The following is a 165,905-nucleotide window of genomic DNA, read 5'->3' as shown; positions in this document are numbered from 1 at the left end:
CTGGGAGAGCGCCTGCCTTGCACGCAGGAGGTCAGCGGTTCGATCCCGCTTGGCTCCACCACTTGCCGTTACCTGCAGAACTTAGAAATGAGCATTCCAACGTGAATGTTGATTTCTGACTTTTGTCAGATCGTTCTTTAAAAATTCGGATATGTGATAGATAGACTGATGACCACTTTCACTGGTGGGCCATCAGGCTAAGGTAAAATTTGTGAGTTCTGCTCTTTATTGAGCAACATGCGAATTTTCGGCGAATGTCGTCTTCACAGTATAACCAGATTGCTTGGGGTTATATGGTCAAGTGAAGAAGCGCATACGGTGGATGCCTTGGCAGTCAGAGGCGATGAAAGACGTGGTAGCCTGCGATAAGCTTTGGGGAGTCGGCAAACAGACTGTGATCCAGAGATCTCTGAATGGGGGAACCCACCTAGGATAACCTAGGTATCTTGTACTGAATCCATAGGTGCAAGAGGCGAACCAGGGGAACTGAAACATCTAAGTACCCTGAGGAAAAGAAATCAACCGAGATTCCCTTAGTAGTGGCGAGCGAACGGGGACCAGCCCTTAAGTTGATTTGAGATTAGTGGAACGCTCTGGAAAGTGCGGCCATAGTGGGTGATAGCCCCGTACACGAAAGTCTCTTATCAATGAAATCGAGTAGGACGGAGCACGAGAAACTTTGTCTGAACATGGGGGGACCATCCTCCAAGGCTAAATACTACTGACTGACCGATAGTGAACCAGTACCGTGAGGGAAAGGCGAAAAGAACCCCGGAGAGGGGAGTGAAATAGAACCTGAAACCGTATGCGTACAAGCAGTGGGAGCCTACTTTGTTAGGTGACTGCGTACCTTTTGTATAATGGGTCAGCGACTTATATTCAGTGGCGAGCTTAACCGAATAGGGGAGGCGTAGCGAAAGCGAGTCTTAATAGGGCGTTTAGTCGCTGGGTATAGACCCGAAACCGGGCGATCTATCCATGGGCAGGTTGAAGGTTAGGTAACACTGACTGGAGGACCGAACCGACTACCGTTGAAAAGTTAGCGGATGACCTGTGGATCGGAGTGAAAGGCTAATCAAGCTCGGAGATAGCTGGTTCTCCTCGAAAGCTATTTAGGTAGCGCCTCATGTATCACTCCAGGGGGTAGAGCACTGTTTCGGCTAGGGGGTCATCCCGACTTACCAAACCGATGCAAACTCCGAATACCTGGAAGTGCCGAGCATGGGAGACACACGGCGGGTGCTAACGTCCGTCGTGAAAAGGGAAACAACCCAGACCGTCAGCTAAGGTCCCAAAGTCATGGTTAAGTGGGAAACGATGTGGGAAGGCTTAGACAGCTAGGAGGTTGGCTTAGAAGCAGCCATCCTTTAAAGAAAGCGTAATAGCTCACTAGTCGAGTCGGCCTGCGCGGAAGATGTAACGGGGCTCAAACCATGCACCGAAGCTACGGGTATCACTTAGGTGATGCGGTAGAGGAGCGTTCTGTAAGCCTGTGAAGGTGAGTTGAGAAGCTTGCTGGAGGTATCAGAAGTGCGAATGCTGACATGAGTAACGACAATGCGAGTGAAAAACTCGCACGCCGAAAGACCAAGGTTTCCTGCGCAACGTTAATCGACGCAGGGTTAGTCGGTCCCTAAGGCGAGGCTGAAAAGCGTAGTCGATGGAAAACAGGTTAATATTCCTGTACTTCCAGTTATTGCGATGGAGGGACGGAGAAGGCTAGGCCAGCTTGGCGTTGGTTGTCCAAGTTTAAGGTGGTAGGCTGAAATCTTAGGCAAATCCGGGATTTCAAGGCCGAGAGCTGATGACGAGTTGCCTTTAGGCGACGAAGTGGTTGATGCCATGCTTCCAAGAAAAGCTCCTAAGCTTCAGATAACTGGGAACCGTACCCCAAACCGACACAGGTGGTCGGGTAGAGAATACCAAGGCGCTTGAGAGAACTCGGGTGAAGGAACTAGGCAAAATGGCACCGTAACTTCGGGAGAAGGTGCGCCGGCGAGGGTGAAGGACTTGCTCCGTAAGCCCATGCCGGTCGAAGATACCAGGCCGCTGCGACTGTTTATTAAAAACACAGCACTCTGCAAACACGAAAGTGGACGTATAGGGTGTGACGCCTGCCCGGTGCCGGAAGGTTAATTGATGGGGTTAGCGCAAGCGAAGCTCTTGATCGAAGCCCCGGTAAACGGCGGCCGTAACTATAACGGTCCTAAGGTAGCGAAATTCCTTGTCGGGTAAGTTCCGACCTGCACGAATGGCGTAACGATGGCGGCGCTGTCTCCACCCGAGACTCAGTGAAATTGAAATCGCTGTGAAGATGCAGTGTATCCGCGGCTAGACGGAAAGACCCCGTGAACCTTTACTATAGCTTTGCACTGGACTTTGAGCTTGCTTGTGTAGGATAGGTGGGAGGCTTTGAAGTGGGGACGCCAGTTCTCATGGAGCCATCCTTGAAATACCACCCTGGCAACCTTGAGGTTCTAACTCAGGTCCGTGATCCGGATCGAGGACAGTGTATGGTGGGTAGTTTGACTGGGGCGGTCTCCTCCCAAAGAGTAACGGAGGAGTACGAAGGTGCGCTCAGACCGGTCGGAAATCGGTCGCAGAGTATAAAGGCAAAAGCGCGCTTGACTGCGAGACCCACACGTCGAGCAGGTACGAAAGTAGGTCTTAGTGATCCGGTGGTTCTGTATGGAAGGGCCATCGCTCAACGGATAAAAGGTACTCCGGGGATAACAGGCTGATACCGCCCAAGAGTTCATATCGACGGCGGTGTTTGGCACCTCGATGTCGGCTCATCACATCCTGGGGCTGAAGCCGGTCCCAAGGGTATGGCTGTTCGCCATTTAAAGTGGTACGCGAGCTGGGTTTAGAACGTCGTGAGACAGTTCGGTCCCTATCTGCCGTGGACGTTTGAGATTTGAGAGGGGCTGCTCCTAGTACGAGAGGACCGGAGTGGACGAACCTCTGGTGTTCCGGTTGTCACGCCAGTGGCATTGCCGGGTAGCTATGTTCGGAAGAGATAACCGCTGAAAGCATCTAAGCGGGAAACTTGCCTCAAGATGAGATCTCACTGGGATCTTGAATCCCCTAAAGGGCCGTCGAAGACTACGACGTTGATAGGTCGGGTGTGTAAGCGCTGTGAGGCGTTGAGCTAACCGATACTAATTGCCCGTGAGGCTTGACCATATAACACCCAAGCAATTTGCTTCTGCAGATTGCGGTGGTGAAGACGAAAGAACCGAAAGTTCGCAACCACAACGATCACATATCCGAATTGGCTGGAGTGTCATAAGACAGTCTGGCAACAGAATTTCTTGACGACCATAGAGCATTGGAACCACCTGATCCCATCCCGAACTCAGTAGTGAAACGATGCATCGCCGATGGTAGTGTGGGGCTTCCCCATGTGAGAGTAGGTCATCGTCAAGATTCATTTCGCAAAACCCCTATCTGCGTGAGCAGGTAGGGGTTTTGTCTTTTCTGGTGCCGACCGCTACGCTCCACTAGCAAGCGGTCCGGCACCCAGAGCCATCCCCATGGCCATCATCTCCCACAATTTGAGTCAGAGCACTAGAATAGCCTCCATTCATCTATCCAGAATTTCGATATGCCTAATCCTGTCGACTCCGAAGCGCTGGCCCATTTGCCGCTGGATAAGCTCGTGGCTTGCCACGAATGCGACCTGTTGATGCGTAAGCCGGTGCTACAGAATGACGAAAAGGCACATTGCCCGCGGTGTGGCTACGAGCTTTATGCTCATCGTCACAACGTGGTCAATCGCAGCCTTGCGTTGGTGTTGACGGCCTTGCTGCTCTATGTGCCCGCCAACTTTCTGCCCATCATGCAGCTGCACTTGCTCGGTCAGACGTCGGACGACACTGTCTGGAGTGGTGTGCTAGGCCTATTCAACTCGAATATGCGCGGCGTGGCAGTCGTCGTGTTCCTATGCAGCATGGCGATCCCATTGCTCAAGCTTCTCTGCCAATTACTGGTTCTGTTGAGCATTCGCCTAGATATCGGACGAAGTTACGGATTGCTCTTCTATCGTATTTATCACCACCTGCGTGACTGGGGCATGCTCGAGGTCTACTTCATGGGGGTGCTGGTTGCCATCGTCAAACTGGTCGATCTCGCGGAACTGACCATAGGCCTGGGGCTGTTTTGTTTCATCAGTTTGTTATTGGTCCAGGTATGGCTGGAGGTAGTGATGTCACCACATCAGATCTGGAGTGCGTTGTCGGGGGAGGATGAGCATGCGGGCGATTGATGCAGGCATCCTGGTCTGTAATGAGTGTCATGAGCTGAACCGGCAGGCATCTGGCAGTGATGCGCAGTCCTGTACCCGTTGCGGCGCCACCGTGCATGCACGGCGTCCCAACAGTATCGTGCGCACTTGGGCGCTTCTGATCACCGCGTCCATTCTCTATATTCCCGCCAACGTGTTGCCGATCATGACAGTCAGCGCGCTGGGGCAGGGCAGCCCGGACACGATCATGTCTGGAGTCATCACCCTGCTCAAGCACGGCATGTTGCCTATCGCCGCCGTGGTGTTCATTGCCAGTATTCTGGTGCCCACCTTCAAGCTGGTGGGTATCGGGCTGTTGTTGTATTCGGTGCAACGTCATCAACCGCTGTCGGCGCGTCAGCGGATCCTGATGTACCGCTTCATCGAGTTCATTGGCCGCTGGTCCATGCTGGATATCTTCGTCATCGCCATCTTGGTGGCGGTGGTGAATTTCGGCCGTATTGCCAGCGTCGAAGCCAACTTGGGCGCCGTCGCCTTCGCCTCTGTGGTGATACTGACGATGCTTGCAGCTTTAACTTTCGATCCCCGACTGATTTGGGATAACACGGAGTCGGATAACGACCATGAGTGACATGCCTACGGCTAAAACCCGCCCAGCTTCGAACTGGTCGGCGATATGGATTTTGCCGCTGATTGCCTTGCTGATAGGTGGCTGGCTGGCTTGGCAGGCCTATCGTGATTCAGGGGTAGATATCCAGGTTCGTTTCCTGTCCGGTGAAGGCATCGTCGCCAACAAGACCGAAGTCATCTACAAGGGCATGTCCGTCGGCAAGGTGAAGGCCTTGGTGCTCGATGCCAAAGGAAGCAATACGGGTGTCATCGCCACCATCGAGATGAGGAAGGAGGCCGAGCCGCATCTGACCACCGGGACGCGCTTCTGGCTGGTGAAGCCGAGCGTCAGCCTGGCAGGGATCACAGGGCTGGAAACGCTGGTTTCAGGTAACTACATTGCCGTCAGCCCCGGTGAGGGGGAGAAGACCAAGCGCTTTACCGCCCTCTCCGAGGCACCGCCGTTGTCCGATAGCGAGCCGGGCCTGCACCTGACCCTCAAGGCCGATCGTCTGGGCTCGCTCAATCGCGACAGCCCTATTTTCTACAAGCAGATCCAGGTCGGCCGGGTGAAGAGCTACCGCCTTTCCGAAGACCAGGACACGGTAGAGATCAAAGTGTTCATTGAGCCGGCCTACGCGAATCTGGTGCGCAAGCACACACGATTCTGGAATGCCAGTGGCATCAGCATCGATGCGGATCTATCGGGCGTGAAGGTGCGCAGTGAATCCTTGGCCAGCATTGTCGCCGGGGGCATCGCCTTTGCCACTCCCGAATACCGCAAGGACAGCCCTCCCACCGACCCCAGCCTGCCTTTCCGTCTGTACGAGGACTTCGACGCTGCTCAGGCGGGTATCCGTATCAAGGTCAAGCTGACAGACTACGAAGGCCTGCAGGCTGGGCGTACCCCTGTCATGTACAAAGGTATCCAGGTGGGGTCGTTGAAAACGATGAAGATCGCGGACGACCTGACCAGCGCCACGGCCGAGTTGACACTCGACCCGCTGGCCGAAGACTACCTGGTCGAAGGGACGCAGTTCTGGGTGGTCAAGCCTTCCATTTCGCTGGCCGGTATCACGGGCCTGGAGGCCTTGGTCAAAGGCAACTATATCGCCATACGTCCAGGCGAGAAGGGCGCCAAGCCACAGCGCGAGTTCGAGGCGCGCCCGAAGGCGCCACCGTTGGACCTGAAAGCGCCAGGCCTGCACATGGTGCTGTTTGCCGATAACCTGGGCTCGCTGGAAGTCGGAAGCCCGGTGATGTATCGCCAGGTCAAGGTCGGTAGCGTGCAAAGCTACCAGTTTGCTCGCAACAGCAAGCGCATCCTGATTGGCGTGCATATCGAGAAGGAGTACGCCCATCTGGTCAACGGCTCCTCGCGCTTCTGGAATGCCAGTGGCATCACCTTGTCTGGCGATCTTTCGGGGATCAAGGTCAAGAGTGAATCGCTGCAGACGCTCATGGCAGGTGGTGTGGCATTCGATACGCCAAAGGCTGATGTCCCTTTGAAACGGCGCATTCCCCGCTTCCGCCTGCACGACAATCAGGAGGCCGCGGATCGTGCGGGTACCCTGATCACCATTCGTGTGGATCGCGCCGATGGCCTTAAGCCAGGCACGCCTATCCGCTTCCGCGGCCTGGATGTGGGGAGTGTGGAAAGCGTCGACCTGACGTCCGACCTGCAGGCTGTGCTGCTGCGGGCGCGCATCACCGGAGCCCAGGACCGCATCGCCCGGGTTGGTACCCAGTTCTGGGTGGTCAAGCCGGCCTTTGGCCTAGTGCGTACCGAAAACCTCGATACCCTGGTTGGCGGGCTCTACCTTGAGGTGCTGCCAGCGTTGAAGTCCAAGGGGCCGCAGCGCGACTTTATCGCCTTGCCCGAGGCGCCCGAGCTGACCGAGCCGGAGGTCGGCTTGCCGCTGACCCTCAGTGCACCGCGTCGTGGATCCATCAAGCCCGGCGTGCCGGTGACCTATCGTGAGGTGACAGTGGGCAAGGTGACGGGCTTCGAGCTGGGGCAGACCGCTGATCGTGTCCTTATCCACATCCTTATCGAGCCTCGCTACGCGGCCTTGGTGCGTGGTGGGAGCCGGTTCTGGAATAGCAGCGGCTTTGGCTTCGACTGGGGCCTGTTCAAGGGCGCCACGGTTCGCACCGAGTCCTTGGAGACGCTTATTGATGGCGGGATTGCCTTCGCGACGCCCGATGGCGACAAGATGGGCAGTCCAGCCCGGCCGCAACAAACCTTCGCCCTGTTCGACAAGCCTGAGGATGAATGGCTGCTATGGGCGCCGAAGATCCAGATCGGCAAATAGTACGTGCAAAAGGGGCCGCAGTGCGGCCCTGTCACCATGCAAGGCTCGGCGCGTTGCGTGGTGACGGGGTCTCACTGCGGCCCTTTTCATTGGCTCAAATCGCAGGCAATAAAAAACCGACCCTAGGGTCGGTTTTTCGACAAGCGCATCGCTTAGGCAGCTGCAGCTTCTTTCAGCGCCTTGATGTGGCCATTCAGACGGCCTTTGTGGCGAGCAGCCTTGTTCTTGTGGATGATGCCTTTGTCGGCCATACGGTCGATAACAGGCACAGCCAGGGTGTAGGCGGCTTGCGCTTTTTCGGCGTCTTTTGCGTCGATGGCCTTGACTACATTCTTGATGTAGGTGCGGACCATGGAACGCAGGCTGGCGTTGTGGCTGCGACGCTTCTCAGCCTGTTTTGCACGTTTCTTGGCGGAAGGTGAGTTGGCCACCGTCGAGCTCCTCGAAAGACTTTAGGTAAATAGCAAACAAAATAGGCCGCGAATCATGCCGATCAGTCGAACGGTTGTCAAGGCCACCTTGAGGGTTCCGCCGAGCGGTTCGCGAGCGTGAAGGAATGATTCCTTTCTGCGCAGCGACCTGTAAACTCGGGAGTTTTGGCTTCCCCTTCAACGGCGCGGAAGTATCGCACATTCGGGCGCTTTCTGGCAGCGCCCTCCGTCCCTGGCGTGAAATTTTTCCATGAACCTGCTCAAATCCCTGGCCGCCGTCAGTTCCATCACCATGATCTCCCGGGTACTCGGGTTCATACGCGACACCATCCTGGCGCGGGTTTTCGGCGCCGGTATCGCGACCGATGCCTTTTTCATCGCCTTTAAGCTGCCCAACCTGCTGCGCCGGATCTTCGCCGAAGGTGCGTTCTCGCAGGCGTTCGTGCCGATTCTGGCGGAGTACAAGACTCAGCAGGGTGAGGAAGCGACCCGCACGTTCATTGCCTACGTCAGCGGCCTGCTGACCCTGGCACTGGCTCTGGTCACCGCCCTGGGAATTCTCGCCGCGCCCTGGGTGGTCTGGGTGACCGCTCCGGGCTTCGTCGACAGTGCCGAAAAATACGAGCTCACCACCGCCCTGCTGCGGGTGACATTTCCTTATATATTGCTGATCTCGCTTTCCTCGCTGGCCGGGGCGATCCTCAATACCTGGAACCGTTTTTCGGTGCCGGCCTTCACCCCGACGCTGTTGAACGTCGCCATGATCGCCTTCGCCGTGCTGCTCACCCCGTATTTTGATCCACCCATCATGGCCTTGGCCTGGGGTGTGCTTGCCGGGGGGCTGGCGCAGCTGCTGTACCAACTGCCGGCATTGAAGAGGATCGGTATGCTCGTGCTGCCGCGGCTGAACCTGCGCGACACCGGCGTCTGGCGTGTGCTCAAGCAGATGCTGCCGGCGATCCTCGGAGTGTCCGTCAGCCAAATATCGCTGATCATCAACACAATCTTCGCCTCCTTCCTGGTGGCCGGTTCGGTGTCCTGGATGTACTACGCCGACCGCCTCATGGAGTTGCCCTCCGGCGTGCTGGGCGTGGCGCTGGGCACCATCTTGCTGCCGACCCTGGCCAAGACCTACGCCAATCGTGACCGGCACGAGTATTCGCGGATTCTCGATTGGGGGCTGCGTCTGTGCTTCTTGCTGGTGCTGCCTTGCACCTTGGCCCTGGGCATTCTCGCCGAGCCGCTGACCGTCGCGCTGTTCCAGTACGGCAAGTTCACTGCGTTCGATGCTGCCATGACCCAGCGCGCCCTGATCGCCTATTCGGTCGGCCTGCTCGCGCTGATTCTCGTCAAGGTGCTGGCCCCGGGCTTCTATGCGCAGCAGAATATCCGTACGCCGGTGAAGATCGCGATCTTCACCTTGGTCTGCACCCAACTGCTCAACCTGGCCCTGATCGGTCCGTTGCAGCATGCAGGCCTTGCCCTGGCGATCAGTCTTGGGGCTTGCCTGAATGCCGGTTTGCTGTACTGGAAGCTGCGCAGCCAGCAGTTGTTCCAGCCGCAGCCGGGCTGGGCGGTGTTTCTGTGCAAGCTGGTACTGGCGGTGGGCCTGATGTCCGGTGTGCTGCTGGCTGGCATGCATTACATGCCAGCCTGGGAGCAGGGCGGGATGCCTGAGCGATTCCTGCGTCTAGGGGCATTGATCTTCGCGGGTGTGGTGACCTACTTCGGTTGCCTGTTCCTGTGCGGGTTCCGGCCTCGGCATTTTGCCCGCAAGGCCTTGCACTAAGGCCGATGTCGGGTCAGACGTCGGTTTTTCGCATTCCACGTCACCCCCTGGCGCTGCTGCCTGTCACCGGCGCCCGGGTGTGGTTATAATCGGCCACTTTATGAGCAAGAAGCGCGTTATGCAGCTGGTTCGAGGTCTTCACAACCTGCGCCCCGAGCACCGGGGCTGTGTCGCCACCATTGGCAACTTCGACGGGGTTCACCGTGGCCACCAGGCAATCCTGGCGCGCCTGCGCGAGCGTGGGCAGGCGCTTGGCCTGCCAACCTGCGTGGTGATCTTCGAGCCTCAACCACGTGAATACTTCGCCCCCGATACCGCACCTGCTCGCCTGGCCCGGCTGCGCGACAAGGTCGAACTGCTGGCTGCCGAGGGTATCGATCGGGTCCTGTGCCTGGCCTTCAACCAGCGCCTGAGCCAGCTCAGCGCCCAAGAGTTCGTCAAGGCCATCCTGGTCGACGGCCTGGGTGTGCGCCACCTCGAAGTGGGTGACGATTTCCGCTTCGGCTGCGACCGCGCCGGCGACTTCGCCTTCCTGGTCGAGGCCGGGCATCAATACGGTTTCAGCGTGGAGGCGGCCAACACCGTCATCCAGGACGGACTGCGGGTGAGCAGCACCGAGGTGCGCAAGGCGTTGGCCCAAGCCGATTTCGAGCTGGCTGCGCACCTGCTGGGCCGCCCCTACCGTATAACCGGCCGGGTGTTGCACGGCCAGAAGCTGGCGCGCCAGCTCGGCACCCCCACCGCCAATATCCAGCTCAAGCGCCGCCGCGTGCCGCTGAGCGGCGTCTACCTGACCAGCGCCGAGATCGACGGCAAGGTCTGGCCAGGTGTCGCCAACATCGGGGTTCGTCCCACCGTCGCCGGTGATGGCCGTCCCCACCTGGAGATTCATCTTTTGGATTTCGCCGGCGATCTGTATGGCCGGTGCCTGACGGTGGAGTTCCACCAGAAGCTGCGCGAGGAGCAGCGTTTCGCCTCCCTGGAGGCGCTGAAGTCGGCGATCGACGCGGACATCGCCGCCGCACGTGCCCATTGGCACGCTCAACCGCTAACGAAGAGCCTGAAATGACCGACTACAAAGCCACGCTTAACCTTCCGGACACCGCCTTCCCGATGAAGGCCGGCCTGCCTCAGCGCGAACCGCAGATCCTGCAGCGCTGGGACAGCATTGGCCTGTACCAGAAGCTGCGTGAAATTGGCAAGGATCGTCCGAAGTTCGTCCTCCATGACGGCCCGCCCTATGCCAACGGCAAGATTCATATCGGTCATGCGCTGAACAAGATCCTCAAGGACATGATCGTCCGTTCCAAGACCCTGTCGGGCTTCGATGCGCCCTACGTACCGGGCTGGGACTGCCACGGCCTGCCGATCGAGCACAAGGTCGAGGTCACCCACGGCAAGCACCTGACCGCAGACCGCACCCGCGAACTGTGCCGTGAGTACGCCGCCGAGCAGATCGAAGGCCAGAAGACCGAGTTCATCCGCCTGGGTGTGCTGGGCGACTGGGACAACCCCTACAAGACCATGAACTTTGCCAACGAGGCTGGTGAAATCCGTGCCCTGGCCGAGATGGTCAAGCAAGGTTTCGTGTTCAAGGGCCTCAAGCCTGTGAACTGGTGTTTCGACTGCGGATCGGCCCTGGCCGAGGCCGAAGTCGAGTATGCCGACAAGAAATCCCAGACCATCGACGTGGCCTTCCCGGTCGCCGATGCCGACAAGCTGGCTGCCGCCTTCGGCCTGGCGAGCCTCGCCAAGCCCGCCGCCATCGTCATCTGGACCACCACCCCTTGGACCATCCCGGCCAACCAGGCGCTGAATATCCACCCGGAGTTCAACTACGCCCTGGTCGACACCGGCGAGCGCCTGCTGGTGCTGGCCGAAGAACTGGTCGAGTCCTGCCTCAAGCGCTACAACCTGGAAGGTTCGGTGATCGCCACCGCGCCGGGTTCGGCACTTGAACTGATCAATTTCCGTCACCCGTTCTACGACCGCCTGTCGCCGATCTACCTGGCCGACTACGTCGAACTGGGCGCCGGTACCGGCGTGGTGCACTCCTCGCCAGCCTACGGTGAAGACGACTTCGTCACCTGCAAGCGCTATGGCATGGTCAACGAAGACATCCTCACCCCGGTGCAGAGCAACGGCGTGTATGTCGAGTCGCTGCCGTTCTTCGGCGGCCAGTTCATCTGGAAGGCCAACCCGGCGATCGTCGACAAGCTGAGCGAAGTCGGCGCGCTGATGCACACCGAGACCATCAGCCACAGCTACATGCACTGCTGGCGTCACAAGACCCCACTGATCTACCGCGCCACCGCCCAATGGTTCGTCGGCATGGACAAGCAGCCCACCACCGGCGAGCCGCTGCGTGAGCGTGCCCTCAAGGCCATCGAAGACACCAAGTTCGTGCCGTCCTGGGGCCAGGCCCGCCTGCACGCGATGATCGCCAATCGCCCTGACTGGTGCATCTCGCGTCAGCGCAACTGGGGCGTGCCGATTCCGTTCTTCCTCGACAAGCAGACCGGCGAGCTGCACCCGCGCACCGTCGAGCTGATGGAAGAAGTGGCCAAGCGCGTCGAGAAGGAAGGCATCGAGGCGTGGTTCAAGCTGGATGCCGCTGAATTGCTCGGTGAAGAAGCCGGCCAGTACGACAAGATCTCCGACACCCTGGACGTCTGGTTCGACTCCGGCACCACCCACTGGCATGTGCTGCGTGGTTCCCACGATATCGGCCATTCGACCGGCCCGCGCGCCGACCTGTACCTGGAAGGCTCCGACCAGCACCGCGGCTGGTTCCACTCTTCCTTGCTGACCGGCTGCGCCATCGACAACCATGCGCCATATCGCGAACTGCTGACCCACGGCTTCACCGTGGACGAGAGCGGCCGCAAGATGTCCAAGTCGCTGGGCAACACCATCGAGCCACAGAAGGTCAACGACACCCTGGGTGCCGATATCCTGCGCCTGTGGGTCTCGGCCACCGACTATTCCGGCGAAATGGCGGTCTCCGAGCAGATCCTGCAGCGTAGCGCCGACGCCTACCGTCGTATCCGTAACACTGCGCGCTTCCTGCTTTCCAACCTGTCCGGCTTCGACCCGGCCCGTGACCTGCTGCCGGCCGACGACATGCTGGCGCTGGACCGCTGGGCCGTCGACCGCACCTTGCTGCTGCAGCGCGAACTCGAAGAGCACTACAGCGAGTACCGTTTCTGGAACGTCTACTCCAAGGTGCACAACTTCTGCGTTCAGGAGCTGGGTGGCTTCTACCTCGACATCATCAAGGACCGCCAGTACACCACCGGCGCCAACAGTGTCGCCCGACGCTCCTGCCAGACCGCGCTGTACCACATCAGCGAGGCCCTGGTGCGCTGGATCGCCCCGATCCTGGCGTTCACCGCCGACGAGATCTGGCAGTACCTGCCAGGCGAGCGCAACGAGTCGGTGATGCTCAACACTTGGTACCAAGGGCTGTCCGAGCTGCCGGAAGGCTTCGAGCTGGATCGCGCCTACTGGGATCGCGTCATGGCGGTCAAGGCAGCGGTCAACAAGGAGCTGGAGAACCAGCGCGCGGCCAAGGCCATCGGTGGCAACCTGCAGGCTGAAGTCACCCTGTTCGCCGAAGAAGGCCTGAGCGCCGACCTGGCCAAACTGGGCGATGAACTGCGCTTCGTGCTGATCACTTCCGCCGCCAGCGTGGTGCCGTTCGTCCAGGCGCCGGCCGATGCCGTGACAACCGAAGTCGAAGGCCTCAAGCTGAAAGTCGTCAAGTCCGGCCATGCCAAGTGCGGCCGTTGCTGGCACTTCCGCGCCGACGTCGGCAGCCACCCGGAGCATCCGGAAATCTGCGGCCGCTGCGTAGACAACCTCAGCGGTTCCGGCGAGGTGCGCCACTATGCCTAATCCTGCAGCGGGGCGCTTGGGGCGCCTTGCCTGGCTCTGGCTGAGCCTGGTGGTCCTGGTCCTTGACCAGGCCACCAAGGTCTATTTCGAGGGTGCCCTTAAGCTGTACCAGCAGATCGTGGTCATCCCCGATTACTTCAGCTGGACCCTGGCCTACAACACTGGTGCTGCATTCAGCTTCCTGGCCGACAGCTCCGGCTGGCAGCGCTGGCTGTTCGCCCTGATCGCCGTGGTGGTCAGTGCGGTGCTGGTAGTCTGGCTCAAGCGCCTGGGGCGCAACGACACCTGGCTGGCCGTGGCCTTGGCGCTGGTGCTCGGTGGTGCGCTGGGCAACCTGTACGACCGCATTGTGCTGGGCCACGTGGTCGACTTCATCCTGGTGCACTGGCAGAACCGTTGGTATTTCCCGGCCTTCAACCTGGCCGACAGCGCTATCACCGTTGGTGCGGTGATGCTGGCGCTGGATATGTTCAAGAGCAAGAAGTCCGGAGAGCCTGTCCATGACTGAAACCCGTATCGGTCAGAACACTGAAGTCACCCTGCACTTCGCGCTGCACCTGGAAAACGGCGACACCGTCGACAGCACGTTCGACAAGGCACCAGCCACCTTCAAGGTGGGCGACGGTAATCTGCTGCCAGGCTTTGAAACCGCGCTGTTCGGCTTCAAGGCCGGTGACAAGCGTACGCTGACCATCGTCCCTGAGAACGCCTTCGGCCAGCCGAACCCGCAGAACGTACAGGTCATGCCGCGCTCGCAATTCGTTGACATGGAGTTGTCCGAAGGCTTGCTGGTGATCTTCAACGACGCCGCCAACGCCGAGCTGCCTGGCGTGGTCAAGGCGTTCGACGACGACCAGGTGACCATCGATTTCAATCACCCACTGGCTGGCAAGACCCTGACTTTCGAGGTGGAGATCCTCGAGGTCAAGGCCCTGTAAGCCTGGAGCCGAGCATGCAAATCAAACTCGCCAACCCTCGCGGATTCTGCGCGGGGGTCGACCGGGCGATCGAGATCGTCAACCGCGCCCTGGAAGTCTTCGGCCCGCCGATCTATGTGCGTCATGAAGTGGTGCACAACAAGTTCGTGGTCGAGGACCTGCGCAACCGCGGGGCCATCTTCGTCGAAGAGCTCGACCAGGTGCCGGACGACGTCATCGTCATCTTCAGCGCCCATGGTGTTTCCCAGGCCGTGCGCCAGGAAGCGGCCGGCCGGGGGCTGAAGGTGTTCGACGCCACCTGCCCGCTGGTGACCAAGGTTCACATCGAGGTGGCCAAGTACAGTCGCGATGGCAAGGAGTGCATTCTCATCGGCCATGCCGGGCATCCGGAAGTCGAGGGCACCATGGGCCAGTACGACGCCAGCAATGGCGGCGCGATCTACTTGGTCGAGGATGAGGACGATGTCGCCAACCTTCAGGTTCGCGATCCCGAGCACCTGGCCTTCGTGACCCAGACGACTCTGTCGATGGATGACACCAGCCGTGTCATCGACGCCCTGCGTGCGCGCTTCCCGAACATCGGTGGTCCGCGCAAGGACGACATCTGCTATGCCACGCAAAACCGTCAGGACGCCGTCAAGCAGCTTGCCGATGAGTGTGACGTGGTACTGGTGGTCGGCAGCCCCAACAGTTCCAACTCCAACCGCCTTCGCGAGCTGGCCGAACGCATGGGGACCCCGGCGTACCTCATCGACGGTGCCGAGGACCTGCAGCAAGGCTGGTTCGAGGGCGTGGCCCGTATCGGCATCACCGCGGGTGCCTCGGCTCCCGAAGTGCTGGTGCGTGGCGTGATCGAACAACTGCGTGCCTGGGGCGCCACCGGCGCTGAAGAGCTCGATGGCCGGGAAGAGAACATCACCTTCTCCATGCCCAAGGAACTGCGGGTTCGCTCGCTGATCTGATCAGGCGCCTGCGCACCGTGACGAGTCTCTCGTTCCGGTGCGCAGGTCGACCCTGCCGCTGGGTGCCAACACCACCCAATACCGGCTCGTTTGCTCCGTGCGTGGGCAAATCTCCAACGTAGCCCCGAGAAACCCGCGATTGCCCCGCAGCGGAACGCCCAGGCCGCTGAATGTCACCTCGTTATCCACATTGCTGGCGATCTCGAGCCTGCGCGCGAGGCGTTGCTCGTGCAGTAGTTGCCCGTTGTGTGCCAGGTGTGTACGCCAGCCCAGACCCCAGTCCCCCTCCAACGCTTGTACCTGTACCGCTTGCTGCTGTAGCACGGCATGGCTGCGTGCGCTACGCAGTGCTTGCGCCAAGTAGCGGGCCGCGGCGGCTTGGTGCAGGTCGTGACTGAGATTGGCGTAGGCCGGCAATCCAACTTGTGCCAGAAGGCTGATCAGCGCCAAGGCGCACATCATTTGTATCAGTGTTGCTCCACGTTGCTGCACCGTGCATTTCTCCCAGGACGTGCTTCGCTGTAGCTTCGAGGCCGACGGACAGGGCGTCCAGTCGGCAGATTTGGAGAGCAAGAGCAGGAAAATTCCCAGGAGGGAAGGATGCAAGCGAGGGAGCGCGGCATAACGCTGCTGGAAGTGCTGTTGACGATGACTGTGTTGGCGCTGGGGTTGTTCGCTGCCGCGGCTCAACAATTGCGCGGGTTGCAGATAAGTGACGAGGCGCGGCGTGACAGCCAGGCGGTCTATTTGGCGCAAGGGTTGTTGGAGCGCGGCAGGGCGGTCGGTGTCCTGCCGGAGGACGAGCGGGCGGATTGGCAAGGCCGGATTCGCCGGCTGCTGGGTGCTTCGGCGCAAGGTCGGGCGACGGGCGCCGGTGAAACCTGGTCGTTGGAAATTCACAGGTCAGGCCAGGCGCTCATCAGCTTGCGGGGCAGGGTATCGCCATGAGGCATACCCAGGCAGGCTACGGGTTGCTCGAGGCCTTGCTGGCGCTGACGATCGGGCTGGTACTGCTGGGGACGGCGAGCCAGGTGTTCGTGTCCACCTATCAGGCTTGGCAAGCGCAGGCCGCCACGGCACGACTGCAGGATGACGCCCGGCTGGCGTTGCATCGCATGGCTCAGGACATCCGTTCGGCCGGTATGTTGGGCTGCCTGCGTCACGACGCCATCACCTTCGACAGCCCGGCGGCAGCCGCCGCCTTCGCCCAGCCTGTGCGCATCGCCCGAACCGGGGGCGGACGCCTGGAGAGCCTGAACCTGGTCGGTGAGCAATTACCCGGCACCGGGCGACAAGCGGACTGGGTACTGCTGACCGATTGCCTGAGCTGGGCCCAGGTGAGTAACCCGCGCGACGTCAGCGCGCGATCCGATGCGCTGCTGTTCCCCCTCCAGCGCATTGCCTACCAACTGCAGGGTAATGATTTGCGGTTGGTGCGTGGCAGCCAGTCCCAGACGCTGATCGATCAGGTGCATGACCTGCGCGCCACGCTGGTGCCGACGCAAGAGGGCGGGCGCGTCGATGTGCAGCTCACGTTGTTCGACCCGCGCCACCAGATCGAGCTGCGGCATGAGATGAGTGTGGCCCTGCGCAACCGGTTGCCCGAGTCATGAGGCGCCAACGGGGTATCGTCCTTCTGACCGGACTGCTGCTGAGTCTGCTCTTGGGGCTGCTGGCGGCATCGGCGCTGCACGACGCCCTGCGGCTGGCGCGCTCGACTGCTCAACTGCTGGTCAGTGCCCAAGCACTGGAGCAGGCAGAGGCAACCTTGCTGGAGGGCCGTGACCGCTTGCTGCGGGCGCCGCCAAGGCCCTGCGCGCCGCCCTGTGCGCCGCCCGCCGAAGCCCATGATGTGCGGGGCGGGGAGGCGGCATGGCAGCGAGCGGAGCAGGGTTTTTTCTTTCTGCAGAACCTGGGTGAAAGCACTCGGGCGGTACATGTCCCCGAAGACATCCCTGTGCGCCTGTTCAGGGTCACGGCGGTGAGCCAGCACCTGACGGCGCGGCATGTGCTGGAAGCAATCTACGCCGTTGAGGCAGGGCAAAAGACGCGCGCCCAGCGCATCGTATGGCGCCAACGATTGAGGGAACAGTGACATGCAGCGAGGCCTTGGCCTGATCGAATTGTTGATTGTGCTGGCGGTGACCGGCATTCTGGCAGCCATTGCCTACCCCAGTTACAGCGACCAGCTCAGGCGTGCCGCGCGAAGCGAAGTGATTGGCCTGCTGCAGGACGCAGCCCTGCGTCTGGAACGCCACAGAGCGCGTACTGGACAGTACGCCGATCCTGACCCTCAGGTACCGCCTTTGCCTGTCGGCACACGCTATTACCGCTTGCTGGCGCAACGTGACGACGACAGCTTCGTGCTGCTCGCCAGGCGCCTGCCCGAGGGCATGATGGTTGACGATCGTTGTGGCGACTTCCAGCTCGATCAGGCTGGAGTGCGTGGCAATCCGGGTGCCGGCATGCCGGCCGAAGATTGCTGGGGGCGTTGAAGGCCCGGATTTAATTCAGCTAGTGGATCGACAGATGAGCAAGCAAGTAGTGGTTGTCGGTGGTGGGGTGATCGGGCTGCTGACGGCGTTCAACCTGGCGCCGAAGGTCGACCAGGTGGTGGTATGCGATCAGGGTGAGGTGGGGCGCGAGTCGTCCTGGGCCGGCGGCGGTATCGTCTCGCCGCTGTACCCCTGGCGCTACAGCCCGGCGGTAACCGCCCTGGCGCACTGGTCGCAGGACTTCTATCCACAACTGGGTGAGCGCCTGTTCGCCTCTACCGGCATCGATCCGCAAGTGCATACCACCGGCCTGTACTGGCTGGACCTGGACGACGAAGCCGAAGCCCTGGACTGGGCTCAGCGCGAGCAGCGGCCGTTGAGCGCTGTGGATATCTCGGCGGCATACGATGCAGTACCGGTGCTTGGCCCTGGCTTCAAGCGCGCTATCTACATGGCGGGGGTGGCCAATGTGCGTAACCCGCGCTTGGTGAAGTCACTCAAGGCTGCATTGCTGGCGATGCCCAATGTGACCCTGCGCGAGCATTGCCCGGTCAGCGGGTTCTGCCAGGAAGGTGGCCGCATCACTGGCGTACACACTGCCGAGGGCGTGCTGACGGCGGACGAGGTGGTGCTCAGTGCCGGTGCCTGGAGTGGCGACCTGCTGCGTACACTGGGGTTGGAACTGCCGGTGGAGCCGGTGAAGGGGCAGATGATCCTGTTCAAGTGCGCCGAAGACTTCTTGCCGAGCATGGTCCTGGCCAAAGGGCGCTATGCCATTCCGCGTCGTGACGGGCACATCCTGGTGGGCAGTACCCTCGAGCACGCCGGATACGACAAGACTCCCACCAACGAGGCGCTGGAAAGCCTCAAGGCTTCGGCGGTGGAGCTATTGCCGGCCTTGGCGAATGCCGAAGTGGTAGCACATTGGGCTGGCCTGCGCCCTGGCTCGCCGGAAGGGATTCCCTATATCGGGCCAGTGCCGGGGCACGAAGGGCTGTGGTTGAACTGCGGGCATTACCGCAATGGGCTGGTGCTGGCGCCCGCATCGTGCCAGCTGTTCACCGACCTGTTGACCGGCGGTCAGCCGATCATCGATCCGGTGCCTTATGCGCCAGGTGCGCGTCTGGTTTGACTTCGCAGCTCCCGCAGGATCTGTGGGAGCGCGTTTATCCGCGAATAGGTCGGCGCCAGCACGAGGCAGTTGTTCCGAACAACCAACGATCGACCTCAGCGCTGTTGCCCTGGCCCTTGCTCCAGATGAGCCTGGCTGCAATACCAGTCATTGCCCCGTCGCAATGCGCGATCGTTGGGTAGGTGCACGCCGCAGTGGGCGCAGCGCACCATCTTCAGCGGGTCATCGAGCTTGGGCTCGGAGGAAGACTGCTGGCTGGCGTTGAATTTGCGCCACAGCCAGAACGCAGCGCCGATCACGGCGATCCAGAAAAGTAGACGAACCATGGTGTCCAGTTTGTCGAGAGGAAAGACCGACAGTCTAGGGCGCAGCCAATAAAAAAGGGAGGCCTTGGGCCTCCCTTTCTGTTGCGCGTGATATCAGTCGAACAGACCAAAGGTCATGTAGCTGAACCACGAGCGGTCTTTTTCGGCTTCTTTCGGGCCTTCCGGCAGGATCGGGTTGCCGTCCTCGTCCTTGGGCAGCAGCTCTTCAGGCATCTCCGAGCGCGCATCCTGGAACTGCTTGACCACGTCCTGGTTGGCGCGGGTTTCGCCCGGCGGCAGCGGGGTCTCGGTCTCGATCAGGCCCAGGGTGGCCTTGGACAGCCAGGAGCGGTTGTCGGCTTCTTCCTGCTTGGGCTGGAATTGACCGTCGACCAGGCTCGGGTGGTCCGGGTAGTTGAGCTTGAGGGTTTCCAGGCTGGTGGCAGCCAGTTCGTCCAGGTGCAGGCGCTGGTAGGCCTCGACCATCACGGCCAGGCCGTCGCCGACCGATGGGGTTTCCTGGAAGTTCTCGACCACGTAGCGGCCACGGTTGGCGGCGGCCACATAAGCCTGACGGCTCAGGTAGTAGTCGGCGACGTGAATTTCGTAGGAAGCCAGCAGGTTGCGCAGGTAGATCATGCGCTGCTTGGCGTCCGGCGAGTAGCGGCTGTTGGGGAAGCGGCTGGTCAGCTGGGCGAACTCGTTGTAGGAGTCGCGGGCGGCACCTGGGTCACGCTTGGTCATGTCCAGTGGCAGGAAGCGCGCCAGCAGGCCGCGGTCCTGGTCGAACGAGGTCAGGCCCTTGAGGTAATAGGCATAATCGACGTTCGGGTGCTGCGGGTGCAGGCGGATGAAGCGCTCGGCGGCGGATTTGGCAGCCTCCGGCTCGGCATTCTTGTAGTTGGCGTAGATCAGTTCCAGCTGTGCCTGGTCGGCGTAGCGGCCGAACGGGTAGCGCGATTCCAGGGCCTTGAGCTTGTTCACGGCGCTGGTATAGCTGTGGTTGTCCAGGTCGGCCTGCGCCTGCTGGTACAGCTCGGCCTCGCTGAGGTTCTCGTCGACGACTTCCTTGTTGGAGGAACAGGCAGCGGTGAGCCCGAGAATGGCGATCAGCAGCAGGTGTTTCACTTGCATGGCGGCTTGCGTCCCTTTGACGGCCGCTGTCTTGGGCGGTGCCGTCCTGTTATGATGAGCGCCCCCGGCCAAACCCGGGGCAAAAGAAGCCGTATTTAACCACAAGCGTGCAGCTGAAACCAAAGGCTGTGCGCCCGCCGAATCGAGCATGTCCGAGATCATTCAACTTAGCGCAGAGGTCCCGTCCGAACTGGGGGGCCAACGCCTCGACCAAGTCGCCGCCCAACTCTTCTCCGAGTACTCGCGCTCGCGCCTGTCCTCGTGGATCAAGGACGGCCGCCTGACGGTCGACGGCGCGGTACTGCGCCCGCGCGATATCGTCCACAGTGGCTCCGTGCTGGCCCTCGACGCCGAGCAGGAAGCCCAGGGTGAATGGGTGGCCCAGGACATCGAGCTGGATATCGTCTACGAAGACGACCAGATCCTGGTGATCAACAAGCCTGCCGGGCTGGTGGTCCACCCGGCGGCGGGCCATGCCGACGGCACCCTGCTCAATGCCTTGCTGCACCACGTGCCGGACATCATCAACGTGCCGCGTGCCGGTATCGTGCATCGCCTGGACAAAGACACCACCGGCCTGATGGTGGTGGCCAAGACCCTGCAGGCCCAGACCAACCTGGTCGACCAGCTGCAAAAGCGCTCGGTAAGCCGCATCTACGAGTGCATCGTGGTCGGGGTGGTCACCGCCGGTGGCAAGATCGACGCGCCTATCGGCCGTCACGGCGGCATGCGCCAGCGCATGGCGGTGACCGACGGCGGCAAGCCTGCGGTCAGCCACTATCGCGTACTCAAACGCTTCCGCTCGCACACGCATGTGCGGGTCAAACTCGAAACCGGCCGTACCCACCAGATCCGCGTGCACATGGCCCATGTGGGCTTCCCGCTGGTCGGCGACCAGACCTACGGCGGGCGCTTCCGCATTCCACCGGCAGCCAGCGTGGCCATGGTCGAGGCGGTCAAGCACTTCCCGCGCCAGGCCTTGCATGCGCGCTTCCTGGCGTTGGACCACCCGACCACCGGCGAACGCATGGAATGGGCTTCGCCGTTGCCGGATGATTTCGTCTGGTTGCTGTCGCTGCTCGCCCAAGACCGTGAGAGCTTCATCGGATGAGCGGCCTGACGCAGTCGCTGCTGTTCCCCGACTGGCCGGCCCCGGCCTCGGTGCACGCCTGCGTCACCACCCGCGAGGGCGGCGTCAGCCTGCCGCCCTACGAGTCCTTCAACCTGGGTGACCACGTGGGCGACGACCCGGTTGCGGTCGCCGAGAATCGCCGCCGCCTGAGCGACGCCTTCGGCATCCGGCCGGCCTGGCTCAAGCAGGTGCATGGCCTGGTTGTGGCCGATGCCGACCCGGCGGTGGTGGCCGAGGCCGACGCCAGTTTCACCGACCAGCCCGGCATCGCCTGCACGGTGATGACCGCCGACTGCCTGCCGGCTCTGTTCTGCGACCGTGCCGGTACTCGCGTGGCGGCCGCTCATGCAGGCTGGCGCGGGTTGGCTGGCGGTGTGCTGGAAGCCACGCTCGATCGCCTCGGTGTTCCTGCCGACGAGGTGTTGGTATGGCTGGGTCCGGCCATTGGGCCACAGGCGTTCGAGGTGGGGCTGGAAGTGCGCGATGCTTTTACCGCCGTGCACCCCGAGTCTGCTGCAGCCTTCGTCAACGGTGAGCGCCCGGGCAAACTGATGGCCGATATCTACCAGCTGGCGCGTATCCGCCTGGCGGCCCGTGGTGTCACTGCTGTGTATGGTGGTGGTTTCTGCACGGTCAACGACCCTCGCTTCTTCTCTTATCGACGCACGCCGCAGGGTGGGCGTTTCGCTTCGTTGGTCTGGCTGCGGCCTTGATGCCCTAGAGGCCGCTTCGCGCCTCATCCCAGACCTCGCCAGCGCCTATAGTCTCGCGAATATCTTGTAGAAGCCTGCCCGGGCGCGCAAAGCGCTCTTGGTCAGATCCGCACTGCTGACCTATGTCAACCCCGCTAAGCTTGAAAAACCCAGAATCAGCCTTATCTATTGGTCATCTCAGGCAGGTTCTTCATTACAGGTGCTATCCATCGCTCCGCCTGCCCTTATAGGAAGGTATCCCCATGCGAATAGACCGTTTGACCAGCAAGCTGCAACTGGCGTTATCCGATTCCCAATCCCTGGCCGTGGGCATGGACCATCCGGCCATTGAACCTTTGCACTTGATGCAGGCGCTGATCGATCAGCAAGGCGGGTCCATCAAGCCGCTGCTGATGCAGGTCGGCTTTGACATCAATGGCCTGCGTCAGGCTCTGGCCAAAGAGCTGGACCAACTGCCGAAAATCCAGAATCCCACGGGCGATGTGAACATGTCCCAGGACCTGGCGCGCCTGCTCAACCAGGCCGACCGCCTGGCCCAGCAGAAGGGCGACCAGTTCATTTCCAGCGAGCTTGTGTTGCTCGCCGCCATGGACGAGAACAGCAAGCTTGGCAAACTCCTGCTCAGCCAGGGCGTGAGCAAGAAGGCGCTGGAAAACGCCATCAACAACCTGCGCGGCGGTGCGGCGGTCAACGACCCCAATGCCGAGGAGTCGCGCCAGGCTCTGGACAAATACACCGTCGACCTGACCAAGCGCGCCGAGGAAGGCAAGCTCGACCCGGTGATTGGCCGTGACGATGAGATCCGCCGTACCGTGCAGGTCCTGCAGCGTCGTACCAAGAACAACCCCGTGCTCATCGGTGAGCCTGGCGTGGGCAAGACCGCCATCGCTGAAGGCCTGGCCCAGCGCATCATCAACGGCGAAGTGCCCGATGGCCTCAAAGGCAAGCGCCTGCTCGCCCTGGACATGGGCGCGCTGATCGCTGGCGCGAAGTATCGCGGTGAGTTCGAAGAACGCCTCAAAGCGTTGCTCAACGAATTGTCGAAGCAGGAAGGCCAGATCATCCTGTTCATCGACGAACTGCACACCATGGTCGGCGCCGGTAAAGGCGAGGGCGCCATGGACGCCGGCAACATGCTCAAGCCGGCCCTGGCCCGTGGTGAACTGCACTGTGTGGGCGCAACCACGCTCAACGAGTATCGCCAGTTCATCGAAAAAGACGCAGCGCTCGAGCGCCGCTTCCAGAAGGTGCTGGTCGAGGAACCGAGCGAGGAAGACACCATCGCCATCCTGCGTGGCCTGAAGGAGCGCTACGAGGTGCACCACAAAGTGGCCATCACCGACGGTGCCATCATCGCCGCAGCCAAGCTCAGCCACCGCTACATCACCGACCGTCAGTTGCCGGACAAGGCTATCGACCTGATCGACGAAGCGGCCAGCCGCATCCGCATGGAGATCGACTCCAAGCCTGAAGTGCTCGACCGCCTCGACCGTCGCTTGATTCAGCTGAAGGTGGAGTCCCAGGCGCTCAAGAAAGAAGAAGACGAGGCCGCGAAAAAACGCCTCGAGAAGCTGACCGAGGAAATCGAGCGTCTGGAGCGTGAGTACTCCGACCTGGAAGAAATCTGGGCCTCGGAAAAAGCCGAGGTGCAGGGTTCTGCGCAGATCCAGCAAAAGATCGAGCAGGCCCGTCAGGAACTCGAAGCTGCCCGCCGCAAAGGTGACCTGAGCCGCATGGCCGAGCTGCAGTATGGGATCATCCCTGATCTTGAGCGCAGCCTGCAGATGGTCGACCAGCACGGCAAGACCGAGAACCAGTTGCTGCGTAACAAGGTGACTGAAGAAGAAATCGCCGAAGTGGTCTCCAAGTGGACCGGCATCCCGGTGGCCAAGATGCTCGAAGGCGAGCGTGAGAAGCTGCTGAAGATGGAAGAGTTGCTGCACCAGCGCGTGATCGGCCAGAACGAAGCCGTCACCGCCGTGGCCAACGCCGTACGTCGCTCCCGGGCCGGTCTCGCCGACCCGAACCGCCCAAGCGGCTCGTTCCTGTTCCTCGGCCCGACCGGTGTGGGCAAGACCGAGTTGTGCAAGGCGCTGGCCGAGTTTCTCTTCGATACCGAGGAGGCCATGGTACGGATCGACATGTCCGAGTTCATGGAGAAGCACTCCGTGGCTCGCCTGATCGGCGCTCCACCCGGATACGTCGGTTACGAGGAGGGCGGTTACCTGACCGAGGCTGTGCGTCGCAAGCCGTATTCGGTGGTGCTGCTGGACGAAGTGGAAAAGGCTCACCCGGACGTGTTCAACGTGCTGTTGCAGGTACTTGAAGATGGCCGCTTGACCGACAGCCATGGCCGTACCGTGGACTTCCGCAACACGGTGATCGTGATGACCTCCAACCTGGGCTCGGCGCAGATCCAGGAACTGGCCGGTGACCGTGAGGCGCAACGTGCGGCGGTGATGGACGCGGTAAGTTCGCACTTCCGTCCGGAGTTCATCAACCGGATCGACGAAGTGGTGGTGTTCGAGCCGCTGGGGCGCGAGCAGATCGCCGGTATCACCGAGATCCAGCTTGGCCGCCTGCGCAGCCGTCTGGCCGAGCGCGAGCTGTCGCTGAGCCTGAGCCCAGAGGCCTTGGACAAACTGATCGCAGTCGGTTACGACCCGGTGTATGGCGCACGGCCGCTCAAGCGTGCGATCCAGCGCTGGATCGAAAACCCGCTGGCGCAGTTGATCCTCGGTGGGCAGTTCTTGCCTGGTGCGGCGATCACCGCCAAGGTCGAAGGCGACGAAATCGTCTTTGCCTGAGCCCGGCAGTCAAGAAAGAGCCCCGCCTTGGCGGGGCTTTTTCGTTTCGGCTTTGCGGCGTTGGGCCTGTCGACGCAGTTGCTCGGTAACGCAACCCCCTGATTTTTCTGGGCCCGATCTAACTAACTGAATATTTTGAAAAAAATGCTTGCACAGAAAATCGAGTGCCCCTAATATACGCCCCGCTGTCAGGCACTACACAGATCACCGGCGGTACAAGGGATCTGAAAACAATTTGCAAATCAGTAACTTGAAAGCAAATTGGGGGTTGACAAGCAAAACGAAGAATGTAGAATAGCCGGCCTCAGCAGCGACAACGCTGAAGAGTTCGAAGCTAACACAGGCTTCGAAGTTGTACGAAGTTCAGTTCCGCGATAGCTCAGTCGGTAGAGCAAATGACTGTTAATCATTGGGTCCCTGGTTCGAGTCCAGGTCGCGGAGCCAATTTCGGGGTGTAGCGCAGTCCGGTAGCGCGCCTGCTTTGGGAGCAGGATGTCAGGAGTTCGAATCCCCTCACCCCGACCATTTTCCGGGTCGTTAGCTCAGTTGGTAGAGCAGTTGGCTTTTAACCAATTGGTCGTAGGTTCGAATCCTACACGACCCACCATGTAAAAAGGGCATCTCGAATGAGATGCCCTTTTTCTTTTGCCTCGAATTTATCCAAACTTGTCACTGCACGACGGCACCCGTCAGTGCCCCTTCAAAGATTTCGGGCAGTACCCGACGATGAAGCACAAAAAAAGCACCTTCCGGTGCCTTGATGTGTATCGCCGCCGGTTGGGGGAGCGGGTTTGCCTGCGAAAGCGATAGCCGATTCACTATCGTACTCGCGGACAACCCCATTCCTCCAAGCGAGGGCTGGTCTGTCAGTGCAGTTTCAGGCGCGGCTCAGTACCCCGCCCAATCTTGCTACCCAGCATCATCAGTGCCGTGCGGAAGAACCCGTACAACGCCATCTGGTGCATCCGGTACAGCGACACATAGAACATCCGCGCCAACCAGCCCTCCAGCTTCACGCTGCCCATCAGGTTACCCATCAGGTTGCCCACCGCCGAGAAGCGAGACAGCGAAACCAGCGAGCCGTAGTCCTTGTATTCATAAGTCGGCAGCGGCTTGTTCTCAAGCCGAGCCTTGAGGCTCTGAGCAAGCATCGAAGCCTGCTGATGCGCGGCCTGGGCCCGTGGCGGCACGTTGCGGTCGCTGCCGGGTTGCGGGCAGGCGGCGCAGTCACCGAAGGCGAAGATGTTGTCGTCGCGGGTGGTCTGCAGGGTCGGGCGCACCACCAGCTGGTTGATGCGGTTGGTTTCCAGGCCATCAATGTCCTTGAGGAAGCCTGGCGCCCGGATACCGGCCGCCCATACCTTGAGGCTCGCCTGGATCACTTCGCCGGACGCCGTCTTCAGACCATCCTCGGTCACTTCACTGACCGCCGCGTTGGTCATCACTTTCACCCCGAGTTTTTCCAGGGTCTTGTGCACCGGCACGCTGATACGCTCAGGCAGGGCAGGCAACACGCGTGGGCCTGCCTCGATCAGCGTGATGTGCATGTCCTTGGGCTGGATGCGGTCCAGGCCGTAGGCCGCCAGTTCGTGGGCCGCGTGGTGCAGTTCGGCCGCCAGTTCCACACCGGTGGCGCCGGCGCCGACGATAGCCACGCTGATCTTCTCGCTGGCCACATCACCGGCATGGGCGCGCAGGTAGTGGTTGAGCAACTGCTGATGGAAGCGCTCGGCCTGCTTGCGGGTATCCAGGAACAGGCAATGCTGCGCTGCACCGAGTGTGCCGAAGTCGTTGGTGTTGCTGCCCACGGCGATGACCAGGGTGTCGTAGCCCAGGGTGCGCGCAGGCAGCAGTTCGCGACCTTCTTCATCGAGGGTTGCGGCCAGTTGGATCTGCTTGGTCTCACGGTCCAGGCCGCTCATGCGCCCCAGCTGGAAATTGAAGTGATTCCACTTGGCCTGGGCCACGTAGTTCAGTTCGTCTTCCGAGGAGTTCAGCGAGCCGGCGGCCACTTCGTGCAGCAGGGGCTTCCAGATGTGCGTGAGGTTGGCGTCGACCAGGGTGATCTCGGCCTGCTTGCGCTTGCCCAGGCTTTTACCCAGGCGGGTCGCCAGTTCCAGGCCGCCGGCGCCGCCGCCGACAATCACGATGCGATGAGTCATGGGGATATCTCATAAGGTTTAAGGAATTCTTGGCCCCAAGGGCCGGCCGCGACAGGGGCGAGGGGAGGGCGAGCGCAAGGCAGCTCATAGCACCAGTCCACTCAACAGGCGGCTAAGCAGGCCCAGGCCGATGGTCACAGCCACCACTACCACGAGGAGCAGCAAAGGCCGGAATGGCTTGCGCTCGACTCGATGCTGAGGTGCCTGCAGGTATTCATCGACACGACGCTGATCTTCTGGATTCAAGCGGCTGGTCATGGTGGGCCTCGTCAGATAGACGCTTGTGACTGCGAAAACACCACAGGGTTCTCGCAAGCACTTGATATCGAATGATAATGCTTTCTATCACTGGCGCCGAGTGTACGCCATCGCAAAGACTCTCGGCAGTGGATCAAAGACTGATACCGACATCGAAGACAATGCTGCGCCCCAGGTTCCCGCGCAGAAAATCCGGTGCGTCGGGGTGGGCGAACAGCACCCGGGCGAACGTCGGCCCCACCAGCGACAGCGAGCGCCACCCCTGGCGCAGGTACTCGGTAGGCGGCGGGAAGTGGCTGTTGAGGTCCAGCACTTCGCGCTTGAGGCTGGCGAAGGCGATGATATCCAGCTCGCTCAGATCCAGCCCGCGTTCCCGATAGTTGTGCGCCTTCTTGCGCAGCGTCGGGGCCAGGCGCCCGAGCAGCTCCTGGGCGCTGATCCGCCTTGGCCGCGCCTCGCGACGCACCAGCTGGCTCAGGGAAAACGCACTGCGCCGGCGTTGCAGCTCCTCGCGCCATTCGTCATTGAGCCGGCGCCCTTCATCGAGCACGAAGAACACCTCGAAGGCGGCATCACGAAACAGCACGTCAGGCGGCTCCTGGCCCGCCGGTGTGAAGTCCTCGCTGCGATAAGCGATGTTCAAGCCTTGCAACAGGCGCTGGCACACCCAACGCTCTCGTTCCCATTTACGGGCGTTGGAGAGAAAGGCATTGGCTTGTTCGGCCTGGATGGTGAGCAGGCGCAGGTAGTCTGAGTCATCCATGGGAACAAGCTTAGTCGCTAATCCATGACGGTAAGATGCTGTTTGTGCGCAGGAAACCGGTGGCAGAACGATAGCCTCGGCAATCGGGTGTAGACTCGGCGTATCCGCGACCGTCCGAAGGAGCGAACCGGTGATCAGTGCGCAGGTCCTGTCCACCGCCAGCCTGACCCTGGGTTGGCTCGGCTATGTGCCCCTGTTGGTATGGGCCCTAAGCCGCACGCGTTGGGTCGAGTTGTTCAGTGACAGCCGTCGCCAGCATTTGCTGTTTGGCACGGTCTTCGGCTTGTTCGTGCTGTGGTTGGTCCGGCGGGATTTCGACACAGGCGTCTCCTACCACTTCATCGGTATGACTGCGGTGACCCTGTTGCTGGACTGGCCGCTCGCGGTTCTCGGCGGTTTCCTCGCCCAACTCGGGTTGCTGGCGCTGGGCCGACAGGACCTGGCCGCCCTGGGCGTCAACGGCCTGTTGATCATCGGCCTGCCGGTGCTGGTCACGGAGGTCTGCGCGATCCTGGTCGAGCGCGCCCAGCCGCGTAACCTGTTCGTCTATATCTTCTCTGGATTTTTCGCCGCGGCGTTGTCGGCCTTGCTGTGCGTCCTGGCTGGGCTTGGCCTGCTCTGGCTGGATGGACGTTTCGCCATGCCGGAATGGCTGTCGGACTTCATTGGCTACCTGTGGTTGATCATCTTCCCCGAGGCTTTTATCAATGGGACGGTGATCAGTGCTTTAGTGGTGTTTTGTCCGGAGTGGTTGGAGACGTTCAATCGCACCCGATATTTACAGGCGCCTTGGAATGATGACGAGAGGCGTTGAATAGTTATCGCCGGTAGTCAGTTCTTGTTTGATAGTTCCAACAGTGTCTGTAGTACGTTTCCTTGTTTGACCTTTTACTGCGCTTGCGCCGTTGCCGCGTGCTTCATACGTCCCTACTCTCGATCAGCTGTTGGTGCTGAATAATTAAGGGAAATACGTATGAGGTACATGAGTGTCTGAAGCCCGGTCGTTTATCAATCTTGAAACCAAAAATTACGAATCGCTTAAATCAGAGTTGATGATTTCACGAAATCAACTCGCGAAATTCGATGTGTTAAATGCGCATCTTGCCGGCGGTGTGGTGATAAAAGGTGAGCTGGTTATTCTCGGTGATCCTTCTACTCCAAACTGCACCAGCCATGAGGCCTTTCTGATGGCCGAGGCTGCAAACATCCACGCCGATCTGGCCCGCAATGGTCCAGATGACTTCCTTATCCAGAACTTTGACTTCATTAAAGGCTTGCTGGCCCACGCTTCAATGGGGGTGGGCATGGCTAGTGATGCCTGGAGCAGGCATCTGGAGAGCATCAAGAAAACACTTCAGGAAATAGAAAAGCTTTATCAGGACTTTCTGAGGGATGGACGTGGCAACCGGCGTGATAGGTTTTATGTAAAGCGCGCGGATTTATTTGCGAGGTTGAGGCAGCAACTGCGCTTCTTCGCCTCCTTTGGCTCGGGGCTACGGGGAGACGGATCGATAAAAAGCCGGTTGGGTATTTCCACGAAGAGCTTTTTGCACACCGGTGAAATACCTGGGTATGCCGAAAAGGTCGCGGGTGTGGTGCGGGCGTCGAATCTGCTCAAGAAGGGGACCTACCTAGCCATGACAATCGAGGTGGGTTCCACGGCATTGTCTATTAATAAAGCCTGCACCTTGGGACGTGAGGAGGAATGCCGTAAAGCCAAATATGTAGAAGGCGGAGCGCTGGTCGGTGGTGTCGGTGGAGGCTGGGGGGGAGGCATTCTCGGCGCCGGTGGCGCTTCGTACATATGTGCCGCACTCGGGATTTCTTCATTGGGCACAGGCGCATTGATTTGTTCAGTTCTGGGGGGAGCGGTAGGAGGAACAATAGGAGGGATGCGCGGGAGCGAGTTGGGCGAGGCACAAGGTCTCAAGTTATATGAGGGGGGAGGGCTTTGACTATCAGTTTCGGGCTAACGATAGGGTTATTGATATTGGGTTCGCTGTGGGTTTCTCTTTGCGTATTGGCATATGTGTCGTGGCGCTATCTAGACTATCTAGAATCCTTGATGTCGAGAAGCAAATATGTGGTAGAGACTCGAGAGTATTATTCGAATGCAGGGCTGCCGGGGCGAATGATTCGGCTCATCTCAATTTCTTTGGCGCTGTCTTATTCCAAGATTGGAGTACGTAAAGGATTTGTGAACGCTGAGGATGTAAAAAACTTTCCGCTGCATATAAAAAGAAGATTGCTTTTGCTGTTGTATTTTCTCCATTTTTCCTTAGCAGCGTTGATTCTCGGTAGTTATCTGACGCCAAGCTGACCAATTTTCGCTTGCAGATAAAAAAAGAGTCTCTACCTCTGTCAAGCAGGGCAGGCGAAGCAGTGCTGCAAAGGGGCGCAATGCGCCCCAAAACGCCACCGATCAATGCCTCGGCTCCAGATCCCCGGAATACAACTCATCCTCCGACTCTTCCGAAGCCGGAATCTTATGCGGCTCTTCGCATTTAAGGGTGTAGAAAAAATCTGACCGGCTGGAAAAGGAGTCGAGGATCTTAGAAAATGTAAGCTCTCACACCAACAAAAACTAAGCCCCCGACGTGAACAATCTTACCTTTTCTAGCCCTGATCTTTCCAGCTTTTGCCAACTGAATAACCTCGGCCTGACTGCCACTGGACAACATCTTTGTGCAGAGCGCGCCGTCATCGAATGTCGTTTAACCAAAGCACCCGAGCCATGCCCCAAGTGCGGGGCTGCTGGTGTTTCACGCGGTACTGTCGATAGGCATCTTGCTCACACACCTTACGGACAACGACCAACCAGATTGCTGCTGCGTATCCGTCGCTGGCGTTGTGCTTGCGGCTGTTTCTGGCATGAAGATACAAACAGTGCAGCACCTCCACGTTCAAAGCTTTCATATGGGGCGATACGCTGGGCATTAGCTGCCATCGTGCTGGATCATCTGTCGGTATCTCGTGTTGCGAGCCAGCTTGATGTTGCATGGCACACCGCTAATAATGCCATTATCAACGAAGGACGGCGCCTGCTTTTTAATGACTCGACACGTTTTGACGGTGTGACCGTGCTGGGCGTGGATGAGCATGTTTGGCGACATACACGCTGTGGTGACAAGTACGTCACCATCGTGGTTGACCTTACGCCCGTGCGTAACAAAAACGGGCCGGCCCGCTTGCTCGATGTGCTGGAAGGCCGCTCCAAACAAGCCTTTAAGCAATGGCTACAGAGTCGCCCCAAATCGTGGCGTGACCAGATCGAAAGCATTGCCATGGACGGTTTTACGGGGTTTAAATCTGCAGCGCAAGAAGCCCTGCCTCAAGCCCAAACCGTGCTGGATCCTTTCCATGTCGTGCGCTGGGCAAGCAACATGCTGGATGAATGCCGCCGGCGTGTGCAACACGACATCCTGGGCCGCAGAGGGCGTAAAAATGACCCGCTCTACAAAAGCCGTCGAACGCTACTGACTCGGATCAGCTACCTGTCTGACGCCAACAAAAAGCAACTGTTCCAGCTGTTTGCAGATGAGCACCACCTCGAAGTGGATTGCACCTGGAGCATGTACCAACGGGTGGTCAGCGCCTACAACGAGCCGGATCGAAAACGTGGTAAAAAACTCATGGAAGAGGTCATAAATATCATTACAGCCAGCGACTTGCCCAAAGCGCTCATCGAGGTGAAAGGCTTGGGGGAAACGCTGAAAAAATACGCTGAGAGCATCCTTGCCTACTTCGACCGGCCAGGAACCAGCAACGGTCCAACAGAAGCTATCAACGGGCGACTTGAGCACTTACGAGGTACCGCCTTGGGCTTTAGAAATTTAACCAATTACATAGCCAGGTGCTTGCTGAAGTCAGGAGGGTTTAGAAATCAGCTACACCCTTAAATGCGAAGAGCCTCTTATGCTCCTCAGCCGCCCACGCGCCCAGGTCGATCAGCTTGCAACGATCAGAACAAAACGGCCGAAACGGGCTTTTCTCGCTCCATTCCACAGGGGCCCCGCAAGTCGGGCAGTCAACGGTCAATGGCTGGCTCATGGCTGGCCTCCTCGTAAAGTCAGGTAAAAGTGATGCAGACGATCGATCTGCTCATGCAACCAGCCCAGATCTCGGTCGTTGACCACCACGTCATCGGCATGGCGCAACCGCTCCTCGCGGGCGGCCTGGGCCTTGAGAATTGCCTGCACCTGTTCCGGGCTGGTGTTGTCGCGGGCCAGGGTGCGTTGGATCTGCAACTCCTGTGGCGCATCGATCACCAGCACACGCTGGGTCTTCGCGATCTGGCCGGACTCCACCAGCAGCGGCGACACATAGATCGCATAAGGCGATTCCGCCTTGGCCAGGTAGCTGAAGATTTCCTGGCCGATCAGCGGATGCAGCAGCGCCTCCAGCCATTGGCGCTGGGCGGGGTCAGCGAAGATCAGCTTGCGCAGGGCTGCGCGGTCGAGCTGGCCGTCTTCCTGCAATACGCCTGCACCGAAACGCTCCACGATGCTCGCCAGCGCCGGCCGGCCAGGCTCCACGACCCAACGCGCTGCCTGGTCGGCATCGACCAGATGTACACCCAGCTCGACGAAGCGCTCGGCCGCAGCGCTTTTGCCGCTGCCGATGCCGCCGGTGAGCCCGAGAATCCAGGGGGTAAATGCCGCAGTGGTCATCAGTGTCCAAACAGTTGCAGGTAGGAGACGTACATTTCATCACCCCAGAGCACTGCGATCCAGCCCGCAATGGCCAGATACGGCCCAAACGGCATGGCCGACCCCATCGATGCTCGGCGCAAGCGCAACAGGCACAGCCCAATCACGGCTCTTCGCATTTAAGGGTGTAGAAAAAATCTGACCGGCTGGAAAAGGAGTCGAGGATCTTAGAAAATGTAAGCTCTCACACCAACAAAAACTAAGCCCCCGACGTGAACAATCTTACCTTTTCTAGCCCTGATCTTTCCAGCTTTTGCCAACTGAATAACCTCGGCCTGACTGCCACTGGACAACATCTTTGTGCAGAGCGCGCCGTCATCGAATGTCGTTTAACCAAAGCACCCGAGCCATGCCCCAAGTGCGGGGCTGCTGGTGTTTCACGCGGTACTGTCGATAGGCATCTTGCTCACACACCTTACGGACAACGACCAACCAGATTGCTGCTGCGTATCCGTCGCTGGCGTTGTGCTTGCGGCTGTTTCTGGCATGAAGATACAAACAGTGCAGCACCTCCACGTTCAAAGCTTTCATATGGGGCGATACGCTGGGCATTAGCTGCCATCGTGCTGGATCATCTGTCGGTATCTCGTGTTGCGAGCCAGCTTGATGTTGCATGGCACACCGCTAATAATGCCATTATCAACGAAGGACGGCGCCTGCTTTTTAATGACTCGACACGTTTTGACGGTGTGACCGTGCTGGGCGTGGATGAGCATGTTTGGCGACATACACGCTGTGGTGACAAGTACGTCACCATCGTGGTTGACCTTACGCCCGTGCGTAACAAAAACGGGCCGGCCCGCTTGCTCGATGTGCTGGAAGGCCGCTCCAAACAAGCCTTTAAGCAATGGCTACAGAGTCGCCCCAAATCGTGGCGTGACCAGATCGAAAGCATTGCCATGGACGGTTTTACGGGGTTTAAATCTGCAGCGCAAGAAGCCCTGCCTCAAGCCCAAACCGTGCTGGATCCTTTCCATGTCGTGCGCTGGGCAAGCAACATGCTGGATGAATGCCGCCGGCGTGTGCAACACGACATCCTGGGCCGCAGAGGGCGTAAAAATGACCCGCTCTACAAAAGCCGTCGAACGCTACTGACTCGGATCAGCTACCTGTCTGACGCCAACAAAAAGCAACTGTTCCAGCTGTTTGCAGATGAGCACCACCTCGAAGTGGATTGCACCTGGAGCATGTACCAACGGGTGGTCAGCGCCTACAACGAGCCGGATCGAAAACGTGGTAAAAAACTCATGGAAGAGGTCATAAATATCATTACAGCCAGCGACTTGCCCAAAGCGCTCATCGAGGTGAAAGGCTTGGGGGAAACGCTGAAAAAATACGCTGAGAGCATCCTTGCCTACTTCGACCGGCCAGGAACCAGCAACGGTCCAACAGAAGCTATCAACGGGCGACTTGAGCACTTACGAGGTACCGCCTTGGGCTTTAGAAATTTAACCAATTACATAGCCAGGTGCTTGCTGAAGTCAGGAGGGTTTAGAAATCAGCTACACCCTTAAATGCGAAGAGCCCCAATCACCGCCCCCACCACCGATGACATTACCAGCGTCAACGGCAATACCTGCCAACCGCCCCAGGCGCCGATCAAGGCCAGCAACTTGAAGTCGCCATAGCCCAGCCCTTCCTTGCCAGTGAGCAGCTTGAATAGCCAATACACCCCCCAAAGGCTCAGATAGCCGATGGCCGCACCCCAGAGCGCATCGGGCAAAGGCGTGAACAGGCCAAAGGCATTGCACAACAGCCCCAGCCAGAGCGTGGGCATCACCAGTACGTCGGGCAGCAGTTGGTGGTCTGCATCGATCAAGCTCAGGCTCAGCAGGCACCAGGTCAACAACAGGGCGAACAACGCTTGCAGCGACGGCCCGAAATGCCAGGCCACCACTATCGAAAGAACTGCACAGCCCAGCTCCACCAACGGATAACGTGCATCGATGGCAACCTTGCACGCCGAGCAGCGACCGCGCAGCCACAGATAGCTCAGTACCGGGATGTTCTCCCAGGCGCGAATGCGATGGCCGCAATGGGAGCAGCGCGAGGCCGGCAGGCACAGGTCGAAGCGCTCATGCGTCACCACCGGCAGGCCCAGCACCTCCTGCGCTTCGCGCTGCCACTGACGCTCGAGCATGATCGGCAAGCGATACGCTAGCACATTGATGAAGCTGCCGAGCAACAGCCCCAGGAGCCCGGCGAAGGTCAGAAACAGCACCGGCTGATTGGCGAAAACAATCCAAAGATTCATGTCAGACCAAGTTACCCAGCTGGAAGATCGGCAGATACATGGCGACCACCAGGCCACCCACCACCACCCCAAGGACCAGCACCATGGTCGGCTCCAACAGGCCGGTCAACTGGTCGAGTGCCTGGTTGACCTGTTCCTCATAATGGGCCGCGGCCTTGTTCAGCATCTGGTCCAGCGTGCCACTGGACTCACCGATCGCCGCCAACTGCACCAGCATCGGCGGAAACAACCCATCCGCCTCCATCGCCTGATGCAGCCCCTGGCCGTTGCCCATGGCCTGGCGCAGCCGCCCAATCGCCTGTTCATGCACTGGCCCACCGCTCACCGCCGCCACCGTGCCCAGCGCATCGAGCAGCGGCACCCCAGCCCCATAGGCCGTGCCCAGGCTGCGGGAAAATCGCGCCAACGCCGCTTCGGCCAGCAACGTGCCGAGCACAGGCAAGCGCAACACCTGGCGAGATATCCACAGGCGGGCAGGGGCATGGCGTTGATACAGCTGGCGCAACGACACACCCAACATCACAAGCGCGCCCAGCAACCACGGCGCATGCCGCCCCAGCGCTGTGGATAAGTCGATCACCCACTGCGTGAACGGGGGCAGCGCCGAATCGAAACTGGCGAACAACCCCTGAAACCGCGGCACGACCTCCAGCAACAACAACGCCGATACCCCCAAGCCCGTCAGCAACAGCAGCAGCGGATACAGCATCGCCTTGCGCACCCGCCGCTGCAGCGCCCGGCGCCGCTCCAGCAGGTTGGCGAGTTGCTCGAGCTGCCGATCCAGCGTGCCGGACTGCTCACCCACCCGCACCAGGTTGCAATACAACCGGTCGAACCACCTCGGGTGACGCTGCAGCGCATCGGCCAGGCCCAGTCCTGCGCCCACATCCTGTTGCAATTGCGTCAGCAGCCGCCCCAGGTGTTCATCCCCACCGCTGCGCCCCATCACCTCGAATGCCTGCAACAGCGGCACCCCGGCCCTGAGCAAGGTCGCCAGTTGCCGGCTGAAGCCCGCCGCATCCGCCTTGTCGCGCCCAGCGCGCCAGCGCCACTGCACCCGGCTCGCCGGCCGCACGCGGGCAGCGCGGATGCCCTGGCGCTGTAACTCGGCCCGCACGAACGCCTGGCTGCGCCCCTCGGTGCGGCCATTGATCTTGTTGCCGTTGATGGTGGTGCCTTCCCAGGCGTACATGCGTGTCGAATGGCTCATGCAAACGTCCTTAATTGCCGCCCCGACAAGCCCCGTAACAGCTTGTCGCGTCCCTGACCGGGCGGGTTTCCCTGTTGATCACTAGAGTAGTCCAGCGAGCCCGGTCACCTGACGGGCAGGGGTGACAAAAGGTGTCGGTTCGGCTCTACTGCGCGCCTGTCTGCCCGGGGGCCGAGACTGCAACCCAGGCATAGCCGTATCAACAAGGAAAAGCGTTCATGAAAGGGCAACGGGGCATCACCCTGATCGAGCTGATGATTGTCGTGGCGATCATCGGCATCGTGGCGACCATCGCCATACCCATGTACACCAACCAGCAAGCCCGCGCCAAAGCCGGCGCCGGCCTTGCGGAAATCTCCGCACTCAAGACCGCAATGGAACTGCGCCTGAACGAAGGCAAGGACGTCACCGACGTCGCCGCCCTCGGTGGCCAGCCCAGCACCGCCCACTGCGCCATCACCGCCCGCGGCACCGCCGCCGATGGCACGGCCAGCATCACCTGCACCCTCGCCGACGCCCCCGCCAACGTACTCGGCAAAACCCTCACGCTCACCCGCTCCGCCACCGGCTGGACGTGCAGCACCAACGTCGAAGCAGACCTCGCCCCGACCGGGTGCAAGGCCTCCTGACCCAGGCGCCGGGGGAGGGGGAATAAGCGAGGCGAAACAGGCGTTTGCGTAACCGCCACGGCAGTGGTAGCGTTGCGCTCACGCCGGTGTAGCTCAGTCGGTAGAGCAGCGCACTCGTAACGCGAAGGTCGCAGGTTCGATTCCTGTCTCCGGCACCAGAAAATCAGTTTCCAGAAGTCTATGACTGTCTACGAAACACCCCCAAAGCCCGCCTTGTGCGGGCTTTGTTGTTTCTGTCTGTCTCGTTTTGTCTCTGGGCATCTACGCGATTTAGGGATATGGCTAGGGATATCTCGGTTCGACAAGGAAACGTATCCCTATGGCGCGCACTGTGGTGCCTCTCACCGACCCCAAATGTGATGCGGCCAAGCCTTGGGAGAAGGATTACAAGCTGTTCGATGGCAAAGGCCTCTACCTGCTGGTGAAGCCCTCAGGGGTCAAGACCTGGCGTATGAAGTACACCAAACTTGATGGCCGTGATGGTTTAGCTACGTTTGGAAACTATCCGGCGCTCGGCTTGAAAGCGGCCAGGGGGCGACGCGCTAAGGCGCTTGAGCTCCTTGCTGCTGGGAAAGACCCCATCGAGCAGGCGCGCTTGGACAAACAGGAAGCGGCTAACGCCCGGGCGAATACATTCCGTTTGCTTGCTCAGGAATGGCACGCGGCCTGCGCCCGTAATTGGACACTTGGTCATGCTGCCACCGTATGGCGACGGATTGAATCACACCTGTTACCCACCCTCGGTGATCGTCCGGTCGCGGAGCTGAAAACACGGGATCTGCTTGTTCCACTGAAAGCGGCAGAGATCAAAGCCCGTTCATAAATGATTTAGCGGGTCAGTTCTGCACTTTCTTTGGGGTTGAGTTGTCAGGCGAGAACGGCCACTTTAGCTCGAAGGCTGCTGGTCGCGGGTGACTGCTTTCGACCCATAGCTGCCCTTTGTTCGGGGCAGCTATCGGCCAGAAGCGGTCTCTCGACGAGGGCGCCAGTCTGACGGTGCGCTCAGTACCCAAGTCGATCATGGCATCAAGCTCTGAGTCAGCATCCGTCCTCGTGGTGGGCCCAGAAGCGCGCAATAGCGCAGCTTGATGAGGTCCAATTCCAACACTGTCGCCGACCCACCAAATATGAGAGAAATCGTGCTTTCATGAAGTTGGTAATTCGCCCGTTTCCTCAAGCCTCAGCAGGTTTGCGCACAACGGGGCACGAGAATCAGCGCGTACTGACTTACAAGGCATCAAGGAGAGATTCGTGAAGTGGATTCGCAAACTGTTTGGTATGGACACTAAAGACTCAGAAGCCGCATCGCATGCTGCTGCAGAGAAAACGACTCGTAAAGATCAAGAAAGCCGCTATGAAGGCGATCAATACTTCTCGGATGAGCCCATAAACTCAAAGCATCAAGACCGGTTCGGTCGAGCGCCTTACGCAGCGCGTATCGCTGAGACAATCGCTAGGCGCCTTGACCCCTCAAGCATTGTCATCGGCCTGTTTGGCCCGTGGGGAGATGGAAAAACCTCAGTTCTCAAGATGATGGAGGAGTCGCTAGACCAGCACGGACAGGTCGTCACAATACGATTCAATCCTTGGCACTTTCCTTCCGAAGACGCACTTTTGCGCGGCTTCTTTTCGACCCTGGCTGAAGCTTTGGGTAAAGAGCCAGCATTCAAAGAAAAAGCAGCTGCCCTGCTCGAGTCCTACGGGGGGATCCTGTCTGTCATCTCAGTCGCTTTGCCGGGTGTAGAAATCAATCCAGGTGAAGCAGCGAAGCAGATCGGAGAATCGTTATCCAAAGTCAGTCTCGATAATCTCAAGGATCAAATTGACGCTCTTTTGGGCCAAAGCGGGAAAAGATTGGTGATCCTTATCGATGATATTGATCGGTTGGATAGGCATGAAACCCACGCCATTTTCAAGCTAGTAAAACTCTCGGCTAGCTTCAAATACACCTGCTACGTTCTGGCTTTCGATGATGAGGTAGTCGCTGCTGCATTGGGTGAGCGTTACGGCGCCGGCGGACAGGAAGCAGGGCGCGCTTTTCTCGAAAAGATCATTCAGGTGCCCTTGCATCTACCCCCCGCTGATCGAATGAGCCTGCGAGAAATCGCGTTTGAGGGCGTCGATCATGCTCTCAATCAAGCAGAGATTGTCCTTGAACAGCGTCAGATCGACGTATTCACCCGCCATTTTGTAGACGGCCTTGAGCCGAAGCTTGAAACTCCACGAGTCGCAAAGCTGTACACCAACGCACTCATGTTTGCACTTCCACTCGTCAAGGGAGAAGTCAACATCGCTGAGTTCATGCTTGTTGAAGGACTGAGGGTGTTGTACCCAAAGCTGCATGCGGCAATTCGCGACAACGCAGATTTGTTTTTACAGGGAGAGCCCCGCGAAGCATTGCGAGGTTTGGAAAGGTCTCCGTCTGCCATTGATCGGCTCCTCGAAACCGTAATGCCAGGTTCTGCTTCAGAAGAGCGGGGCCAAGTGCGAGAGCGACTTTTGAAACCTCTTTTTCCGCGAATCAGCAATATGACGTACGGAGGAGATTGGGAGGAGCGTTGGGCTAACGAGCGAAGAGTTTGTTCGAGCCGTTATTTCAGGCGCTACTTCGTTTACGGGGTGCCTGAAGGTGACATATCGGATAATCATTTGACAACCCTTATAGACGCCCTTGTCACCGCAGATACCGATTTACAGCGCAGCCTGTTGAGCTCGTATTCAAAGCGGGCCATGCCGCAGTTGATCCAAGCATTCAGGAACCGAGCGGACTCTCTGGATGAGGTTTCGGCATTAGCGATCGCAATCGCTGTCGCTAGGAATGGAGATCTTCTTCCGCGCGAACGCGGAGCTCTCATAATCGGCGGTACGATAATGTATGCGGGGATACTAATTTCTCAACTTATCAGGCGAATCCCGTTATCTGACAGGCAGTCGGCTGCTGAGGCAGTACTTGGAGCAGCATTTCCGTTGGCGATGGGGATGGAGTGCGTCCGATGGCTCACACACTCAGAGGACCGACCAGAAGAGCGCCGAGTTCTTCCTAATGGAGCGGACGACGTCCTTTACCAGTTGTTCGCTTTTCGAATCCGTGACGCGGACGATGTTGAACCGTTGTTTATTCAAGCAGGAAGAGACGCACCAAATCTTTACTGGTATTGGCGGCACGGAAGAAATCGAGGAGAGATCGAAGCGCGCTTACTCGAGATTTTTGATCAAGACCCAGCGAAGCTGGACGACTTTCTCGACACCTACATCGGAGAAGGATGGGAGGTGGAAAGTGGCCTGCCGGTTAGGTCTGACCTGAGGCGTGAGAGCTACGACAGCATCGCGTCAATAATCTCACCGAACTATGTTTTTGATAACCTCCGTACCCGCTATGGAGCCGAACTGGACGCCCCTCATTACTATCAGGATGGAGAGCCAGCGAGAATGACTGCACACCAGTTCGCCTCTATACATCTTTCTATTGTCGCTGAGCAGACACCTGCGCCTGAGGAGGCCGACGGATCACGTAACGACCCTGAGCAATCTAAGTGATGCCGATCTAAGACGTTTATTTGATGAATTTAACGACTTTTGAAAAATGAGCTACGCCTTCAGGTCGGGCTGCACATCGAGGGTTGACGCTACATTTGGCAGAGCGCTCGCAAGAGATTGGCTGACACCCGTCGCTTGCGAGCGGCAGCTTTGGGTCGATAGCTGCCGGTCGGCTTAATGACCTATCACGACCGAGACGCTGTGAAATTCTGGACCAGCAATATTCTTGTCTCCCGGGTTAAGCTTTGAACGATGGTGGTCAGAGTGATGAACGGACCCGCAGCCATTCTTCCCAGCAATCCTCTGGAACGATGTCCTCATAACCCCGATCTTTTTCTAACGCGAAGGCAGCACTGAAGGGCACTGCCATCGCGGTGGCATTATCTCGAATCTCAAGCACCTCAGCTTCGCTGAGCGCAGAGCCTTTCCGATCCTCCGCCGCCTTTAGCAGAGTGACAAGCGCCGGTATAAAAATCAGACATAACGGGTCTGTAGACAAAGGTTAGCCTCATGCGGGTAGTAATAGAAATCAGTGAAGATTGTAGAAGCTGAGCAAAAAATGCAAAGCGAGTACTGAATCGCCCCTGGTTTCCTAGACACTCTCCAAGCTCAGAAAATGGCGTCTCTCATACTCTACTGGCGACAGCTGCATAGCACTGCCGTGTCGGCGTTTAGGGTTATAGAACATCTCGATGTAATCGAAAATATCACTTCGGGCTTCGTCACGTGTTGCGTAGATTTTTCGTCGGATTCGCTCCCGCTTCAACAGCTGGAAAAAGCTCTCGGCTACGGCGTTGTCATGGCAGTTTCCTCGCCGACTCATACTGCTGACCACGTTGTTGGCCTTCAGGAAGCTTTGCCAATCTGAGCTACTGAATTGACTGCCTTGGTCTGAATGAATCATCACTTGCTGCTGTGGCTTGCGGCGCCACACGGCCATCAGCAATGCGTCGATCGCCAAGTCGCTGCACATCCTGGGCTTCATTGACCAACCAATTACTTGGCGTGAGAAGAGATCCAGCACTACCGCCAGGTAGAGCCATCCTTCATAGGTGCGAATGTAGGTGATGTCTGTCACCCAGACCTTGTTCGGCTCACTGACCTTGAACTGCCGCGCAAGGTGGTTCGGCGAGGCTACGGTCGGCTTTCCGCCGTAAAAACCTGGACGCCGCCGATAGCCCGTTTGCGAACGCAGCCCCTCTGCCTGCATCAAGCGCCCTACTCGATTTCTCCCGCATGTCTCTCCCAGCTCACGCAGGTCATCGTGAATCTTGCGGTAGCCGTACACACCTCCGCTTTCCAGCCAAGCATGTTTGATCAAGCCAAGCAGACGTTGATCTTCTTTTGCTCGGGCAGATTGAGGCTCGGCCAACCAAGCGTAGTAGCTGCTGGGATGCACCTTGAGGGTTTGGCAAAGGCGCCGCACCGGGTAATCCGTCGAGTGCGTCTTGATGAAGGCGTACTTCAGCCGCACTCCTTGGCAAAGTCCGCGGCGGCCTTCTTTAAGATGTCTCGCTCTTCCGTCACGCGTTTGAGCTCGGCGCGTAGCTTGCGCAACTCGGCCTGCTGATCATCGTCTTGCTGACGCTTCGCTTGGGGCTTGCTGTAGACCTTGATCCAGGCGTAAAGGCTGTGCACGGACATGCCCAGCCGCTCGGCGACCTCGGCGACAGGTTTGCCTTTATCGGTCACTTGCTTGACCGCTTCAATCTTGAATTCTTCGGGTTAACGCTGACGACTCATGGCACCTCCTACTTGGGCCTCATTATGAGGCTTGGAGGTGTCTACGAAACCAGCGGCGATTCACTGGTCATCGCCGTGCGAAGTCTTTCGATCCGAAGCTTCCTGCCGGATCTTGCTGTAAACGGGCAGAAACAAATGATGTGAAATCAAGGATATATCGAAATATGAAGGGGCTAGTTGGCCTGAGCTTGCAGGCAAATTAGTACGATTTTACGCTTGGAAGTTTGAAGGCTATCAAGCCTGAAACTGCCCCGGTGCGGCACATTCGAGAATTCTAGTGAAGGACTTTGGAGCCACCTATCAGGCACAAAGCACCACAACCCCATCTTCTTCCTCATCCGGCACTTCATCCGTAACAATCACTCGCGCATGAGCGCTGCGCTCATCTTCGATCCGCAACCCGAAATACCGTTCATCGTTGTCATCCCAAAACGCTTCCACCTGGGCCATGGAGGCGTTTTCGAGGAGTACCTCGGCGCTGTGTTCCAGGATGATCGAGTAGCGTGTTTGGGTATTCATTACAAAGGGGCTCGCGAAGGCGGGGTGGTGGAGGGGTAGTAAAAAATGCGATGCCATTATGCCGTCTTGCTGGATTTCAGCTCTAACCACTCATCGTTTCAATGACGTTTCTGTACCCAACGGTATGGCTATCCGTCGGGTTATGGACGGGTGGGACGGGATTTCGTAGCAATACCTTTCAGATCAAACCCCAGTCCTTGCGCTGATCAAGCCCCAGGGATAAATTCCCCGGGTCGCGGCAAATTCCGCGACCGGGTTTGGCGACCCGGATAAACTTGGCGCATCAGCGCCCCACACGACTGCAGGCGCTTTTTTTGTGCTCGCGGCTTCGTGCTATGGCGGCTGTGCGTGGGAGACCCTCGGGTCTGCCGGGTTCCAAGTTCCCGGTTCGCCAACCTGCGTACAGCTGCCACCCATTGTTTGGCGACGGTGCGTGGCAGCTCCAACCTAACTTGGAGCCTCATGCATGTTTATATTGAGCACACTCAGGATCCTCGCATCCGCTCTCCGCCCAACCATCCCAACCCCGCCTCCCCACCGCTTCTACCCCATCCACACCCAGGGCAACCCAACGCCAGCCCCAAGGCAGGTGCCTCATGACTGACCATGAACGCCTCACCACCCTGCAAAGCTACGTCTGGACCCTCGAACTGCTCGGCGAATCGCTGGTGCAGCGCGACGAGCAATTGGAGTGCGAGCACGAACCCCAACTGAGCTTTCGCGCCTCGGCGGGGATACATCAGGCGATCAAGATCATCAGCCGGTTGGCCAGTGAGCAGTGTGGCAAGTTGCTGGGCGATGAGGAGCGCGTAGGCCGTTAGCCCGTGATGCTTGATTGAAGCCGCGTCTTGTTGTCAGGACGCGGCTTTTGTTTGGGCTGTGGATAAGTGGAAGGGAGGGTTGGAGAGCGGTGGTGTTCTCTTCGCGGGTAAACCTGCTCCCACAGGGGGCGTGCTGCGCACACTGCTCCCACTGCGCACGCTGCTCCTTACTGCGGGTTGGCCACGTCTGCGGCCATGCTGCGCAGCAGGCCGGCCGAGAGGGTAGAGTCCGGCAGCGAGAGGATGGTGTCGTAGAGCAGGACCATGCTGTTGCAGGTCGCCTTGGGCTCATGGGTGAACCGCTCGGGGTTTGCCACGATTTCCACGGCGCGGCGGTCCTTGGCCATGACGCTCATCAGTACGCGGCGAAAGTCTTGCTCGTACACCGACAAGGGTTTGGCGTGTACCGGGTGTTTGGCCGTTTGCTCCACCACGTCGACCAGGGCTGCCAGGTCTTCGTTGGCCTGGGCTTTGGGGATCTGGTGAATCAGCTCGACTTTGGGCGTGTTGTTGTCCAGGCCGAGGAAGGTCAGGCAATGGGCCGGGTTGGTCTTGCCGAAGAACTTCATCTCCTCGACCTGCGCGCGCCAGTAGCGTAGCAGGGCGTGGTCGGGGGCACGGACCAGGTAGTTGGGCACGATGGAGGTGGCGATCAGCGCTTGGATGCCGGCCTGGATCTCGACGGTCGAGCGGCCGCTCTGCACGCCGTCGACCACGATCTTTCTCAGGTGGGCATAGTTGTCTGCGTCGTGGGCTGCCAGGGCGGCGAAGACGGGTTGCTTCAACAGGGCCTGTTCGATCTGGTTGGCGTCGCGCCATTGCGTCAGGCCAGACAGCCCGAAGTACCGGGAGTCGACCTGCTCGGTGATGATGTGCTGTTGCTTGAGGGTGTCCTTATCGGGGTACCACATGTCCGTGGGGCTGGTGGTGGTCGCGCGGGTGATGAATTCGGGCGAGGCGCCGACTCGCGAAAGTGCCGTTCTGAAGCTGGCGTTGACGTCCAGCTCGTCGCTGCCGGTGGCGCCATGGACCGAGGCGCTGTGAAAGCCGATCTGGCCTTTTTCACCGATGTAGCGTTCGCGCCCGGCGAGGAAGGCCAGGGCGCAGGCGCTCGAGCAACTGGTGCGGGTGTAGGTGATCAATTGGCGTTGCGCGATCAAGTCGGCGAGCTTGTTGGCTTCGTAGATGCGCCCGCCGGTGCTGTTCAGGTGGATGACGCGCACCTTTGGCGAGGCATCGAGCAGGTCGCGCACGGCGTCGGTGGTGCCGATGGGCAGGCCGCCGGCCACTTCGAGTTCGGTGTCGTCGCGCATCAGGCGCAGGGCGTAGGGCGGGATGTTGTCGGTGCCGCGGATCATGTCCACGCCTTCGCGCAGGATGGGGACGCCGTCTTTGACCACGCTGATTGCCATCTGGATGGCGCCCAGGCACACCAGCACCTTGGCCAGGATCGCCCAGAAGGCCTTGCCGCCGCGCGAAACGTGGGCCGAGGCCGAGCGGAACACGCCGACGAACTGCCAGACCGACACCGCCAGGATGCCCAGGTAATAGCCGACGATCAGCACGCCATGGCCCTGGGTGCCTAGCCTCATGGCGTCGCTGACGGTATCGATCGCCAGGGATAGGCCGATGATCAGCAGCGTCAGGAGAAAGCCGAACAGCCAGTAGGACACGCCGAGCGAGTACTCGCCGCGCCAGTGTTTGGCGATGAAGTTGGATGACTGGGACTGGCTAGGCTGTGCGTCTTGCAAGGTCGCCGTGCCGGTGTCGTGCTTGGCGACGGTCTTGCCGCAGTGGTGGCAGAAGTTGGCTTCGGCCGTGTGGGTGGCGCCGCATTGGGCGCAATAGAGCGTTTCGTTCATGCCGGTCCTTGAACTGCGTTGGCTGTCCTGATGGCCGGTGAGTGTAAGTGGGGTGGGCGGGCAGGGCCACCTTTGGGCCCAATCGCCGTGGGTTCAGTTGTCCAGCTCGGGCACTTCGCTGGCGTGCAGGGCAGGTGCTTTGAGGGTGGCCTCGGTGGTCGACTGCGGCGCAAGGCCACTGCCACAGGGCTTGGCGATGGTGGTGGTCGCGGCGGGGGCTTGGAACCAGGTGGGCCAGGAGCTGCGGTGGCGGGTGTCGGCGTCGATGCAGGGGATCAGGCGTTCGGTGAGCACAGCGGTTTGCCGGACGGCCTTGGCGGTGCGGTACTTCACGCTGTGGATGCACTCGCGGTCGCCGAACTCGCAGCGGTTGAGCGTGGTGCCGCCGCAGGGGCCGTTGGCCAGGCCTTTGGGGCAGGTTTCCGGGCAGATGTAGAGGGTGTCTTCCAGGCGGCAGGTACCGCAGGTGTCGCACCCGACCAGAGGCCTTTTCGCACTGCGTTCCAGGCGATGGAGCACGCGGGCGCCGGTGGGGGTGTTCCACAGCGGGCGTTGCACGGCCCAGCCGAAGGCCTGGCTCAGTGGGTTGCGGCGGCTGAACAGCAGTGAATGCAGGCCGTGCAGCAGGTGATAGCGCGCGGTCTCCTTAGGGGAGGCGCTGACCTGGGATTCGCCCAATCGCCAGTTGGCGCCGGGCGGATGGAAGGTGACATCCGGCAGGCCGGGCATCTGCCAGCACGCTTGCCAGGCGGGGGCCCATTGCTCCAGCGAGTGCAGGCGTGCCTGCCAGTGTTCGAGGCTGCGCTCCAGGGCGTCCAGCTGCTCCAGGTCGTGGATGCCGGAGAGGTGGATGCCGGCATAGCCCATCAGGCGCAGGCCGATGATCTGCAGGGCCAGGCGTTCGAGGCTGCGGGCTTGGGCATGGGCCTTGGAGACCTCGGCTTCGGCGGCGAGCACATCGTGCATGGACGGGGTGACGACGATGCCGGCGACGTGCTCGAAGATCTTCGCGCGCCCCAGGGTGAGGCCCATCACGCAGGCCGTGAGTGGCTTGGGGTGGGGCTGGCGGCGCATCCACTGGATGGCTTCGAGGTGCTTGCTGGCGTCATAGCCCAGTTGCAGGGCCAGAAAGTCCGCGCCGGCGGCGAGCTTCTTTTCGGCCTTGAAGTATTGGGCGCCGCCTTCTTCCTCGCGGTACTTGAACGGGTGCATGCCGGCGCCGAGCAGCCAGTCGGGGCGTGCCTGGCGCACGGTCTGCAGGGCAGCGATGGATTCGAGGTAGCGCACTGGGCGCTGGCCGGGGACGTGGCCGGGCAGGCGGTCGCCGGTGAGCAACAGCAGTTGGTCGAGGCCGGCGGCGTCCATCTGCTGCAACTGCTCCAGCAAGTGGTGGCGCTCGCGGTCCTTGCCGGAGAAGTGCAACAGGGCCGACAGGGGTTGCCTGAAGCTTGAATAGGCGTCCAGCGGCGACATTTCGAAGGGGCTGCCGACCCGGTCGGCGATGGCCACGGTCATGGGCCAGCCGCACAGGTGCTGGCGCGCCATGAGGGCTTCGAGGCTGGCGAAGCGCTCGCTGGAGGACTTGGGCACGAACTCCATGATGCAGACGAAGGTGTTGTCGTGCAGCGCGGTTTTCAGCTGGCTCATGGGCGCGCTCGGATATCGGGTTGGGGCACGGTGGCATTGTGGGGCAGGGCGAGGGTTGGGTCATGTCCGGTTGCGTAGGGAAATGCGCTGAAAGAGACATTCGAGGTGGTTGTGCTGGCCCTTTCGCGGGTCCTTGTGCGCTCGACCTGTTCGACGATCATGAGCAATTCTTGAGTTGATCTCAAATTTAATGAGTTTGTCTCACAATGGCTCAGCCGGGAAAATTCCCTCATTCAATTTCAAGATTTCTGAGGGATAAGACATGGCACTGGCGCACAACCTGGGCTTTCCGCGTATCGGTCGGGACCGCGAACTGAAGAAGGCCCAGGAGGCGTTCTGGAAGGGCGAGCTGGACGAAGCCGGCCTGCGCGCCGTGGGCCAGGCGCTGCGGGCCGCCCACTGGCAGGTGCAGAAGGACGCCGGGATCGAGCTGCTGCCGGTCGGCGATTTCGCTTGGTACGACCAGGTGCTGACCCATTCGCTGACCTTCGGCGTGATCCCGGCCCGCTTCGCTGGCCACGAGGGTGCCAAGCCGTCCCTGAACACCCTGTTCGCCATGGCGCGAGGCGTCAGCGACAGCTGCTGTGGCGGTGGCCACGCCCAGGAAATGACCAAATGGTTCGACACCAACTACCACTACCTGGTCCCGGAGTTCACCGCTGACCAAGCGTTCGCCCTGAGCTGGGAGCAGTTGTTCGAGGAAGTGGACGAGGCCAAGGCCCTGGGCCACGCAGTCAAGCCGGTGGTGATCGGCCCACTGACTTACCTATGGTTGGGCAAGACCAAGGGCGCCGATTTCGACAAGCTCGAGCTGGTGGATCGCCTGTTGCCGCTGTACGACCAGATCTTCAACCGCCTGGCCGCCCAAGGTGTGGAGTGGGTGCAGATCGATGAGCCGATCCTGGCGCTGGATCTGCCCCAGGATTGGAAGAACGCCTACGAGCGCGTCTACAACATCCTGCAGCGCGCGCCGCTGAAAAAGCTGGTCGCCACCTACTTTGGCGGCCTGGAAGACAACCTGGGCCTGGCGGCCAACCTGCCGGTCGATGGCCTGCACATCGACCTGGTGCGGGCGCCGGAGCAGTTCCCGACCATCCTCGACCGCCTGCCGGCCTACAAGATCCTCTCCCTGGGCGTGGTCAACGGCCGCAATGTGTGGCGCTGCGACCTGGACAAGGCCTTGGACGTGCTGCGTTACGCCGCCGAGCGCCTGGGCGATCGCCTGTGGGTGGCGCCGTCGTGCTCGCTGCTGCACAGCCCGGTGGACCTGGCCCGCGAAGATCAGCTCGATGCCGAGCTCAAGAGCTGGCTGGCCTTCGCCGTGCAGAAGTGCCAGGAAGTGGCGTTGCTGGCCAAGGCGATCAACACGCCCGAGGCCGATGAGGTGATCGCGGCGCTGGCCCAGAGCCGCGCCGTGCAGGCCAGCCGCGCCACGTCGCCGCGCATTCACAAGCCGGCGGTACAGGCTCGCGTAGCGGCGATCCAGCCCAAGGACAGCCAGCGTCAGTCGCCCTTCGCGCAGCGCATCGCCAAGCAGCGGGCGGGGCTCGATCTGCCGGCGTTTCCCACCACGACCATTGGCTCGTTCCCACAGACCTCTGCGATCCGCCTGGCGCGCCAGGCGTTCAAGCAGGGCACGCTGACCGAGGCCGACTATGTCGAAGCCATGCAGAGCGAGATCCGCCATGCCGTGCAGATCCAGGAACACCTCGGCCTGGATGTGCTGGTGCACGGCGAGGCCGAGCGCAACGACATGGTCGAGTACTTCGCCGAGCAGCTCGAGGGCTACGCTTTCACCCGCTTCGGCTGGGTGCAGAGCTATGGCTCGCGCTGCGTGAAGCCGGCGGTGATCTTCGGCGACCTGAGCCGGCCGAAGGCCATGACTGTCGGCTGGATCCAGTACGCCCAGGGGCTGACCGACAAGGTGATGAAGGGCATGCTGACGGGCCCTGTGACCCTGCTGATGTGGTCCTTCCCACGGGAGGATGTGAGCCGCGAAGTCCAGGCCCGCCAGCTGGCATTGGCGATCCGCGACGAGGTGCTGGACCTGGAGGCGGCGGGCATCAAGATCGTGCAGATCGACGAAGCCGCCTTCCGCGAAGGCCTGCCGCTGCGCCGTGGCGCCTGGCCGCACTACCTGGAATGGGCCACCGAAGCCTTCCGCCTCTGCGCCTCGGGCGTGCGTGACGAGACGCAGATCCACACCCACATGTGCTACAGCGAGTTCAACGATGTGATCGAGTCGATCGCGGCCATGGACGCCGATGTGATCACCATCGAGACCTCGCGTTCGGACATGGAACTGCTGAAGGCCTTCGAGCGCTTCGACTACCCGAACGAGATCGGCCCTGGCGTGTACGACATCCACTCACCGCGCGTGCCGAGCAAGGACGACATCATCGGGCTGCTGAACAAGGCGGCCCAGCGTATCCCCGCCGAGCGCCTGTGGGTCAACCCGGACTGCGGCCTGAAGACCCGTGCCTGGCTGGAGACCGAGGCGGCGCTGGTCAACATGGTGGCCGCGGCGCGGGAGTTGCGCCGTACGGCACTGGCCTGATTCGAGCCCTGAGCTGACGCTACATCGCGATCGATGTAGCGTTTTTTTTGTGCCGGCACGAGAGACGAAGTCGCGCTCGACAGGGTAGTGGCACATTAGTAGCATCCATGCCCGCGATGGAGGCACCCCACCGATCGCGGCCTCCCCCCATGGATGATTGTTCGATGCAAAAGAGCGGATACCTGTGCCTGGCGTTCATGATCGCCGTCGGCTTCCCGAGTTTTTTCCTCGATCGTGAGCTGATGATCGCTTCATTGCTCGCGATTGCGGCCTTCTCGTTTGGCTACTTCGTGTTCTACCTCATCCGCCACAAGCTCTATCACGGGATGCTGCAGGGCATCTTGCTGTCGCTGTTGGTGATCGCTTTCAGCTTCGTGCCGGTGTTGGGCTGGATCGTGCTCATTGGCTTTGTGCTCTACAACATCGCCAAGGCGGTGGAGGGGCTCAAGGTCCTGGTGCCGGACGTGCTGGTCAGTGCGCTGATCTATGGGCTGCTGACGGCACGGGTGGCGTTCGATGTGCGTGACCTGTTGGCCATCTCGGTCTTGGCGATGATCTATCTGTGCGTGTGCGTGCAGTACTGCCGCCGCCTACAGGGGCTGGGCACGGAGCTGGCGCTGTTCAAGATGAGCATCATGTGGCTGTCGATTCCGTTCGTGGTGCTGACCATCGTGTCCATCGTCTCGGCGCTGGGCAATCTGTTCCGCACTGTCAGCTCGACCTTCACCCGCACGATACTGACGCCCCAGACGGTCTCGGCCCATATGCGCGCGGGCGTTCAAGTGGCCGAGTACACCCGCCATGTGCAGAGCTCCGTGACGCAAACCGTGACCCAGGTGCTGCCGGGTGCAGGCGCCACCATTGCGGGGGCCTCGGGTGGCCTGGCGAGCGATGTGAAGCAGGCCAAGGGCAAGGTGTGAGGCCCAGGCCATAGGGGGCGCTCTGCGCCCCCCGGGCGATGGATCAGCGTTCGATCGCCAGTGCCACGCCTTGCCCGCCGCCGATGCACAACGTCGCCAGGCCTTTCTTGGCGTCACGCTTGATCATTTCGTGCAGCAGGGTCACCAGCACGCGGCAGCCCGAAGCACCGATGGGGTGGCCCAGGGCGATGGCGCCGCCGTTGACGTTGACGCGCTCGGCGTTCCACTCCAGCGCCTTGCCCACGGCCAGGGCCTGGGCGGCGAAGGCTTCGTTGGCCTCGATCAGGTCCAGCTCGCCCAGTTGCCAGCCGGCTTTGTCCAGGCAGCGCTGGGTGGCCGAGACAGGGCCGATGCCCATGATCGCCGGGTCCACGCCTGCACTGGCGTAGGCGCTGATCTTCGCCAGCACCGGCAGGCCCAGGGCCTTGGCCTTGTTCGCGCTCATCAGCAGCACCGCGGCGGCGCCGTCGTTGAGGCTGGAGGCGTTGCCGGCGGTGACGCTGCCGTCTTTCTTGAAGGCCGGGCGCAGTTTACCCAGGGCTTCGGCGGTGGTGCCGGGGCGCGGTTGCTCGTCGGTGTCGAACACCAGCGGCTCGCCTTTTTTCTGCGGCAGGACGATCGGGGTGATCTCATCCTTGAAGCGGCCCGCCTCGATGGCGGCCACCGCCTTGCGCTGGGACTCGGCGGCAAAGGCGTCCTGCTGCTCGCGGGTGAGGCTGTATTTTTCCACCAGGTTCTCGGCGGTGATGCCCATGTGGTAGTCGTTGAAGGCATCCCACAGGCCGTCGGTGATCATGGTGTCGACCAGTTGGCCGTGGCCCATGCGCTGGCCGGTACGGGCCGAGGGCAGGACGTAGGGCGCAAGGCTCATGTTCTCCTGGCCACCGGCGATCACCACCTCGGCGTCGCCGCAGCGGATGGCCTGGGCAGCCAGGTGCAGGGCCTTGAGGCCCGAGCCGCAGACCTTGTTCAAGGTCAGGGCGGGCACGCTGTAGGGCAGGCCGGCCTTGATCGCGGCCTGGCGCGCCGGGTTCTGGCCGGCGCCGGCGGTCAGCACCTGGCCGAGGATCACTTCGTCGACCTGGGCCGGGTCCAGTTGGGTCTGCTCCAGCAGGCGCTTGATGACGGCGGCGCCCAGGTCCACAGCGGGCACATTGGCCAGGGCACCCTGGAAGCTGCCGATGGCGGTACGGGTGGCGGCGACGATGACCACGTCGTTCATCTTGTTGTTCTCCGTGCAAGGGGTGGACGCCGGCTCGGCGTATTACCGGCAGCATCGGCGGGTTTGGTTCATTTGTTAAGTTTGTTTTTCTTTTGCATTGATCTGAAATTCAAATCAATGGAGTCGTTTCAGGGCGTCCAAAGGCCGCTGGCACTAAGCTTGGCTTCAGCTTCGCGTCGCACACTGCGGTTTCCAAAAACAAAACGGAGCTTCCCGTCATGCGCCAGATCCTGATCGCCACTGCCTTGATTTTCGCCAGTGCCAGCGCCTTCGCCGAACCCAAGTGCACCACTGCCGAGCGCAGCACCTGGCAGGACGCCGACCAGTTCCAGGCCCAGCTCAAGGAGCAGGGTTACCGCATCAACAAGTTCAAGATCACCAAGGGCAACTGCTACGAGATCTACGGCTTCGACAAGGACGGACGCAAGGTCGAGATCTACCACGACCCGGTGAGCGGCAAGGCGGTCAAGAGCGAGATCCATGACTGATGGCCAGCGTGCGGCTCTGGGACCCCTTGCTCAGGTGCTGCCACTGGTCGCTGGTGTTCGTGTTCTTCGCCAACTCGTTCTTCAACGAGGAAGGTGACGACTGGCACCAGTGGTTGGGCTACTACGCACTCGGTGTGGTGATCGTGCGCCTGGTGTGGGGCTTCGTCGGGCCGCGCAGTGCGCGCTGGGCGGACTTCTGGCCGACCCCGACGCGCCTTGCGGCGCATGCCCGGGCCTTGCGGCGGGGTGAGCATTACCAGCGGCTGGGTCATACGCCGATCGGCGCACTGGTGATGGTGCTGATGCTCGCCTGCGTCGTAGGGCTGGGAGTGACCGGCTGGCTGTCCCAGGAGGTAGACGCCCTGTGGGGCGTCGATTGGCCCAACGATGTGCACAGCTTCCTGGCCAACGCGCTGCTGGCGCTGGTCTGCGTGCACCTGCTCGCGGCACTGGTCGAAAGCCTGCGCCTGAAGGAAAACCTGCCCCTGTCGATGCTCACCGGGCGACGGCGTCAGCCCCACGACCCGCGATGACTGCACGCCTGAGCGCCAGGTTGTTTTTGAATCGCGCCAATCACCCCCGTAATATGTGTCGGATAACCTGCGGGGGTAGTCTCACCCTCTGATCAAACGGAACCGTCCCCTGCGGCGCGCTTCCTCGGCACAAACCTGAAGAGGTACAGACATTGGCCATCATTCATCCTAAGGTTCGCGGTTTCATCTGCACCACGACTCACCCGAAGGGCTGCGAGCTCAACGTCCGTGACCAGATCGAAGCCACCCGCAAGCTGGGCGTGCGCGAGGATGGTCCGAAGAAGGTCTTGGTCATCGGCGCATCCAGCGGCTACGGCCTGGCGGCACGCATCACCGCAGCCTTCGGCTTCAAGGCCGACACTCTGGGCGTGTTCTTCGAAAAGCCGGGCACCGAGACCAAGGCCGGTACCGCGGGTTGGTACAACGCCGCTGCCTTCGACAAGTTCGCCAAGCAAGCCGGCCTGTACAGCAAGTCGATCAACGGCGATGCCTTCTCCGACGAAGCCCGCGCCAAGGTCATCGAGCTGATCAAGAACGAAATGGGCGGCAAGGTCGACCTGGTCGTCTACTCCCTGGCCTCGCCCGTACGCAAGCTGCCGCAGACCGGTGAACTGGTGCGCTCGGCACTCAAGCCGATCGGCCAGCCGTACAAGTCGACCGCCATCGACACCAACAAGGACACCATCATCGAGGCCAGCATCGAGCCGGCCACCGAGCAGGAAATCGCCGACACCGTCACCGTCATGGGTGGCCAGGACTGGCAGCTGTGGATCGACGCCCTGAGCCAAGCCGACGTGCTGGCCGAAGGCGCACGCACCGTGGCTTTCAGCTACATCGGCACCGAAATCACCTGGCCGATCTACTGGCACGGCGCCCTGGGCCAGGCCAAGCAGGACCTGGACGAAACCGCCCTGCGCCTGGACAAGAAGCTGGCCAGCGAAATCAAGGGCGGCGCCAACGTAGCGGTGCTCAAGTCGGTGGTCACCCAGGCCAGCTCGGCCATTCCGGTGATGCCGCTGTACTTGTCGATGGTCTTCAAGATCATGCAGGAGAAGGGCGTTCACGAAGGCACCCAGGACCAGCTGGACCGCATGTTCCGCGACCGCATGTACCGCGCCGACGGCGCACCGATGCCGGTGGACGAGAAGGCCCGCCTGCGTCTGGACGACTGGGAACTGCGCGACGACGTTCAGGACGCCTGCAAGGCCCTGTGGCCGCAAGTGACCACCGAGAACCTGTTCCAGCTGACCGACTATGCCGGTTACAAGAAGCAGTTCCTCAATCTGTTCGGCTTCGAGCGTGCTGACGTCAACTACGACGAAGACGTCGCCACCGATGTGAAGTTCGACTGCATCGAGCTGTAAGCCTGTCGCCCCACCGTTGGGGCGATACTCGCTGAAGCCTGCAAGCCCTCTCGCAGGCTTCGCCAGTGCCCACACGCGCAGCGCCTTCCAGGTGTTGCGCGGGCTCCGTGGGAGCAGGTGTAGCCTGCGACGGGCTGCGCAGCGGCTCCTGCTAGGGGATGGCTGAAGACGCTTTTTTTGCTAGCGTTGGCGCACCACTGCAGGGAGCGCGTCATGAGCAGCCTGACCCAGCCCGCCACCGCCTTTCGCCACAGTACCGCCGACGGCTACAGCCTCGGAGGCTTCCTCTGGCGCCACGCTTCCCCCGACCCCCAGCGCCCGCTGGTGATCATCAATGCCGCCACCTCGGTGCGCTGCCGTTACTACTCGCGTTTTGCCGACTACCTGTTCGCCCAGGGCTTCGACGTGCTGACCTACGACTACCGGGGCATCGGCGAGTCGCGGCCGGCTTCGCTGCGCGGCTTCAAGGCGTCGTGGAGCGACTGGGGGCGGCTGGACTTCGAGGCGATGCTGCAATTGGCCGCCGAGCGCTTCGCGGGCCAGCCGGTGGATGTGGTGGCGCACAGTTTCGGCGGCTGTGCGGTAGGGCTCGCGCCGTCCGGCGGGCGGGTACGACGGGTGGTGATGGTCGGCGCACAGTTCGCTTATTGGCGCGACTACGCGGCGAACGAGCGCTGGCGGCTGGTAGGTAAATGGCACGTGGTGATGCCGTTGCTGACCCGACTGTGCGGGTATTTCCCGGGCAAGCGCCTGGGTTGGATGGAGGACACGCCGGCGGGTGTGGTGCACGACTGGACCACTCGCACGCCGCGCTACGAGCAACGTCCGAGCGGGCGGACACTGGCGCAATTGCCGTTCGCCCAGGTGCAGGCCGCGACGTTGGCGATCAGCCTCACGGACGACCCGTTCGGGACCGTGGCGGCGACCGAGCGGTTACTGGGCTACCTGCAGCACGCCGAGCGGCGGCACCTGCGGTTGGCGCCTGGAGATATCTCGGTCGCGCAGATCGGGCATTTCGCGTTCTTCCATGACCGCTTCCGCGAGACGCTCTGGCCGATTGCCCTGGCCTGGTTGCAGCAGGGCAGGCTGCCTGAAGCGGTACCGGGACGGATCATCAGCTGAGGTGGCCTGGGCCGCAAAGCGGCCCCGGCGATATCAGGCGTTACGCTTGAGCGGCTGCTCGGCGAAGGTGACGCCGGCCAGCCCGTGCTTGATCAGTGCACGGATGTTGCCATGGTCGCTGCCTTCGGGGGTGGCCAGCACGCTGCGGTAGTGCTCGCCAAACGCCAACAAGGCTTCCTGGTCGCTCAAGCCTTCGAGCAGGGCCAGGCCCAGGGTCTTGCACGAGCCTTCGTTCTGGCCGGCGGCGTTCTCGACGCCACCATTGCTGAAGGCCTGGGGCTGGTAGCTGTAGTTCGCGGCGATGAACGCCAGGGTGTCGGCGAAAACATGCTCGCCGCTGGCGAGGCTGTTACGCAGGGTGGACAGATCAGTCACGTGGCTTTCCTTTTTCGAACGCCGCTTGTTGGTCGGCGCTGGCTTCTTTCTGGTACTGGGCTTTCCAATCGGCATAGGGCATGCCGTAGACCTTCTCGCGGGCATCGTCCAGGCTGACGTCGATCTGGCGCTCGTCGGCGGCGGCCTTGTACCACTTGGACAGGCAGTTGCGGCAGAAGCCGGAGAGGTTCATCAGGTCGATGTTCTGCACGTCGGTGCGCTTTTGCAGGTGTTCGACCAGGCGCCGGAACGCGGCGGCCTCGAGTTCGAGCTGTTGTTGCGGGGTCATGGGGCTTCCCTCAGGTCATGCGGTTCTTCAGGTGGCGGCCACCGTTGATGACCACCTGGCTGCCGGTGCTGTACTGGCTTTCGAGCAGGAACATCACCGCCTCGATCAGCGGGCGGGCGCCGGGCTCGAACTCCAGCAGGGCTTTTTTCAGGGTCTGCTGGCGGTAGGCGTCGTCGCCACCTTCCTTGAGGATCAGCAGGCCCGGCAGGATACCGTTGACGCGCACCTTCGGCGCGTATTTTTCGGCGAACGACAGCACCATGTTCTGCAGCGCGGCCTTGGTCGCGGCGTAGCCGATGTGGCTCTTGCTGCCGCGTGAGGAAGTTTCGTCGCAGATGTGGATGATGTCGGCCTTCTCGACCTTGCCTAGCAAATCGCCCAGGGCCAGGTTGAGGTGATAGGGCGCCTCGACGTGCAGGCGGAACATGGTCTGCAGGTTGTCCAGGCCATCGTCCAGCCACAGCGAGGCGTTGTGGATGATCGCGCGCAAGCCGTCGTAATGGCTTTGCAGGTACTCGATCAGCGCCTGGCGGTCGGCCTCCTGGCACAGGTCGGCGCGAAACTGCACGATGTTCGGGTGGGGCGTTTGTGGGTGAATGCTGCGGCTGGCGCTGACCACCGTATGGCCGGCCTGTGCCAGTTCAAGGGCCAGGGCCAGCCCGACGCGCTGGCTGGCGCCGGTGACGAGGATTGGGCTGTTCATGATCGGGGCGTCAACTTGTCTGTCCTTGCATTGATGCCCCAGCATACCCGAACTGTTTCGCTCTTGTGCGGCTGCGCCTCAGCGGCTGCGCAGCCCGCGCGATGCCTGGCCGGTGGCAGGTACTGTTGGGTTCAGCCAGCCGGCCAGCAGACGGGTGGACAGCGGGATGAACAGATAGACCATCACCGGCGTCAGGGCCAGGGTGCTGATCAGTACCCGTGGCAGCAGATCCAGCGGCGCCAGCCAGTGGCCGAACAGCACGTTGAACAGCAGCGAGACCGGAAAGAATGCCAGCCAGATGGCGGTTGCTTGCTTCCAGCGTGGCGGTTTTTGCACTGTATTGGTGCCGAACCAGTCGTCCAGGCCGCTGACGCGCCTCTCTTTGGGGCGCTCGAACAGGCCGTCGCCACGTTGCAGCCAGGCCCGACGCGAGGCCGAATGCTCCCAGGCGTGCAGAGTGGATTCGTTGGTGAAGCGGAAGATGATCTGGAACTCATCGCCCTCGGCCGGTGGCGCGAGGATGCCCGAGCCCAAATAGCCGGGGAAGTCGGTGGCCAACTGCTCGCCTTCATGAAGCCAGGCCAGCAGGTCCTGGTAACGGCCATGGGCGGCGCGGCGCGACACCATCAGGGTGACGGGAGGGGTAGACATCGTGTATCTCCTGGCGACGGGGCTGGCGGGTAGCTGGCCCCTAGGCTTACGTCGCCCGGGGTGGTGGGCGATGCGAGCAGGCTTGCAAGAATCGGGCACGGATTATCGCTCAGGATTCGTGACCGGACAGTGTCAGCCGGCGGATGGTTGCACTGACCTGGCGGAGTGTCCCGGCGTAGAATGCAGAATCTGAAACAAGAGGCGTTGTCCGTGCACATCAATGATCAGGTGGCCACCTCGGCCGGCCTGGAACACCAAGAGCTGTTCCCCATTCGCGAAGTGGCCCGGCTGACCGGTGTCAACCCTGTGACCCTGCGCGCTTGGGAGCGCCGCTACGGGTTGATCCAGCCCACCCGCACCGACAGTGGCCATCGTCTCTATTCCCAGGCCGATATCGACGATATCCGCAGCATCCTCGGCTGGCTGGAGCGTGGCGTGGCGGTGAGCAAGGTGGGCAGTATCCTGGCCCGCAATCAGGGCGTGACGCAGGATGGCCAAGGCGCCGGCAATGCCGAGGAGCTGGCCGGCTGGCGCGGCCAGGTGCAGGAGGCGACCCAGCGTTTCGATGGCCTGGCACTGGAACGGTTGTTCGACCAAGTGTTTGCCTGCCATGCCCTGGACGCGGTGTTCGATGAGGTCTTCATGCCTGTCTGGCGCGGCTTGCGAGCGGGGCAGGGCAGTTTTGGCCGGGTCAGTGAGTGGTTGTTCCTCGACCAGTTTTTGCGAGGCAAGGTGCTGCTGCGACTGCAGCTGTCGCGCGGGCCCTGGAGCCAGCGCGTGGTGCTGGCGCCGTTGTCGGGCCAATGCCATGAGCTGGAGTTGCTGGTGGCGGGGCTGTTGCTGGGCAGCGACGAGGTGGGCGTCACGGTGCTGGCGACCGGGCAGCCCATGGAGGAGCTGGCGCTGGTGTGCGAGCGCCTCGCGCCCGATGCCTTGGTGATGTTCTCCCATCAGCCCCCCACTCAGGCGCTGGGCAAGCGCCTGGCGCGGCTGACCCTCGGCGTTGGGTGTCCGGTGGTGCTGGCGGGGGAGGTGGCGGAGCTGGCCCAGGAACAGCTGGGCGGTAGCCCGGTCGCCTGCCTTGGCGCGCAAGGCAGCCTGATGCGCAGGCGCTTGCGCCAATACCTGGCCGGGCAGTTGGATACTTAGGCGTGCATCTGCTGATGGGCCTGGAGGATGTACTCGCGCAGGCGCTCGAGGTCGTCGGCCGGGCTGCGGGACAGGTCGTAGGCGGCCAGGTCCGGGCCGATGCGCCGGCGCAGCACGCCTTTGAGGCGGATGGGTTCGATGCCCTCGGGGGCGAAGTTCAGGGCGAAGCGCACCGGCGCCTCGGGTAGATCCCGCACTTGCACCAAGGTGCCTTTGGAGGAAATGTCCCGGATCCACAGGCCGCTCTGCTTGCCATGGGTATCCAGCAGCGGGGCCGGCTGCTCCAGCGAAAGACGCCAAGGGCGCGGGGTGGGGCCTTCTTCGAAGATTTCAGGCGAACCCACCTGCAGATGCACGGCATGGAACTCGTCTTCGACCAGCTGCAGCGGGAAGCTGATCTGCTGGTTGTTGTACTGGGCCTGAAGCGTGACTTGCTCATTAGCCACCAGGCGGGCGAGCAGTTCCTGCACATGGCGGTCGCCATTGACCAGCAGACTCGACATGGAGTCGGACACATTGAACTGGGGCGAATGCTGCATGTCCTGGATGAAATCCAGTTCGTCCTGGGTCAGGAGGGCATGTGCTTGCATGATCGGGCTCGAAGGTAGCGATTTCTTCAAGGGGATTGACCGCGCGCAAAGCGCTTCGTTCAGCTACGTTCGTCGGATTCCAGCGCGTGCAGCCGGGCCTGCGCTTGGGCCAGTGCCCGCTCCAGTTCTACCTGACGGCTGACGTCCTTCTGGATGCCGATGAAATAAGTGCGCTGGTCGGCGGGGTTGTGCACCGGCGTGATCGACAGCTCGTTCCAGAAGGCGCTGCCATCTTTGCGGTAGTTGCGCAGCACCTCCCGGCATGGCCGGCCTTCGGTCAGGGCCCTGCGGATTCGCGCGCGGCCGAGTTGGTCGCGATCATCGGCCTGCAGGAAGCGGCAGTCCTGGTAGAGAATTTCGTTGCGGGCATAGCCAGTCAGGCGTTCGAACGCTGCGTTCACGTAGATCAGGATGGTGTCGTCGCCTTCCTGTTCGGCGACCACGATTCCGTCGTTCGACGCATCGATCATCGATTGCAGCAGTTGCGCGTTGATCATGTCCGGGCCTTGGGCAAGCGGGGGACTTTGGTGGGAGTGCGGCCTTTTGCCACGGGTGAATGCTAGTATCCTACGTTTTCACTCAGTTTCGGAATCCTCTGCCCGATGAAAGTCGCCATTATTTCAGGCTCGGTGTATGGCACCGCCGAAGAAGTCGCCCGTCACGCCGAGTCTGTGCTCAAAGCCGCCGGTTTCGATGCCTGGCATGCCGCCCGTGCCAACCTCCAAGACCTGCAGGGCTTTGCCCCGGATGCTTTGCTGGCCGTGACCTCCACCACTGGCATGGGCGAGCTGCCGGACAACCTGATGCCGCTGTACAGCACGATCCGCGACACTCTGCCGGCGGCCTGGCGAGGATTGCCCGGCGCGGTGATCGGCTTGGGCGATTCCAGCTATGGCGATACCTACTGCGGTGGTGGCGAGCAGATGCGCGAGCTGTTTGCCGAACTGGGCGTGCGGGAAGTACTCCCGATGCTGCGCTTGGATGCCAGCGAGACCGTGACCCCCGAGGCTGATGCCGAGCCGTGGCTGGCTGAGCTGGCGGCGGCGCTCAAGGTTTGATACGGGCGCATACCTAACACGGCCCGTTCGCGGGTGAACCCCTACAAGCTCAACGCAATCCTTGTGGGCGCGGGTTTACCCGCGAACAGGACGTCGCCGCGGCTACAGGCCTGACGCAGGCCGTTCGCGCACCAACTGCAACCACGCCTGTGCTGCTTTCGACAGGTAGGCCCCACGGCGCCAGATGAACGCGATGTCCCAGCGCAGATCCGGTGGGTTCAATGGCACCCGCACCACGCCTGGACGTTCCAGAGCCCGCGCCACGACCCGCGGCAGCAGCACCACCCCTTGCCCGGCCGCCACCAGCGCGGCCAGAAAGTCCGCTTGCCCGCTGCGTCCCCCTTCCTTGGGCGTGAAACCTAGTTGTTGGCAGGCACCGAGCAGCCGGTCATTGAGCACGAAACTGCGCTGATACAGCAGAAATGGTGTGTCCGCCAACTGCAGCAACTCGATCTGGAGCTCCTTCGCCAAGGCATGCGCCTGGGGCAACAGCGCATCGAGCGGCTCATCGCAGAATGGCTGGTACTCGAACGCCGGGTCCGTGGGCGTGATGCAACCGCCCAGCTCCAGTTCGCCACTGCTGACAGCCTGTTCCACCGTGCGGCTGCCGCCCTCGATCAGCTGGATCGAAATGTTCGGGTGACGCCGCCGGTATTCGGCGAACAAACCGGCGAACAGCGCATCGCTGCCCAGCAGCGGCAAACCCAGGCGCAGTTCGCCGCGGGCCATCTGGCTGAGATCGTCCAGCTCGTTTTGCAGCTCCTGGCGCTGGCGCAGCAATGCCTCGCCGCGTGCCAGGACGATGCGCCCGGCGGCGGTCAGGTGCAATTGCGAGCCTTGGCGCTCCAGCAAGGGCTGACCTAGGGCCTGCTCGAGTTGCGCGACTTGTTTGCTCACGGCGGACTGGCTGATGTGCAGGGTCTGCGCCGCCTGGGTGAAGCCCCCGCGGTGCACGACTTCGATGAAGCTGCGAAGCTGCTTGAATTCCATGTTTCGAATTCCGTTTTGGAATGGCGATCAGTCTAACAATTCGCTTCTGGCCTAGGCAGGGCAAATCTAGAATGGACCCCAGCCGAGGACCCTTCCCAATGAAACCCGCCTTACTGAAAAAATACCTGCGCCTGCTCGTCGAGCTGGCGGTCCTGCTTGCCTTGTTTCTGCTCGGCGGCCAGCTTTCCACTTGGCTGGGATGGCCGATCCCGGGTGGGGTGATGGGCTTGGCCTTGCTCCTGCTGTTGTTCGCCTGCGGCGTGCTCAAACCTGCCACCTTGCAGGCCGGCGCGGGTTGGTTGATGGCTGAAATGCTGCTGTTTTTCATTCCGGCGCTGATGAGCCTGCTGGACTACGGTGGCCTGCTGCGCAGCGAGGGTTGGCGCATCCTGCTGGTGATCGCAGTGAGCACCCTGATGGTGATGGTGGTGACCGCCGTCACGGTGGAACTGGTCTGCCGCTGGAGGCTGCGCCATGAGCCTTGAGCCAATGCCGTTGTTCTGGCTTGTCCTGACCCTTGTTGCTTACTTGGGCAGCCGCTGGCTGTACCGGCGCAGTGGGCGCTATGTCCTGTCGCCGCTGATTCTGGTGCCGGCATTGCTGTTGGCGGTGGCCGTGCCGCTGCACACTGCGTATGCCGAGTACGCGCGCGACACCCACTGGTTGATGGGCGTGCTGGGCCCGGTGACCGTGGCCTTCGCGGTGCCGATCTGGCAGCAGCGGATGATGCTGGCGCGCCATTGGCCGGCGCTGCTGGTGGGCATGCTGGCCGGTAGCATGGCTTCGATCGCCAGCTCCTGGGGCCTGGCGCACCTGCTGGCACTCGACAATGCGGTGAGCCGGTCGTTGTTGCCGCGCTCGATCACCACGCCCTTTGCCATGCCCTTGGCCCAAGACCTGGGCGGCGTGCCGGAGCTGACGGCGGTGTTCGTCATGTTCACCGGCGTACTTGGCGCCATGTTCGGGGGCGTGTTGCTGCGCGTGCTGCCTTTGCGTACGCCCCTGGCCCGTGGCGCGCTGTTTGGCGTCGGTGCCCATGGCGCCGGGGTCAGTCGGGCGCAGGAGGTGGGCCGTGAGGAAGGCTCGGTGGCCGGCTTGGTCATGGTGCTCACCGGCCTGCTCAACCTGTTCGCCGGCCCCCTGTTGGCAAGACTGCTGTGACCGTTCGTGCCCCTGACCCGCAAAGCCAGCAAGCTGGCTGCCAACGCAAGTTTCGTCGCCCGGTGTGCTGGCTAGACTGAGCCTCGACATAGAGAGCACATGTAAGTGCCGAGGTAACTTGCAATGAACGCAGCCCTGCCTTATGACGCCAACACTTATCTACCGGGACAACACTGATGCCACTGGCCGAAATACCATTGTGCGTCTGGCGTACCCGAGCTCAGAGTTTTGCCTTTCGGGGCCAGACCATCCGCTACTGGACAGCAGGGCAGGGAGAGCCACTGCTTCTACTTCACGGTTTCCCCACGGCCAGCTGGGATTGGCACTACCTGTGGGTACCCTTGACCCAGCGCTTTCGTGTGGTCGCTTGCGACATGCTCGGCTTTGGCGACTCGGCCAAGCCGCTGGACCATGACTACAGCCTGATGGAGCAAGCCGACCTGCAACAGGCCTTGCTCGCCCATCTGAACATCGATCAGCCTGTACATCTGCTGGCCCACGACTACGGCGGCACCGTTGCCCAGGAGTTGCTGGCGCGCCACTGTGAACAACGCATCGAGATCGCCAGCTGCGTGTTCCTCAACAGTGGGCTGTTCCCAGAGTGCTACCAGGTCTTGCTGGTGCAAAAGCTGCTGCTCAGCCCCCTAGGCTGGCTGGTGTCCCGCAGCTTTGGGCGCGATGACCTGGTGCGCAACGTCAGCCATATCTATGGCCCTTGCACGCACCCGAGCGAAAGTGCCCTGGATGATTATTGGAGTCTGATCGTTGCCAATCGCGGCACGCGCATCCTGCACAAGCTGATCGGTTACCTGCCCGAGCGACGCCTGCACCGTGAGCGCTGGGTGGGCGCCTTGCTGCGACGATGTGTACCGCTGCGTTTCATCAATGGCGTGGCCGATCCGCTGTCAGGCGCGCGGATGCTCGAGCGCTACCGGCAGTTGGTACCCGATCCCGACACCGTGGCGCTGCCGGGCATTGGGCACTATCCCCACACCGAGGCTCCGCAACAGGTGCTGCGCCATTACCTGTCGTTTCGTGAACAGCCGATGATCGAGGCGCCACGCAAGGTGGCCTGGTCCTAGGGGGTTGCAGGCATAAAAAAGGCCGCTGCATCGCAGCGGCCAATCGAGACGTTAGATCAAGGAGCTTCAAAATCAACGTCGGTGAACCTTGGTGGCCCGAAAGGCTGGGGGGCGCCTTCGTACCGATCCAATGCCGTAAGAATAGGTGTATCTCGAGGTGGGAAAAACACCTCCTTGTGACATTCACCTTTACATTGCCGGTGATAATCCTTCCCCTCGTCTCGAGGCTCATTGCGGCGTTTTCAGTAGGTTCTTCAGGTCTGAACGTAGGTTAGTACACCTGCATTTCCATCAGCTTTGTTCTTTCTGATTTCTGCACATTGCGATTTCCTACATTGCATTGAGACAGAAGTCATGAATTTTCCCTTGACCTTTCCTTCCACGGTCTCGCCTGTCGCTGGCCAGGATGTCCTGAGCGCTTTGGTCGTGTTGACCATGATGATGCAGGGCGAAGTTGCGCTTGCGCCCGGCTTGCCGCCTCGTGTCACGCCTGTCGACGATCCCGAGCGGTGGCTGGACGAACATTGGCAGGTCAAAAGCGATCACTGGTGGATGGAGCAGTCCCCGCTGCTGAATGAACAGCTTCGGGCGTTGCTGACTCTGCAGGTGCGAGCCCGTGCCTTGCGTCGTGGCGCTCCCAGACAGGACATCGAAGCTCTGCTGCCAGACGCTGATCCCGTCTTTGCATCCGTCTCACTGAAGACGAAAGAGGGTGAGCTGGTGCGTATTCCTGGCTTTGTGGCGTTGTGCGATAACCCCTATGACGATGAGCTGTCTTTCGTCCTCTACGGCTTGGGGGCCGGTGTCTGGTTCGATAGCCATCAACGTATGGTCGAGACATTGGTCCGCTACCTGCGGGCGGATAATTGCTGGACACAGGGTCTGCCCGCCCGAGCGCGTGCGGCCCTGACGGACACCACGTCCGTGGAGCTGGTGTTGAGGCCGCTGCGGAGTCGACCTGAGGTGTATCTGCTTGAAGATATGCAGTTGCTGCAACGCCGGCTGGTCATCGACGGGCTTGCTGCTGAGCCTGAAAACGGTGAGGGTGCCGTTGCCCTTGTGCCCTTGTTCGAACAACTCCAAGCAAGCGTGGCCGATGCCGTCGGTGCTTTGCGCAAGGACCTGGCGCCGCAGTGGTTGCGACACCTGTCGCCTGCCGAGCGCGAGCGGTTGGCGAAGCTGCATCAGGCTGTGAACGAAACCGAGCGCCAACTGGCCGAGCAAACTCAGCACAGTGACTTCTACACCTATGCCAGCCAGCAACTTGACGCTTGGTTGACCGCTAAAGGGTTTGCGCAATTGTCTGCCGAACAGGTACGACTGCATGTCAGACACGACTTCACAGCGGATGCGCCGCCGCAAATGGTTTCACTGCTCGAATGGGTCTGTGGCGGTGCTTACCATGGCAAGCGCCTGGCAATGACGATCCAGCACGAGGGCCTGCGCAAGGCCCTGGGCGACCAAGGCGTATGGTCGCTCGCCAATGAATTACAGCTGCATCGAGGTTATGTCGAGCACGTCGAGCAGACCTATGCCCTCGACGAAAACCGCTATCTGCTGAGCAGAGCGCTGGATGCCAGGCTGCAACTCGCCAGGCAGGCGGCGGACTTCCAGGGCCTTGATCGCAGAGCGGTGCGGTTGCTCGAGCAGGCCACACAGGACACATGGGCGCAGCGCTCCGGAACAAGCACCATCACGGTGGCCCTGTTGTCCATCAATGGCGAAATGCTTCTGACCGATCATCTGTACATCTACAGCGATGATATCCATGTGCTCTATGCGCCCGGGTCGCCGGCGGGCGATCTGCAAGCGTTCAACTCACCTGGGCAGATGAGTTTCGCGCTGGGGGCACTGACGGCCATGCCTGCGGGGCGCGACTACCTCGTCGAGCGTGTCCGCCATGCCGACCGTCCTGCGTTGAATCGATATCTGACGCGTATAGCCAGCCTGCCTCAGGAATGGTCACGCGAGACGATCATCCTGCATCCGCAGGACATTGACGGCTGGCAGCAGGTGATCCAGCACTGGACCGAGTTGAGGGTGATGAAGATTCTCGACGATCTCGAAGAGATCCGGCCGGTGGTACCTGCCAGGCCGGACGGGACGCTGCAACGACGCGTGGACGACATCGACCACGAGTTGCGCGTGCTGATGACGGATTACCAGGCAGCTGCCCAGGTGCCGACGTTCATGGCCTATGCCCGTGACCGCGTGAGCGAGCGCATCAATCGTTTCCCGGGTAAGAAGGAGGGATGGATCGATGCCGATACCGTTCTGGTCGAGCTGGAGCATGGCGTTCGTCAGTCCTTGACCCAAGTGGTGGCCAGCGGATACCCCGCGGATTTCAATTTCAGGGACTTCGCCAGGCTGACGTCGACCGTGGGCCAGGACCTGTCCCATTTGAGCAACCGAGCGATCGATGGTTACATCCGGGCCGCCAGGCTCGGTGAGGGGTACTGCGATGAGATCCGCAAGAGTTATCTCGACCCGGACGCAGATGCCCAGTCCAGGCCGCTGGAGCTGCATCGCCACATCACAGGCATGAAAATTCAACGCGATTGTCTGGTGGAGCTGCAGAGCGGACGCCTCAGCGACGCGCATGCCGACTGGCTGAAACCGGTCTGCATGGCATTTCATCGGGGCAGTTTCGTCGACGATTGCAAATTGGCAATGCTGAAGATCAACGGGGCCGCTGTAGTCGGTGGGTACCTGCTGCAGTCGCCCCAGGCCAAGGGCACTTTGGTCTATCTCAGCGATGGGCCTGGTGGGCGGTACCTTTATACGGTCGAGGATTTTGTCGAGCAGTGGCGAAGCGATGCTCTGCAGGACTGGGTCTACGCGCATGTCTCGATTGACGATGAACTGTTGATCCGCGAACTCAATGAGAGCGTGCGAAACGATGACTTCGCCGATGCGTCAGAAAGCAAGGGAAATGCGAGGATCGCCCGGTCGTTGCAGGTGCTGTACAACATCCGGGATCTTTCGGTTGCTCTACGCCAGCGTATACAGCGCTTGCTGGCCGATGCGAAACGCGATGCCTACAGCGCGGCGAGGCGTATCACCCAAGAGGTGTTCTGGCTGGTCGGTCTGGTGGCGGATGTCATCGCCTTGGCGTTCCCGCCGGCGCGAATCGTTCTGGGCTTCATCAAGGCCGGCGCTGGGTTCTACCGCAGCCTCGCGGCGTTGCGTGATGGCGATAAGACGGCAGCACTGTTATCCCTGCTCGGAGCCGTCGCCAGCTTGCCCGGGATTACGGATGTGGTGAAGTTCTATGGTACCCAGCTGGTTGATCGAGGCAGCAAACTCTGGTCGACGTTGTTTCCTGGGGAGTCATCCGCACTGAGTCTGTGGGTGAAGAACCAAGTCGAGGCACTCAAAGCGTTCTATGAGCGGCATGAGGTGTTCAAGGAGCTTGGCTCGGGTGCTTTCCAACCGTTGAATAAACGATTCGAGGAAGAGTTGTCGTGGTATACGCAACTGGTTGCTTCCACAGAGCAATCAGCCCCTCGTCAGTTCACCTGAGGCCGCCATCGGGGTCAGGGACGGCACCTCAACGCATGAGCTAGGCCTCTGGCTCATACCCCATACGCTTGCTGACGGCGCCTGCCGCCGCCAGCAAGCGCTTCGCCGCCGGTCCCTGTTCGTCGGCATGGAAGATCGACGTCGGACCGACCACCGTCATCACCGCGGCAATCTGGCCCATGGCGTTGAACACCGGCGCGGACAGCGCGTCCACGCCGGGCATCAGCAAACCGTGCACGTGATGCAGCCCGCGTGCACGGATCTGGGCCAGCACGGGCTCGTAGTCGCTGAATGACTGGTCCATGGCGGCCAGCTCCTGGTCGCGCAGTTCCACTGTCTCGCGTTCGGGCAGGTGGGCGGCGAACACCAGGCCTGTGGACGAACTGAGCAGCGGCAGGACCGAGCCGATCTGCGTGACCACCGTCACCGCGCGCACCGCAGGCTCGATGCTGACCACCGTCGCCCCCTGATTGCCCCACACCGCAATGAAACAGCTTTCGTTGAGCTCGTCGCGCAGTTGCGACAGGGGCAGCGCCGCGACCTTCAGCACGTCGATGCTACCCAGCGCCGCCATGCCCACCCGCAGTGCCTCACGGCCCAGCCCATAATGGTTGGTGGCAGGATCCTGCTCGGCGAAGCCGCTGGCGATCAGCGCCTGCAAGTAGCGATGCACCTTGCTCGCCGGCATGTCCACGTGTTCGGCCAGTCGCGACAGCGACGTGGATGGAGAGAGTTCGGCAAGGGCTTTGAGAATGTCGGTGCCGACTTCCGCCGAGCGGACCTTCTGCTTGCCGTTATCGGCAGGGGAGCTGGCTTTGGCCATGGGATGGGAATCCAGGGGAGACAGGTGGGCGTCTTTATAGCTTGACGCCTTTCGGCAATCAAATTACGTTATTCGTAATCTGATTACGATAAAAACAATGCAGACGCGCTGCAACGCCTGGAGTACTCACCGGAACGCGCCGGACAGGGCCAGCAGCCAGCTGCCAGCAACGGCTCTCATCGAGCCCGGAGGCACCCGATGAATCTCGATTCTTCCCCTGATCTTCAGTACCTGAGCGGCTTCGGCAACGAGTTCGCCAGTGAAGCGCTGCCCGGCGCCCTGCCGGTCGGGCAGAACTCCCCACAGAAAGCCCCTTACGGCCTGTACGCCGAACTGCTCTCGGGTACCGCGTTCACCATGGCCCGCAGCGAGCTGCGTCGTACCTGGCTGTACCGCATCCGTCCCTCGGCGCTGCACCCGCGCTTCGAGCGTCTGGAGCGTCAACCGCTGACCGGCCCGCTGGGCCAGATCACCCCCAACCGCCTGCGCTGGAGCCCCCAGCCGATCCCGTCCGAGCCCACCGATTTCATCGAAGGCTGGCTGCCGATGGTGGCCAACTCGGCCTCGGAGAAGCCGGCTGGCGTGAGCATCTACATCTATCGTGCCAATCGTTCCATGGAACGGGTGTTCTTCAATGCCGACGGCGAACTGCTACTGGTGCCGGAGCAAGGCCGCCTGCGCATCGCCACCGAACTGGGGGTGATGGAAGTCGAGCCGCTGGAGATCGCCGTGATCCCTCGGGGCATGAAGTTCCGCGTCGAGCTGCTCGACGGCCAGGCCCGTGGCTACATTGCCGAGAACCATGGTGCCCCGCTGCGCATCCCGGACCTGGGCCCGATCGGCAGCAATGGCCTGGCCAACCCGCGTGACTTCCTGACCCCAGTGGCGCGCTACGAAGAGGTCAGCGGGCCAGTGCAACTGGTGCAGAAGTTCCTCGGCGAACACTGGGCCTGCGAACTGCAGCACTCGCCGCTGGATGTGGTCGCCTGGCACGGCAGCAACGTGCCGTATAAGTACGACCTGCGTCGCTTCAATACCATCGGCACGGTCAGCTTCGACCATCCCGATCCTTCCATCTTCACCGTGCTCACCTCGCCGACCAGCGTCCACGGCATGGCCAACATGGACTTCGTGATCTTCCCGCCACGCTGGATGGTGGCCGAGAACACCTTCCGTCCACCTTGGTTCCACCGCAACCTGATGAACGAATTCATGGGCCTGATCCAGGGGGCCTACGACGCCAAGGCTGAAGGTTTCCTGCCGGGCGGTGCCTCGCTGCACGGTGTGATGAGCGCCCACGGGCCAGACGCCGAAACCTGCGAGAAGGCCATCGCCGCGGACCTGGCGCCGCACAAGATCGACAACACCATGGCATTCATGTTCGAGACCAGCCAGGTGCTGCGTCCGAGCCGTCATGCCCTCGAGTGCCCGCAACTGCAGGCCGACTACGATAGTTGCTGGGCCACCTTGCCGAGCACCTTCAACCCGAATCGGAGATAACCCATGAACCAGACCGCCATCGCCCGTAGCTGGGTCGAGCACGCCAACGGGCACAGCGACTTCCCGTTGCAGAACCTGCCCCTGGGCATCTTCAGCCGTCCAGGCCAGGCACCGCGTTGTGGCGTAGCCATCGGTGACGCGATCCTCGATCTGGAAGCCGTGCTGGGCGCCGGCCTGTTCGACGGCCAGGCCAAGGTCGCTGCCGAAGCCACCCGAGGCGGCGCGCTGAATGCGTTCTTCGCCCTGGGCCGTGAAGCCCGTGTGGCCTTGCGCGAGCGTTTGATGGTGCTGCTGGGCGAGCACAGCGAGCATCAAGCGGCCTTGAAGGCTGCCCTGTATCCGGCCAGCGATTGCCAACTGCACCTGCCTGCGAAGATCGGCGACTACACCGACTTCTACGTAGGCATCGAACACGCCAAGAACGTGGGCAAGCTGTTCCGCCCGGACAACCCGCTGCTGCCCAACTACAAATACGTGCCGATCGGTTACCACGGCCGTGCCTCCACCATCCGTCCCTCTGGTACCGACGTGCGCCGTCCCAAGGGCCAGACCCTGCCGGCCGGGCAGACCGAACCGAACTTCGGCCCGTGTGCGCGCCTGGACTACGAGCTGGAATTGGGCATCTGGATCGGCCAAGGCAACGACATGGGCCAGCCCATCCCGGTGAGCGACGCCGCTGAGCATGTGGCCGGCTACTGCCTGCTCAACGACTGGTCCGCGCGCGATATCCAGGCCTGGGAATACCAGCCACTGGGCCCGTTCCTGTCCAAGAGCTTCATCACCAGCATCTCGCCCTGGGTGGTTACCGCCGAAGCCCTCGAGCCGTTCCGTTGCGCCCAGGCGCCGCGTCCTGAAGGCGACCCGCAGCCCCTGTCCTACCTGCTGGACAAGCGTGACCAGGACGCGGGTGCCTTCGATATCGAACTGGAAGTGCTGCTGGTTACCGAGAAGATGCGCGAGCAGGGCCTGCCAGCCCATCGCCTGACCCTGAGCAACACCCGCAGCATGTACTGGACCGTGGCCCAGATGGTGGCTCACCACAGTGTCAACGGTTGCCAGTTGCAGCCGGGTGACCTGTTCGGTTCGGGCACGCTGTCCGGCGCCACGCCCGGCTCGTTCGGCAGCCTTCTGGAGATCACCGAAGGTGGCAAGCATCCGGTGGAGCTGGCCAGCGGCGAGGTGCGCAAGTTCCTGGAGGACGGCGACGAGATCATCCTGCGTGCCCGCTGCATCCGTGACGGCGTGGCGAGCATCGGCTTCGGCGAATGCCGCGGCAAGATCATCTCGGCCAACTGAGAGGTCAGGGCGATGGAGCTGTTCACCTATTACCGTTCCACTTCCTCGTATCGGGTACGCATCGCCCTGGCGCTCAAGGGGCTGGATTACCAGGCCCTGCCGGTCAACCTGCTCAAGGGCGAGCAGCGTGGGGCGCACTACCTGGCGCTCAACCCCCAGGGGCGAGTGCCCGCGCTGCGGACCGATGGCGGGGAGTTGCTGGTGCAGTCACCGGCGATCATCGAGTATCTCGAAGAGGTTTATCCACAACCTGCGCTGTTGCCGGCCAGTGCCGAGTCTCGGGCCAAAGTGCGGGGTGTGGCGGCGATCATCGGCTGCGACGTCCACCCGCTGCACAACGTCAGCGTGCTCAACCAGTTGCGTCAGTTGGGCCATGACGATACCCAGGTCAACCAGTGGATCGCCCACTGGATCGGCCAGGGCCTGGCGGCGGTGGAACAATTGATCGGTGATCGAGGCTTCTGCTTCGGTGACGAGCCGGGGTTGGCAGATGTCTACCTGATCCCTCAGCTCTACGCCGCCGAGCGATTCAATGTCGACCTCAGCGGCTATCCACGCATCGCTCGCGTGGCTGCTTTGGCACAGGCACACCCGGCCTTCGCCAAGGCGCATCCCTCCTGCCAGCCGGACACCCCGGCTCAGTGAATCGAACGCTTGGTCGACGGGAGTTGGCCAAGCCGTTCGCTCAATTTCAGACGCTGGATCGGATCGTCGGTCAGCAGCAAGGCGTGCTCCAAGTCATAGCGCTCGGCCTGGGGGCAATCCAGGTGCTGGTAGAGCGTGGCGCGGGCCAGGTAGTCGCTTGCCAGTACCGGGCCTAGTTGCATCACCCGTTCGGCGTCGATCAAGGCGGCCAGGTCGTTTTCGTTGCTGCTGTGCAGATGTCGCAGGTTGCGCGACAGGCGCTGGAGCATCTGCATGGGGGCAGCGCTGTGCATGTGTTCGGCGCTCAACGGCATATGGGGACCGAACTGGCGGGCCAGCAGTTCGCGGCAGTCGGCGGGGTACAACCGTCGCCCGCCACAGGGATCGAGCAAATGGTCGGCCCCGGGCACACGCAGCAGGAAGTGGCCGGGGAAGTTCACGCCCTCCAGGGGGATCGATAGGCGTCGCGCCAGTTCCAGGGCGAGGATGGCCAGGGTCAACGGCTGGCCGCGGCGGCGCTGCAAGACTTTGTCCATCAACGCCACCTGGGGCCGCAACGGATGGTATTCATCCTGCGCGAAACCCAGGGCATTGAGTTGACGCAGCAGGGGCTGGGCCAGCTCGTGGAGCGGCAGCATTGGCAGGTTGGCGCTGATTTCTCGCTGCAAGTCGTGCACCTGGGCGAGGCTCGCCGCCGGCTCTACCGTCCGGTCGTGCTCGGCCGCTATCCACAGCGTTGCTTCCAGCAGGGCGACAGGCTCGCGATCCAGGCAGGCCAGGCAGGCTTGACGTGGGTTCATGGGCACTCTCCGCATACGCTTATCTTTTAGCCTTGGCGCGTGCTTTCGTCCAGTGGTCCGCCAGAGGCTCGGAGCCTGGCGGCCTGCCTATACTGGAAGGAGCACCTCTCGGGGGAGCCCGTTGATGTTCGCGCTCATGCAAAGCACCCGCACCCAGTCCTTGCACCTGTGCATCGACCCGCCGACAGGCCTCAAGGCCGTCGTGGTCATTCATAGCGAGCAGTTGGGCCCGGCCATGGGCGGCTGTCGCTATCTACCCTATGCCGATGATGAAAGTGCCATGACCGACGCCATCCGTCTGGCCCAGGGCATGAGCTACAAGGCGGCATTGGCGGGCCTGCCTTTGGGGGGCGGCAAAGCGGTGATCGTGCGCAATCCGCATGTGGAAAACCGCGCCGCGCTGTTCGAAGCATTCGGCCGGTTCATCGATACCCTGCAGGGGCGCTTCATCACCGCCGTGGACAGCGGCACCTCCACCCTGGACATGGACTGCATCGCCCAGACCACACCCCATGTCACCAGCACCACAGCCTCAGGCGACCCGTCGCCGCATGCCGCGATGGGTGTGTTCGCGGGCATTCGCGCCACGTCCATGGCGCGTTTGGGCAGCGATAACCTGGAGGGGCTGCGCATCGCTGTGCAAGGCTTGGGCAATGTCGGCTATGCCTTGGCCGAACAGTTGCACGCGGCGGGCGCGGAATTATTGGTCAGCGACCTGGATCCTGGACGCGTACGCCTGGCCGTGGAGCAATTGGGGGCACATCCTGTGACCAACGACGCGCTGATCAGCACTCCCTGCGACATCTTTGCCCCCTGTGGCGTCGGGCCGGTGCTCAATGGCCAGAGCGTGATGCAGTTGCGCTGCGCTGCCGTGGCAGGCGCGGCGAACAACCAGCTCACTACGCTGCAAGTGGCGGATCAGCTGGAAAATCGCGGCATCCTCTATGCGCCGGACTACGTGATCAATGCCGGTGGCCTGATCTATGTGGCCCTGACCCACCGGGGCGAGGACCTGGGCACCATCACCGCACACCTGGCGCGCATTCCCACGCGGCTGACCGAAGTGTTTGCCCATGCCCAGGCGGAGAAGCGTTCGCCAGCGCGGGTGGCGCAGATGCTGGCGGAGCGGTTGCTCTACGGATGAGCCTGGGTCATTCAGCCTGATTCTCAAGCAGCTCGGCCAAGGCATCCGGCTGGTTCTTGAAGGCCCGGGCGAACACGTCGCGGTTCTTGGCCATGTAGATGCCGGCTTCCTCGACTTGCTGTTCGCTCAACGATGGCACGGCCTTTTGCAGCACCTCGGCCAGGCGCTCGGCCAGTTCGAGCATTTTGTCGTGACGGTCTGCTTCGGCCTTATCCATGAACAAGCGCTCCGGGTCGCGGCTGCTGCGGTACACCACTTCGACGGCCATTCATCACCTCTGTGCCTTTTGCTGTTGGGGTTATGGGTTAACTGTATTTATATACAGTACTCGCTCCAGCCACCGTGATGCAACTCAAGTGATGGCCTTTTCCCTTCAGAGCCTAGCCCACAGGTGTCTTGCGGCAATCGGTCGCCTTCCAAGGCAAAGGCCTGGCCTTTTTACTGCATGCACAAGCGTCACAGAGGTGACGCATCATCCTTCAGCTCGTATCGGGGAAAACGAACATCGTGAACATCAAATGGGCAGAAAAACTACGCAAGGGCCTGCATGGCTCGGCGGACTCGCTGGGCAACCTGTGCGTCGAGGCGTTCCACTACCTGGCGTTGTTCGGCATCGGCGCCATCACTGCCTATGCGGCGGTGGTGACCTTCCTGGACATGCTGGGCAAAGGTGGGGTCAGCGTCGATGACATCCTGCTGCTGTTCATCTACTTGGAGCTGGGGGCGATGGTCGGTATCTATTTCAAGACCAACCACATGCCGATCCGCTTCCTGCTGTATGTGGCGATCACCGCGCTGACCCGTCTGCTGATCGGCGATGTCTCGCACCACAAAGCGCCAGACGTCGGGCTGCTGTACCTGTGCGGCGGCATCCTGCTGCTGGCGTTTTCGATTCTTGTGGTGCGCTACGCCTCGTACCGCTATCCGTCCACCAAGGTGCTCGATGCCAATGGCAAAGAGGTCGAGGACGGCAAGTAGGGGTCAGTTGGCCAGGCCTGGGCCATGCTGTTGTTGCTCGGTTGCGAACCCGGCGCTGAACGGGTTGAAGAGTAGCCGTGTCCCCAGGGATATGAAGTGTATTTGCGCCAGACTAGGCGAAACGGGGTCAGAAAGCGAAGTGCGCTGGAGTGCATGAGCATTCCGAGCCCCGTTTAAACGTAGTATGGGCGAGTGCGGATACATTCCGTACAGAGTCTAGGTGTTCAAGATGTGCAGCTGGGGAACATTGAGTTCACTGTCGTGACAAGTATCGTCTTGGACTGTCTTTGCTCGGCAGACAAAATATTTGAAGCAGGGCGCTTATGAACGCGATCCAGCGGATTATATAGTCACCTCCCAAAAAATCTCGGGAGGGTAGATAGAATAAAACATAGCCATAACGGGCTACGCTGAGTTGGGTCGCTCCCCAGAGTATAAGTGGTGCAAGAAAAATTAAAAATACTCTAGGGGTAAGACGTGCTCCGGAAATTATTTTTGATGTCGAGTGGAAGGCCAAGAAGGCTATCAGGGAGATCAGTAGGTATAAGGCCTCCATCAGTAACGGGTTACTGGTCACCGCTTTGACTCTCCATATATAAGGCGTTGAGGGTGGCGGTGTCGGAGATGGCTTCAAATGCTAATGCCGCTTTGCTTGATTTCTCATATCCTCGAACATAATCGCTGCGTACATACCTAAATAAACGCCATGCATCTGGTTTCAATATCAGCTTACTAAGGCTGTAGGCCGAAAGAGCCAAGTCGACGGAACCATAAGCCATATTTCCTTCCAAGGCGCCTGCTCCCACTCTTTTTGCAGCCTGTTGGTAAGCCTTCCTCACTGAGCACAATCTGAGCGACCGGCCGATAAATTGCCTCTATTTCATACATATTATTGGACATTCTGCCGTGCCCCAGCGATACGAAACTTCTGGCATAGACTGAGAAATAGTCATCGGTTTTTTTATTGCACGCAGGCGTACCGGCTCTCCGGGATCTAGTAATCGCCTGATGCTAGATAGCGTATTGGGGTGCGTTGCGCGGAAGCCGCATCTGTACCTGTGCGGCGGCATCCTGCTGCTGGCGTTTTCGATTCTTGTGGTGCGCTACGCCTCGTACCGCTATCCGTCCACCAAGGTGCTCGATGCCGATGGCAAAGAGGTCGAGAACGGCAAGTAGGGGTCAGTTGGCCAGGCCGGCGGCGGGGAAGCGGCGTGGTGTCTGGTGGGGGGCTTGGGTGAGGGCGGCCAGGACCTCCAGCGGGTTCTGGCCCAGTTCGATGGCCAGCCCCAGGCGGATGCTGTCGATCACCCGCTGCAGACGCTGCGGGTCATTGCGCTGGGCGGCGGTGATCAGGCGTTTGGCGACCACACCGCTGTCGTCGGAGAGGGTGAGCATGATGCTGCCGTCCAGGCGTTCGATGCTCAGGTTGACCCGGTACTCGGGGGCGAAGGCGTCGCTGATCTGGTCGAATGGATTGTGCATGGTCGGGCGGTCTGCAATGAATGACTGCAGAGGTTGACCGACTGAGCGCGCGGTTGGTTCAGGGCCATTGATCGGTGGACATGAAAACGCCCGGCAAAGCCGGGCGTTCTTTGTCGATCGCGGGGTTCAGGCTTCAGGGTCGCTCATCTGAAGTACCCCACGTTTGCTGCGCAACTTGCCGTAGAAGTGCTCCAGCGCGTTGTTCAGCTTGCTGGCGGCGCCATCCACAGCCTGGTCCAGGGACGTGGCGGTGTGGGTCACGGAAATCGGTTGATGGCCTTTCGGGCGAGCCTCCATCTGGCAGCGTTTGTCATGTGGGCCGGGCTTGGCGCCGTTCTCGTCACGCAGGTGGACCTCGATGCGGGTGAGGTCGTCCTCGTAGCGTTCGAGCGTGCTTTCAAGCGTGCTGCGAACCCACTCGTTGAGCCGGATGTTGCCTTCGATGTGATTGCTGCTGTTGACCTGGATTTGCATGATTCAATCCTTATTCAGCTTGCTCGCAAGAGACGCGCCTAGGCCTTTGAGGCCCTTGGAATTTCTTCGCCTCTTGACCCTAAAGTCAGCCAACGGCGAAACGAAATCAAGCCCCTTTAGAAAATAAATTTTCTGTTGCAAATCGGCCTTGGCAAACCGCCGAAACATGCTTCTGGTGCTGATGCGCCCGGCGAACGTGCGCTCGTTGCTCAGCCGGAGAAGGCCGCCCGGTAGTCCCCGGGCGTCGCGCCCAGGGCCTGGCGGAAGCGGTTGCTGAAGTGGCTGGCGCTGGCGAATCCACATAGCAGGGCCACCTGGCCCAGCGGCAACTGGCCCAGGCGCAACAGCTGGCAGGCGCGGTTGAGGCGGCGGGCCAGCAGGTACTGGTGCGGCGGCAGGCCGAAGCTTGTACGGAACATGCGGGCGAAGTGGTATTCGGACAGGTTGCAGCGCACGGCCAGCTCGCCCAGGGTGATGGGTTGGTCCAGGTGCGCTTCGATGTACTCCACCAGCTGCCGGCGCTGGTGCGGTGCCAGGCCGCCCTTCAGGCGCAGGCCCTGGCGCAGACCTGCCTGGCTGAGCACGGCGTGGTCGACAATTTCGTGGGCCAGGCTACTGGCCAAGAGACGCTCGCCGGGTTCGTCCCAGTCCAGGGTCACCAGTTGGCGGAAGCGTCGGGCCTGTTGCGGATCATCGAGGAAGGTCGCCTCTTGCAGCTGCATTTCCCGCGGTTCGCGGTCGAGCAGGTGCAGGCAACCCAGGGCGAACTGGGCCTCGCTGATGTAGAGGTGGGCCAGGCGGATGTGCCCATTGACCACCCAGTTGGACTCGTGTCCTGCGGGCATGATGCACAGTTTGTCCGGCGCGCCTTTGTCGGCCGGGCGCTGACGTCGGAAGGTGCCGGTGCCGTCGGCGATGTAGCACGACAGGGTATGGTGGCTCGGTGCCTGGTAGTCGCGGGCATCGTCGCGATTGCTCCACATTGCTGCAGCCAGGCCGTCGCCCAGGTGCGCGCTCAGCTCCAGGCGGGCATTGGGGGAGGCGTGCATGGCGTTGAAAACTTGCAATTGGGTCAGTGGGGTCATCGGCGATTCCTCGTGTTGCCATCCTACTGCGTGGCGTTCGGGCTGACAGCCCCGGGGATGGCAAATGCGCAAGTTTGTGCAAGCGCAGGCATCGGCGGCGGGTGGAGACTGGAGATCACGACGAGGGCTGGGCCCTCGATCACAGGCTTCGCCTGCAGGCGCCACTGAGCCTTGTGGGCGCTGGCGAAGCCTGCGATGGGCTGCAACGCAGCCCCAGCTCTTGTGACCGCCACGGAAGTCCTGCCATGAACCTCTCGCTCTATCTGCTCACTGTCCTGATCTGGGGCACCACCTGGATCGCCCTGAAACTGCAGCTGGGCGTGGTCGCCATCCCGGTGTCGATCGTCTATCGCTTCGCCCTGGCCGGGTTGATCCTGTTCGCCATCCTCTTGCTCACCCGGCGCCTGCAACCGATGAACCGCCGCGCCCACCTGGTGTGCCTGGCCCAGGGTTTTTGCCTGTTCTGCGTCAACTTCATGTGTTTTCTCACCGCCAGCCAGTGGATTGCCAGTGGGCTGATCGCCGTGGTGTTCTCTACCGCCACCCTATGGAACGCACTCAACGCGCGGATCTTCTTTGGCCAGCGTATCGCCGCCAATGTGTTGGGTGGTGGTGCCTTGGGGCTGGTGGGCCTGGGCCTGCTGTTCTGGCCGGAGCTGTTCAGCCACACCGCCAGCCGCGAGACCTTGTACGGCCTGGGCCTGGCGTTGCTGGGCACATTGTGTTTCTCGGCGGGCAACATGCTTTCCAGCGTGCAGCAGAAGGCAGGGCTCAAGCCCATGACCACCAACGCCTGGGGCATGGTGTATGGGGCGATGATGCTGGCACTGTACTGCCTGCTCAGCGGCATTCCCTTCGACATGGAATGGAACACCCGCTACATCGGTTCGCTGCTGTACCTGGTGATCCCGGGGTCGGTCATCGGTTTCACCGCCTACCTGACCTTGGTCGGACGCATGGGGCCGGAGCGGGCGGCCTACTGCACGGTGCTGTTCCCGCTGGTGGCGTTGAATGTCTCGGCCGTCGCCGAGGGCTACCAGTGGACGGCGCCAGCGCTGCTGGGGCTGGTGGCGGTGATGGCGGGCAACGTGCTGGTGTTTCGCAAGCCAAAGGCCAAGGTGATGGGGCGTGCGGTCGGCGTGAGGTAGGCGACGGCCCTCTGGTGCGGTTCTTTCATGGGGAAGCCCGCGAATACCGCGCGTCAGATTCGCCGGTGTCTACACTAGGCCAGACCTTTTATCGTTGGATCCGGCCATGTCGACACTGTCAGCCTGGGACCGACACCTGTCGTACCGCCAGGTGCAGTTGCTGTGCCTGCTCGCCCTCGGCCTGCATCTGATCCCGCTGTTGCTGGCTGACTACCCGTACATGGACGACAGCTGGCGCGGGCATCTGGCCGGCAATGCCTGGGCAGTCGAGGGGCGGGTGATGAACGACCTGTTCTACGGCGCACTTGGCTTCGGCCATGGGGCGCCGAACCTGTTCCCCTTGCCGCTGTTGCTGGCAGGCACGGCGGCCGCCCTGGCCCTGGCCCGCCTTGTGCGTCACTATTTCGTCGCTCCCACCGCCAGCGCGGTACTGGTGGTGCTGCCTCTGTGGTATCAACCGTTCTTCCTGCAAAACCTCTCTTACCAGTACGACGGACCGACCATGGCACTGGCGCTGGCCGCCTGTGTGCTGGCCATCACCCTGGAGCCTGGCAGCTGGCGACAGATACTCTGCGGCGCACTGCTGGTGGCGGTGGCGCTGGCTTTCTACCAGATCAGCCTGAACGTGTTCGCCGGGCTGTGCGGTGTGGAGGTCATGCGCCAGGTAATGCTGGGCAAGCGGTGCGGCCAGGTCTGGCGCCATGCGCTAGGGCGCCTGGGCCAGGCGCTGGGCGGTTGTGCGCTGTATGGGCTGACGGCCTATCAACTGATGACGCCCTTGCGCCAGGGCTTGCTGCCTGTCGAGGGGCCTTGGCCGTTCATCACTGTGGCACGGCTGGAGGTGATCGGCGAGCGAGTGGGGTTGTTGTTCACGCCGGGCACCACGTGGTGCTGCCTGGTGTTGATCGCGCTCGCGATCGTCGCGCTGGCCCGGCAGCTCTGGCGTGTGCTGGACGGGCAGGGCAGCGTCGGCGCCCGGGTCGGCTTATGCCTGGCGTTGCTGGTGCCGATACCGGTGATTCTGCTGCTAATCCCCGGCATCACGTTGGTGTTCGCCGATTTCAACGATGGCGCGCGCACCTTGATGGGCCTGGGCGTGCTCATGCTGCTGGTGCTGCTGCTCGCCCATGAGGCGCTCAGTGAAATCCACCCGCGCCTGGGCTGGCTGCTGGTGATACCGCTGTTGTGCATGCTGTCGTTCGCCTTCGCCTACGGCCGCGTGCTGATCGTGCAGAAGACGCTGCACCAGGCCGTCACCTTCGCCCTGGCCCACGACATCAGCGCCCAGCCCTCGCTGGCCAGCGCCCGACGCTACTACGTGCTGGGCATCGACTCTGGCGGCCAGTGGTTGCCGGCCGCCAGTGGCTCGTTCAAGGCCATGCCGGCGCTGCGTTATGTGCTCAACATCAACTACCTGCTGCTCCCGGAAATGATGCCGCGTGTAGGCCTGAGCAACTTCGGCTCGCATCCGCCGCTGGACCGTCGACAGGTGCTGGCGCGTAGCCCGCAACCTGTAGTGCGGGGCAAGTTCTATGACATCCATGGGTTGGGCGATACCGTCTACGTGCTGATGAAAAAGCCCCGCGACCCCGAGCGCTACCGTTGGTGAACCTTCGGCGCTTCGCCCGCTATGGCGTGGTCGGCCTGGTCAACACAGGCGTGCACTGGCTCGTGTTCTTCGTGCTGCACCTGGTCCTTGGGCGCAGCCAGGCGCTGAGCATGTATTGGCCTTTGCCGGGGCGGCGAGCCTGTCCTACCAGCTCAACGCCCGCTACACCTTCTTCGCCCGGCCAGGCGGCAAGCGCTACCTGTTGTTCCTGGCGGGTATGGGAGGGCTGAGCCTGGCCATGGGGGCGGTGTCCGACTGGGCGCGCCTGTCGCCCTGGTTGACCCTCGTGGCGTTCTCCACGGTCAGCCTGGTGGTGGGCTATAGCTATTCGCGCACTGTAGTGTTCAGACGGAGGGCGCCATGAACATTTCCCTGATCGTGCCGGTGTACAACGAGCAGGACACCCTGGAGCGCTTCTACCGCGCCGTGCGGCGCGAGCCGTCGTTGCAGGGCATGACAGTGGAGATTCTGTTCATCAACGATGGCAGCACCGATGGCACCGAGGCCATCTGCGCAGACCTGGCTATGCGCGATGAATGGGTCACGGTGATCAATTTCTCGCGCAACTTCGGCAAGGAGTCGGCGCTGTTCGCCGGGCTGGAGTACGCCGAGGGCGATGCCATGGTGCCGATCGATGTCGATCTGCAGGACCCCATCGAGCTGGTCGCGCAGATGGTCGAACGCTGGCAGCAGGGCGCCGACGTGGTCCTGGCCAAGCGCCGCGACCGGGCTGCCGATACGCCGTTCAAGCGCTGGAGCGCGCGGCTCTATTACCGCCTGCACAACCGCATCGCCTCGACCCACATCGAGGAGAACGTCGGTGATTTTCGTCTGCTCGACCGCAAGGTGGTCGCCGCGATCCGCCAGTTGCCGGAGCAGCAGTTGTTCATGAAAGGGGTATTGTCGTGGGTGGGGTTTCGCACCGAAATCATCGAGTACGACCGGCCGCCGCGGGTCGCGGGCAACAGTAAGTTCAGCGTCTGGCGACTGTGGAACCTGGCGCTAGACGGCATCACCTCGTTCAGCACCGTGCCCTTGCGGCTATGGACTTACGTAGGCGGTGGGGTGTCGCTGTTCGCGTTTGCCTTTGCGGTGTACATGGTGGTCGACAAATTGCTGTGGGGGACCGATGTGCCGGGATATCCATCGTTGATGACGGCCATTTTGTTCCTGGGCGGGGTGCAGCTGATCGGCATCGGCATCCTGGGGGAGTACATCGGGCGGATCTACCAGGAAACCAAGCACCGGCCGCGCTATGTGGTGCGCAAGGTCGTCGGCAGGCGGCGCAAGATCAGGTAGTGCGGCGCTGAGGCCTTCGTGGGTTCACCCGCGAAGGCCTCCTGAAACACGACTCAGCCCTTCCAGACCTGCGGGTTGACCAGGTCCCGAGGTCGCTCGCCCAACAGCGCCGCGCGCAGGTTGTCGATCGCCCGATTGGCCATGGCTTCGCGGGTTTCAGCGGTGGCAGAACCTACGTGTGGCAGGGTCAGGGCATTGGGCAGCGTGAACAGCGGCGAGTCGGCCAGCGGCTCTTTCTCGTACACGTCCAGCCCGGCACCGCGAATCGTGCCGCTCTGCAGCGCCTCGACCAGCGCCGCCTCGTCCACTACCGGCCCGCGGGAGACGTTGACCAAAAAGGCGCTGGGCTTCATCAGTTTGAGCTCGCGGGCACCGATCAACTTGCGCGTGGCCTCCGACAACGGCACCACCAGGCACACGAAGTCGGCTTCGGCCAGCAGTTGCTCCAGGCTGCGGTATTGGGCTCCAAGCTCCTGTTCCAGTGCGGGCTTGCGGTTGTTGCCGCTGTACAGCACCTGCATGTTGAAACCGAAGCGGCCGCGCCGGGCGATGGCGGCGCCGATGTTGCCCAGACCGACGATGCCAAGGGTCTTGCCATGCACGTCGCTGCCGAAATGGGCTGGGCCGACGGTGGCTTGCCAGTGGCCAGCCTTGGTCCAGGCGTCGAGCTCGGCGACCCGGCGCGCACAGCCCATGACCAGGGCGAAGGCCAGGTCGGCGGTGCTTTCGGTGAGCACGTCGGGGGTGTTGGTCAGGGCGATGCCGCGCTCGTTGAAATAGTCCAGGTCGTAGTTGTCGTAGCCGACCGAGACGCTGGACACCACCTCCAGCTTGCCTGCGCCCTCGAGCTGCGCCCGGCCGAGCTTGCGACCGACGCCGATCAGGCCATGGGCCTGGGGCAGGGCTTCGTTGAACTGGGCGGCGATGTCACCGTGCTTGGGGTTGGGCACGATCACGTTGAAGTCTTGCTGCAGGCGTTCGGCCATGGCCGGGGTGATGCGGCTGAAGGCCAGGACGGTCTTTTTCATCGGGCTACTTCTCATGGCAAAAAATTGAAAGCTACAAGCTTCACGCTTCGAGCGGCAAGAAAAGCCGGGCGGCGTGGGCCTGGTTTTTCTTGCGGCTTGAAACTTGCGGTTAGCGACCGCTCTCGTGGATCTTCAGGTCCGCCTCGTGGGCGGCGAGGATTTCCGGCAGCGAGTTGCGCAGGTATTCGACCCAGGTCTTGATCTTGGCATCCAGGTACTGGCGCGAGGGGTAGATTGCGTAGAGGTTCAGCTCCTGCAGACGGTAGTCGGGCATGATCCGCACGATGCTGCCGTCGCGCAGGCCGTCGATGGCCGAATAGATCGGCAGCACGCCCACGCCCATGCCGCTGCGGATCGCCGTCTTCATGGCGTCGGCCGAATTGACCTGGAACGGCGAGCTGGTGATGTTGACCACCTCCTGGCCTTCCGGACCGTCGAACAGCCACTTCTCCAGTGGGATCACCGGGCTCACCATGCGCAGGCACGAATGCTTGAGCAGGTCGGATGGCTTGTGCGCGGTGCCGTGCTTGGCCACGTACTCGGGCGAGGCGCAGACGATGCTGTAGGTGATGCCCAGACGCTGGGAGACGAAGCCGGAATCCGGCAGCTCGCTGGCCAGCACGATGGACACGTCATAGCCCTCGTCGAGCAGGTCCGGTACGCGGTTGGCCATGGTCAGGTCGAAGGTCACGTCCGGGTGCGACTCACGGTAGCGGGCGATGGCATCGACCACGAAGTGCTGGCCGACGCCGGTCATCGAATGCACCTTCAACTGCCCGGCCGGGCGGGCGTGGGCATCGCTGGCTTCGGCCTCGGCTTCTTCGACGAAGGTGAGAATCTGTTCGCAGCGCATCAGGTAACGCTTGCCCGCCTCGGTCAGAGCGATGCGTCGGGTGGTGCGGTTGAGCAGCCGAGTTTGCAGATGGGCTTCCAGGTTGGAGACCGCCCGCGAGACGTTCGCGGTGGTCGTATCCAGTTGCGCCGCGGCGGCAGTGAAGCTACCGAGTTGGGCTACGCAACTGAAAGCACGCATGTTTTGCAGGGTGTCCATGGGTCACTCTCAAGGTAGAGGACAAAATTGTGACATGAAGTAACCAAAACGGTCTTCAGACTAAAGCCGGATTATCACTGTTTTGGTAACAAAGATTCGCAGGAATATGCGCTTATCGCCAGTGCGACCGCCCCCTAGAATTGCCCGGCCTCTTCACCTCATCCTCGGGAAATCGCAGCTGTGCCGCGTCGCATCATCAGAGCGCTGAATGCGCTCAGTGCCTGTGCCCTTAGCCTCACCTTGAGCGGCTGTATCGGAACCTGGGGCATCGCCCCGCAAAGCAAGACGCTGCAAGCCAACACCCTGACCACCGACGACGCGATCCGCGAAGCTGCCACCGACGCCCATTGGCCGGCGCAACAGTGGTGGCGTGCCTATGGCGACCCGCAGTTGGACCGCTGGGTCGAGCTGGCCCAGAGCGGCAGCCCGACCCTGGCCATGGCTGCGGCGCGGGTGCGCCAGGCCAAGTCCATGGCCGGTGTGATCGAGTCGGCGGAAAAGCTCCAGGCCAACGGCCAGGCCACCCTCAAGCGCCACAACTGGCCGGAAGATCAGTTCTATGGCCCTGGCGCGCTGTCCGGGGCCAACACCTGGGACAACAACGCCGCCATCGGTTTGAGCTACGCCCTGGATCTCTGGGGCCGTGAGCGCAATGCCAGCGAGCAGGCCGTGGACCAGGCGCACATGAGCGTTGCCGAAGCCCGCCAGGCCCAGCTGGAGCTACAGAACAACGTGGTGCGCGCCTACATCCAGCTGAGTCTGCACTTCGCCCAGCGCGATATCGTCCAGGCCGAGCTGGAGCAGCAGGAGCAGATCCTCGCCCTGGCCAAGCGGCGTCTGGACAGCGGCCTAGGCACGCACTTCGAGGTCAGCCAGGCCGAGGCCCCTTTGCCTGAAACCCATCGTCAGCTCGACAGCCTCAACGAAGAGATCGCCTTGACTCGCAACCAGTTGGCCGCCTTGGCTGGCAAGGGGCCGGGGGAGGGCGCGCAGATCCAACGCCCCACCCTGAGCCTTGGCGCACCGCTGAAGCTGCCGTCGAACCTGCCCGCCGAACTGGTCGGCCAGCGCCCCGATGTGGTCGCCAGCCGCTGGCAGGTGGCGGCCCAGGCTCGTGGCATCGATGTGGCTCACGCGGGCTTCTTCCCCAACGTCGACCTGGTCGGCAGTCTGGGCTTCATGGCCACCGGCGGTGGCCCGCTGGAGTTTCTCACCGGGCGCAAGTTCAACTACAACGTGGGCCCGGCCATCAGCCTGCCGATCTTCGACGGCGGTCGCCTGCGCTCGCAACTGGGCGTGGCATCGGCGGGCTATGACATGGCGGTGGCGCGCTACAACGAAACCGTGGTCGGTGCGCTGAAGAACATCTCCGACCAGCTGATCCGCCGCGAGTCGATGAAAGAGCAGTCGCACTTCGCCGCACAGAGCGTGGCTGCCGCGCAGAAGACCTATGACATCGCCATGGTCGCCTTCCAGCGCGGGCTGACCGATTACCTGAATGTGCTCAACGCCCAGACCCTGCTGTTCCGTCAGCAGCAGATCCAACAGCAGGTCCAGGCCGCGCGCCTGAGCGCCCATGCCGAGCTGGTCACCGCCCTCGGTGGTGGGCTACAGGCCGGCCAGGACGTACCAGACGAGCAACGCCAGGTGGCGCCGAAAACGCCTGCGACCCTGGCCATTTTCGACACGCCGAGCCACGCCGAATGAGCACATCGAGCCTGCCCCTGCGCTGGCTGCAGAGCCTGGAATGGCGCCGGGGCTTCTTTGCCTGGGCGCGCACCGACGGGGTGACCTGGGTCTACATCTTCAAGGTCCTGGCAGCCGCCTTCATCACCTTGTGGCTGGCCATGCGTCTGGAGCTGCCGCAACCGCGCACGGCGATGATCACCGTGTTCATCGTCATGCAGCCACAGAGCGGGCATGTGTTCGCCAAAAGCTTCTACCGGGTGCTCGGTACCCTGGCGGGCTCGGCGATGATGGTCGCGCTGGTCGCGCTCTTTCCGCAGAACACCGAGCTGTTCCTGCCCAGCCTTGCGTTGTGGGTCGGCCTGTGTTCGGCCGGCGCCATGCGCTACCGCACCTTCCAGGCCTATGGTTTCGTGCTGGCCGGGTATACCGCGGCGATGATCGGCCTGCCGGTGTTGCAGCACCCCGACCAAGCGTTCATGGCGGCGGTGTGGCGGGTGCTGGAAATCTCCCTGGGGATCCTGGTGTCGACCTTGGTCAGCGCGGCGATCCTGCCCCAGTCGGCCAGCGCCGCCATGCGCAACGCCCTGTACCAACGCTTTGGCGTGTTCGCCGGGGTGGTGGTCGAGGCCCTGCGTGGCGACAGCCAGCCGGACCGCTACGAAAGCAGCAACGTGCGTTTCATCGCCGAGGCCGTGGGCCTGGAGAGTCTGCGCAACGTCACCGCCTTCGAAGACCCGCACATGCGCAGGCGCTCGGGCCGGCTGGTGCGCATGAACAGCGAGTTCATGGCCATCACCACCCGCTTTAACGCCCTGCACAGTCTGCTGGAGCGCCTGCGCGCCCGTGGGCCGTTGCAGATCGTCGGGGCCATCGAGCCGGGCCTGGCGACCCTTGCCGAATTGCTCGACCCCTATGTGGGCCGCGCCCTGACCGACGCCGATGCGCTGCGCCTGACCCTGGAGCTGGCGGCCTACAAGGAAGGGCTGCAAGCCCAGGTGCGCGGCCTGCGCGCCGACTACCTCGAGACCGAGCCCAGCGAGTCGGACCTGCTCGACTTCCACACCGCCTTCGAGCTGCTGTACCGCTTCGTCGACGAGATGTACAGCTATGCCCAGACCCACGCCTCGCTCGCCGCCCACAGGCACGAGCGCGAACAGTGGGACGAGCCCTACGTGGCCCAGACCAGCTGGCTGGTGTCGCTGGCCGCCGGCGTGCGTGCCTCGGCGGTGCTGTTGCTGCTTGGCAGCTACTGGCTACTCAGCGACTGGCCAAGCGGCGCCATGATGACGCTGATCGCGACAGTCACCGTTGGGCTGTCGGCTGCCTCGCCGAACCCCAAACGCATGTCGTTCCAGATGGCGTGCGGAACGATGATCGGCGCCTTCGTCGGCTTCTTCGAGACCTTCTTCGTCTTCCCCTGGATCGATGGCTTCCCATTGCTGTGCATGGTGCTGGCGCCGGTGTTCGTGCTCGGGGCGTTTCTGTCCTCGCGCCCGGCCTATGCTGGCTACGGGATCGGCCTGCTGGTGTTCTTCGCCATCGGCTCGGTGCCGAACAACCTGACGGTGTACGACCCCTACGTGTTCATCAACGATTACATCGGCATGGTCATCGGCATGCTGGTCTGCGCCGCCGCCGGGGCGATCATCCTGCCGCCCAACAGCCGTTGGCTGTGGAGCCGCCTGGAGCAGGACCTGCGTGAGCAAGTGCTATTCGCCATCACCGGTCGCCTGCGCGGATTGGGCTCGGCGTTCGAGAGCCGTACCCGCGACCTGCTGCACCAGGCCTACGGTTTGGCTGCCGGCCGGCCGCAGGTGCAGAGCGAGCTGATGCGCTGGATGTTCACTGTCCTGGAAATCGGCCACGCGATCATCGAGCTGCGCAAGGAACAGGTGCGCGCCCCGATCCACCCGGCCTATGCCGAAAGCCAGCCCTGGCGCCAGGCCATCCGCGTGATGGGCCGGGCCTTGGCGCGGCTGTTCCTGCAGCCCAACGCCAGCAACCACGAACGCGCCCTGGTGGCGGTTGACCATGCCATCAGCCGCGTGCAGGCCACCGACGAACCATTCGCCCGGCACTTCGACACCTCGGTGTTGCGTCGGGTGCAGAGCTACCTGCATTTCATTCGTACGTCCCTGCTCGACCCCAAGTCGCCCCTGGCTCCGGCCAAAGGATTGCACCATGCCTCGTGAAATCGCCTTCCATGGCGTGTACATGCCCACCATGACCTTGATGTTCCTGTTCGCCGCAGGCCTGGCCTGGGGCCTGGACCGCTTCATCGCAAGCCATGACGGCTACCGCTTCTTCTGGCACCCGGCGCTGCTGCGCCTGTGCCTGTTCATCTGCCTCTTCGGCGCCATGGCGCTGTCTGTCTACTGGTGAGAATCCTTCGATGAAAAAATTCTTCAGCCTGATCGCCACCCTGCTGGTGCTGGCGGGCGCCGTGGTGATCGGTCGCCAGTTGTGGCTGCACTACATGACCACCCCCTGGACCCGTGACGGCCGGGTGCGCGCCGACATCATCAACGTCGCTGCTGACGTGCCGGGCTACGTGGTGGACGTGCCAGTCAAGGACAACCAACGCGTGAAGAAGGGAGACCTGCTGATCCAGATCGACCCCGAGCACTACCAGCTGGCGGTGGACCAAGCCAAGGCCCTGGTCGCCTCGCGCAAGGCCACGTGGGAGATGCGCAAGGTCAACGCCAAGCGCCGCGCCGACCTGGACAACCTGGTGATCTCCAAGGAAAACCGCGACGACGCCAGCAACATCGCAAGCGCCGCGCTGGCCGACTACCAGCAGGCCCAGGCCCAACTGGCGGCCGCCGAACTCAACCTCAAGCGCACGCGGATCATTGCCACGGTCGATGGCTACGTCACCAACCTCAACATCCACAAGGGCGACTACGCCCGCACCGGCGAGGCGGTGATGGCGGTGGTGGATGAGAACTCGTTCTGGGTGTATGGCTTCTTCGAGGAGACCAAGCTGCCCCACGTGAAGGTGGGCGACCAGGCCGAACTGCAGATGATGAGCGGCGAGCGCATCAAGGGGCATGTGGAGAGTATCGCCCGCGGCATCTACGACCGCGACAACCCGCAGAGCCGCGAGCTGATCGCCGACGTGAACCCGACCTTCAACTGGGTGCGTCTGGCCCAGCGGGTGCCGGTGCGCATTCATATCGATCAAGTGCCGGAAGGCTTTTTGCTGGCGGCGGGGACCACCTGCACGGTGGTGGTCAAGCCGAGCGAGGGCTGATCCGAATTCGGCATTGAGGCTCCTGACGCATTCGCGGGTTCACCCGCGAATGCGTCGGTGGCAGCACCGAGCCTGTTGGCTTATCCCGCCGCCCCGACCAACACCGGAACCTGCACCCGGTCGATCACCTTCGCGCTGATCGATGGATCCAGCAGCCGCCCGAGCCGCGACAGATGGCGGTGGCCCATGATGATCAGTTCGCATTCCAGCGCCCTGGCCTTGCCGACGATGGCCTCGACGGGCTCTGCGGCGACCATGCAGCCATGGCTGCTGAAACCGGCCTTGCGCAACGCACGTACCGCGGTGGCCACAGCCTGGTCTGCCAGGTGCTGTTCTTCGCAGGCGGCCGGATACTCCTGCTGTTCCTCTTCGGTGTAGGCCATCGGGTGATCGTGCACGGCGAAGGTCGTGTCGATGGCCAGCAGCACGTGCAGTTCGTGCTCGCCGGGCCGGCAGTAACGCTGGGCGAGGTCGAGCAGGGCGCTGGTGGCAGGGGAGGCGTCGATGGCGATCAGGACCGGGCGGGGCATGGAGGTTCCTTCGGTTCGGTGGTGGCCTTGTTGCGGGTTCACCCGCGAAGCTGTGCGCACCATTCTTGATCGTTCATCGCGTTGGATAAATGGCCCACCACGCACGGGGACATTGCGCCAGACGCAACCATCCGGCCTGATAAGATGTCCTTTCCCACAGCTGTCACGGAAAACGGCCCATGCAATTGCCCGACATGAACCTGCTCGTCGCCCTCGATGCCCTGCTCGATGAGGGCAGTGTGGTCGGCGCGGCGCAGCGCATGAACCTCAGCCCCGCCGCGATGAGCCGCACCCTGGGGCGGATCCGCGATGCCCTGGGCGACCCGATCCTGGTGCGCGCTGGCCGTGGCCTGGTGCCCACGCCCCGAGCCCTGGCCCTGCGCGAGCAGGTCTCGGCCTTGGTCGAGCAGGCCGGGCAGGTGTTTCGCAGTGGCGATGAGGTGGATCTGCCGAACCTCGAGCGGGCCTTCAACATCCGCACCAACGACCTGTTCATCGCCCTGTACGGCGCCCAGTTGTTGCGCATGATGCACGAGCAGGCGCCGCGCACGGTGCTCAGGTTCGTGCCCGAGAGCCCGGGTGGCGATGACGACAGCGTGCTGCGCGACGGGCGCACCGATTTGATCATCAGCTCGACCGTGGAGTTGGGTCCGGAGATCAAGGTGCAGAGCCTGTTTCACACCGAATACATTGGCCTGGCGCGCCGCGACCACCCGATCTTCGACGCCCAGATCACCCCGCAGCGCTTTGCCGCCTACCCGCAGATCAGCGTGTCGCGACGCGGCCGGGCTAACGGGCCGATCGATGTGGAACTGGCCAACTTCAAGGCCCAGCGGCGCGTGGCGCTGATCACCCCGAGCTTTCATTCGGCGATGTTCTCGCTGCCGGATTCCGACCTGATCCTGCCGATGCCGGCCAACATCCTCAACAGCGTGAACAAGCTGGGCCTGCCGCTGCGCTCGTTCCAGATCCCGCTGCCGCTGGAGCAGGTGACCGTCATGCAGGCCTGGCACCCGCGCTTTCAGAACGACCCGGCCCATCGTTGGTTGCGTCAGACGCTCAAGGCCTGCTGCAGCGTCGATCCCTGACGGGGCCATTCGCGGATCAATCGGAGCAACGAGCCCGCGATCACCGCAGATCCCTGCGGGAGCGGGTCATATGTGGGGCGCGGCGGCTTCCCCACTAACAGTTGTGTCGATTGCGTCTGGTGCAACATAAACCTGCCAATAAGTCAGTTTTCGTCAGCATTCGACCTTCTTAGACTTCCCTCCTGCCTTGAATTTGTTGCTGGAGATGTCTGTCCATGAGTTCCCTGTCCGCGCCTTCCGCCGTGCCTGTCGCCGCTCCGGCGCCTGCAGCACCGGTGCAGACGGCGTTCGGCCTGCGGGTGGTGGTCGGGCTGTTCGGCGTGTTGTTGGCGGTGCTCTGCGCCGGACTCAATGAGGCGGTGACGAAGATTTCCCTGGCCGACATCCGCGGCGCCATGGGCATCGGCGCCGATGAAGGCGCCTGGCTGCTGGCGGTGTATTCGGCCGCCTCGGTCTCGGCCATGGCCTTCGCGCCTTGGATGGCCGGCACCTTTTCCCTGCGCCGCTTCACGTTATGCGCGACCGGTCTGTTCGCCGTGCTAGGCCTGGTCCAGCCCTTCGCGCCCAATCTGCACAGCCTGATGCTGCTGCGCATCGTCCAGGGCCTGGCATCGGGGGCCTTACCGCCGATGCTGATGACCGTGGCGCTGCGCTTTCTGCCCCCGGGTATCAAGATCTATGGCCTGGCCTGCTATGCCCTGACCGCGACCTTCGGCCCCAACCTGGGCACGCCATTGGCGGGCTTGTGGACGGAATATGTCGGTTGGCAGTGGGCGTTCTGGCAGATCATCCTGCCGTCGGGTCTGGCCATGTTCTGCGTGGGCTGGGGCTTGCCCCAGGACCCGCTGCGTCTGGAGCGTTTCAAGCAATTCGACTGGCGGGGCGTGGTGCTCGGCCTGCCGGCCATCAGCTGCATCGTCCTGGGCTTGTCCCTGGGCGATCGTTGGGGCTGGTTCGATTCGCCGCTGATTTGTTGGCTGCTCGGTGGTGGCGTGCTGCTGCTGGTGCTGTTCATGTACAACGAATGGTCCGAGCCACTGCCGTTCTTCCAGCTGCGCCTGCTGACGCGGCGCAACCTGAGCTTTGCCCTGGTGACACTGGCCGGCGTGCTGATCGTGCTCTCGGGCGTGGGCAGCATCCCTTCGGCGTACCTGGCGCAGATCCAGGGCTATCGCCCGGCGCAGACCAGCCCGTTGATGATGCTGGTGGCCATGCCGCAACTGATCGCCCTGCCGCTCACGGCAGCACTGTGCAACATCCGTGCGGTGGACTGCCGCTGGGTGCTGGCGCTGGGCCTGGGGATGCTGGCGGTCTCCTGCGTGGGCAGCAGCCTGCTGACTTCGCAATGGATCCGCGGCGACTTCTACCCCTTCTACCTGCTGCAGGTGTTCGGTCAGCCGATGTCGGTGCTGCCGCTGCTGATGCTCTCCACCAATGGCATGACGCCCCAGGAAGGCCCGTTCGCCTCCAGCTGGTTCAACACCGTCAAGGGGCTGGCCTCGGTGATCGCCACCGGGCTGCTGGACGCCCTGGGCACCGTGCGTCGGCATTTTCATTCCAACCATCTGGTGGACAGCCTGGGCAACGCGCCACTGGTCGATGACCAGGCGGCAGGCCTGGCCCGGCGCCTCCACGAACAAGCCCAAGTGCTGACTTCGGCCGACCTGTACCTGGTCATGGCCGGTGTCGCCGTGGCCCTGATCTGCCTGATTCCTTTCGTGCCTACCCGGATCTACCCACCGCGTGCGGTGGCCTGACGCCTGGATGAATTCGAGACTGTAGAAATGACCAACAACCGCAAGACACTCGTGATCGGCTCGGTGCTCGCCGTGGCCGTGCTGGCTGCCCTGGTGACCCCCTGGATGCTGGGCAGCGATCACCGGCAAAGCACCAACGATGCGTATGTGACCGCCGACTACACCGTAGTCGCGCCGAAGGTGCCAGGTTTCATCAAGGAAGTGCTGGTCGAAGACAACCAGCAGGTCAGCGCCGGCCAGTTGCTGGCGACCATCGATGATCGCGACTACCGCGCGGCCCTCGACGCCGCCCAAGCCCAATTGCTGGTGGCCAAGGCGCAGAGCGCCGATGCTCGCGCCACCCTCGAGCGTCAGGCGTCGTTGATCGCCCAGGCCGAAGCGGCGGTGAAGGCCGCCCAGGCCGAAATGGCCTTTGCCGATCATGAAGTGACCCGCTACAGCCGCCTGGCAGAGCAGGGCGCCGGTACCGTGCAGAACGCCCAGCAGGCGCGCAGCCGTGTCGAGCAGGCCCGCGCGCGTCTGGCCAACGCCCAGGCGGCGTTGGTCGCCACGCGCAAGCAGGTGGACATCCTCACGGCCCAGGTGGCGAGCGCCGAGGGCCAGCTCAAGCGTGCCGAGGCTGGCGTTGAGAAAGCCCAGTTGGATCTGTCCTACACCCGCATCACCGCGCCGGTGGATGGCATGGTCGGCGAGCGTGCCCTGCGCATCGGTGCGTACGTCAATCCGGGCGCGCGTCTGCTCTCGGTGGTGCCGCTGCAGCAGGCCTACGTGGTGGGCAACTTCCAGGAAACCCAGCTCACTCACGTGCAGCCGGGCCAGCCGGTGAGCATCAGTGTCGATACTTTTTCCGGGGAGAAACTGCACGGCCATGTGCAGAGCATCGCCCCGGCCACCGGCGTCACCTTCGCCGCGGTCAAGCCAGACAATGCCACCGGCAACTTCACCAAGGTGGTGCAGCGTATTCCGGTGAAGATCGTCTTCGATGATGGCCAGCCACTGCTCGAGCGCCTGCGGGTGGGGATGTCGGTGGTGGCGACCATCGACACCGACGGCGACACCCTCGATGGCAAAGCGGTGAGCGCGCGATGAAGGCGGTAACACGCATTAGCCCTCTGCTGCTGGCGGTGATGCTCGCCGGCTGCACCCTCGGGCCGGATTTCAAGCGCCCCGAGAGCCAGGCGCCCCAGGCCTGGGCGCAGCTGCAAGGCGAGGCGGCGGCAAGTCAGCCGACCGCCGAGCCGCTGGAGCTGCGCTGGTGGGACAGCTTCCACGATGCCCGTCTGAGCGCGCTGATCCAGCGCGTCGCCGAACGTAACCTTGACCTGCAGATGGCCAGTGCGCGCCTGCTGCAAAGCCGCGCCTTGCGCAGCACCGTGGCGGCCGACGAGGTGCCTTCGGTGGATGTGAACGCCGGCTACAGCCGCGCGCGCAACAGCGCCGAAGGCCTGAACGACCCGTCTGGCAAAGCGGGCAAGTCTGCCTTCAATCTATGGCAGGGCGATCTGGTCGCAGGCTGGGAACTGGACCTGTGGGGACGGGTACGTCGCCAGGTCGAGGCGGCCGATGCTTCGGTGCAAGTGGCCGAGAACGACCGGCGCGGCGTACTGCTGGCGCTGTTGTCCGAAACGGCAGGTGATTACATCCAGTTGCGCGCGGTGCAGCACACCCTGGAAGTCACCCAGGACAACCTCAAGGTCGCCCGGCATAGCCTCAAGCTGTCCCAGGAGCGTCAGGCCGAAGGCGTCGCTACGCGCCTGGACGTGGCCCAGGCCAGCGCCCAGGTGGCGTCGATCGAGGCGCGTTTGCCCACGCTGGAGGCGCGCCGCGACGACCTGATCAACGCCCTGAGCCTGCTCGCCGCGCAACCTCCGCGTAGCCTGCAAAGCGAGTTGCTGGCCCCTGGCGATTTGCCGACACCGCAGCAGCGCTTTGCCATCGGCCTGCCGTCAGCGCTCGCCGAGCGACGTCCTGACATCCGCCAGGCCGAGGCGCGGCTGCACGCGGCTACCGCCAGCATCGGCGTGGCCAAGGCCGACTTCTACCCGAGCATTCGGCTCTCCGGCAGCGTGGGCTTGCAGGCCATGCAGCTGTCCGACTTCGGTGCGTGGGATGCCAGGCGTTTCGCCTTCGGCCCGCAGTTGTCGTTGCCGATCTTCGAAGGCGGGCGCCTGAAAGGCACGCTCGAGCTGCGTGAGGCGCAGCAGCAGGAGGCGGCGCTCAATTACCGCAAGGTGGTGCTGAGTGCCTGGCATGAGATCGACGATGTGCTGCGGTTGTACAACGCCAGCCAGTTGCGTCGCGATCATCTGGCCGAGGCGGTGAGACAGAACCGCGTCGCGCTGGAGACGGCCCAGCGACAGTACGTGGAAGGGGCGGTGGACTTTCTCAATGTGCTGACCGTGCAGAGCGCGCTGCTGGCCAGCGAGGAGCAGTGGATCGATAGTTCGGCGGCAGTGTCCCAGGCGCTGGTGGGGTTGTACAAAGCCCTGGGCGGTGGCTGGCAGGCGTTCGACGAGAAGGCCTAAGGGGCCGCTATGCGGCCCGTCCCAGGCTTCGCCAGCGCCCACAGGTACTGTGGCTTTCAAGGGCCGCAGGGCACCTGTGGGCGGGGGGTAGCCGCGAAAGGCGCTGCGCCGTATCAGAGTGGGCGCAGCAACCCGAAGCGTTTGCGCAGCACCTTGTCCAGCAACCGCCGGGGCAGCAGCCGGGCCAGCAGTGGCAGGGCCGTGCTGCCATTGCCCAGGCGTACCACGGCAGGCGTCGGGCGCTTGTGGGTCGCTGCCAACAGCCCTTGGGCGAACACCGCGGCTGGCGTGGGTTTGTCCTGGGAAGCTCGGGCCCGCGCCTGGATGTAATCGCGCAACGGCCACCACGGCGAATCCGCCGCCAGCACCCCTTCGGCTTCACGTTGAGCGTTGTCGGCGAACTGCGAGGCGATGGCTCCGGGCTGCACTTCCATCACGCGAATGCCGAACGGCGCGAGCTCCAGGCGCAGGGCATCGCTCAGGGCATTCACGGCCGCCTTGGAGGCGCAGTAGGCGCCAGCGAACGGGGTGACCAGTACACCCGACACGCTGCCGATGTTCACCACCAGGCCCCGGTTGCGACGCAGCAGCGGGAACAGCGCGCGGGTGACCCCGACCACGGCAAAGACATTGGTCTCGAACTGCTGGCGCATGGCCTCGACGCCACCGTCGAGCAGGGGCCCCATGGCGCCGTAGCCGGCGTTGTTGATGAGGATGTCCAGACCACCATGGCGGTCCTGCAGCTCGTCGGCCAGACGCGCCAGGTCATCGGGGTGAGTGACATCCAACTGCCGCGCCGCAAAGCCTGCGGCGGCCAGTCGTTCGACATCCTCGGGCTTGCGGGCGGTGGCCCACACGTGGTGGCCGGCATCGCGGAAGGCGTCGGCCAGGGCGCGGCCGATGCCGCTGGAACAACCGGTGATCAGGACGGTGGGCATGGGTTCAGGCCTGTTGGCAGAGGGGATGGATATGAACTTGTGTCGGCTCCCTCGCGGGTTACTCGCGAACGGCTCGACACCGGCAACACATTAGTTGGCGAATGTACCTTGCAGATGTTCGGCACGAAATTCCAATGTCTGCGGCCGGTACCCACTGCGCAGCGGCGGCAGGGGCAGGCAGTCGGTCCATTCGGCGCCCGGTTGCAGCTCGCCGGGGCCTCGGTAGCGCGGGGCGTTGTAGGTGTTCTCGGCCAGGTTGACGGTGTCACCTGGGGCATAGGCGGCGACGCGCCAGCGCAGTTCGGTGAGGGGCACTGAATTGCCGTTCTTCATGTGCACCTGCAAGGTGCGATCGGCAGGGCACTTGTCGGGGGCGTAGCTCAGGCGCAGGTCCAGGCGCGCCAGCTGCGAGGCTTCGCGACTGTCCTGCCACACCACCCCGAGTGCCACCAACCCGAGGCCGAACACCGCCGCCAGGGAAATCGGCAAGGCCTTGGCCGGGTAGCGCAGCAGCAGAACCAGCCAGGTGAGGATGAGCAGGGCGCCAATGAGCATGTCGTCCAAATTCCGTTTCGAGGATTTGGGTATCTTGGAGTTGCGAGCTTCAAGCTTCAAGCGGCAAGCCACAAGAAAAAAGCAGGGCGGTGGTGAATCCGAATGGTCGGTTCACGCCGCCCTGCTTTTTTCTTGCAGTTTGCCGCTAGCGGCGAGCCGCTCTACTGCGCAATGGTCTTGATCGAGATGCCGCGTTCCACTGGCGTCGAGGTGCGGCCATAGACATCTTCGAAGCGCTCGATGTCATCTTCGCCCAGGTAGCTGCCGGACTGTACTTCGATGATCTCCAACGGGATCTTGCCTGGGTTGCGCAGGCGGTGGACCGAGGCGATGGGGATGTAGGTCGACTGATTCTCGGTGAGCAGGAACACGTTCTCGTCGCAGGTCACCTCGGCGGTGCCGGACACCACGATCCAGTGTTCGGCGCGGTGGTGGTGCATCTGCAGCGACAGGCTCGCGCCCGGCTTGACGGTGATGTGCTTGACCTGGAAGCGTCCGCCCATGTCCACCGAATCGTACGAGCCCCACGGGCGGTATACCTCCAGGTGGTTCTGGGTCTCGCTGCGGCCTTGCTGGTCAAGGGTGTTGACCAGTTGCTTGACGCCTTGGACCTTGTCTTTGTGGGCGATCATCATGGCGTCCTTGGTCTCGACCACCACGATGTTCTCCAGGCCGATCACCGACACCAGCTTGCCGTTGCCGTGGATCATGCAGTTGTGGCTGTCTTGCACCACCACGTCGCCCTTGGTGACGTTGCCGTTGTCGTCTTTCTCGTGCACTTCCCACAGCGACGACCAACAACCCACGTCGCTCCAGCCGGCCGACAGCGGTACCACGCAGGCACGCTGGGTCTTTTCCATCACCGCGTAGTCGATGGAGTTGTCCGGGCAGCAGGCGAAGGTCGCAGCGTCGATGCTCAGCACGTCGCTTTGTTCGTCGCTGCGCTCCAGGGCCAGAAGGCAGGTATCGTAGATGTCCGGGTCGTGCTTTTTCAGCTCTTCGAGGAAGCGGCTGGCGCGGAACAGGAACATGCCGCTGTTCCAGAAGTAACCGCCGGCGCGGACGAACTCGTTGGCGCGCTTCTCGTCAGGTTTCTCGACGAACTGCGCCACGCGCGCCACGCCCTCGGGCAGCAGGGCATCCTGGCTGGAGCGGATATAGCCATAGCCGGTTTCAGGCTTGGTCGCCGGCACACCGAACAGCACCATCTCGCCGCGCTCGGCGGCCACGGTGGCCAAGGCCAGGGCGCGTTGCAGGGCCTTCTGGTCCTCGATCACATGGTCGGCCGGCAGCACCAGCATCAGCTCGTCGCGGCCTTCGTTGACCAGCTTCATCGCGGTGATGGCCACCGCAGGCGCGGTGTTGCGACCGAAGGGCTCCATGAGGATGCCCTGGGTCTGCAAGTTGAGTGCGGCCAGTTGCTCCTGGACGATGAACTTGTGGTCCTTGTTGCAGACCACGATCGGGCTGTCCATGCCTTCGAACACCAGGCGCTCCAGGGTTTGCTGGAACAGGGTGTGCTCACCGGTCAGGGCCAGGAACTGCTTGGGGAACTGCTTGCGCGACAGAGGCCACAGACGCGAACCGCTACCACCAGAAAGAATTACCGGAATCATGATGTTTCTCCAAAAGGTCGATAGGGGTTTGAATCAGTTGCTGGCAACGGGACGGGTGACCCAGACCGGCGACAGGTTGCTGCCGGAACCTGTGACATAGAGCACCGCGGCTTCACCGCGCTCGAGGGCGACCGGCTTGAGGTCGCTGACTTTCTTGTCGCCTTCGTAGAGGGCCAGGCTGACCTTGACCGGGTTGATCTCGCGCTCGCCACGGCCTTTGGCGGCCACAGGCTTGACCACTTCGGTCTTGCCGTCGGCAGTCTTGAGGGTCAGCGACTGGTCGCTCAGGTTCTGCACGCGCACCAGGGCTTTCTGCTTGTTCTTGAACGGGGGTTCTTCGATCAGTTGCGGGCTGCCGCCAGCGTTGTTGACCAAGGTGTAGTACTTGTCCGCGGCCAGTTTGACCGGGACGCTCTTGCCGCCGACCTGGGCGGTGTAGTCACCTCCGGGCAGGAAGCTGAAGTCGCTGCTGGCCTGGGCGCCGACCGGCTTGATCTGGGTGTTGCCCACCGACGCCGCGGCAGGGCTGGAGGAGGCGTTGTACAGGCGCACGAAGGTCGAGCCTTTTGGCGCGCTCGGGCCATAGAGCGCCGCATCGGCGCCGGCCAGGGCCTGCAGCGAGAGCAGGGACAGGCCCGCAGCGAGGGTGAAGGCTTTAGCGAAGGAAGGTTTGTTGGTCATGTTGATGTCCTCTTCAGTGAACCGTCCGATTGGACGACAGGGCCAGGTTTTCTTCGGTCTTGCGGGTGTTCTTCAGCTGGGCGATCCAGGTCGGATCGAAGGCGCTGAGGTCGTTCTTCATTGGCAGATAACGTTCGGGGAATTCCCACACCACCACTTGCGGGGGAGCGTCCTTGAAGGCGTCGCTCTGCAGGTACTTGAGCATTGGCAGCAGGGGGCCATGGCCGTCTTCGGCGTAGTTGGCCACGTCGCTGCGCAAGGCTTGCTGCAGGGCGCCGAGGAAGTTCCAGTGCGGGTTGGCGCTGTAGCTGGTACCGACCAGCGCCACCGGGATCCGGGTTTCGGCGAACAGCGCGTCGCCTGCTTCACCTTCGGCCTCGACCGGACGGGTGCTGCGTTGCTGCAGGTTGTCCGGTGAGGGCAACAGGTTGCTGAACAGTGGGTCCAGCGGCAGGAAGTTGGTCAGGTCGCCCTTGTAGGGGCTGGTGGCGCCGGCTTCGGTGATGAACGCCTGCGGGTCGCCATTGAGCAGGCTCTGGCGCGACACCGCCTCGGCCAGGGCCTGGGCCGCGACCTCGGCACCCATGGGCGTCCAGTGGGTGTCGGTGCGCAGGAACACCTGGCCACGGGCCTTGGCCTGCTCCAGGGGCGCGAGCAGATCCGGAGCGAAGACTCCGGCCTGGCGGGCCTGGGCGTGGAACTGGTGGTACAGGTTCTCGTGCAGGCTGGCCGGTTGGTCCTTGCCCAGGTACTCGGAATAGATCCGCGCCTTGGCCGGGACGATCGCCAGCACCAGCTGCGTGCCCTGGCGCTGCAGGGTGTCGCGCACGCCGCGGATCAGCGCCAGGTTCTCCTGCATCAGCTGCTCGGCGCCTGCAGTGGGCTTGAACTCCTCATCGCTGAACAGCCACTGCTCGCGGCCCAGCACGACGCCCGGGCGGCCTTCGTTGAACAGCTTGTAGTCCAGCGCCGCCCACAGGTTGGTGCCGATGCGTTTGATCGGGAACTGCTCGTCGTAGTGGGTCTCGGCGGCCTTGGCCAGCTTGCCGTTGAGCAGGGTCATCTGCTCGGTGCGGTTGAAGCTTTCAAGGCCGCCCACCGACCAGGCGCCAAGCCCGGTCAGCAGGCCCAGGAACGACAGGGAATAGGTGATGCGTAGTGTCCGGTTCATGGTCCTGTCCTCAGAACTGGAAGTAGAGGAACGGCGAGTAGCTCTGCGCCGAGAGCTTGAGCACCGAGGCAACGAACAGCAGCAGGACCAGGGCGCGGGTCATGACGCGGGTCCAGTCCAGGCCCACGGAGCCGTCGGCGTTGATCTGCACCGGGGTGGCCTTGGGCGTGGGCTTGGCGTTGCGGTAGAAGTCGCGCAGGCCGAACACCGCCAAGGTGACGTAGGCGACCACCAAGGTCGCGACCTGCAGGCCGGTGAGCTGGGCGCGGTTGAGTTCCGACAATTGCCACTCACCGAAGCTGAACATGGCGCCGTACATGCGGCCGGCCACGTGCAGGTTCTCGGCGCGGAAGATCACCCAGCCAACCACCACCAGCAGGAAGGTGAACGCCCACTTGATCGGGTTGAAGCGCTGCGGGTTGGTGTCGATGCCCAGGGCGCGCTCGATGGCCAGCCAGGTGCCATGCCAGGCGCCCCAGATGATGTAGGTGAAGTTGGCGCCGTGCCAAAGCCCGCCCAGCAGCATGGTCAGGAACAGGTTGCGGTAGGTGTTGAAGGTGCCTTTGCGGTTGCCACCCAGGGTGATGTAGAGGTAATCACGCAGCCAGGTCGACAAGCTGATGTGCCAGCGCCGCCAGAACTCGGTGATCGACTGGCTGATGTACGGCTGCTTGAAGTTCTCCATGAAGCGAAAGCCCATCATCAAGCCCAGGCCGATGGCCATGTCGCTGTAGCCGGAGAAATCGAAGTACAGCTGCGCGGTGTAGGCCAGTGCGCCCAGCCAGGCATCGCCCGTGGTCGGGTTCTGCAGGGCGAAGCAGTGGTCGGCGACCACCGCCAGGGTATCGGCGATGAACACTTTCTTGATGAAGCCCTGCATGAAGCGGGTGCAGCCTTCGGAGAACTTGTCCAGGGTGTGGGTGCGGTTGTTGAACTGGTCGACCAGGTCCTTGAAACGCAGCACGGGGCCGGCGATCAGGTGCGGGAAGATCGCCACGAATGCCGCGAAGTCGATCAGGTTGCGCGTGGCCGGGGTGTCGCCGCGGTACACGTCGATGATGTAGCTGATCGACTCGAAGATGTAGAACGAGATACCGATCGGCAACAGCACATGGGTGAGGATGAACGGTTCCAGGCCGAACGACGTGATGATCGCGTTGAGGCTCTCGACGCCGAAGTTGGCGTACTTGAAGTAGCCCAGAATCGCCAGGTCGACTGCCACACCCAGCAGCAGCCAGCGTTGGGCCGGCTTGGTACGCACGCCCGCGGCGCCGACTTTGAGGCCGATCCAGTAGTTCCACAGGGTGACACCGGCGAACAGTGCCAGGAAGTCCACCCGCCACCAGGCATAGAAGATGTAGCTGGCGATCAACAGCAGCAGGTTGCGATAGCGTTGCCCGCTCAAGTAATACAGGCCGAGGAAGATCGGCAAGAACAGGAACAGGAACACGTTGGACGAGAAGACCATCCCGGTTCTCCTTTTTTGTTCACAGCATCCGGGGCACAGCGCCCCCCAAACCCCCCACTCGAAAGTGGGAGATACCTAGGCCCTGTGGGAGCGGGTTCACCCGCTTCCCACAGGGTGTCGTGTCACTTCTTGCTCTCTGCGCTCGGGTCGTAGACCCGGGTCAGGTCTCCGCCTAAGCGGAAACTGTTGAACGGCTGCATGCCGCGCTTGCGCTGGAGGGTGTCGCCACTGCACGCATAGAGGCTGCAGTAGGGCTCCATCCACGAATACTTGCTGTCGATCTTCAGGTCGTGCATGTCCTGTTTCTCGCCGTTGCGGGTCTTGAACGCGCTCGGATCCTTCGACCCGCTGAGCACTCGTTGCGCCAAGCGCTGCAAGGCGTTGTTGTTCTCGCCACGCACGTCCACGCCGTTGACCTGGGCAAAGCTTGCGATCATCGCCAGCGGCGGCAGGGCGTAGTTGTGGTAGGCCAGGGCTCGCTGCTTGCGCTTGAGCTCGTTGGGTAAAAAGCCCTGTTCGTCCACCTGGTTGGCGCCGACCTTGTATTCCTTCACCGCCCAGTCGAACAGGTCGCGCCGGTCGGTGGCCACGGCGGTGGCCATCACCGACCAGGCCGCCCAGTAGCTGTGGTTGTTGATCTTCTCCAGCGGCAGGTCGCTCCAGTCGCGCACGGTCTGTTCGGCCAGGCGCGCCAGCCATTTCTCGATCAGCTCGGCCTCGGCCTGGTGCGCGGCCAACGGCTGGGAGTTGGAGAACTTAAGGCGCAGCCACGAGCCGCTCATGCTGCCCAGCGCCCATTTGCGCATCGACTTGCCGGTGTGGTTGTAGTCGGTGGACGCCAGCGCATCGGCCCGCGCCCAGGTACCCAGCCAGGTCAGGGCGCAGTCGAGCTGGGCCGGGCGGCCATCGCGCATGTACTGGCCGACCATCTTGCTGACGCCACGCTCGAGCGTGGTGATGTCCTCGGTGGACTGGCGGAAGGCCTTTTCGGACGCCTTGTTCAGGGTCGCACGGGCACCGTCGGAGCCTTCGTACTTGCTGCGAAACTGCAGGGGGCCGGTGTAGGGCTTGGGCGCCGGTTCGCAGCGGAAGTTGCCGTCGCCTTTCTTGAGCTTCTCGATGCCTGCGTAGTAGCCCTGTGGCGGCACCAGGCTGCCGGCCTGCGCGGCCGGGCCGAACAGGGCCAGGGCGAGCAGGGCAGGTGCGGTGATTGTGCGCAATGGGTTCATGGTCGCCTCACTGGCCGGCCTGCGCGGTGTTCTGCGCATGACCGGCGAAGTTGTTGCGTTTGCACAGCTTGGCCTCGACTTTCTGGGTGCCGGTTTCCGGCCCCTGGATCTCGAGGGCGAGCAGGTTCTGACTGGCCCAGTCCTCGTCTTCGCGCATCTGGAAGACGAAGCGGCCGTCGGTGTCGGAGGTTTCCGGCTTCTCGATCTTGATGTCCTCGTGGCGGCCGTTGAGGTACCAGAGGGTGGCCTGCAGGACCTTTACCGAGGTGTCCTCGAACTTGATGTCCAGCTGGTGATTGCGGTTGATCAGGTCTTTGATCACACCGCCCTTGCCGTTGACCATCAGCTCGTTCTTACCGGGCTTGAGGGTGGCGCTGGCGCTCATCTGGGCCGGACGGTCGTCACAGCCGTCGTCGAGCAAGGCGAGGATCTGGCGCCAGATGGTTTCCTGATCCAGGCGGTACAGCGGCGAGAACTCCCAGATGAGGATCTTCGGTGGGTTCTTTTTGAACTCTTCACTGCCCAGGTACTGGATCATCGAACCTTCCAGGCCACCACCGGGGAAGGCGACGTTGAGCACGTCGGCACCGATGTACTGCTGCAAGAAGCCCGAGAAGTTGTAGTTCTTGCCGCTGTGGCTGGTGCCGACCAGGGTGATCTTGGCATTGCCCGAATCGCCGAACAGGTCGTCGCCATCGCTCGCACCGCCCTTGGGCTCGGTGGCGAACTGGTCCATGTACTGCACCGCATAGCTGGTGCCGCAAAGTTGCCCGGCGACGTTGTGCAGGGTACCGGTCTTGCCCATGCGGCCGGACTTGTGGGTTTCGAATTCCTTGCGCGGGATGCCTTCGAAGGCTGGCATCTTGTGTACGGTGTCGGCCACGATCTTGGCCGCGCGCTCGGCGCCGTAGGGCGTCCAGTGCTGGTCACCGCGGAAGTAGAAGTCCTTGCCCTGGTCGGCGGCGGCCAATTGCTCGTTGGTCAGCGGCGACAGGTCGGGCACGTTGTAGCCCATGCTGGCGAAGCGCTTGAGCATGGCCTGGTAGTTGCCCAGCGCCTTTTGATAATCGAAGGCGGCTTTCTCGGCGGGGTTGAGCATGTTGCGGTTCACCAGGCCACGGGTTGGCTGGTACACCAGCACCAGTTCCACGCCGCGTTTCTTGAACGCGTCATGTACCTGTTGCAGGCGTTTGTAGCCGGCCGGGGTGGTGTTGAATTCGGTGCGCAGGTCTTCGCGGGTACGGAACAGCCAGTCGCCTTTGGCCTGGACCAGAGTCGTGAAGTTCTGCTGGTAGCGGGTCACGTAACGGCTGGCGTCGTGGGCCTCTGGGCACAGCTGGCAGCAAGGCTCGGCGGTGAAGCTCGGGGCCTGCACATCGGCGGCGCGCACGCCCTGGCTGATGGCCAGGAGGGCGGCGGACAAGCCGAGCAGTTTCATCAGATGCGGAGTCATGGTCTGGGCTTCCTTAATCGATCATTTCGGTCTGGCGTTCGACCGGGTCGATCAGCACGGCCTTCTGCTGGCGCACCAGCAGGTCGAGGATTTCGTCCTGGCGCTCGCCGAGCACGCCGTTGAGGCTGATGCCGTTGGCCTTGCGCGGGGCGAGCATGGAGACCTTGTAGAGCTCGACCGACAGCGGCGAGTCGATCGACAGGGGACCGGAGCCATTGGCCGCCAGTTCACCGCCGACCACGATCAGCGAGACTTTGGCATCGAAGGGGTCCAGGGCGATGTCGCGGTCGGTGTCGGAGAGGTCCTTGATGTGCCCGTACACGCCCACCAGGCCGTTGGCCATGGCGAGGTTTTCGTACAGGCGGATGTTCACGCTGTTGCGCACGCGGATGCCGTGGCGGCGGTTGTTGAGCAGCTTGTTGCCGTAAATCAGGTTGTCGCCACTTTCGTACAGCGTGATGCCGTCGGTGTGGTTGCGGTAGATCTCGTTGTAGGCCACCAGGTTGTTGACGCTGTTACGGTCCAGGACCACGCCGGAGAGCTTGTTGTCGTAGCTCTTGTTGTTGATGATCCAGCTGTCGTTGACCTCACGCGAGACGATGATCCCGTGCTTTTTCTTGGTGCCGTACACAGTGTTGCCGGCGATGATCAGGCGGTGCGAGCGGTCGTGGGGGTCGATGCCGTAGACGATGTTGTCGCGATAGGTGTTGTCCTTGATCACGAAGTCCTGGGTCTCGTAGCAATAGAAGCCGTACCACATGTCGCTGAATTCGGAGCCGATGATCCAGCCGGTAGGTTCCGGACGGCCCATGCGCTTGGCCATGTTCGGCGTGTACTGGGAGATACTGACGCCATACGACTTGGACTTGGCGTAGCCGAAGCTGGCCATCTTGCTGTTGACGATGTAGGTCTCGGTACCGCCCCAGGACAACAGGAACGGACGGAACTCGTCCGGCTTGCGGAAGGTGGCGGGGCCGTTGTCCTTCTCGCGCCAGGCGGTGACCTGGGTGTCGGTGACGAACAGCTTGCCGTCGTTGATCAGGAATGACCCGCCCTCTTGGGACAGGCGCAGTTCCTTGACCTTGCCATTGATCTCCAGCACGCCCTTGCGCCCGACCACGATCGGCAGGCGTGCCAGGTACACGCCCGGCTCGGTTTCGCGCAGGTACTGCTTGGGCACCTGCTTGCTCAACTGCACCAGGTCCACATGGCCATCATCGATGAAGATCGCCTGGGGAATGCCCTGCTGGCGACGAACCCACTCGGCGCCTTTGTTGTCGCCGCCGATGAACTCCTTGAGCGATTCCTCCTGGAGCATGCGGCGCACGCTGACCTTGCCTTTATGGCTGCGGTCGAGCTTTTTCTGAACCGCTTCGGCGGTGTAGCCGGAGAGGTCGGGCAGCTTGGGCGGGTCCATCTGCAACGGCTCGATCGGCGCGCTGGAGACCGTGTAGGTCTTGGCCTGCTGCAATTCCTTGACCACCGGCTTGACCGGCTCGGCATAGGCCAGGCCGCTGCTGGCCAGCAGCAGGGCACTGGCCAGCAGGCCATGGCGAAAATGCGGGTGAAGGTTCATGAGTGTCCTCTCCCGGGCCTCAATAGCGCCAGATCACGTCGACGAAGGCGCGGTGCATGTAGGAATCAGCTTCGCTGCCGTAGGCATCGCCTGGCTTGAACACGCCGGCACGCAGGCGCACCAGGGCCGACGGCTCGTCGATGGCTTGGCTCATCGAAGCCGGCAGCAGGCCTTGCTTGAAGTACTTGGTGACCACCACGTCCATTTCCTGGCCCAGGTCCTTCTCGCCATTGATCAGCGGACGGTTCACACCGTTGTCCTCGACCACCGCGTTGATGCCGCTGGAACCGATGTTCTGCTGGTCATCGACGCGCCAGAACTTGTGGTAGATGAAGCTTGCGTCATAGTCGTCGCGCAGTTGCCAGGAGGCGAACAGGGTGGCCGCCTGCAGGTTGCCCAGCTCGCCACGGAAGGCTTCGCCGAAGCGGTGCACGCGAGAGCGGGTGCCGGTGAAGTTGGAGCGGTTGCTCTCGAGCCCGGTCTGCTCGTAGTTGCTCGAACCGTCGCTGCCGCCACCGCCGCTGCCACGGGCATAGGCCGCACCGACCTGCCAGTTGGGGTCCAGACGCAGGCGTACACCCAAGTCGGTGGCCCAGGCGTTGACATCGCCGCTCTGCTTGCCGGTGGCGACTTGGTCGTTGCCCACGGTCTGGGTGCTGAGGGTGTCGCGATCGCCGGTCAGCCAGGTGACGCTGCCCCAATAGTTGACGGTGTGGTCGTTGCGCCAGTTGTAGGCGTCGCTGTTGGCCTCCAGGCCCAGCCAGGTCAGATCGCCCGTGCGGGTCTTGTCCAACGGGTCGACGGTTTCGCCGGGGTCTTTCAGGCTGCCGCTGTCACTGGAGTGGTGGGCGCGCACGCCGACCCAGTGCCCAGGTGTCCACTGGGTGGCAACGTTGCCGTACACGTGGGTGCGGTCCTTGTCCTCGGGCGCAAGCTCGGTGAGGTCGGTGCGGTATTCGCTGAAGCGCTGTGCCACGCCCAGGTCGGCCTTGAGCAGGGTGGTGTCGAAGGTCCAGTTCAACGCTTCGATGTTGGTGTCGCGCCACATGCCGTCGTCGCTGCGCAGGCGTTGGCGGCCCAGGCGCAGCTGTTCGCCTGGGTAGGGCGTGAAGCCGCTGTAGCCGACCCAGAACTCGCGCATGGCCAGGTAGCTCTTGTCCGGCTTGCGGCTGTCATCGGCGTTGTCCACGGTGCTGCCGTCCTCGGACTGGCGCAGCGTGTCGGTCTCGATGATATCGGTGGCGGCTACTGCCTGGCCCATGGCGAAGGCGCTCCAGTTGCCGCGTTCGCCGTAGACCCAAGGGCGCAGGTCAAGGCCCAGGCCGTTGACGTCACCGCCGGAGCGGGTGCCCAGGTCGCGGTCGTCCTCGGATTGGCCGGTGATCTTGATGTCCAGGCCGAAGTTCTTCTCGGCGGTCATGTCCGCCAGGGTCGGGCACGACCACAGCAGGGCGAAGCTCAGGCCAATGCCGGCTTTCACGAAGGGATTGAGCGTCATAGCGAGTCCTCACCGTCTACTTCTTCTTTTGCGTCGTCTTGCAGGGCTTCGAAGGCCAGGGGGTTGGAACCGACCTGGGCCATGCTGCCGCGTGCCTGCTTTTCCTGGTCCAGCAGGCGCTGGGCCTGGTTGCGCTGGTCAGGGCTCAATTGCGTGTCGAGCTTTTGCAGCAGCTCGGTCGATTGCGGCGACGGGTTGGCCTGGGCCAGTTGGGCGAACACCCAGGCGTTGGCCGGAGCAGGGCGGATGCCATGACCTTCGCTGAACAGTTGGGCCAGGGCGTAGTCGGCGCTGTTCTGCCCGCCACGGGCGGCACTGAGCAGGTGGTCGACGGCTTTTTGCGGCTCGACGTGGCCCAGGTAGCCACGGCGGTACAGCTGGCCGAGGTAATAGTGGGCGCTGACCTCGCCGGCGGCGGCGGCGGCCTGCAGGTGTTCTTCGGCTTTGCTGGCGTCGGCCGGGAGCGTCTTGCCTTCGTAGTAGAGGCGGCCGAGCAACAGTTCGGCGCGGGGCTGCTGGGCCTGACGGCCCTTTTCGATGTAGGCGAGCAACTGGTCGTTGTCGCCCAGCTCCGGGAAGTCGTACACCAACTGCGCCAGGCTCACCCAGGAAGCCGGATTGACCGGGGCGACTTGCTCGAGCAGCTCCTTGGCGGTCTTTTCGTCGGTCTGGCCCAGGCTGCGGTCTGCCAGCACGCGGGCGACGCTGTCGACCCGGGTGGCCGGCACGATGCCACGACCATAGGCGGCCTTGAGCTGCTGGATCAGTGCGGCCTGCTGGTCGGGCTGGGCGCGCTTTTGGTAGACGGTGGCCAGTTCCACATAGCAGATGTCGGTGGTGTCCAGCGCGGCCTTGCAGATTTTTTCGACGTCGCCCAGGTGCTGGTCGTAGGTGCCCTGGGTGCGGTAGAGCAGCACCTGGGCCAGGCCCGCCTCGGGGTTACCGGCGGCGCGCCACTGGTCGATCTGCTGCTGGGCGTTCACCTTGGGGAAGCTCTGCGGGTATTGCAGGTAGAGCATCGCCAGCGGGATCAGGGTGTTGCGCTCGCCTTGCTGGGCGGCGAGCTTGAGCAGGGTTTCGGCCTCCTCGCGCTCGGCCTGGGTAGTGCCAGGCTTGGCCACCAGCAGGCGACCCAGGCGTGCCTGGGCTCGGGGCGAGGTGGCAGCGGCGGCGCGGTAGGTGGCCTCGGCTGCCTTGAGCTTGGCAGGGTCCTGGCTGGCGACCTGGATATCGGCCAGGCCCACTTGGGCATCGCTGTAGCCAAGGTCGGCCAGGGCCTTGTAATTGCGCTCGGCCAGGGCGGTGTCCCCGCGCTTCATGGCCTCGTTGGCCAGGCGCTGGTCGGGCAGGCCCGAGCAGCCGGCCAGGGCGACGGCCAAGGCCAGGCCGCACCAGGCCAGCGGGCGAATGCTGCGCGCAGGGCTCGATTCGATCCCTGTGGGAGCGGGTTTACCCGCGAACAAGGCCCCGGCCGCTTGCAGCGGTGTCATACGGTTCGAAGGGTTCATGGTCCGATCCCTCTTACAGCCCGCGGGCTACGGCTTTGTCGATCAGCCAGTCCAGGGACGGGCCACGATCGGCGTTGACGGCCGCCGGGCGACCGGCCAGTTCTGCCGGCAGGCCACTGTCAGGCTTGATCTGCACGCGGATATCCGAGGCCAGGTCTTCGCTGTTGAGGCTGGCGCTGCTGACGATCTTGCCGGTGCGCATCTCGTCTTCGCCGGCCACCTGGAACTGCACGCGGGTGCCTGGCTTGACCTGGTCGAACTGGCGATAGCTGAAGCGCGCCTCGACCATCGGGTTGGTGGTGCGTGGCACCAGTTGGAAGATCGGCTGGCCCTTGCTGGCGTACTGGCCGTCATCCACCAGCTGGCGGGCGACGACGCAGTCGCATGGGCTGGTGAGCGTGCCGGAGAGCTGCTTGCCGAACAGCTCCTCGACCTTGGCGGGCTCGAGCTGCGAGTCGTCCAGATGGCCTTTGAGCAAATCGAGCATGCTGGTGCTGAAGCTTGCCAGCGGCGCGCCCTTTACCACCTGGGCGCCGTTTTCCACCAGGCTCTGCACACTGCCGTCGCGCGGCATGGTGACGTTGGTGGTGGGCACTGAGACCACACCGGCCTCGGCGTGGCTGACGAAGTACATGCCGTACAGCGACTTGGCGATGAAGCCGAACGCGGCCACGCCGACCACGAACACGCCCAGGCTGACGGTTACCGCGCGCAGGCGACCGAAGGCCGAGAGCCCCGAGCCGCTGTCTTTCTGCTTGCGTGCCTTGGTGAAGTTGTCGCGTTGCAGGGTGCTGAGCACGCCGCCGACGTTGATCATCTCGCCGGACAGGAAAGTGGTGATGATATGGCGCAGGGTGGCCACGTCGCGCGGTTCGAGGTTCTGGAACTGCACGCCGGTGCGACCGGTGCTCTGGTAGGAGCGCACCTGGAACTCGACGTCCATGGACAGGCCCAGGTTGTCGACCGTGAACTGCAGGCGACCGCGCAGCACATCGCCGACGTTCAAGGGTTTGCTGGTATGGAAGGACAGGCCCCCGGCGGAGAGATCGTCCACCTTCACATCGTGCGGTTCGCGATTGCGGTCCAGGTAGCGCAGCTTGGCAGGGATACGTACCCGGACATGCTGGCGCTGGGCTTCGGACTCATGCACGACATTGGCGTTCACGGCGGTATTCATGGCGATTTCGTTCCTGTTAGATCCGTTCCGGGGGGCTCACACGACCATGAACAGCACAGCGACGAAGATGCTGGCTGCCGAGAAGGTCATGGTCCGTGAAGACCAGGTGTTGAACCATTGTTGAAAGCTTTCGAGGTCACGCTTGAGGGCAGTCGGCTGGCGGGTCCAGGACTGCTTGTCGAGGCGGAAGAACACGTAGATCTTCATCAGCGCGCCGACGATCTGGTTGTAATAGAGAATCAGCGGGTAGGCCGGCCCCACGTTATGGCCCGAGCACAGCAGCATGATGGTGAGGATCAGGCGGGTGATGCCGATCCACAGCAGGTACACGAGCAAGAAGCCCATGCCGAACTTGAGGCTGGCGATCACCGCCACCGTCAGGCCCAGCAGGCTGGTCCACATGGACACGCGCTGGTCGAGCAGGACGATGCAGGTGAACAGGCCCAGGCGCTTGAGGCCCAGCCCCAGGGCGCGGGAGTTCTGCCGCAGGTTGTTGCCGTACCAGCGGTACATCAGCTTGCGGCTGGCCTTGATGAAGCTCTTCTCCGGTGGGTGCTCGACCGTGTTGATCGCAGCGTCCGGCACGTAGAAGGTGTCGTAGCCCAGGCGCATCAGGCTGAACCAGCTGGACTTGTCATCCCCAGTGAGGAACTTGAAGCGGCCCAGGCGCCAGTGGTGCAGCGAGTCGCTTTCCACGTCGGCGATGAACTCAGGATCGGTCACCACGCTTGCGCGGAACATCGACATGCGCCCAGTCATGGTCAGCACGCGCTTGGACAGGGCCATCGAGCACATGTTGATGTGGCGCTGGGCGAAGCGCAGCTTGTGCCACTCGCTCATGATGTAGCCGCCGCGCACTTCGCAGAATTCGTTGGTGGTCAGGCCACCGACATTGGGGAACAGCTTGAACCACGGCACGGTCTTGCGGACCACGCCTTCACCGAGCACGGTATCGCCGTCGATCACCGCCACCACGGCATGCTCGTCCGGCATCATCCGCGAGATGGCCCGGAAGCCATAGGCCAGGCCATCGCGCTTGCCGGTACCGGCGATGCGCACGAAGTCCAGGTTGACGTGGGCGGGCGGGTTGTACTTGGCCCACAGGCTCTTGACCAGCAGCTCATCGGACATCTCCACCAGCGAGCAGACCACGGTGGTGGGGAAGCCGCATTCGATGGCCTCGCGGATCACCGAGCTGTACACCTGCGCGGTGGTCAGGGCATCGATGCGAAAACTGGTGACCATCAGGTACACGTGGGACGGGTCGGCAGCTTTGCCCAGCTTGCGTACCTTGCGGCGCAGGTAGGGGTAGACGCCGTAGAGGAACACCATGCCACGGATGAAGTGGGTGGCACCCATGGAGTAGCGCCAGATGCCGACCGCGCCGACCAGGAAGATGAAGTGCTTCGACTGCGAGTCGAAGATGTCGCTGGGCAAGGCCAAGGCGATCAACATGAGCAGGCTCATGTAGAGCAGCCATCCGGCGCACTGCAGCAGCACTGTCTGGAGTCTTTGCATGTTCAGCATCCGTCGCGCGAATCAGGGGGAAGGGCAGCGGTCGCCCGCTGCCCGGCCGGGGGTTACCAGCAGATGCCTTCGGTGCGGCTGGTGGTGCAGGTCGGCTTGGTCATGAAGCCGACCAGGTCGATCACTTGCTTGCCTTCCGGTGCCTGCTGAGCGAGGGCGCGGAACTTCTCGTCGCGGTTGCCCAGGACGATCACGTCGGCGTTGTCGATGACGTGTTGAAGATCGTCATTGAGCAGCGAGGACACGTGGGGGATCTTCGACTCGATGTATTCCTTGTTGGCGCCGTGGACACGGGCGTACTGGACGTTCTGGTCGTAGATGTTCAGCTCGTAGCCTTTGCCGATCAGGCGCTCGGCCAGTTCCACCAGCGGGCTTTCGCGCAGGTCGTCGGTGCCAGCTTTGAAAGACAGGCCGAGCAAAGCGACCTTGCGTTTGTCGTGGCTTTCGATGATGTCGAAGGCGTTCTGCACCTGGGACTCGTTGCTGCGCATCAGCGAGTCGAGCAGCGGAGCTTTCACGTCGAGGCTGGAGGCGCGGTAGGTCAGGGCACGCACGTCCTTGGGCAGGCACGAGCCACCGAAGGCGAAACCTGGGCGCATGTAGTACTGCGACAGGTTCAGGACTTTGTCCTGGCAAACCACGTCCATCACGTCGCGACCATCGACACCCACCGCCTTGGCGATGTTGCCGATTTCGTTGGCGAAGGTGACCTTGGTGGCGTGCCAGACGTTGCAGGTGTACTTGATCATTTCGGCCACTTCGACCGGCTTGCGGATGATCGGTGCGTCCAGTTCCTCGTAGATGGCCTGGAGCACGTCGCCGCTGGCCTTGTCCAGCTCGCCGATGACAGTCATCGGTGGGCGGTCGTAGTCGGCGATGGCGGTGCTTTCACGCAGGAACTCCGGGTTGACCGCGACACCGAAGTCGACGCCGGCTTTCTTACCGGAGCAGTCCTCGAGGATCGGGATGACCACGTTCTTGACGGTCCCCGGCAGCACGGTGCTGCGCACCACGATGGTGTGGCGACGCTCGGTGTCGCGCAGCACGTAGCCGATCTCGCGGCACACCGACTCGATGTACTCAAGGCCCAGGTCGCCGTTCTTCTTGCTGGGAGTGCCGACGCAGATCATCGACACATCGCTGGCGCGGATGGCTTCGGCGAAATCGGTGGTGCCACGCAGGCGGCCGTTGGCGATGCCTTGCTGCAGGAGCTGTTCCAGACCCGGCTCGACGATGGGCGACTTGCCCTGGTTGATCAGGTCGATTTTGGTCTTGGACACGTCCACGCCAATCACTTCGTGACCCCGTGCCGACAGGCAACCTGCACAGACCGCACCCACATAACCCAAACCAAAGATGCTGATACGCATCGTATTCACCTCGTGTGTTTATCACGTCGGCTCCTTCGCAAAAGAGCCGGACCGGGTTGATTAACCAGCAGTTTTCGGGCGCACGGTGCCATGGCGATTGCACATATCACCGAACGCAGGCATGAATAAATCCAGAGCGCGCAAAGTTGTGCACTCAAAGTTGGCAGTTAAATGGCCAGTATTAAAAGGCGTGCCCTGAAATGCAGCCGTCTTTATTGCAGTGTGCTATTACGCCTACTGCTGTGCTTGCTCTTTCAATTGGAAAAATCCTATGAAATCAACCACTAGGACGATTAGTAGGGGCGCGTCTCTCCTTCGTGGACAGGGCTTTCGGTTGATACCGTTGCGTCTGTCGAAGTTATCGGAGCCGGTAGTGGATACCGGCCGGTTGTCATCTGTAAGTCATCTCTCACGACACCCGCAAGAAAATCGTTACGGGTCCTATGAGCGATTGCCGGTAGCAGAAGTTCCAAGGTGGGTTCTGCAGGTATGAAAGATTTCTAAATATTTTTTCAGTGGAAAATACTTTCAATCTGATAGCACGTATCAGTTTCACCCCTATATATAAAGGGCGAAAACGACGTGGGATGGTTATATGCCAGCATGCGAAAATTTTTTTCAAAATTCGTCAAAAAACTACGAACGGTCTTATGGCGTTTTGCAATAACGGCTGGGCAGTGGTTTTTTTGACGTCGAAATTATGACGAGATGGCCATTTGAAGCCTGCCCCATTGCAGGGCTGTCGGATGCGGTGAGACGACCAGTAGCAGCAGCTGTCTTGTTCAGGGGTGTCCTCTTCGCGGGTTTACCCGCGAAGAGGCCGGTGCAAGCAACGCAAGACTGTTGCTCCCACTGTTAATGCGCAGGACCTGAAGGTCTTACTCGCCAGGGTGGTCGCGCAGGAACACCAGGTGGTCTGGCTTGGACTGTTCGGCACTGTAGTAATAGCCCTGCACATCGAAGCGCTTGAGCTGTTCGGGGTCGTTGATGCGCTCCTGGATCACGAAGCGGCTCATCATTCCGCGGGCTTTCTTGGCGTAGAAGCTGATGATTTTGTACTGCCCGTTCTTCCAGTCTTTGAAGTCGACATCGATCACCCGTGCCTTCAGGGCGCTGCGCTTGACCGCGCTGAAGTACTCGTTGCTGGCCAGGTTCAGCAGGATGTCATCGCCTTGATCGGCCAGGGCCTGATTCAGCCATTCACTGATGCGCGTGCCCCAGAAGGCATAGAGGTCTTTGCCGCGGAAGTTGGCCAGCTTGGTGCCCATTTCCAGGCGGTAGGGCTGCATAAGATCCAGCGGGCGCAGCAGGCCGTAAAGGCCCGACAGCATGCGCAGGTGGTCCTGGGCGTAGCTGAAGTCGTCCTCGCCGAGGCTTTCGGCGTCCAGGCCTGTGTACACGTCACCCTTGAACGCCAGCAGCGCCTGCTTGGCGTTGGCCGGGGTGAAATCCGGGGTCCAGCTGCCGAAGCGGGCGGCGTTGAGGCCGGCGAGCTTGTCGGAAAGGTGCATCAGTTCACTGATTTGTGCGGGTGTGAATTCGCGCAGTTGGGTGATCAACACCTGGGAGTCGTCCAGGTACTGGGGTAGGGTGAACCGCTGGGTCACCGGCGGGGTGTCGTAGTCGAGAGTCTTGGCGGGGGAAATCACCGTCAGCATCGGGTCGGCTCCTGGAATCGTCGAGGCGGATTCTACGGGCTGGGGCCGGCAAGACCAAACTATCGCGACGATAGTCACGGACCATCGCCCAACGCCACGTTATAGTGCGTGTCATGTTGCTGCGGAGAGCTTGATTCGTGCGTATTGCCTTCGTCCTGCTGGCCGGCCTGCTGAGCCTTGCCGCCCAGGCTGCCCCTTCGCCCCAGGCCACCCTGGACCGCACGCTGTGGCCTGAACAACTGGACAGCCCGGCGTTGTTCGATGTCGCTTCGCGGGCCGAAATCCTGTCGTTCGCCCAGGTGCTGCAGGAGAGTGAAATGCTCGACGAGCCGGCTCTGGCGGCGCGCCTGCAACTGCGCCAGATCAACCTGGCGGTGATACGTGCGGTGCGCGCGCGCATGTGGCAGCGGCTATGGGAAAACTATCAACAGGCCCAGCGCAGCTGCGAGCAGGATGCTTCCTTCTGCTATCCGCTGGAGTCCATGGCCGAACTGCGGACCCTGGCCGCCACTTTCACCTCCGGCGTGGGCGAGTTCTATACCGGCTGGCTCGAGCCTAGCCGGGCATTCCACACCCGTTACCTGGATGAACAACTGCGCAAGGCGGCGTTGTTCCCTCAGACCAGCAGCGAGGTCGAGCGCCTGTCGGACAGCGAGCGCACAGGCGATGAACTCAACGACCGGGTGTTCCTGCTGACATTCGTCGGTGGCCCCACTCCCGCGGGCGGTGCCACCGACGAGCTGGCCGATTATCTGCGCCGGCAGAAGCTCGGCGGCCTGTTCTTCGTGCTCGGTAACCGCTTGCAGCAGCGCGCCCCTGTGGGGGCGCTCTATACCGGGCAATGCGTGGGCATCCAGGGCTGGGAGTACCGCTCCCATGCCCAATGGCTGGACTGGCAGGATTCGCTGCGCCGGGCCCAGGCCCGGGTCCAGTCCGACCTGCCGGCGCAGTATGTGCCGTTGTTCCGCCCACCGTACGGGCAGCGTCGTGCCGATGGCGAGGCATTCATGGCCAGCCAGAGGCTTCAGGTTTCGCTGTGGGAGATCGACGCCCAGGATGACAGTGCGCTCAGCGCCGAGGCCTCGGCACATCGGGTGCTGACCTTGATGCTGTTGTGGCGCAAAGGGGTGATCCAGTTCCACGACAACCTGCCCAAGGCGCAACCGGCGCTGGATTGGCTGTTGCGCAACACGGCGCAGAGTGGAATCGGCTGGGAAGATTGCCGGGATTATGGGCAGCGTGATGGGGCTTGATCTTTGACTCTAGTCCCGCTCACGGCTCAAGCCAAGTCCTGAACGTCAATCGGAAAAATAAAGTTCAAAGGAACGTAAAAAGACTTTTTTTGGTCATCATTAATGCGGTATGTAGGTACCAGACAGCCGAATCCTGCAGCACAGGTGGCGTCATCCAGGCCCTCCTTGCCAGGTGCGCTCCCCGCCCGTAACGACGCGGATACGGGGAGAACGGCGGTCACTCTGCGGCGCAGCATTACGCGTCGCGTGGCTTTCACATAAGGTGACCGAGTATGGATGACCAAGGACGCAATTCTTCCTCCACCCAGCCAATCCTGTATGTGCTCGATACCAATGTCCTGATCCACGATCCAAACGCTTTGCTCAACTTCGAGGAGCACCATGTCGCCATTCCGATGACGGTGCTGGAGGAACTCGACAAGCTCAAGACCGGCAAACACACCATCGCCGCCGAATGCCGCCAGGCCATCCGCCTCATCGACCAGACCCTTGGCGATGCCTCGCCCAGCGACGTCGAGCAGGGCGTGCCGATCCAGCGTGGCAAGAGCGGGCCCAAAGGGTTCCTGTCGATCCTGATGAGCCCACGCAACGAGCCAAACCGGCTGCTGCCCGAAACCCTCAATGACAACATCATCATCAACCAACTTCTGGAGTTGCGTGCCCGCCGCTGCGATCTGGACGTGGTGCTGGTGACCAAGGACATCAACATGCGCCTGAAGGCGCGTGCCTGTGGCATCGCCGCGGAGGACTACAGCACCGACCAGTTGGTCGATGACGTCTCCTTGCTGTCCAAGGGCTACCATTCGGTGACCGGCTCGTTCTGGGATCGCGTCAGCAAGGTCGAAACCCGGCAGGAGCGTGGTCGCACCTGGCATCGGGTACAACTGACCGACAACCTGCCGGCGGTGCACGTCAATGAGTTCATCATCGACGAACAAGGCTTCGTCGGCTGGATCAAAGGCATCCGTGAAGACGAACTGCTGCTGCTCGACCTGCACCAGGAGCCGTTGCTGCACCAGGAAGCCTGGGGGCTGAAACCCCGCGACATCCATCAGAGCCTGGCGTTGTTCGCCTTGCTCGACCCAGATATCCACCTGGTCAACCTGACCGGCGCCGCCGGCTCCGGCAAGACCATCCTGGCGCTTGCCGCCGCCATCGAGCAGACCATGGTCAGCAAGCGCTACCGGCGCATCATCGCCACCCGCAGCGTGCAGGGGCTGGACCAGGAGATCGGCTTCCTGCCGGGGACCGAGGCCGAGAAGATGGAGCCTTGGCTGGGCGCCATCACCGACAACCTCGAAGCCCTGCACATGGATGATGAGAGTACCCACGGTAGCGTCGAGTACATCCTCGAGCGGGTCCCGTTGCAGTTCAAGTCGCTGAACTACATCCGTGGGCGCAGCTTCCAGCAGAGCCTGATCCTGATCGACGAGTGCCAGAACCTCACCCCGCACCAGATGAAGACCATCATCACCCGTGCCGGGGCAGGGTCCAAGGTGGTGTGCCTGGGTAACCTGGCGCAGATCGATACCCCTTACCTGTCGGCCACCAGCTCCGGGCTGACTTATCTCACCGAACGCTTCAAGGACTTCCCTCACGGCGTTCATATCACCTTGCAGGGCGTGCCACGCTCGGTGCTGGCCGAGTACGCCGAGTCCCACCTGTAAACCCCAGTCTGCCGGGCGGTTCGCCGCCCGGCTTCTGTGATGTCCTCTACGCCGATTAACCCGCTCCCATGGCGGCCAGCGGGATTTGGCCTGCCCGCGACACAACCACTGCTCAAAGCTGACCTGCGGGTTTACACTCTTTGTTCCCTTCACAGGAGCAATGCAGTGCTGACTCATCTCGATTCCCAGGGGCGCGCCAACATGGTCGACGTCACCGAAAAGGCCGTGACCGCGCGTGAGGCGGTGGCCGAAGCGCGGGTGCGCATGTTGCCGCAGACGTTGCAGATGATCGTCGACGGCGAGCATCCCAAGGGCGATGTGTTCGCCGTGGCGCGCATCGCCGGGATCCAGGCGGCGAAGAAGACCAGCGACCTGATCCCGCTGTGCCACCCGCTGATGCTCACCAGCGTCAAGGTCGAGCTCAACGCCGAAGGTTCTGATGCGGTGCGCATCGTCGCCCGTTGCAAGCTGGCCGGGCAGACCGGTGTGGAAATGGAAGCGCTGACTGCCGCCAGCGTTGCGGCGCTGACGATCTATGACATGTGCAAGGCCGTCGACAAAGGCATGGTGATCGAGCAAGTGCGCCTGCTGGAGAAGCTCGGCGGCAAGAGCGGCCATTACCAGGTGGAGGCGTGATGAAGGTTCAGGTGGTGTATTTCGCCCGTTATCGTGAATTGCTAGGGGTCGATGGCGAGCCGCTCGAAGGTGCCTTCGCGACCCTGGACGACGTGCGCCAGGCCTTGGTGGCCAAGGGCGGGCAATACGAGGTGCTGGCCGAGCAGAACGTGATGTGCGCACGCAATCAGGATCTGAGCAAGCTGGCCGAGCCGGTGGAGGAGGGCGACGAAGTGGCGTTCTTCCCGCCGGTCACGGGAGGTTGAGCATGGGCGTTCGAGTACAGGAGCAGGCCTTCGATCCAGGCCTTGAGGTCAATGCGATGCACGCGGCCAACGTCGGCGTGGGCGCGGTGGTAGGGTTCGTTGGCTATGTGCGGGATTTCAACGATGGCCGTGAAGTGGCGGGGATGTTCCTCGAGCATTACCCAGGCATGACCGAGAAAGCTCTGGCCAAGATCGTCGTCGAGGCCGAGCAGCGCTGGCCACTGCTCAAGGTCGAGGTGCTGCACCGCATCGGCGCGCTGGAGCCGGGCGAACCGATCGTCTTTGTCGGCGTGGCCAGCGCTCACCGTCAGGCGGCGTTCGATGCCTGCAATTTCATCATGGACTACCTCAAGACCCGGGCGCCGTTCTGGAAGAAAGAGAACACCCAGGATGGGCCGCGTTGGGTCGAAGGTCGGCAAAGCGACCAGGATGCCGCCGGTCGCTGGTGAACCTGGCGGGGCACGGGCGGGCCGGATGCGTCTGCCCTTGCCGCACGTTGTGGTTGGTAGTTGAGTTTCTATACAAAAAAGTCCAGTATGGAATCATAAGTACAAAATGATTCCAGGCAGCCTTGCGCCTGTCACCTTTCCTCTGTCTTGCACCACACCTCCAATAACGAGCGAGAGAGATCCCCCCATGAAAAAGCTCATCCTGATCAGCGGTCTGGCCCTGGGCCTGTTGGCCGGTAGCAACCTGTACGCTGCCGAGAACGTCCTGCGCATCGGTATCGAGGCCGCCTACCCGCCGTTTGCCTCGAAAAACGACAAGGGCGAAATCGTGGGCTTCGATTACGAGATCGGCAATGCCCTGTGCGCGCAGATGAAGGTCAAATGTGTCTGGAACGAGGTCGAGTTCGACGGGCTGATCCCCTCGTTGAAGGTTAGGAAGATCGATGCGGCCCTGTCGTCGATGACCATTACCAAAGAGCGCAAGCAATCGGTGGACTTCACCCACAAGTACTACTTCACGTCATCGCGCCTGGTGATGAAGAAGGGGGCGGTGGTCGATGACCAGTACCAGAGCCTCAAAGGCAAGACCATCGGCGTGCAGCGTGCCACCACCACCGACCGCTACGCCACCGAAGTGCTCGAGCCCATGGGTGTGAAGGTCAACCGCTACAGCAACAATGAAGAGATCTACATGGACCTGGCGTCCGGGCGTGTGGATGCCATTTTTGCCGATACCATTCCCCTGGAGGACTTCCTGTCGATGCCTCGTGGCGCTGACTTTGCTTTCGTAGGGCCGGAGCTGAAGGACCCCAAGTACGTCGGTGAAGGTGCCGGGATCGCGGTGCGCAAAGGCAACACCGAATTGGTGAGCCAGCTCAATAGCGCCATCGATGCCATTCGTGCCAACGGCGAATACCAGAAGATCCAGGCCAAGTACTTCAAATCGGATATCTACGGCGACTGAAACACTGCGCTGGGGGCGCCTTGCGCCCCTTTTCCGACCGCTGTGTAGTCCCGGCAATCGTCAAGGGACCTCTGCAGCGCTCAGGCCTTGAGTTCCTTCAAGTGCTTGTACACCGTCGCCCGTCCCATTCCCAGCACGTTGGCCACGTAGTTGGCCGCACTCTTGCCCTTGAAGGCGCCCTCGGCATGCAGGGCCAGGACCAGCTCGCGCTTGTGATCGCGGGTCAGCAGGTTAAGGCTCAACTGACGCTGGCGCAGCCAGCCGTTGAGGAAGGTGTTGATACGTTCCTGCCAGTCATCGCGAAACAGCGCGTCGGGTTGGGGAATCAATCGGCTGGGCGAAAGGAACAGATCCAGCGCCGCCTTGGCGTTCTCGAACAGCGAGATATTCAGATTGATGCACAGCATGGCCAGGGGTGTGCCTGCGGCATCGCGCAACACGGTGCTCAACGAGCGGATCTTCTGCCCGTCCCAGTTGAGTTTTTCGTAGGGGCCGATGTTGGTTTCATCGGTACCGTGCTCGAGCATGTCTTCCAGGGCCGCATCGTCGCCGATCTCGCGTTTGGACAGGTTGTTGGCGATGTAGTCGATCTTCTGGGTGCGCAGGTCGTGCAGCACCACTTCGGCGTGGGGGAAGAACAGGGTGGCGATGGCATCGGCGATGGCCCGGTAGTTGTCCAGGGCCGGGTCAGGGCGAGGGGATGGCATTGAGGCAGGCTCCAGGCTGTGTCAGCGCCCTGCGGCGAGGGCGCTGCGAGTGTGCCGCAATCGCGGCGGCGCGTCATCCCGACAGGCGTGCCGGGGATAGCATGGCGGCCGTCAGGCCAAAGCCATGCAGGTGATCCGGCAGCGCCTCGCCACGCACCAGGGCGGCGCTGGCCTGGCCCATGGCGGGTGAGGTCTGGATGCCGTAGCCGCCTTGGCCCGCGACCCAGAACAGCCCAGGCACCTGCGGGTCGAAGCCGGCGACCAGGTCGCCGTCAGCAACGAAACTGCGCAGCCCGGCCCAGGTGCGGGTAGGACGGCGGATGCGCAGGGTGGTGGCTTCCTCGATCTGATAGATGCCTAAGGCGATGTCGAGCTCTTCGGGTTGTACATCGTGTGGCTCCACCGGGTCGGCATTGGCGGGAGAGCCCAGGAGCATGCCGGCGTCCGGCTTCATGTAGAAGGATTCATCGAGGCTGACCAGCATCGGCCAGTGGTGGCAGTCGACGCCCTCGGGGGCGGCGAAGATGAAGGCAGCGCGGCGCTTGGGTTGCAGGCCGAGGGGACGAGCGCCGGCCAGTACCCCGATGTGGTCCGCCCAGGCGCCCGCGGCGTTGATCAGCACGGGGGCGCTGAAACTGCCCTGGTTGGTATGCACCTGCCACAGCCCTTGGGCGTCACGCTCCACCCGTTGCACCTCGCAATCGCTGCGCACTTCGCCCTGTTGCCGGCGAATGCCGCGCAGGTAGCCTTGGTGCAGGGCATCGGTGTCGATGTCGCTGGCGCTCGGGTCGTAGAGGGCGCCATGGACTTTGTCCCGACACAGCACCGGCAGGCGGGCGCAGGCCTGGTCGGCATCGAGCAGCTCGAACTCGGGCACGCAGGCCTTGGCGCTGAGGTACTGGCGTTGCAGTTCGGCCGGATCGCCGTTGAAGTCCACGGTCATCTCACCGCGCGGGGTGAGCAGAGGATGCTCGGCGAAACCACTGGGCGGATGATCGAAAAAAGCACGGCTGGCGAGGGTCAGGGCGCGTACCTGTGGCGTGCCGTAGGCGGCGGTGTAGAGCGCCGCCGAACGGCCGGTGGAGTGATAGCCAGGCTGGGATTCGCGCTCGAGCACTAGCACGCGGCCATGGGCGGCGAGCCAGTAGCCGGTGGAGGCGCCGGCGATACCGGCGCCGACGATGATGTAGTCGGCAGTCTGCATGCTGTTCTCCTCAGGCTTCGCGCAGCAGCTGATACAGGGCATTGGCCAGGGCAATGTCCTCCAGGCCCAGTCCGATGGAGCGGAAGAAGGCATGGCGCTGGTAGGCCGGCGCGGCGGCGTCGCCACTGAGCAGTTGCGGCAGGTCGCCGACGATCGCGTCTGCCTGCCACCCCAACTGCTCGGCGGCGATGCGCATTTCGCCTGCGCTTGCGGGGGTGGTTACCCGGTAATCGCAGTAGACATCCATCTCGGCCAGGCAGGCTGGCGGGATTTCATGGGCGCGTACGGCATTGGTGCTGATCGAGGTGATCAGCGCAGGTTTGCTCAGCGTGCGTGGGTCGATGACTGGCACGGCCGAGGAAGTGCAGAGCATGATCACGTCGGCATCGTCCAGGGCCTGCTCGAGGTTTTCCATCAATTGCAGGCGGCTGTCGAGGCCGGCCAGGTGTTCGCGTTGCCCTGCGCTCTGTTGGCCCAGGCTGGGGGAATACAGGCGAATGTCCTGCCAGTCGCGCAGGCCGCGCACATAGTGCAGGTGAGCGCGGGCGATCGGGCCGCTGCCGATCACCGTCAGGCGGCGGGCATGGCCTGGGGCCAGCGCGTCGATGGCCACGGCAGTGGTAGCGGCGGTGCGGGCGGTGGTCAGTTCGCCGGCGTCGCAGAGCATCAGAGGTTGACCGCTGTCCATGGACATCAGCAGGGTCCAGGCGGTGACCAGGGGGCCTTGGTCACGGACGATGTAGGGCGAGGTTTTTACCCCATAGACCCGCTCCGTGGCCAACACGCCGCCATAGTTGATGAAGTCGCCCCGGCCAGCCGGAAACTCCACCAGTTGTTGGGGCGGCTGTACCGCCTGGCCACGGGCCAGGTCACGGAACAGGTTGCGCAGGATGTGCGGGACATCCACCTGGGCGAGCAATTGGCGGGCGTGTTGTTGATCGACGACGAGGGGCGCGGTCATACGAAGCTCCAGATAAACTATTTTTTCCATTATGGACTTTTTGTTTATTTGGACAATATCGCAGGCGCAAAAAGGTTGCGGCGCAATTCGGCGCCAGAAAGGGAGGGGTAGAGAAAGCAGGGGTGGGGCTTGGCCCGCAGAACAGGCCCTGCGGCTCGGAGCAGGGCCTGTGGGAGCGGTCTTGCCGGGGCGCCGGACCGCTCGGGAAGGGGCAAAAGGTGCCCCAAGGTACACGGCTCAGTGATGCTTTCGCGGTATCGACTTCAGCAGTTCGTCCGGTGGCATCTCGCACTTGATCTTGCGCCCCAGCAGCTCTTCGATAGCCGGAAGCTGGTAGGCATCGTCCTCGCCGGCGAAGCTGATCGATACGCCGCTGGTCCCGGCACGGCCGGTACGGCCGATGCGGTGTACGTAGTCGTCCGGGTCTTCCGGCAGGGTGAAGTTGATCACGTGGCTGATGCCGTCGATGTGAATGCCACGGCCGGCCACGTCGGTGGCCACCAGCACCGCGATGCGACCTTCGCGGAAGTTCTCCAGGGTGCGGATGCGCTTGTGCTGCGGCACGTCGCCCGACAACTGGGCGGCGTTGATGCCGTCACGCACCAGGCGCTCTTCGATGCGGCGCACTTCATCCTTGCGGTTGGCGAAGACCATCACCCGTTCCCACTTGTTCTGCGTGACCAGGTTGTACAGCAGCTTGTACTTGTCGCTGCTGGCCACTGCATAGACGTGCTGTTCGACCGTTTCGCTGGCCACGTTCTCCGGCTCGATCTCGACGATGGCCGGGTTGGTGGTCCACTGCTTGGCCAGGTTCATCACGTCATCGGTGAAGGTGGCGGAGAACAGCAGGGTCTGACGCTCGCTCTTGGGCGGGGTCTGGCGGATGATCTGCCGGACCTGGGGGATGAAACCCATGTCGAGCATGCGGTCGGCTTCATCGAGCACCAGCACCTCGACCATGTCCAGATGCACTTCGCCGCGCTGGTGGAAGTCCAGCAGGCGGCCTGGCGTGGCTACGAGGATGTCGCAGTGACGCGCTTCCAGGGCCTTGAGCTGCTTGTCGAAGTCCATGCCGCCGACGAACGTCATGACGTTCAGGCCGCTGTACTTGGTCAGGGCCATGGCGTCCTTGGCGATCTGCACCACCAGCTCGCGGGTCGGCGCGATGATCAGCGCGCGCGGCTCGCCCATGTAGCGTTCCTTGGGCGGCGGTACCTGCTGCAGCTGGGAAATGATCGAGATCAGGAACGCGGCGGTCTTGCCGGTGCCGGTCTGGGCCCGGCCGATGGCGTCCTTGCCGCGCAGGGTATGACCCAGCACCTGGGCCTGGATCGGCGTGCAGTACGGGAAGCCCAGGTCATGGATGGCATGCATCAGTTCGTTGGAAAGCTTGAAGTCATGGAAGCGGGTCTTGCCCTCCTGGGGCTCGACCACGAAATCTTCCGGCTTCCACAGGCTGGCCTGGGGCTTGGGTTTGCGTTCGCGACGTGGCTTGTCCTTGGCGGGCTTGTCGTCGCGAGTGGGGGACGTGGCCTCGGGCGTATTGACCGGCGAGGCTGGGGGCGCCGGCGGTTCGACCGCAGGTGCAGGTGGGGGCGTCATCACGCCGGCGGCAGGCACGTTGGCCTGGGGTGCGGCGTCGCCCTTGGCGAAAATTTTCTTGAGTGCCTTGAGCACGATCGTCTCGTCAACTGGTTAAGGAATGTACGCCCGGCAGTGTAATGCAAGAACCGGGCAGGGCGTAGTGCGGTGCGCCTACAACTACAGCAGATTGCACCGCTAGCGCAGGTGGCGCACCAGCCAGTTGTAGATATCGTTGATTTCCTGGGGCACCACTTCGTGTTCCATCGGGTATTCCTCCCAGGCCACTTCGACGCCCCACTGCTTGAGGTGCTCATAGGCCGTGCGGCCCATGGACGGGATCACCACCGGGTCGTGCACGCCGTGCAGGCAGAGGGCCGGAGTGCGCTGCTGGCAGGCGCTCAGCTGATGGTTTTCATTGAAAGTGGGCGCGTAGGTGGACAACGCCAGTACACCGCCCAGGGCTTCCTGCCACTTTATATAGGCCGTGTGCAGCACCACCGCGCCACCCTGGGAGAACCCCGCCAGGAAGATTCGCGTCAGGTCGATGCCCTTGGCTCGCTCGGCTTCGATCAACGCCACCACCTGATCGGCGGACGCTTCCAGCTGCGCTTCGTCGATAGCGCGCGCAGGCGTCATGGCCTTGATGTCGTACCAGCTGGGCATGGCGTAGCCGCCGTTAATCGTTACCGCGCGTGTCGGCGCCTGGGGCATAACGAAGCGGGTGCTGAGCAGGTGTTCCTGCAACGCTTCGGCCACCGGTAGGAAGTCGTAACGGTCGGCCCCCAGGCCGTGCAACCAGATAACACAGGCGTCTGCGGTGTTCTGGGGTTCGAGGATCAACGGGTTGGTCATGACTGCTCCGAAAGTGTGCGCACGCGCCTGATCGAGTGCATGAAATAAAGGCGTGCATGGGTAATGCCACAAGAAGATGTCGCAACTCTACAACTTTTCCTGCTTGACGACCCCTTAAACGCTTGAGCCCGAGACTGTGGTACGCCCTTTGCTATGAATCAACCGATGCGAGGGGATGGCCGGAGACGGTAACACCCCTCGTGCGGATAGAAGGCTGTCACCAGAACGGCCCATTGCGCCAATTGACCCGATAACAAGCCAACAAGGGGTCGGATGCGCCTCATAAGGGTGCGGTGCAATTCCGGCTCGATACAACAAGAGCGATTGGAGGTTGTGAATGAAGATGTTGAAAACCACCCTGGCAGTCCTGACCGCTGCCGCTGCGCTGGGCGCCACCAGCTTCGCCCACGCTGGCGCTACGCTAGATGCGGTAAAGAAGAAGGGCTTCGTCCAGTGTGGCGTGAGTGACGGCCTGCCGGGCTTCTCGGTACCGGACAGCACCGGCAAGATCGTCGGTATCGATGCCGATGTGTGCCGCGCCGTGGCCGCCGCCGTCTTCGGCGACGCGACCAAGGTCAAGTTCAGCCAGCTCAACGCCAAAGAACGCTTCACTGCGCTGCAATCGGGTGAAGTCGATGTCCTGTCGCGCAACACCACCTGGACCAGTTCGCGTGATGCCGGGATGGGCCTGGTATTCGCCGGCGTGACTTACTACGACGGCGTCGGTTTCCTGGTCAACAAAAAGCTGGGCGTCTCCAGTGCCAAGGAGCTCGATGGCGCGACCATCTGCATCCAGGCCGGTACCACCACTGAGTTGAACGTCTCTGACTTCTTCCGTGCCAACGGCCTGAAGTACACCCCGATCACCTTCGACACTTCCGATGAAAGCGCCAAGTCGCTGGAATCCGGTCGTTGCGATGTGCTGACCTCCGACAAATCGCAGCTGTTCGCCCAGCGCTCCAAGCTGGCGGCGCCAAGCGAGTATGTAGTACTGCCGGAAACCATCTCCAAGGAACCTCTGGGCCCGGTCGTGCGCAAAGGGGACGAGGAGTGGTTCAGCATCGTCAAGTGGACCCTCTTCGCCATGCTCAACGCCGAAGAGGCAGGCATCACCTCGAAGAATGTCGAGGCCGAGGCCAAGTCCACCAAGAACCCCGACGTCGCTCGCCTGCTCGGTGCCGACGGCGAGTACGGCAAGGACCTGAAGCTGCCCAAGGACTGGGTGGTGCAGATCGTCAAGCAGGTGGGTAACTATGGCGAAGTGTTCGATAAGAACCTGGGCCAGAGCACTGACCTGAAGATCGATCGTGGCATGAACGCCCTGTGGAACAACGGCGGCATCCAGTACGCGCCACCAGTGCGCTGATGGTTGCACCTGCGGCGGCACCGCGCCGCCGCAGGTTGTTCGATCCCATCCTTTCGGGGCATTACATGCAAAATCAAATTGGCGCGCAGAAGGGGTTTTCCCTGAGCGATCCACGTGTGCGCGCGTGGCTGTTCCAGATCGTCACGGTGGTCTTCGTGGTCGGCCTGGGCTGGTACCTGTTCCACAACACGCAAACCAACTTGCAACACCGGGGCATCACCTCGGGTTTCGACTTTCTCGAGCGCAGCGCAGGCTTCGGCATCGCCCAGCACCTGATTCCCTACGTGGAGTCGGACAGCTACGCCCGGGTGTTTCTCATCGGCCTGCTCAACACCCTGCTGGTTACCTTCATCGGCATCATCCTGGCAACGCTGTTGGGCTTCATCATCGGTGTGGCGCGGCTGTCGCCGAACTGGATGATCAACAAGCTGGCAACAGTCTATGTCGAGACGTTCCGCAACATTCCGCCGTTGTTGCAAATCCTGTTCTGGTACTTCGCGGTGTTCCTGACGCTACCGGGGCCGCGGGGCAGCATCAACCTGCAGGACACTTTCTTCATCAGCAACCGTGGCGTGAACATGCCCGGTGCCTCCATGGCCGAGGGCTTCTGGCCATTCGTGGGCGCCGTGGTGCTGGCGATCGTCGCCATCGCGCTGATGGTGCGTCTTGCCAACAAACGCTTCGATGAAACCGGCGAGCCGTTCCACAAGTTCTGGGTGGGGCTGCTCATGTTAGTTGGCATCCCAGGCGTGTGCGTGCTGCTGTTCGGCAATCCGTTGAGCTGGGAAGTGCCGCAGCTCAAGGGCTTCAACTTCGTCGGTGGCTGGGTGCTGATCCCTGAGCTGCTGGCCCTGACCTTGGCGCTGACCATCTATACCGCAGCGTTCATCGCCGAGATCGTGCGTTCGGGCATCCGTTCGGTCAGCCATGGCCAGACCGAGGCTGCGCGCTCTCTTGGCCTGCGCGAGGGGCCGACCCTGCGCAAAGTGATCATCCCCCAGGCATTGCGAGTGATCGTGCCGCCGCTGACCAGCCAGTACCTGAACCTGGCGAAGAACTCGTCCCTGGCGGCCGGCATCGGCTACCCGGAAATGGTCTCGCTGTTCGCCGGTACCGTGCTCAATCAGACCGGTCAGGCCATCGAGGTGATCGCCATCACCATGAGTGTCTATCTGGCCATCAGCATCAGCATTTCGCTGCTGATGAACTGGTACAACAAGCGCATCGCGCTGATCGAGCGGTGAGGATACGCCAGTGACTGCCCATGTTTTCAAACCTGACATGCCGCCACCGGTCAAGACCGTCGGCGTGCTCGCATGGATGCGTGCGAACCTGTTCTCCAGCTGGCTGAACACCCTGTTGACGCTGTTCGCCCTGTACCTGGTGTGGCTGATCGTGCCGCCTTTGGTGCAATGGGCGTTCATCGATGCCAACTGGGTCGGCACCACCCGTGCCGATTGCACCAAGGAAGGCGCCTGCTGGGTGTTCATCCAGCAACGCTTCGGCCAGTTCATGTACGGCTACTACCCGGTGGAGTTGCGCTGGCGGGTCGACCTGACTGTCTGGCTCGCCGTGCTGGGCGCCGCGCCGTTGTTCATCAAGCGTTTCCCGCGCAAGGTGGCCTATGGCTTGGGCTTTCTGGTGCTGTACCCGATCATCGCCTACACCTTGCTGCACGGTGGCTATCTGGGGCTGAGCACGGTGCCGACCAGCCAGTGGGGCGGCCTGATGCTGACCTTGGTGATCGCCACCGTCGGCATCGTCGGTGCCTTGCCCCTGGGCATCCTGCTGGCGCTGGGACGGCGTTCCAACATGCCGGCGGTGAAGGTGGTCTGCGTGACCTTCATCGAGTTCTGGCGTGGCGTGCCACTGATCACTGTGCTGTTCATGTCCTCGGTGATGTTGCCGTTGTTCCTGCCTGAGGGTATGAGCTTCGACAAGCTGCTGCGGGCGATGATCGGGGTGATCCTGTTCCAGTCGGCCTATATCGCCGAGGTGGTCCGCGGTGGGTTGCAGGCCATCCCCAAGGGCCAGTACGAGGCGGCTGCGGCCATGGGCCTGGGCTACTGGCGGTCGATGGGGCTGGTGATCCTGCCTCAGGCGCTCAAGCTGGTGATCCCCGGCATCGTCAACACCTTCATTGCCCTGTTCAAGGACACGAGCCTGGTGATCATCATCGGCCTGTTCGATCTGCTCAACAGCGTCAAGCAGGCTGCGGCCGACCCGACCTGGCTGGGCATGGCGACCGAGGGCTATGTGTTCGCCGCCTTGGTGTTCTGGATTTTCTGTTTCGGTATGTCCCGCTACTCCATGCACCTGGAGCGCAAGCTGGACACTGGCCACAAGCGTTAGGAGTCTCGAAATGAGTGAAGCGATCAAGCAGCCTGTCGGCCCCGAAGGCATCATCCAGATGCAGGGTGTGAACAAGTGGTACGGGCAGTTCCACGTACTGAAGGACATTAACCTCAATGTGCGTCAGGGCGAGCGCATCGTGCTGTGCGGGCCGTCGGGCTCGGGCAAGTCCACCACCATCCGTTGCCTCAATCGCCTGGAGGAACATCAGCAGGGGCGCATCGTCGTCGATGGCGTGGAACTGACCAACGACCTCAAGCAGATCGAAGCGATCCGCCGCGAGGTGGGCATGGTGTTCCAGCACTTCAACCTGTTCCCGCACTTGAGCATTCTGGAAAACTGCACCCTGGCACCGATGTGGGTGCGCAAGATGCCCCGGCGCAAAGCCGAGGAAATCGCCATGCACTATCTGGAGCGGGTGCGCATTCCCGAGCAGGCGCACAAGTATCCGGGGCAACTGTCCGGTGGCCAGCAGCAGCGGGTGGCGATCGCCCGGGCCCTGTGCATGAAGCCCAAGATCATGCTCTTCGACGAACCGACCTCGGCGCTGGATCCGGAGATGGTCAAGGAAGTGCTCGATACCATGGTGGGGCTCGCCGAGGACGGCATGACCATGCTCTGCGTGACCCACGAGATGGGCTTTGCCCGGACCGTGGCGAACCGGGTGATCTTCATGGACAAGGGTGAGATCGTCGAACAGGCTGCGCCGGATGATTTCTTCGACCGGCCGCGCAGTGATCGGACCAAGCTGTTCCTGAGCCAGATCCTGCATTGATGTGACGGGGGCCGCGGCGCGGCCCTTTCGCAGGCTTCGCCGGTTCACCGCTTTGGGAGGGGGGCAAGCCTGCACCAGGGCTGCAAAGCAGCCCTTTTTGTTACTTTTCTTCTTGGGCGGCGACCGGCGCAGGTGGCGGTCGCAGCCCCACCTCGGCGATCAGCTTGAGCTGTTGCCCGTTGCGCATCACTTCGATGGTGATCTTCTCGTTGGGCTTGATCCGCGCCACCTGGTTCATCGACTTGCGACCATCGCCGGCAGGTTCGCCGTTGATGCTCATGATCACGTCGCCCAGTTGCAGGCCGGCACGTTGGGCCGGGCCATCGCGGAAGATGCCCGCCACGACGATGCCTGGACGACCCTGCATGCCATAGGACTCGGCCAGCTCCTGGCTCAGCGGCTGCACCTCGATGCCCAGCCAGCCACGAATGACCTGGCCATGCTCGACGATCGATTTCATCACCTCCAGCGCCAGCTTGACCGGGATGGCGAAGCCGATGCCTTGGGAGCCGCCGGACTTGGAGAAGATCGCGGTGTTGATGCCGATCAGGTTGCCGTTGGCGTCGATCAGGGCGCCGCCGGAGTTGCCGGGGTTGATCGCCGCGTCGGTCTGGATGAAGTCTTCGTAGTTGTTCAGGCCCAGCTGGTTGCGGCCGGTGGCGCTGATGATGCCCATGGTCACGGTCTGGCCGACGCCGAAGGGGTTGCCGATGGCCAGGGACACGTCGCCAATATGGATATTGTCGGAGCGACCGATGGTGATCGCAGGCAGTTTCTTCAGGTCGATCTTCAACACCGCGAGGTCGGTTTCCGGGTCGCTGCCGATGACCCGGGCCAGGGTCTCGCGACCGTCTTTGAGCGCCACCACGATCTGGTCGGCACCGCTGGTCACGTGGTTGTTGGTCAGCAGATAGCCTTCGGGGCTCATGATCACTGCCGAACCCAGGCTGGACTCCCAACGCCGCTGCTTGGGCAGGTTGTCGCCGAAGAAGCGGCGGAATTGCGGGTCTTCGAATAGCGGATGGGCACTCTTATTGACCACCTTGGTGGTGTACAGGTTGGCCACTGCCGGCGCGGCCAGCGTCACGGCATCGGCATAGGACACCGGGCCCTGCACGATCCGCGAGGTCTGCGGAGCCTGCTGCAGGTTGACGTCCTGGCTGGGCAGGCCGACCCACTGGGGAAAGCGCTGGATGATCAGCAGGGCGACCAGCACACCGGTAAGCAGGGGCCAGCCAAAGTAACGCAGAGCCTTGAGCATCGAATGAATCCTGGGAGTAGGGCAGGGGCCAGTGGCTACGCAGCAAGGGTGCGAGCGCGCGCGATCATACACGTGAAAGCGTTGATCAGGCGACGGTCTTGAACGTGGTGCAGCGTCCGCGGGTTTACTCGCGGATGAGCGTGCCACGAGCTGATCCCCAGGCGGGTTGCAGCCGGTTTCCCCGAAGCCGGCGACGGCCCATAATGGCGGCCATTATACGGGCGTTGTGCCCGCCGAACGTGCAGATTTCGAGGAGATTTTCCATGGCCGTCGCCCTGAACACTCTGGTCGAGGAAGCCGAGCGCTACCTGGGCAGCGCGAAGATCCAAGACTACTGCCCCAACGGCCTGCAGGTCGAAGGCCGTCCGCAGGTCAGCCGGATCGTCAGCGGCGTCACTGCCAGCCAGGCATTGCTGGATGCGGCAGTTGAGGCCGAGGCCGATCTGGTGCTGGTGCACCATGGTTACTTCTGGAAAGGCGAGAACCCGTGCATCACGGGCATGAAGCAGCGCCGGATCAAAACCCTGCTCAAGCATGACATCAGTCTGCTCGCCTACCACCTGCCGCTGGACGTACACCCTGAGGTGGGCAACAACGTGCAGTTGGCCCGTCAACTGGACATCACCGTCGAGGGGCCGCTGGACCCGCTGAACCCCAAAGTAGTCGGTCTGGTGGGCTCTCTGGCCGAGCCGATGTCGGCACGCGATTTTGCCCGCCGGGTGCAGGAAGTGATGGGGCGTGAGCCGTTGGTGATCGAGGGCGAACAATTGGTGCGCCGGGTCGGTTGGTGCACAGGTGGCGGTCAGGGCTACATCGACACAGCCATCGCTGCCGGCGTGGATCTGTTCCTCAGTGGCGAGGCGTCCGAGCAGACCTTCCACAGCGCCCGGGAGAACGGCATCAGTTTCATCGCGGCCGGGCACCATGCCACCGAGCGTTACGGCGTGCAGGCGCTGGGCGACTACCTGGCACGGCGCTTTGCGGTGGAGCACCTGTTCATCGACTGCCCCAACCCCATCTGATCTCGGCCATTTCAAAGGTGAATCCGCTCCCGCAGACGATTGGCTGTGGCAGCGGGTTTAGCCGCGAAGGCGCGCTCCACGTCCCCAAACCCGCAGTCATATCGTTAGATTCTTTCGGTCTAGTCAGCCTCCTAAATAGAATCAGGCGCTGTGATACAGTTCCTCGCTCGAACACGGCCCGCAGGCCGTCCATAAGATCGTTTTTCGTGAGTAGCCATGGTCGACAAACTGACGCACTTGAAACAGCTGGAGGCGGAGAGCATCCACATCATCCGCGAGGTGGCCGCCGAGTTCGACAACCCGGTGATGCTGTACTCGATCGGCAAGGACTCCGCCGTGATGCTGCACCTGGCGCGCAAGGCCTTCTTCCCAGGCAAGCTGCCGTTCCCGGTGATGCACGTCGACACCCAGTGGAAATTCCAGGAGATGTACCGCTTCCGCGACAAGATGGTCGAGGAGATGGGCCTGGAGTTGATCACCCACGTCAACCCTGAAGGTGTGGCGCAGGGCATCAACCCGTTCACCCATGGCAGCTCCAAGCACACCGACATCATGAAGACCCAGGGCCTGAAGCAGGCGCTGGACAAGCATGGCTTCGACGCCGCGTTCGGCGGCGCCCGCCGCGACGAGGAGAAGTCCCGCGCCAAGGAGCGTGTGTATTCGTTCCGCGACAGCAAGCACCGCTGGGACCCGAAGAACCAGCGCCCGGAGCTGTGGAACATCTACAACGGCAAGGTCAACAAGGGCGAGTCGATCCGCGTCTTCCCCCTGTCGAACTGGACCGAGCTGGACATCTGGCAGTACATCTACCTCGAAGGTATCCCGATCGTGCCGCTGTACTTCGCTGCCGAGCGTGAAGTCATCGAGAAGAACGGCACCCTGATCATGATCGACGACGAGCGCATCCTCGAGCATCTGACCGATGAAGAGAAAGCGCGCATCGTCAAGAAGAAGGTGCGTTTCCGTACCCTGGGCTGCTACCCGTTGACGGGTGCTGTCGAATCGGAAGCCGAGACCCTGACGGACATCATTCAGGAAATGCTCCTGACCCGTACGTCCGAGCGCCAGGGCCGCGTCATCGACCACGATGGCGCCGGTTCCATGGAAGACAAGAAACGCCAAGGCTACTTCTAATTTCAGGGTTATTCCATGTCGCACCAATCTGATCTGATCAGCGAGGACATCCTCGCCTACCTGGCCCAGCACGAGCGCAAGGAACTGCTGCGCTTTTTGACCTGCGGCAACGTCGACGACGGCAAGAGCACCCTGATCGGGCGCCTGCTGCATGACTCGAAGATGATCTACGAGGACCACCTCGAGGCCATCACCCGCGACTCGAAAAAGGTCGGCACCACCGGCGAGGAAGTGGATCTGGCGCTGCTGGTCGACGGTCTGCAGGCCGAGCGCGAGCAGGGCATCACCATCGATGTCGCCTACCGCTATTTCTCCACCGCCAAGCGCAAGTTCATCATCGCCGACACTCCGGGCCACGAGCAGTACACCCGCAACATGGCCACCGGCGCCTCGACCTGCGACCTGGCGATCATCCTGGTCGATGCGCGCTATGGCGTGCAGACCCAGACCCGTCGCCACAGCTACATCGCCTCGTTGCTCGGCATCAAGCACATCGTCGTCGCGGTCAACAAGATGGACCTGAAGAACTTCGACGAACAGGTCTTCGAATCGATCAAGGCCGACTATCTTAAGTTCGCCGAAGGCATCAACCTCAAGCCGTCGAGCCTGCACTTCGTGCCGATGTCGGCGCTCAAGGGCGACAACGTGGTCAACCGCAGCGAGCGTTCGCCGTGGTACACCGGCCCTGCGCTGATGGAAATCCTCGAAACCGTGGAAGTGGCGGCCGACCGCAACTTCACCGACCTGCGCTTCCCGGTGCAGTACGTGAACCGTCCGAACCTGAACTTCCGCGGCTTTGCCGGCACCATCGCCAGCGGTGTCGTGCACAAGGGGGACGAAGTGGTCGTGCTGCCGTCGGGCAAGAGCAGCCGGGTCAAGTCCATCGTCACCTTCGAAGGTGAGCTGGAAAACGCAGGCCCAGGCCAGGCCGTGACCCTGACCATGGAAGACGAGATCGACATCTCCCGTGGCGATTTGCTGGTGCATGCCGACAACGTTCCGCCGGTCACTGACCAGTTCGACGCCATGCTGGTATGGATGTCCGAGGAGCCGATGCTCCCAGGCAAGAAGTACGACATCAAGCGCGCCACCAGCTATGTGCCGGGCTCGATCGCCAGCATCACCCACAAGGTCGATGTGAACACCCTGGAGCAGGGCGCTGCCAGTGCCCTGCAACTGAACGAGATCGGTCGCGTCAAGGTCAGCCTGGATGCCGCCATCGCCCTGGACGGCTACGACAGCAACCGCACCACCGGCGCGTTCATCGTCATCGACCGCCTGACCAACGGTACCGTCGGCGCCGGCATGATCATCGCCCCGCCAGTCCTGCCGCACGGCAGCACCGGCCATCATGGCAAGCTGGCCCACGTCTCCACCGAAGAGCGTGCCCTGCGCTTCGGCCAGCAGCCAGCCACCGTGCTGTTCAGCGGCCTCTCCGGTGCCGGCAAGAGCACCTTGGCCTATGCCGTGGAGCGCAAGCTGTTCGACATGGGCCGTGCGGTCTATGTACTCGACGGTCAGAACCTGCGCCACGACCTGAACAAGGGCCTGCCACAGGACCGCGCCGGTCGTACCGAAAACTGGCGTCGCGCCGCCCACGTGGCGCGCCAGTTCAACGAAGCCGGCATGCTGACCCTGGCCGCCTTCGTGGCCCCGGACGCCGAAGGTCGCGAGCAGGCCAAAGCGCTGATCGGCAAGGAGCGCCTGGTCACTGTCTACGTCCAGGCCTCGCCGATCGCCTGCCGCGAACGCGACCCTCAAGGCCTGTACGCTGCTGGTGGCGACAACATCCCAGGCGAAAGCTTCCCGTACGATGTGCCGCTGGACGCGGACCTGGTGATCGATACCCAGACCACCAGCGTTGAAGAGGGCGTCAAGCAGGTGCTGGATGTGCTGCGTCAGCGCGGCGCGATCTGATCCGCTTGCCATAAACAGAAAACCCCGCTTCGGCGGGGTTTTTTGTTTATGGCACCTGACTAGTTGCGCAACAGGCGCCGGGTCTGTTTTTCGGTCCTGATCATTTCCAGGTGCCGGTCATAATCGCTGTGTTGCGCGCACGCTGGGCTGTAGGGGGACATGTCGCAGTTGAAGTGTTGATCTGGGTTGTCTGGCGCCAGGTAGGGGCCGCCGGCGCTACAGGCTGATAGGAGCAGGAGGCCGGTGAGAAGTGATTGTTTCAAGAGGCCTAGTGCTGGGGTTGCTTGATCCATCGAAAGTACTCCTGATAGTCCATTGCCGTTCGTGGCCATGCCGGAAAGGATCCATGTCGCATTTGAAATGAACCGCTTATCGGTCGGGGAAGAATAAAGGCATTTGTTATTGCGTCCTGCTAGAAAGATTACTGATAGAGCGGTCAGCTCTTTAATGGTTGAGTAGGGTAAGCCGCTCATTGATTATTCTTTTGTGGGGGTGACGTGTTTTGGATTTCTAAGTCTGGCAAGTAAGCCTGGTAAAATCTGGATTGTATGTTGTGCGACACCTCGGTTGCGGCTGTAGGGAGAGTCTGATGACTATAGGGGGAGGGTTTCCGGTTCGCTTAGGCTTTGCACGACTTGTAATTATTGTGGGGCTAGTTTTGGTAGGCCGGCTTTACCAAGCCCTTTCGGCTCAATAATTAAAGGTGGTGTAATGGGGAAGTATTCAAAAGAGAAGGTTGCACGATTCAGCGGGTCTGGAGGTACCGTCCTTCCTCCCAACCAATCTATGCATGCGGGCGATTTCATAAAATCTCCTAATGGGCGCTATGCGCTGCGTCTTCGCCCTGATGGAAACTTAGTACTTGAAGATCGTGGCGCTGTAATCTGGATGGCTAACGAGAAACAACCGCACAGCAACACTTTCAAGTTGAGAAAGCGGGAAACACTTCACTTCATTATCCAGAATTCTGGCTTTCTCTATGATCCATCCCGTGGTCGGGTATGGTCCGCTCAAGCTACAGAGACTCGAGACAAGTCCTATTGGCGTCATAATCACCTAGGGGTAACCGATATAGGTAATCTGGAAATTTATGATGGAAGGAATGGAGAGATTAGATGGGCGCGCTCAGGGTTTGTGCCAGGCCGCCTTCGGCGTAGGGAAAAGATATGGCCGCACTCTGACCTGCCTGAGCTTCCTCCGCTATTCCAAGTAAAGCATGATTATCCCTAGCTTTAGGGGTAGCCGAATATAAGTGGCTCCAAGTTTAATCTCCTGGGTCCGGTGACATGGCTTGGAGCTATCGGCTGACTTTAAGTAAGAAGTTGTGATGAACTTAGTGTCGCGGCTTTTGGATCAGTTTGTAATGCTCTTGATAATCTATTCTTCTTTCGCAACCTTGCCGATAGGGGTCCATGTCACATTTGAATTTTATGTCTTGTCTATCAGGGATCCACATCCAGTCGTTGCCGCACCCGGAAAGAAAAAACATGAGCATAAGGTTGAGGTGTTTCATGGTGTGCTCGCGCATCTAAGGGGGCATTTATTTTCACCACGAACCCTGTTGCGGGATACTTCATTTTTTCACAAGCTTAAGTAGGAAGCTCTCCTCGTTAGCGGGAGACGGGTCTTACATAGGAGGGTGGTGCATGCCTTCATGGGGGCATAGATGAATCGACCGGATGAAAACATGCGCTAGTTAGTTTTTGTGGTGTCGTGTGGAGTCGCTGGGTATAAGGTTTTCAGCTATTTCATATGTGTTTTTCCGACACCGGAATCACTCGGCGTTCCTTCACCGCCTTGTACGAAAAACTCGAATAGATCTCTTTAACGCCCGGCAAACGCTGCAACACCTCCCGGGTAAATTCCCCGAACGATTCCAGGTCCCGCGCAAGGATCTCCAACAAGAAGTCATAGCGCCCGGAAATGTTGTGGCAGGAAACGATCTCGGGGATTTCCAACAGCCGTTTCTCGAAGGCCAGGGCCATTTCCTTGGTGTGCGAGTCCATCATGATGCTCACGAAGGCGGTCACGCCAAAGCCCAGTGACTTGGGCGAGAGGATGGCTTGATAGCCGGTGATGTAGCCGTTGTCCTCCAGCAGTTTGACGCGACGCCAGCAGGGCGAGGTGGTGAGGGAAACCTGGTCGGCAAGTTCAGCGACGGTGAGGCGGGCATTGTCCTGCAAGGCCGCGAGCAGGGCGCGGTCGGTGCGGTCTAGGGTCGAAGGCATGATTTGCCCTCCTGGTGTTTGGTTTGTTGTTTTTATGCCAAAAGATATGCGAATGCGTGGGCGATTTTGGAAAATTACCCGCGACCCGGTGGCATAAGCTTATAACAAACCATCAGAGGCTGTTGCCATGCGCGACTCCAATAACAACACCGGTTTTTCAACACGGGCCATCCATCATGGCTATGACCCGCTTTCCCACGGCGGCGCGCTGGTGCCGCCGGTGTACCAGACCGCCACCTATGCCTTCCCGACTGTCGAGTACGGCGCGGCCTGTTTTGCAGGTGAGGAGAGTGGGCATTTCTACAGCCGCATTTCCAACCCGACCCTGGCCTTGCTCGAACAACGCATGGCATCGCTAGAAGGTGGCGAAGCAGGACTGGCGTTGGCCTCGGGCATGGGCGCCATCACCTCGACGCTATGGACGCTACTACGTCCGGGCGATGAGCTGATCGTTGGGCGTACCCTGTACGGCTGCACCTTTGCCTACTTGCACCATGGCATCGGCGAATTCGGAGTCAAGATCCAGCACGTTGACCTTAACGACGAAAAGGCGTTGAAGGCGGCCATAACCTCTAAGACCCGGATGATCTATTTCGAAAGCCCGGCCAACCCCAACATGCAACTGGTCGATATCGCGGCCGTCGCACAGGCGGTGCGTGGTCGCGACATCCACGTCGTGGTCGACAATACTTACTGCACGCCCTACTTGCAGCGTCCGCTGGAGCTGGGTGCCGACCTGGTGGTGCATTCGGCCACCAAGTACCTGAGCGGCCATGGCGATATCACTGCGGGCCTGGTGGTCGGGCGCAAGGCGCTGATCGACCGGATCCGCCTGGAAGGCCTGAAGGACATGACCGGCGCGGTCCTTTCGCCTCACGATGCCTCGCTGCTGATGCGCGGCATGAAGACCCTTGCCCTGCGCATGGAGCGCCACTGCAGCAACGCTCAGCAGTTAGCCGAGTACCTGGCGCGCCAGCCCCAGGTGGAGTTGATCCACTATCCGGGCCTGCCGAGTTTTGTCCAGCATGCGTTGGCTCAGCGGCAGATGCGCCTGCCGGGCGGGATGATCGCGTTCGAGCTCAAGGGTGGGATCGAGGCGGGGCGTCGGTTCATGAATGCCCTGCAGTTGTTCAGTCGGGCGGTGAGCTTGGGCGATGCGGAGTCACTGGCCCAGCATCCGGCGAGCATGACCCATTCGAGCTATACGCCGCAGGAGCGCGCGCACCATGGCATCTCTGAGGGCCTTGTGCGGCTGTCGGTGGGATTGGAAGACATCGATGACTTGGTGGCTGATATCGCCCAGGCATTGAAGGCCTGCGCCTGAAGCCGCGCCAAGCGCTGTGCGAGCGGGTTTACCCGCGAATCGTGTCCGGAAACCGAAGGAAAAGCCCGATGGTGGCGATGATGAATCCGAACGAGCCATTGACGGCCCAGGATACCGACCTGGACAGCGACCCGGCTGAAACCCGCGAATGGTGCGAAGCGCTCGAGTCCACCCTGGCCCATTGCGGCCCGGCGCGGGCGCGCTATCTGCTACAGCGTTTGCAAAGCCATGCACTGGAATTGGGACTGGCGCGCGATACCTTGCCGTTCTCGGCCTACCGCAACACCTTGTCGGTAGAGCAGCAAGGCGCCTATCCGGGCGACCTGGAGATGGACGAGCGCATCACTGGCATCCTGCGCTGGAACGCGCTGGCCATGGTGGTGCGGGCCAATCATGCCTATGGCGATCTGGGTGGGCATATCGCCAGTTATGCCTCGGCGGCGGAGATCTTCGAGGTGGGCTTCCAGCACTTTTTCCGCGGCGAGAGCGGTGGCGAGCGACGCTCGGCAGACCTGGTGTTCTTCCAGCCTCATTCCGCCCCGGGTATCTATGCCCGGGCATTTCTCGAAGGGCGTTTGAGCGAGGCGCAACTGGCCAGCTATCGCCAGGAAGTCGCCGGCAATGGCCTGTGCTCTTACCCACACCCTTGGTTGATGCCCGACTTCTGGCAGTTTCCCACCGGTTCCATGGGGATCGGTCCGCTCAATGCCATCTACCAGGCGCGTTTCATGCGCTATCTGCAGCACCGTGGTGTGCTCGAGACGGAGTCACGGCATGTCTGGGGCGTGTTCGGTGATGGCGAAATGGACGAACCGGAGTCCACCGCAGGCCTGACCCTGGCGGCGCGCGAAGGCCTGGACAACCTGACGTTCATCGTCAACTGCAACCTGCAACGCCTGGATGGCCCGGTGCGCGGCAACGGGCAGATCATCCAGGAACTGGAAGCGCTGTTCAGCGGCGCCGGTTGGAACGTGATCAAGGTGCTCTGGGGCTCGGAGTGGGATGCTCTGTTCGCCCACGACCATGACCATGTGCTGCTGCGTCAACTTGCAGCGACGCCCGATGGCCAGTTCCAGACCCTTGGCGCCAACGACGGCACCTACAACCTGGAGCATTTCTTCAACCAGCACCCGGCACTGCAACAGCTGGTGGCGCACATGAGCTCCGACGAGATCAACGCCCTCAAGCGTGGCGGTCATGATTTTCGCAAGCTATACGCCGCCTATGCCGCGGCCAAGACATGCAAGGGCCGGCCGACGGTGATCCTGGCCAAGACCAAGAAGGGCTATGGCATGAGCAGCGCTGGCGAGTCGCGGATGACTGCGCACCAGGCCAAGAAGCTCGACGTTCAGGCACTGCTGGCATTTCGGGATCGCTTCCATCTCCCCCTGTCGGACGAAGCCGTGGAGCAACTGCGCTTCTACCGGCCTGACGAGGACAGCCCGGAGATGCGTTACCTGCGCAAGCAGCGGGCTGCGTTGGGCGGGCCGTTGCCGATGCGGCGCAGCGACTGTCCTCGCCTGCCGTTGCCTGATCTTGAAACCTTCGGTGGTTTTGCCTTGCACGCTGAGGGCAAGGAAATGTCCACCACCATGGCCGCCGTGCGCCTGCTCGGCCACTGGTTGAAGGCGCCGGAGCTGGGCCCGCGGGTGGTACCGATCGTCGCCGATGAGGCGCGTACGTTCGGTATGGCCAGTTTGTTCAGACAGATCGGTATCTATTCGTCTTGCGGGCAGCGTTACGAGCCTGAGGATGCCGGGTCTTTGCTCACCTACAAAGAGGCGCGTGACGGCCAGTTGCTCGAAGAGGGCATCACCGAGGCAGGGGCGATTTCTTCCTGGGTAGCGGCGGCCACGTCCTACGCGGTACACGGCGAGCCTATGTTGCCGGTGTACATCTATTACTCGATGTTCGGATTCCAGCGGGTCGGTGACCTAATCTGGGCTGCCGCCGATCAGCGCGCCCGTGGCTTGTTGCTAGGTGCTACCTCCGGGCGCACCACCTTGGGTGGCGAAGGATTGCAGCACCAGGACGGCTCCAGCTTGGTGATGGCGGCCTTGGTGCCCAACTGCCGGGCCTGGGACCCATGCTTTGCCGGCGAGCTGGCCGTGATTCTCGATCATGCAGCCCGGCGCATGCTGGTGGAGCAGTGCGACGAATTCCACTACGTGGCGGTGATGAACGAAAACTATCCACAGCCCTCGTTGCCCGAGGCGATGCGCGGCGATGTGCTTCGCGGCATGTACCGTTTCGCCAGGCAGCAGGCCCTGCAGCCACGTGCCAAGGTGCGCCTGCTGGGCTCGGGGGCGATTCTGCGCGAGGTGATTGCCGCCAGTGAGCTGCTCGCTACCGAATGGCAGGTGGACAGTGATGTGTTCAGTGTCACCAGTTTCAGCGAACTGGCACGCGAGGCACGGGAAGTGCAGCGAGCGGCGACCCAAGGGCGAGGCGGGGTCAGCCACGTGAGCCTGTGCCTGGCGGGTGATGACCCGGTGGTTGCCGCCACAGACTATGCCCGTGCCTGGCCGCAGTTGATCGCCGAATACGTACCGGCACCTTACATGACCCTGGGTACCGATGGCTTCGGGCGCAGCGATACACGTCAGCAACTGCGGCGGTTCTTCGAGGTGGATCGTTACGGTGTGGTGATGGCAGCGCTGTACAGCCTGGTCAGGCAGGGGCGGTTGGACGAGCAGGTATTGGAGCAGGCGAGGGCGCGGTACGAAATCGCCGGCGGGGTGGCCCCTTGGTGCCGATGAGCGGCAGCTTGGCAAGGGCTTGTGTTTGAAGGCAAGCCCATTTCGTCCTCGAGGTGCTTTGCAGCTCATCGCAGGCTTCGCCAGCTCTTATGGGCATTGCCAGGAAGTTGCTTACAAACGCTGTCTAGTCCTGAAATAGGTTTACACCTGTTCAGGTAGGCCGGTAGGCCTCAAAACGCCCGATGCACCGCATCGGGCGTTTTGTGTTTCAGGGCCATGTGAGGCCGCTCCGTGTTGTAGATCTGCACGGCCTCATCAACCATCTTCCGTGCCTGCTCCAGATCTTCTGGGTTACTCAGCAACAGCTCTGTTTTGAGGATTCCGTTGATACGCTCGGCTAGAGCGTTCTGGTAGCAGTCGTACCCGTCAGTCATCGAGCAATGAACTCCGTGCCTTGTATGCAGCGACTGGTATAGCGCTGAGCAGTATTGAATACCGCGGTCGGAGTGATGGACTAACGGCTGGTGGCGCCGCCGCTTGCGCAGGGCCTGTCTAAAGGCTTGTGCAACCGACTCGGCATGCAGGCTTTCATGGACATGATGGCCAACAATCTTTCTGGAATATGCATCCGTTACCAGGCTCAGGTACAGCGGGCCGCTTCTGGAGGGCAGGTAGGTAATATCCGCCACCCAGACGTGCTCTGGCCCTGACGGAACTACCTGATTTGGGCCTGCTTTGAGAAGATTGGGATGACGGTAGAAGCGATGATAGCTTTGGGTTGTCTTGTGATACGCCCGCTTGGGCAGCACCAGCAAGCGGCGCTCGCCCAAAACCTCAAACAGCCGGTCTCGGCCAACTTGGACTCGTTTATCAGGCTGGCAATGCAGCAGATAGTGCAGTTTCCGTGTTCCCAGTCGCGGCTGACGCATCCGGATTTTCTGAACAAACTCGACAACCCGATCTGCCTGATGAGCTTTACTGTCGGCAGCTCGATTGCGCTTGTAATAAGCCTGCCGGCTAATGCCTAGAAACTGACAAGCCCTGGCAATGCTCAGTCCTGCGACTTGACCTTGCGAGAGGACTTGCCGGATCGCTTTTTTACGACCGATACACCGTAGTCATTCTTCAGGACATCAACGACGGTCTCAAAGAACTGAGCCTTCTGGCTCATCAGCTCAAGCTGCTGCTCAAGCTCTTTGATCCGCTGCTCTGGAGTGAGCGTTTTGGGGTCGGACATCGCGAAGCTCCTCTCGGCCCGGATCGACGCCCCTTGGCTCCAATCCTGCCGACCATGCTTACGCAACCATACCAGAACTGTAGATTTGCCCTGGATACCGTACCGCTCCTGGGCCTGAGTACAGGTCAATTCACCTTTTTCGACCTGATCCACTACAGCCAATTTAAAAGTCAGCGAGTAATCACGCTGTGTTCGCTTCACACCATGCACCATCGAGGTCTCCAGATTCTCGGGGGAAAGGTGTAAACCTTATTCAGGACGGGACACGCCCACAAAAAAAGGCCTCTTGCGAGGCCTTTTTCATGTTCAGCGTTTGAGGCCGTAGCTCTCGTCGAGCATGCCCGGCGAGTTCGGCGCCTTGGGCGCGTAGTCGCGAGGCACTTCGGCGGTGTCCTTCGGCGGAGTCAGGCGATCACGCGGGCCCTGGGCCGCTTCGGAGTGCAGGGCGGCCAGCAGGCGCTGGCGGGTGACGTCGTCGAGGGCCAGACGGTTGGCGCCGTCGGCCAAGTGGTCCTGGACGTCCTGGTAGCTCTGGGTCAGTTTCTTGACCAGCGCTGCTGTGCTGTTGAAGTGGGTGACCACTTCGTTCTGGTAGCTATCGAAGCGCTGCTGGATGTCATCCAACTGACGCTGGGTGCTGCTGGGCGCTGCGTTGGGCAGCAGACGGGCGACGACAAAGCCCACCACCACGCCGACGACGAGGGCCAGGGTCGGCAACAACCAAACAAGGAGCGAGAGTTCCACGAGTCCTTCCTCTATAAACGGCTTTGCTTTACGTTAACGGCTCAGACCTGCGCTGTATACCGCGAGCGATCGCAAATCAGAACAGAATTCTTCAGCTAGACGAGTCGACCTTCACCGAGGTCACGGAGTAGTGCCTTGCTTATCCGCGAAACCCCCTTGTTCATTGATGGCCCGAGCGGCCAGCTGGAAGCCTTGTACCTGGATGTGGCCGGCGCCCGCGGTGCGGTGCTGATCTGCCATCCCAACCCGGTCCAGGGTGGCACCATGCTCAACAAGGTGGTCTCGACCCTGCAGCGCACCGCCCGTGATGCAGGTTACATCACCTTACGCTTCAACTACCGCGGCGTGGGTCAGAGTGCGGGCAGTCATGACATGGGGGCCGGCGAGGTCGCCGATGCCGAGGCGGCCGCGGCCTGGCTGCGGGCCAAGCACCCTGAGCTGCCGCTGGTGCTGATGGGCTTCTCCTTCGGCGGATTTGTCGCGGCCAGCCTGGCCGGACGCCTGGAAGCCGACGATGTGGCGTTGCAGCATTTGTTCATGATCGCCCCGGCGGTAATGCGCTTGAGCGAGCAGTTCCCGCTGGCCCAGCGTTGCCCGCTGACCGTGGTGCAGCCGGACACCGATGAAGTCGTCGATCCTCAGCTGGTCTACGACTGGTCCGACAACCTGCAGCGCCCCCATGAGCTGCTGAAAGTGGCAGAATGCGGACACTTTTTCCATGGCAAGCTGACCGATCTGAAGGATCTGGTGCTGCCGCGTCTTTCGAACTGAGCCAAGCCTGATCAAGCGAACACCCATGACTACGCGTATTCTCACCGGTATCACCACCACCGGAACCCCGCACCTGGGCAACTACGCCGGCGCCATCCGCCCTGCGATCGTCGCCAGCCAACAGCCCGGTGCCGATTCGTTCTATTTCCTGGCCGACTACCACGCCCTGATCAAATGCGACGATCCGCTGCGCATCCAGCGCTCGCGTCTGGAAATTGCCGCCACCTGGCTGGCCGGTGGCCTGGACCCGGACAAGGTCACCTTCTACCGCCAGTCCGACATCCCAGAGATTCCCGAGCTCACCTGGCTGCTGACCTGCGTCGCCGCCAAGGGCCTGCTCAACCGCGCCCATGCTTACAAGGCCTCGGTGGACAAGAACGTCGAAGCCGGCGAAGACCCGGATGCCGGCGTGACCATGGGCCTGTTCAGCTACCCTGTGCTGATGGCCGCGGACATCCTGATGTTCAACGCCCACAAGGTGCCGGTCGGTCGTGACCAGATCCAGCACGTGGAGATGGCCCGCGACATCGGCCAGCGTTTCAACCACCTGTTCGGCCAGGGAAAGGACTTCTTCACCTTGCCGGAGGCGGTGATCGAGGAAACCGTGGCGACGCTGCCGGGCCTGGACGGTCGCAAGATGTCCAAGAGCTACGACAACACCATTCCGCTGTTCACCAGCGCCAAGGACATGAAGGACGCGATCTCGCGCATCGTCACCGACTCCCGCGCGCCGGGCGAGCCGAAGGATGCGGACAACTCGCACCTGTTCACCCTGTTCCAGGCCTTCGCCACCCCCGCGCAGGCGGCCGAGTTCCGCGAAGAGCTGCTGCAGGGCATTGGTTGGGGCGAGGCCAAACAGCGCCTGTTCCAACTGCTCGACGGCCAGTTGGCCGAAAAGCGCGAACACTATCACCAATTGATCTCGCGCCCCTCGGACCTGGAAGACATTCTCCTGGCCGGTGCGGCCAAGGCCCGCAAGAGCGCCACGCCGTTCCTCGAGCAACTGCGCGAGGCAGTGGGCCTGCGTTCGTTCCGCACCAGTGTCCAGGCCAGCACCGAAGTGAAGAAGAAAGCCGCCAAGACCGCGCGCTTCGTCAGCTTCCGCGACGACGATGGCAGCTTCCGCTTCCGTTTGCTGGCAGCCGATGGCGAACAGCTGCTGCTTTCGCGCAGCTTCGCTGACGGCAAGAGCGCCGGCGCTGTTAGCAAGCAGTTGCAGCAGGGCGGTGAGGCCGATGTGCGCGTCGACGGCCTGGGCTTCTCGCTCTGGCTGAACGGTGAGCAGGTGGCCGATGGGCCACAGTTCCAGACCGGCGAGGCCCGTGACGCCGCCATCGAGAGCCTGCGCGCGGCATTGCAGCCTCAAGACTGAGGCGTAGGGTCCCGGCTGTTCGCCGGTATCGGCGGATGAATCCGTTGCCACAAGTCCTGCGGTGTCAATGAGAACGCTGCTGTACCTGTGGGAGCGGGTTTGCCCGTGAAAGGGCCGGAACAGACAAGCCGGATAGAGGCTTGTGTACCGGTAGCTTACGGCCCTGCGGCGCGATGGCCGTATGTATGATTGCCATTAAGCGGGCCTGTCGCTACAGTGACGGCCCGTTTTTTGTTGCCTCGCTAACGAATCATGACGCCCCTCGAACGATATCAAGCAGATCTGAAACGTCCCGACTTCTTCCATGATGCGGCGCAGGAAACTGCGGTGCGTCACCTGCAGCGCCTGTACGATGACCTGTTGGCGGCGCAGAACAACAAGCCGGGCGTGTTCGGCAAGCTGTTCGGCAGGAAGGAGCAGGCACCGGTCAAGGGCTTGTACTTCTGGGGGGGGGTGGGACGCGGCAAGACCTATCTGGTCGACACTTTCTTCGAGGCGCTGCCGTTCAAGCAGAAGATGCGCACGCACTTCCACCGCTTCATGAAGCGTGTTCACGAAGAGATGAAAACCCTCAAGGGGGAGAAGAACCCGCTCACCATCATCGCCAAGCGCTTCTCTGAGGAAGCCAAGGTGATCTGCTTCGATGAGTTCTTCGTGTCCGACATCACCGATGCCATGATCCTCGGCACGTTGATGGAAGAGCTGTTCAAGAATGGCGTCACCTTGGTGGCGACTTCGAACATCGTCCCCGACGGCCTGTACAAGGACGGCCTGCAACGCGCGCGTTTCCTGCCGGCTATCGCGCTGATCAAGCAGAACACCGAGGTGGTCAACGTCGACAGCGGGGTCGACTACCGCCTGCGTCACCTGGAGCAGGCCGAGCTGTACCACTTCCCGCTCGACGAAGCCGCCCATGAAAGCCTGCGCCAGAGTTTCCGTGCCTTGACGCCCGAGTGCACCCAGGCTGTGGAAAACGACGTGCTGGTGATCGAGAACCGCGAGATCCAAGCCATCCGCACCTGCGATGACGTCGCTTGGTTCGACTTCCGCGCCCTGTGCGACGGCCCGCGTAGCCAGAACGACTACATCGAGCTGGGCAAGATCTTCCATGCCGTGTTGCTGAGCAATGTCGAGCAGATGGGCGTGACCACCGACGACATCGCCCGCCGCTTCATCAACATGGTGGATGAGTTCTACGACCGCAACGTCAAATTGATCATCTCCGCCGAGGTCGAACTCAAGGATTTGTACACTGGCGGCCGCCTGAGCTTCGAATTCCAGCGCACGCTCAGCCGCCTGCTGGAGATGCAGTCCCACGAGTTCCTGGCGCGGGCGCACAAGCCCTGAGGGAAGCTACAAGCTGCAAAAAAGCCAGAGCAGTTCGCGAACTGCTCTGGCTTTTTCTTTTTCTCGTGGCTTGCCGCTAGAAGCTTGCCACTCAAGAAAGCCCTCAGGCTTCCTGCACGAACTGCTGCCGGTACTGATTCGGGGACAGTTCGGTGTGCTGACGGAACAGCCTGGCGAAGAAGCTGGCGTCGTCGTAACCCACTTCATAGCTGATGGTCTTGATGCTCTTGCGCGTACTCGACAAGAGCCCCTTGGCCGTCTCGATACGCAGACGTTGGAGGTAATGCAGGGGCTTGTCGCCGGTGGCGCTCTGGAAACGGCGCATGAAGTTGCGGATGCTCATGCCGTGGTTGCGCGCTACGTCCTCGAAGCGGAACTTGTCGGCGAAGTGCTCCTCCAGCCAGTGCTGGATCTGCAGGATGATCAGGTCCTGGTGCAGCTTCTGTCCGCCAAAGCCCATGCGTCCCGGGGTATAGCTGCGCTGGACTTCGTAGAGGATGTCTCGGGCCACGGCGCGGGCGACGTTGGGGCCGCAGAATCGCTCGATCAGATAGATGTACAGGTCGCACGCCGATGTGGTGCCGCCAGCGCAATACAGGTTGTCGGCGTCGGTCAGGTGCTTGTCCTGGTTCAGCCGGACATTGGGGAAGCGCTCTGCGAAGCTGTTGAAGAAGCGCCAGTACGTAGTTGCCTCCTTGCCATCGAGCAGGCCTGCCTCTGCCAGCCAGAACACACCACTGGCCTCGCCGCACAACACCGCACCGCGGGCATGCTGCTCGCGTAGCCAGGGCAGGACCTGGGGGTAGCGCTGTTGCAGGTTATCGAAGTCTTCCCAGAACGCCGGGAGGATGATCACGTCGGCATCGACCAGGCCGCTGTCGACCGGTACCTGCACATTGCTGAAGCTGTCCACGGGCTTGCCGTCCGGGCTCACCAGGCAGATCTCGAACATCGGTTGCAGCCCCAGGCCCAGCTGCTTGCTGTAGCGCAGGCTGGCCAGGTGGAAGAAATCCTTTGCCTGCATCAGTGTCGAGGCGAACACCTTGTCAATGGCCAGGATGCTGACGCGCCGCAACGACGCGGAGGGTTGGGTAAACATCATTGTCATTGTTCTTATAGGGTAGAGTGGTCAATCACCGGCTGGATCGTCTTATTTTTTCTGTTGGGCTGCAAGCTTCTTCAAGCGGTAAGTGGCACGCGGCAAGCGGCAAGAAAAAAGCCAGAGCAGTCCGCGGACTGCTTTTGCTTGCCACTTGCAGCTTGCCATTGCCGCAGCCCTCAAGGCGCCGGGTTGGGCTGGTCCTGGTGGATGGCCTCGATGGCTGCAAGCAATTCATCGCTGAGGGTCAAGGCCTGGCTGTCCAGGTTGCTTTGCAGTTGCTCAACGCTGGTAGCCCCGATGATGTTGCTGGTCACGAACGGCTGACGGGTGACGAAGGCCAGGGCCATCTGGGCCGGGTCAAGACCATGCTGGCGGGCCAGCTGCACATAACGGCTGCAGGCGGACACAGTCTGCGGATTGGAGTAGCGCGAGAACCGGCTGAACAACGTCAGGCGTGCCTGTGCCGGCCGTGCGCCGCCTTCGTACTTGCCCGAGAGCATGCCGAAGGCCAGAGGCGAATAAGCCAGCAGGCCGCACTGCTCACGGATCGCCACCTCCGCCAGGCCTACCTCGAAGCTGCGATTGAGCAGGTTGTAGGGGTTCTGGATCGACACGGCTCGCGGCCAGCCGCGAGTCTCGGCCAGGTGCAAGAACTTCATGGTGCCCCATGGCGTTTCGTTGGACAGGCCGATATGGCGGATCTTGCCGGCGCGCACCTGTTCGTCGAGTACTTCGAGGGTTTCTTCCAGTGGCGTGAACAGGTCGTGAGGCAGATGCTGGTAGCCCAGTTTGCCGAAGAAGTTGGTGCTGCGCTCGGGCCAATGCAGCTGGTACAGGTCGATGCGATCGGTGTGCAGGCGCTGCAGGCTGTCCTCCAGCGCAGCGACGATATGCTGGCGGTTGTGCTTGAGCTGGCCGTCGCGGATATGGCTGATGCCGTTGCCGGGACCTGCGACTTTGCTCGCGAGAATCCAGTCGTCACGATCGCCATGACGGCGGAACCAGTTGCCGATGATGCGCTCGGTGGCGGCGTAGGTTTCGGGCCGTGGCGGCACCGGGTACATCTCTGCCGTGTCGATGAAATTGACCCCGCTGGCCTTGGCCAGTGCGATCTGGGCAAAGGCCTGGGCTTCGTCGTTCTGTTCGCCCCAGGTCATGGTGCCCAGGCACAGGGCGCTGACATTGAGGTCGGTTCGGCCGAGTTGGCGATATTCCATGGGGTACCGTCTCCTGCAAATCGAACCATCAAATCAGGTTGAATTTTTTTCTGCAATCTGGATAATTCGGCACCTCTCCGTGTGGCGGAAGTGATGCACCACCATGCAGGAGGAACCCTTGTCGAACATTGGACGCGCCGACCCGAGCCCCCAATAGCGTCCGTGTGCGGCTGCGCGCTTGCCCTTGGCAAGCTGTGCACTATCCAGTAAGATTCGCCGTCTATTTTTCGCTGGGCGGCCTCTGAGGCTTTAGAGAATGAAAACTTTTACTGCTAAACCGGAAACAGTAAAGCGCGACTGGTACGTAGTTGACGCCGCTGGTCAGACCCTGGGTCGTCTGGCTACCGAAATCGCTCGTCGTCTGCGTGGCAAGCACAAGCCAGAATACACCCCTCACGTTGACACCGGCGACTACATCGTCGTCATCAACGCCGAGCAGGTACGTGTCACTGGTGCCAAAACTTCGGACAAGATGTACTACTCCCACTCCGGTTTCCCAGGTGGCATCAAGGAAATCAGCTTCGAGAAGCTGATCGACAAAGCCCCTGAGCGTGTCATCGAGACCGCGGTCAAAGGCATGCTGCCGAAGAACCCGCTGGGTCGCGACATGTACCGCAAGCTGAAAGTGTACGCGGGTGCTGCTCACCCACACACTGCTCAGCAGCCTCAAGAACTGAAGATCTAACGGGATAGTTCATTATGTCGGCGACTCAAAATTACGGCACTGGCCGTCGCAAGACCGCAACCGCTCGCGTTTTCCTGCGTCCGGGCACTGGTAACATCTCCATCAACAACCGTTCTCTGGACGTGTTCTTCGGTCGCGAAACTGCTCGCATGGTTGTTCGTCAGCCGCTGGAACTGACCGAGACCGTTGAGAAGTTCGACATCTACGTCACCGTTTCCGGTGGTGGTGTCAGCGGTCAAGCCGGTGCGATCCGTCACGGTATCACCCGCGCTCTGATGGACTACGACGAATCCCTGCGTGGCGCTCTGCGTCGTGCTGGTTACGTCACCCGCGACGCTCGTGAAGTCGAGCGTAAGAAAGTGGGTCTGCGTAAAGCGCGTAAGCGTCCTCAGTACTCCAAGCGTTAATACCGCTTCGGCAGTCGAAAAAAAGCCCGGTTCCGTTTATGGAGCCGGGCTTTTTTTATGTCTTGAACTAACCTGTCAGCATGTCAGTGACAACTTGCCGCATAGACGCAGATCAAGCAAAGCGAGGGTTGCAGCCCGCCTGGGGGGTAATCACCTTGTCAGTGTGTGGACTTGTTCCTTACCATTGCGGCCAACTTTAAGTGCCACAGACACAACTAAGTAGATGCCTGATCCAACAGGCCAAAGCAGCTGATGGGAGAGGACTGAATGAGCAATGACGGCGTCAACGCAGGCCGGCGCCGCTTCCTCGTAGCCGCCACATCCGTGGTAGGCGCAGCGGGGGCAGTGGGGGCTGCGGTACCGTTCGTGGGGTCATGGTTCCCCAGTGCCAAGGCGAAGGCCGCCGGCGCACCGGTGAAGGTCAATATCGCCAAGGTCGAACCAGGTCAGCAGATGGTGGCTGAGTGGCGAGGGCAACCTGTGTTCATCGTGCGACGGACTGAGGAGATCCTCGGGAATCTCAAGAAAATCACCGGGGAATTGTCCGACCCCGAATCCAAGGCTTCGGTGCAGCCGACCTATGTCGACCCGCAAAATCGCTCGATCAAGCCCGAAATCCTCGTCCTTGTTGGCTTGTGCACCCACTTGGGTTGTTCGCCGACCTTCCGTCCTGAGGTTGCGCCCGCCGACCTGGGGCCGAAATGGGTCGGGGGCTACTTCTGCCCTTGCCACGGTTCGCACTATGACCTGGCTGGTCGCGTCTACAAATCGCAGCCGGCACCTCTCAACCTGCCAGTGCCTCCGCACTCGTATGAGTCGGACGACATCATTGTCATCGGCATCGATCAGGAGAAGGCATGATGAGCAAGTTCATGGACTGGATTGATGCTCGCTTCCCCGCGACAAAGATGTGGGAAGACCACCTGAGCAAGTATTACGCGCCCAAGAACTTCAACTTCTTGTACTTCTTCGGCTCCCTGGCGCTGCTGGTGCTGGTCAACCAGATCGTTACCGGTGTGTGGTTGACCATGAGCTTCACGCCCTCGGCGGAAGAGGCATTTGCCTCGGTCGAGTACATCATGCGTGACGTCGAATATGGCTGGATCCTGCGCTACCTGCACTCGACCGGCGCCTCGGCGTTCTTCATCGTTGTGTACCTGCACATGTTCCGCGGCCTGCTCTATGGCTCCTACCAGAAGCCGCGCGAGCTGGTCTGGCTGTTCGGCATGCTGATCTACCTGGCGCTCATGGCCGAGGCATTCATGGGCTACCTGCTGCCATGGGGGCAGATGTCGTACTGGGGCGCCCAGGTGATCATCTCGCTGTTTGGTGCCATTCCGGTGATCGGGGGTGACCTGACCCAGTGGATCCGTGGCGACTACCTGATTTCGGGTATTACTCTGAACCGCTTCTTCGCTCTGCACGTGGTTGCCCTGCCGATCGTGATCCTGGGTCTGGTGGTGCTGCACATTCTCGCGCTGCACGAAGTGGGTTCGAACAACCCGGACGGCGTCGACATCAAGAAGAAAAAGGATGAAAACGGCATTCCGCTCGACGGTATCCCGTTCCACCCGTACTACACCGTCAAGGACATTGTCGGCGTGGTGGTGTTCCTGTTCGTGTTCTGTGCGGTGGTGTTCTTCTTCCCTGAAATGGGCGGTTACTTCCTGGAAAAACCGAACTTCGAGCAGGCCAACGCCTTCAAGACCCCTGAGCACATCGCGCCGGTCTGGTACTTCACGCCGTTCTACGCGATCTTGCGTGCTGTCCCTGACAAATTGTTCGGCGTGATCGCCATGGGGGCCGCAATTGCCGTGCTGTTCGTGTTGCCCTGGCTTGACCGCAGCCCAGTGCGCTCGATGCGCTACAAGGGCTGGCTGAGCAAAGTGTTCCTGCTGGTGTTCTGCATTGCCTTCGTGATTCTCGGTGTCCTGGGCGTACTGGCGCCTACGCCGGGTCGGACCTTGCTGTCGCAGGTCTGCACCGTGCTGTATTTCGCCTACTTCCTGTTGATGCCGTTCTACACAAGGCTCGAGAAGACCAAACCGGTTCCGGAAAGGGTGACTGGCTGATGAAAAAGCTAATTGCAGTACTGTTCCTGGCAATGATGCCCGCCTTGTCCTTCGCCGCCAGCGAGCACGGCCCGGTGCTGGACAAGGTCGATATCGATCTGACCGACAAAGCCGCCATGCAGGATGGCGCGCGTACCTTCGCCAACTATTGCATGGGCTGCCATAGCGCCAAGTTCCAGCGCTATGAGCGCGTGGCCGACGACTTGGGCATTCCGCACGAGCTGATGCTCGAGAAACTGGTATTCACCGGTGCCAAGATCGGCGATCACATGAAGATCGGCATGCAGCCAAGCGATGCCAAGACCTGGTTCGGTGCGGCACCGCCCGACCTGACCCTGGTCGCTCGTGTGCGTGGCACCGACTGGCTGTACACCTATCTGCGCAGCTTCTATGAGGACAAGTCGCGTCCTTATGGGGTCAACAACAAAGTGTTCCCGAACGTGGGTATGCCCAACGTCCTGGTTGGCCTGCAAGGTAACCAGGTGATCGGTTGCAAGCAGGTGCAGATGGTGGTCGACGGCAAGAAGCAGTTTGACCCGCTGACCGGCAGCCCGTTGACCCATGAGGCCTGTGACCAGCTGACCATCGAGCCGAAATCCGGTACCCTGACGCCCGAGCAGTTCGACGAGAAGGTCAAGAACCTGGTGACCTTCCTGGCCTATTCGGCCAACCCGGTCAAACTGGAAAGCCAGCGCATCGGTACCTATGTGTTGCTGTACCTGGCTTTCTTCTTCGTATTCGCCTATTTGCTCAAGCGCGAGTACTGGAAGGACGTGCACTGATCACGCAGTAGTTTCTGGTAGTTGAACGCGCCCTGGGGCGCTCCATCGCTGATGCGGTGGAGCCCTCCAGGGCGCGTTTGCATTTAGAGTTTCACAAAGCATCCCCATGCGAGGAGGCGCTACATGGGCGCAACCAACCGGTTAGCCTGCTATTCCGACCCCGCTGATCATTATTCTCACCGGGTACGCCTTGTTCTCGCCGAGAAGGGCATCAGTGTGCAGATCGTCGATGTCGATCCTGCGCGTCTGCCGCCCAAGCTGGTCGAAGTAAACCCCTACGCCAGCGTGCCGACCCTGGTCGACCGCGATCTGGCCCTGTACGAATCGACCGTGATAATGGAGTACCTCGAGGAGCGTTATCCGCATCCGCCGCTCATGCCGGTCTATCCGGTGGCGCGCGGCAACAGTCGGCTGCTGATGCATCGTATCCAGCGTGACTGGTGCGCGTTGGCCGATACGATTCTCGATGCGCGCAGCACGGAGGCGGCGCGCGTTGATGCGCGTAAAGCGTTGCGCGAGAGCCTGACCGGCGTCTCTGCGTTGTTCGGAGAATTTCCTTGCTTCATGAGTGAGGAGCAAAGCCTGGTCGATTGTTGTCTATTGCCCATATTGTGGCGGTTGCCGGTATTGGGTATCGAATTGCCGCGGCAGGCCAAGCCGCTATTGGATTACATGGAGCGGCAGTTTGCCCGCGAGCCTTTTCAGGCGAGCCTGTCCGCTGCAGAACGTGAAATGCGCAAGCTTTAAGGAGCCGTTGATGAACTCCAGTCGCCCCTATCTGGTTCGAGCGCTGTACGAGTGGATCGTCGACAACGATTGCACCCCCCACATGCTGGTCAATGCTGAGTTTCCAGCGGTCCAGGTTCCCCAGGGATTCGCCAGCGATGGTCAGATCGTCCTGAACATCTCCCCTAATGCCGTGCGTAACCTGCACATGGACAACGATGCGGTCAGTTTCGAAGGTCGCTTCAGCGGCGTGGCGCATTCGTTGTTCGTGCCTGTGGGTGCGATCTTGGGTATCTATGCCCGGGAGAATGGCCAGGGCATGGTCTTCGAGCTGGAGCCGCCACTGGACAGCGATGAGCTGGACGACGAGGGTGTCGAGCCTGATGATGATGGGCCGCCGGAGGGCGGTGGTCAGCCGCCACGTCCCAGTGGCCGACCCAGTCTCAAGGTGGTCAAGTAATAAAAAAGGCGATCCGGATGGATCGCCTTTTTTGTTGGCTTCAGGGCTTGGCTTACAAGTCTTGAATGCTGCGGACCTGGTCCTTGTTGACGCGGGTGCGCTTGCCATCCAGTTGCTCGAACTCGTAGAAGCCGGCATCGCTGTCGAACTTCGGTGCGTCGACGGTCTGGATTTCACGGCCATCGTTGAGGGTGATCTGGCTTGGGGTCGAGCAGCCGGCCAGGGCGGCGAAGGCGCCGATTGCGAGGACGGACAGCAGGGACTTCTTCATGGGTACTTCCTGAGGATTACGAGGGGTGGAACGAATCTTGGGGCAGGGTGCCGCTCCGCAGGGGGATCACTGCAGGAGCGGGCTGGTATCGCGGTCAGGTGTTACGCTGCCAGGTGGGTCAGTCGATGTACTCGAACAACTTGACGATCTTCTGCACACCCGACACGCCCTGTACCACGTTGGTGGCGGCGTTGGCTTCCCCTTGGGTCACCAGGCCCAGCAGATAGACGATGCCGTTCTCCGTGATCACCTTGATGCGGGTGCTGGGCACATTGGCATCGCCCAGCATCTGGGCCTTGATCTTGGTGGTCAGCCAGGCGTCGTTGTTGCGGGCGAGGATCGAGGATGGCTGCATGACCTGCAGCTCGTTGTGGACCTTCTTGACGCGTTGGACCTGGCTGGCGGTTTGTTCGGCCAGGCTCTTGAGGTCTGCACGTGGGGTCTGGCCGGCCAACAGGACGATGCCGTTGTAGCTGCTGACGACAATGTGAGAGCCCTTGTCGAGGTCGGCATTGGCTTTGGCGATGTTGACCGAAACCTTGGTCTCGATCAGCGAGTCATCGATCTTGCTTCCGATGGTGCGGGTGCCGCGATCGTCCTCGATGGGCGAGTTGCGGGTGGAGGTCAGTACCGAGCTGCAACCCGAGATGCTCAGGCACAGGGTCAGGGCCATCAGGCCGAGGCGCTTGGGGTTCATTCTTCACTCCCGAACAGTTGGCTGTCGATCAGGTCGCACAGGCAATGGATCGCCAGCAGGTGGACTTCCTGGATTCGCGCGGTGATGTTCGACGGCACGCGAATCTCCACGTCTTCAGGCAGCAACAGCGAGGCCATGCCTCCACCGTCGCGCCCGGTCAGTGCCACGACGATCATTTCACGGTCGTGCGCAGCCTGGATCGCTTGTATCACGTTGGCGGAATTGCCGCTGGTAGAGATCGCCAGCAATACATCCCCGGGCTGCCCCAGAGCACGGATCTGCTTGGAGAAGACCTCGTTGTAGCTGTAATCGTTGGCGATCGACGTGAGGGTCGAGCTGTCGGTGGTCAGGGCGATGGCTGGCAGGCTCGGGCGTTCACGCTCGAATCGATTGAGCAGCTCCGAGGAGAAATGCTGGGCATCGCCTGCCGAGCCGCCGTTGCCGCACGCGAGCATCTTGCCCTCGTTGAGCAGGGCATTGACCATGACCAGGCTGGCCTGCTCGATGTGAGGTGCCAGGATGTCCATCGCCTGTTGCTTGGTATCGATGCTGGCCTGGAACAGCCGGCGAATTCGGGATTGCATGTCCATCTGGTGTGACCTTAAGAGGGGCGGTGGCCAGCGCGACGCGCGACAGGAACCAGCCCGCGAAACATAGAGCTAAAAAATCGGAATGGGTTCAGCATTCGAAGGCGTTTTTCAGCCATTGCAGCGGTTGGCCCGCGTGGTGGCTGCCCTGCAGGGCGACAACGTCGAAGCGGCAGGGCTGATCGGCCCAGCGAGGCTCCTTCTGCAGGAACAGGTTGGCGGCTAGCGCCAGTCGCTTCTGCTTGCGTGTGTCGATGCTCCCGACGGCTCCGCCGAAGGCCGCATGCAACCGGTAGCGGACTTCGACGAATACTACTGTATCGGCGTCGAGCATGACCAGATCGAGCTCACCGCCCTTGCATCGCCAGTTGCGCGCCAGCAACTGCAAACCGTGCCCTCGAAGAAATGCGAGGGCGTGGTTTTCCGCAGCCAGGCCTGCGCTGGCAGGCGATGCGTCGGGCATCAGCGAGGGGTATCCGGCAGGCGCTTGACTTGGCCGCCAGAGAACTCGGCCCAGGGCAGTTGGCGTTCGACGCGCTGGCTGGGGTTCATGGTCAGGCTGCCGGAGAGGCCCTCGACTCGGTTGTCAGGCAGGGCCTTGAGCTGGTTCAGGCGCGGCGCCAGGCTGTAGGCGTCGACACCCATGGCGTACAGGCGCCCGAGGCTGCCGGCGGCCTGAGGCCACTGCTGGACCACTTGCTGACGCAAGCTGTTGGTGGAGTCGAGCAGCCATGGGGTTTCGCAGAAGCGAATGCCGTTCATGTCGTTGTACTGGTTCACGTCACCGCTGGCGCTGTACAGGTTCGAGGTGGCGTAGACCGGAACGTCACCGGCGTACTGGAAGTTCAGGGTCGGCTTGATCTGCTGCGCCTGTTGTGGAGTAGAGGCGAGGAAGATGAAGTCGATATCCTGGCGACGCGAAGGTTGTGCGGCGATGGTGCCGCCGACAGTGCTTTGCAAGCTCTTGGCGCGGCCTTCGCTCTGACGCAGTTGGAAGAGCTCGGCGATCTGCTGGGCGAGGGCGACCGGCTGGGCGATGCGTTCGGCGGCCAGCAGGGTGCCGCCATGGCTCTCCCAGTCCTGACGGAAGGCGGCCAGCACGCGGTCACCCCATTCACCGCTTGGCACCAGTGCCACGGCACGAACCATGCCGTCGGCCCTGGCGCGGCGGGAGACTTCGCGGGCTTCGTCCTCGGCGGCAAGACCGAACTGGAACAGTTGTGGCGGTGCTTTCTGGCCGGCATCGGCGTAGTTCAGCGCCAGGGTGGTGATCGGCAGCTGCGGGTAAGCCGCGAGCTTTTTCACCAAGGGTTTTTCCAGCGGGCCGACGACCAGCTGTACACCGGCGGCCTGGGCCTGGCGGTAGAACTCGTCGAGCGAGGTCATGCGCGAGCTGTCGAAGACCTGTACGGCCGGCGCAGGTTGACCGGACTGCTGAGCCTGGAAGTGAGCGGCCATGAAGCCGTCACGCAGGGCGCGGGCAACGCCGGCCAGTGGGCCTTCCTGAGGCAGCAACAGGGCGATCTTGGTCAGCGGCTGGCTGGCCAGTTCCTTCAGTTTGACCAGGGCCTGCGGCAGTTGCTTGGCGGCTGGGTGATCCGGGTGCTGATCGCGCCAGGTATCAATGGCTGCCTGTTGTTGCTCCAGGGTGCCAGCACGCTTGACGGCCAGCGCCAGGCTCGTCCAGCCGGCGAGGGTTTCGTTGCTGGCAGGCTGTTGCAATTGCTCGGCCGGCAGCGAGGCGACGAGGGCCCAGATGGCGTCGTCGTTCGCGGCAGCGGCCTTGTCGCTGAGCAGCGGGGCAAGCAGGACACGCTGCTGGGCGGCGGCCAGGGTCTGGCCGTCGGCCTCCAGGGCGGCGGCGTGGACGCTGTAGGTACGTGCCTGCTGGTCCTTTGGCAGTTCGTCCAGGCGTTGCAGGCTCGGATGGGAGAGGGCGCTCAGGGCCGCCTTGGGCTGGTTTCGGCTCATGGCGAGCTCGGCGGCCAAGGTGCTGGCGAACACTTGTTGGGCAGGCTTGAGCGAGTCCATCGGGACCTGCTCGAGAATGCGTGCGGCGCGTGGGTAGTCCTTCTGCTTGTAGGCCAGGTCGGCGGCGCTAAGGCGCAGGAGCGCGGCATCTTCCGCGGACTTGCTGGTGGCTGCCTTGTCGAGCAGTTGCTCGATGCTGGCATCCGGGGTGCGCGGCAGTTCACCCAGGCTGGATGAGGGCGAGCTGGCGCAAGCTGCCAGCAGGGCAGCGAAGCAGAGGGCTGTGAACAGCCGCAGGCAAGCGATCATGTAAAAGTCCTGTTACTCGATCAAGGTGGCCGGCAATTGTACCCAAGCGTCGGCCGGGGCGCGATGTTGCTGACGTGGAATCCTTCACTATAGGTCGTCTGCAGGAGCAGGTCCGTGAAGTTCTTTGCGCGCTGTTGCGGGTGCTCGGGCTACAATGGCGCCTTTGATCCACAAGACAGGTGTGCGCAGTGACTGATGTTGCAGGGGCTTCGAAATCCATGATGGGCACGCTTTATGTCGTCGCCACGCCGATCGGCAATCTGGACGACATGAGTGCCCGGGCCCTCAAGGTCCTGGCGAATGTGGCGCTGATCGCTGCTGAAGATACCCGTCACTCGGTGCGCCTGCTTCAGCATTTCGGTATTGACACTCCACTGGCAGCTTGCCACGAACACAACGAGCGAGATGAAGGCGGGCGGTTCATCACTCGGCTTCTGGCGGGAGACGACGTGGCCTTGGTATCGGATGCCGGCACGCCGCTGATCTCCGATCCAGGCTACCACTTGGTGCGCCAGGCGCGTGCGGCAGGGGTGCAGGTGGTGCCAGTGCCCGGCGCCTGCGCATTGATCGCCGCGTTGTCGGCGGCGGGGCTGCCGTCGGACCGATTCATTTTCGAAGGCTTCCTGCCGGCCAAGGCGGCGGGCCGCCGGGCCCGGCTCGAGCTGGTCAAGGAGGAGCCGCGGACCCTGATTTTCTATGAAGCCCCGCACCGCATCCTCGAATGCCTGGAGGACATGGAAGCGGTGCTCGGTGCGGATCGCCCGGCAGTGCTGGGGCGTGAGCTGACCAAGACCTTCGAGACCCTCAAGGGGTTGCCGCTGGGTGAGTTGCGCGCCTTTGTCGAGGGCGACAGCAATCAGCAGCGCGGTGAGTGTGTGGTGTTGGTCGGTGGTTGGAGCGCACCTGAGGATGAGCAAGCCATCAGCGGCGAAGCGCAGCGGGTGCTCGACCTGTTGCTGGCGGAGTTGCCGCTCAAGCGCGCGGCTGCGCTGGCGGCGGAAATCACTGGCGTTCGCAAGAACTTGCTCTATCAATTTGCCCTGGAAAAACAGAAAGCCAAATAGTGGCAAAATGATATTCTTTGGTGCGTCACTTGTTCTTGAGCGCGCCTGCCGTTAACCTTGTCGGCGGAGAGTCGATCGGACAGTCGCTGCCTTCTTTTGTTCCGCAAAAGAGGGGGGAGGAAAGTCCGGGCTCCATAGGGCAGAGTGCCAGGTAACGCCTGGGGGGCGCGAGCCTACGGAAAGTGCCACAGAAAACAACCGCCTAAGCACTTCGGTGCCGGTAAGGGTGAAAAGGTGCGGTAAGAGCGCACCGCACGACTGGTAACAGTTCGTGGCTAGGTAAACCCCACTCGGAGCAAGACCAAATAGGGTTCCTTACGGCGTGGCCCGCGTCGGAACCGGGTAGGTTGCTAAAGGCGTCCAGTGATGGCCGTCGTAGAGGAATGACTGTCCTCGACAGAACCCGGCTTACAGATCGACTCTCCACCTTCCTCCTTCCCTGCTTGAATCGATAGCAGATATGTCCTGGTAATACCGAAAAATTCTTACTCTTAATAAATCACTTTAACTTCACGCTGCATCTGTCCGCGTGTCTTTGATTTTTCTCGCCAAATTTCTTCGCTGGTAGTCGTTCCTCCTTCCTTTGTTGCGCTAAATCGCCGTCCTGTAAGGGATTTCCTTATGAACGTGCCTTGACGGTGTGGCGGACGGATTCCTATAGTGTGCGCAAGTGGGAGAAAGTGGGATGAAGTGGGTTTTCTGACCAAATAAAGCTAACCTCAGTGGGGAATCGCAGCCGTGTTCCGCGGAGCCAACGCCGTCAGCCTCGATGCAAAGGGCCGACTCGCCATGCCGAGTCGGTACCGTGACGAGCTCGATTCGCGTTGCAATGGTCAATTGATCGTGACCATTGACGCAGTAGACCCCTGCTTGTGTGTTTATCCCCTCGATGAGTGGGAACAGATCGAAGCCAAGTTGCGTGCCTTGCCGTCGTTGCGTGAGGAAAACCGCCGCCTGCAGCGTTTGCTGATCGGCAATGCGGTGGACCTGGAGCTCGATGGCAGCGGTCGTTTCCTGGTGCCGCCCCGTCTGCGCGAATACGCCAAGCTCGACAAGAAGGCGATGCTGGTGGGGCAGCTGAACAAATTCCAGCTGTGGGATGAAGATGCCTGGAACGCGGTTTCGGCAGCCGACCTTGCAGCTATTCAACAACCGGGCGCCATGCCCGATGATTTGCGTGACCTGATCCTGTGACGATAGATAGCGGCTTCAACCACATCACCGTGCTGCTCGACGAGGCTGTCGAGGCATTGGCCCTGCGCGCCGACGGTTGCTATCTGGATGGCACCTTCGGGCGGGGTGGGCACAGTCGCCTTATTCTCAGCAAGCTCGGGCCGCAAGGAAGGTTGCTGGGTTTCGACAAAGATCCACAAGCGATTGCGACAGGGCAAGCGCTGGCGGCCGAAGACGGCCGCTTTGTCATTGTGCAGCGCAGCTTTGCCGAGATGGGCGATGAAGTCGCGCGACGTGGCCTCGATGGCAAGGTCAGCGGCATTCTGCTGGACCTGGGCGTCTCCTCGCCGCAATTGGATGACCCCGAGCGTGGCTTCAGTTTCCTCAACGACGGCCCGTTGGACATGCGCATGAATCCCGACCAGGGCATCAGCGCCGCCGAGTTCATCGCCACTGCCCCCGAAGACGAAATCGCCCGGGTCTTCAAAGAATACGGTGAGGAACGTTTCGCCAAGCGCATGGCGCGCGCCGTCGTGCAGCGCCGAGAGCAGCAGCCGTTCACTCGCACGGGTGACCTTGCCGAAGTGCTCAAGGTCGCCAACCCTGCCTGGGAAAAGGGCAAGAATCCCGCCACCCGCGCCTTCCAGGGGCTGCGTATTCACGTCAACAACGAACTGGGCGACCTTGAGACCGGCCTTGAAGCTGCTATCGAGGCGCTGGAGGTTGGTGGCCGACTGGCGGTGATCAGCTTCCATTCGCTCGAGGACCGCATCGTCAAGCTGTTCATGCGCAAGCTGGCCAAGGGCGAGGCAGACAACCTGCCGCGCAACCTGCCGGTGCAGCACAAGGTCTTCGAACCCCGGATCCGCCTGATCGGCAAGGCGCAGTTCGCCTCCGATGCAGAGCTTCAGGCCAACCCGCGCGCACGCAGTGCCGTGATGCGGGTGGCGGAGAAACTGCGGTGAGCCGGCTGTTTGCCAAACCTTTGCCAGGCGGAAGCTTCCTGATGCTTCTGCTGTTTATCGGTGTGCTGGTGTCGGCGATCGCCGTGTCTTACAGCGCCCACTGGAACCGCCAGTTACTCAACACTCTCTATGGCGAGCTTAACGAGCGTGACAAAGCCCAGGCCGAGTGGGGTCGGTTGATTCTCGAGCAAAGCACTTGGACCGCCCACAGCCGTATCGAGAACCTGGCCAGCGAGCAACTGAAAATGCGTGTGCCGGCCGCTGACGAAGTGCGGATGGTGGCGCCATGATGAAGCTCGAAGGCGCACTCTACCCCTGGCGCTTCCGGGTTGTGATCGCTTTGCTGGCGCTGATGGTCGGCGCCATCGCCTGGCGTATCATCGACCTTCAGGTGATCGACCGTGACTTCCTCAAGGGCCAGGGCGATGCCCGCAGCCTGCGTCATATTCCTATTCCCGCGCACCGTGGCCTGATTACCGACCGCAACGGTGAGCCGTTGGCCGTCAGTACGCCGGTCACCACCCTGTGGGCCAACCCCAAGGAAATGCAGGTTGCCCGTGATCGCTGGCCACAACTGGCTGCCGCGCTTGGGCAGAACGCTCAGCAACTGACCGAGCGCCTGACCCAGCAAGCCAACAAAGAATTCATTTACCTGGTCCGCGGGCTGACGCCGGAGCAGGGCCAGCAGGTGCTCGACCTCAAGGTGCCGGGCGTCTACGGCATGGAAGAGTTCCGCCGCTTCTATCCGGCGGGCGATGTCACCGCGCACATGGTGGGCTTCACAGACCTGGACGACCATGGTCGCGAAGGGGTCGAGCTGGCCTATGACGAGTGGCTCGCCGGGGTGCCTGGCAAACGCCAGGTGATCAAGGATCGGCGTGGTCGGCTGATCAAGGACATCCAGGTCACCAAGAACGCCAAGGCCGGCAAGACCTTGGCGTTGTCCATCGACCTGCGCCTGCAGTACCTGGCCACCCGTGAGCTGCGCAATGCCATCGCCGAGCAGGAAGCCAAGGCCGGCAGCCTGGTGATCATGGACGTTAAGACCGGCGAGGTCCTGGCGATGGTCAACCAGCCGACCTACAACCCGAACAACCGCCGCAGCATGTTCCCGGCGGCCATGCGCAACCGGGCGATCATCGACGTGTTCGAGCCGGGCTCCACCGTCAAGCCGATCTCCATGAGTGCGGCCCTGCAGAGCGGCCGCTGGAAACCCACCGACAAGGTCGAAGTGTATCCGGGCAGCCTGCAGATTGGCCGCTACACCATCAAGGACGTGTCCAAGAGCGAGGGGCCGATCCTCGACCTGACCGGCATCCTGATCAACTCCAGTAACGTCGGCATGAGCAAAATTGCTTTCGACATCGGTGGCGAGGCGATCTATCGGGTCATGTCCCAAGTCGGCCTGGGGCAGTACACCGGCCTGGGCTTCCCGGGCGAGCGTGTCGGCAATCTGCCCAACCACCGCGAATGGCGCAAGGCCGAGACCGCCACCCTGTCCTACGGCTATGGCGTTTCGGTGACGGCCTTGCAGTTGGTGCATGCCTACGCGGCGATTGCCAACGACGGCAAGATGGTGCCGCTGTCGATTCTCAAGGTCGACAAGGCGCCGGAAGCCGTGCAGGCGATTCCGGCCGACACCGCCGAAACCGTCCAGGCCATGTTGCAGCAGGTCATCGAAGCTCCGCGCGGTGTGTTCCGCGCCCAGGTGCCGTTCTATCACGTGGGAGGTAAGTCCGGTACCGCGCGTAAGGCCACTGTCGGTTCCAAGGGCTACACCGAAAACGCCTACCGTTCGCTGTTCGCAGGATTCGGTCCGATGAGCGATCCGCGCTACGCCATCGTGGTGGTCATCGATGAGCCGAGCAAAGGTGGCTATTTCGGCGGCCTGGTCTCGGCGCCTGTATTCAGCAAGGTGATGTCGGGCACCCTGCGCTTGATGAACGTTCCGCCAGACAACCTGCCGCCCCCCGCGACCCAGCAGGCCAGCGCAGTACCCGCCAATGGAGGGCGTGGTTGATGACAATGCCATTGAGCAAGCTTTTCGCCCATGCCAGCCGCGATCCACTGATCCGCGAGCTGACGCTCGACAGCCGCCAGGTACGGCCGGGCGACCTGTTCCTGGCTGTTCCAGGGGCGAAGGTCGACGGCCGCGAGCACATCGCCGATGCCTTGGCCCGCGGCGCCGCCGCCGTGGCCTATGAAGAGCAGGGAGCGAGCGTTCTGCCGATCACCGAGGCGCCGCTGATTCCGGTGCGCGGCCTGATTGGCCAACTGTCGGAAATCGCCGGGCGGTTCTATGGCGAACCAAGCCGTCAGCTGGATCTGGTGGGTGTCACCGGCACCAACGGCAAGACCAGCGTTACCCAACTGGTGGCCCAGGCCCTTGATGCCCTGGGGCAGCGCTGCGGGCTGATCGGCACGCTGGGCACAGGTTTCTATGGCGAGCTACGCAGCGGCCGCCTGACCACACCTGACCCGATCGCTGTGCAGGCGACCTTGAACGACCTCAAGCATGGCGGCGCCAAGGCCGTGGCCATGGAAGTGTCGTCCCATGCCCTGGAGCAGGGCCGTGTCGCGGCACTGGCATTCGACATCGCGGTGATGACCAACCTGTCCCGTGATCACCTGGACTACCACGGCAGCATGGAGGCCTACGAGGCTGCCAAGGCCAAGCTGTTCGCCTGGCCGAACCTGCGTTGCCGCGTGGTCAACCTGGACGATGAGTTCGGTCGTCGCCTGGCCCAGAGCCACGGCGAGTCCCGTCTGATCAGCTACAGCCTGCTGGATCCGACCGCCACGTTGTTCTGCAAGCAAGCCCGCTTCGATGACGACGGCGTACGTGCTGTGCTGGTGACCCCGCAGGGCGAGCATGCGCTGCGCAGTCGTCTGCTGGGCCGCTTCAACCTGAGCAACATGCTCGCTGCGGTGGCCACCCTGCTCGCGCTGGACTACCCGTTGGACGAAATCCTGAAGGTCACCCCGCAGCTGCAGGGCCCTATCGGGCGCATGCAGCGCCTGGGGGGTGGCGAGAAGCCGCTGGTGGTGGTCGATTATGCCCATACGCCCGATGCGCTGGAAAAGGTCCTCGAAGCCCTGCGTCCGCACGCCCATGGTCGCCTGCTGTGCCTGTTTGGCTGCGGTGGCGATCGTGATCGCGGCAAGCGTCCGTTGATGGCTGAAGTGGCCGAGCGCCTGGCTGACCGCGTGCTGGTCACCGACGACAATCCGCGTACCGAAGACCCGCAACGGATCTTCGATGATATTCGCCCTGGGTTCGCCAAGCCGGCCGACGTCGAATTCGTCGCCGGCCGAGGCGATGCCATCGCCCATCTGATCGCCACCGCTGCCGCCGACGATGTCATCGTCCTCGCTGGCAAGGGGCATGAGGATTATCAGGAGATCAATGGCGAACGCCATGACTTCTCCGATCTGGTCGAGGCCGAGAAGGCACTTGCAGCCTGGGAGGCTCCGCATGCTTAAGCCCATGACACTTAGCCAGCTGGTCGCGCCGCTCGCGGGACGCCATGTCGGTGCCGATGCGAGCTTCAGCGGCGTCAGCATCGACAGCCGCACCGTGGGGGCCGGACAGTTGTTCGTCGCTCTGGCCGGGCCGCGTTTCGATGGTCACGACTATTTGGCTGACGTCAAGGCCAAGGGCGCCGTGGCTGCGCTGGTGGAGCGCGAAGTGGAAGGCGTCGACTTGCCACAGCTGGTGGTTGCCGACAGCCGGCTCGCCCTGGGCCAGCTCGGTGCCCTGAACCGCGCTGCCTTCGACAAGCCGGTCGCGGCCATCACCGGTTCCAGCGGCAAGACCACGGTCAAGGAGCTGCTGGCCAGCATCCTGCGCACGCGCGGCTTGGTACTTGCCACTCGCGGCAATCTCAACAACGACCTCGGCGCACCGCTGACCTTGCTGGAGATTTCCCCGGAGCACAGCGCAGCGGTGATCGAGCTGGGCGCCTCGCGTATCGGCGAGATCCGCTATACCGTCGGTCTGACCCAGCCTCAGGTCGTCATCATCAACAACGCCGGAACCGCCCACGTTGGCGAATTCGGCGGTCCCGAGAAGATCGTCGAGGCCAAGGGCGAAATCCTCGAGGGCCTGGGCGAGGGCGGCACGGCTGTCCTTAATCTGGCCGACAAAGCCTTCGAGGTCTGGCGCAAGCGCGCCGGCCAGCACCGCATCCTCAGCTTTGCACTGGACAATCCTCAGGCTGATTTCCACGCCAGCGACATCGGGCGCGACGCCCGTGGCTGCCCGTCCTTCACCTTGAACGGGCCGCAAGGCTCGGTGAAGGTGCAACTGAACCTGCTGGGCACCCACAACGTCAGCAACGCGCTGGCCGCCGCCGCCGCTGCCCATGCCTTGGGCGTGAGCCTGGAAGGCATTGCAGCCGGGTTGGAGGCAGTCCAGCCAGTCAAAGGCCGCACCGTTGCCCAGATCGCTGCCAACGGCGTGCGTGTGATCGACGACAGCTACAACGCAAATCCCACCTCGATGTGCGCTGCCATTGATATACTCGCCGGCTTTTCCGGACGCACCGTTCTGGTGCTCGGGGATATCGGCGAACTGGGGCAATGGGCAGAAGAAGGCCACCGTCAGGTGGGTGACTACGCCCGCGGCAAGGTCGACGCCCTGTACGCGGTGGGTACCAACATGGCCCACGCGGTCGCGGCGTACGGCGCCAATGGCCGCCATTTCACCACCCAGGCTGAGCTGATCGATGCCGTTCGCGCCGAGACTGCCAGTGACACCACTATCTTGATCAAGGGTTCGCGCAGCGCTGCGATGGAAAACGTCGTGGCGGCCTTGTGCGGTCCCAGCGGGGAGAAACATTAATGCTGCTGCTGTTGGCCGAGTATCTGCAACAGTTCTACAAGGGCTTCGCGGTCTTCCAGTACCTGTCCCTGCGCGGGATCCTGGGTGTGTTGACCGCGCTGTCCCTGGCGCTGTGGCTCGGGCCGTGGATGATCCGCACCCTGCAGATCCGCCAGATCGGTCAGGCTGTCCGTAACGACGGCCCGCAATCGCACCTGTCCAAATCCGGCACCCCTACCATGGGCGGTGCCCTGATCCTGTCTGCCATCGGCATCAGCACACTGTTGTGGGCCGACCTGACCAACCGCTACGTCTGGGTCGTACTGATCGTGACCATGCTGTTCGGCGCCATCGGCTGGGTCGACGACTATCGCAAGGTGATCGAGAAGAACTCCCGTGGCTTGCCGAGCCGCTGGAAGTACTTCTGGCAATCAGTGTTCGGTCTGGGCGCGGCAGTGTTCCTTTACACCACCGCACCGACCAGCGTCGAGACCACCCTGATCGTGCCGATGCTCAAGGACCTCACCATTCCCCTGGGCGCGTTCTTCATCGTGCTGACCTATTTCGTCATCGTCGGCTCGAGCAACGCGGTCAACCTGACCGACGGCCTCGATGGCCTGGCGATCATGCCAACCGTGATGGTCGGCGGCGCCCTGGGCATCTTCTGCTACTTGTCCGGCAACGTTAAGTTCGCTGAATACCTGCTGATCCCGTACGTACCGGGGGCAGGTGAGCTGATCGTGTTCTGCGGCGCGCTGATCGGTGCCGGCCTGGGCTTCCTGTGGTTCAACACCTACCCGGCCCAGGTCTTCATGGGTGACGTCGGCGCGCTGGCGCTGGGCGCTGCGCTGGGCACCATCGCCGTCATCGTTCGCCAGGAAATCGTCCTGTTCATCATGGGCGGCGTGTTCGTCATGGAGACCCTGTCGGTGGTGATCCAGGTGGCCTCCTTCAAGTTGACCGGCAAGCGGGTGTTCCGCATGGCGCCGATCCATCACCATTTTGAACTCAAGGGTTGGCCCGAGCCGCGGGTGATCGTCCGATTCTGGATCATCACCGTGATTCTGGTGCTGATCGGCCTTGCCACCCTGAAACTGAGG

Annotated in this window: 152 protein-coding genes, 5 tRNA genes, 2 rRNA genes, 1 other RNA gene and 4 pseudogenes (2 of these 164 running past the window's edge); 97 read left to right on the top strand and 67 right to left on the bottom strand. The window is 61.9% G+C overall.

Annotation, left to right across the window (positions count from 1 at the left end; translation table 11 throughout):
• The 6 genes from J5X93_RS22355 to J5X93_RS22330 form a co-directional block, all read left to right on the top strand.
• Window positions 1-61: transfer RNA gene (locus tag J5X93_RS22355), tRNA-Ala, on the top strand (it extends 15 nt beyond the left edge of the window).
• A gap of 234 nt (window positions 62-295) precedes the next feature.
• A 23S ribosomal RNA gene (locus J5X93_RS22350) occupies window positions 296-3,186 on the top strand.
• Window positions 3,187-3,313: 127 nt separating this feature from the next.
• Window positions 3,314-3,429, top strand: a 5S ribosomal RNA gene (rrf, locus tag J5X93_RS22345).
• 178 nt (window positions 3,430-3,607) lie between these two features.
• Window positions 3,608-4,267, top strand: a complete 660-nt coding sequence (locus tag J5X93_RS22340; protein WP_043209687.1) for a paraquat-inducible protein A — start codon at window positions 3,608-3,610, stop codon at window positions 4,265-4,267.
• Window positions 4,254-4,877 carry a paraquat-inducible protein A gene (locus tag J5X93_RS22335; RefSeq protein ID WP_090346945.1) on the top strand — a complete coding sequence of 208 codons (624 nt, stop codon included), beginning with the start codon at window positions 4,254-4,256 and terminating at the stop codon, window positions 4,875-4,877. Before J5X93_RS22340 ends, J5X93_RS22335 begins: the two co-directional genes overlap by 14 nt.
• On the top strand, window positions 4,870-7,170 hold the full coding sequence (locus tag J5X93_RS22330) for a PqiB family protein (RefSeq protein ID WP_102081568.1): 2,301 nt from the start codon (window positions 4,870-4,872) through the stop codon (window positions 7,168-7,170). Before J5X93_RS22335 ends, J5X93_RS22330 begins: the two co-directional genes overlap by 8 nt.
• Window positions 7,171-7,322: 152 nt before the next feature.
• Here the strand turns inward: J5X93_RS22330 and rpsT are convergent, their stop codons facing one another.
• A complete protein-coding gene (rpsT, locus tag J5X93_RS22325) occupies window positions 7,323-7,601 on the bottom strand; it encodes a 30S ribosomal protein S20 (protein WP_010220592.1) in 279 nt (92 codons plus the stop codon).
• A gap of 250 nt (window positions 7,602-7,851) precedes the next feature.
• Here rpsT and murJ point away from each other — a divergent pair, with 250 nt between their 5' ends.
• The 6 genes from murJ (at window position 7,852) to ispH (ending at window position 15,187) form a co-directional block, all read left to right on the top strand.
• Window positions 7,852-9,390: a murein biosynthesis integral membrane protein MurJ gene (murJ, locus tag J5X93_RS22320; protein WP_102081569.1), complete on the top strand. Its 1,539-nt coding sequence runs from the start codon at window positions 7,852-7,854 to the stop codon at window positions 9,388-9,390.
• 118 nt (window positions 9,391-9,508) lie between these two features.
• Window positions 9,509-10,459: a bifunctional riboflavin kinase/FAD synthetase gene (gene ribF / locus J5X93_RS22315; RefSeq protein WP_182816446.1), complete on the top strand. Its 951-nt coding sequence runs from the start codon at window positions 9,509-9,511 to the stop codon at window positions 10,457-10,459.
• Window positions 10,456-13,287 carry an isoleucine--tRNA ligase gene (gene ileS, locus J5X93_RS22310; RefSeq protein ID WP_090346938.1) on the top strand — a complete coding sequence of 944 codons (2,832 nt, stop codon included), beginning with the start codon at window positions 10,456-10,458 and terminating at the stop codon, window positions 13,285-13,287. Before ribF ends, ileS begins: the two co-directional genes overlap by 4 nt.
• A complete protein-coding gene (gene lspA, locus J5X93_RS22305; protein WP_043209674.1) occupies window positions 13,280-13,795 on the top strand; it encodes a signal peptidase II in 516 nt (171 codons plus the stop codon). The genes ileS and lspA overlap by 8 nt, the downstream gene beginning before the upstream one ends.
• Window positions 13,788-14,225, top strand: a complete 438-nt coding sequence (fkpB, locus tag J5X93_RS22300) for an FKBP-type peptidyl-prolyl cis-trans isomerase (protein ID WP_043209672.1) — start codon at window positions 13,788-13,790, stop codon at window positions 14,223-14,225. The genes lspA and fkpB overlap by 8 nt, the downstream gene beginning before the upstream one ends.
• Window positions 14,226-14,239: 14 nt before the next feature.
• Window positions 14,240-15,187: a 4-hydroxy-3-methylbut-2-enyl diphosphate reductase gene (gene ispH / locus J5X93_RS22295; protein ID WP_043209670.1), complete on the top strand. Its 948-nt coding sequence runs from the start codon at window positions 14,240-14,242 to the stop codon at window positions 15,185-15,187.
• Here ispH and J5X93_RS22290 read toward each other — a convergent pair whose 3' ends face one another.
• Window positions 15,188-15,679, bottom strand: a complete 492-nt coding sequence (locus tag J5X93_RS22290; RefSeq protein ID WP_043209669.1) for a GspH/FimT family pseudopilin — start codon at window positions 15,677-15,679, stop codon at window positions 15,188-15,190.
• 108 nt (window positions 15,680-15,787) lie between these two features.
• Here J5X93_RS22290 and J5X93_RS28645 point away from each other — a divergent pair, with 108 nt between their 5' ends.
• From J5X93_RS28645 to thiO, 5 genes are read left to right on the top strand one after another with little or no spacing between them, the layout of a single operon-like run.
• Window positions 15,788-16,135: a type IV pilus modification PilV family protein gene (locus tag J5X93_RS28645; protein ID WP_182816440.1), complete on the top strand. Its 348-nt coding sequence runs from the start codon at window positions 15,788-15,790 to the stop codon at window positions 16,133-16,135.
• The gene (locus J5X93_RS22280; protein ID WP_182816438.1) at window positions 16,132-16,800 is read left to right on the top strand and encodes a PilW family protein; all 669 of its coding nucleotides are present in this window, start codon (window positions 16,132-16,134) and stop codon (window positions 16,798-16,800) included. The genes J5X93_RS28645 and J5X93_RS22280 overlap by 4 nt, the downstream gene beginning before the upstream one ends.
• Window positions 16,797-17,282, top strand: coding sequence for a hypothetical protein (locus J5X93_RS22275; protein WP_090346939.1), 486 nt, complete (start codon window positions 16,797-16,799; stop codon window positions 17,280-17,282). Before J5X93_RS22280 ends, J5X93_RS22275 begins: the two co-directional genes overlap by 4 nt.
• A 1-nt stretch (window position 17,283) precedes the next feature.
• Window positions 17,284-17,682: a type IV pilin protein gene (locus J5X93_RS22270; RefSeq protein ID WP_043209663.1), complete on the top strand. Its 399-nt coding sequence runs from the start codon at window positions 17,284-17,286 to the stop codon at window positions 17,680-17,682.
• Between the two features lie 34 nt (window positions 17,683-17,716).
• Window positions 17,717-18,814 (top strand): glycine oxidase ThiO, encoded by a 1,098-nt coding sequence (gene thiO, locus J5X93_RS22265; RefSeq protein ID WP_197852746.1) that lies wholly within the window; start codon window positions 17,717-17,719, stop codon window positions 18,812-18,814.
• Between the two features lie 95 nt (window positions 18,815-18,909).
• Here the strand turns inward: thiO and J5X93_RS22260 are convergent, their stop codons facing one another.
• Window positions 18,910-19,140: a PP0621 family protein gene (locus J5X93_RS22260; RefSeq protein WP_043209659.1), complete on the bottom strand. Its 231-nt coding sequence runs from the start codon at window positions 19,138-19,140 to the stop codon at window positions 18,910-18,912.
• Between the two features lie 93 nt (window positions 19,141-19,233).
• On the bottom strand, window positions 19,234-20,253 hold the full coding sequence (locus tag J5X93_RS22255) for an outer membrane protein assembly factor BamD (protein ID WP_043209657.1): 1,020 nt from the start codon (window positions 20,251-20,253) through the stop codon (window positions 19,234-19,236).
• A gap of 148 nt (window positions 20,254-20,401) precedes the next feature.
• On the opposite strand from J5X93_RS22255, the gene rluD reads away from it, so the two are divergent.
• The 6 genes from rluD (at window position 20,402) to J5X93_RS22225 (ending at window position 25,512) form a co-directional block, all read left to right on the top strand.
• Entirely contained in the window at window positions 20,402-21,364 is a 963-nt protein-coding gene (gene rluD, locus J5X93_RS22250; RefSeq protein WP_043209655.1) for a 23S rRNA pseudouridine(1911/1915/1917) synthase RluD, read from the top strand.
• On the top strand, window positions 21,361-22,098 hold the full coding sequence (gene pgeF, locus J5X93_RS22245; protein WP_043209653.1) for a peptidoglycan editing factor PgeF: 738 nt from the start codon (window positions 21,361-21,363) through the stop codon (window positions 22,096-22,098). Before rluD ends, pgeF begins: the two co-directional genes overlap by 4 nt.
• Window positions 22,099-22,340: 242 nt before the next feature.
• Complete coding sequence (gene clpB / locus J5X93_RS22240; RefSeq protein ID WP_043209651.1) at window positions 22,341-24,905, top strand: ATP-dependent chaperone ClpB; 2,565 nt, start codon at window positions 22,341-22,343, stop codon at window positions 24,903-24,905.
• Between the two features lie 368 nt (window positions 24,906-25,273).
• Window positions 25,274-25,349 (top strand) — tRNA-Asn (locus J5X93_RS22235).
• A gap of 4 nt (window positions 25,350-25,353) precedes the next feature.
• Window positions 25,354-25,430, top strand: a tRNA-Pro gene (locus tag J5X93_RS22230).
• Window positions 25,431-25,436: 6 nt separating this feature from the next.
• Window positions 25,437-25,512 (top strand) — tRNA-Lys (locus tag J5X93_RS22225).
• A gap of 259 nt (window positions 25,513-25,771) precedes the next feature.
• Here J5X93_RS22225 and J5X93_RS22220 read toward each other — a convergent pair.
• The 3 genes from J5X93_RS22220 to J5X93_RS22210 all read right to left on the bottom strand — a co-directional run bounded on the left by J5X93_RS22220 (window position 25,772) and on the right by J5X93_RS22210 (window position 28,088).
• Entirely contained in the window at window positions 25,772-27,067 is a 1,296-nt protein-coding gene (locus tag J5X93_RS22220) for an NAD(P)/FAD-dependent oxidoreductase (protein WP_043209649.1), read from the bottom strand.
• An 84-nt stretch (window positions 27,068-27,151) separates the two neighbouring features.
• Window positions 27,152-27,325 carry a DUF3094 family protein gene (locus J5X93_RS22215; RefSeq protein ID WP_043209647.1) on the bottom strand — a complete coding sequence of 58 codons (174 nt, stop codon included), beginning with the start codon at window positions 27,323-27,325 and terminating at the stop codon, window positions 27,152-27,154.
• A 133-nt stretch (window positions 27,326-27,458) separates the two neighbouring features.
• Entirely contained in the window at window positions 27,459-28,088 is a 630-nt protein-coding gene (locus J5X93_RS22210) for a DUF1780 domain-containing protein (RefSeq protein WP_043209644.1), read from the bottom strand.
• 130 nt (window positions 28,089-28,218) lie between these two features.
• Between J5X93_RS22210 and J5X93_RS22205 the strand changes: the two genes are divergently transcribed.
• Both J5X93_RS22205 and J5X93_RS22200 read left to right on the top strand, forming a co-directional pair.
• Window positions 28,219-28,902 (top strand): energy-coupling factor ABC transporter permease, encoded by a 684-nt coding sequence (locus J5X93_RS22205; protein WP_043209642.1) that lies wholly within the window; start codon window positions 28,219-28,221, stop codon window positions 28,900-28,902.
• 172 nt (window positions 28,903-29,074) lie between these two features.
• On the top strand, window positions 29,075-30,043 hold the full coding sequence (locus tag J5X93_RS22200; protein WP_250033993.1) for a hypothetical protein: 969 nt from the start codon (window positions 29,075-29,077) through the stop codon (window positions 30,041-30,043).
• Window positions 30,044-30,510: 467 nt separating this feature from the next.
• On the opposite strand, the pseudogene J5X93_RS22195 reads toward J5X93_RS22200, so the two are convergent.
• Window positions 30,511-30,585 (bottom strand): annotated as a pseudogene (locus J5X93_RS22195) (DNA gyrase inhibitor YacG); the annotation flags it as partial.
• Between the two features lie 100 nt (window positions 30,586-30,685).
• Here J5X93_RS22195 and J5X93_RS22190 point away from each other — a divergent pair.
• Window positions 30,686-31,987, top strand: coding sequence for an ISL3-like element IS1411 family transposase (locus tag J5X93_RS22190; protein WP_011920678.1), 1,302 nt, complete (start codon window positions 30,686-30,688; stop codon window positions 31,985-31,987).
• On the opposite strand, the gene yacG is transcribed toward J5X93_RS22190, so the two are convergent.
• From yacG to J5X93_RS22175, 3 genes and pseudogenes are all read right to left on the bottom strand, one after another.
• A complete protein-coding gene (gene yacG, locus J5X93_RS22185) occupies window positions 31,965-32,138 on the bottom strand; it encodes a DNA gyrase inhibitor YacG (RefSeq protein WP_250033992.1) in 174 nt (57 codons plus the stop codon). The genes J5X93_RS22190 and yacG overlap by 23 nt on opposite strands.
• Window positions 32,135-32,758: a dephospho-CoA kinase gene (coaE, locus tag J5X93_RS22180; protein WP_043209638.1), complete on the bottom strand. Its 624-nt coding sequence runs from the start codon at window positions 32,756-32,758 to the stop codon at window positions 32,135-32,137. Before coaE ends, yacG begins: the two co-directional genes overlap by 4 nt.
• A pseudogene (locus J5X93_RS22175) lies at window positions 32,758-32,907 on the bottom strand (prepilin peptidase); the annotation flags it as partial. The pseudogene J5X93_RS22175 and the gene coaE, both read right to left, overlap by 1 nt.
• A gap of 102 nt (window positions 32,908-33,009) precedes the next feature.
• Between J5X93_RS22175 and J5X93_RS22170 the strand changes: the two are divergent.
• Window positions 33,010-34,311, top strand: a complete 1,302-nt coding sequence (locus J5X93_RS22170) for an ISL3-like element IS1411 family transposase (protein WP_011920678.1) — start codon at window positions 33,010-33,012, stop codon at window positions 34,309-34,311.
• An 11-nt stretch (window positions 34,312-34,322) separates the two neighbouring features.
• Here J5X93_RS22170 and J5X93_RS22165 read toward each other — a convergent pair.
• Both J5X93_RS22165 and J5X93_RS22160 read right to left on the bottom strand, forming a co-directional pair.
• A pseudogene (locus tag J5X93_RS22165) lies at window positions 34,323-35,051 on the bottom strand (prepilin peptidase); the annotation flags it as partial.
• Between the two features lies 1 nt (window position 35,052).
• Window positions 35,053-36,261 carry a type II secretion system F family protein gene (locus J5X93_RS22160; protein ID WP_250033991.1) on the bottom strand — a complete coding sequence of 403 codons (1,209 nt, stop codon included), beginning with the start codon at window positions 36,259-36,261 and terminating at the stop codon, window positions 35,053-35,055.
• 218 nt (window positions 36,262-36,479) lie between these two features.
• On the opposite strand from J5X93_RS22160, the gene J5X93_RS22155 reads away from it, so the two are divergent.
• The 4 genes from J5X93_RS22155 to J5X93_RS22140 all read left to right on the top strand — a co-directional run bounded on the left by J5X93_RS22155 (window position 36,480) and on the right by J5X93_RS22140 (window position 40,427).
• Window positions 36,480-36,890 carry a pilin gene (locus J5X93_RS22155; protein WP_182816426.1) on the top strand — a complete coding sequence of 137 codons (411 nt, stop codon included), beginning with the start codon at window positions 36,480-36,482 and terminating at the stop codon, window positions 36,888-36,890.
• 82 nt (window positions 36,891-36,972) lie between these two features.
• A tRNA-Thr gene (locus J5X93_RS22150) sits at window positions 36,973-37,048 on the top strand.
• A gap of 161 nt (window positions 37,049-37,209) precedes the next feature.
• Entirely contained in the window at window positions 37,210-37,713 is a 504-nt protein-coding gene (locus tag J5X93_RS22145; protein ID WP_306106460.1) for an integrase arm-type DNA-binding domain-containing protein, read from the top strand.
• 428 nt (window positions 37,714-38,141) lie between these two features.
• Window positions 38,142-40,427: a KAP family P-loop NTPase fold protein gene (locus J5X93_RS22140; protein ID WP_250033987.1), complete on the top strand. Its 2,286-nt coding sequence runs from the start codon at window positions 38,142-38,144 to the stop codon at window positions 40,425-40,427.
• A gap of 259 nt (window positions 40,428-40,686) precedes the next feature.
• Here J5X93_RS22140 and J5X93_RS22135 read toward each other — a convergent pair whose 3' ends face one another.
• Complete coding sequence (locus J5X93_RS22135; RefSeq protein ID WP_043209625.1) at window positions 40,687-40,926, bottom strand: hypothetical protein; 240 nt, start codon at window positions 40,924-40,926, stop codon at window positions 40,687-40,689.
• Window positions 40,927-41,019: 93 nt separating this feature from the next.
• Window positions 41,020-42,137 (bottom strand): IS3 family transposase gene (locus tag J5X93_RS22130; protein ID WP_434968424.1). Its coding sequence is split into 2 segments (ribosomal slippage): window positions 41,020-41,936 and window positions 41,936-42,137, totalling 1,119 coding nucleotides; the frame shifts between segments, so codons are not numbered across the junction.
• Here J5X93_RS22130 and J5X93_RS22125 point away from each other — a divergent pair.
• The gene (locus J5X93_RS22125; protein ID WP_250033986.1) at window positions 42,060-42,314 is read left to right on the top strand and encodes a hypothetical protein; all 255 of its coding nucleotides are present in this window, start codon (window positions 42,060-42,062) and stop codon (window positions 42,312-42,314) included. The genes J5X93_RS22130 and J5X93_RS22125 overlap by 78 nt on opposite strands.
• 156 nt (window positions 42,315-42,470) lie before the next feature.
• On the opposite strand, the gene J5X93_RS22120 is transcribed toward J5X93_RS22125, so the two are convergent.
• Complete coding sequence (locus J5X93_RS22120; protein ID WP_043209622.1) at window positions 42,471-42,689, bottom strand: hypothetical protein; 219 nt, start codon at window positions 42,687-42,689, stop codon at window positions 42,471-42,473.
• Window positions 42,690-43,285: 596 nt separating this feature from the next.
• On the opposite strand from J5X93_RS22120, the gene J5X93_RS22115 reads away from it, so the two are divergent.
• Window positions 43,286-43,510 (top strand): hypothetical protein, encoded by a 225-nt coding sequence (locus tag J5X93_RS22115; RefSeq protein WP_090346812.1) that lies wholly within the window; start codon window positions 43,286-43,288, stop codon window positions 43,508-43,510.
• Window positions 43,511-43,677: 167 nt separating this feature from the next.
• Here the strand turns inward: J5X93_RS22115 and J5X93_RS22110 are convergent, their stop codons facing one another.
• A complete protein-coding gene (locus J5X93_RS22110; RefSeq protein ID WP_090346813.1) occupies window positions 43,678-45,372 on the bottom strand; it encodes a hypothetical protein in 1,695 nt (564 codons plus the stop codon).
• 93 nt (window positions 45,373-45,465) lie between these two features.
• Entirely contained in the window at window positions 45,466-47,019 is a 1,554-nt protein-coding gene (locus tag J5X93_RS22105; RefSeq protein ID WP_250033985.1) for a methylenetetrahydrofolate reductase C-terminal domain-containing protein, read from the bottom strand.
• A 262-nt stretch (window positions 47,020-47,281) separates the two neighbouring features.
• Between J5X93_RS22105 and metE the strand changes: the two genes are divergently transcribed.
• A complete protein-coding gene (metE, locus tag J5X93_RS22100) occupies window positions 47,282-49,576 on the top strand; it encodes a 5-methyltetrahydropteroyltriglutamate--homocysteine S-methyltransferase (RefSeq protein WP_250033984.1) in 2,295 nt (764 codons plus the stop codon).
• A gap of 164 nt (window positions 49,577-49,740) precedes the next feature.
• Window positions 49,741-50,496 (top strand): hypothetical protein, encoded by a 756-nt coding sequence (locus J5X93_RS22095; RefSeq protein ID WP_043209614.1) that lies wholly within the window; start codon window positions 49,741-49,743, stop codon window positions 50,494-50,496.
• Window positions 50,497-50,539: 43 nt separating this feature from the next.
• On the opposite strand, the gene J5X93_RS22090 is transcribed toward J5X93_RS22095, so the two are convergent.
• The gene (locus J5X93_RS22090) at window positions 50,540-51,718 is read right to left on the bottom strand and encodes an acetyl-CoA C-acetyltransferase (RefSeq protein ID WP_043209612.1); all 1,179 of its coding nucleotides are present in this window, start codon (window positions 51,716-51,718) and stop codon (window positions 50,540-50,542) included.
• Window positions 51,719-51,936: 218 nt separating this feature from the next.
• On the opposite strand from J5X93_RS22090, the gene J5X93_RS22085 reads away from it, so the two are divergent.
• From J5X93_RS22085 to J5X93_RS22070, 4 genes are all read left to right on the top strand, one after another.
• A complete protein-coding gene (locus J5X93_RS22085; protein WP_043209611.1) occupies window positions 51,937-52,206 on the top strand; it encodes a PepSY domain-containing protein in 270 nt (89 codons plus the stop codon).
• Window positions 52,206-52,739, top strand: a complete 534-nt coding sequence (locus J5X93_RS22080) for a cytochrome b/b6 domain-containing protein (protein WP_090346818.1) — start codon at window positions 52,206-52,208, stop codon at window positions 52,737-52,739. Before J5X93_RS22085 ends, J5X93_RS22080 begins: the two co-directional genes overlap by 1 nt.
• A 152-nt stretch (window positions 52,740-52,891) precedes the next feature.
• Window positions 52,892-54,103 (top strand): enoyl-ACP reductase FabV, encoded by a 1,212-nt coding sequence (gene fabV / locus J5X93_RS22075; RefSeq protein ID WP_070576356.1) that lies wholly within the window; start codon window positions 52,892-52,894, stop codon window positions 54,101-54,103.
• 213 nt (window positions 54,104-54,316) lie between these two features.
• The gene (locus J5X93_RS22070) at window positions 54,317-55,225 is read left to right on the top strand and encodes an alpha/beta hydrolase family protein (protein ID WP_090346819.1); all 909 of its coding nucleotides are present in this window, start codon (window positions 54,317-54,319) and stop codon (window positions 55,223-55,225) included.
• Window positions 55,226-55,258: 33 nt separating this feature from the next.
• On the opposite strand, the gene J5X93_RS22065 is transcribed toward J5X93_RS22070, so the two are convergent.
• From J5X93_RS22065 to J5X93_RS22050, 4 genes are all read right to left on the bottom strand, one after another.
• Window positions 55,259-55,600 carry a HopJ type III effector protein gene (locus J5X93_RS22065; RefSeq protein WP_043209605.1) on the bottom strand — a complete coding sequence of 114 codons (342 nt, stop codon included), beginning with the start codon at window positions 55,598-55,600 and terminating at the stop codon, window positions 55,259-55,261.
• A complete protein-coding gene (locus J5X93_RS22060; protein ID WP_043209604.1) occupies window positions 55,593-55,889 on the bottom strand; it encodes a DUF1244 domain-containing protein in 297 nt (98 codons plus the stop codon). The genes J5X93_RS22065 and J5X93_RS22060 overlap by 8 nt, the downstream gene beginning before the upstream one ends.
• 10 nt (window positions 55,890-55,899) lie before the next feature.
• Entirely contained in the window at window positions 55,900-56,592 is a 693-nt protein-coding gene (folM, locus tag J5X93_RS22055; protein WP_043209603.1) for a dihydromonapterin reductase, read from the bottom strand.
• Between the two features lie 78 nt (window positions 56,593-56,670).
• Window positions 56,671-57,243, bottom strand: coding sequence for a putative antibiotic biosynthesis monooxygenase (locus tag J5X93_RS22050; RefSeq protein ID WP_043209601.1), 573 nt, complete (start codon window positions 57,241-57,243; stop codon window positions 56,671-56,673).
• Window positions 57,244-57,423: 180 nt separating this feature from the next.
• On the opposite strand from J5X93_RS22050, the gene J5X93_RS22045 reads away from it, so the two are divergent.
• Window positions 57,424-58,392: a MerR family transcriptional regulator gene (locus J5X93_RS22045; protein ID WP_090346821.1), complete on the top strand. Its 969-nt coding sequence runs from the start codon at window positions 57,424-57,426 to the stop codon at window positions 58,390-58,392.
• On the opposite strand, the gene J5X93_RS22040 is transcribed toward J5X93_RS22045, so the two are convergent.
• Entirely contained in the window at window positions 58,389-58,982 is a 594-nt protein-coding gene (locus tag J5X93_RS22040; protein WP_043209597.1) for a hypothetical protein, read from the bottom strand. The two genes, J5X93_RS22045 and J5X93_RS22040, sit on opposite strands and share 4 nt — an antisense overlap.
• A gap of 59 nt (window positions 58,983-59,041) precedes the next feature.
• Entirely contained in the window at window positions 59,042-59,479 is a 438-nt protein-coding gene (locus J5X93_RS22035; protein ID WP_043209595.1) for a PAS domain S-box protein, read from the bottom strand.
• A 105-nt stretch (window positions 59,480-59,584) separates the two neighbouring features.
• Between J5X93_RS22035 and J5X93_RS22030 the strand changes: the two genes are divergently transcribed.
• The gene (locus tag J5X93_RS22030) at window positions 59,585-60,040 is read left to right on the top strand and encodes a flavodoxin (RefSeq protein WP_043209593.1); all 456 of its coding nucleotides are present in this window, start codon (window positions 59,585-59,587) and stop codon (window positions 60,038-60,040) included.
• 102 nt (window positions 60,041-60,142) lie between these two features.
• Here the strand turns inward: J5X93_RS22030 and J5X93_RS22025 are convergent, their stop codons facing one another.
• Window positions 60,143-61,030: a LysR family transcriptional regulator gene (locus J5X93_RS22025; protein ID WP_090346823.1), complete on the bottom strand. Its 888-nt coding sequence runs from the start codon at window positions 61,028-61,030 to the stop codon at window positions 60,143-60,145.
• Between the two features lie 98 nt (window positions 61,031-61,128).
• Between J5X93_RS22025 and J5X93_RS22020 the strand changes: the two genes are divergently transcribed.
• The 4 genes from J5X93_RS22020 (at window position 61,129) to J5X93_RS22005 (ending at window position 66,795) form a co-directional block, all read left to right on the top strand.
• Window positions 61,129-61,515: a CidA/LrgA family protein gene (locus J5X93_RS22020; protein ID WP_043209588.1), complete on the top strand. Its 387-nt coding sequence runs from the start codon at window positions 61,129-61,131 to the stop codon at window positions 61,513-61,515.
• On the top strand, window positions 61,505-62,191 hold the full coding sequence (locus tag J5X93_RS22015; protein WP_070576323.1) for an LrgB family protein: 687 nt from the start codon (window positions 61,505-61,507) through the stop codon (window positions 62,189-62,191). Before J5X93_RS22020 ends, J5X93_RS22015 begins: the two co-directional genes overlap by 11 nt.
• A gap of 176 nt (window positions 62,192-62,367) precedes the next feature.
• A complete protein-coding gene (locus tag J5X93_RS22010; protein WP_250033983.1) occupies window positions 62,368-63,273 on the top strand; it encodes an alpha/beta fold hydrolase in 906 nt (301 codons plus the stop codon).
• Window positions 63,274-63,627: 354 nt separating this feature from the next.
• On the top strand, window positions 63,628-66,795 hold the full coding sequence (locus J5X93_RS22005) for a dermonecrotic toxin domain-containing protein (protein WP_250033981.1): 3,168 nt from the start codon (window positions 63,628-63,630) through the stop codon (window positions 66,793-66,795).
• 40 nt (window positions 66,796-66,835) lie between these two features.
• On the opposite strand, the gene J5X93_RS22000 is transcribed toward J5X93_RS22005, so the two are convergent.
• Window positions 66,836-67,618, bottom strand: coding sequence for an IclR family transcriptional regulator (locus J5X93_RS22000; protein ID WP_043209580.1), 783 nt, complete (start codon window positions 67,616-67,618; stop codon window positions 66,836-66,838).
• A gap of 198 nt (window positions 67,619-67,816) precedes the next feature.
• Here J5X93_RS22000 and hmgA point away from each other — a divergent pair, with 198 nt between their 5' ends.
• Genes hmgA through maiA form a run of 3 tightly spaced genes read left to right on the top strand, consistent with a single transcriptional unit; the run spans window position 67,817 to window position 71,059 of the window.
• Window positions 67,817-69,118, top strand: coding sequence for a homogentisate 1,2-dioxygenase (gene hmgA, locus J5X93_RS21995; protein WP_043209578.1), 1,302 nt, complete (start codon window positions 67,817-67,819; stop codon window positions 69,116-69,118).
• 3 nt (window positions 69,119-69,121) lie between these two features.
• Window positions 69,122-70,414 (top strand): fumarylacetoacetase, encoded by a 1,293-nt coding sequence (gene fahA, locus J5X93_RS21990; protein ID WP_250033980.1) that lies wholly within the window; start codon window positions 69,122-69,124, stop codon window positions 70,412-70,414.
• A 12-nt stretch (window positions 70,415-70,426) separates the two neighbouring features.
• Window positions 70,427-71,059, top strand: a complete 633-nt coding sequence (gene maiA, locus J5X93_RS21985) for a maleylacetoacetate isomerase (protein WP_090346825.1) — start codon at window positions 70,427-70,429, stop codon at window positions 71,057-71,059.
• Here the strand turns inward: maiA and J5X93_RS21980 are convergent.
• Window positions 71,053-71,859 carry a SirB1 family protein gene (locus tag J5X93_RS21980; RefSeq protein ID WP_070576309.1) on the bottom strand — a complete coding sequence of 269 codons (807 nt, stop codon included), beginning with the start codon at window positions 71,857-71,859 and terminating at the stop codon, window positions 71,053-71,055. The genes maiA and J5X93_RS21980 overlap by 7 nt on opposite strands.
• Before the next feature lie 124 nt (window positions 71,860-71,983).
• On the opposite strand from J5X93_RS21980, the gene J5X93_RS21975 reads away from it, so the two are divergent.
• Window positions 71,984-73,003: a Leu/Phe/Val dehydrogenase gene (locus tag J5X93_RS21975; RefSeq protein ID WP_090346826.1), complete on the top strand. Its 1,020-nt coding sequence runs from the start codon at window positions 71,984-71,986 to the stop codon at window positions 73,001-73,003.
• Window positions 73,004-73,010: 7 nt separating this feature from the next.
• Here the strand turns inward: J5X93_RS21975 and J5X93_RS21970 are convergent, their stop codons facing one another.
• On the bottom strand, window positions 73,011-73,271 hold the full coding sequence (locus J5X93_RS21970) for a YebG family protein (RefSeq protein ID WP_043207364.1): 261 nt from the start codon (window positions 73,269-73,271) through the stop codon (window positions 73,011-73,013).
• A gap of 239 nt (window positions 73,272-73,510) precedes the next feature.
• Here J5X93_RS21970 and J5X93_RS21965 point away from each other — a divergent pair, with 239 nt between their 5' ends.
• Window positions 73,511-73,981 (top strand): phosphate-starvation-inducible protein PsiE, encoded by a 471-nt coding sequence (locus tag J5X93_RS21965; protein ID WP_043207367.1) that lies wholly within the window; start codon window positions 73,511-73,513, stop codon window positions 73,979-73,981.
• A gap of 566 nt (window positions 73,982-74,547) precedes the next feature.
• On the opposite strand, the gene J5X93_RS21960 is transcribed toward J5X93_RS21965, so the two are convergent.
• A complete protein-coding gene (locus J5X93_RS21960) occupies window positions 74,548-74,820 on the bottom strand; it encodes a DUF4225 domain-containing protein (protein WP_090346827.1) in 273 nt (90 codons plus the stop codon).
• 211 nt (window positions 74,821-75,031) lie between these two features.
• On the opposite strand from J5X93_RS21960, the pseudogene J5X93_RS21955 reads away from it, so the two are divergent.
• Window positions 75,032-75,157 (top strand): annotated as a pseudogene (locus tag J5X93_RS21955) (phosphate-starvation-inducible protein PsiE); the annotation flags it as partial.
• A 3-nt stretch (window positions 75,158-75,160) separates the two neighbouring features.
• On the opposite strand, the gene J5X93_RS21950 reads toward J5X93_RS21955, so the two are convergent.
• The 3 genes from J5X93_RS21950 to J5X93_RS21940 all read right to left on the bottom strand — a co-directional run bounded on the left by J5X93_RS21950 (window position 75,161) and on the right by J5X93_RS21940 (window position 77,022).
• Window positions 75,161-75,463: a DUF3509 domain-containing protein gene (locus tag J5X93_RS21950; RefSeq protein ID WP_043207369.1), complete on the bottom strand. Its 303-nt coding sequence runs from the start codon at window positions 75,461-75,463 to the stop codon at window positions 75,161-75,163.
• 126 nt (window positions 75,464-75,589) lie between these two features.
• Window positions 75,590-75,937: an HPF/RaiA family ribosome-associated protein gene (locus J5X93_RS21945; protein ID WP_090346828.1), complete on the bottom strand. Its 348-nt coding sequence runs from the start codon at window positions 75,935-75,937 to the stop codon at window positions 75,590-75,592.
• 209 nt (window positions 75,938-76,146) lie between these two features.
• Window positions 76,147-77,022, bottom strand: a complete 876-nt coding sequence (locus J5X93_RS21940; protein ID WP_043207374.1) for a helix-turn-helix domain-containing protein — start codon at window positions 77,020-77,022, stop codon at window positions 76,147-76,149.
• Between the two features lie 245 nt (window positions 77,023-77,267).
• On the opposite strand from J5X93_RS21940, the gene J5X93_RS21935 reads away from it, so the two are divergent.
• From J5X93_RS21935 to J5X93_RS21920, 4 genes are all read left to right on the top strand, one after another.
• Window positions 77,268-78,170: a DMT family transporter gene (locus J5X93_RS21935; RefSeq protein WP_043207378.1), complete on the top strand. Its 903-nt coding sequence runs from the start codon at window positions 77,268-77,270 to the stop codon at window positions 78,168-78,170.
• Window positions 78,171-78,276: 106 nt separating this feature from the next.
• The gene (locus J5X93_RS21930) at window positions 78,277-79,779 is read left to right on the top strand and encodes a glucosyltransferase domain-containing protein (RefSeq protein WP_250033978.1); all 1,503 of its coding nucleotides are present in this window, start codon (window positions 78,277-78,279) and stop codon (window positions 79,777-79,779) included.
• Between the two features lie 115 nt (window positions 79,780-79,894).
• A complete protein-coding gene (locus J5X93_RS21925; protein ID WP_250033976.1) occupies window positions 79,895-80,143 on the top strand; it encodes a GtrA domain-containing protein in 249 nt (82 codons plus the stop codon).
• A complete protein-coding gene (locus J5X93_RS21920) occupies window positions 80,140-81,078 on the top strand; it encodes a glycosyltransferase family 2 protein (RefSeq protein ID WP_043207384.1) in 939 nt (312 codons plus the stop codon). The genes J5X93_RS21925 and J5X93_RS21920 overlap by 4 nt, the downstream gene beginning before the upstream one ends.
• Before the next feature lie 53 nt (window positions 81,079-81,131).
• Here J5X93_RS21920 and J5X93_RS21915 read toward each other — a convergent pair whose 3' ends face one another.
• Together J5X93_RS21915 and J5X93_RS21910 are read right to left on the bottom strand one after the other, a co-directional pair.
• The gene (locus J5X93_RS21915; protein ID WP_043207386.1) at window positions 81,132-82,106 is read right to left on the bottom strand and encodes a 2-hydroxyacid dehydrogenase; all 975 of its coding nucleotides are present in this window, start codon (window positions 82,104-82,106) and stop codon (window positions 81,132-81,134) included.
• A gap of 109 nt (window positions 82,107-82,215) precedes the next feature.
• A complete protein-coding gene (locus J5X93_RS21910) occupies window positions 82,216-83,157 on the bottom strand; it encodes a LysR family transcriptional regulator (protein ID WP_043207389.1) in 942 nt (313 codons plus the stop codon).
• Between the two features lie 180 nt (window positions 83,158-83,337).
• Here J5X93_RS21910 and J5X93_RS21905 point away from each other — a divergent pair, with 180 nt between their 5' ends.
• Genes J5X93_RS21905 through J5X93_RS21890 form a run of 4 tightly spaced genes read left to right on the top strand, consistent with a single transcriptional unit; the run spans window position 83,338 to window position 88,099 of the window.
• Entirely contained in the window at window positions 83,338-84,864 is a 1,527-nt protein-coding gene (locus tag J5X93_RS21905; protein WP_090346832.1) for an efflux transporter outer membrane subunit, read from the top strand.
• A complete protein-coding gene (locus J5X93_RS21900; RefSeq protein ID WP_102081613.1) occupies window positions 84,861-87,038 on the top strand; it encodes an FUSC family protein in 2,178 nt (725 codons plus the stop codon). The genes J5X93_RS21905 and J5X93_RS21900 overlap by 4 nt, the downstream gene beginning before the upstream one ends.
• The gene (locus J5X93_RS21895) at window positions 87,028-87,228 is read left to right on the top strand and encodes a DUF1656 domain-containing protein (protein ID WP_043207396.1); all 201 of its coding nucleotides are present in this window, start codon (window positions 87,028-87,030) and stop codon (window positions 87,226-87,228) included. The genes J5X93_RS21900 and J5X93_RS21895 overlap by 11 nt, the downstream gene beginning before the upstream one ends.
• Before the next feature lie 10 nt (window positions 87,229-87,238).
• Window positions 87,239-88,099, top strand: coding sequence for an efflux RND transporter periplasmic adaptor subunit (locus J5X93_RS21890; protein WP_043207398.1), 861 nt, complete (start codon window positions 87,239-87,241; stop codon window positions 88,097-88,099).
• Window positions 88,100-88,179: 80 nt separating this feature from the next.
• Here J5X93_RS21890 and J5X93_RS21885 read toward each other — a convergent pair whose 3' ends face one another.
• Window positions 88,180-88,629 carry a universal stress protein gene (locus tag J5X93_RS21885; RefSeq protein WP_102081615.1) on the bottom strand — a complete coding sequence of 150 codons (450 nt, stop codon included), beginning with the start codon at window positions 88,627-88,629 and terminating at the stop codon, window positions 88,180-88,182.
• Window positions 88,630-88,808: 179 nt separating this feature from the next.
• Between J5X93_RS21885 and J5X93_RS21880 the strand changes: the two genes are divergently transcribed.
• From J5X93_RS21880 to J5X93_RS21865, 4 genes are all read left to right on the top strand, one after another.
• Window positions 88,809-89,717 (top strand): LysR family transcriptional regulator, encoded by a 909-nt coding sequence (locus tag J5X93_RS21880; protein WP_043207404.1) that lies wholly within the window; start codon window positions 88,809-88,811, stop codon window positions 89,715-89,717.
• Window positions 89,718-89,932: 215 nt separating this feature from the next.
• The gene (locus tag J5X93_RS21875; protein ID WP_043207406.1) at window positions 89,933-91,474 is read left to right on the top strand and encodes an MFS transporter; all 1,542 of its coding nucleotides are present in this window, start codon (window positions 89,933-89,935) and stop codon (window positions 91,472-91,474) included.
• 27 nt (window positions 91,475-91,501) lie between these two features.
• Window positions 91,502-92,563, top strand: coding sequence for an HlyD family secretion protein (locus tag J5X93_RS21870; RefSeq protein ID WP_043207407.1), 1,062 nt, complete (start codon window positions 91,502-91,504; stop codon window positions 92,561-92,563).
• Window positions 92,560-93,999: an efflux transporter outer membrane subunit gene (locus tag J5X93_RS21865; protein ID WP_182942308.1), complete on the top strand. Its 1,440-nt coding sequence runs from the start codon at window positions 92,560-92,562 to the stop codon at window positions 93,997-93,999. Before J5X93_RS21870 ends, J5X93_RS21865 begins: the two co-directional genes overlap by 4 nt.
• Before the next feature lie 113 nt (window positions 94,000-94,112).
• Here the strand turns inward: J5X93_RS21865 and J5X93_RS21860 are convergent, their stop codons facing one another.
• The 15 genes from J5X93_RS21860 to yaaA form a co-directional block, all read right to left on the bottom strand.
• Window positions 94,113-94,937: an SDR family oxidoreductase gene (locus J5X93_RS21860; RefSeq protein WP_250033975.1), complete on the bottom strand. Its 825-nt coding sequence runs from the start codon at window positions 94,935-94,937 to the stop codon at window positions 94,113-94,115.
• A 90-nt stretch (window positions 94,938-95,027) separates the two neighbouring features.
• The gene (locus J5X93_RS21855) at window positions 95,028-95,492 is read right to left on the bottom strand and encodes a hypothetical protein (RefSeq protein ID WP_043207411.1); all 465 of its coding nucleotides are present in this window, start codon (window positions 95,490-95,492) and stop codon (window positions 95,028-95,030) included.
• Between the two features lie 161 nt (window positions 95,493-95,653).
• On the bottom strand, window positions 95,654-97,108 hold the full coding sequence (locus J5X93_RS21850) for a mannose-1-phosphate guanylyltransferase/mannose-6-phosphate isomerase (RefSeq protein ID WP_043207412.1): 1,455 nt from the start codon (window positions 97,106-97,108) through the stop codon (window positions 95,654-95,656).
• Between the two features lie 33 nt (window positions 97,109-97,141).
• Complete coding sequence (locus J5X93_RS21845; protein WP_043207413.1) at window positions 97,142-97,789, bottom strand: alginate O-acetyltransferase AlgF; 648 nt, start codon at window positions 97,787-97,789, stop codon at window positions 97,142-97,144.
• A gap of 13 nt (window positions 97,790-97,802) precedes the next feature.
• A complete protein-coding gene (locus tag J5X93_RS21840; RefSeq protein WP_250033973.1) occupies window positions 97,803-98,960 on the bottom strand; it encodes an alginate O-acetyltransferase in 1,158 nt (385 codons plus the stop codon).
• Between the two features lie 10 nt (window positions 98,961-98,970).
• Window positions 98,971-100,428: an MBOAT family O-acyltransferase gene (locus J5X93_RS21835; protein WP_070576265.1), complete on the bottom strand. Its 1,458-nt coding sequence runs from the start codon at window positions 100,426-100,428 to the stop codon at window positions 98,971-98,973.
• Between the two features lie 122 nt (window positions 100,429-100,550).
• On the bottom strand, window positions 100,551-101,657 hold the full coding sequence (locus J5X93_RS21830) for a mannuronate-specific alginate lyase (RefSeq protein WP_043207417.1): 1,107 nt from the start codon (window positions 101,655-101,657) through the stop codon (window positions 100,551-100,553).
• Between the two features lie 7 nt (window positions 101,658-101,664).
• The gene (locus J5X93_RS21825) at window positions 101,665-103,110 is read right to left on the bottom strand and encodes an alginate O-acetyltransferase (protein ID WP_182942310.1); all 1,446 of its coding nucleotides are present in this window, start codon (window positions 103,108-103,110) and stop codon (window positions 101,665-101,667) included.
• A 13-nt stretch (window positions 103,111-103,123) separates the two neighbouring features.
• Window positions 103,124-104,686 carry a mannuronan 5-epimerase AlgG gene (algG, locus tag J5X93_RS21820; protein WP_182816359.1) on the bottom strand — a complete coding sequence of 521 codons (1,563 nt, stop codon included), beginning with the start codon at window positions 104,684-104,686 and terminating at the stop codon, window positions 103,124-103,126.
• A 19-nt stretch (window positions 104,687-104,705) separates the two neighbouring features.
• Window positions 104,706-106,184 (bottom strand): alginate export family protein, encoded by a 1,479-nt coding sequence (locus J5X93_RS21815; RefSeq protein ID WP_043207420.1) that lies wholly within the window; start codon window positions 106,182-106,184, stop codon window positions 104,706-104,708.
• Complete coding sequence (gene algK / locus J5X93_RS21810; protein WP_232092067.1) at window positions 106,181-107,692, bottom strand: alginate biosynthesis TPR repeat lipoprotein AlgK; 1,512 nt, start codon at window positions 107,690-107,692, stop codon at window positions 106,181-106,183. The genes J5X93_RS21815 and algK overlap by 4 nt, the downstream gene beginning before the upstream one ends.
• A gap of 13 nt (window positions 107,693-107,705) precedes the next feature.
• Complete coding sequence (locus tag J5X93_RS21805) at window positions 107,706-108,869, bottom strand: alginate biosynthesis protein Alg44 (RefSeq protein WP_043207421.1); 1,164 nt, start codon at window positions 108,867-108,869, stop codon at window positions 107,706-107,708.
• Window positions 108,870-108,905: 36 nt separating this feature from the next.
• Window positions 108,906-110,387, bottom strand: coding sequence for a glycosyltransferase family 2 protein (locus tag J5X93_RS21800; protein ID WP_043207422.1), 1,482 nt, complete (start codon window positions 110,385-110,387; stop codon window positions 108,906-108,908).
• 62 nt (window positions 110,388-110,449) lie between these two features.
• Window positions 110,450-111,766 carry a nucleotide sugar dehydrogenase gene (locus J5X93_RS21795; protein WP_043207423.1) on the bottom strand — a complete coding sequence of 439 codons (1,317 nt, stop codon included), beginning with the start codon at window positions 111,764-111,766 and terminating at the stop codon, window positions 110,450-110,452.
• A gap of 878 nt (window positions 111,767-112,644) precedes the next feature.
• Window positions 112,645-113,424 (bottom strand): peroxide stress protein YaaA, encoded by a 780-nt coding sequence (gene yaaA / locus J5X93_RS21790; RefSeq protein WP_250033972.1) that lies wholly within the window; start codon window positions 113,422-113,424, stop codon window positions 112,645-112,647.
• Window positions 113,425-113,561: 137 nt separating this feature from the next.
• On the opposite strand from yaaA, the gene J5X93_RS21785 reads away from it, so the two are divergent.
• The 6 genes from J5X93_RS21785 to aotJ all read left to right on the top strand — a co-directional run bounded on the left by J5X93_RS21785 (window position 113,562) and on the right by aotJ (window position 118,638).
• Entirely contained in the window at window positions 113,562-114,677 is a 1,116-nt protein-coding gene (locus J5X93_RS21785) for a polysaccharide deacetylase family protein (protein WP_102081618.1), read from the top strand.
• 272 nt (window positions 114,678-114,949) lie between these two features.
• The gene (locus J5X93_RS21780) at window positions 114,950-116,344 is read left to right on the top strand and encodes a PhoH family protein (RefSeq protein WP_043207427.1); all 1,395 of its coding nucleotides are present in this window, start codon (window positions 114,950-114,952) and stop codon (window positions 116,342-116,344) included.
• A 165-nt stretch (window positions 116,345-116,509) separates the two neighbouring features.
• On the top strand, window positions 116,510-116,980 hold the full coding sequence (gene moaC, locus J5X93_RS21775; RefSeq protein ID WP_043207428.1) for a cyclic pyranopterin monophosphate synthase MoaC: 471 nt from the start codon (window positions 116,510-116,512) through the stop codon (window positions 116,978-116,980).
• Complete coding sequence (locus J5X93_RS21770; protein WP_043207429.1) at window positions 116,980-117,225, top strand: MoaD/ThiS family protein; 246 nt, start codon at window positions 116,980-116,982, stop codon at window positions 117,223-117,225. The genes moaC and J5X93_RS21770 overlap by 1 nt, the downstream gene beginning before the upstream one ends.
• 2 nt (window positions 117,226-117,227) lie before the next feature.
• A complete protein-coding gene (gene moaE / locus J5X93_RS21765) occupies window positions 117,228-117,674 on the top strand; it encodes a molybdopterin synthase catalytic subunit MoaE (RefSeq protein ID WP_043207430.1) in 447 nt (148 codons plus the stop codon).
• 187 nt (window positions 117,675-117,861) lie between these two features.
• On the top strand, window positions 117,862-118,638 hold the full coding sequence (aotJ, locus tag J5X93_RS21760; protein ID WP_090346842.1) for an L-arginine-binding protein AotJ: 777 nt from the start codon (window positions 117,862-117,864) through the stop codon (window positions 118,636-118,638).
• Window positions 118,639-118,718: 80 nt separating this feature from the next.
• Here the strand turns inward: aotJ and J5X93_RS21755 are convergent, their stop codons facing one another.
• The 5 genes from J5X93_RS21755 to J5X93_RS21735 all read right to left on the bottom strand — a co-directional run bounded on the left by J5X93_RS21755 (window position 118,719) and on the right by J5X93_RS21735 (window position 123,946).
• Window positions 118,719-119,345: a helix-turn-helix transcriptional regulator gene (locus tag J5X93_RS21755; protein WP_043207432.1), complete on the bottom strand. Its 627-nt coding sequence runs from the start codon at window positions 119,343-119,345 to the stop codon at window positions 118,719-118,721.
• Between the two features lie 73 nt (window positions 119,346-119,418).
• Window positions 119,419-120,549: an NAD(P)/FAD-dependent oxidoreductase gene (locus tag J5X93_RS21750; RefSeq protein ID WP_043207433.1), complete on the bottom strand. Its 1,131-nt coding sequence runs from the start codon at window positions 120,547-120,549 to the stop codon at window positions 119,419-119,421.
• Between the two features lie 10 nt (window positions 120,550-120,559).
• Entirely contained in the window at window positions 120,560-121,510 is a 951-nt protein-coding gene (locus J5X93_RS21745; protein WP_043207434.1) for an ornithine cyclodeaminase family protein, read from the bottom strand.
• 237 nt (window positions 121,511-121,747) lie between these two features.
• On the bottom strand, window positions 121,748-123,187 hold the full coding sequence (gene rhlB / locus J5X93_RS21740; protein WP_043207436.1) for an ATP-dependent RNA helicase RhlB: 1,440 nt from the start codon (window positions 123,185-123,187) through the stop codon (window positions 121,748-121,750).
• A 102-nt stretch (window positions 123,188-123,289) separates the two neighbouring features.
• Window positions 123,290-123,946, bottom strand: a complete 657-nt coding sequence (locus J5X93_RS21735) for an alpha/beta hydrolase (RefSeq protein ID WP_043207438.1) — start codon at window positions 123,944-123,946, stop codon at window positions 123,290-123,292.
• A 337-nt stretch (window positions 123,947-124,283) separates the two neighbouring features.
• Between J5X93_RS21735 and J5X93_RS21730 the strand changes: the two genes are divergently transcribed.
• From J5X93_RS21730 to J5X93_RS21715, 4 genes are all read left to right on the top strand, one after another.
• On the top strand, window positions 124,284-125,312 hold the full coding sequence (locus tag J5X93_RS21730; protein ID WP_250033971.1) for an amino acid ABC transporter substrate-binding protein: 1,029 nt from the start codon (window positions 124,284-124,286) through the stop codon (window positions 125,310-125,312).
• 65 nt (window positions 125,313-125,377) lie between these two features.
• The gene (locus J5X93_RS21725; RefSeq protein WP_090346849.1) at window positions 125,378-126,556 is read left to right on the top strand and encodes an amino acid ABC transporter permease; all 1,179 of its coding nucleotides are present in this window, start codon (window positions 125,378-125,380) and stop codon (window positions 126,554-126,556) included.
• A gap of 10 nt (window positions 126,557-126,566) precedes the next feature.
• The gene (locus J5X93_RS21720) at window positions 126,567-127,664 is read left to right on the top strand and encodes an amino acid ABC transporter permease (protein WP_070576229.1); all 1,098 of its coding nucleotides are present in this window, start codon (window positions 126,567-126,569) and stop codon (window positions 127,662-127,664) included.
• A 10-nt stretch (window positions 127,665-127,674) separates the two neighbouring features.
• Window positions 127,675-128,439 (top strand): amino acid ABC transporter ATP-binding protein, encoded by a 765-nt coding sequence (locus tag J5X93_RS21715; RefSeq protein ID WP_043207442.1) that lies wholly within the window; start codon window positions 127,675-127,677, stop codon window positions 128,437-128,439.
• Window positions 128,440-128,539: 100 nt separating this feature from the next.
• Here the strand turns inward: J5X93_RS21715 and algW are convergent, their stop codons facing one another.
• On the bottom strand, window positions 128,540-129,700 hold the full coding sequence (gene algW, locus J5X93_RS21710) for a Do family serine endopeptidase AlgW (RefSeq protein ID WP_090346845.1): 1,161 nt from the start codon (window positions 129,698-129,700) through the stop codon (window positions 128,540-128,542).
• Window positions 129,701-129,963: 263 nt separating this feature from the next.
• Between algW and J5X93_RS21705 the strand changes: the two genes are divergently transcribed.
• The 3 genes from J5X93_RS21705 (at window position 129,964) to cysN (ending at window position 133,773) form a co-directional block, all read left to right on the top strand.
• Window positions 129,964-130,722, top strand: a complete 759-nt coding sequence (locus tag J5X93_RS21705; protein ID WP_070092317.1) for a Nif3-like dinuclear metal center hexameric protein — start codon at window positions 129,964-129,966, stop codon at window positions 130,720-130,722.
• 216 nt (window positions 130,723-130,938) lie between these two features.
• Window positions 130,939-131,856, top strand: coding sequence for a sulfate adenylyltransferase subunit CysD (cysD, locus tag J5X93_RS21700; RefSeq protein WP_043207446.1), 918 nt, complete (start codon window positions 130,939-130,941; stop codon window positions 131,854-131,856).
• 15 nt (window positions 131,857-131,871) lie between these two features.
• Entirely contained in the window at window positions 131,872-133,773 is a 1,902-nt protein-coding gene (gene cysN / locus J5X93_RS21695; RefSeq protein WP_043207448.1) for a sulfate adenylyltransferase subunit CysN, read from the top strand.
• A gap of 1,748 nt (window positions 133,774-135,521) precedes the next feature.
• Here cysN and J5X93_RS21690 read toward each other — a convergent pair.
• Complete coding sequence (locus J5X93_RS21690) at window positions 135,522-136,001, bottom strand: Lrp/AsnC family transcriptional regulator (RefSeq protein ID WP_043207451.1); 480 nt, start codon at window positions 135,999-136,001, stop codon at window positions 135,522-135,524.
• A gap of 127 nt (window positions 136,002-136,128) precedes the next feature.
• Between J5X93_RS21690 and J5X93_RS21685 the strand changes: the two genes are divergently transcribed.
• Together J5X93_RS21685 and mdeB are read left to right on the top strand one after the other, a co-directional pair.
• Window positions 136,129-137,325, top strand: a complete 1,197-nt coding sequence (locus tag J5X93_RS21685) for a methionine gamma-lyase (RefSeq protein WP_102081625.1) — start codon at window positions 136,129-136,131, stop codon at window positions 137,323-137,325.
• 68 nt (window positions 137,326-137,393) lie between these two features.
• The gene (mdeB, locus tag J5X93_RS21680) at window positions 137,394-140,084 is read left to right on the top strand and encodes an alpha-ketoglutarate dehydrogenase (protein WP_250033970.1); all 2,691 of its coding nucleotides are present in this window, start codon (window positions 137,394-137,396) and stop codon (window positions 140,082-140,084) included.
• Window positions 140,085-140,254: 170 nt separating this feature from the next.
• Here mdeB and J5X93_RS21675 read toward each other — a convergent pair.
• Window positions 140,255-141,474 (bottom strand): IS3 family transposase gene (locus J5X93_RS21675; RefSeq protein ID WP_102081846.1). Its coding sequence is split into 2 segments (ribosomal slippage): window positions 140,255-141,126 and window positions 141,126-141,474, totalling 1,221 coding nucleotides; the frame shifts between segments, so codons are not numbered across the junction.
• A 93-nt stretch (window positions 141,475-141,567) separates the two neighbouring features.
• The gene (locus J5X93_RS21670; RefSeq protein WP_043207459.1) at window positions 141,568-142,005 is read right to left on the bottom strand and encodes a Z-ring associated ZapG family protein; all 438 of its coding nucleotides are present in this window, start codon (window positions 142,003-142,005) and stop codon (window positions 141,568-141,570) included.
• 135 nt (window positions 142,006-142,140) lie between these two features.
• On the opposite strand from J5X93_RS21670, the gene J5X93_RS21665 reads away from it, so the two are divergent.
• The 3 genes from J5X93_RS21665 (at window position 142,141) to zapE (ending at window position 145,495) form a co-directional block, all read left to right on the top strand.
• Complete coding sequence (locus J5X93_RS21665; RefSeq protein ID WP_043207462.1) at window positions 142,141-142,776, top strand: alpha/beta hydrolase; 636 nt, start codon at window positions 142,141-142,143, stop codon at window positions 142,774-142,776.
• 25 nt (window positions 142,777-142,801) lie between these two features.
• Window positions 142,802-144,148 (top strand): tryptophan--tRNA ligase, encoded by a 1,347-nt coding sequence (locus J5X93_RS21660; RefSeq protein ID WP_090344882.1) that lies wholly within the window; start codon window positions 142,802-142,804, stop codon window positions 144,146-144,148.
• A 252-nt stretch (window positions 144,149-144,400) separates the two neighbouring features.
• On the top strand, window positions 144,401-145,495 hold the full coding sequence (gene zapE / locus J5X93_RS21655) for a cell division protein ZapE (RefSeq protein ID WP_090344884.1): 1,095 nt from the start codon (window positions 144,401-144,403) through the stop codon (window positions 145,493-145,495).
• A gap of 103 nt (window positions 145,496-145,598) precedes the next feature.
• On the opposite strand, the gene J5X93_RS21650 is transcribed toward zapE, so the two are convergent.
• Window positions 145,599-146,495 carry a GlxA family transcriptional regulator gene (locus J5X93_RS21650; RefSeq protein WP_167358094.1) on the bottom strand — a complete coding sequence of 299 codons (897 nt, stop codon included), beginning with the start codon at window positions 146,493-146,495 and terminating at the stop codon, window positions 145,599-145,601.
• A 278-nt stretch (window positions 146,496-146,773) separates the two neighbouring features.
• Complete coding sequence (locus J5X93_RS21645; protein WP_043207467.1) at window positions 146,774-147,814, bottom strand: NADP(H)-dependent aldo-keto reductase; 1,041 nt, start codon at window positions 147,812-147,814, stop codon at window positions 146,774-146,776.
• 256 nt (window positions 147,815-148,070) lie between these two features.
• Here J5X93_RS21645 and rplM point away from each other — a divergent pair, with 256 nt between their 5' ends.
• From rplM to J5X93_RS21610, 7 genes are all read left to right on the top strand, one after another.
• Window positions 148,071-148,499, top strand: a complete 429-nt coding sequence (gene rplM, locus J5X93_RS21640; protein ID WP_043207468.1) for a 50S ribosomal protein L13 — start codon at window positions 148,071-148,073, stop codon at window positions 148,497-148,499.
• A 14-nt stretch (window positions 148,500-148,513) separates the two neighbouring features.
• Complete coding sequence (gene rpsI, locus J5X93_RS21635; RefSeq protein ID WP_043207470.1) at window positions 148,514-148,906, top strand: 30S ribosomal protein S9; 393 nt, start codon at window positions 148,514-148,516, stop codon at window positions 148,904-148,906.
• A 267-nt stretch (window positions 148,907-149,173) separates the two neighbouring features.
• Complete coding sequence (gene petA, locus J5X93_RS21630) at window positions 149,174-149,767, top strand: ubiquinol-cytochrome c reductase iron-sulfur subunit (protein ID WP_043207473.1); 594 nt, start codon at window positions 149,174-149,176, stop codon at window positions 149,765-149,767.
• Window positions 149,767-150,978: a cytochrome b gene (locus tag J5X93_RS21625; RefSeq protein ID WP_043207474.1), complete on the top strand. Its 1,212-nt coding sequence runs from the start codon at window positions 149,767-149,769 to the stop codon at window positions 150,976-150,978. Before petA ends, J5X93_RS21625 begins: the two co-directional genes overlap by 1 nt.
• Window positions 150,978-151,760: a cytochrome c1 gene (locus J5X93_RS21620; protein ID WP_070576202.1), complete on the top strand. Its 783-nt coding sequence runs from the start codon at window positions 150,978-150,980 to the stop codon at window positions 151,758-151,760. The genes J5X93_RS21625 and J5X93_RS21620 overlap by 1 nt, the downstream gene beginning before the upstream one ends.
• A 123-nt stretch (window positions 151,761-151,883) precedes the next feature.
• Window positions 151,884-152,507 (top strand): glutathione S-transferase N-terminal domain-containing protein, encoded by a 624-nt coding sequence (locus J5X93_RS21615; RefSeq protein WP_043207478.1) that lies wholly within the window; start codon window positions 151,884-151,886, stop codon window positions 152,505-152,507.
• A 10-nt stretch (window positions 152,508-152,517) separates the two neighbouring features.
• The gene (locus tag J5X93_RS21610) at window positions 152,518-152,946 is read left to right on the top strand and encodes a ClpXP protease specificity-enhancing factor (protein WP_043207479.1); all 429 of its coding nucleotides are present in this window, start codon (window positions 152,518-152,520) and stop codon (window positions 152,944-152,946) included.
• 52 nt (window positions 152,947-152,998) lie between these two features.
• Here J5X93_RS21610 and J5X93_RS21605 read toward each other — a convergent pair whose 3' ends face one another.
• From J5X93_RS21605 to J5X93_RS21585, 5 genes are all read right to left on the bottom strand, one after another.
• Window positions 152,999-153,217, bottom strand: coding sequence for a YgdI/YgdR family lipoprotein (locus tag J5X93_RS21605; protein ID WP_043207481.1), 219 nt, complete (start codon window positions 153,215-153,217; stop codon window positions 152,999-153,001).
• A gap of 118 nt (window positions 153,218-153,335) precedes the next feature.
• Window positions 153,336-153,914, bottom strand: coding sequence for a BON domain-containing protein (locus J5X93_RS21600; RefSeq protein ID WP_043207483.1), 579 nt, complete (start codon window positions 153,912-153,914; stop codon window positions 153,336-153,338).
• Window positions 153,911-154,504: a phosphoheptose isomerase gene (locus tag J5X93_RS21595; protein WP_102081628.1), complete on the bottom strand. Its 594-nt coding sequence runs from the start codon at window positions 154,502-154,504 to the stop codon at window positions 153,911-153,913. Before J5X93_RS21595 ends, J5X93_RS21600 begins: the two co-directional genes overlap by 4 nt.
• 88 nt (window positions 154,505-154,592) lie before the next feature.
• Complete coding sequence (locus tag J5X93_RS21590; RefSeq protein WP_043207488.1) at window positions 154,593-154,964, bottom strand: YraN family protein; 372 nt, start codon at window positions 154,962-154,964, stop codon at window positions 154,593-154,595.
• Complete coding sequence (locus tag J5X93_RS21585) at window positions 154,964-156,781, bottom strand: penicillin-binding protein activator (protein WP_043207490.1); 1,818 nt, start codon at window positions 156,779-156,781, stop codon at window positions 154,964-154,966. Before J5X93_RS21585 ends, J5X93_RS21590 begins: the two co-directional genes overlap by 1 nt.
• A 221-nt stretch (window positions 156,782-157,002) precedes the next feature.
• On the opposite strand from J5X93_RS21585, the gene rsmI reads away from it, so the two are divergent.
• The 9 genes from rsmI to mraY all read left to right on the top strand — a co-directional run.
• Window positions 157,003-157,845 carry a 16S rRNA (cytidine(1402)-2'-O)-methyltransferase gene (gene rsmI / locus J5X93_RS21580; protein ID WP_177343707.1) on the top strand — a complete coding sequence of 281 codons (843 nt, stop codon included), beginning with the start codon at window positions 157,003-157,005 and terminating at the stop codon, window positions 157,843-157,845.
• A 67-nt stretch (window positions 157,846-157,912) separates the two neighbouring features.
• Window positions 157,913-158,272: RNase P RNA component class A (gene rnpB, locus J5X93_RS21575), an RNA gene on the top strand.
• Window positions 158,273-158,583: 311 nt separating this feature from the next.
• Complete coding sequence (gene mraZ / locus J5X93_RS21570) at window positions 158,584-159,039, top strand: division/cell wall cluster transcriptional repressor MraZ (protein WP_011535546.1); 456 nt, start codon at window positions 158,584-158,586, stop codon at window positions 159,037-159,039.
• Window positions 159,036-159,983: a 16S rRNA (cytosine(1402)-N(4))-methyltransferase RsmH gene (gene rsmH, locus J5X93_RS21565; RefSeq protein ID WP_090344890.1), complete on the top strand. Its 948-nt coding sequence runs from the start codon at window positions 159,036-159,038 to the stop codon at window positions 159,981-159,983. Before mraZ ends, rsmH begins: the two co-directional genes overlap by 4 nt.
• Complete coding sequence (gene ftsL, locus J5X93_RS21560) at window positions 159,980-160,273, top strand: cell division protein FtsL (protein ID WP_043207496.1); 294 nt, start codon at window positions 159,980-159,982, stop codon at window positions 160,271-160,273. Before rsmH ends, ftsL begins: the two co-directional genes overlap by 4 nt.
• The gene (locus J5X93_RS21555; RefSeq protein ID WP_167358096.1) at window positions 160,273-162,003 is read left to right on the top strand and encodes a peptidoglycan D,D-transpeptidase FtsI family protein; all 1,731 of its coding nucleotides are present in this window, start codon (window positions 160,273-160,275) and stop codon (window positions 162,001-162,003) included. The genes ftsL and J5X93_RS21555 overlap by 1 nt, the downstream gene beginning before the upstream one ends.
• The gene (locus J5X93_RS21550) at window positions 162,003-163,466 is read left to right on the top strand and encodes a UDP-N-acetylmuramoyl-L-alanyl-D-glutamate--2,6-diaminopimelate ligase (RefSeq protein WP_090344892.1); all 1,464 of its coding nucleotides are present in this window, start codon (window positions 162,003-162,005) and stop codon (window positions 163,464-163,466) included. Before J5X93_RS21555 ends, J5X93_RS21550 begins: the two co-directional genes overlap by 1 nt.
• Window positions 163,459-164,826: a UDP-N-acetylmuramoyl-tripeptide--D-alanyl-D-alanine ligase gene (locus J5X93_RS21545; protein WP_043207503.1), complete on the top strand. Its 1,368-nt coding sequence runs from the start codon at window positions 163,459-163,461 to the stop codon at window positions 164,824-164,826. Before J5X93_RS21550 ends, J5X93_RS21545 begins: the two co-directional genes overlap by 8 nt.
• Window positions 164,826-165,905, top strand: partial view of a phospho-N-acetylmuramoyl-pentapeptide-transferase gene (gene mraY, locus J5X93_RS21540; RefSeq protein WP_043207506.1) — the 5' portion only. The gene runs 3 nt beyond the window's last position; the window shows 1,080 of its 1,083 coding nt (coding positions 1-1,080); its start codon is at window positions 164,826-164,828; its stop codon lies off the right edge, out of view. Before J5X93_RS21545 ends, mraY begins: the two co-directional genes overlap by 1 nt.

The organism is Pseudomonas sp. BYT-1 (genome assembly GCF_023611805.1).
In the GTDB taxonomy this organism is placed as follows: domain Bacteria; phylum Pseudomonadota; class Gammaproteobacteria; order Pseudomonadales; family Pseudomonadaceae; genus Aquipseudomonas; species Aquipseudomonas guariconensis.
The sequence above is the reverse complement of the archived record's forward strand: the minus strand, read 5'-3'. Positions and strand labels throughout refer to the sequence as shown.

What these genes read in the sequence shown, in the direction of transcription:
- moaE (WP_043207430.1), top strand. Translation starts at nt 117,228, where the DNA reads ATGGGCGTTCGAGTACAGGAGCAGGCCTTCGATCCAGGCCTTGAGGTC.
- rluD (WP_043209655.1), top strand. Translation starts at nt 20,402, where the DNA reads ATGTCCGAGATCATTCAACTTAGCGCAGAGGTCCCGTCCGAACTGGGG.
- J5X93_RS21550 (WP_090344892.1), top strand. Translation starts at nt 162,003, where the DNA reads ATGACAATGCCATTGAGCAAGCTTTTCGCCCATGCCAGCCGCGATCCA.
- J5X93_RS21610 (WP_043207479.1), top strand. Translation starts at nt 152,518, where the DNA reads ATGAACTCCAGTCGCCCCTATCTGGTTCGAGCGCTGTACGAGTGGATC.
- J5X93_RS22030 (WP_043209593.1), top strand. Translation starts at nt 59,585, where the DNA reads ATGAAAGTCGCCATTATTTCAGGCTCGGTGTATGGCACCGCCGAAGAA.
- J5X93_RS21625 (WP_043207474.1), top strand. Translation starts at nt 149,767, where the DNA reads ATGAGCAAGTTCATGGACTGGATTGATGCTCGCTTCCCCGCGACAAAG.
- J5X93_RS21815 (WP_043207420.1), bottom strand. Translation starts at nt 106,184, where the DNA reads ATGACGCTCAATCCCTTCGTGAAAGCCGGCATTGGCCTGAGCTTCGCC.
- J5X93_RS21870 (WP_043207407.1), top strand. Translation starts at nt 91,502, where the DNA reads ATGACCAACAACCGCAAGACACTCGTGATCGGCTCGGTGCTCGCCGTG.
- J5X93_RS21910 (WP_043207389.1), bottom strand. Translation starts at nt 83,157, where the DNA reads ATGGACACCCTGCAAAACATGCGTGCTTTCAGTTGCGTAGCCCAACTC.
- J5X93_RS22050 (WP_043209601.1), bottom strand. Translation starts at nt 57,243, where the DNA reads ATGTCTACCCCTCCCGTCACCCTGATGGTGTCGCGCCGCGCCGCCCAT.
- thiO (WP_197852746.1), top strand. Translation starts at nt 17,717, where the DNA reads ATGAGCAAGCAAGTAGTGGTTGTCGGTGGTGGGGTGATCGGGCTGCTG.
- J5X93_RS21755 (WP_043207432.1), bottom strand. Translation starts at nt 119,345, where the DNA reads ATGCCATCCCCTCGCCCTGACCCGGCCCTGGACAACTACCGGGCCATC.
- J5X93_RS22210 (WP_043209644.1), bottom strand. Translation starts at nt 28,088, where the DNA reads ATGGATGACTCAGACTACCTGCGCCTGCTCACCATCCAGGCCGAACAA.
- J5X93_RS21725 (WP_090346849.1), top strand. Translation starts at nt 125,378, where the DNA reads ATGCAAAATCAAATTGGCGCGCAGAAGGGGTTTTCCCTGAGCGATCCA.
- ileS (WP_090346938.1), top strand. Translation starts at nt 10,456, where the DNA reads ATGACCGACTACAAAGCCACGCTTAACCTTCCGGACACCGCCTTCCCG.
- J5X93_RS22035 (WP_043209595.1), bottom strand. Translation starts at nt 59,479, where the DNA reads ATGATCAACGCGCAACTGCTGCAATCGATGATCGATGCGTCGAACGAC.
- J5X93_RS21930 (WP_250033978.1), top strand. Translation starts at nt 78,277, where the DNA reads ATGTCGACACTGTCAGCCTGGGACCGACACCTGTCGTACCGCCAGGTG.
- J5X93_RS22275 (WP_090346939.1), top strand. Translation starts at nt 16,797, where the DNA reads ATGAGGCGCCAACGGGGTATCGTCCTTCTGACCGGACTGCTGCTGAGT.
- J5X93_RS22145 (WP_306106460.1), top strand. Translation starts at nt 37,210, where the DNA reads ATGGCGCGCACTGTGGTGCCTCTCACCGACCCCAAATGTGATGCGGCC.
- J5X93_RS21935 (WP_043207378.1), top strand. Translation starts at nt 77,268, where the DNA reads ATGAACCTCTCGCTCTATCTGCTCACTGTCCTGATCTGGGGCACCACC.
- J5X93_RS21835 (WP_070576265.1), bottom strand. Translation starts at nt 100,428, where the DNA reads ATGGTCTTCTCGTCCAACGTGTTCCTGTTCCTGTTCTTGCCGATCTTC.
- J5X93_RS22105 (WP_250033985.1), bottom strand. Translation starts at nt 47,019, where the DNA reads ATGAGCCAGCTGAAAACCGCGCTGCACGACAACACCTTCGTCTGCATC.
- fahA (WP_250033980.1), top strand. Translation starts at nt 69,122, where the DNA reads ATGAACCAGACCGCCATCGCCCGTAGCTGGGTCGAGCACGCCAACGGG.
- murJ (WP_102081569.1), top strand. Translation starts at nt 7,852, where the DNA reads ATGAACCTGCTCAAATCCCTGGCCGCCGTCAGTTCCATCACCATGATC.
- J5X93_RS22010 (WP_250033983.1), top strand. Translation starts at nt 62,368, where the DNA reads ATGCCACTGGCCGAAATACCATTGTGCGTCTGGCGTACCCGAGCTCAG.
- metE (WP_250033984.1), top strand. Translation starts at nt 47,282, where the DNA reads ATGGCACTGGCGCACAACCTGGGCTTTCCGCGTATCGGTCGGGACCGC.
- algW (WP_090346845.1), bottom strand. Translation starts at nt 129,700, where the DNA reads ATGCTCAAGGCTCTGCGTTACTTTGGCTGGCCCCTGCTTACCGGTGTG.
- rpsI (WP_043207470.1), top strand. Translation starts at nt 148,514, where the DNA reads ATGTCGGCGACTCAAAATTACGGCACTGGCCGTCGCAAGACCGCAACC.
- fkpB (WP_043209672.1), top strand. Translation starts at nt 13,788, where the DNA reads ATGACTGAAACCCGTATCGGTCAGAACACTGAAGTCACCCTGCACTTC.
- J5X93_RS22085 (WP_043209611.1), top strand. Translation starts at nt 51,937, where the DNA reads ATGCGCCAGATCCTGATCGCCACTGCCTTGATTTTCGCCAGTGCCAGC.
- J5X93_RS21880 (WP_043207404.1), top strand. Translation starts at nt 88,809, where the DNA reads ATGCAATTGCCCGACATGAACCTGCTCGTCGCCCTCGATGCCCTGCTC.
- rsmI (WP_177343707.1), top strand. Translation starts at nt 157,003, where the DNA reads ATGGGCACGCTTTATGTCGTCGCCACGCCGATCGGCAATCTGGACGAC.
- algG (WP_182816359.1), bottom strand. Translation starts at nt 104,686, where the DNA reads ATGAACCTTCACCCGCATTTTCGCCATGGCCTGCTGGCCAGTGCCCTG.
- J5X93_RS22120 (WP_043209622.1), bottom strand. Translation starts at nt 42,689, where the DNA reads ATGAATACCCAAACACGCTACTCGATCATCCTGGAACACAGCGCCGAG.
- J5X93_RS21750 (WP_043207433.1), bottom strand. Translation starts at nt 120,549, where the DNA reads ATGCAGACTGCCGACTACATCATCGTCGGCGCCGGTATCGCCGGCGCC.
- J5X93_RS21850 (WP_043207412.1), bottom strand. Translation starts at nt 97,108, where the DNA reads ATGATTCCGGTAATTCTTTCTGGTGGTAGCGGTTCGCGTCTGTGGCCT.
- J5X93_RS21715 (WP_043207442.1), top strand. Translation starts at nt 127,675, where the DNA reads ATGAGTGAAGCGATCAAGCAGCCTGTCGGCCCCGAAGGCATCATCCAG.
- ribF (WP_182816446.1), top strand. Translation starts at nt 9,509, where the DNA reads ATGCAGCTGGTTCGAGGTCTTCACAACCTGCGCCCCGAGCACCGGGGC.
- J5X93_RS21875 (WP_043207406.1), top strand. Translation starts at nt 89,933, where the DNA reads ATGAGTTCCCTGTCCGCGCCTTCCGCCGTGCCTGTCGCCGCTCCGGCG.
- J5X93_RS21845 (WP_043207413.1), bottom strand. Translation starts at nt 97,789, where the DNA reads ATGACCAACAAACCTTCCTTCGCTAAAGCCTTCACCCTCGCTGCGGGC.
- yacG (WP_250033992.1), bottom strand. Translation starts at nt 32,138, where the DNA reads ATGAGCCAGCCATTGACCGTTGACTGCCCGACTTGCGGGGCCCCTGTG.
- J5X93_RS22090 (WP_043209612.1), bottom strand. Translation starts at nt 51,718, where the DNA reads ATGAACGACGTGGTCATCGTCGCCGCCACCCGTACCGCCATCGGCAGC.
- yaaA (WP_250033972.1), bottom strand. Translation starts at nt 113,424, where the DNA reads ATGCTGACGGTGATTTCCCCCGCCAAGACTCTCGACTACGACACCCCG.
- J5X93_RS21690 (WP_043207451.1), bottom strand. Translation starts at nt 136,001, where the DNA reads ATGCCTTCGACCCTAGACCGCACCGACCGCGCCCTGCTCGCGGCCTTG.
- J5X93_RS22160 (WP_250033991.1), bottom strand. Translation starts at nt 36,261, where the DNA reads ATGAGCCATTCGACACGCATGTACGCCTGGGAAGGCACCACCATCAAC.
- algK (WP_232092067.1), bottom strand. Translation starts at nt 107,692, where the DNA reads ATGAACCCTTCGAACCGTATGACACCGCTGCAAGCGGCCGGGGCCTTG.
- J5X93_RS21855 (WP_043207411.1), bottom strand. Translation starts at nt 95,492, where the DNA reads ATGCTCATTGGCGCCCTGCTCATCCTCACCTGGCTGGTTCTGCTGCTG.
- J5X93_RS21555 (WP_167358096.1), top strand. Translation starts at nt 160,273, where the DNA reads ATGAAGCTCGAAGGCGCACTCTACCCCTGGCGCTTCCGGGTTGTGATC.
- J5X93_RS21735 (WP_043207438.1), bottom strand. Translation starts at nt 123,946, where the DNA reads ATGACCAACCCGTTGATCCTCGAACCCCAGAACACCGCAGACGCCTGT.
- J5X93_RS22025 (WP_090346823.1), bottom strand. Translation starts at nt 61,030, where the DNA reads ATGGAATTCAAGCAGCTTCGCAGCTTCATCGAAGTCGTGCACCGCGGG.
- J5X93_RS21865 (WP_182942308.1), top strand. Translation starts at nt 92,560, where the DNA reads ATGAAGGCGGTAACACGCATTAGCCCTCTGCTGCTGGCGGTGATGCTC.
- J5X93_RS21805 (WP_043207421.1), bottom strand. Translation starts at nt 108,869, where the DNA reads ATGAATACCGCCGTGAACGCCAATGTCGTGCATGAGTCCGAAGCCCAG.
- J5X93_RS21900 (WP_102081613.1), top strand. Translation starts at nt 84,861, where the DNA reads ATGAGCACATCGAGCCTGCCCCTGCGCTGGCTGCAGAGCCTGGAATGG.
- cysD (WP_043207446.1), top strand. Translation starts at nt 130,939, where the DNA reads ATGGTCGACAAACTGACGCACTTGAAACAGCTGGAGGCGGAGAGCATC.
- clpB (WP_043209651.1), top strand. Translation starts at nt 22,341, where the DNA reads ATGCGAATAGACCGTTTGACCAGCAAGCTGCAACTGGCGTTATCCGAT.
- J5X93_RS21970 (WP_043207364.1), bottom strand. Translation starts at nt 73,271, where the DNA reads ATGGCCGTCGAAGTGGTGTACCGCAGCAGCCGCGACCCGGAGCGCTTG.
- mdeB (WP_250033970.1), top strand. Translation starts at nt 137,394, where the DNA reads ATGGTGGCGATGATGAATCCGAACGAGCCATTGACGGCCCAGGATACC.
- zapE (WP_090344884.1), top strand. Translation starts at nt 144,401, where the DNA reads ATGACGCCCCTCGAACGATATCAAGCAGATCTGAAACGTCCCGACTTC.
- rplM (WP_043207468.1), top strand. Translation starts at nt 148,071, where the DNA reads ATGAAAACTTTTACTGCTAAACCGGAAACAGTAAAGCGCGACTGGTAC.
- J5X93_RS22330 (WP_102081568.1), top strand. Translation starts at nt 4,870, where the DNA reads ATGAGTGACATGCCTACGGCTAAAACCCGCCCAGCTTCGAACTGGTCG.
- J5X93_RS22005 (WP_250033981.1), top strand. Translation starts at nt 63,628, where the DNA reads ATGAATTTTCCCTTGACCTTTCCTTCCACGGTCTCGCCTGTCGCTGGC.
- J5X93_RS22040 (WP_043209597.1), bottom strand. Translation starts at nt 58,982, where the DNA reads ATGCAAGCACATGCCCTCCTGACCCAGGACGAACTGGATTTCATCCAG.
- J5X93_RS22220 (WP_043209649.1), bottom strand. Translation starts at nt 27,067, where the DNA reads ATGACTCATCGCATCGTGATTGTCGGCGGCGGCGCCGGCGGCCTGGAA.
- J5X93_RS21940 (WP_043207374.1), bottom strand. Translation starts at nt 77,022, where the DNA reads ATGACCCCACTGACCCAATTGCAAGTTTTCAACGCCATGCACGCCTCC.
- J5X93_RS21885 (WP_102081615.1), bottom strand. Translation starts at nt 88,629, where the DNA reads ATGCCCCGCCCGGTCCTGATCGCCATCGACGCCTCCCCTGCCACCAGC.
- J5X93_RS21545 (WP_043207503.1), top strand. Translation starts at nt 163,459, where the DNA reads ATGCTTAAGCCCATGACACTTAGCCAGCTGGTCGCGCCGCTCGCGGGA.
- J5X93_RS22155 (WP_182816426.1), top strand. Translation starts at nt 36,480, where the DNA reads ATGAAAGGGCAACGGGGCATCACCCTGATCGAGCTGATGATTGTCGTG.
- J5X93_RS21980 (WP_070576309.1), bottom strand. Translation starts at nt 71,859, where the DNA reads ATGAACCCACGTCAAGCCTGCCTGGCCTGCCTGGATCGCGAGCCTGTC.
- J5X93_RS21780 (WP_043207427.1), top strand. Translation starts at nt 114,950, where the DNA reads ATGGATGACCAAGGACGCAATTCTTCCTCCACCCAGCCAATCCTGTAT.
- J5X93_RS22060 (WP_043209604.1), bottom strand. Translation starts at nt 55,889, where the DNA reads ATGACCCCGCAACAACAGCTCGAACTCGAGGCCGCCGCGTTCCGGCGC.
- J5X93_RS22115 (WP_090346812.1), top strand. Translation starts at nt 43,286, where the DNA reads ATGACTGACCATGAACGCCTCACCACCCTGCAAAGCTACGTCTGGACC.
- J5X93_RS21590 (WP_043207488.1), bottom strand. Translation starts at nt 154,964, where the DNA reads ATGCCCGACGCATCGCCTGCCAGCGCAGGCCTGGCTGCGGAAAACCAC.
- J5X93_RS22255 (WP_043209657.1), bottom strand. Translation starts at nt 20,253, where the DNA reads ATGCAAGTGAAACACCTGCTGCTGATCGCCATTCTCGGGCTCACCGCT.
- J5X93_RS21915 (WP_043207386.1), bottom strand. Translation starts at nt 82,106, where the DNA reads ATGAAAAAGACCGTCCTGGCCTTCAGCCGCATCACCCCGGCCATGGCC.
- ispH (WP_043209670.1), top strand. Translation starts at nt 14,240, where the DNA reads ATGCAAATCAAACTCGCCAACCCTCGCGGATTCTGCGCGGGGGTCGAC.
- J5X93_RS21890 (WP_043207398.1), top strand. Translation starts at nt 87,239, where the DNA reads ATGAAAAAATTCTTCAGCCTGATCGCCACCCTGCTGGTGCTGGCGGGC.
- J5X93_RS21975 (WP_090346826.1), top strand. Translation starts at nt 71,984, where the DNA reads ATGTTCGCGCTCATGCAAAGCACCCGCACCCAGTCCTTGCACCTGTGC.
- J5X93_RS22095 (WP_043209614.1), top strand. Translation starts at nt 49,741, where the DNA reads ATGCAAAAGAGCGGATACCTGTGCCTGGCGTTCATGATCGCCGTCGGC.
- J5X93_RS21615 (WP_043207478.1), top strand. Translation starts at nt 151,884, where the DNA reads ATGGGCGCAACCAACCGGTTAGCCTGCTATTCCGACCCCGCTGATCAT.
- J5X93_RS21620 (WP_070576202.1), top strand. Translation starts at nt 150,978, where the DNA reads ATGAAAAAGCTAATTGCAGTACTGTTCCTGGCAATGATGCCCGCCTTG.
- J5X93_RS28645 (WP_182816440.1), top strand. Translation starts at nt 15,788, where the DNA reads ATGCAAGCGAGGGAGCGCGGCATAACGCTGCTGGAAGTGCTGTTGACG.
- J5X93_RS22070 (WP_090346819.1), top strand. Translation starts at nt 54,317, where the DNA reads ATGAGCAGCCTGACCCAGCCCGCCACCGCCTTTCGCCACAGTACCGCC.
- J5X93_RS21840 (WP_250033973.1), bottom strand. Translation starts at nt 98,960, where the DNA reads ATGAACCGGACACTACGCATCACCTATTCCCTGTCGTTCCTGGGCCTG.
- J5X93_RS21770 (WP_043207429.1), top strand. Translation starts at nt 116,980, where the DNA reads ATGAAGGTTCAGGTGGTGTATTTCGCCCGTTATCGTGAATTGCTAGGG.
- J5X93_RS21825 (WP_182942310.1), bottom strand. Translation starts at nt 103,110, where the DNA reads ATGACTCCGCATCTGATGAAACTGCTCGGCTTGTCCGCCGCCCTCCTG.
- J5X93_RS22080 (WP_090346818.1), top strand. Translation starts at nt 52,206, where the DNA reads ATGGCCAGCGTGCGGCTCTGGGACCCCTTGCTCAGGTGCTGCCACTGG.
- J5X93_RS22270 (WP_043209663.1), top strand. Translation starts at nt 17,284, where the DNA reads ATGCAGCGAGGCCTTGGCCTGATCGAATTGTTGATTGTGCTGGCGGTG.
- J5X93_RS21795 (WP_043207423.1), bottom strand. Translation starts at nt 111,766, where the DNA reads ATGCGTATCAGCATCTTTGGTTTGGGTTATGTGGGTGCGGTCTGTGCA.
- J5X93_RS22000 (WP_043209580.1), bottom strand. Translation starts at nt 67,618, where the DNA reads ATGGCCAAAGCCAGCTCCCCTGCCGATAACGGCAAGCAGAAGGTCCGC.
- J5X93_RS22110 (WP_090346813.1), bottom strand. Translation starts at nt 45,372, where the DNA reads ATGAACGAAACGCTCTATTGCGCCCAATGCGGCGCCACCCACACGGCC.
- J5X93_RS21745 (WP_043207434.1), bottom strand. Translation starts at nt 121,510, where the DNA reads ATGACCGCGCCCCTCGTCGTCGATCAACAACACGCCCGCCAATTGCTC.
- maiA (WP_090346825.1), top strand. Translation starts at nt 70,427, where the DNA reads ATGGAGCTGTTCACCTATTACCGTTCCACTTCCTCGTATCGGGTACGC.
- cysN (WP_043207448.1), top strand. Translation starts at nt 131,872, where the DNA reads ATGTCGCACCAATCTGATCTGATCAGCGAGGACATCCTCGCCTACCTG.
- J5X93_RS22335 (WP_090346945.1), top strand. Translation starts at nt 4,254, where the DNA reads ATGCGGGCGATTGATGCAGGCATCCTGGTCTGTAATGAGTGTCATGAG.
- J5X93_RS21595 (WP_102081628.1), bottom strand. Translation starts at nt 154,504, where the DNA reads ATGGACATGCAATCCCGAATTCGCCGGCTGTTCCAGGCCAGCATCGAT.
- hmgA (WP_043209578.1), top strand. Translation starts at nt 67,817, where the DNA reads ATGAATCTCGATTCTTCCCCTGATCTTCAGTACCTGAGCGGCTTCGGC.
- petA (WP_043207473.1), top strand. Translation starts at nt 149,174, where the DNA reads ATGAGCAATGACGGCGTCAACGCAGGCCGGCGCCGCTTCCTCGTAGCC.
- J5X93_RS21605 (WP_043207481.1), bottom strand. Translation starts at nt 153,217, where the DNA reads ATGAAGAAGTCCCTGCTGTCCGTCCTCGCAATCGGCGCCTTCGCCGCC.
- J5X93_RS21645 (WP_043207467.1), bottom strand. Translation starts at nt 147,814, where the DNA reads ATGGAATATCGCCAACTCGGCCGAACCGACCTCAATGTCAGCGCCCTG.
- J5X93_RS21730 (WP_250033971.1), top strand. Translation starts at nt 124,284, where the DNA reads ATGAAGATGTTGAAAACCACCCTGGCAGTCCTGACCGCTGCCGCTGCG.
- J5X93_RS21945 (WP_090346828.1), bottom strand. Translation starts at nt 75,937, where the DNA reads ATGCAAATCCAGGTCAACAGCAGCAATCACATCGAAGGCAACATCCGG.
- J5X93_RS21660 (WP_090344882.1), top strand. Translation starts at nt 142,802, where the DNA reads ATGACTACGCGTATTCTCACCGGTATCACCACCACCGGAACCCCGCAC.
- J5X93_RS22340 (WP_043209687.1), top strand. Translation starts at nt 3,608, where the DNA reads ATGCCTAATCCTGTCGACTCCGAAGCGCTGGCCCATTTGCCGCTGGAT.
- J5X93_RS21800 (WP_043207422.1), bottom strand. Translation starts at nt 110,387, where the DNA reads ATGCAAAGACTCCAGACAGTGCTGCTGCAGTGCGCCGGATGGCTGCTC.
- J5X93_RS21830 (WP_043207417.1), bottom strand. Translation starts at nt 101,657, where the DNA reads ATGAACCCATTGCGCACAATCACCGCACCTGCCCTGCTCGCCCTGGCC.
- J5X93_RS22215 (WP_043209647.1), bottom strand. Translation starts at nt 27,325, where the DNA reads ATGACCAGCCGCTTGAATCCAGAAGATCAGCGTCGTGTCGATGAATAC.
- J5X93_RS21705 (WP_070092317.1), top strand. Translation starts at nt 129,964, where the DNA reads ATGGCCGTCGCCCTGAACACTCTGGTCGAGGAAGCCGAGCGCTACCTG.
- J5X93_RS21950 (WP_043207369.1), bottom strand. Translation starts at nt 75,463, where the DNA reads ATGCACAATCCATTCGACCAGATCAGCGACGCCTTCGCCCCCGAGTAC.
- J5X93_RS22260 (WP_043209659.1), bottom strand. Translation starts at nt 19,140, where the DNA reads ATGGTTCGTCTACTTTTCTGGATCGCCGTGATCGGCGCTGCGTTCTGG.
- J5X93_RS22280 (WP_182816438.1), top strand. Translation starts at nt 16,132, where the DNA reads ATGAGGCATACCCAGGCAGGCTACGGGTTGCTCGAGGCCTTGCTGGCG.
- J5X93_RS21920 (WP_043207384.1), top strand. Translation starts at nt 80,140, where the DNA reads ATGAACATTTCCCTGATCGTGCCGGTGTACAACGAGCAGGACACCCTG.
- J5X93_RS22015 (WP_070576323.1), top strand. Translation starts at nt 61,505, where the DNA reads ATGAGCCTTGAGCCAATGCCGTTGTTCTGGCTTGTCCTGACCCTTGTT.
- J5X93_RS21600 (WP_043207483.1), bottom strand. Translation starts at nt 153,914, where the DNA reads ATGAACCCCAAGCGCCTCGGCCTGATGGCCCTGACCCTGTGCCTGAGC.
- pgeF (WP_043209653.1), top strand. Translation starts at nt 21,361, where the DNA reads ATGAGCGGCCTGACGCAGTCGCTGCTGTTCCCCGACTGGCCGGCCCCG.
- J5X93_RS21895 (WP_043207396.1), top strand. Translation starts at nt 87,028, where the DNA reads ATGCCTCGTGAAATCGCCTTCCATGGCGTGTACATGCCCACCATGACC.
- J5X93_RS21585 (WP_043207490.1), bottom strand. Translation starts at nt 156,781, where the DNA reads ATGATCGCTTGCCTGCGGCTGTTCACAGCCCTCTGCTTCGCTGCCCTG.
- J5X93_RS22045 (WP_090346821.1), top strand. Translation starts at nt 57,424, where the DNA reads ATGCAGAATCTGAAACAAGAGGCGTTGTCCGTGCACATCAATGATCAG.
- J5X93_RS21685 (WP_102081625.1), top strand. Translation starts at nt 136,129, where the DNA reads ATGCGCGACTCCAATAACAACACCGGTTTTTCAACACGGGCCATCCAT.
- lspA (WP_043209674.1), top strand. Translation starts at nt 13,280, where the DNA reads ATGCCTAATCCTGCAGCGGGGCGCTTGGGGCGCCTTGCCTGGCTCTGG.
- folM (WP_043209603.1), bottom strand. Translation starts at nt 56,592, where the DNA reads ATGAACAGCCCAATCCTCGTCACCGGCGCCAGCCAGCGCGTCGGGCTG.
- J5X93_RS21860 (WP_250033975.1), bottom strand. Translation starts at nt 94,937, where the DNA reads ATGCCCACCGTCCTGATCACCGGTTGTTCCAGCGGCATCGGCCGCGCC.
- aotJ (WP_090346842.1), top strand. Translation starts at nt 117,862, where the DNA reads ATGAAAAAGCTCATCCTGATCAGCGGTCTGGCCCTGGGCCTGTTGGCC.
- J5X93_RS22020 (WP_043209588.1), top strand. Translation starts at nt 61,129, where the DNA reads ATGAAACCCGCCTTACTGAAAAAATACCTGCGCCTGCTCGTCGAGCTG.
- coaE (WP_043209638.1), bottom strand. Translation starts at nt 32,758, where the DNA reads ATGACCACTGCGGCATTTACCCCCTGGATTCTCGGGCTCACCGGCGGC.